We start from the raw sequence: 230,686 nt of genomic DNA, 5'->3' as shown, positions 1-230,686 counted from the left end.
TCAGCGCCACGGCAAGCACGAAACCGGTGATATAACCGGCGACGTCACCACGCGAGGCGGTCGTGGACGTCGAGTGTGAATGGACCATTTAGAGCATGCTCCCGAGATAGACAAACGAAAACACGCAGATCCACACGATGTCGAGGAAGTGCCAGAAGAGGCTCAGGCATGTCAGACTCGTGAGGTCGCGACCGGACAGTTCAGGCGAGCGGACGACATGCACGACGAGCACGGCCATCCAGACGAGGCCGGCTGTCACGTGCAGGCCGTGGGTGCCGACCAGCGTGAAGAACGACGACAGGAAGGCGCTGCGACTGGGCCCAGCACCGTCGGCAACCAGGTGCGAGAACTCGCGCAGCTCTAACGCGAGGAACAGCGCGCCAAGCACGAACGTCACGAGGAGCCAGCCGATCACGGCACCACGCCCCTGGCGCTGCGCGCCGAGCATCGCGAAGCCGTAGGTGGTGCTGCTCAGCAGCAGCGCGCCGGTTTCAAGTGCGACACCGGGGATGTCGAACAGGTCCCGTCCGGACGGTCCACCCACGAACTGGTGCGCCATTACGGCGAACACGGCGAACAGCGACGCGAACAGCATGCAGTCGGTCATCAGGTACAGCCAGAAGCCGAACACGGTGGGCGTGGGGCCGTGGTCAGCGCTCGACCTGCCGTGATGGACGAGTAATGCAGATTGCGTCATGGATCAGGTCTCCGCGGATTCGGGTAATTCAAGAGCGGCCGGGGTGGGTGCGCTGCCGCGTCGTGCTTCGATTTCGCGCACGCGGGAGGCCGGAATCACGTAGCCATGGTCGTCGCGGAAGCTACGCGCGATCAGCGCGGCGACGATCGCGACGAAGGCCAGCACGGCGAGCCACGTGATGTGCCAGACGCCGGCGAAGCCGAGCACGAGGCTGAATGCGCCGATCAGGAACCCGTCCGCGGTATTCGACGGTAGGTGGATGTCCTCGTAATGCGCCAGTGCGGCATTTGCTGCGCCGCTTTCCTTCATGTGCGCGAACGCGTCGAGTTGGTGGACGACCGGTATGCGCGCGAAGTTGTAGACAGCGGGCGGTGACGAGGTGGCCCATTCGAGCGTGCGGCCGTTCCACGGGTCGCCCGTCAGGTCGCCGTATTCCGGCTCGTTGCGATGGATCACGCTCACGACGACCTGGGCGATCTGGTGCACGACACCGAGTGCGATCAGCACCACGCCGCATGCGGCGACGAACAGCCAGGGATGCCAGGTCGGGTTGTCGTAGTGATTCAGGCGCCGGGTCATGCCCATGAAGCCGAGCACGTAGAGCGGCACGAACGACACGTAGAAGCCGACGAACCAGCACCAGAACGCCCGCTTGCCGAGCTTCTCGTTAAGCTTGAAGCCGAACGCCTTCGGGAACCAGTAATGGAAGCCTGCGAGATAGCCGAACACGACGCCGCCTATGATCGCGTTGTGAAAGTGCGCGATCAGGAACAGGCTGTTGTGCAACACGAAGTCCACGCCCGGGATCGCCATCATCACGCCCGTCATGCCGCCGATCGTGAACGTGACCATGAAGCCGATCGTCCACAGCACGGGTGCGGTGAACTCGATGCGACCGCGGTACATCGTGAACAGCCAGTTGAAGATTTTCACGCCGGTGGGGATCGCGATGACCATCGTCATAATGCCGAAGAACGCGTTCACGTCCGCGCCGGAACCCATCGTGAAGAAGTGGTGCGCCCACACGAGGAATGCGAGCACCGTGATCGCGCACGACGCGTAGACCATCGTTCTGTAGCCAAACAGCGGTTTCTTCGCGAAGGTCGCGATCACTTCCGAGTAGATGCCGAACGCGGGCAGCACGAGGATGTACACCTCCGGGTGGCCCCACGCCCAGATCAGGTTCAGGTACAGCATCGCGTTGCCGCCGAGCTCGTTTGTGAAAAAGTGCATGCCTGCGTAGCGGTCGAGGCCGAGCAGTGCGAGCGTCACGGTTAGGATCGGGAACGTTGCCATGATCAGCACGTTCGAGCACAGCGCGGTCCACGTGAACACCGGCATCTTCATCAGCGTCATGCCGGGCGCGCGCAGCTTGACGATCGTCACGAAGAAGTTGATCGCGGTAATCAGCGTACCGACGCCGGAGAGCTGCAGACTCCAGATGTAGTAGTCGACCCCGACGCCGGGACTGAACTGCAGCTCCGAGAGCGGTGGATACGCGAGCCAGCCGACCTGCGCGAACTCGCCGATCACGAGCGACAGATTGATCAGGATCGCGCTGATCGCCGTCATCCAGAAGCTCAGCGAATTCAGGAACGGGAAGGCGACGTCGCGCGCGCCGATCTGCAGCGGCACGACAAGATTGAAGAGGCCGACCATCAGCGCCATCGCCATGAAGAAGATCATGATGACACCGTGCGCGGTGAATATCTGGTCGTAGTGGTGCGGCGGCAGGTAACCGGGGCCGTGAAACGCGATCGCGAGCTGAAGCCGCATCATTACGGCGTCGACAAAACCGCGCACGAGCATCAGCACCGCGACGATGATGTACATGATGCCGATCTTCTTGTGATCGACGCTTGTCAGCCACTCGGTCCAGAGCCACTTCCAGCGGCCGAGCTTCGTGAGCGTGACGATGACCGCCAGCACGATGAGCGCCATGAACGCGGCCGCGCCCATGATGACCGGCTGATCGAACGGAATCGCGCCGGGCGTGAGTTTTCCAAACATGGCTTACTCCGTGGTCTGCGTGCGACAGGCGGCGTCGCGGAAGGCCGTGACGTTGCCGTTGTTGTATCGGGCAACGATGTTGCGGAACAGGTACTGGTCGATCGATGAGAAGTAGCGTACCGACTGCTTCTCGCTCGGCTTCGCGACTTCGGCGTATTCGTCCATGCTCAGGCGGTCCGGCGAAGCCTTGACCTTCCGCACCCATGCGTCGAAGTCGGTGGCGCTCGTCGCGAGCGTGCGGAACTTCATGTCGGCGAATCCCTTGCCGCTGAAGTTGGCGGACATGCCTTCGAAATTTCCCGGTGCATCCGCGATCAGGTGCAGACGGGTCTGCATTCCGACCATTGCATACACCTGGGTACCGAGTTGCGGGATGAAGAATGAGTTCATCACCGAGTCCGACGTGATCCGGAAATTCACCGGCGTATCGACTGGCACGGCGAGCTGGTTCACCGACGCAATGCCGAGGTCCGGGTAGATGAAGAGCCACTTCCAGTCGAGCGCGACCACCTCGACGTCGATCGGCTTCACGCTCGACTGCAGCGGCCGGTACGGGTCGAGCTCATGCGTGGTGCGCCACGTCAGGATACCGAGGTACAGGATGATCAGGGCGGGGATCATCCAGACGACGATCTCGATCGCCGTCGAGTGCGCCCATTTGGGTGCATAGACCGCGTGACGGTTCGACGCACGGTAGCGCCACGCGAAGAACAGCGTTAGCAGGATCACCGGGATCACGACGATCAGCATCGCCCACGTGGCGGTGGCGATCAGCGACTTCTCGGCCGCGCCGACGCTCCCTTTAGGATCAAGCACAGTCAGATCACATCCCGATAGACAGGTGCTCAATGTTGCGACGATGGCTATCGACCCTTTCCTTAAGGCTTTTCTGTCTGTCATAGTGGTTAAATCTGGGTTGTGGCTTTTTTGACCTGAAGCTGGCTTGACGCATGCGGCATCACACTCGCAGCGTCATGGTGCGACAACCGGCCAGCTTTGTGATTGATGTCGATCAAGGATGAACAGAGCGGCGGGGTGCGGTTCACTGACGCAGTGCGCGGGCTCAATCAGGCGATCGCCCATGTCTTCATGGTTGAACTGAAGCAGAGCTAGGCTGCGAGGGATGGCCTCGATCTGGAAATCGAGGGTCGTAACGGGGCACGTGGCGCGGAACGAAGGACAGACTTTACGGCGCACGTGTGAATAGGGGGACACCTTGCTGACGGTGCGGTTTGCGGGTAATGCAACGCTCGGAGCATTCTCGATGCGCGGGACAATCTGATCCGGATCAGCGAATACGCACCTTGGCGTTGCTATTTCGGAGTTCGACGAACACTTCTCGTCGCGTTGTTTGCGCCAGCCACCGACGGTCGTGCCGCTAGATCAGTTTTGACCAGGACGCGCTCGAGGGGCGCTCCAGATAACCGTCGAACACCATGGCCACTGCGCGCACGAAGAACCGGTCTTTTGGGGGAATCGAGATGCCGTTTCCATCGATGCTCACCAGTCCCGCCTCCCGGTATGGTTCCAGGGCGGTAAGCTCACTTGAGAAATAGCGGACGAAGTCGATCTGATGCGCTAGCGAGATCGCAGCGAAATTCAGCGGCACGCTGCACATGAGCGTCATGATCACCTCCCGACGCAACGCATCGTCAGGCGATAGGGCAATTCCGCGTTCGACCGGCAGCCGGCCTTCGTCGAGTGATCGGTAGTAGCTTTGCAACGAGCTCGTCGACTGACTGTAAGCGCTGCCGATCTTGCCGATGGCCGACACACCGAAGCCGACCAGATCGCACTCCGCGTACGTCGTGTAGCCTTGGAAATTGCGGTGGAGGCTACCGTTGCGCAACGCAATGCTCAGCTCGTCGTCGGGTCTGGCGAAATGGTCGAGACCGATATAGATGTATCCGGCATCGAGGAAGCGCTGGGCCGAGAGCATAAATATGCGCAGGCGCTCCTCGGTCGATGGCAATCGGGCTGCGTCAATTAATCGCTGGGCCTTGAAGCGGTCTGGCAGGTGCGCGTAGTTGTAGAGCGCGACGCGATCGGGCGCCAGCCGGATCACCTCGTCCAGTGTGTGGGCAAAGCTGGCGACAGTCTGTTGCGGCAAACCGTAGATCAGGTCGACGTTAATTGAGGGAAATCCCGCATCGCGTGCGCCGCTGAGTGCGCGTTCCACCACATCGAGTGGCTGGATGCGATCGACAGCCTGCTGAACGTCGGTAGCAAAGTCCTGTACGCCGAAGCTCGCTCGGTTGAAGCCGAGGCGCGCGAGTGGTGAAAGCGTTTTGGTGCTGACGGTTCGCGGATCAATTTCGATGGCAAGTTCTGCGTCGATCGAGAACGCGAAGCGGTTCTGCAGTTGCTGGACAAGCTCTTCGAGCTCGGCAACAGGGAAGAAGGTCGGCGTTCCACCTCCCAGATGCAGCTGCACGGTTCGCCGGTCAGGTCCGAGATGTGCCGCGACCAGGTCCATCTCACGAACGAGGTAGCTCAGATATCGAGCGCTGCAGCCATGGTCATGCGTAATGACCTTGTTGCATGCGCAGAAGTAGCAGAGTGATCTGCAAAACGGCAGATGAACATATAGCGAGAGCGGCGGATTGTTCTCGGCAGTAGCACGAGCGGCAAGCTGACGTTCGTATGCCCGCTCCTCGAACCCGGGGTGAAATCGATCTGCGGTGGGATATGAGGTGTAGCGAGGCCCCGAACGGTCGAAGTGGCGAACCACCTCCGCGGGAATCTCCGGACTGTCAGGCGTTCGGGATGCCGCTTCCCGCATCCGCGTGCGCTGCTTCGGCTGATAGTCTGCTTCGCGGTGTATTCGTTTCTTCATCCCCATCTCCAGAACCTTCCGCGCGGACAACGCGGTGAACACGGTTGCCCCGATTGTCCTGCATGGAGCCCGGAAAGCGCTGATCTGTGTCAATACGAGGTGTCGTGAGCGCGATAGTCCTGTGTAGTTGAGAGGCGAGGCGCGGGACGTGTTCGTGATATACACGGACGTTCGTTCTGGAATAGCGCTACGCTCAGGCGCGCAATCTCGCGAAGCCGGCCGCCTGAAATTACGTGCCTTCGACCGGGCAACGGGACGGCACGCCCCGGCGAGCTCGTGTTGATGTTCGCACCCGCCAGATTGATCTCAACTGCGAAGCATCGCGCATGGCTGTGCCGTTCGGCGGCTGCAGCCAGTCCGGCAATGGCTGCGAAATCGGTGTCTCCGGGTGCGAGAAACATCTTGGGTACCAGTCAATGCGGTTGAAGGCCAATAGTCCGGCCTCAAGGCTCCCGCTATCTCGACATTCCTACGCGTGACCCGATGTCGCATCTTGACTTCGGGATCGGGACCGGTTGATCCTGCGCAAGGGCAGCCCTGATTTGCGCGTCGACAATTCCCCGCATACATCAAAAAGGGGAAAGCGATGAAGCACATGATTAAGGCCGTCATGATCGTGGCAAGCCTGTGCGCTACCGGTTTGTTCAAAGTGCGGGCATACGCGGATGACGTAAGCGCGAACGGAAGCACGATGGCAGGCGAGGTGCCGGCGGATGGGATCCACGCCGGTGACGTGCTAGTGCGTCTGCGTGCCATCTCGATCGAGCCCGAAGTACACACCAGCGGCACGTTGTCGTCGCTCGGCGTGGGTGTCAATAACGCACTCGTGCCGGAGTTGGACCTGACCTATATGATCCGCGACGCGATCGGCATCGAGCTGATTCTCGCCACCTCGCGGCACCACGTGACGTCTGGCCTCGGCGATCTCGGTGGCGTGAACGTGCTGCCACCGACGCTGCTGCTGCAATATCACTTCAACCATGCTGGCATGATCCGACCGTATGTCGGCGCGGGGGTCAACTACACGTACTTCTACAACGACGGCCTGAGCGCGGGATCCGAAGGCATCCAGGTGTCACGCAGCAGCTTCGGTCCGGCGGTGCAGGCTGGCGTCGACGTGCAGATCACGAAGACCGTCTTTCTCAACGCGGATATCAAGAAGATCTGGATGCACACGGACGCCTCGGTCGGCGGCAGTTCATTGGGCCGACTGGACATCGACCCACTGGTACTGGGAATAGGCGTCGGGATGAAGTTCTAGCGAGCGCAGCTAGTGTCCCGTTCCGTTGTTAGTAAGTGCGCACGCTGCTCAGGCTGGTCGCCGATCCGGCTGTGCGTTACCAGGACGACTTCACTGCCATGGACATGGCGGCTAGCCTCGACTGCCTGCAACTGCTGCGTCAAACCTGAAAACCCCGGCAATGGCCCACCTCACCCAAAAACCCCGCTGCTCCGGCAATGCGCGCCAGTAAGCCCTGCTGCGCATAGCCGGCCACACACTCGACGTGCGCAACCTACTGAGCTGGCTCTGGATCGCCGCACGCTGCGGGCCTTCATGGCGCCGCGGCCGGTCAGCGAGAAGTTCTACCGCGCGGCACCGCGCATCAAGTCGAGCGAAGTGGTGCCGGAAACGATCGACGCCAACGTCGCCCTGGCGCTGTTGCTGGCCGAGCCGCTGCTGATCCGCCGGCCGCTGATGCAATGCGACGAGCGCCGCATGGTCGGCTTCAATGCGGCCTTGGTGAACACCTGGATCGGGCTCGGCGCGCAAGCACCGGCCCCGGACATGCCGTACGAAGGCTGCGCCGCAATGACGGACCACAGCTCGCACCAACGGGCGATCCGCTGCGCCCCATCCACCTGAAACGGAGATCTGATCACTATGCCCCTGTACGACTACCGCTGCGTGGCCTGCGGCCACGCATTCGAAACGCTGGTGCGCGCCGGCCACACGCCCGTCTGCCCGCAATGCGGCGGCACCGCGCTGGACAAGCAGGTCAGCGCGCCGGCCTCGCCCGGCAAGAGCCGCGCGATCATCTCCTGCGCGCGGCGTCGGGCGGCGCGCGAAGGGCACCTCAGCAACTATTCGCCGGCCGAGCGCCGCAAGCTGCTGCGCTGAGCCCAACGGGGAATCGCGCTGTCGATGTAGATGAGCCTCGAGGGCGCCTACGGGATGGCACTCAGTCTCACCGTCTTCATGGCCGGCACGCTGGATCAGGCCACCGCCGACAGCCTGCTGGAACGCGCGAAGGGCATCTGCCCGTATCTCGACGCGTGGCTTCGCAACATTGCGTCAGCACGGCCGCCCTCGCCCTCGCGCGCTTCGATGACCACGACGGAAACGTCCTGCGCATGCAGTACGCGCGCCAGCGCGAGGCCGCCTAGACCCGCGCCGACGATGGCCACGTCGACCACCAGCGATTCGACCGCGGTCATCTCGCCGCTCAGACGAAGTCAGCAGTTCGATGGTCACCGGCTCTGCGGCCAGCACGGCTTGACAGGCGAGGCGCAACTTGGAGCCGATGCCGACGAGCCTATCGAGCTTGTCGTTTTCGAGCCGCTGGATCTTCGACAGGCTCGTGCGCCCTTCCTGTACGAACAGGTGGCAAGTTCCGCAGTCGGCCTTGCCGTTGCACTTGTGCTCGATGCTCTCGCCTACGGCGAGCAGTGCCTGCAGCAGGGTCGCGCCGGCGGCAACGTCGTAGGTCTTGCCCGAAGGCAGTACGGTCAGTGTGGTCATGATGGCGATCTTGATAAAAGGCTACGGATGAAGAACGATGAATAGCGGCCACGCTTCACGCGGCCAGTGCGGGTTGCAAGGCATCCACCAACGCTTCGGCGAACCCGCCCAGCGGCATCGCGATGCACGTGATGCCCTGCTCTTCGAGGAAGCGCGCCTCCATACGCGTCGGTTCGTCGGGCAGCACGGCCCAGTGCATGTCGGAGGAGCGCTTCATGATCTGGCGCGCGAAACTGCGTGTGAGCTGGTCGTCGAAACGGCAGCCCAGAAACAAAAAACTGCGACCGCTGCGCCACGCCTGCACGGCGGGCGGAATGGGCGTCTGGATATCGATCTCGGTCATGACTTCGACGAAGTCGCTGTCAGAGACCAGGTAGTTAGAGGCCGGCGCACGGCCGCCAATCGCCTTGTAGAGCAGCGCGCCCGAGGCCGGCACGTCATCCAGCAACGCGCCGTCTGCGCTATAGGCCGCGAACCAATGGCCGAAATGCTCGGCCTGCGACAGCCCCTGCAACTGCGCCCAGCCGCCCTGCGGCCGCGCCTGCGCCAGCGCGCAGGCGAAGGTGTCGTCGTACCAGCTGTCGACAACCAGCCCGGCGCCGATCGCCGCCAGCGCGCAATGCAGTGCCGACGGCGTCGGCGTCATTGCGAAGGCCTCATTCATGACGCTCACCAGCGACTTGCGATGCTTGAAGTTCTCGATGAACTGCGCCGCCTGGGTCAGCCGGGTGCGGATCTTGTGCAGCACGCTGACCTTGGCCGTGATGATTTCGGCGAGCGCGAGCGGCGTGGCAGGGACGGCCGTATCGGGGCACAGCGCGAGCAGCGCTGGTCCCAGGTACGGAATGACGCCGCCCGCACACAGGCGTTCGGCGATGGTCTGGACTGAAACGGTCATGGAGTGCGCCTCACAGATAAATGGCGGCGCCGGCGCCCACGTTGGTCGCGGTGTCTTTCAGCGTCTTGACGATGTACTTGACCTGGTCGGTGTCGAGCAGCGTGTGCAGCGGCAGCGCCAGCGCGCGATCGCCGATGCGCTCGGTGTCGGGCAACAGGCCGCTCTTGCGGCCGATCGCATCGCCCGCGTTCATGTAGTGAAACTGCTGATGCAGCGGATGGCTGTAGGCCACCGTCTCAATGCCGCAAGATTTCATGTCGTCGATCATCTGGGCGCGCGCGCTCTGCGTAAAACGCTTGCCCAAATGCACAACATAGAGCATCCAGTGCACTTCTTCGACGTCCTCGGCCACGTAGGCCGGCTTGATCCCTTCGAAGCTTTGCATCTCTCCGTGATACCAGGTCTCGACCTGCTTTCGCTGCGCGAGGCGTGTGTCGAGTTCGGCCAGTTGCGCGAGACCGAGCGCGGCGGTCAGATCACTGATGCCCGCCTGCAGCGGCACCCACGAGCCGACCGAGACGGACGCGCGGTCCGTGACGCGCCGCTCGCGCAGATAGCGCAGTTCATGGACGAGTTCGTCATCGTCGGTGACAAGCATGCCGCCCGCTCCTGTGCACAGCGCGGACGGGCTGGAGAAGTCGAACACAGATACGTCACCGAAACAGCCCACGTTGCGGCCCCGGTAGCGCGAGCCCAACGCCTCAGTACTGTCTTCGATCAGCCGCAAGCGCTGCGCGTCGGCCAGTTCGCGCAGCAGCGCCCACGCGGCCGGGTGGCCGTTGGTGTTGCCGGCGAGGATCGCGCGCGTGCGAGGGCCGATCTTCTGCGCGGCTTTTTCGGCGCTCAGACAACCGCTCCAGTAGTCGATGTCGGCGAACACCGGCACGGCTCCCGCCAGCGTGATCGCCTGCGCCACCTGATGCCAGGCGTGCGACGCGCAGACCACCTCGTCTCCCGGGCCGATCCCCATCGCGCGCAACGCAATCCAGGTGGCGAGCGTGCCGCTCGCGACCGCGACCGCATACTCCCGGCCAACCCAGCCCGCAAAGGCGCGCTCGAACGAATCAAGCATCGGCCCGTCGCTCCAACGCGAGGATTGCAGCACCGCGTTGACGAGATCGATCTCGCGCGCGGCGCAAGCCGGTTCGCTCAGCGCGATCTCATCGATTTCCATGCGCCTTCTCCTCGGTCAGGATCAACGCATCGGCCTCTTCAGGCCGCTGCGTGATGGACCTGCAATGCCCGGCCGACATCGCGAAATAGATACTGCGCACACCGAACCGAAGCGCTGCTGTCTCGTCGCGCATCACCGTTGCGCTGACATGCATTGTGCGCACCTCGGGATAACGTTCGTGCCATTGCGCGGCGGCGTCGCGTAGCGTCGGTGCCGTGCGGAGCAGGTCCGCCGCGAAGTCCAATTGCTCGGCGTTCAGGCTCATCTCACTCCTCCACGCCAGCAATGCGCCGCGCTTCGACCGTGATCGGCAGCGGCGTATCGTCGGCCATCGCGGGCAATTCGAGTTGCCAGCCGTTCGCGAGCGTGACGAGACCGCCCCACATCCCGGGCTGCGCCATCGCGACAATGGGCTCTTCCAGGTCCTTCTTTGGCACGTAGGCGCTCAGCGCGCCCTTGCTGTCCTTGCGGATCATGACTTTCATGGTTGCGGACTCCGGAGATTGATGACAGGTTCAAGCGGAATGCGCTGCTTCCTCCAGCAGTGGACGAAGCAACGGTGGCAGATGGGCGAGCACGTACTCAATGTCCTGCGCCGTAGTGATTTCGCCGAGCGACAGCCGCACCGCCGCGTGCAGCCAGCGCACGCGCCAGCTTCAGGTGCGCTGCATGTTCGATCGCGCTGAATACGCCACGGTGCCGGCCCTCCGGCGCCGCCGCGCGCAGCCCGCACACGGCCAGGTGATTGGCTTCGGTGGCGCCGCTGGTGAAGATCAACTCTGCGGGCTTGCAACCGAGCGCTCGCGCGATCGTCGCGCGGGCCGCAGCGAGCGTGCCCTTCACCTTCTGCCCGACGGCATGCTGCGACGACGCGTTGCCCCACACATCCGTCAAGATGGACAGCATCGCCTGCCACGGCGGAGGCTGGCAGCATGGTCGCGTTGTGGTCGAGATAGATCGTCGCCCGGCTCCGTTAGTTTGCTTCACGGCCAGAACACGCATTCGCGATCGATGCACAGCGTGTCCAGCAGCTCGGCCAGATTGGTGCTCTCATGCTGGGGCATCCATCGGTGCGACGCATGATCGCGCGCGCTCAGGTGCCACATACCGTCTTCATCGCGCGTGAGCCAGGCTATGTCGATCAGCCCGCCATTCGCGTCGACATTGCGGGAGCAGCACGGGCTCTCGACACGGAACCCCTGCCCATCGCGCAGCACGCGCGGCACCACATAGCGGTAGCGGGTACGCTCGCGCAACGCTTGCTCGATCTGGCGCTGGGTCAGGTCGAACGGGCGGCCCGCGCGCAAACCGTCGCGCGGCGGCGCCGCTTCTGGCGCGCTCGCCTGAACCGTCATGACATGGCTCCTTCTTCGGGTAGCAGGCCGGCGGGTGCGGGCGCAATTTCATTCTCCGTGCATCCGACGACACAGTTGCCGAACTCCACCAGATAGACCGGCTCGCCGCTCTCAACCACCCGGCCGACGTTGACGATTTCGCCGACCGTACCCGCCTCGGCCAGACAATCGTCCTGGCCGCGCTCCGGAAAGCTGCCGTCGTTGCACAGGTCATCCAGCGCGATCACGCGCATGCCCCACTGATAAGCAGGCTGAACCGGTTCGATACTCATGCTGACGGCTCCTGCGGTTGCGACGTTTCCGGCTGGACCCGTGTGCCGATCTTGTGCAGCGCTTCGGCCCGCTCGCCCAAGCCTTGCAGCACTTCGTCCGGCAGGTTGTCGAGCGTGCATAGCTCTTTCGCGCGCATGCCGACACGGTGGCCGCTCTCGACGAACTCCACTGCGTAGATATAGAACCGCTGAAGGAAGGTGTCGATGCTGGTGACGTAGCCGAACTCGCCCTTGTTCACCAGCACTTCGCCGATGTCCTTGCCGTTGTAGGTGCCGTCGTTTCGGATCACCGCGCGTGCGATCACGCGCTCGCCGTAGTTGAAGCGCGGGGGAAACGCGACCTCGATCAGGTCGTCGTCGCGGTTGATGTCAGCCATGCTTCACTCCCGCTGATCGTTGCGTCTGTCCAGTGGTCATCAGGTTCGCGACCTCGCCCGACTGCCGGCGCTGCCGCGCGAGCGCGCGCACCTCTTCGTCCGCGTCGTCCACCCGCGACACCACGATTTCGCCAGCGGCGCGCCCCGCGACTTCCCAGCGCACTCGCCAATCGGGATCGAACGCGAGGCGCGATAGCAGCGTCGCGGGCAGACGCTCGGCGACGATGCGGCGTACCTCGGCCTCGCTGTCGTCGGCAATACGCAGCAGCGTGGGCATCTCAAGACGCTCGGCCAGTCGCATCCGGACTACGCGATCAGGGTCGCCGATCATCTGCGGCAGCAGCGCGAGCGGCAGACGCTGCGCCACCGATTCGCGCACGCCGTAGTCGGAATCGCCCCGCATGCCGACCAATGCAGCAGACGACAGGCGCTGCGCCACGCGAATCCGCACCTCGCGATGCGGATCGTGGATCAGGCGCGCCAGTTGCGCCTGCGGCAATCGCAACGCGAGCTGCAGCCGGACCATCTCGTCCGGGTCGCAGAGCAATGCGGGCAGACAAAAGACATCGGCGTGACTCGCGGCGATTGCGCGCACCTCGAAGTACGGATGCGCAAGCTGCTCGTTGGCCAGTTCAGGATGCCAGTGAAAGAAGCGCTCGATGCGGCGCGCGTACGCATCCTGCATGCACGCGTGACCTGGCCCGCAACCGTGCTCCGCCGGCAATTCGCGGAACCGCACATACCCGCGGCCGGCGCAGTCGAGCGGGCCGCCCTGCCAGCGACGCGGTGCAATGTCGCCGCCTGGTACGCGCACGTTCTGTACGCTCATGGTTGCGTCCCCGTCCAGCCGCGCGTCGGATACTCACTCAGCGCATCCATTGCATCGTCGGACCCGACGCCGGTCTCATGACGATCCAAGACCTGCGAAAGCAGCGCGCCGCCCACCCGGTCTTCGGGATCGAGCCGGCGCAATTCGCGCAGTAGCATGCGCGCTTCTTCAAAGTCGCCGAGACGCATGTTGAGGTACGCGAGGCCTTTCAGCGTGAACAGATAAAAACGCGCGACCGCGTCATAACGCGTGGTCACGATCGCGGCCGCAAGCGGTTCGTCGCCGAAATTTGAGCCCAGCGCGGTGCGAGCGACCGCCAGCGCGTCTTCGCCGATCGCACGCGCCTGCGCCAATTGATGGCCGTAGAAGTAAAAGCGGTACAGCGCGATCAACGGCACCGGATGGCGCGGCGCGGCGGCTCGGGCGCGTTGCAACAGCGCGAGCGCCTCGTCGGGGCGCTCGCGCAGCCGACCCGCCTCGGCGATCAATGCATTGACGCCTGACGGCAAGCCGCCGCCAATCGCGCTCTGCGCAAACGCGGTCATTGCGTCGTCGAGGGCACGGTCGCCAGACTCCATCGCCATCGCTCCTCTTCAGGAGATCTGACGCGGCAGCGGCAGCCGCCCGCGGCCAATCGCGCTGACATCGATGGTCGCCACGCCCGGCGGCGCCGACTCCGCACTGCTGCAACCACAAGCGGCCTGGTTCGGATTGAAGAAGATCAAGCCGGACTGGGTTGGCGTGTCGGCGAAATCGATCGTTATGCCTTCGAGCATCAGCCGGCTCTCAGCCGGCAGGAATACGCGCAGGCCGTTGATGTCGAGTTCCTGTTCGCCTGGTTGCAGCGCCGGCTCGGCGGTGAATTTCGCGGTATAGCCGGAACAGCCGCCGGCGCTCACCACCAGACGAAAGCCGGCGCCAGCCGGCAGGCCCGAAAAGCGCACGATACGACGCATGAACTTCTCGGCGGCGCTCGTAACAGTTACGTTGGACAGCATGATGCGTAGTCTCCTGATGGATGAATGGCCGGCCCGGCCACGAGCCAGACTCAAACCTGAACGATGCAGCCGTCCACGGGACACACGGCGACGCACTGCGGGTCGTCAAAGTGCCCTTCGCATTCGGTACATTTCTTGGGGTCGATCGCGAACACGCCGCCTTTCTCGCTGATCGCGACATTGGGGCATTCCGGTTCGCAGGCCGAGCATCCCGTACAGGTGGACCCAATAATCTTCAGAGGCATGGAGGCTCTCCTGTTGTCCTGTCTGGAAGGGTGTGGGGGTGTCACGCCGCTGAGGCTGACGAGGTGTAAGCACCCTGGCGGATCGAAGCATCGCCGCGGTCCCGGTGCACGATGGCGCCGCTGGCGATGCGACTGCGGTAGTCGTTGAACCAAGCAAGCACCGCTTTTTCGATAAATTCGCCGACGTACTGATCGACCGGCTCGATGCCCGCTCGCGCCAGTTCGTCTTTCGGGCAGGCGCCGATCTTCGCGACCAGCACCGCGTGGCAGTCGTGGAGCGCGCGCACGACCGACGGTAGTTGCTCGTCGTCGCCGTAACCGCCCCGGCAATACAGGTCCACCCGGCGATGGCCGACGAACAGCACTTCGGCTGCCGAGACCTCGAAGATCTGAAACTCCGTGACATGGCCGAAGTGCTCGTTGACCCGGCCGCCGCCCTTCGTTGCGACCGCCACCAGCACCTTCATGTCGTCGGCGACGTCGATCTCGCGAGAGACAGCCAGCGCTTCTTGCTTCGCGTCGTGCTGCGCCTGACGCTCGGCTTCGACGCGCTGCTGGTATTCACGGCGGCGGTCGAGGTCGTAGACCACTTCCATCTGCTCGATCTTGTCGAGCGTGAAATCCTCGCTGCGGTCCTCGCCCAGCAGGCCAACCGCATCCGCGCGGCACTGGCGGCAATGACGCATCAGGTTGGCGCCGCCCATGCAGGCGTCCTGCACGGCCTTGAGTTCCTGCGCAGTCGGTCCGCGCTGGCCGCTCAGGCCAAAGTGAGTGCCGTGCTCGGGCTCCGAGATCAGCGGCATGATGTTATGCAGGAACGCGCCGCGTTTCTTGACGTCGCGGTTGACCTCGATCAGGTGCTCCTCGTTGATGCCGGGAATCAGCACCGAGTTGATTTTGGTCAGCACGCCGCGTGCGGTGAGCATCTCGAGACCCTTCATCTGCCGGTCATGAAGGATGCAGGCTGCTTCGTAACCGGTCACGCGCTTGTGCTTCCAGAAAATCCACGGATAGATTTTCTCGCCCACCGCCGGGTCGACCATGTTGATGGTGATTGTCACGTGGTCGATGTTGTACTTGCAGATTTCGTCCACGAGGTCGGGCAACGCCAAGCCATTGGTCGACAGGCACAGCTTGATGTCCGGCGCCTGTTCCTGCAGCATCCGGATCGTCTCGAAGGTCTTCTTCGGGCTCGCCAGCGAATCACCGGGACCGGCAATGCCAAGCACCGTCATCTGGGGAATCTCGCTTGCGACCGCCACGACCTTCTTCACTGCCTGTTGCGGCGTTAGCTTCTGAGAGACCACGCCGGGACGCGACTCGTTCGCGCAGTCGTATTTGCGGTTGCAGTAGTTGCACTGGACGTTGCAAGCCGGCGCCACCGCCACATGCATGCGCGCATAGTGATGATGGGCTTCTTCCGAGTAGCATGGGTGATTCTTGACCTTCTCCCAGATGTCCGGCGGCATGTCGTCGAGACTACCCGACGCGCCGCAGCTGGCCTTACCCTCGCCACCGTGCGTGCCGCAGCCGCCACCGGTGGACGGGTCTTCGATCTTCACGCCGAGCGGTTTTATCTGCCCGACGCTGATATAGGCCGCTGCGGGCAAGTCGCTCGCATTTGAACTCGCTTGCATGGATATCTCCTCGCAACCAACGGCGGCCGCGCGCAAGCCATAGAGCCAGATCCATGCCACTCGACAAGAACGCCAGGAATCAATGGGTTAGGATATATTTCGCAGTTCTGTTTGATCCCGGCGCGCGACGTATCCCTACAATTTCGTTGCGTCGTGTCGGTGTTGCGACAAATCTCGCACGACCCGGACAGCATGTTCTGAACCAGCGAGGCCTGAAACGACGGCGAGATATCGCCGATCTCGTCAAGGAACAGCCTACCGCCGTGCGCCAGTTCGAAGCAGCGCTTACTTGGCCCCTCCGCGCCGGTGAACGCACCGTTCTCGTGGCCGAACAGCCCGCTTTCCCGTAGGCACTCCATCAACGCCGCACAATTGTCGCGACGAACGACTCGCTGCTATCTGGACCGCGCCACCCATGCGAACAGGAGCGCCGGTTCATCGTTCACGTTGGGCACGATCACCCCAATGCCGCTCCTTCACGCGCGGCCGACGGTGCCTTCGCCGGGCCGGAACTGAAGACCCTACTGCTCGTCACGCGAAAGACCCGTAGCGCTCAGGCCGCGCAGTTGCCCGTCCGATTCGGCCAGCACCACAAAGGCGCGCCGCCACTCCATCGTCTGCACAAGATAGTTCAGGGACTCGCGGAAGGCTTTCGCCACATCGAGCGCCGAAACCAGCGTCTTGCTCACCTAGTAGATGCCGTCCAGCGCTTGCCGGGCAACGCTTGCCTGAATGTTCACCATTGACTTCCCCTTCGTGCGCTGAGCGCTTTCGATGTACCAGCGCAAGGCGCACGATCGACGCAAAGACACAGCGTTTGAAGTAAGCGCATTTCTACGCCAGCCATCGCGCATGGCAATCCCGCGCGCGTAACGACAAATCCGACAAAAAGAACGGCGGCAATCCTCACTCGTCGGGCGCATCGACACAAAAACAACAGCGAAACAACAGCGGCCCAGCTGAAAGAGGCCACTAGAGCGTGAAAATCCACTGGCATGGAAGTTGCCCTGAAGGTCGCATTACCCCGCTTTCAGGAGCCTGCGATGTCGGATTTCCAACGCGTCAGTACCGGTCTCGCCATGTTCGAAGCAGCGCTCCAGCCGGGCGCCGTGCTTGCGTCGGTGATGTTCGTCAACAACAAGACGGGCGTGATCCAGGACATCGCCGCAATCGGCGCGCCCCGCCGCGCCCGGGGCATTCTGCCGCACGTGGATAGCGCGCAGGCCGCCGGCAAGGTGCCGATCTCGCCGCTCTGCCGGTCGATCTGATGTCGTCCTCGGCTCACAAGATCGACGGCTCCAAAGACATTGGCGCGCTGTATGTGGAGCTTCGGCCGCGCATGCGGATCGCGTGCCAAATGCACGGCGGCGTCCACGAGCGCGGCATGGGCTCGGGGACGTTGTGCACGCATCAGATCCTCGAGGAACTGCCATTGCCGCCGGTCGAGATCCACTGCTCGATTCTCGCCGAGGACGCGATCAAGGCGGCCGTGTCTGACTTTCGCTCGCGCCAGACGATTCGAGGCGCAGCAGCCGACGACCTGTAATTCGCCGAGCAACCGACCTGCTCGTCTAACCCGAAGTGAGTCCATTCAAGCCTGAGAGGAACCTCCATGGAAACGCTCACCCAACCGGCTTCCGCCACACCCGGCGTCATGCCCCGTCTACTCGAATTCACGCCTCAGGCCGCTGCGAAAGTGGCTTCGCTGATCGAGGAAGAAGGCAATCCCAACCTGAAGCTGCGGCTGTACGTGTCCGGCGGCGGCTGTTCGGGCTTCCAGTACGGCTTCGCGTTCGACGACCAGGTGGCGGACGACGACATGCAGACCGTCACGGACGGCGTCACGCTGCTGGTCGATTCGATGAGCCAGCAATACCTGCCCGGCGCGCGCGTCGACTACGAAGACGGCCTGGAAGGTTCGCGCTTCGTCATTCACAACCCCAATGCGCAGAGCACCTGTGGCTGCGGCAGTTCGTTTTCCGTGTGAGGCAATCATGAAAATCTCACTGACTGGCGCCTCCCGACGACGACGAGAACAACCAGGTCGACAATGCATGGGGCCTTGACGTGCAATTGCGTCTCGCGTGCTGCGTAAAGCTGCGCGACGCCGACCTGACGATCAAACTGCCGCCACATACGCGCGACCTCGCGCGTGAGCGTTGAGGGCATGCGTCCTTAGCGCTGTGCGGCCTCTTCAAGCGCCATAGCGGTCATCGCCGCGAGCGCATAGCCGCGCTGATAGTCGCCGCCTGTGTTTACCTTCCCGCATCGCCGTTCCTATGGATAGCCAATCCCCACAGCGTTTGCATCGCGCCGACCGCGTCCGCACGTCCTGGCTGACCACGCCCATCGCATCGCGCATCGCTTTCTGCAGCGCCGTGTTCATCGCTCCACCTGGCTGTTCGAAACAGGACATTCGCGACAGGTCTTCGTTGGAACCGCTTCATCACAGCGCGAGCGAACACGGGAAAGCCCCGCGGCAAGCGGCTATTCGCACTAACCGTGCATGGCGCAGTACTTGCAAACCGTATGATCAAATGGATCAAATGCCTAAAGGACAACTTCCCGTGTCGAATCCGGTCATCAACGACACCACACTGCGCGACGGCGAACAGACCGCTGGCGTCGCATTCACGGTTGCCGAAAAATGCGCGATTGCCGAGGCGCTCTCAAGCGCCGGCGTACCGGAACTGGAGATCGGTATCCCCGCGATGGGTGCCGAGGAAATCGATTGCATCCAGACCATCGTCGCGCTGAATCTCGACGCCGATCTGATGGTCTGGGGCCGTCTCACCGACGCGGACCTGGCGTCGGCCTTGTGCTGCAATCCCGACATCATTCACCTGTCGATTCCCGTGTCCGATATCCACCTTCAACACAAATTGCACCAGCCGCGCTCGTGGGTGCTCGCGCAGGTGAATCGCGTGATCAGCGCCGCCGTCAAAAGCGGCCGCAAGGTTTCGCTGGGCGCGGAGGATGCCTCGCGCGCGGACCCCTCGTTCCTTGCCGACGTGGCGCGGCACGCGCAACAGTGCGGCGCGCAACGCATCCGCTTTGCGGACACGCTCGGCGTCCTCGATCCGTTTTCGACCTATGAAGCGATTGCGCGATTGCACGACGCGGTCGATCTGGAAATCGAAATCCACGCGCACAACGACCTCGGGCTCGCGACCGCGAACACCCTTGCCGCACTGCGCGCCGGCGCAACCCACTCCAACACCACTGTCAATGGTCTCGGCGAACGCGCCGGAAATGCCGCGCTGGAGGAGATCGTGATGGGCGTGCGCCATATCATGGGTCGCAACACCGGCGTCGACGCGACCGCGCTATTGAGCATCTCGCGGCTTGTCGAACGGGCTTCAGGACGCCCGGTCGCGCTTAACAAAAGCATTGTCGGCGCCAGCGTATTCACGCACGAGTCCGGCATCCACACAGACGGGCTCGCGAAGAATGCATCGACCTACGAGAGCTTCGATCCCGCCGAACTCGGTCGCGAACGCTCGGTCGTGCTCGGCAAGCATTCGGGTTCGCAAAGCGTGCGCCGGGCTTATGACGCGCTCGGCCTGGCCGTCAGTGAAAAGCTGCTCGTGCTGCTGCTGACCCGTATCCGCCACCATGCCACCCAGCACAAGCAAACGCCCAGCGCCGCCGACCTGTATCGCTTCCTGATCGAGTTGCGCTACACCGTCGGAGAATTGTCATGAGCGGCGTTGTGGTCGGCTTCACGAAGTGCGTCGCGCGACCCGAACAGTCGGGCACGACGACGCCGTGCGCCACCAGCGGCGCCTGCGACAAGTACTTCGCCGAGCCGACGTTCTGTCCACACCTATCCTCATCCGCTTGCAAGGAGTAAACGCGATGGAAAGCTTTATCCAGCAACTCAAGGCGCTGTCCTCAGCCGAGGACTTCATGCAGTTCTTCGGCATTCCGTTCGACCAGAAGGTCGTCAACGTGAGTCGACTGCACATCCTCAAGCGCTTCTTTCAGTACATCCAGCAACAGGACGCGCTGCCGGAAGGCGACGAACCCGCCCTGTTCGCGTTATATCACGCGCTGCTGCTGAAGGCTTACGGCGACTTCGTCACCTCCACGCCGGCGCAGGAAAAAGTGTTCAAGATGTTCCGGGACACAAATGGGCAGCAGCACGTTTCACTCGACAGTCTGCGCGCGTCGCTGCCCGCGCGCACCCTTGCCTGACAGGTGGACCAAGACCATGCACATCGTTAAGACCATGCACATTGTCGTCTGCATCAAGCAGGTCCCGGACTCGACGCAGATCCGCGTTCATCCGGTCACCAACACGATCATGCGCCAAGGTGTTCCGGCGATCGTCAACCCGTATGACCTGTTTTCACTCGAAGAGGCGCTGCGACTGAAGGACCGCTTCGGCGGCAAGGTCACGTTGCTTTGCATGGGCCCGCCGCAGGCCGAGGAAGCGCTGCGCAAGTGCATCAGCCTCGGCGCGGACGACGCCGTGCTGCTCACCGACCGTGCATTCGCTGGCGCGGATACGCTCGCTACGTCGTACGCACTGGCAGCGGGTATCCAGCAGATCGCGAAGGAGCAGGCGGTGGACATCGTGTTCACTGGCAAGCAGACGATCGACGGCGACACCGCGCAAGTGGGCCCCGGTATCGCGAAACGCCTCGGGCTGCAACTGCTGACCTACGTGTCGCGCATCGTCGAGACCGTTCTCGATGCGCGCACGATCACCGTCGAGCGACGCGCCGAGGGCGGCGTGCAGGTGCTCAGGACTGCGCTGCCGTGCCTGATCACAATGCTGGAGAACACCAACGAACTGCGTTTTGCGACGCTGCCCGCGATGATTCATGCGGCCGGCTATCCGGTGCACAAATGGAACTGCGAACAGGCCGGCATCGAAGACCTCAGCAAGATCGGCCTGAAGGGCTCGCCGACAGCGGTCAGAAAAGTCTTTGGACCGACGCCGCGCAGCGAGAAAGCGGAGATGCTCGACCTCGACGCATCGAGTCTGTGCGACGTGTCGGTGAACCTGCTGCAAAAGATCTTCACGCGCCATCCTACCCTGGAAGCTGACCTGCTGATGAAGGAGGGGTCATGAACGCACCCGCCGCCACCGCGAAGAAACCCGCCGGCCGCGCAGGACGCAACCTCGAACTGCCGGAACACCTGAAGGCCTACAAAGGCGTCTGGGTCTTTATCGAGCACGACCGTGGACACGTGCACAGCGTCTCGTGGGAACTGCTCGGTGAAGCGCGCAAATTGGCCGACACGCTCGGCAGCCGAGTGGGCATCGCGGTGCTCGGCGGCGCGAATGAACCGCTCGAACAGTTCGCCGCAGAAGCCTTCACTTACGGCGCGGACGATGCGTACATCGTCCACGACCCGGTCTTGCAAGGCTATCGCAACGAGCCGTTCACGAAAGGGCTGACCGACCTCGTCAACCGGCATCAGCCCGAGATCCTGCTGCTGGGCGCGACGTCGATGGGCCGCGACCTCGCCGGCTCCGTAGCGACGACCTTGCTGACCGGGCTGACCGCCGATTGCACCGAACTCAACATCGATCCCGCGTCGCGGGCGCTGGCGGCGACGCGCCCCACCTTCGGCGGCTCGCTGTTGTGCACGATCATGACGCTCGCGTACCGTCCGCAGATGGCGACGGTGCGCCCGCGCGTGATGCCGATGCCGCTGCGCGACGCCGAACGCACCGGCAACATCGTCCATGGAACGCTGGGGATGATCGAGACGGACATCGTCACGAGGCTGCTCGACTTTATCCCGGATGCGAGCAGCAACCGGATCAACCTGCCCTATGCCGATGTGATCGTGAGCGGCGGCAAGGGGTTGAAGAGCCCGGAGAACTTCCAACTGGCGTTCGAACTGGCGGACGTGCTCGGCGGCGAAGTGGGTGCGACCCGGCCATGCGTGCAGGCCGGCTGGGTCGAGGGGGAGCGCCAGGTAGGACAGACCGGCAAGACGGTGCGGCCCAAGCTCTACATCGCCGCCGGCATATCCGGCGCAATCCAGCACCGCGTGGGCATGGAAAGCGCAGACGTGATCGTGGCGATCAACACCGACCCGAACGCACCCATCTTCGATTTTGCACACTACGGGATTGTCGGCAATGCGTTGCAAGTGTTGCCCGCGCTGAAGCAGGCTTTTGTGGAGCATTTGACCCGGCGCCGCGAGCAGGCTGCCTGAGGAGAATCACGATGAGAAAACCTTCACAGTTCGATGTGATTGTGGTCGGCGCCGGTCCGTCCGGCAACGCTGCCGCTTACACGATGGCCAAGGCAGGTCTGGAAGTGCTGCAGATCGAGCGCGGCGAATATCCGGGCAGCAAAAACGTTCAGGGTGCGATCCTGTACGCGAAGGCGCTCGAAGAGATCATCCCGGACTTCCGCGACGATGCGCCGCTGGAGCGCCACGTCATCGAGCAGCGGATGTGGATGCTCGACGATACGTCGTTTGTCGGTACACATGTGCGCAGCGAGGATTACAACAAGCCGCCCTACAACCGCTACACGATCATCCGCGCGCAGTTCGACAAGTGGTTTTCATCGAAAGTGCGCGAAGCCGGCGCACTGCTGCTCTGCGAGACCACGGTGAAGGAACTGATTATGGACGGCGACCTGGTGGTCGGCGTGCAGTGCGACCGCGAGCACGGCGATGTCTATGCCGACGTGGTGGTGCTCGCCGACGGCGTGAATTCGACGCTCGCGCGCAAGGCGGGCTTTCATGGAGAGATCGGGGCCGGCAACGTTGCGCTCGCCGTCAAGGAGATTCTCTTCATGCCAGAGGAGACGATCCGCCAGCGCTTCAACGTCGGCGAGGACGACGGCGTCGTGATCGAGATGGTCGGCAGGATCACCGACGGCATGATGGGCACTGGCTTCCTCTATACCAACAAGGAATCGCTCACCATAGGCGTGGGCTGCATGCTGAGCGACTTCAAGAAAAACCCCAACCGCACGAGCCCCTACGTGCTCCTCGAAAAGATGAAGCAGCACCCGTCGATCGCACCGCTGATTGCGGGCGGCGAGATGAAGGAGTATTGCGCGCATCTGATTCCCGAAGGCGGTTTTCACGCAATCCCGCAGGTCTACGGCAACGGCTGGATGATCGTTGGCGATTCAGGCGGTTTCGTGAACGCCGCGCACCGAGAAGGATCGAATCTTGCGATGACCACGGGACGCCTCGCCGCCGAAACGGTGATCCACGCGAAAGCCGCGGGCCACGGCTACCGCGCCGGCACGCTCAAGGCCTACAAGGCCGCGCTCGATCAGAGCTTCGTGATGAAAGACCTGCACAAGTACCGCGACATGCCGGCCGTGCTGCACCAGAATCCGCAGTTCTTCACGACCTACCCCGACCTCATGGCGCGCGCCGCGCGCACGATGATCACGGTCGACGGTAAGGACAAGAAAAGCAAGGAGCGCGAGATTTTTTCGAGCTTCCGCACAGCCCGTTCGCTTTCCGGCATCGTGAGTGACGCCTACAAACTCCTGAGGGCCTTCCGATGAGCACCCTACCCGTCAACGTAGAGGAAAAGCTGTTCCAGAACCGTTACCGCGTCGATGCAGGTCGGCCGCACGTCCACATCAAGAATGCCGACGTCTGCCAGAGCGAATGCAGCGCGAAGAGTTGCACCTTTGTCTGCCCGGCCTCGTGCTACAAGGCCGAAGGCAACGGCGCGGTGACGCTGATCACGGACGGCTGCCTCGAATGCGGCAGTTGCCGCATCCTCTGTACCGACCACCAGAATATCGAGTGGGACTACCCGCGCGGTGGTCACGGCATCCTGTTCAAGTTCGGTTGAGGAACATCGTCATTGCCAGACCAGAACGACATGTGTTTGCTTGCACCGAGAACCGGCCGCCGCCGCATCCGCGGGGCGCCTGCGCGGGCGGCAAGGGCTCGGCCGCGCTGCTGAAGGTCTTCTGGGCGGAACAGCAGAAACGCCAGGCGCCGATACCGTCGCGATCACGTTTTCGGGCTGCCTCGGCCCGTAGTGGAAGCGTTGCTGCAGCGTCTGCTGCAAACGGCCCGCCGTCTGAGGCAGACACACCGTGCGCTGAGCGCGACATGGCCAACGAACCGGCGATGACAGCGCCGCGTTCGCACCACCTTAGTCGAGATACGGACCGCTTCCGATCGTGATCGTGCCAAGGTCCGCGCCAAATTCAGATTTGACTTCTCCGAGCCATTCGCCTCAGTCGCGATGTCGCGGCCCCGACACGCCGCAAGTCCGACAGTCCTTTCAGAGACGCTTGATCTCGACACCGTATTTCCTCAGCGCGTAGCCAATCTGGCGCGGCGTCAGTCCAAGCAGCCGCGCCGCCTTTGCCTGCACCCAGCCGGATCTTTCCATGGCGGCGATGAGACGCTCGCGGTTGGTCATCTTCGCATCACTTCCGAGGACTGCGCCGCCAGCCGCTAACGGAGCCCGCTCGCTGCCGACAGGCTGGACCGCAACTGCGCCCGACGTAACAGCCTGGGCCCCCGGCGTAGCCGGCTTCACGGGCACTGGTACGATTCGCCCGGGCTGCAGCGCGATTTCGTCCGATCGGCTCTTCCACAGCATCGCGGACAGGCACTGGCCGTGGCAGCAGGCAAAGTCGTTTCTCACGATCGCTGGTCCCGGCGCCAAGGTCGCGCTCCGCTGCACGCAATTCTCGAGCTCGCGGACATTGCCGGGAAAACCGCAGTTCATCAATACTTCAATCGCGCTCGCATCGAAGGTCAGCGTACGGCCGTTCTCGCTGTTGAAATTCTCGAGAAACTCAACGGCGAGGAGCGGAATATCACTGCGCCTTTCACGCAACGGCGGCAACAGCAAGGGAACCACGCAGAGGCGATAATAAAGGTCGGCGCGGAACTCGTTCCTTGCCACCGCCTCTTCCAGGTTTTTATTCGTGGCGGCAATCACGCGAACATCGACCTTAATGGTCTGGTTGCTGCCGACGCGCTCGAATTCTTGCTCCTGCAGGACGCGCAGCAGCTTTGCCTGGAACGAGGCCGAGATCTCGCCGATCTCGTCCAGAAACAGCGTCCCCTTGTCGGCGAGCTCGAAGCGCCCCTTGCGCGAATTGAAGGCGCTGGTAAAGGCACCCTTCTCATGACCGAACAATTCGGATTCCAGCACCGTCTCATGGAGCGCCGCGCAATTGAGCTTGATGAAGGGCCGCTTGGCGCGCGGCGACAGCTCGTGAACGGCCTTGGCGACCAGCTCCTTCCCGGTACCGGATTCGCCGCGCAACAGAACTGTGCTGTTCGATTCGGCTACCACCGCGATCTTCGCGAGCAGCTTGCGCAGCGCCGGGCTGTCGCCAATGATCCCCTCGATCTGAAACTTCTTACGCTCCCCTGCAGGGTGCTTGAGCTCGGACAATGGCTTTTGCAGCCCGTCCTTCCCCGCCATCAGTCGCTCGCGGTCGCTCTTGAAAAAGCGATGCAGCTTCACCGTCTGCCCCACCAGGTTGGCGACCATGGTAAGCAGCCGCACGTCGTAATCGAGCCGGAAGTTCGACCCATAGTCCAGGATACGGTCGATGGTCAGCGTGCCTATGACTTTCGCGTCGATGCGAATAGGGACGCCAATGAACGACACTCGCATGTTGTCGGAGGCACCGAGCACGCCCATGTCGGCGGCACTGAAGCCCGAATGCACCGCTATGTTCTCGGCGACGAGCGGCCTGTCCGTCGCCATGATCTGGTCAATTGCCTTCTGCGGCAGGCGCGTCCGGTAGTGCTCATCGCTGCCTTCGCTCCAGTCCGCGCCAACGGTAATGTCCGGTACGCCATCATCGTCGAAGAGAGAGACGATACCGAGCCGCATCTGAACAAACGATTGCAGGAGATCGATGACGTTGGCCAACGTGACTTCGAGCCGGTAGGGGGCGGTCAGTACCTTCGATATTTCGAAGATGCCGGTAAGCACGCTCTCGTGCCACTGCACAATAGGGACCGCGTGGTCCGTCTCGGACTTTGAGCCAGGCCTTTCGCGTACGGAAGCGATATGCAGCATGACGACGTCCCCGTTGTTGGGACCGTGCTCCCCGTCACCTTGTTCGGATTTGCGGGCATTGTGTTGCATATCATCCTCGATCTAGCGCCCAATTTCACGGGCTGACTTCAAAAGATAATGCCCTTTCATGGAAGGACGGTGAAACTGTAGTGCCTTGATGTACTTATTTTCTGCTTTTGCGATCTCGCTGCGTGGATTCCGTTAGGAACTCGAGTTCCATTGATGTCGCTCAAATCAACTGCGATTTGTCTACTCCAGGTGCAGCCGATTACAGGTGTCGTCCATCATTGATTGCTGCCTCGGTGACCGTGAGATAACTCGCCGCATCCGAGCATAGGACGAAGATGATCTATCTTTGCGACCGCTTCGGGCGTGCCCGCCCGGCGCAGCGGGATATTTGGCACAAGAAGCGCTTCCGTGTCGGGCGACAAAATGTCCGTCTTGAACTGGCCGAGGACGTATGGAAACTGTTTTCAGATCGTCAGATCCGAGCCTATCGGTCCGATCAATCTGGTTTGGTAAGTCATGGCTGCGTTAGCGTAACGTTTCAAGTGCAAAAAAAGCCCCTCCGGGCTCCAGGTGCCAGCCATCCTCACTACCTCTATTGTTTTGGCAACCCCAAGTATCTTCACGACGCGCTTCAGGTTGTAGGCCAACACCTGTAGACTCATTTCGGTGCTGAACCGTCCGAGCGTTCGGGTCTGGAAGTGTGTGGCCCCCAATCCAGTGCTTCAGCGTGCCGAAGACATGTTCGACAGTGCTTCTGCGGATGGTCATTGCGTCAGGCTTGCGCTCTAGCCGACGCTGCATGGCCTCAACTATATGCTCATGTTCCCATCGTCGAATGCGCCGGTAGTCGCTGGGTGACATCGTTCCTTGAGCGGGCAACGCGGGCAGGCGCTGGGGGCCAGTAGCCGTCGTACTTGCGCACGTTCTGGCCGAGGAAATCGAAACCGTCTGCAATGTTCGTGATCCGGGTCTTCTCTTCCGAGCGCTCCAGACCTTGAGCGGCCATAAACTGCCTGACCGCCGGAAGCACCTCGAATTCGAGCACTTCTTTCGACATACCGGTCACAATAAAGTCATCGGCGTAGCGAACGACGTTGAGATGGGCCTTGCTGCGTGCCGCCGCGGTGAGATTACGCTCGGTCATCAGAGCATCGAGCACGACGAACAGATTTAGATCGAGGCCCTTGAAACGCATGATCCCAACTTATCCATAGTGTGGATGCGTTCCATCAAAACAATCGATTTTACGAAATGTACGGCATGGAGGATAGTGTTCCTGGTAAATCCATTTCAAACCTGCTGGCGCCTTCGTCGTGCCGGGGTAGCGGATGAAGTGTGTCGTAGAACTGAGCGAAGCCGAGGAAATGACGTTGCAGCAGTTGTCGATCAATCACATGCATCGGGACACGCGCACGCGAGCGGCGGCCCTTTCGCTGCTCGGACACAGGATCAAGCGCAAGCTCACCGCCGAGCAACTCGGCGTGAGCGGGCAGTCGATCTGTGACTGGCTCACGCATGGCGCAACAGCGGCGTGTCCGGCCCGATGGGCGGCCATAACGGTGGGCACATGAAGCACCACTAGCGACGCTTCATCACCTGAACGAAGGAAATCGCAGATCCCGAACTCGCTGAACTTTCTCGGCGGACACGGCACCAAATTTTAAGTCAGTTTCTCGTGGACGCTCTCATGAATACTGTAGCAAAACGTCGGGCCGGAGAAATAGAATTTGGGCATATCAAGATGGTTGTTGGTCTTTGCCCTGACGCCGAGAAAAATCCTCAGGTGTACACCGACCATCAACCAAGGCACATGTCCAATGCGGCCACGGTCTTCGGCGGCATGGGCAAGCTGGATCGCGCCGACACGACGCGACAAGCGTCTGGCAGGTCGCGTAGGCGCTTACTACCGGCAAAACTTCGCATAGTTCTCCAAACCCTTTCTATATCGGCCGCTTACCTTCGTACAGTTGAGGCAACCCTCGACTTCGCCTTGGCTTCGCGACGAATCGGGAGCAGCCAATTGCAGGTGCCAAATGCCTCAGCGACCCGGCCAAATGGATCTCGTGTCAATTGCGGTCAGATCGTGCGGAAGATGCGGGGGAAGTCTTTGGTAGATCTGGTGCGAAAGGCACGCGCACTCGATGTAATCTCCATCGTGGATGAGGTTCGATCGGTCCGTGAAGCGTTGACGGAAATGCTCTTTTCTTCGGGCTTCATCCCAGAACTGTTCCAGAGTGCGGATGATTTCTTGAAATCGAACCGCTTTCTCAGCAAGTCCTTCGCGTCCGTCAGGTCCACCCTCAAAGGCCGGACGGCGCATAGGAGGCAGTCGTGAATTTGGCCGTGTCCACAGATAGAGGACCTCTCTCCATGCGCTCTCAGCTGCGGTGGAGGCTGGTTTGGGAAAATGAGTTGCGACTCGCCGACCACATCGAACTGTCCGAGTTCTTCCGAAAGACCTACGGACCGACCGGGGCGTTTAATGCAAAACCATTCGAAGGCAATCACAGTTGGGCTGGTGCGCGGCCAGAGTTCCGTGCAATCGGCTACGACGCGCGCGGCGTAGCGGCTCATATCGGCGCACTGCGTCGTTTCATCAAGGTTGGCGCAGTCGATCTACTAGTGGCCGAACTAGGATTGTACGCGGTACGTCCGGATCTTGAGGGACTCGGAATCCCTCAATTAATGCGCGTGATGTATCCCGTATTGCAGGAACTTGGCGTTCCATTCGGCTTCGGCACGGTTCGACACGCGTTGCGGCAACACATTGCAAGGCTGCTCGGCCGACCCGGTCTGGCGACTATTGTGTCTGGAGTTCGCGTGAGGTCGACCCTTCGAGAAGTGCATCTCGACACGCCGCCCACGCGCATCGAGGACGTACTCATTGTCGTCTTACCGATTGGACGGTCAATGAGCGATTGGCCGACCGGAACGATAATTGATCGGAACGGGCCAGAGCTGTGAGGCACTGCTTATCCGAAGCGCGCAGCGAGTGCGCTGACACCACCGGACGTCGCAGCGTTTATTTGACGTTTGACGACGGCCCTAATCCACTTTGCACACCAGACGTCCTCGATGTGCTGGCGGAACACCGGGTGCCAGCGACTTTCTGCGTCATCGGTGCGTACGCAGCGGACCAGCCGAAGCTGATCCGACGGATGATCGCAGAAGGGCACGAGGTCGCAAACCACACGATGACTCATCCGGACCTGTCCAGATGCGAACCCACCGAAGTACAACAGGAAATACTAACGGCAAGCAGGGTCATCAGGATGGCGAGCCCCCATGCTTCGCTGCGGTATATGCGTGCCCCGTACGGCTTGTGGACCGAAGCAGTGCTCACTACGTCAGCGAGCGCTGGTCTGGCGCCCCTCCACTGGTCGGTAGACCCGCGAGACTGGTCTCGTCCCGGCGTGGACGCGATTGTCAGCGCAGTGCTGGCCTCTGTCCGGCCGGGTGCAATTGTGCTCTTGCACGACGGATGCCCTCCCGATGAGTTGGGACGATGCACTCACGCTGGTCGGCGCGAGCAGACCCTCATGGCGCTTTCCCTCATGATTCCAGCATTGCATGCCCGGGGGTTTGCAATTCGATCGCTTCCTCAACCTAACCGGACAAACCAGACACCCTATGAACATGCTTGGCGCAACTAGCACTGTCGCTGTCTCGCTTTATGCGCTGCTCTCGACTGTCTATAAAAGCACGCAGGCGCTTTATGCTGAGCCGACAAACGTGTCATCGCTGTCGGACGGCCTGATCGACTCCAACACTCTGCCGGGCGTGGATGTCATCGTTCCCTGCTTCAACGAGGACCCGCGCACGCTTTCGGCATGCCTGGAGTCCATTGCAAACCAGGACGACGCCGGAAAACTGCGGGTCTATGTGGTTGATGATGGTTCTGCGAATCTCGATACGCCGCTCGTTTGGAGATTTGGTGCTTAACGTCGACTCGGACACGATAATCGGCTGAGACGTGGTCACGAAGCTTGCATTGAAAATGCAAAATCCAGCGATCGGCGCGGCCATGGGTCAGTTGACCGCCAGCAACCGGAGCGACACCGGGTTGATCGATATGGAGTACTGGCTGGCTTGCAACGAAGAGCGCGCGGCACAGGCTCGCTTCGGTGCCGTTACGTGCTGCTGCGGTCCGTGTGCCATGTACCGCCGGTCCGAGCTCCTTTTGCTGCTCGATCAGTACGAGACGCAACTTTTTCGCGGGAAACCGAGCGACTTCGGCGAGGACCGTCATCTAACGATTCTCATGCTGACGGCAGGTTATCGGACCGAGTACGTTCCGGACGCCATTGCGGCGACAGTCGTTCCGGACAGACTGGGGGCGTATCTGCGCCAACAACTGCGCTGGGCGCGCAGTACTTATCGGGACACGTTGCTTTCTCTGCGCCTGCTCGATCGCTACCTTACGCTGGACGTCATCGGACTGAATCTGGGCTCGCTATTTCTCGCCTTATCGCTTCTAGCGGGGCTCGCGCAGCTCGCATTGACAGCGACAGTGCCGTGGTGGACTGCCCTGATAATCGCATCATTGACCATGATCCGCTGTAGCGTGGCATCGGTTCGCGCTCGCCAGATTCGATTTCTTGGCTTTTCTCTTCACACACCCATTAACCTCTTTCTCTTGCTCCCCCTGAAAGCCTATGCGCTGTATACATTGAGCAATAGTGATTGGCTGTCACGGAGCGCTGCTGCCAACGTACGACACGGGGGTGGAAACAGGCCGCCACCGGAAACCCGAAGGCGGGACCGAACGCTACAGAATTTGCGGTATTGCGATGGCGCTTCGCACAGCGGATCCTACGCGCGGTTCTTCGACGTTGGTGGTGGCATACGACGGCGTTTGTAGCGACGAGTGATCGTGCACGCCACTTATCTTAGATGCTATGAGACGATCGTACTTTCCGTTGAGAATCTAGCAGTTGGTTTCTAAAATCCCTTACCGACTAACGATTTGTGCATCCGTCGACTCCGTGAAAACTGGGAGCTACTGAGCCTTACCGCAAGCAGCTCGGCACTCGCCCACCGCCAGATTTTGCACGGACAGGAAGATTCCCCTGAGAAACGTTGCCGCGCGGCAAAGCGTTCGTACCGCATCCACATATAAACGTCTCAATCTGATGCACCATTACCTTGGGGGCCTGCTGAAATAGTCGAAGGACATCACCTCTTTCTGGCGTTCCACATCAACTCCTACAAGGGATTCCAGATCGGTACGTTCGCGCCGACCAAGGTCGCGTGGAGCCAAGACAATCGGACGGTCGGTTTCCGCCTTTACGGCGAAGGCTCGGACGCCGTCCGCGTGGAGTGCCGCATTGGCGGTGCGGATCTGAATCCGTATCTCGCTTTTGCGGCCCTGATCGCGGCGGGTCTTGCGGGCATCGAACGAGAAGCTGGCATTGCCAGACCCGCTTGTGGCGACGCGTATCGGGATGCCGAGCTACCGGAAATTCCGAAAACGCCGCGGGACGCCACCGACATCAGTTCGACATTCTGTCCGCTAGCGGATGGAACCGATCGAGCCACCTCCAGCGCGGCCGCATTGTCCGGAACGGAACATTCGCGACACGAACAATCGGACGATGCACCGCCATAACCCGACATTGTGCCGGTCAACATCCCGCAAATTGTGCTCCGACTGTAGATGCTCGCTTGGCACAACGCTTGCGATCCATCGCCGACAACTCAAGAGACCTGACATGCTCAATCCGATCATCAATGACACGACACTTCGTGACGGCGAGCAGACCGCCGGCGTCGCGTTTCGCACCGAAGAAAAATGCGCAATCGCCGCCGCACTGTCGCAAGCCGGCGTGGCCGAACTCGAAATCGGAATTCCTGCCATGGGCGAAGACGAAATGGCGTGCATCGCTGCAATCGTCGACCTGAACCTCGACGCCCGCCTGATGGTTTGGGGGCGCCTCACGGACGAGGATCTCACCGCGGCATTGCGCTGCGATGCCGATATCGTTCATCTCTCGGTTCCCGTTTCGGATATTCATTTGCAACACAAGCTGCGGCAGTCGCGCAGTTGGGTACTGGCGCAGATCGCACGCGTCGTCGACGAGGCAGCGAAAAACCATCCCAAGATTTCCCTCGGCATGGAAGACGCCTCGCGCGCGGATCCCTCATTTCTCATAGAAGTGGCTCAATGCGCGCAGCAGCACGGGGCCCAGCGCGTGCGCTTTGCCGACACTGTCGGTATCCTGGACCCCTTTAAGACCTTCTACGCCATTGCAGCGCTGCGCGTCGCCGTCGATCTGGAGATCGAAATCCATGCGCACGACGACCTCGGGCTCGCCACAGCCAACACACTGGCCGCCCTTGGGGCCGGCGCGACCCATGCGAGCACCACCGTCAACGGGTTGGGTGAGCGCGCCGGCAATGCAGCGCTGGAAGAAGTCGTGATGGGCGCGCGGCACCTGCTGCGACGAGACACTGGCGTCGACACCAGAGCGCTGCCCGACATTTCGTCGCTGGTCGAACAAGCCTCAGGCCGCGCAGTTTCCTTCAACAAGAGCATCATCGGTAGGAGCATCTTTACTCACGAGTCGGGCATTCACACCGACGGCCTCGCGAAGCACCCCACGACCTACGAGGGATTCGATCCGGCAGAGCTCGGCCGGCAACGGTCGACGATACTCGGGAAACATTCTGGATCTCAAAGTGTGCGTGAGGCCTACGACGCTCTAGGCGTGACGGTGTCGGAGCGGCTCATCCCGCTCCTGCTTGCGCGCATCCGCTCTTTCGTCACGCAGTACAAGCAGGCGCCGAATGCAAGCGATCTGCGCCGCTTCCTGACCCAAGTCCACAGCACGCGGGTGAAGGTGTCGTGAGTGTGGTGATGGCGGCCAAACTTGTCCAATAGAAGTAACGACATGCAAGAAGTTATCGAACAACTGCGTCACCTGTCGCCGGCCGAGGATTTCCTGCGATTCTTCGACATCGCATTCGGCGATAAGGTGGTGAACGTGAGCCGCCTGCACATCCTCAAGCGCTTCTTTCAGAATATCGAGCAACAGAAAGAACTGCCGCGTAACAACGCGACGGCCGTGCTCGCCGTCTATCGATGCTTACTGCAGAAGGCCTACAACGACTTCGCTGTATCCACGCCCGCGGAGCAAAAGGTCTTCAAAGCGTCCAGCCTGCGCGACGTGTCGCTGAAACTCGTGCACAAGATATTCGCTCGCCATCCTACATTGGAGGCGGACCTGTTGATGAAGAGAGCCCCTTGAACTCGCCCGCTGCCTCGGAAAAGAAGCCGGCCGCGCCGGTCAAACGGGCCGCCGGCCGTAACCTCAATCTGCCCAAAGATCTGAAAGCCTACCAGGGCGTCTGGGTCTTTCTCGAGCACGACCGCGGCCACATGCATAGCGTGTCGTGGGAGCTGCTCGGTGAGGCGCGCAAGCCCGCCGACAAACTCGGCAGTCGTGTCGCTGTGGCCGTGCTCGGCGGTACCGACGAGCCGCTTGAGCAGTTTGCCAGTGAGGCGTTCAGTTTCGGCGCGGACAAAGCGTATGTGATTCACGACCCTGTGTCGCTCGGCTATCGCAACGAACCGTTCACGAAGGGGCTGACCGACCCGGTCAACAAGTACCGCTCCGAGATTCTGCTGCTCGGTGCAACCTCGATGGCCCGGGATCTCGCCGGATCTGTCGCAACGACGCTCTTGACCGGCCTCACCGCCGACTGCACTGAGCTGAACATTGACCCGTAGTTGCCGCATTCTGTGCACCGACCATCACAACCTCGAATGGGCGTGTCCGCGCAGCGAGCATCGCATCCAGTTCAGGTTCGCGTAGACAAACACATCCATCGTCACATCGGCTTCCGAGCGCCGCAAAAGCGGCCGGACGCCTCACCACTCACCATATCGGAGCAAATTGATGAATCTCATTACTGGTATCGAATCGACCGATCTCTTCGGCGGCAACGTTCCCTCCCCCGTGCTACAGCTGATCGAGAGAACCCGCGGCGGCAGCAATGACGATGTGGCCGCCGCGTTGTGGACTGCGGTCCTGTCGTACCCGCGCTGCCTGCCACCCTACTATCTGCTGTATAAGTTCCATGCGAACCGGGGTGAACTTGGCGAGGCGCAGGAGGTCGCGACCAAGGCTTTGGCGGTCGCCGCCCGGCAGGCGTCGCTCGACAGCGACTGGTGTGCGGTACAGCCGGGCGACACCGACTTCACCATTCCTGGTCCGGGCCGCTTCTGGCTCTTCACACTGAAGGCGCTCGCGTTCATCAGCGTGCGGCGCGGTGAGCGCGCCGTTGCACTGAAGCTGATCGCCAAGCTGCGCAGGCTGGACCCGATCGATTGCATAGGCTTGGACGTCGTGGAAGCCTTGCTCGCACAGTCCGGATCCCGATAATCGCCGCCGGAAGATCAACTGACAGATCGACAATATGTCCCCGGCTTGGCTATGGCAGAACTCCATTGCAGTTCATGGCGATCGTTTCACTAGTCAAAGCCGACGCTCGCCGCACACTTCGCGCGGGCGCGCACGCCATGCCGTGGACGTTTTTCAGCGAGCCGTGGAAACCGGTAGCCCAGCGGTGCCGACAATTCGGCGTACATCCGATAAAGAGACCGCGTCGCAAGCAGGGGTTGCGTTGCAACCGGAAACGCAAATCAAGGCAACAACCAGATTGACACACGCCTTGCCGGTCGCGCCGAACCTGCTCGATCAGGCGTTTGCCGTCACCGCGCCGAATGAGGCCTGGTGTGCCGATACACGTTATATCGCCACGAAACCCTCGAAACCCCACAAATCCATGCCGCAAAAACCTTGCTGAAAGATCCCATTTCCTAACTTGGCTGAATTGGTCTTCGCGTGGTCTTAGGCGGAGGAATCATGCGTGACGCCTCCTGCAATATTATCTCCAGCATCCAATTGCTTGCCGGATCACTGTTGTGAAGGGCAGACCATTGGACGGCCTCGGTGAATGCGGGACGTGGCAGCGGAAGTTCGACGATCCGCAGAGGCATCGCTTTTTCGAAATACTTGACCAGCCTTAAGGGCATCGTCCCTATACGGTCAGTGTTTAATAGCATAGGCGGGATCATGCTAAAGCTCGGCACGATGACCTCGTCCCGTCTCTTGAGACCGTGCTGAAGCAAAAACCATTCCTCGATGGAGGGCTGCCGCGCACGCCCGAACTTGACCACAACGTGCCCCATCGACATATATCTCTCGAATGTGAGCTGCCCTGATAGCTGCTGGTTCGTGCGGCAGCCTACGCACACGAGCGTCTCCTCGAACAGCTTCGCTTTAGGGTGCGCGCTCGACATGAAAAATTCCGGCAAGATAAGAAAATCGGCTTCGCCGCGCCGGAGAACCTCATCGGGGTCATCGGCAAGTGGCAGCAATTCGAAACTGACGGCGGGAGCTTCCCGTGCAATACGCTCCACGATCTTTCGAAAAAATACGACTGTCATGAAATCGGAAAGAATGATCCTGAAGCGGCGATCCGATTTGGCTGGGTTGAACACGTCCTGCGAAATAACGGAGAGCTGGATGTGCACCAGAGCCTCCCGGACTGGAGCAGCGAGCCCTTCCGCACGCGGTGTTGGGACAAATTCCCGGCCCCTCATCGTAAATAGTTCATCGCAAAAATAGGCGCGTAGCCGGGCGACGGCCGCACTCATGGCCGGCTGGCTCAGGTTGATGCTGCGTGCCGCCGCGGTGAGATTACGCTCGGTCATCAGAGCATCGAGCGCGACGAGGAGATTTAGATCGAGGCCCTTGAAACGCATGATTCCAAGTTATCCATAATGTAGATGTCTTCCATCAAAACAATCGATTTTACGAATTGTACGGCATGGAGGATAGTGTTCCTGGTAGATCCATTTCAATTTCGCAACCTGCTGGCGCCTTCGTGGTGCCGGGATAGTGGATGAAGTGTGTCGTGGAACTGAGCGACGCCGAGGAAATGACGTTGCAGCAGTTGACGATCAATCACTTGCATCGGGAGCCTCCTCGCGAACCCGCCGCCGCATGTTTGGCAACGATTGGGGATTTCCTCGGGGTTCCAGCGCTTCAGCTTTCTGGTCGCGCCATCCTTCAGAGCCAAGAAACGCGCCCCCTGGACCAAACGGTACAGAATTTTCATGAATTGCGGCGCCATTTTGCAGACGGACCCTACGCGAGATTCTTTGGGCTGGTGACCTCTGGCCGGTGTTCGCAGCGGCGAGCGATACCCTACCTTACTTATGTGGTAGGGGTTCGAGTCTTGCCAGTAGGGCCTTCCTACCACGATGAAGGAGAGAAACATGCTGTGCTTAGGAGTGAGCGGCGGGCTAGACAAAGTTCATGAAAATTCACTCGAACTGCCGAACACATTTCTGCACGACGGCGCTGCGGTGCTTGTCCGGGACGGACGCGTAATAGCGGCCGTCGAAGAGGAGCGCCTCAACCGGATCAAGCACTCTAACAAGTTCCCGAGCAGTTCAATTCAATACTGCCTCGCATCCGCAGGGATTCAGCTCAGCGATATCGACCACATCGCGTTTTACGCTACCGAGGCCTATTGCAACGTTATGCTCGAACGCCTGTTCCTGTCCCAGCCGAACATCTCCATTCCGGTGGATGCCAAGCTGTTTCTGCGTAACTTACTAATGCGGGAATTCGGTACCGAGGTCGATCCTTCGCGAGTCTCATTCGTGAGTCACCATCTGGCGCATGCCGTGAGCGCGTTTGCGATGTCTGGATTCGAGCAAAGTCTGATCCTCGCGGTCGATGGCGGCGGTGATTTCCTCTCGGGGCTCCTGGCGCTCGGATCTGGAACCGAAATTACGCAACTTGCGACTTTCGCAGAGAATAATTCTCTAGGGCTGTTTTATCTCGAAACAATCCGGTATCTCGGTTACGGCTTGTTCGACGAATACAAGGTCATGGGGCTTGCACCTTATGGGGATCCCGCTCCCTATCGCGGGCTCTTCGAGCAATTCTATCAACTGTCCGCCAACGGTGAGTACCGCGTCTACCTGGACCGCATCGGTCCGACGTTGCTCCGCAGCATCCAGGTCCGGCGAAAGGGAATGCCATTCACACAGCAGCATCGAGATGTGGGTGCTTCATTGCAGGAAGCGCTGGAGCGGATCGTGTTTCACATTCTCCGCCATCATCGCGAGGTCACCGGTATGAAGCGGCTGTGTATAGCCGGAGGAGTAGCTCATAACTGCACCATGAACGGTAAGCTGCTGTATTCGGGACTTTTCGAAGACATCTTCGTGCAGCCCGCAGCGCATGACGCCGGTTGCGCATTAGGCGCTGCCCTTATGATGTCAAACGACTTCGGTCGGCCCCCGCCGCGTGAGCGATTGCAGGACGTTTATTGGGGGCCCGATATTGGGAGCGATCTGGTTGTGGAGCAAGAATTGAATGCGTGGTCCGGACACCTCGACGTTGAACGCAGTGATGACGTGGCAGGCAGAGCAGCGGACTGGATGGCCAATGGCGCCGTGATCGGCTGGGTGCAGGGTCGTTCGGAGTTCGGGCCACGCGCGCTTGGCAACCGCAGCATTCTTGCCGATCCCAGGCCGGTGGCAAACAAGGACCGGATCAACGCCATGGTCAAAAAGCGTGAGGGTTACCGACCGTTCGCGCCATCAGTGCTCGAGGACGATGCGCGCGAATTTTTTGACCTCCCAGAGGGCACCCGCGAATTCCCTTTTATGAATTTTGTAGTTCGCGTGCGCGACTCCAAGCGTGCCTTGCTCGGCGCCATCACGCACATTGACGGTACAGCGCGGCTGCAAACAGTATCGCGCAAGACCAATCCCGCCTACTGGGAGGTTATTAATGCGTTCAAGAAGCGGACAGGAATCCCAATTCTGCTCAATACTTCCTTTAATAACAACGCTGAGCCGATCGTAGATTCGGTTGCAGACGCAATTGCCACATTTCTGACGACAGAGCTGGATGGACTTGTGGTCGGGCCGTTCCTCGTCAAAAAGCGGCTCGCAACGCAGGAACATTGGACTGCGCTCGCGGTTTCACTGCCGCCCTATGCATCGCTCTATCGGGTCCGCGCTCACACAGCGCGGGATCGTCAGGAGACGGTGTGCGAAATTCGCACCGGCGGCTCCAACTATGACAGTGTGCGTATTTCACATGAGTTGTTCGATCTGCTGATTCGGATCGAAGGCGAAGCCGTGCTCGGACATCTTCTCGATTCAATTACGCCTGAGCAGACTCAACGGGAAGCCCTCGTCGAGGAGCTGCGCGGATTGTGGGAACAGCGTCGGGTTCGGCTACATCCCTCACGGGCGTTGTCACGGTAACGACGCGCCTCCAATGAGTTGCTGAAGGTCTGAAGCTAGGTAACAGCGCTCGCGAGCTATTTTTCTAGAACGTTAAACAATAGCGTTTGGCCGCCGTGCAGTTCTTGTACCAACACGCCGGTGTCCAACGGAGCACCAGTCCCGGCCCAAGGTCCGGACACATGCAGCGGCGCACCATAAAGGTAGGCGGAATTGACACATCAAACGAACTTCGAATTGCTGCGTCGGGAATTGGACGCAGACGATCCATGGCGGCTCGATAGCAATCCCTTTGAGCACGAGCGCCACAGGCAAATGCTTCGGATGGCACTTTCGCAGGGATCCGTCACAAATGCGCTCGAAGTCGGATGCGCAGGCGGAGCCTTCACGGAAAAATTGGCACCGCACTGCCAACGGCTCACCGTGATCGATATCGTGCCACACGCAATTGCCAGGACACGCGAACGGATGATGGACCCACCACACATCAATTGGATCGTCTCCGATGTCCAGCATTTTTCGACTGAGCAACAGTTCGATCTGGTCGTGGTGGCGGAGGTTCTCTATTACCTCGACGGCAGCGCCGAGGTGCGCGCGGCTGTCCGCAATTTAGCACGGATGCTTGCGCCCGGCGGACAGCTGGTTTTCGGATCGGCACATGACGCCAATTGCCGGCGGTGGGGCCACATTGCCGGAGCCGAGACGGTCATAGCCATCCTGGAAGAAGAGCTGGTTGAAATCGATCGTTTGAGGTGCGTCGGTCAGTCGTTGAATGAAGACTGTCTGCTCGCCTGTTTTCGAAACGCGGCTTCGCCTTCGTGTGGACCAACTTACCAGCGTTAGGCCGGGAGACATTATGCGCATCTGTGGGATCAAATTGACGCACGACGGAGCGATCGCCCTTGTCGAGGATGGAAAACTGGTTTTTTGCGTGGAGCAGGAAAAGCGAGACAACAATCCGCGATATCAGGCGATCGACGACCTCGACGCGATCGCGACCGCATTGGCCGAGCATGGTTTCGATGCGCACGATATCGACCAGTTTGTCATCGACGGCTGGGACGGAGTAGTCGAGTCGCAGTTTCGCGTCCTCAGTGGGTCGATTCCCGTCAGCCTGAAAGGGGCTCCTTACGCCGAACGCCGAGCCGATGATCTTCTCGCTTCGCTCGACGGCTCCGGACTGCTTGTCGGCGGCCAGTCCTTTCCTTATAAAAGCTATCCTCACGTGTCAGGCCATGTGGCCTCCGCGTACTGCACCAGTCCCTTTGTCCAAAGCGGGCAACCTGCATTCTGTTTGGTGTGGGATGGTGGCATCGTCCCACGCCTCTATCATGTAGAACGCCACCACGCCCGCCATGTTGACTGCCTGTTCCCCGTGATAGGTCACATCTACGCTGCGGCGGGTCATCACTTTGGTCCTTATAAGAAGCCGGGCGGCGCCCGGTGGGATCTGGGTGTGGCCGGCAAGCTGATGGCTTACATCGCGCTGGGCTCCGTTGACGAAGATATCGTTGAGGTATTTCGCGAGCTTTATCAGGCACGCTTTGCTGGCGACACGGAGTGTGCGCAAGCCTATCGCGAGAACATCCACAGCGCGGACGCGTCACTAGCGGCTGTAGGAGAGTTCTTCGAAGCAAGCGCGCTGCGACTGGAAGCCAAGCCGCCCGAAGACGTACTCGCCTCGTTCCATGTATTCCTCGAGCGTCTTCTCGTTCATGAAATGGGTATCGCGCTGCAGCGCCATTCGATTGCGGGGCCGAAAAATCTGTGCATTGCCGGCGGATGCGGACTCAATATCAAATGGAACAGCGCCCTGCGCGCGAGCGGTTTGTTCGACGCAATCTGGGTGCCGCCGTTTCCCAACGATAGCGGGTCTGCGATTGGCGCCGCTTGTTGCGCGCTGGCAGCCGAGAAGGGCTTCGTGCCGCTGGAGTGGTCGGTATACAGCGGACCGGCCTTAAAAGGTTGCCAAGTACCGCCCGGATGGACGGCGTCTACTTGCTCCATTGCAGAACTCGCCAGCATACTCGCCAGTAGCGAGCCCGTCATTTTCCTTGCCGGCCGGGCCGAGCTCGGACCACGAGCATTGGGGGGCAGAAGCATTCTGGCCGCCGCGACTTCGCCCACAATGAAGGATCATCTCAACGACATCAAGTTTCGAGAGCACTTCCGTCCCGTGGCGCCAATATGCCTTGAGGATCGTGCGCCGACCATTTTTAGCCCGGGGAGCCCTGATCCCTATATGTTGTTCGATCATCAGACGCGCGCGGAATGGCGAGAAAAAATCCCTGCCGTCGTGCATCTCGACGGATCTGCCCGATTGCAGACCATTTCAAGAACTTCCGAGCATGCGGTGGCGCAACTTCTGGTCGAATACGAAAAGCTGACGGGTATTCCGTTGCTCTGCAACACGAGCGCCAACTATCACGGACGAGGTTTCTTCCCGGACGCTGCTTCAGCCTGTGCGTGGGGACGCGTCGAACGTGTGTGGTGCGATGGTTTGTTACTGACCAGGACTGGTCTGTCGCCGTCGGTCGACGAAACACTTTTCGCTACGTCGCCGTTCGAAGATTGCTGACGTTGCAGCTCAGTGGTCAGTACGACGCGGTCAATTGTCCCGGCAGCTCGCTCTATCGCTACGGTCCGAAGACGATCAGCCGGCCTCCCTTGGCTCGATTTTCGCAAGCACTTATCCCGTGCGGAGGTTGCTCATCGACCCGCGGGACCTCGATGCCATCCTCGGAAATTTTGGCTCTTTTCAAAATGCAGTGGGTAACGGGGCTTACGAGGCATCCGGGTTGAAGCTAAAGAAATCGAGCTTGCCAGCGATGAGAAAGAGGACGGTGCGCATCGTCGTGAAGCGCGTGTAACCGCGAACCTTGCGCTTGGCAGCTTGAAACAAGCCTTGATGGCCTCGATGAAGCCGTTGGTCTGGCGGGTCTGAGTCCAGGCGACGATGCCATCGAAGTGCTGGCGAATCATTCGCGCCACTTCCTTCATCGGCTCGACCTTCGAGCGCATGACGTTGGCGCACCACTGCCGCAACACGCGTGGACAATTGACGCACCGCAAGGTTTGCGTATGTTCAAAGTGTTCAGCGTCTCAATTCCTCGTATGATTCACTCAGGCGGCCCGAGGTAATGTCAAACCAAGCATAGTGCTGGTCAGAATGCCATTGGGAAGAAAAGCGATCGTCATCTACGGCTTTCGTTTTGCTGCAGCGGGCATCGGCTACGCAGTACGCCGGCACCACCGCCTCAATCTTAGTCCACGGGAATTGCGCTGCACTATCTCGGTTGGCCAATTCCCCTCTAACGGCGGAACAAGTTCCTATGGACATGCTAGACGTCATCGGTATTGGTATCGGACCGTTCAATCTAAGCCTCGCGGCGCTCATTCAGCCCACCGGTTTGCGAGCGCTCTTCTTTGAGAAGCGCATAAAATTCTCCTGGCATCCGGGGCTCATGCTGCCCCAAAGTCAACTCCAGGTGTCGCCGCTCAAGGATTGTGTGACCCTGGTGAACCCCACAAGCCCATATTCCTTTCTCAACTATCTCGCTGTACATCGACGCCTGTACAGCTTCGTGAATAAAGGTGGAAACGGCACGTCGCGACGTGAGTTCACCCACTATTACCAATGGGTTGCGCAATGCCTGGACACGCTTCGATTCGGCGAGGAGGTGATCGATATCAGGCCTTGCAATAAGGGCTATTGCGTGACCACTACCGCGCGCACATATCATGCGCGCGCGGTAGTGGTCGGGGTCGGCGTCGAACCCAAGGTGCCGGCATGTGCGCGGCAGGTGGTTGGCGAGACGGTCTATCACGTAGACGACTACCTTAACCGGAAACCGTTCAGCGAAGACGAACATGTGCTGGTGGTGGGCGGCGGGCAGAGCGGCGCGGAAGTCGTCGAGCACATGCTGACCGAGTCAGGTCCCGACAAGATCACTTGGGCGACGTCGCGCGCCAATCTGTTTGCGATGGACGACAACGCGTTTGTCAATGAAGCATACATGCCCAGTTATAGCCAACGCTTTCACACGCTGCCGTTCCAGCAGCGCCGGGCCATTGTCGAAAGCGAAAAGCTCACCAGCGACGGCATCTCCGCCAGCCTGTGCAACCGGCTCTATGAAGCGTTGTACGAACGCAGCGTCCATGGCACGCTAGCCGACTGCTTTCGTCTGTTGCCTTCGGTGACGATGGACGAGATCACCCGCCGCAGCGGTCGCTGGCATATCGGGTTGACCTCGCTCGTCACGTCGCAGCGCAACGGCATAAGCGCGGACAGAATCATCCTGGCAACCGGTTTTCAGCCGCGCCATTTGCCATTCGTTCAGAAGCTGCTGGACGGCGCAAGCCGTGAAGACGGTCTGCCAACGCTCGATCCCGATTACGCCGTGCGCTTCGATGCGCCAATGCCCGGTCCCGTGTATCTGCAAAACCAAAGCCGCGTGCAGCACGGCCTGCAAAGCGTCAATCTTTCGCTGGTCGCATACAGGAACAGCCGCATCATCAACAGTCTGCTAGGTCGTGCGTTCTATCCGGATGTTCCGGACCGGCAACTGCTCGACAGCCTTGAGGATCAGGAGACTGAAGCAGGATCGGTACTGTGCGACGCGCCTCAGGCCTCGCGTCAACCGGCAGTGGCGTAAGCGCATGACTGGCTCCTCCATTTATCTATCGACTGGCGAGCGTGCGATCTCACACGCCGAGCACTTGCCGGCATCCCTCCAATTACGGGCGTTCATTCCGTTTCTGATCGCGTCACTGGTGATCGCCGCCTCGTACGGGACGAGTTTTCTCCTGCCCGAGTACCTGCAATCCCTGGGCATGAAGAGCGATGTCGCCGGCGCCGTGATTTCGAGCGGCATGGTCTCGACCATGATCTGCTGCTGCGTGGCTGGGCGCATAGCCCAGCGTATCGGTGTCATGCCGACCATCGCGCTGGCCTCGCTCGTCATGGCAGGCAGCATGCTCTGCTTCGCCGCCGCGCCAATGGACATTCGTGCCGTCTATGCAGGCGGTTTGCTGTTGAGCGCTGGGTGGTCCGTGTTCTTCATACTCGCGCCGCTGCAAATCATCCATCATCTGTGCCCCAACGCGCGTATCCAGTACCTGACCTTCGTCTCCGGCACGCAAATGGCCGGCCTAGGCATGGCGGCGCCTTTGAGCCGCCTGATCGCCCAACATACCGGCTCGATCGCGCTGGCCTACCTTCTGTTCGCTGCGGCATGCGCGGTGGCGGCAGTCTGCGTCAAGATCGCCAGCGAGGCGATGAAGGATAGGTCCTGTTTGCCGATGACGCGCGTGGCCATTACCGCGACCGACACGTTGGCCCTGCTCAGGGCACGAACAGCAGTGCCGATCGCAATGATCGCACTGGCAGCCTGTGTCTTCGCCGGGCTGGCGACTTACCAGACACCCTATGCCGTCTCGCGTAACCTCAGGCCAGACCTGTTCTTCCTGACGTTCACGATGACCAGCGTGGCACTGCGCTTGTCGCTCGCGAGAACCATGGGACGAATCAAGCCCGCGCGACTGGCGCTCGCATTGTTTTTGCTTACCGGCGCCTCGCTCGTACTGTTCCTGTTGAACCACGGCAGCACGACGCTTTATATCGTCGCTACCACGCTGTTCGCCACGGGCTACGGACTGAGCTACTCGACCCTGAACGGCATGGCCGTGAACCTCGCCGGAGACCACGGCGTATCGGTGCCGGTGACTTCGCAAATCTTTACGCTTGCCTATTTCATCGGTCTGTTCGGATGCCCTTCCCTATGTGGCGTTCTGATTCACGTTTTCGGCGCCGATGCAATGCTCGTCGCCCTGCTAGGCGCCGTACTCGCCAATGTCGTGCTACTCGGCGTCACGCGAATGAAGGCGCATTTCGCCGCCTGACTTCTCCTTGAAAACTCCGTTCCTTGACGAGGTGGTTCGTATGCTGAATGAAACGCAAAAATCCAAGTGGCACGAAGATGGATATCTAAAAGTAGAGGGGTTTTTCGATCCGGTCACCCGCGAAAAGATTTCTGCTTTGGTCAACGATGTCTCGCGCTGGGAAATCAGCGACAACAAATGGATGATGTGGTTCGAGAAGACCGAGGACGACCGCAGGATCGTTTCAAAGGTAGAGAACTTTTTAGACTTCAACAACGAACTGCGCGACCTGTTGCTGGCCGACAAGCGCATCCAGACGGCTGTCGAATCGCTTCTCGATGAAGATACCCGCATGCTCAAGGAACTGCTCATCTTCAAGTACCCGGACAGCGGCGGCTATCGTCCGCATCAGGACATCTATCACATCCCGCACAACATTCCTGAACGCATGGTTCATGCCGTGGTCGCCATCGGCATCGACGATTCCGATCCGGACAACGGCGGCCTGTTCTTCAGTCCGGGCAACCATCAGAAAGGTGTGTTTCCGATGGACGCCGGCGGCGTGATTCATCCGGAAGTGGCCGAGACGTTCAAGTGGGAACCCGTGCCCTGGAAGGCCGGCGACATCTTAGTCTTCGACGACTACGCGCCGCACTATTCGCAGCCCAACAAAAGTAACCGTTCGCGCCGCGTGCTCTATCTGGTGTTCCAGCGCGCCTCGACTGGTGGCCCCACGCGTACGGAATACAACAAACTGAAGCGTGCCTACAACCCACCCGAAGGAAAGGAATCGAATATCCACGATATGAAGCCGCCAAATGGCATTTTCTATCGCACCTAATGTAATTCACCGGAGGATGTGCGTGTACACAAAGCAGATTGACCCATCCATGATGCGGCCGGAATACGGCGTTCTTGTTTGCCGGCTGCTCGAACATCTGCCCGCTGGCCTGACAACAGCGTTCGGCACGTCGATTGTTGAGGTCATGCCGGCGGGCGCTGTCAATCTGCACTCCCATTCCGAGCATGAACTGTGGGTACTCATTTCAGGCAAGGGAGTCTTCGAGGTGAATGGTCAGGCGCGGCCAGTCGCAGATTCAACGCTGCTCTATATCGAGCCGAATCAGGAGCACGCGATTCGCAATGCCGATCCGGCAGCGAGCCTGAAATTTCTATCGATATGGTGGGACTAACGTGACCACACGCACTTTTTTCGTTTGCCCCGCACCGCCCTGCCCGAACGGCAAGCTGCATCTCGGCCATATTGGCGGGGTCTATCTGCTCACCGATCTTTTCGTTCGCTTTCAACGCATGAGAGGTCACCGCGCCTACCACGTCACAGGTGCGGACGAGCATGGCACCTATACGGTAGTGAAGGCGCGCAAGCTCGGTCGTCCGATTGACGAAGTCGCGCAGTTGCATATTGACGAGATAATCGATTGCTTGCGGGCAATGCACATCGAGCCCGATGTCTTCATCAGAACAACGGACGCTACGCACAAGCAGAACAGTCTAAAGATCTTTCGCGAGCTGGAAGCTGCAGGCTACATTGAAGTGTGTGATGGCCATCAACTCTACTGCGAGAACTGTAACGAGTTCGTGGCCGATTCGCTTGCCGTCGGCCTCTGCCCCGCGTGCGATGCGTCCACCGACAGCAACTTGTGCGAAAACTGCGGTTTGGCGCAACAGCACTCGAAGTTGCGAACGCCAAGCCACACGTCGTGCGGCAAACCGCTATCGCTTCGCCCCATCGAACAGGCGGTTTTCGACATCCCTCGCATGGCAGCCATGCTTGACGATGCGATCAAGGGGAGTGAATGGGATCAAACGATCCAGCGTAAAGCGCGTGCATGGTTGCGTGACGAATTGCGGCCGCTACCTATGTCGCGCATTTTCGACCGCGGTGTGACACTTGAAGCACCCGCGAAGATTGCAGGGCAAACGTTGATGACGTGGTTCGAAGGGCTTTGGTGTTTCGAGACGGGGATCCGCTTGCAGTGCGCGCGCGACGAGGTCGACTATGACACCGTGATGCGCGACCCCGATACACGCCTCCTGTTTTTCATGGGCCAAGATAATCGCTTCTACTACACCATCGGCGTGACTGGCAGCCTGCTTGCGCGCGGCTACCCGCTTCCGGCAGATCATTCGATCCAGGACTTCTATAAATTGGAGGGCGAGAAATTCTCGACCAGCCGCGACCATGCACTCTGGGCAGATGAAGTATCCCGGCAGGTCGACCCGAGTGTGTTGCGCTATGCGCTCGCTCGGATTGCCAAGCCGTTCGGCACCAACAATAATGATTTCCAGATCGGCGAACTGATCCGGTCGGCTTCGCACATCCTTGCGTGGGAAAGCGCTCTCCGTCGCGATTCACTGCACTCGGCGAATGTCGATGGAAGCGGTCTTACGCCGGCGCACGACGACATAGTCCAACGTTATATCACCGCGATGGACCAGGTACGCTTCTGGAACGCCCTCGATCTGATTGACGAATACTTCGTCGCGACGGGCTTCGGCACGAGCCCGGAAACGTGGCGGCCGGTGCACGTATCCGTCTTTTTGAGCATGCTCCATCCCGTGATGCCAGTGCTCGCCGAACGCTATGGAAACGTGTTCTTTGGCGAGAATTGGACACCGGCACTCGGCGCAAACGCCACGCTATTGGCTACGCCTCCCCGAGCGACGGCCGAATTTTCGCCGTTCGGAATGCCGATTGCCGACTCGTTCATCCGCCAATATCAATCGCGCTTCCAGCGCGCCGTCGATGCCGCGTAACCAACGATGGAGCCAGTCATGTCGATGCGCAGTCGCACTTCGCTCAGTTATGGGGTATTCGACTACACCTCAGGCAAGGACACAGTCAACTTCGCCTATGGGCTTCCCGATCCTTTGACGTTCGCCCGCCTGCAATGGCCGGACCCGCTTACCGTCGAGACGGGCGTCAGCATCTCCGACCTACCGCAGTACACCGACGCCTATGGCCTTCCCGAACTGCGCGGACAGCTTGGCCAAAGGTACCGGATGGCGCGTGGCAATGTCATTCTGACGAACGGCGCTTCACAAGCCCTGCAACTGCTTGCCGATGCTTTTATCGACCCTGGAGACGTCGTGCTGACCGAGGACCCGTCCTATCTCGGTGCGTTGCGCATTTTCTCTATTGCGGGCGCGACGGTGGTTCAAGTAGGTGCGGATTCCTCGGGTGTCGACCTCGATCTTCTCGAACAAGCATTGCTGCACGCAAAGGGGCGAGCCAAGTTGTACTACACCACTCCGGCGTTCCACAATCCGACTGGACGATACTTTGCACACCGGCATATGGTCGAGGTGGAGGCTCTACTGTCCCGCAACGGCGTGCGGCTGGTGCAGGATCTGGTTTATAGCGAGTTGCCCTATGATGGCGCGTCACCCGAGATTCTGCAGGCGGGCGGTAACATCATCAATGTGCATAGCTTCTCCAAAATCTCAGGCCCCGGGCTTCGCGTAGGCTGGGTGCTGGCCGAGCCGGAAATTGTCGACCGCCTAGCCCACCTGAAATGCGATGGAGGTGTGAGTCCCATTGTCAGCAATATGGCGCTCGCCTTATTGCAGTCGTCGTCTTTGGACGCTCACGTCGAACACCTAAGGACGCACTACCGGAGCAAGCGCGACGCAATGCATAGGCTGTTACAGGCCTGCCGATTCTGCAAACCGGATTACGAGATTCCGAGTGGTGGATTTTCGTTCTGGGTCTCGCTTGCCGAAGGCGTCGATTCCGCCGAATTGGTCGGCGAGGTGCGCCGGAAGCACAATGTGAAACTCGTCGAAGGAAAGCACCATGGGCCGAGCGGTGCAGCCCGTGTACGCTTAAGCTTCAGTTATCTCCAGCCGCGTTTGATCGAGCGCGGCTTGGCTCAGATAGACGATGCGCATGCGAGCCTTCTGACATCGACGCGCTTTGAGCGGCGTGCCTAGAGAATGCCAAGTACTACGGATAGTCGGTGCGAGATGTACAAGCGTAGGCCGAGCGAAGACATCCACTGCGCCGCCCTCTACCGCAAACAAGTCGACGAACGCTTTTCAGCATGGCACTACATCACTGATTTCGCTCAGGATCCGTCCGTTATATAGGCAGACACCCCCTTCGCGCGTGTCTCGGAACCCTCAACGCGACGACCTCAGTACATTCTGCGTTCGGTTCGGCAATTGATTTACCGCAATAGTCAATTCCTGTGCGTTCTGTACGATCAGCACGGCATCGCTCTGCAGCCGATATCAACATCAAGACCTACGCGACGTAAACGGTATGGCATACTGACCAAAATCGAAACAGGATAGCAAGTGAAGAAACTGCTGATCGTATCGATCACCGTCGTGCTGATAGGCTACACAAGAAGTCATAGCCCTCGGTAAGGCAGGCGACCTTCGTTTTCTCGGCAGCGAGTCCTATGCGCAGTGAGGCAAGGAAGACCTTGACCGTCAGAGTGATCTTCTCCTCCAGCACTTCCCGGCTTCCTCCACGTCGCGTAGCTTTTGCCGTCAGCCTGTCAACATCTTTGGCCGGATTGAACTCACGGCGCTTGCCAGAGTTCACCTCCCTTAACAACGTCACCCGCGCCCGTTCAGTTCCCGCGTCGATGCTTTCAGGCTTTGCCTCCCCTCCCAACTCGGGCCAGGCCTCACGGTCCCGGTCGTTGTCCACAATGCCTGCCCCCCTCCATTACCAGCGACGCACGATCGAGCAGGTTACTGCTGGCAGACCGACAGGTGTTGTCCGCTACTATTGGCAAGACAGATGTAACAGCAACTTGCAGGAAACGCCTGCATGGATGCAAGGTATAGCTGTTAACATTGGAATCGACACCGGAGCGCCGCGAGGCAAACCAAAACGACGAGGAAGACCGCATATGGCAACGCGCACGAAACCGCGAATCCGGGTTGGCGTTGGAGGCTGGACCTATGCCCCATGGCGCGGGGTGTTTTATCCGCAGGATCTGACGCAAAAGCGCGAGCTCGAATACGCGAGCCGCCAGCTGACGACCATCGAAATTAATGGGACCTTCTATGGCTTGCAGAAACCCGAGAGCTATATGAAGTGGCGCGACGAGACGCCTGACGATTTTGTATTTGCGCTCAAGGCGCCGCGCTACGCGACCAACCGGCGTGTGCTGGCCGAGGCCGGCGACAGTATCGAACGCTTCTTCGGCAGTGGCCTCGTGCATCTGAAACAAAAACTCGGTCCGATCAACTGGCAGTTCGCCACAACCAAGCAATTCGACGCAGACGACTTCGAAGCGTTTCTCGCGTTGCTGCCCAGGAAGCTCGACGGACTCACGCTAAGGCATGCCGTCGAAGTTCGACACGAGAGTTTCCGCAACGAAGTCTTTGTCGCGCTGGCGCGCAAATATGGCGTGGCGATCGTACTCGCAGGCGATAGCCATTATCCTCAGATCGCCAGTCTCACCGCACCCTTTGTGTATGCGCGCATCATGGGGACGTCCGAAAAGCAGGCCCAAGGTTATTCGAAGAAGGCGCTCGATGCGTGGGCCGAGCGCGCACGCCAGCTTGCCGCAGGCACCATTCCTGAAGATATCGAACCCGTCGAGGCCAAGGCAGCCGCAAAAAGCGCGCGCGATGTTTACCTCTACGTGATCAGCGGCTTCAAGGAACGCAACCCAGACGCGGCAAAAGCCATCATCGAGCGCCTGTGACAGGCTAAAGTTGAGCGAGACGCGTACGCGTTGATCGTATTGCGAGCAGAACCCGAGGCGCACGCAACGAAAAAGTGCGAAGCCCGCAAAGGCTTCGTTCTCAAGCTGGCGCGTCACAGCATTAGCAACTTCGGTCCAGCAGCCAATTTTTCCTCCAATGGCTGCTTCCAGTAAATCCAAACAGCGCTTTCGGTTCGGAGTTACAGTATGTATTCATCCAAGTGGGTAGCGAACTTCCACCGTTGACTTCGGTGAATGGCCGGACTAAAACGGCGGATTCAACCGGTCGATGCTATAGTTCGATGGAAGCGGTCGCACGAAGACTGACCCGATTGCCAGCTCGTCGGCCAGAGCCGACGGTCGCGGACTGTACGTAGTACGGCAGCTGCATGTCGCACTGCTGTCATTCGCAAACCGATGTCGGCGAACGTCGGCTATCGCTATTCAATGACCAAGTCTTTCCGACCCGTTGCCGGCAGTCGGTCGCTGTACACGACCCGTGCGGGCGTTTCAGAGTTATAGCTTGATAAAAGTCGCATCCGGTATCTCCGTTGGATACCGGATGCGGCGAGCTGATTTCAGATCCGACGATCACGCTTGCACGACACCGAAAGTCACTACTGCAACGCCGCCTCAGCTTTTCTTCACACGTGTTATCGACCGGGAATTATTAGTTGCTGTCCCGCCAGGATCAAATTAGGATTCGGCAGATTGTTGCGCTGCTGGATTTCACGATAACGTGCTCCGCTACCCAATTGAGAAAGAGCAATGACGTTAAGGGTATCACCTTGGCGCACGGTGTAGCTTCGTTCGCCCTGAACTGCAGCGGTCGTCGCAACCTGGGAGCTGATGAAGTATCTGCGCAGAAGATCGAGATATGCGGGAGTCTGCTTCACTCGACCGATCGCGCTATTAAGATAAATCAAAAGACTCTGATCGGCCGCTCGCACACCAATCTTGTACGAAATGTTCGAGCCATCAAGCTTCGTGATGGCGAACTTGAGATCAGTTCCCTTGATCGATTCCACAGCAAAGGGGTAGTCATACACGAAACAGTCAACGGTATGATTGTCGAGACTCTTGTTGATAAATTGCGGATCCGAGTCGCTTACCTCGACGACCTTGCTATCGGGGAATTTTTGCGTAACATACGCCCGCACGTCAGGGTCGCCCTGCAGGATACCGATTTTTTTTCCCGCAAGCTCTGTCGTCGTTTTCAACGAAGAGCCGCGTTGGACGATCAATGCGTATCCAAAGTCATCCAGATACGGATTCGTGTACTCAACACCGCTGGGTGAGTTATCGGAGAACGTCAAGCCGTCCATGGCGATATCGACTACCGAACCGCCATTGGCCGAAACGAGCAGTTGTCGAGGGACATCCTTGTAAGTATCGACTTCGTGATGTGTGTCGATTCTTATCGAACCACCTTTGTTGAATTCGGGTTGAGCGAAAAGCAGCATGGCAAATTCGTAATTGAAGCCGTGCGGAACACCGTTAGTTTCGCCGTAGATCGGCTCAGACGGGTTTTCAACTGAGATTCGAACTATGCGATTTTGAAGGATGGACTGCAACGAATCTGGATTTGGCTTGAAGTTATACGTACCGCTTGGGTCTTGCGCTGTCTGAGTGCCAGGCGTGGGCACTTGCACAGATGCGCTCAAAGGTTGCGGTTGCGTGGACCCCGCGTCTTGTGCGCCTGAGGGTTTGCTCGTCAAGGTTCCGGAACGATAGGCATATGCGGCACCGCCGGCAATGACAACAACCCCGACCACCGAGATAAACTTCTTGAATCCAGGCTGTAATTTCATACGTCCCCCAATTTTATTAAGGCATCTAGATTGGTCGCACATCATCCGCTGCTGTTTTGTGTCCGTTTCTACTTCGTGAACGATGCACGAGTTGCGGCGGCTAACCTCTTTCTCTCTGATAAACGGCTGACTCAAACGTCCGTTTAACCGTCTGGCGCGGGTTGAAGGTACTGATGAGTTTTCTGAGCAAGCTGGCGATACTGTCGTTTGAGCCTGGCGGTCATTGTCTCGAAGTCGATCTTCGCTTTGCTCAACTCGCCAGTTTTTTCTAACGCCAACCTGGCGACCTCATCCTTCTGAGCGCTGAACTGAGCGATTTGTGCTGCGAACTCGGCTATCAGGTCGCTGAGATCTTTTTCTTTTCGACCAAGCGCTTCGATCTCAGATTGCGCTGCCGATACAAAACGTTGCTCGAACGCCTTAGATTCATTCTGCAGCACGTCGGCATAGGAGTTCGCCGCCGACAGAAGTACTTCGACCTGCGTACCCGTCGCAGCTTGTGCCGCCTTGAATCGTTGCGCCTCGTCCGGTACGGCAAGTTTTATATTGTCCGCTAATGCGAGAAATGCGCCAAATTGAGCGAAAGCCGGGTTGCTCCTAATCCCTTGGTCAATTCGCGCTTCCATAGCGGAAAGATCGAAACCGATAGCTCCATCTGCAGGGTTGACCGGTGGCGTATCGCCAGACACGGACGACGAAGATGTCCACTCGGATCTTGCTGAAATGTCTTCTACAGCCTCCCCGCTTTTGGCGTCGGCAGTTTCGTCGACGAACACAAGCGCCTTGATCCGGTTAAACACGCTCATCATGAGCCTCTCAATGAATTTTTGCGGAAAACATGTTCGCGCGGACCCTCGTGGACCGTTTGACTGAAAACCGCATGCACCTTTGACCTGTACGCCCCGAACACTCTTCGCGTCCGCGAAAATAAGACGACTATATCCCTCTGCACTGCGCAAGAGAGGCATCCATTGACAGCCAGTTGGAGCCTCCCTTTTCCCGCCTACCCCATCACTCATTCTTCATAAAGCAATGACCTTCCATCAGGAGCGGCGGCGCCTCTTTTGCTATTAACTGTGCCTTATCAGCCACTCCTAAAGTGCTGCAACGACAGTCGCTTTACCATGATCAAGCACGATCTGAGTGTGCAAGTCACGCGACGCTATCAACGTTCCATTGACGTAAAGATTCGTCTTCATCGCATATACGCCCTGAGAGACGCCGGGAGGCAGAGTCAGTTCAAAGGAGTTAACGAATTGGCCGCCAGTCGCATTGCTGCTCTCAAGGGGCTTCGTGCCGTTCTTGAATGGCTCGCCTTGCGGATCAAGAATGACGATTTGCTCCTTGACGTCGTGGACCTGTTGATAACGCCCATTGACCAGTTCCACTTCTGTATTAACGGTAAACGGCTTGCCGCGAATTGCCTGGTTGTTGACCTGAACGTTATAAGAAACCAATTGCGGCTGAGGAGGTAGCGCGCCACGCTTTTCAACATAATCATGGTCTACCTGGGCAGCAGTCCTGACCTGCCGTGAGTGAACATTGACCGCATAGCAGCCTGCTCCCCCCAGAACGCCACCGGCCGCTGCGCCAATTGCCGCTCCTTTCGCACCGCCGGCCAACGCACCGATCAACGCTCCTACAGCGGCCCCTGCTACCGCCGTGGTGCCTACCGAACATGGATCATTTGCAGCTGTGCCGCTCCCTTTCGACAGGCCACCGTTCTGCTGAGGCGCTGCGCATCCTGCTAACACGCAAGTGATGACAATCGGGACTATCAGTTTTTTAGTATTTTCAATCATGGTCTATCTCGTTATTTTATGGATGTTTCATTCTGCAGAACCTCGTGTTCGCGATTCTGGATAGCACGCGCGAGCGCGTCGATTTGTGGATTACTGGGGTCCATCCGTCGGGCGCTGTCGAGATACGTCTTGGCCGCATCGAAACGGCTTTGTGCAAGCGCGGTCTGTGCGTCGCTCAAAAATTGCTGGATGAGTGCGGCCTGGTTGTTGTAAGCGGGTGCAGCAGGTTGCGCGGTCTGCATTGCCAGTCTCGCGAGTGCCGGCGGCTGCGTGGCAGCACCTGTCGCTGGCTGACTAGAGAACGAAGCGGTGGACCCGTTCGTCCCTACCCCCTGTTCAACCGGCTTCGCGGTACGGATCCCAGCGATTTGTGTTCGAAGAGCTGGTAAAGTCGCCCGAAAACGATCCAATCGCGCAAGGTCTTGCACGGCTGCCAACGCAGCGACAGCGTCGCCCGCAGCGATTGCTGTGCGTACATTCTGCTCCGTCGCATCGGCGGCAGCACTCGCCTGATCTATCTGGTCCCTCAACTGCTTCGTTTCGGTCGAGTCTGAGCACGACGGCGACAACTGATTCAACGCATTAATTGCGGCATTCAGACGCCCCTCATTCAGACGTGACGAAACAATGTCGTAAGCACGAGCGCACTTGGCATGCACGGCTTTCGCAGCTTGAGCTGCCGTCAAGGTGGCTTGCAACTCTGTCGCTTTCGAACTGCGACTGCCCGTACAAGAAGCTGCCGCGAGTCTGATTTGCTCAGCAGCGCCGGCGAAGTCACCGCTTTGCACGAGCTTTGTCCCCGCTTCCGCCTGCTGGTCGCATGCAATCTCCTGCTTGTTTCTGCCATGCCCAATAAAACCGATCAACACAATAAGAACAACGACGGCAATGGCTGCACCGGGCAAAAGCTTGCGTGTTGTCTTTGGCTTTTCTGTCGACTTCGGCTGGTTCGTCTGCGGCGCTTTACTAGCTGATGCGACCGCCGGCTTCCTGATTGCGTCTGCCTGCGTTCGTTTTGGAGGCTTGACCTGCGGGGTCGGTTCCACCGATGTGTTTCGCGTCGATGACGATGCAGATGTATCTATCGCGGGCGGCGTTACCGGTGTCGGGGGCTGCGGCGCCGATGCCCGCGGCGTCGTTTCGGACATGCCCGCGTCAATTTCCACCTTCGGCACTGTGGCAGCCGCCGGCGTTGACCCGGTAGCGTGCCCACAGAACGGACAGAAACTGACCGTCCCGAAGAGCCGACTATCGCATTGGATACAATTTTTCACGTCATTTTCCTACTAAATCCCGGCTGTCCGACTCGCTTGGGAAGCCGGATCGTGCTTACGTTAGCGACGGCGGAGCCGCTGGAGGCAGCGGGGGCGGCGCTGCCTGCGACGTTGTTCCAGTCAATTCTGGAAAATTAGCCAAATCTACCCAGTCCCCAAGGCCCTGACGCCACACTTTTGTTGTGGCGACTGCGATTTGTCCAGCCTGCATAAATTGCGCAATTTGTCGCCCGCTGTACGGACCATATTGCTGTCCTGTGACCGCCAGAAAATACTGATGGGCAACGGGCGGTGCGAAAACGAGTGGTGGCGGCGCGACCGATGCTGGCGCCAGTGGCGGGGGCATGCCTGGTCCAGAAGCACCCGGGCCGGCCTGAAACGCAGTTGACGTCGTTCCAACAGCGCTAGCGCTCAACAGATTGTCTAGAGCGTGCGGAGCCAGGTACTCCGGGCGAATCGCGAATTTCAGTCGGGGCAGCTGATCTTCATTCGGTTCGCGGACCTCCCAGTCGTAAGCGTCGGTATCCGAGTCCCCGATCACTACAAGCCATGCGGTCAAGTCGTCAAGCAGACGTCGCTCATGGCGTTCCAACTCTGCTTCACTTACACCTTTACGGCGGGCGCTGTCTCGCAACTCACGCCTCGCTTCCGCGGCGATCGAACTCGCGAAACCCTTGCGGGATTGCTCCGCACCGGTCGAATCGGAAACCAGCTTCGGCGTGTAGACGGCCGTCTCGTAGTAAGTACACAGCGCCGCTAATGCACTTGTTTGTAGCGCGTCGAGATCAGCCAGCGCTTCCTGCACACGACTGACAATCTGAGTGCGGTACGTTATCGGCAAGCCGTTTTGACGGATTGCGCGTTCGTTGCCAATCCGACGCACGTCGCCGCGCGCAACCGCAAACTGATATTGACCCGGTGGCATTACGCGCTGCGTGGCGCGCGTCAATATCCCGAGCATGACTGCAAGCAGATATTGCTTGAAGTCTTCTGCAAGACGTCCAATTTCGTCGGTAGAAGGTGCCATCGGATGGCTGAACTGAGTTGAATCGATGTGCGTGTGCGTCGGACTCTTTTCCGACTCCTTGCGATAGCTGGTACGCCACCCTTCGAGCCCGCGCAAAACAGTCATCGGAACTCCGGACAGCTCGCAGTAACAGACTGCACGGCTTGGGATACCGGTTTCGACAATCGAAATCTGACCCGGTGTAATACCGGCGTGTGTGGGCACGCTCGCATCGATCTCCGCACCGAATTTGCGGCGGAAATCATCCGCATTGTTCACACCGATGAAGCACTTATACTGATCCGCATTGAGGGCAAAGTCGCCCCCCAAATTCGCATCAATCCACGGCATAGCGCACGCCAACAACTTGCGGAAATACTCGCCCCGCTGCCCTGGCGCCATGTGATCCAGTGCGTCCATCAAAGGATCGGTCGCGTCTACCATCGGATCGATAGCGCTCAACGTTGTGAGCTGACGCTCTGCCATCCGCTTGATCTTTATGAGAATCTCACCGCGCTGTTCGGCATCCGCGAGCATCGGAAAGAGTACCTGCGATCCACCAAGATCCTTGAAAGCCTCGTCGGCCCATTCCCTAAGTTGGGGTGCCGCGGGCATCGGTACCTCGCGAATTGTCGCCGCTACAATAATCAGTGTGCTGTGCTGCTTGGTCAGGTCCAACTGCAAAATCGAATTCGCATTTTGCAGGTCCCGGAGCATCCCGAGCACCTCGTCCCGACCCGCTTGCAGCTCCCCCACAAGACCGCTCCAGGTCGCGCGTCCCTGAGAATCGATGCCGGTTTTGCGACCAAGCCAGGCAGACACATCGTGCATCAACAATGCCGCCTCAGACGCTGCTTTCGCACGCAAATGAAACTTCAACGCGTTAGCCATCTCGATGCGCAGATGGTCCAGCACCGTGTTCGCCTGCTTGTCCCCACCAGCCAGGCCAAAAATACCGGACCGCGTCTGTGCGAGATTGTCTAGCAGCCGTTCGTACTCGCGGCTGCGCACGGCCTCCTTGATTTCGCGGTAGCGCTCGGCGTTGGTTTCGAGCGCAGCGATAAGCCCGGTCCCCTGTACTTCAAGACGATCTTTGATCTGCTCCACAAGCGACAAGACATATTCAAGGCCGCCGAACTCCTTGTTGTCCAGATATGCGTAGAGCTGGTCGCGTACGGTCTTCTTGATTCGCTCGAACACCTCCCGACGGCGTTTGGTCACACGATCTTCAGTTGTATCAGCGGTGGAATCCTGGTCGCGCACTGCGTCGCGTTCCAGCATCTTCATGGCGTCGCGCAAATGCGTTGGCCATTCAGCACGCTGAAAACCCGTTCGGATCGCATCGATTTGCGTATTCACCCGTTGTTCGATGCCGGCAAGCAGCAATCCCTGCTTGTCCTGCAGCAGGTCATTCGTAACGGCGTAGTCCGTGAATTCACCGCTCGATCGTTGCAGCTCTACGTTTTTATCGGAGAATTCAGGAAAATCGCTAAACGTCGCAGGACGCAAGCCCACGTACGAAGCCATGAACTCATCACGTTGTTTGTCAGTAGCGCGATTCGCGCCCAAATCACCACTGCCTACACCAAAAAATGCTTGCAGCATGGCACTGGCCCAGCGGTGCGCAAGCTCGTCGCGGCGCGCCTCCTGGCGCGTATCCAGAACCGCTTGACCGAATGCCGAAAAGCGCTTCGAATATGAAAGCCGCATATCTGGAAAGCGATTGCGGGGAACGAGTGCGTCGTGCAGGAAATTTTTGTGTTGCGCCTGATTGACCGCAGTCGAGCGTTTGCGCCGCGCGAAATCACCCGAGGCGAAATCTTCGAACAAAGTATCAGCGACCATATGATAGATGTCGTTGATATCCTTCGTGTTTTGTTGGGCAAGGTTACCCGAATCGATCAGGTATACCTCTTGATACGGTTCCCGGTGCAGCTCAGGTTGGTCATAGGCGTCCCAGCGTCCTACGTAACCCTTGTTCCCCATCATCGCCGACTCAAGTTCCATAAGCGCCGCGTAGCCGTTGGCCGCGGTACGATCCTTGTTTTTGTCGCTGTATCCGGTCGGAAGAAACAGCATCAATTCGACGTCAGCATGAGCCACCTCGCTCTTTGCGAGCCAGCGCGAGATAAGGCCGATATCCAGGAATGCGCCCGACCCTGTCCCGCCGGCTACCGAAGCAACCACCACGACACGAAACTTGCTGGTTTCCATTCTCAAACCAAGTTCAGCCAGTTGGCGCTCATGCGACAAACTCGCCTTTAACGTACGCAGCTTCAACCGGATCTTGTCGCGAAGCTTGGTGTACTTGTCAAAGAGGTAAAGCCGCGAGACAGCCCTGATTTGCCCTGCGCCTTTGGCCGGATCGATGCCGAGTTCCCGGATCTTCTTGGGCGTCAGCGAAAGCCACTCCTTGACATGCGGATATTTCTCGAGCGCATCGTCATCTCGACTGTATTTGTCCATGTCGAAGGTCTCGACGATCTTCTCGTCATCGGAGAACTTGACCAGGGGAAATTGCAGGTCATCTGCCTGCGCCCGATTCGTTTCAACGATTGCGCCAGTATCCAGGTCGAACTGAATAAACTGCGCGACGGGAAAGTCGACCAGACTTTCAACACGAGTACGATGATTGGTCCCACCCCACAACGTATTGAGGATGCGACGCCGCAGCCGCATCAGGACTTCCATCCCCGTCCCACCAACGCCAATGAAGAGGGTCGGACGTAGTTCGATCGTCTGTTCCTGCTTCTTGGCCGACTCGGCGCCGATGGTTTGATTGATGATGTCTGACATGTCGCAGTTCCTGAATACGTTGTGATCTGTGCGTTGAGCGCACTATTCCGGTTGGATGAAAGGCCTCAACGCTTACTTGCGGCTTGAAATAATCATCAGGACAAGTGCGACCACTGCGACAACAGCAAGAGGGGCAATGATCAAAGGCGCAAGGAACCGAGCCGGGTTGACTACCGACAGCACGACTCCGACAGAAAGGCTGGCGAGAAATATGAACAGCCACCAGCCGGCGGCGTTAGCCTTGTTCGGCGGCACCCTCTTTGCGACAAGCGAATTTGCATACGCACCACGCGCAAAGAAATAGCCAATGAACAATACGATAAGAATCGCGCCACCAATCAGGAGATCGCGCGACGACGTGTCTACGTTGACGCTCGAAGTGGTCGAGGTGACAATTTCGGTCTGTGTGACGGTGCTGCTGGCAACAGAGCTGGAGCTTGCGACGCTACTATCGCTGGTTTGAGGTGCGGGAAGTGCGAATCCGCTTTGGTCTTTATGATCTTGGGCCATCTGGCTTGCTCCCTGCAATGGATTGTTTAATTGAAATTCGTGCGACTATCGAAGGATCAAGGAGTGGCCCTCGGCGACCTTGGTAACACTCGGTCGGCCAAAACGTCGCTTTACCGTCCCGATCGTCACTCCGTTAGCGTCGCGGATATCAAGGTTGCCGAAGGGTTTCAGCACCACATGCCGAGCCTCGCCATCCGCGACGAGCGGGTAGCGCTTGCTACGTGCGGACAGTAACGCAACCGCGACAAGCGCGGCAATCAATGCGAGAACACCTCCGATCACAACGATAAGAGGCAATAACGGGTATTGAATACGCAGCACGACGGGCACTATCGCTTGCGAACCCCGCACACTTGAAGGCGCAGAGAAGATGTCAGAAATTGGGTCCCCTGGGAACTCCTCGCTCAGTTGCGATTTGAAGTCGTCAGAGAGGCCGAGTTGTTGCCCACTGAGCGCAAGGCTGACAGTCATAGGCACGAGAACCTGTTTGCCCATCGCGGCGAGCGCTTGCGCAGACCAGGCAGAAGGCACTTTTTCCATTGGAAGCGCAAGGCGTACCTCAACGGATTTGCGCTCGCCGGGTTGAAGACCGTCAATCGTAGCGGGCGACACGTCGACCGGGACAGTGCGTCCCGGTAGCGCCACGGCCGCGGTTGCAGACGCATGCTGAATGACATACGGATAAAACAGATTCTGCAGCGATGCGCGCATGACAACAGTCGGCACCACTTTGCCAGCGTTCACGTCAAGGACTAACGTCCGCTGGTCACGCCCGAGGCTCGCATGTACATCCGGCGAATTCACGACCGACTCTGGAACAATCCGCACTGCGTCCAGATCAAGCGGCTTTAGCCGAGCGGGCGGCCGGGTCAACACTTGGGAGAGCCGCCCGTTCTTGAGTATCTGATCAAGCGCCCGCGCAGCAGGCTCTCCATACGCCAAGGCGTACACCATCATCCCTTCGGCCTGGTACAGCTTTCCCTTGACTGGCATTCGAAGAGGAAATACCAGCGTCTTGGTGATGGAAGGCTCAAGATGCAGCAACTTGTAAAAATCGAGATTGCGCGCGGCCGTTGCTTGATCGTTGCCAGGACTGTTCTTGTTGTTTGTGAAAATCCAAACAATCCCCGGCGCCGTGTGAAACGGCCCCGAAATTGTTTTTACGATCGCTTCCTTGAAATCGGTGTCCGCGAGCGCGCTGCCCGTACCCTTATGCGCAATGGCTAAAGACTGTAAGGGTCCGCTGATGCCCGCGGCACCTTTACCAGATTCGAGGAGCATCGGCGAGACGTTCGCGCCGCTACTCTGGCTGAACGCCATCAGGAAAACCGGATCGTCGGCTGATGCCGCAGACTGCGCGACGGCTGCTATCAGCGGCTTGAACTGTGATGCAGGATCGGAGTAAAACGGCTCCATCCACCCAGAATTCTGGACGAGAAAAGCTTGCTGGATGCCAGCCGCTGATGCGCACTCGAATACGCCCGTCGCCAAAGCGGCGACGGCAATACGAAGCCATATCTTCATGCGAGATTCCACCCTTCAATGCGTTTTGCCCGCGAGTGGTACGCCCACAGCTTGTGATCGTGAACGAAGAGGCGGATACGCCACGGCTCCGCGGCAGTGCTCGTGAAGAAAGTGACTTCGTTGTGGCTGTCGTCGTAGCACAACGCATACGGCATGCGTTCTTTTGTTTCAAACGCTTTTGCGATACCCGCCTCGCTCGAAAGACGCAAGCCGATAACCACATCGCTCGCCGACGACTCAAGCAGCGGGATCACGAAGTCATTAGACGCGGTATCGTCGGTATGCTCTGGCTCTTCCCACGGCGGCATCGTCGTTTTTGATTTAATCCGGAAATTAACCATGCCCGAGCAGAGACGCAATGTGGTCGCAGTTGAAACTTCTGCCTGAGGGATATCGATACGTACCCATACGTATCGGTCCGTTGCAGTGTTAAAGCAGACTTGCCACAGTTGCCCGCTGCTGCTGAGATAGGGACTTCCGAAATCAAGACACGGTTGGACATTCGCGGGCCATGGCGAAAAGGTTGCAATTGCGCCACCATCAGTCTGCTTTTGAACGCGCAACTGACCGCCCTCGCAAACCCATACCACCGCCCTGCCGTATGACACTGGCAAACCGATTTCCGAGACATCGATGTTCACCCCTTCGGGCGCAGCGACTTCCAGGTCACTCTCCAACGTGCCTTCCAGGTCCACGCCAACAATGCGAATCGGACCATTTCCCGCCTGCAATGGAACCCAGACACGGTTGTTAAATGCGATCGGCGCGCCGACGGCAGAAGCACTGCCAACGTCAACGACCTCATAAGTGAGCGACGCAACATCAATCGCAATACGCGTGAGGCCAGCTTGAGTTGCGACGAACAACGCGCTTCCTGGACCGGTACTGTCTTTGATAATTTCTGCGCGCCAGGCATGATGCGGAAGCGAGCATTCGGCAACAGTCGCACGCCCCACGCCCTCTACCGGCCGCCAGGTGCGCGACGCTGGAAGCCTCGCAAACAACGTACCCTTGAGCGGATCAAATGCAATCAGCGTAGCGCCAGACGCCCCAAACGGAACCGAGAAAAACTGATATTCGCCTGGCGGCGGATTTTCCATAGAGTCATCGGAGTTTCCTTCGGCGCTGCGAGACTTCGGGTCGCCCAGCACAAGGGCATGCGGCGTGCGGCGCAAGCCCCGCGCGTCGGAATAGCCGCCTGAATCGACAGACGCATTGCCGAAGGGGGGCGCCCAACCGCCTAGGGTAGGCGACGGCTTGCCGAGTGGCTTGCCTGTCGCCGGAGAAAACTCGAATTCCGGAGGATAGAATATCGGGCGTGCCTGATCATCAAAGGTCGAACCCAATACCGCAGCAACGTCCGCTCCGGAAGCGTGCGCGGAAACAGGGCGTCCGCAAGCCGTTTTTATCAATGAAAACGCGTCGTTGGTCACTACCCACACGCCCGAAGGCAACTCCCACTCTTCATCCTTCTCTTTCATCTTTTCTCTCATCCGCGGGCTCATTCACAGTTTCCTACGAACTCTTTTGGCCGCGTAATCGAATCCATCATGCTGAGCACCTTCACGAAACGGCGCCGCGCCGAATTTGGCGCAAATCATATCACCGCAAAGATCGACCACATAAACGTGATGCAAAATCTAGACGCGCGTTGTGCAATTGCCGCAAAATTGCTCCGTCGAACTCTAAGGCTAGCCTAAAATGACGGCGGTCCACTTTACGGCCATTATCGGCATTTCGGCGGATTGCTTTAGGTTTTGACAAAAATTCTGGCTTGGGCGTCTATTTCCCGGGTACGCGCGCGCCCACTCTATACCGCAAACGTTTGCGATTCTTGCCAAGCAAGCTAAAGCAGCGACCGCGACACCGAAATGAATGATAAAAAGCAACGGCAGCCAACCGTTGGACAAGAGGTAACGACCGCTTTAACCACTGTTTAGCGTTGCGAGAGCTTGGTGCTGTCAAGCAAATCAAAGCGGCACACGCCCGGATGCTCGGGGTCGCGCGGATATACCAGATAAAAAGCTGCTGGACAAGACCAAACATGAACACGAAATCAATTGCACTTCGAGTTGGGCTGCTGAGCGCAGTGCTTGGCATTCTCACGGCATGCCAAAAAACATCCGATCAGGGAGTTACGGTGCTTCCTTCGTCGCAACGGAGCGCCAACGCCTCGAACGCCCCCCGGGTGCAAACGGTTATATCTGCCGCTAACGCGCCCGAAGAGTGGATCGGTGCGGTCCTGTCTGGCAAAGAGGCACCTAATAGCACTGGTTATTGCAAGATCAATTTCGATGTGGAAAACCACACAGGCGTAAACTTCTCCAAACTTTGGATCAAGCTGGTGACGCGAGATTCAGCCGGCAACGTCATCGACAGTTCCCATCTTAGTGGCCGGCTCAGCCCGCAGTCGAAGGCCACCATGTCTTATTGGTCCAGCCACTGCTCCTTGGTCACATCAGTGGACCTGCAAGGTATAGAAGAAATCTCTCAGGTAAATGGAGAATTCCTCCCGGCCGGCCCTGAGCGGCAACGCATTCTGGCAGTCCCGGTTCGATGGGTCAGCAATCAACAGGAAGGCACGATTGCAAATGGCGGTGGCGAAGGTGTATCGAAACCCAACGTCGCGTCGATGCCATTTTCCAGCAAAAACATGCTGGAGGCCGCCATTGATCCCTCGGCACCGGACAAAGCGCTCTATGACCGTTATCGCGACCAGGGTGCGCTCAATATGCAAAATTCTTTCTACGGCCTTTCAATCAATTATTTGACGGCAGACTGGTCGACGCGCGGAGCGCTCAACAATGTTGTGATGCGTGTCGGACCGGAAGTAGCCCCCGCTGTCGTGCGAGCGGCGCTCACTGCCGCGTGCAAAGTGACTCCGTCGGCATGGGTAGTTCAACTCGACCCATTGCCTCGGGGTCAAGTGAGCCGTGGTGGCGTCACGTGCACGTATACTCGCGCTCCTGACGCGTCGTACACGGAAATATCCATTACGAATGCCGGCGAGATTGACACCGCCGCAAATGTGCCAGCCCAAGTAGTCGCCATCGACCCTGCACCAACCACAGCCGCACCGGCGACCATGCCTCCGCAACCGGCGCCGCCGACACAGAGCGCCGCCTGCCAAAACCCTGCAGATTGTGCCAAAGCAATGCTCCGTGCCGCGAAAGAACAGAATCTGGCCGCTGCGATGGATGCAGCTCTCGCCATGGACGTGCTGCCAAAGCCGCAACGCGGGGATCGCGCTAACGCCCGGAAATTTAATCAGAACGGGCTTACGGCGCTCAATGCTGGCGACGCCAGTGCTGCGGTCACATTCTTCAAACTGGCCGCCGTGGCGGATCCGGGTGATCAGGAAACGCTCAGCAATCTTGCTTTCGCCTACTCCGCAAATGGCGAACAGATCAAGGCCGAAGATACTGCGGTTACAGCATTGGCGCTCAACGCCAGACGAGCGACCATCTGGGCCCCCTTGGCAGTCACACTAGCCAAAGAGAATCGCCAAGGCCAAGCGCTTGAGGCAATGTGGCTTGCCTATCAGTTTTCGACCGATAAGGCAAAAACCCTAAGCTTTATACATCGGAAACTTTCGTCGGAAACTGACCCGGCCGTTTTGAAAATGTATGCGAGCAGCGCCGCATGGTTCGAGCAAAACAGAACGCCGGACGATCTGTGACTCAGTTGGCAACATTCCAATCCATGCTGAATCGTCATCCTGAACTCGTAATTTTGAGTTGCTGATAACGGTCTCCGGTTGAAACATTTAATCAGTTGCCTCACGAACTGCTAGCACAATAGCGTACTATCCGGTACGCTTTTTTACGTTGTACAGAGATTGTTAGATTACCTGAAAGATCTTGCATTCGTTGCAGGCCCAAACTCCAAGGCAGCAAGAAGACCTGCCGCTACCTTCCCGGTCGATGTAAGATCATGCCGGCCTTGATTGATAGCTACCAACTGTCAGCGATGAAGAAAAAGCGATACGGATTTATCTATTCTTGCATCGAGCACAGAGGTACCTGCGTCGCCCTTTGCCATCGTCGCGGAACCAAACCTCAAGTCGTTCGCGTGCCGACCAACAGTTCATGGCCGGCTATCGCCTGATGCTTTTCGGCTCAGATCAATCCATAAGAGTCCACCACAACAAGCCGAAAACGGACATCCTACGCGATCGAGGGTCCATCGGACTTGTGTCACCGGCTTTTCGCCGGTGAGACGGCGAATGCCCCTTCGGGATACGATTCCAAGGGAGTACTGTCGGCGCAGTATGGAAAATCGTTCTTCACACGCTCGTCGTCTCTATAGATCTTAGACAGTACTTCACACATTCTCTTTAGACGAAGGCGAATCATGCCGAACGGTGGTGCTCCATTCTGTACGTGCCTCCGCATGAAACTGATAGTCGGCGCTACGTGATCCTTTGCCGTTTCCCCGGAATAGTAGACTCCTCACGCTAGCTCATAGAGTCGTTCACAAGTCGCCAATGGAATGGGCTTGTCGTCCAGGACCGTGGCAAGAAGTTGATTCATAAGAGACTTTATCCGTGATCGTCCGGGTAATGCGGTGCGATATGCTTGATAAAGAAAAACAACATTCACGGGCCGCGGTTCGTGAACGGCAGCAAACCAGCGCTGCATCATCGGCATGTGAATTGAGGAGCCAGCAGGAAACATGTGCCGTCTTCCGCTAGGCATCGCCATACTGATAATCATAGTTCTCAAGCACCGCTGTGGCTGTGTAGTTACCCCAGTTCCCACGCCGCCTACCGGTCTCTGAAATTAGATGCAAGTTTTTTCTGGCTCGCGACCCTGTGACATAGAGCAGTTTGCGGGCACTTGCTGCCCCGTTAGGGTCGTTGAAATGAGGAACCATCCCCTCCAGTAGCGCGCAGGCTATTACCACGTCGAACTCCGCTCCCTTCACGCCGTGGATCGTTGATACAGTGATTCCAGAGCGTTCTTCAAAAACCTTCCGAAAGAATGTAATGGCTCGACTTCCCTGCACGCCTTCTCGTTCCAGCCGTTCCACCCGCGCGAGTGACGCTTCGAAGAATGCAGTGTGGTGCTCCTGAAGATGCTGATGCATGCTGTAGTCGAGGTTGACCAGCGCAGAGAGTGAGTCGAAGAATTCGCGAAGGTAGCAAAGCCCGTCGGGTTCTGCGATGTGTATTGAATTGCAGTGCTTGAGGAATTGTTTTCGGTTGATCTGATGGAGCACCACGCCGACCTCGCTCAACGCGCTTAGCACCTCACCCGCCCACCTTAGTCGCCGCAGATAAGTGGATGGGGTCGGCCTAGTAAGAGCAAGGCAAGCGACCGGGTACCAGAAATTTTCGATGTCCCGGGAAAATGGTGCCATCCCTGGACCGTCGAAGGAGTATTCCGGCGCTTCGGTGACGAGCCGCCTCGTCAAAGCCGCGAGATGTATCCATTGCGGCGCGAGAACACAAATTTCGCTTGCACTTATGCCAAGAACTTGTGTGCTGTGCCTGATCAACCGCGCAATCTCGTTGACAAGATCGGTCTTGGGAATCGTGCTGTTGTAGCTTATAACGCTTTGATATGCCTCGTTCTCGCCGACGGCTTCGATCACGGTGCCGTGAATGTTGTACTGCTCAAAATAACCAACGATGCGCTTCGATGACCGGTAGTTCCGAGAGAGCGACCGTGGGGTGATCGGAAGCTGTGTCAATTCGCGAAGCTCCTCGAGAGCGATCGGATATCCGCCTAGCGATCCATATATGGCTTGGTTAGGATCGCCCACCATAAACAGACGGGCCCGCCCAGCACCGGCACGCAATATTGACCCTATGATCGCATACTGGATCTGCTTCGTGTCTTGGTATTCGTCGACAAGGACAAGGGAAAAGATAAGAGATAGCGTTGTCCTTATCGCGGGATGACCGATCAGTATCCGGCTTGAATACCAGAGGATCAGTTCAAAGTCGATTTGTCCGTTAGCTCGTAGAGCCGTGAAATACTCTCTTAGAATATTCCTAACACTTGGATGTTTCGCTGTCTCTGGACAGCAAAGTTGAAGACCGTCGCTGGTGACGTAGTATTCGCAGTCGTAATGTGTTATCCGTTGACCAGCATAAGGAGCACAAAGACTGTCGAAAAGCTTCTCCCGCTCATGTAGATCGATCACCCTGAATCCGTGAGCCAACCGGGGAAGGTAGATCGAGTACGGCTTCAGAATCCACTCAAGGCAAAACGAATGGATAGTTCCTATCCATAGCTGTGCTGTGTCAACTCCCAATTCCTCAATTCGGTTCACAATCTCGTCGGCAGCACGGTTGGTATACGTAATCGCAGCTACAAATTTTCGATCTGTTGTCAGACTCTCTAACTCGTAAGCGATTTTATACGTCAGTGTTCTTGTCTTGCCGCTCCCCGGGCAAGCGACGAGGAAGACATTGCCGGGTTCGAGGATCGCGGCAGTCTGCTCCTCATTGAGTTCGCGATTGTCCCAAGTGAACACTAGAGAAGATCCGAGAAGAAATCATGGATTCGATCCCCGGGCATTGCGGCCTCCATCTGACGTTGCAGAACGCTCAAGTCGATTGCACCATCTCGAAATTGCTGAAGAACGGCTCTTGCATTTTCTTCGCTTGCGAGACCTGCAGCTGCGACGTGAACCGCCCGATCGAGCCGATAGCTGTACATGTTGAAGTAGATCTCACGGGAAAATTCCGAGCGCGCAAACAGGATTGCCTCCCGGATGTATGGGGGAACTGCAGTAGTGGCGTCCAACACATCTGCCATCAGAATCGCAAACCAGCCTTTCCCTTCATTTGATGCCATGGTGAGCATGCGCTGCCCATAACGCGATCGGTCCCCGGACCGCAAGTCAGCCTCAGCTATCGAGATCGTGTCGGGATCAATGTAGACTTGGGAGACGACGGCACACGCAAGATCCACATTGCCCGCTAGTACGAAATCGACTTCAAACGTATGTGTTGCGTAGTGAGCGGCAAGCCAGTCGTTGCCCTCAACGAAGGCGTCTAAATCCGCCTTGCGTGTTTGACCCTTATCGTGTGAGTTCTGGCATTTTCTCTTGAAGCGGGTGATGGGTTCTGCGTCACCGATCGCAGGCGCCGGATCGATAAAGAGGCTGTCTAGGTCAGTGATGATGCTGCATCGCTTGCGGATTCGTTCGTCATGAAACAACAATGCAACGTTCTTAAAACCGGTACTCCGCACGTTTATCAGACTAATTCCTAGTTCGTCGAGACTGAGACCTAGCACTTTTTTGACCATGACCGGGATCAGAATTTCTTCTGCGTCGCCCTCGACGAGAATCACGCTTCGTGCGAACAAAAGATTGCTGCGAACGGCATCCAGATACCGTTGCACGTGGGTAACCTCGGTGGGCGTCAAGCCTGTTGCCGGCTGGTATGCTTCGCAAGCTTCGCCGGTTTTCCCGAGTATGTTAACGCTGCGGACCTTGCTGATTTCAGATATATGAGTCGAATGTGTGGAATAAATTATCTGCGTATCTGCGTACGAGATTCGGTCAAAAAGGGTCTTCTGGATGTGCGTGTGGATGTGAGCTTCGGGCTCTTCGATCAGCAGAAAATTTGCTACCGGCTCTCGCGTGGACTGATACTTGAACTCGAGAAGCTTCAAAGTTAGATAGATAAGGTTTGCGCCGCCAAGGCTCAGTTCGTGAATCGGCCCCTCGTATTGTCCTTCCGCCTCACCTATGAACAAACGCAATGACTGGAAGAGTCTTTCAGCTTCGTCTGGTAGGTCGGACCTGATGGACATGGCTGCCGGTGAATATGTCTCGCCCGCAGCGTCTTTCATAGTGCTCCGGATCTCCGATCGCACTGTCTGAACATCATCCAGGACTTCGATCGAAGCATTGAGTTCCTTCACCCTATTTACGATCGGCTCCATCGTGGCCGGGGGGATCTCTCCGCTTCTAGCCTTCAACAGTGCTAGTAGCGGGTTCGTGCGGTTGTTGTGAAACTCAGAAACCACGTCACGCAGCGCCTGAATGAAAGTGAGCGACACCTCTTTTGTGAGCGACAGCACCTGAGGTATCCGCGCACCGATTGCGGAATCGTCCACTGGCCCAGTCAGCGCTTGATTGAAGTCGCCCACGATCCGCTGGTAGACGACAGGATCTGCAAAATCCGTGTCACTTCTGCCAGTAAATACAGTCTCGTAGTCTGCGAGCGTGATTTGGCTGCGAAGAAGGTCAAGCGATGGCCGATCAAAGTCATCTACGGCAGCGAGCTTCAATCGCACGTCCTTCTTGGGACGGAAAATAAGGTTATAGGTGGCTCGGCCGATGGGTTCTTCGAGTGCTGCTGTCGCCGCCGGAACAACGCCTGTTCCATGTAAAAACAGTGCTTGAATGGCCTCGTCAGGGCCAATGTCGCTGAACTCGACACTAATTATTATCCAATGTCCCTGCCAGCTGTCGAGTCCGCGATGAAAATCCGATTCCTCCAGACGGTAGGCGGACCGAACCATCGTATCGTCGAGCAAGAGCCGAATCGCACGAAAAAGATTGGACTTTCCAGATCCGTTTTCACCAATGATCGTGTTGACGCCTTTCTGGAAAACAAGGCGTGCTCTAGCGAAGTTGCGATAATTCACTACGGTCAGCTTGGAGATATGCATTTCAGCTACGGACGCTCAAGTAAAATGCCATCGTACACCGGCAGCTTAACCGTGCACTGCCAGCGCTGCTGTATAACCGTGCGTGCTGTTGCCTTGGCGACACGATCCCGCGAGTCCGAAAACAGAACGCAGCGGGTCAGCACAATCGCGAAAGCGGGTCGTCTTCGCACCGGCCGCCCGTCAGGACCGACTTCCGGCCTCATTTGCCGCATCCACGTCGGTCCATCTTCTTTGTCACGTTGACATTCGCACGGTTGTCGCAGACGAAGCCGCCTCTGCAAAGCCCTCGCATGATCCGGGCAATCGTCATGCTGCAATTAGTCTCAGGTTATCTCTGCACAACTCGGGCGCAACTTCTATTCATTTCGGTAGGGAATCTCTGTTCGCAATCATAGGGCGTCCCTCCGCTATGTCGCGCGAACGCCAAGTTGATCGGACCGCGGCGACCGCTTTGCCGTCAGTTCCCGTCATCCGCTCGAGGCTGGCCGCGTGACTCCTATGGCCGATGACGCGACCTCCATCCCAGCGATTTCAATCCTCTCCCCTCAATCTTTATCGGCCTCCGGTGCAGTCTGCAGCGGCGTACAGTATGGCTGTTGAGACTGGAATCGGCGCTGGGACGCAGCTGGGTAGCCAGGTGGGTAGCCGCACTGCTAGCTTTGCGATACCAGCCTTATCTGGTAAGCCTTGTAGGATTCCCCCGAGATCAACGGCACGAATGGGTTTTGGAGTTCGTGCTTGCAGACTTCGACGAGTTAGAACGTCTTCAGCAGTCCATCAGCTGTGCATCTTCAGAGCGAATTGCCAGCTAATCGCGCGCGGAGCCAGCGGTTTGTACGTATCACGGACGAGCGGGCAATTGCCGGGAAGCGGATAAGGTCCTGCGTCTGTTCAACCATCCCCCTGTTCCACCGCCAAAACAAGCCGGTAAGCGAGATAGCAGGCATCGGGATGCATGTCACGCAGCACTGAAGGCGACAGGCAATGAGCGGTCTTGGCGGCAAGGTATCCGTCGTCACAGGCGGAATTGACGAAGGAATCTAATTGCAACTCACCGCTCGTGGGGCGACGGTCGCGTTCAGAGGGCGGAGCGCATCGAAAGCTGAAGCCATCCTTGCCGAAATGCGGCAAATCGACGTAACTGCGGACCGCCTTTCGGGCAAAGAAATTTTGTGTGCAATGCATAACATGTAGCTCAAGGAGCGAAGTATGCCAAGCAAACCCAAACCGGGCACCGAAGCCCAGCCGGCGCTGCCGTCGATTCCAAAGGAATTGATTGATCAGTTCGTGAAGGGGCCGATGACGGCGGAGACGGTGCGTGCTGCCTCTGCCGCGTTCAAGAAGGCGCTGATCGAGCGGCCTCTAGGCGCGACAAGGCTTTGCGGTCCACCCCTAAAACAATATCCTTTTAAATCAATCATCTGCTGTCTGGTCTTTCTGAGTCGCGTGAAGACCTTCCCGGCGGCCTTGTCCGGCCGTTTGAGGTCCTGGCCGGGTCAGTTTGGCCTGCATGGCGGCGATAAAGATCTTTCCTCACGCACCGCGTTTTCGTCCGGCCGGCCATCCTTAATTTGACAATACCCGCCTATCAAGTGCCAATGCCAGTTCCGTGAACTGCCGTGCACGCGCGTTCGCGTCCCCGTAGCGGTGCGCAACATAAATCCGGGTCATCGCGTCCTTGTCGTTCAGTTTCCTGAAAACCACGCCGGGAAAAGCAATGACTTGTAGCGTAGCCGGTACTAGCGATACCCCTAGTCCGGTCGCGGCAAGCCCGATTGTCGTCGACATTTGCTCCGTCTCCTGAACCACATTCGGTTCAAAGCCGCGCTTCGCGCACAGCGCGAGAATCTGGCTGAAGAGCGCCACGCCGCGCGGATAGGCGATAAAGGGCTCGTCACGCAAATCAATGATCCTGATTGACTTCGCCTGGGCCAGGCGATGCCGTGCATGCATGGCGAGTAGGAGCGGTTCCTCCGTCAAGGGTTCAAATACGATATCTGGCGGCTGTGGGCCGTCAGGTAGGCGAAGTAAGCCGACGTCGAGCTCGCGCTGCCCGATTCCCTCGATCTGTCTCGATGAAGACAGATCGTGCAACTCGATCTTGACCCTCGGCCGCTGCGTTCGATATGCGTGAATCAGGTGCGGAAAGATCGGCAATAGCGTCGATGCGTTCGTGAAACCGACCCGTAGGCGTCCGACTTCTCCACTCACGGTCTCCCAGACGCTTTCCTTCGCGTGTTCGACGCGAGCAATGATCGCGCGCGCGTCGTCAAGTAGGGCAACCCCCGCTTCGGTCAAAGAAACGGTGCGGCGCGTCCGGTCGAAGAGCCGCGCGCCGAGATCGGCCTCGAGCGCCTGAATTGCGAGGCTCAGCGGCGCCTGCGTAATGCCGATGCGTTCGGCGCTGCGCCGGAAGTGCAGCTCCTCGGCCAGAGTGACGAAGTATTCCAGATGCCGGATGTTCATTGATTTACTCTCTAAATCAGTAACCCCTATCCAAAGAATAAATGAAAACTGTTTAAGAAGCGATACTGTGCATCACCTACAGAACAAGAGGGAGATGGTATGGACGCCTCCCTCCCGCGTCGGATAGGAGAGGCAGTAGGAACGGCGGAGCCCTCGCTATACCCGACGGCATCAGAGTGCCAAAGTGGTGGTGTCAAAACGACCACTGAGGGTAAGGAGGGCTCGAAATGAAGACTACGACGTTTGGCGTGGACCTGGCAAAGCGGGTCTTTCAGGTGCACTGGGTAGACATGGACACAGGCGAGATCAACCGTCGTCAGCTCAAGCGCGAACAGCTCGTGACGTTCTTCGCGAAGCAGGCGCCCGCGCTCATCGCGATGGAAGCGTGCGGCAGCGCCCATTACTGGGCACGCCGCTTCGCGAGCTTCGGTCATCAAGTCCGGCTCATTGCGCCGTCATTCGTCCGACCGTTTGTGAAGCGCAACAAGACCGATGTGGCAGCGCGCAGGCGATCTGGGAAGCTGCACAACGGCCGGAGATGCGTTTCGTCGCTGTGAAGAGCGAAGCGCAGCAAGCGGTGCTGACGCTGCACCGCGTGCGCGCACAACTGCTCAAGATGCGTCGCATGCAGATTAACCAGACGCACGGCTTGCTGTACGAGTTTGGCGCGGCAGTGCATCGCGGCTCGCACAGCATGAACGACGCGGCCCGCATGCTTGGCGAGCTGGCCGACGCTTTGCCCGCCATGGTCATCGACACGCTTCGCGAACAACTGCAGCGTATCGAAGCGCTCACGCGCGACATCCGTGCCATTGAACACCGGCTCGCAGCATGGTTGCGCCAGGACGAAGGGGCCACGCGGCTCGCCGCCATTCCGGGTGTGGGCCTGCTCACGGCGACTGCCGCCATTGCCACCATCGGCGAGGCGAGTACGTTTCGCTCCGGGCGCGAGTTCGCCGCGTTCCTCGGTCTGGTGCCACGGCAAAGCGGCACGGGAGGTCGCGTCAAGCTGCTGGGCATCAGCAAAAGAGGCGACGTGTACTTGCGTACCTTGCTGATTCACGGCGCGCGCGCAGTGCTCTCGCATCCGAAGCACCTGAGCGACGCGCTGCAACGTTTGCTCGCGCGACGACCGTTCAATGTAGTGGTCGTCGCGCTCGCAAACAAAACGGCACGCACGATCTGGGCGCTGCTTGCCCACGCTCGAACGTACCAATCTGGTTACGTGGCTCACGCTGCGTAGAAGATCAACTAACTATGGAGACGTGGTCGCTAATAGGTTGCGCAGGTTGATATACATGTGATGGCGAAACAGGTCGGACCGCGGGGAAGCAAACCTGAATTCTGTCTTGTCCTTCGAGGACTCGCAGGAGATGAGGACTTCCCCGGCAGATTCCATCAGGGCCAGCGGATCACCATCCGCACCACAGGCCGGATATAAGTCTGCAACCTCATCCTGTCCGTCACACACCGAATATCACCTGGCAAACCGGGAGGCGTCCATATAAGACAGCATGAACGCAGCGGAACTCGTAGAACGCTTACGTGACCTGCAGCTGGTGATTGCGCTCGGCCTACGGGCATCACGTACCCCGGACGTCATTCGCTGGGCGAAGGCAGCGGGATATCACGCGATCTGGATCGATATGGAACACAGCACCCTGCCCGTTGATACTGTGGCGCAGCTGTGCTCGTGTGCGCTCGATCTCGGCTTGACGCCCTGGGTGCGGGTGCCTGAGCGCGACTATGGCACGATTAATCGTGTGCTGGATGGCGGGGCGCTCGGCATCATTGTGCCGCGCATCGAGACAGCCGCTGAAGCACGCCTCGCGGTCATGGCCACGCATTTTCCTCCGCTGGGGCAACGCTCGCAGATTGCAACGCTGCCCTACCTCAATTTCGACCGGGTGCCGGCGCACGAGCTCAACCGACGCCTGAACGAGGCAACGATGCTCGAGGTGCTGATCGAGACCCGTGCAGGGATCGAAGCGGCCGATTCGATCGCTGCGATCGAAGGCGTCGACATGTTGGCGGTTGGCTGTAATGACCTGGCCGCCGACATGGGACATATCGGAGAACTGACGCATCCGGAGGTGATCGCGGCATGCCGCCGGGTGATCGCAGCAGCGCAGCAGCACGGCAAGGTCGCGATCATCGGCGGCATGCCGGAGTGCGAATCGCTGAGCGAACTGCGGCGCGACGGCGCCGCCAATTTCAGATTTGCCGGCATCGATACCGATGTCTTCCTGGCGGCACTGCGCCAGCGGGTCGAGCAGAGCCACGCAGTCCTTTAATTCACCCCTTTCGTTATTTCCCGGATCATGGAAGAGACTACGCTGATATCTACCCCTATGCGCGACTTGAACACGCTGTCGCGACCGTCCTGCGACGTGCCTGCGCTCGCTTGCGATGCGCATATGCATGTGTTCGGTCCACTCGAAAAATACCCGAGCATCTGCGTTTTGATACGCGGTGCATATCAGCAAGTCCATTGCTGCGTCTGCCTATACTTAGCGCAATCGCCGTTCCGCTGGAGGCACCGACTGCAGGTCGTCGCGATACGTAAAAGATATCGACCGTTAAAGAAAAGATGTATTGGTGCGCAACGCAATAGATGGGTATCTTCATGGCAAAACACGTAACGCCGGCGGCGCTCGTAGCCGATCGGTGAACCGGCGGCACGACGTTGCTGACGTAATTATTGAAACCAGGAGACAAGGACTCATGCGTCCATCGACACCCACGGCGACCTCGGGCCACTGTGAAAAGTATTGGCGCGCGTCGAGCGGTAGCTCGAAGATGCAGCCATCGATCAGCCCTCAAAACGGACAACGGAGACGACTGTGTTTGCAACGCCCGAACTCATTGAAGCAACCGTGTTAGCCCGGCTCCCCGAAAAATTTCACATCAACGGACGCATCTCGGGACGCTTCGGCAGCCGGCGTTTCTACCTGGAAGGTCCTGCGGTCGCGCGGGACGGGACGTTCTATTTCACCGATGTCCCGTGGGGCCGCATCTTCCGCGTCGAGCCCGGCGACAATCAGGTATCACTCGTGCTCGAATACGACGGGGAGCCGAACGGAATGAAAGTGCACAAGGACGGGCGCCTCTTTGTTGCCGACAACAAGAATGGCATTGTCATCGTTCACCCGGCCACCGGCAAAGTCGAACAATTCGTTTCGCGCGTCGACAATGAGGGGCTGCTCGGACCGAATGACCTGTTCTTCTCAAGCGATGGTTATCTATATTTCACGGACCAGGGCCAAAGCGATATTCGCAGCCCGCATGGGCGCGTGATCCGCGTCGACCCGGAAGGTCGCGCGGAAGTTATTCTGCGCGATCTCGCCAGTCCGAATGGTCTCGTGCTGAGCAAGGACGAGAAGTCCTTGTTCGTCGCACTCACGAAAACCAACAACATCTGGCGCGCGCCGCTCGAGACCGTTCCGGGCTGCCCATTCGACCGGATCGACAGAACGGGGTTGTACATCCAGTTGTCGGGCGGCAATGGCCCTGACGGCATGGCAACGGACAGCGCCGGTAATCTGATCGTGGCCCATGCGGGACTCGGTGCCGTATGGGTATTCAATCCGATTGGCGAGCCCATTTACCGCATCAACACGACTGAAGTGGGACTGCACGCGGCCAACATCACTTATGGCGGCGAAGACAACAAATTGCTCTACATCATCGAATCGTCGTCTGGCTCGATTCTCACCGCAAGAATGCCGGTCACGGGCAAGACGATGTATTCGCATATGGTCTGACGTCGGCATCCGATCCAGTAATCATCCTTTCTTGGGAGAGTCAGATGTCCGTCGTACAGAATGCCGCGTTGCAGGCGTTGCAATCGGGGAAATTATCACTCGGCTTCGGAATCAGCTGCCTGCGCGGCGTGCCCGCCGCGGCAGATCGCGAAAACAGCCGGCTATCACTGGCTGGCGATAGATCCGCAACGATCCAGACTGGCATAACGGAGACTATGTCACGCCGCCGACGCAATGGAGTCGCCGCTGCGCAGAAAAGCGACGCGAACGATGTACTCTACTGGTTCGAATCGTCGTGGGACTACGATGCGGCGCCACAGCTCGCGAAGATCGAAGCACCGCTCTATGCGGTCAACTTTGCGGATGACCTCGTCAATGCGACCGATCTCGGTGTCAAGCAGCAGGTTCTCGCTGCGTTACCGCACGCACACTTCGTCGAGATGCCCGAAACTGCCCAGTCCTACGGACATATGACACTTGCGCACCCGGAAGTCTGGAAACGGTATCTGATCGAATTGCTCGCGAGCACCTCCGCTGCGTCGCACTGACGGGCCTCGCGATACGGCGGCTTTCTCGCGCACTCGCGTTGGCTCGTGCGAGTGCTCCGCGCGGTTGTTCAATCCTTTGTGCCGCCGGTGTTCGACGTTCAGCCCCATATCGCTGTTTGCTGCTGCGTGGCTCCTGGGCTTGTCGGTGATCAGCACACGCGGCGCACCTTCACTACGGCAGGCACGCCCCGTCCGCATGGATCAAAAGTGGGTAGTCATGCCGATCGAAACACCGGTGGCCGCCGTGCTTGCTGGATTGCGGTTAAACGCCGCCAGATTGGTCGGATCGGTCTGGTATGCACCTGTGAAACTGTTTCTGTCCACCTCGAGATAGACATTGGTGCGCTTGGACAGGAAATAGTCTGCGATGCCATAGGCAGTTGCCTTATGCCCGCTTGCGCCTCTCACATTGCCAAGGTTACTGGCAATATCGTCGTAATAGGCCGCGACCAGAATCAGCGCAGGGGTGACCTGATACGTGATCCCGCCCTGGGGAACGCGATCTCGTCTTTGGGAGCTGTTCATGCCGCTGCCGCTAACCATCAACTCGAAATACGACAGGAAGACACGCACCGGTCCGGTCTGCCAGTGTCCGCCGATCTGATAGGTCTGTGCCATCTGTGTGGCGTCGGCGTTATAGGTTCTCTGGTAGCCCGCGCCTCCTAACAGCGGACCCGTTTGGTAGGTGGCCGCTACCGCGTAGTTGCTGCCCGCTCGCGTATTGCCAGCGACACCGCCAACAGAGTAACTCGCACCGAAACCGGCGCCCCCTACTTGGCCCTTGTACTTCACCATGTTGTTAAACCGGCTGTCGCCGGTAAAGAAGTTGGTGACCAATAACGCGTCCGGCGCAATCGCCACGTTCGACCCCGAAATTTGATCTGGGTCGAGCGCGATGCTGAGCTCTTCCGCAACGGTGAATTGACGACCCAACGTAAGACGTCCATAACTGCCGGTCACACCGATATAGGCTTCCGTGTCAAAAAGTATCCCGCTTTTAGACATGGCCCCGGTTCCTGTTGAATAGCTGTTTTCCAAATCAAAGATTGCATTCGTCCCGCCGCCAAGGTCCTCACTACCGCGAAAGCCGAGACGGTTCAGAGTCTCGATGCTGCTGTACTGGAATGTCGCTCCTCCTTTGTGGTTGTTCGACCATCTAACTCCACCTCCTGCTATACCGTACAGCGTCACACTCGATTGCGCGTGCGCGACGCCCGATATCAGGACGAGCGACATTGCGGTCATCAGATTCTTCACTTTCGTCTCCTAACTATTATATTGGTACTTCCACCGGGATACTGACTTGATATCGCATTCAGGCCATCGCCGAATCAGCGCGCGCATCTGTCGGGTCAATGCCCGAACATGGCAAACTCTAGATGTCCTGAAAATTCAGGCCCATGGCGGTGAGGCGGATGCGGACCTCGCCGGGGCTGGGCTCGGGCAGCGCCAGCTGCTCGAGTTTCAGCACCTCGGGGCCGTCGGCGGCAATCCAGTTCGACAGCAGTTGCGTAGGGATCGCTCGGCTTGGTCGACCCGCCGTGCCCCAGGCCGTCCGGCATCACGATGAAATAGCGGCTTGCATCGAGCGGCTCACCGCGCGCGAACAGTTCCTGCCACATCACAGGCGAGAGAAACTCCTGGCTGCTACCCGTCGTGCCGTGCAACAGCAGCACCGCATTCGTCACCTCGCCGCGGGCATTGCGCTGCGGCGTACCGAACGTCACGTAGTGGATCCGGATTGCGGGCAGTAATGTACCGTCGGAGAAGTGAAAATCGTGCTCGCCAAAATCGGCGGCGTGTGCCGACGCAGCGTTTGCGGTGGCGGCACGAGCCGGTCCAATGCAAACGCCGGCGGCAAGGCTTGCCGTAAATATAGGGCGGATAACCAGCGGGGCATGCATGTCTCTCTTTCGGATGCGTTATTGTTCTGGCCGGAAGAGAGTGCCGCATCTCAGGCCACCTGCTTTAACTCGATGACGGCATGGCTGGACAATTGCGCGACCGCACTCCGCCATTCCTCATCCAATGCCTGGAAATGCCGCTCCTTTACGTGCCCGTAGCCGCGTATCTTGCCGGCGATCGAAGCAGCCCGCAAAGCAATCGGATGGTTACGGGTGTTACCGTGAGTGATGATCTGCTCGATCGTCTCTTCATATCGAGTGACCAAACCCCGCTCCATCCTGCGTTCCACCGTATAACCGAAAATGTCGAACGGACTGCCGCGCAGCACTTTCAGTTTTGCAAGCAACCTGAACGCAGGCAACAACCATGAGCCAAACTCTTGCTTGCGGGGTTCACCTGTTGATTCGTTCTTTCGGGCCAACAGCGGCGGCGCCAGATTGAATGCGATCCTGAAATTGCCCTCGAACTGCTGCTTGAGGCTCTCGATAAATTCCCGCGAGGCGTGCAGTCGGGCGACCTCGTACTCGTCCTTGTACGCCATCAGTTTGAAATACACGCTAGCCACGGCTCGGGTAACCGTTTCCTGCTGCGGCGCGACAATGCGCTCCCACGCGCGAACCCGGTTCACCCGCGAACGATAACGCTCCGCGTAGGCTGCATCCTGGTAGTCGGTCAGGAATCTCACGCGCCGGTCGATCAGCTCGTCGAGCGTCGTCGACATCAGCAAAGATGCTCTCGACTGTTTCGTTACTGCAAGGATTCTTTCTAGGGCATGCGGCGAGGCGGTCGCGCGGCGCCCCCAGAGAAACGCCTGTTTGTTGGAAGCAACGGCCACACCGTTGAGCTCGATCGCTGCGTTGATCGCGTCGGCCCTGATCGGAATCAAACCGCGCTGATATGCGTAACCCAGCATGAACATGTTTGCGGCGAGCGGGTCGCCCTGGAGGCTTAACGCATACTTCATCGCATCGACGAACTCGACATGGTCGCGGCCGACCGCCCGGGTAATACTGGCCCGCAAGTCCGCAGCGGGAAACTGCAAATCCGGATGCCGTGTGAATGCGCCGGTCATCGTCTCGTGTGTGTTGATCAGCATCCGTGTTGCGCCGTGACGCGTCGTGGACAGAGTTTTCATGCTGGCGGCGACCACCATGTCACATCCGAGCACCACATCCGCGCCGCCTGTCGCGATCCGTATCGACTTGATTGCGGCCGGGCTTTTCCCGAAGCGAAGATGGGACCACACGGAACCACCTTTCTGCGCGAGCCCCGCCATGTCGAGAATGCCGCATCCCTTTCCCTCGAGGTGCGCAGCCATCCCGAGGATCGCCCCGATGGTAACCACCCCTGTACCACCCACGCCCGTCACGATGATGGAGAAGACCCGCTCTTCGAGCGACGGAATCTCCGGTTCGCATGGTGCGGGAAACAGGTCGACGTCAGGCGTCACTGGCGTCGGCTTACGGAGGTTCCCACCATGAATGGTGACGAAACTCGGACAGAAGCCGTTATTGCATGAATAGTCCTTGTTGCAGGCGGACTGATCGATCTCGCGTTTCCGGCCGAACTCGGTTTCCAGCGGTACCAGCGACACGCAGTTCGATTTCACGCCACAGTCACCGCATCCTTCACACACGAGATCGTTGATCACGAGACGTTTTGTGGGGTCCGGAAACTGTTTGCGCTTGCGCCGTCGGCGCTTCTCGGCGGCGCATGTCTGGTCGTACACCAGCACGGTCACGCCCGGGATTTCACGCAATTCCTCTTGCACTTTCTGCAGTTCGGAGCGGTGATGAATCGTCACGCCTGCTGCCCAGCCAGCCTTTGCCGGATACTTCGACGGGTCGTCGGAAACGACGGCGATGCGCTGAACGCCTTCGGCGCGAACCTGCGTCGTAATCGTCACCGGGCTGAGCTGACCGTCATGGTGCTGCCCGCCCGTCATTGCAACCGCGTCGTTGTACAGGATCTTGAACGTAATATTCGTTTTTGCCGCAATCGCGGCCCGAATGGACAGCAGACCGGAGTGGAAGTACGTCCCGTCGCCCAGATTCTGGAACATGTGGGTACGTTTCGAGAACGGCGCCTCTCCCACCCACGCCATCCCCTCAGCGCCCATCTGCGTATAGCCGAGCGTGTTGCGATCCATCGTCTGCGCCATCCAGTGGCATCCGATGCCTGCATACGCCTTGCTGCCTGCCGGGATGACGGTCGACGAGTTGTGCGGGCAGCCGCTACAGAAGTAGGCGCTGCGCAGCATGGGCTCCGGGGCGAGCTCGATGCGAGTCAGTTCAGTGAGAAGCGCGACACGCTCCGCAATCCTGTTGTCCGCGGCAAGACTCGCCAGCCGCTGTCCCAACGCGATGGCGATTTGCACGGAGCTGAGCGACATCTCGACCGGAAACAGCTTTTTGCCGTTTTCATCCTGTTTGCCGATGATGACCGGCGCATGCGCAGCACCATAGAGAATGTCCTTGATCTGTGATTCCAGCAGGCTGCGTTTTTCCTCCACCACCATCAGCAGATCGAGGCCCGTCGCAAACTCGCGTAGCCCTTCGGGTTCCAGCGGCCAGGTGCACGCGATCTTATAGATCGCAACGCCTATCGACGCGAGTTCTGTTTCGCCGATTTCGAGGTCATCAATCGCCTGCAGAACATCGAGGTAGCTCTTGCCGTGCGTGACAATACCGATGCGGGGCTGGCGTTGCCCCAGCACGACCTTGTCGAGCCTATTGGCGCGTACGAACGCGCGTACCGCATCCAGCTTGAAATTGTGCAGCCGGTACTCCTGCTCCTGGGGCGTATCAGGTTGTCGAAGGTTGAGTCCGCCCGGCGGCATATCAAAGCTACCGGGCAGCAAAGGCTCTACACGCTCCGGATCGATGTCGATGGCTTCCGATGCATCCGCGGTGTCTTTTACGCACTTCAATCCGACCCAGCAACCGGAATAGCGCGACAATGCCCAGCCATACAGGCCATAGTCGAGAATTTCCTGCACACCGCTCGGGCTCAGGATCGGAATGGCCGCGTCTATCAGCGCAAATTCGGATTGATGGCAGGTGGTCGAAGACTCGCCCGTATGATCGTCGCCCATCAGAACCAGAACGCCGCCGTGCTTCGAGCTGCCGGCCATGTTGGCGTGTCTAAACGCATCGCCGCTGCGATCGACGCCAGGGCCCTTGCCGTACCAGATCGAAAATACGCCGTCGTATTTACCTTCACCGTCGGTTTCAGCCTGTTGTGAACCCCATACCGCGGTGGCGGCAAGGTCTTCGTTGACGCCAGGTACGAACACGACACGGGCATCGGCGAGAAATTTCTTCGCCTTCCCCAGTTCCGTGTCATATGTTCCAAGCGGAGAGCCACGGTATCCGGAAATATAGCCGGCGGTATGCAGTCCCTTGGCCTCATCGCGCCGCCGTTGCATGAGGGGCAGCCTCACCAGCGCCTGGACGCCGGTCAGAAAGATGCGCCCTCCGTCGAGAGCATACTTGTCGTCAAGGGTAACTTTGCGCAGTGCCATGTTCACTCCTTGGTCATGGATCGAATCGCCGCAGGCCGCTCTTTGCAATCCCATTGTTTCGCGCCATGCTTGCATATCATTTCCCATGATTCATCTCTAAATCGGTGATGACGACGGACGCTGTGGAACCCATCTGGGCGTCGTTATCCCGAAGCCGCCAGCGATTGGCGAGCGCGATTCCCAGCGAGCCACATACGGCAAGTACGGCGGTAAACGTGAACAGCTGCGCGAAGGGGAGACGTTCAGAAAGCAGGATGCCGCCCACCATCGGTCCGATGATCGAGCCCGCACGTGCGAGCGCCATCGCCCAGCCGATGCCCGCGCCTCGTGCCTCGACCGGATACAGCGCGCTCGCAATCGCCGGGAATGTCAATTGGCAGCCGATGTGACATGCGCCCACCGCAAACAGCATGACGAACGCGACGTTCCCGGCGGTGATGATGTGGCCGAGCACAAACGTAAGAACGGCGCTACCGAGAAATCCAATCACCACGGGAACAAAAGGCTCCATCCTTCTGGCAATCACCGAAATCACCAATGCGCCGAAGATTGCCCCAATGTTTAGCGCGATCGCCCCGAATGCCGCACGGGCAGGCGCCACACCGTTCATATTCAGCATCGTTGGAATGAAGCTGATGAGGAAGCTGGACACGATAAAGCTCGCCAGCACGCCGAACCACAGTGCGAGCGTTGCCGGCAGCCGTCCTTGACCGAGAGGATTGCCGATGGCTTGGGGGCGTCGCGATGTCCGGACCGACATTGCCCTAGCCGTCGGGGCGTCGTTCTGAGCGACGGATTGCGGTCGCGATGGCGACTGTGACGGTATGACGAGCAGGACCGGGATCAGTGCGATCAGTGCGCTAGCGCCGCCCATCAGAAACACGGACTGCCAACCGTACTGCATCATCAGCACCGCACTGATCGAGCCACCCACCACCACGCCCGCCGGGAAGCCGATACACATCAGAATCACCAGCGACGAACGGCGCTGCGGTGAGCTACTTTCTGCCACGATTGCGGCAAGGGGCGGAATCGCGCCGCCCATCCCCACGCCGCCAACGAAGCGAAGTGCGGCGAGCGTCCCCGCTGAACTGGCGAACGCGCATGCCAGCGTGAAGCAACCTGTGACGATAAGTGCAAGCACGAGCATGGGGCGGCGACCGAATCGGTCGGCAGCCGGGCCGACAGTCATTGAGCCGAGCATCGTCCCGACAAATCCTGCGCCAAACACACGCCCGAGCGTAGCGTGATCAATCTGCAGCGATTTTGCGAGTAGCGGCGCGATGAACGACAGCATGAGCGTATCGAGCCCATCGATCATCGATATGGCAAAGCAGACGAGCGTGATCCATAGCACTGTAGTGGCGGGTAGACCGGCGGTAGCGGGTGTATCGAACTGTTTCATCATGCATGTCTCCTGAAGGCAGGCATTTTTTTCCGCCAGCGCGCGTGCCCTCGCGTGCCGGTTGTGCCGGGGGCGTCCTGGGCGGTTACGTCGTATGCTGCCGCCACCCGTCTAGGCATCTGGATAACTCACGTTCGTAAAGCTCGAATCTCTGCGGGTTCGATGCAAATACCCGTAACCATCCGGCGCAGGCAGGGTTCGGCTGACAGGCCACGTTTTAGCGATTTTTTCGCATCAGTAGCCGAAGAGCCGCGCCGGGTTATCGGAGAGGATCAGCTGGCGAACCGCAATATCGTCGGTCCAGACAGCGAGCAGGTTGAGCAATTCGCCCGTGTCGCGCGTCGAATCCGGAACGTGCGGCCAGTCGGAACCCCAGATGAGCTTTTGCGGCGCGGTGGCAATGATGGCCCGGGCCATCGGGGCCACCGCGTCGTAACCGCGATGCTTGGCGATCCGGTACGGTGCGCTCAGTTTCAGCCAGCAATTGCCGTGTTTGAGCAGCGCAAGAAGACGATCGAAATCGTTGGCGGTGAGCCCGTCTTCTTCGAGCATGTAGCCCATGTGATCGATGGTGAAATCGGTTCGTACGTCGGCAAGAAACGGGATCAGGTTTCTCACGACCCAGCCAGGCGCATAGAATTGCAGGTGCCAGCCCAGGCTCGCGCACAGTCTCGACATACGCGTGATGTACTGCTCGAGTTCCATCGTGGGCAAACCGGCGCGGGCAAACAGGTCGAGCCGGACTCCACGTACGCCCGAACGATGGAAACTGTCCAGGGTGGCCGCATCGGTTCCCTCCTCGATCATCACGACGCCACGCGCAATGGAGCCGGCCCTGTGCAGCACATCGATCAGGCAACGATTGTCGGTGCCATAGAAGCTCGGCTGAACAATGACGAAGCGTTCCAGCTTCAGCGCGTTCATCAGTTGCAGATAGTGCTCGAATGTGCCGTCCGGCAACGTGTAACGGAGATGCTCGATGCTCGGGTATTTTTCGAGTGGACCGAACACATGCATATGCGCATCGCAAGCGAGCGCAGGCACGTCGAAGGACGGTCGCGACAGCGTGTTCAAGTCGCGCATAGGGGTAGATATCAGCGTAGTCTCTTCCATGATCCGGGAAATAACGAAAGGGGTGAATTAAAGGACTGCGTGGCTCTGCTCGACCCGCTGGCGCAGTGCCGCCAGGAAGACATCGGTATCGATGCCGGCAAATCTGAAATTGGCGGCGCCGTCGCGCCGCAGTTCGCTCAGCGATTCGCACTCCGGCATGCCGCCGATGATCGCGACCTTGCCGTGCTGCTGCGCTGCTGCGATCACCCGGCGGCATGCCGCGATCACCTCCGGATGCGTCAGTTCTCCGATATGTCCCATGTCGGCGGCCAGGTCATTACAGCCAACCGCCAACATGTCGACGCCTTCGATCGCAGCGATCGAATCGGCCGCTTCGATCCCTGCACGGGTCTCGATCAGCACCTCGAGCATCGTTGCCTCGTTCAGGCGTCGGTTGAGCTCGTGCGCCGGCACCCGGTCGAAATTGAGGTAGGGCAGCGTTGCAATCTGCGAGCGTTGCCCCAGCGGAGGAAAATGCGTGGCCATGACCGCGAGGCGTGCTTCAGCGGCTGTCTCGATGCGCGGCACAATGATGCCGAGCGCCCCGCCATCCAGCACACGATTAATCGTGCCATAGTCGCGCTCAGGCACCCGCACCCAGGGCGTCAAGCCGAGATCGAGCGCACACGAGCACAGCTGCGCCACAGTATCAACGGGCAGGGTGCTGTGTTCCATATCGATCCAGATCGCGTGATATCCCGCTGCCTTCGCCCAGCGAATGACGTCCGGGGTACGTGATGCCCGTAGGCCGAGCGCAATCACCGGCTGCAGGTCACGTAAGCGTTCTACGAGTTCCGCTGCGTTCATGCTGTCTCCCTCTTGTTCTGTAGGTGATGCACAGTATCGCTTCTTAAACAGTTTTCATTTATTCTTTGGATAGGGGTTACTGATTTAGAGAGTAAATCAATGAATATCCGGCATCTGGAATACTTTCCGCCTCGTAAAAGGCACGGGCCGCCGCCCTCTTCACGGAAAGGAGGCGCACGTAGGCCGACCACGACAAGGGAAACGCCTGTGCGACGGCGTCCGGTTCGGGAGCGTTTCGCGCTGGTGATCCTGAAAGCGGTCGCCCGGCAGAAATTGCAGACGGTGTCGGGAAGATCGGCGACGAGGAGGATTGTGCAGACAGCGTCTGCACAATCTGTTCAGTCGGCCAGGCGAGGTAAAAGGCCCGCATCTGCGCAAGGTTGCGCCAGCCGAAACCGACGTGGTTCAAAACCAGGGGTTTTGACGTTACACAGACGCGCGTAACCAGTCCGCGTGGGAACGCGGAATTTCAGATTCCGGAGGTAATCGCTGGATCGGCGGCCTCAGCCGCGGGTCAGACTCGCCGGGGTTGAGGCGGGCCCAGTCCGAGCAGCGTAAGCCAGTGCGGATGGTCATGGCCGCGGTGACTGTCAAGGTAGTTGGAACCCGCGTTATGCAGCCTCTAAGACATCGCAAAGGGGTTGCGTTTCGTGGTCTGCTTTCGGGTTAAGCCAGACACAACCGATCGGTTCCCAGTTGCGCAGCTTGCCGGACCATCGCGCCGGATGATGTTGTCGAGCGAGTTGATACAGCTGCCGACGCTTCTCCAGGATCGCCGTATCCTGCCCTGCGTGCCGATGCGCTGGTGCGACGAACCGGATCGCGCTATGGCGATGCTCGTGGTTGTACCAATCAACAAAGTGATGCACCCAGAGACGTGCGTCTTGCAGGCTTTCGAAGCCTTCAGGCGGGTAATCCGGGCGATACTTGCACGTCCGGAATAAGGCCCGAATCGAACGAAGACCTGCAGCCGCTCGCCGTCGCGAAGCTGCTCAAGGCGCTCGTCGACAGGGAGCAGCCGCAACTGGTGATCCTCGGCAAACAATGGAAATGACGTGACCGTCCATGGCGCGATGCGCCATCGGGCAACAGCATGCACCTGCGATGACGCTTAGCAGTAGTGCCGCAGGTTGATCATCGTATAGGCAAGCGTTTTGAACGCGTAGTGGAGCGCACTGAGACGTTCGAAGCGCAGTAGCAGCCGGCGGAACTTGAAAATCATCTAGCGGGCCTTCCGTCGCCCTTTGGGGCGGCGGGGTTAAAGTGAGTTGGCCAAGCACTTTGACCGGAAGGAGGCTCACCATGAACTATTGTGGCATTGACCTGCATTCGAACAACAGCATGGTTACCGTGATCGATGAAACGGACCGGATCTTGGCGGAAAGGCGCCTGCCCAATGACCTGACGAAGATCCTGGATTTCCTTGCGCCGTGGAAAGACGGGCTTGCCGGCGTCGTGGTCGAGTCGACCTTTTATGGGAACTTCGCGGAAAACTGTGATGGTTTTTCATGATGAAAACGTCGGAGAGCCAATCTGGGTAAGGGTTCGCGCGTCTTGATGGCCTCGCGAAATGGGGCATGATTTCGCGATGGCTACTTCACGCAAACTCAAGCGTCTTTCCGACGCATACCGGTTCGACGGATTCCGTCCTTGCGAAGCGCTGCGCGGTGTCTTCGGTGATCGCATGGCACGCGTAGTCACGCTGGTTCGGCGCTCAAAAAAACGGCCTGCAAGGGATGTGGTCGACGGTGCTCGATCCACGATCGCAGGGTGCGTCGCGTTCGAGATCTGCCGAACGGCGATATACGGATTTACCTGGAACTCGAGGCTCGTCGGGTCCGCTGTCGATGCGATGGCAGCGTGAAAGGCGAACGACTGAGCTTTCTGGCGGACAACCCTCACTACACGAAGCGCTTCGCGTGGTACGTCGGTCGTCGCTGTCGCGACAGCACGATCAAGGACGTGGCTGACGAACTGAAATTGCACTGGCATACGGTCAAGGACCTCGAGATGCAGTACATGCGGGCACAAGTGGAGCGGTTCGGCACGCCCGGGCCGAAGGTCATCGGCATCGACGAGATTTCGATTGGCAAGGGACAGACGTACCGCATTGTTGTGAGCGACCTGATACGGGGCCGTGCGATCTGGTTCGGTGGCGAAGATCGAAAGGAGGCCAGCATGCATCAGTTCTATGACTGGCTGGGCGAGAAAAAGGCCCGCGGCATCCGGCTTGTCGTGATGGACATGTGGCGGCCGTTTTACAACGTCGCACAGGAACGCGTGCCGCATGCGGCCATCCTGTACGACAAATTCCACGTCATAAAGCAGCTCAACGAAGCCCTGGATGAAGTACGCAAGAGCGAATACGCTCGCCTGCAAGGCGAGCAGCGGCGCTACATCAAAGGCCAGAAGTACGTTCTGCTCAGTCATCGCGAGAACCTGTCGATGGAAGGCAGGAACTCGTTGAAGACGCTTCTCGCAGCGAACCGACGGCTGAATACCGCGTACCTGCTCAAGGAGTCGTTCGGGCAGTTGTGGGACTACGAGCGCGAAGGCTGGGCACGTCGCTTCTTCGAGAACTGGAAATCCAGCCTGAGGTGGCAGCGTTTGAAGCCCTATGAGAAGTTTGCCGCGATGGTCGAGCGTCATTGGGAGGGGATTGCTTCCTATTGCAAGCCAGAAAACAAGGTGCCGCTCGGCTTCGTTGAGGGACTCAACAACAAGATTCGGGTCATCCAACGACGCGCGTACGGATTGCGAGATGAGGAGTATCTGCGCCTGAAGATCCTCACTTGCATGCTGCCTCGAATCTGAAAAATGGAGATTTTTCATCACACTTTTCCGCGAAGATCCCTTTTATGGACGCCCCGGAATTATGCACGGTTTGTCGTTGAGGACAACGGAGCGCGCGGCGTGGGTGCCGATATGAATCGAAGTACGGGACCGTGCCGCGCGAGCTTTTGAATTCCTGAGCATTGCTGGGCTAACCGATCGGATCAGTTCACGCGGCCGAGCATAATCACAAGCCCTCGAGAAACTGCAGCACGCGGTCGGTGGGCCGGTAGCGCCGTTGCCTGCTGTGGGGCAATTGAAGCGTACTGAGGGCTCTTTCCTTCATTGCCAGGTCTGCCTCTATGTACATGTGCGTGGTCGCTGGGTTCTCGTGACCCAGCCACAGCGCAATGACCGTGAGGTCAACTCCAGCCTGAAGCAGGTGCATGGCAGTCGCGTGCCGGACCAGGTGCGGTGAGATGCGTTGGCCCTTGAGTCCCGCGCAATCAGTTTCCACAGCCTGGTAGGCGAGGTTAAGGCGATCGGTTATTCCGGTTCGCGTCATCGGTCCGCCTGAACGATTTGGAAAGAGCCACTGTCCGGATGAAGCGCCAATTTGCCGAAGCCAGAGCCGGATCTGGCTTGCGGTGCTGCGCCAGAGCGGGACCACACGTTCTTTGCGGCCCTTACCGTGAAGACGTACAGAAGGGCTTCGATCCAGATCGACGTCGCCAACGCGTATGCCGATGAGTTCGGATACCCGAGCGCCGGTGTTATAGAGGGTCGCCAACATCACGCGATCGCGCTGACCGCACCATGTGTTGGGGTTGGGTGCATCGAGCAAGGCGCATATTTCTTCTCGGGAGAGGAAGCGGACCAGCGGGCGCTCATAACGCTTCATCGGGATCGCGAGCACCTGTTGAATCGTGCCGAGCGATTCTGGTACTCGGGACGCAGCATAGTGCAGAAACGAGCGAATGGCGGCAAGCCGGAGGTTGCGGCTGCGGATGCTGTTTTGGCGAACCACTTCGAGATGATTGAGGAAGTCGAGAACCAGTGGTGCATCGATATCGCTGAGTTCCAGGCGTTCAGGTTTCCGATGCAATCGCTGTTCGGTGAATTCGAGAAGCAGCCTCATAGTGTCGCGGTAAGCAGCCACCGTTCGCGGGCTGGCGTTACGCTGCTGTATCAGGCGCTCCATAAAGAACTGCTGCAGCAATTGCGCAAACGTCGGTGATGAGTTCAGGTCAAGCATGATTGCCTCCTTGAACGAAGTGCTCGAAGCGATCGCCTGCGATGGTCATCAGCTCAGGTATTGCCGTTATGTACCAGAACGTATCGGTGACCTGGGTATGTCCGACATAGGTGGAAAGTACCAGAACGTATCGGTGACCTGGGTATGTCCGACATAGGTGGAAAGCACCAGCATCGCATTACCGACATCGATCCCCTCCTGATACCAGCCGATAAGACGGCGGCAGATAAAGCTGTGCCTCAGATCGTGGATGCGCGGGTGCGGGTGACCCCCTCGGGCCTGCCATCCGAGCTGTGCTCGAAGACGGGCGAAGGCATATGCGATCTGACGATAGTTCACTGGCCTCCCGCGGTCTGACACGAAGAACGCGTCGGTCGTCGACGCGGGCAGCCTTTTATCCCGAATACAGGCATAGGCACGGAGGGCTTCGGTGGTGGTCGGATGTAGAGGAACGTGGCGGGCTTTCCGAAACTTGCTCTGACGGATCGTGAGCAGGCCGCGTTCCAAGTCCACGTCCGAGCGCCGAAAGGCCAACGCCTCCGAGATACGCAAACCCGTGGCCGCAAGCAGACCGAAGACGGTTTCACAGGTAACTGGACGCAGGCTGCCGGCGGGCGGAAGTCGTCGCGCAGTATCCACCAACGCGTCGATCTCCTCCTCCGAGTAGATATGCGGGGTCAACCGTCGATGTCCTGGTCCACAGAGTCCGGGCGATGCAATTTCGGTGGCGGGATCAAACTGCAGGCGATACTTGGCGAACGGGCTCAAGATTTTTAGCCGACCTGCTCTCGTGATGGCTGTCGCGCGGCTGGACGAACAGGCCCAACGCAAGGCCAGTTCTTCCGTGATCGGACCGCGGTGACCGATTTGATCGGCGAAGCGTGCAAAGCACAGCAGCCGCCTTTCCTCACTCTCCAAAGCGAAGCCGAGTCGCCGCCGGCATTCGAGATAGTCCTCGACCAGGGACACCATGGTAGTGGCGGGCTTCATGTGCGTCTCCCCGGCCATGGCAAGGCAACGGTGTTGAGCCTGGGTAGATCGACTTTGACATAGATGGTCGTCGTGTTGACGTTGCGGTGGCGCAGTAGATCGGCGATGTCTTTGAGACTTGCCCCTTCCCTGAGTAGCCTTGATGCGACCGAATGGCGTAGCACATGGGTTCCGGTCCACCGCTGAGCGAGGCCGCACCGGGCGTAGGCACAGCGTACGGCATTACGCACCAGGCTGGGCCCCACCGGTTCATCGCGCGGAGCGCGGTGCCGCACAAACAGTGCGCGGCTTTCCGTTCGCGGGCGCCCGAAGCGCAAATAGTCAGCGATCGCGCGCCCCGTCTCCAAAGGCAACGGCAGAAGTGTTGTGCGCTTTGCCTTCGCTTTGGCAATCCGGAGCGTCCCTTCTCGCCAATTCAAGTCATCGAGCTGGATAAAAGCCACTTCGCTCGCCCGCAGGCCCAGGTCCACCAGACAGCGAATGATCGCGTAGTCACGTCGGCCGGTTGGACACGTATGATCGAAGGAATTCACAAGCCCCGCCAGTTCTGAATCGGTAAGAGAATCCGGTAACGCCGCTAGACGCCAGTAAGCGACTCTTGGGACTGCGGCAATCAGGGGTTCGGTAGGTTGTCCGTGTATGCGACGGAAACGCAAATAACTCCGCAGACAGTCGCCAATGATTCCTGCTGTCCGGGGTTGGCAGCCCGCGGCGCGATCAGTCACGAATCGACAGATCTCATCTGGCTTGAGGCATTCAAGCGCAATCGGCCCCCAGCCAAATCGGGCAATGAGGAATTCACGGACGTAGCGCAGACGGTAGAGACGCGTTGCCGGTGCTAGCCCCTGCACATCCTGAAGATAAGCGTCAAAGAGCCGAAGTTCTTCACTTATGAAACTGGAAACCGGCGCTGATCTCGAGGGAATGATTCCCTCCGAGCGCAGCATGCGAAGCAGATGACGCAGCGCGCGGCGAAGGTTTGCGGGGGTGCGGGGACTTGCCTTGCTGCAGTGGCAGACGGGAAGGTGCTCCGTGAGAAAGCGATGCAGCACTGTCTCGTCGATGTGATTGATAGCGATGCGTCGCGCAGTCAACCACCGTCCGAAGTGGGAGGCGCATTGCAGGTAGTTCTCTTTAGTAATACCCGCATATCCGTGACGCCCCAAGTAGTCGGTGAAATTTCCAACGACGGGTCCAAGTGCGCCGTACCGTGCGCGATTGCACACGACAACTTCAGAAACGACTGGCGTGATCATGATCGCTCTCCTGAGAGATGGCGATGAAGCCATCTGGGAAGAGCAGTATCTGTTATGCAAGGTTGGCCGATGGTGAGGCGCTACCTGGCACCCAGAGGAATTGGGCGTCGCACCTCAGCATGACCGACAAACCGTGCATAATTCCGGGGCGTCCATAAAAGGTCCTATAGAAATGTTTCTATAGGACCTTCAACTGGTACTGGCTCGTCGATGGCCTGCAGGCAACGGGCTCCACCGTGCATCTGGCCCACACCACGGCGATCAGGCAATACAACGGGCTCAAGTACAGTGGCGACGAGACGGATGCACGCTACCTGGCCCGGCTGTTGCGGCTGGGGATCCTGCCCACGGGTACGATCCTGTCACCCGAAGCGCGCAGTGTGCGTGATCTTGCCCGCAAGCGCATGCAGCTGGTACGCAGTCGCACCAGCCACATACTCGCGATCGAAAACATCACGGCTCGTCACTGCGGTACCGGAATATCGTGCGCACAGGTCCTGCGGCTGACGACCGAAGACGTTGACCAGATGGCGCTACCGGCCGAGGTCGCGCTGGCAATACAGGCCAATCTGGCGGTCGTCAGCACGCTTTCCACACAGATCGGGCTGGTAGAAAAGCGGCTGGCCGAAAAAGTCCGACCACGCGAAGAGTATGCGCTGCTGACCAGCGTGCCCGGCATTGGCCAGATCCTGGCAAGCGTCATATTGCTGGAGACCGGCCCGATTGAGCGTTTTGCAAGCGCCGGTAACTTCGCTTCCTATGCGCGTTGCGTGAACAGCCGGCACACCAGCAACGGCAAGAAGAAGGGAGAAGGCAACATCCGTAACGGCAACCGGTACCTGTGCTGGGCGTTCGTCGAGGCAGCCAATTTCGCCCAGCGCTACTGCACCGAGGCCAGGCGCTTTTATGAACGCAAGAAAGCCAGGACAAATCCGATCGTCGCACGCAAGGCGCTCGCACATAAACTGGCGCGCGCATGCTTTCATATTCTGAAGGACCACAAACCGTTTGATGTGACGCGCTGCTTCACGTAAGGCTTTCGACGGCGACCGACAAGGCCCGTGGGAGGATTGGGCCCCAGCCCAGGAATTTGAATGGGATGCCGTGTCGCCGTCCCCGACATGCAGTCATGGCGAATCGCCTGCGACGCGAGCCATCGATGGATTGGCGCCCTGATGCGGCAGCCCTCGAATTTGTACGGATTCCCTGGACGCGTTGCGGTACCAATGTTCTTCCGGGGCGGCATGGCCGCCAGGGCGAAAGGCACCGGCGGTATTGCCATTCGCTTGATCCAGATGGGTGTCTGGCGCGATCCGTCGCAGCCAGAAATGAAGAAACGGACGCGGTTGGCGGGTACATTCGGGTGCTGAAACTGGGAAACGGCTGCTCGCGCAGCCGGGGATGTGGATTGCTCGCTTGACGCGGGCACGCTAATGGGTGTGTCACAGCCGCAGTACGGTGCAACCGGAATCGTACGTCAGGTCCCTATCCAGTTCGCCATACTAGCGCTACGGCGTGGCCAGAACGCCTGCAGGTTGGCCGCTCGACACCGTTTCCACGTCCTTGCCGCCTTGTCAGACAAAAGAGACCCGGGCCAACGCCGAACACGATCATTCCAAAATTCGCAACAGTTTGTCGCTTGATTAGGTATTTACCCCACCCTTCCAGCTTCTAGACTACCGCCATTTGCTACAGACACATGGGTTTGTCGCTCATATCAAAATAATCTCCTGAGGTAGTCATCATGAAGTCGATCATCAAGGCCTTGACCATCGCCGCCCTCATCGGCGCCCCGCTCGCTTCCTTTGCGCAGTCGAGCCAGCCCGTGACGCGCGCGCAAGTCCGCGAACAGCTCGTCCAGCTTGAAAAAGCTGGCTACAATCCAAACGACTGGATGCACTACCCGGCAAACATTCAGCAAGCTGAAGCCGTCGTCGCGCAACAGAACAGCAACAACACGGCCTACGGCGCGGAAACCAGCAGCACGTCGCAATCTGGCAAGTAGGAATTCAGCCGGCTCTCCCGGCATCTTGAAACAGGCCCGCATCTCGCATGAGAGCGGGCCTGTGCTATTGGAGTTGATGAACCCTCCGCCTCCGGGCTCCGGTGACTTCGCCCGGGCCGGATGGCTTGAGTGTTTTTTGTCCGATGCGCAAACTTGCGTTCAATAATTCAGACGGCCTTGCGCAGGAAGCCCTGATTACCACCGTTGCGGTTGGGCGCGAAGCCGTTGGCCTGCAGGGTCTCTTCCGCTGTGTCGTAGAAGACGCCGATCTTGCTGATTTCACGCGCCTGCTGGGCGGTGGCCACCTCGCGGCCGAACTCGCGCGAGATGCGCACCAGTTGCTCGATCTGCTCGACTGTGCTCGCCTTCTTCGTGCGCGTCTGGTTCCAGAGGCAGTCCTCGGTGCCGCAGCGCACGTGCAGGCCCAGCGCAATGCCCATCATGTTGACCGGCAGCACATTGCGCACTGAACTCTCCACTGTCAGTACCGCGCCGTCCGGCGTGGCGCGCACGAAGTTGGCAAGGTTGTAGATATTCGGTGCGTCCATGCCACCGCTGATCGCCACCCAGTTCATGACCAGCGGGCCCTTGTAGATGCCGCGCCGAATCAGCCGCTCAACCGACTCGAAACTATTGATGTTGTAGCACTGGAAAGCACTCTGGATGCCCGCCTCGCTCAGGCGGCGAATGTGCTCCTCGGCCCAGCCGGGCTGCGACGGCACCGTCATCTCCTTGTAGGCGTTGTAGATCGCGGAAATTTCTCTCGACGTGCCCTTGAAATCCGCCAGCTCCGCATGTTCGGTGACGTTCATCTGCGAGGTGTTGATCGTCACCGTGACCTGATCGGGTTTGGGATCGAGCTCGGCCAGCATGTGGCGCGTGTCGTCGCTCAGCCACTTGGCCGCGGCACCTTCGGTCTCGGGCGCGAAGCTGATCGAGCCGCCCACCTGGATGACCGTATGCGGTCCACGAACGACGCCACTCAGAGGTGCTCTGAAGCGTAAATTGTGTGGTAGGGAGAAGGGTCAGCGGAGATTGGCGGGCATCTTCCACGGCAACAGCGCGTCGTAGTCGTCGACGGTCTTCGCCAGTGGCAGACGTTGGAACAGCCAGGTGAGGTAGCAGTACGGGTCGATGCCGTTGGCTTTTGCTGACTCGATCAGCGAATAAAGATTCGCACTCGCATGTGCGCCAGCAACTGTATCGGCAAACAGGAAGCTTTTGCGTGCGACGACAAACGGGCGAATGGAATTTTCGCAGGGATTGTTCGATATGGGCCAGTTGCCGTTCTCGACGTAACGGATCAGCTTGGGCCACTGCCCATGCAGATAGGTCAGCGCCTTGCCGAGTAAACTTTGCGGCACGACGCCGGGCGACTGTTCAAGCATCAGCTTTTCGATGGTATCGAGTACGCGCGCACTGTATCGTCGTCGCAATCGCTGTCGTCGTTCAGCCGGCCACGTTTCACTGCGCGCCTCCGCTGCGAACAGCTTGCCGATCAGTTTGATGAAGCGTGTGGCGAGCAGATCGGGGGAGCGGGCCGCCTTGGGCACGTTATCTTCGGCCTTGACCAGATACCGTCTCGCATGAGCCCAGCATCCGAGATGCACGAGCTGATACTGTTGCGCGATGCCGTTGTAGGGCTCGTATCCGTCGGTCATCAGAACCGCACCCTTGCGAATGCCGGCGAACAGTTTGTCGGCCAGCTTCGCGCCGCGACCAGCCGTATAGGCGAAACAGCGGATAGGCGTTCCCGATCCGGTCATTTGCGCCCAGAGATAGCTTTTCGTTTGCGGCTTGCGCCCTTCTTCCTTCAGGACCTGGAACGTCGTCTCGTCGCAGTAGATCACGTCAGCATCGAGCAACGCGTCGCGCATCAGATTGATAACGGGCTGCGTCGCGTGACCGACGCGGACCATGCTCGCGGCGAGCGTGTTCGACGAGATGTCGCCACCGAAGCGTCGCAGCAGACCAGCCTGGCGATAGATCGGCATGCCGAACTGATACTTGCCGGTGGCGACCCACGCGAGTGCCGATTCCGTCAGCAGCCCACGCGGGATGATGCGCGCCGGCGCCGGCGTAACCTTGATGCCGAGGTCGCAGCACGGACAGGCATATTTGACGCGCTGGTGCTGGATGACGCGAACCTGCTCGGGGATCACGTCGAGCTGCTCGCTCGTTTCGACGCCGATCTCGACGAGCGCGTGTCCGTCGTGGTTGCAGAAGCGTTCGGCTTGGGGAAGTTCGTGCCGAACGACTTCGCGCGGCAGACTGGGATCGAGCGGTTTGCGGTGACCGCGCTTCTTGCGCGTGTGCGCTGCGATCGTGGTTTCGCGAGTATCTTCCTGCGCGGGTGTTGCGTTCGTGCCGAGCACTTCGGCTTCATTGAACAGACCGGGCTGATCCGATGCGCGGGCTTCGCTCTTCGCGCCGAACAGCTCGCGCCGGTAAGCGCGCAGTCGTTCCTCGGCCAGGTCGCGCTCCGCAGTCACGAGACGCAGTGCGCTGCGTAACCCGTCACGCTCTGACTGAAGCGCGTCGTGCTCCTCACGTATCGCGAGGAGCGCCCTGAGTTCGTCAGCGTCGATGGTCACGTTGATCGGCATGCCACTTAGACCGGCACGCCGATGCCGTGTTCAACTCACGCGAGCATAGTGGCGTTTCGGATGCCGCTGAAGAGCAGCAATGTCGGCACCTTCGAGAAGCCAGTGCAGCAGATCGACGGTCAACGTCACGACTTCGGTTTTGCTGTCAGGCCAGACGAAGCGATCATTGGCCTCGAGTCTCTTGAGCATCAGCCAGAAACCGTTGTGCTGCCAGCCCAGGATCTTGACGCGATCGCATCGCCGGTTGGTAAAAACGTAGAGCGAGGAATCCATCGGATTCAGGCGCATCGCCTGTTCGACGAGAATCGACAGACTGTTCATTCCGTACCGGAAGTCGACGGGATCGCGGTGCAGGTATACCGTCAGCTTTTCGTCGAACCGGAACACGGCATCCTCCCGAACATCTGGACCACGGTGCTCAACTCGTCGATGCTCGCTGCACTGAGATCGAACTCCACGCCGTTCGACAGACATACATGCAGTGAGAGCGTCATCGGCGGTGCCGGAGATACGGGTGGTGGCGGCAGTGCCGGTGGTAGTGACACGACAGGAATAAATGCAGAGGAGGATTCTGCCGGCGCGGGCCGCTTACGTGAATCCGGCATATCGATGGCTTTGCCATCCATTACTTCGACTGCGGGTGGTGATGGGGCGCGCTCGTCGGCGTCGTCCTTCAGCGATGCCAATGAGATGCCTTTCTCACGCTCCATCAGGTACTTCGTAGTCCATTTGCGCAGCAGGTTGGCGTTGATCCCATGCTCCTGTGCCAGACGGGCTACCGACACGCCCGGGCGCAATGCAGCCTCGACCAGCGCGCGCTTACCGTTTTCGTCATAGCGACGGCGCCCGTCGCGGCTTTGACGAACTACTCTTAACTCTGAGTCATTGCCAGCCATTGGTGTCCACCTCCACGTAGGTGGACACCAATGCTCCTCGCTCATGCCGTCAGCCGATAGACGTCGAAGATGGACCGCTTACGGATGACCATCTCGGGTACGCGGGCGCGCACACCGGCGATTAGCTCGTTGAACTTCGACAGGCGCTTGCTGCCCTTGCCGTCGAGTTCGCGAACATGCAGGTGCAGCACGGTAGCGCCGGCGTTATAGCAATCCACAGCCTTCTGGATCTGCTGCTCCATCGTGACCGGGATGTCCTCAGGGAAGTCGGACGGCAGCCATCCTGGGGCATAGGGCGCGGCCGTGATGATCAGGGGTTGCTGGTTTTCAGGGTAAAGGGAACCGTCGAGAAAGTTCATGTCATGTTTCCAAAGGCAGGTCGGGAGTAAGGAAAGAAACAACCAGCGCGAGGCCAGTGGCGTGGAGAGAATTTTCTGACGCCGTATCCAAAGGTGCTTGGCACACGGCGCCACGGCGTCTCCTTGACCGTCCCCCCCAACTCAGACCGCAGCGCCGGTGCCCAGGGTGCCGGTCAGGGCTGGCGCCACATCCAGCTTCACGTCGGAGATACCGGCCGCATCCGCGTCATAACTGCGCATTGCGATGACAAAAAGCACCGCGGCCAATATGCTGAAGAGAGGAATGACGGTCAGTGCCCACTGCAAACCCCATTGGTCAGACAGGACACCCGCCAGGAACGGACCCACCGCCCGTCCAAGCACGTTTTGAAACAGGGAAAGTACGGCCGCGCCGGTCGAGCGCACACCTGGGTGAATGACGTCCATGGCAACACCGGCAACCAAACCGACGGTGCAGTTCATGAAGAAACCGCCAAGCAGGATCAGCTTGAACTGTGCATTCCCCGTGTATGAGCCGCCAAACGCCACCACGAGAATCACCGATGTGATCAGGCACAACACGGACAGCGCGGACAGTTTGTTGCGCGGTGTGCGAAGTGCCAGGCGGCCCACCACGATGCCCCAGAACGTGCAGCCAAACGCGCTGACCAACACCACCGCCGCGGCCGACTTGGCTGCAGCCTCCGGGGCCATGCCGTGGAAACGGTTCAGGTAGCTGGGCAGCCACGACCACATGGCTGACACCGTAATCAGTTGTGCCGCCGCTCCAACGCAAACCCATAGCAGCGTTCGCGTGCGCGCCATCGTGACAAAGATGTGCTTGAGCGTCCCGCCCAGAGACCGGGTCGCCTGGTTCAAGCCTGGCGTCAGTGCCACCGTCTTGTAGTCGCGCACGAAGAGATAAAGCAGTGCCAGCACGAGCCCAGGTACACCGACCACACCAAAGGCGGCCTTCCAGCCCCACCTCGCCGCGATCATGCCCCCCAACACCACACCGAGTACTGAACCCAGCGATGGAGCAGCGTAGAAGATGCCGAGCGCGGCGCTCCGCAAGCGCTTGGGAAACAGTGTCGAGATAAGGGCTACTCCTACCGAGCCATAGCCGGTTTCACCCACCCCCACCATCGCACGCGCCGCAAACAATTGACTGTAGTTGGTCGTGAACATGCACGAGATCGTGGCAAGGCTCCAGGTGATAGCCATCACCACGATGCTCTTTACACGGCCCATGCGGTCTGCCACCAGCGCTACCGGCAATCCCCCCGCCCCCACCACGATGGAAATGATGGAAACCAGGGAACCCAGCTGTTTGTCACTCAGGTTCCATTCGCTCTTGATGTGGGGAAATAGCGAGACGATCACCTGCCGGTCGATAAAATCGAAAAACATGAGCGCGAAGGTCATCGCAAAGGCAAACCAGGCCTGCCGCCTGCTCGTCAGGTAGTCGTCGTTATTGCCGCCCTCAGGGTCATCGGGTATCACGTGCATGCTTGTCTCCTAACATTTTTGAAATACCGGCCACGGTCCTGACTTCGCGCGCATCAACCCATCACGAAGCGCTGCCCGTCATCGACCGAAAGCGTCGCGCCCGTCATGAAATCGTTCCCCGGCGATGCAAGCAGCAACAACGCACCGTCGAGCGCTTCGGGCGTGCCGAGCCGTCGGCGCGGCAGTCCTTCAACAATCGTCTTGCCGGCCGGCGTCTGAAACAGTGCACGATTGATGTCGGTCTCGATGAAGCCCGGATTGATGGCGTTGACATTGATGCCGTAAGACGCCCATTCGTGAGCCATCGATCGGGTCAGATGCTCGAGCGCCGCCTTGCTCGCGCTATAGATCGACAGATTCGGCGAGTGCGTTTGCGCAGCGAGCGAACAGATGTTGATGATGCGTCCGGGCAGCGCGCTGGCGACCAGCCGTCGCGCGAACGCCGTTGCCGTGAGAAGCGCGGCCTTCGTATTGACGCCAAACACGCGGTCGAACATTTGCGCGTCGACATCGATCAACGCGGCGCGACCGCCCGCTCCAGCATTGTTGACGAGCGCCCAGAGCGGCGCCATGGTTCGCTGGATTTCGTCGAACACGAGAGCAACCGCCTCCTGGTCCGTGACATCGACCGGAAAGTGGCGCGCTACGCCGCCATCCCGCACGATCATGTCTTCTGTCTCGCTCAACGGATCGGCCCGCCTGCCCAGCAGCGCGACCTGCGCGCCGGCTGCGGCTAGCGTGCGCGCCGCCTGGCGGCCCAGGCCTGACCCTGCACCCGTGACGACGACCGTCAGATCTGACAGGTCGAAGTATCGGGCGACAACACTCCTATTCATCGAACTCATGGTTATCCTCAGTTTGGCGTTATGTGCCGTGCCAGGTGCGAGCGCAAGATCTCGCCACCCGTGCCCCTGCGCTGACTTACTGCGAGAAGCTCGAGAGATCCTTCGGTTCGATGCCGTCCTTGTGGCAATGATCAAGATAGCGGCGCATCGCAGTGCGCCAGTTTTCTGTCGCGGCCAAGTTGCCCTTTCCGTCGAGATAAAGCAGCTCGCCAGAGACGACATTGAACGTGACAACTTCACTGTCCGACACGGCAATGGGCGTATGACTCGTGGCGGCAGTCTCGTAGACCACGCTCCCTTCCCTTGCGACCCAATCGTGCTCCAGATACTTCCAGCTACCCCGAACCGTATAGACAATCACGGTGCTGGTGTGGTGATGCGTCGCGAGTTTCGCGCCCGGCGGTATCTTTAACAGGCTGATCGTTTCGCCGCGGACCGGATCGATCTTGAAGTACTTGATTTGCACGTCGTCCGAATACGGCGCGTAAGGCATCCAGGGAAGGTCTTCATCATTGAGACAACCGGTATCGATGGTTTCAAACAACATGTCGCGCATTCCTCATAGAAAATCCCACGCCTTCGATGCGTGGCTCGGGCACTGTCGTCTTCAAATCCCGCAGGCCCGTCCCTTTTTTCCCCGCGAGTGGCACATGGCCATCGTTCGGTCATGAGAGTTCGCGAATGAACTCTTCGGCCCGCGGCCACTCGCCATGGCCCGAGGCCGGATTCAGATGCCCGACCTCGCCGAGTTCGACGAAGCGACTGCCCCACGCCTGCGCGAACTCGCTGGCGCGATCGAGACGCGTCAGAGGATCGTTGCAGCCTGCCGCAACGATGCTCGGAAACGGCAATCTGCCGCGCGGTATCGGCAGCCAGCCATGCTCTTTCAGTACGTCGATCGCCGGGTAGCCTGCCGGCATGGGCGTCTCGAGATCCGCGGGTGCCGCAAGCAGTGCGCCGCGTACCTCGCGTGTCGCACCCCGGGCCACCCAATGGGCGACCATCATCGCGCCGGCGCTGTGCGCCACGATGATCACGGGCCCCTCGATGGTGGCCAGAGCGCGGTCGATCGCGTCGACGCGGGCCGCGCAGCTCAGCTTGTCGTGCTCAAGCGGGGCGACGCTGCATGCAGGGGGCAACTTCGCGGCCAACAGGGTCTGCCAGTGGTCCGGCACATGCTCACGCAGGCCAGGGACGATGAGAACGGTTGGCGTCATAGAGTTCATGTCGATCATTCAGTAAGGCATGTCACCGATGAGGGTGATGCGTTCCATCTTGCGGTGGCACGGCGGTTAGTCCATCACTGCGCAGTGCTGGGTTGAGCGGTTGCCCCGGAACGCAACGGTGTCTTTCTTCCAACGAAAACGCGCGTGACGTAGTGTGGGTGTGGCGTGACGTAGTGTGGGTGTGACGGGTTTCCCCCGCTTGACATTACATGACAGGGACTTACCATTCTGTGCCAGTCTTCTATTCAGCTCTCAGATGTCGTCACTTGTCCGCGCTGCGAGCCTCACCAACTACAGCGAGGTCGCTCGTGCCGCCGGACTGGACCCGGTGCGGATGCTCCTTGACGCGGGGTTAAGCCCGGGCGTACTGCGCGAGCCGGACCTCATGATTCCGGTCGAGCGTGTCGGGCAACTGCTGCATGCCTCTGCAACCATGTCGGGCAACGAGAGTTTCGGACTGTGCATGGCCGAGTCGCGCCGGTTGTCCAATCTTGGGGCGGTAGGATTGCTGATCCGCGACCAGGCGACGCTGCGCGACTCGCTTGACATGCTGATGCGCTATCAGTCCTTGCTCAACGATGCACTTTCGCTGGCGGTCGAGGAATGCGGTGAACTGGTCATCATTCGCGAAGCGGTCATTGCGGGCAATGCGCATCAGCCGACGCGCCAAAGGGTCGAACTGGCGCTAGGTGTCATGGTGCGGTTGATACGCCAGCTCCTCAAGGCCGACTGGCAACCGCGGCGGGTGTGCTTCGAACATCCGGCGCCGCACGACACGAGTACACACCAACGGTTTTTTGGCGGTTGCGTCGAGTTCAACTATGACTTCAACTGCATCATCTGCGCGAAGGGCGATCTCGACGCACGCAACCCGTCAGCCGATCCCGCGATGGTGCGCTACGCGCAGCAGTTGCTAGACGCGTCTGTCGCGTCGAAGCAGGCGACCGTGCTTGAGGACGTGCGGCGCACGATCTTGCTGCTGTTACCCAGTGGACGCTGCGGCATCGAACAGGTGGCCGAGCACCTCGGCGTGGTGTGCCGCACAGTCCAGCGCCGGCTGGCGGAACAGGGGCAGAGCTTCTCGTCGATCGTCAACGACGTCCGCAAGGAACTCAGCACGCGTCATGTCATCGAGAGCGATCGTCCGTTGACCGAGGTGGCGACCCTACTCGGTTTTTCCGCTCCGAGCGCATTCTCCCGCTGGTATCACACGCAATTCGGTTGCAGCGCCAAGGAGAGCCGGGCGGCGCGCGGCGCAGTGCACAGACAGACAGCACCTGCGCCGGCGAGAAGGGCATAACCCTTTACTAAGCCATGTGTATCGCCGAGGACGGCTGATCCAGCGCGTGAAGGAACCGGGGGTGCTGTAGCCCAGTGTCAACTCGTCCCCTGGCGCTTAGCGAGGCCGCCGTATGACAGCGCTGTATCGATGAACCCCCGCACGCAAGGCGAATGCTCGCGAACACGATACGCCACTGCGAGTTCGACCTGATCTTCGAAGTCGCTTAAAGGTTTGAACACCACGCCGGGTTGGGCGAATCCCTGGATGGATTGAGGCACGAGGGCTACCCCGTAGCCCGCAGACGCCATGCTGACCGCAGTAATGAAATCGTTGACCCGATACTCCGGTTGCGCGTCGAACCCACCGACGCGGCCAAGTCTGGCGAGATCCTCCGCGAAGCCGGCCGCCTCATTGAACTGCGGCGCAATGAATGACATCCTCCGCAACTGGGAAGCCTTCACGGCTTTCGCGCGCACGAGTGGGCTGTCCGCCGGCAGAGCAATCAGCAAGCGTTCGCGCTGAACGACTTTGGCTGTGACCCCGTCGGGATAGTGCGCGCGAGGCCGAATGAAACCGACATCGAGGGTCTCGTCCGACAAACGTTCCAGTTGCGTCGGTGTTTCCATCGCCACGATGTGCATGCGGACGTCCGGGCTCGCCATCCTGAATGCCTTGAGCGTATCGGGCAGCAGCCCGGTCGTAACGGCCGAGCCGATATAGCCGAGCGAAACGTGACCTGCTTCTCCTCTTGCGGCCAGACGCCCGATGCGGTCGGCGCGCTCCAGTTGCCGCAGTGCGGCCTTGGCTTCGAACAGAAAAACGTCGCCTGCATTGGTTAGCGTGATCGCCGCACGTTTGTTGCGGTTGAGCAGCCGTACGCCGAGATCGGTTTCGAGCCTCTTGATCTGCTGGCTGAGCACCGATTGTGCGATATCGAGCCGGTCGGCTGTGCGAGCGAAGTGCAAATCTTCGGCCAATGCGACGAATAGTTTGAGTTGCCGGCTATCGATCATCTTTAATCTCGATTTGCAAATAAAAAAACAGTTTATACGTATTTAACGAATCACAGATAAGGAGTCAAATAACCATACTTTCTTCACAAGGACACGTTCATGAGCTCTGTCACCACATTGCCGATGGCCGCATCGGTCGATTCGCAACTGAAGTTTTCGATCGAGCGTCATCCGCATCACGAACGTCTGCGTCATATCACGGTGCAACGTGACGCGTTGCAGAAATTCTTCTCTTCAGTCAAAGACATCGACCTCCAGAACCTCGAGTACGTACCGTTCATGCGCTTTATGGTTGCGGACGCACTCGAGCGCGCAGTCGGCGACAGTTTCGCCCCGGCCCTTCGGCAACTCGTGCGGGACCGATCCACCGGAGGATTCACGTTAGGCGTCCAGGACGGGACCACCGATCCTCGCGATTTCGTCCTTTTCGGAACGGCAGTCGGGTACCTGCTTGGACCGGCGAATCACGACGCGATGTCCGGCACGTATTACGCGCGCTTCCTCGTGAAGGACACGGACAACAGCGACTCATACCTGCGTCAGGCATACCGCCTGTTCACGCTGCACACAGACGGAACCTTTGTCGAAGAGCCGACCGAATGGCTGCTCATGATGAAGTTCGCGGAAAAGAACGCGCTCGGCGGCGAGTCGCGCTTCATGCATCTCGACGACTGGAGCGAGCGCGACACTTTCCTCAACAATCCACTCGGCACCCGGCCATTTCTCTACAAGGCGCCCGGCTCGAAGAACGTCGATGCGCAAGTCGAACGCCCCGTGTTCTTCCAGACCGAGTATGGCCTGGCGATGTCGTTCATCGATCAATTCGTGCAGCCCCGTTCATCCGCCGAAGCGGTTTATCTGCACGACTTGTCGGCGTCGATGGAAGCGTCCTCCGCGACGCGCGAGGTACCGCTTCCCGTGGGCGACCTCGTGGTCCTCAACAATTATTTCTGGCTGCACGGCCGGGCGCCGTTCAAGAAGGATCCGGCGCTTCATCGTGAACTGATGCGCCAACGCGGAGTGTTCTCAAAATGACAACCGTCCAGCATCACCGCGGCTATGACGCGGACGTCCTTATCGTAGGCGGTGGCATCGTCGGTGTATCGACGGCCACGCAACTGATCGAACGTCATCCGGGACTGAGCGTGCTGCTGCTCGAGAAGGAGGCCTCACTCGCAGCTCACCAGTCCAGTCACAACAGCGGCGTGATCCACGCCGGCGTGTACTACGCGCCGGGAAGCCTCAAGGCCGAGTTCTGCAGGCGAGGTGCCGCCGCGACCTATGAGTTCGCCCGCCGCCATGACGTGCGGGTCGAGCAATGCGGCAAGCTGATCGTCGCGACCGAACACGTCGAAATCGAAAGGCTGAATGCGCTCTACGCACGTTGCGAGCAGAACCGGCTCGAACCACAGATGCTCGATGAGGCGGCGTTGAGGGAACTTGAGCCGCGCATCGCGGGTCGCGCGGCGATCCGCGTGGCGTCGAGCGGCATCGCGGACTATCCGGGCATGACCATGACGATGGCGCGACTCGCGCAGGAGCAAGGCGCGCAGATTCTGCTGAACCAGCGTGTCGACGCGCTCCACGAGGACGAAAACGGCATTACCGTGGAGACCTCGGGCGGCCGCTTCCGGGCAAAGCACGCCATCGTCTGCGCAGGGCTGATGGCGGATCGCCTCGCGAAGATGTGCAATGTCGATCTCGATTTTCGGATCGTGCCGTTTCGCGGCGAATACTATCGGTTGCCGGCGTCGAAGAACGACATCGTGAAGCACCTGATCTATCCGGTGCCAGATCCTGAGCTGCCCTTTCTCGGCGTGCACCTGACGCGCATGATCGGAGGATATATCACGGTGGGTCCAAACGCCGTGCTGGCGCTGGCGCGCGAGGGCTATCGCTGGCGCGACGCAAATCTGAAGGATCTCGCCGGCATGGCAGCGTTCCCGGGCTTCTGGAAGATGCTCGGAAAGCATGGCACATCGGGGCTCATCGAAATGCGCAACTCGCTGTGGAAACGGGGCTATCTCGAACTGTGCCGCCGATACTGTCCGGAACTCGAACTGTCCGACCTCGAGCCTTACCCATCCGGCGTACGCGCGCAGGCTGTGATGGCGGACGGCAGCATGGTGCATGACTTCCTGATCCGTTCGTCACAGCGCAGCCTGCACGTATGCAACGCACCTTCACCGGCGGCGACCTCCGCGTTGCCGATCGGCAGCTATCTCGTCGATGAGTTCGACAAGCGTTTCGATCTTGCTCCACTTACCCGCTCGCACTCGACAGATCAGGCACATGGTCTGGCGACCGGGTAAGCACACGGCCAGGCGACCTTCTGCATAGGAGATCAAAGGAGGCGCCTGCGCATGGCGTGCGCCGTGCGGATGACTTTGGGTCGCGGCCAGTGCGCACGGTGCATACTGCAACTCAAGCTGCGGTATATTGAGCCGGGACAGGAATCTGGGGCTTGACCCATTCAATTCAGAAGCTCGTCAGCCGGGACACTCGCCGCCAGGAGGGAGTTAAGAGATGCTGACGACGGGACTCAGGAGATAGCATGGTTTCCCCGTTCAATATGCCGGACGAGTTCGTCCAGGGTTTCTTCAAATCCGGGCAGAGCCTGCTGCACGCCTTCACCGGCATGAGCGGTGATGCACCCGCCAGCGCAGGAAGCACGCCGGTGCCGGCGTTGGCATTGACCCAGGCGCAAGCCCATTACTGGCAGCAGCAGATGGCCTTGTACATGGGCATGGTCGCGAGCGCTACCGGGAAAGCCCCGGCGCCGAGCGTCCAGCCCGTGCGCGGTGACCGGCGGTTCAGCGCGGACGCCTGGAACGACAATGCCTGGTACAGTCTTCTGAAGCAGACATACCTGCTCAACTCGCGCCTGCTCAGCGACATGGTCGAAGCGACGGCCCTCGGTGAGAAGGAAAAGCACAAGCTGCGTTTCTACGCGCGTCAGTTCATCGACTCGATGAGCCCGGCCAACTTCGCCGCCACCAACCCCGAGGCGATGAAAACCGCGCTTCAGACGCGGGGCGAGAGCGTGCGTACCGGTTTCGCCAATCTGCTCGAAGACCTGAAGCGCGGCCGGATCTCGATCACCGATGAAACTGCCTTCGAGGTAGGCCGCAACGTGGCCGTGTCAAAAGGCTCGGTGGTGTTTGAGAACGAACTGTTCCAGCTGATCCAGTACGCACCACTCACCGACGAGGTCGCCGAGCGGCCGCTCGTGATCGTGCCGCCCTGCATCAACAAGTTCTACATCCTCGACCTCCAGCCGGAGAACTCGTTCGTGCGTTTCGCGTGCGAACAGGGGCAGACGGTGTTCCTCGTGTCGTGGCGCGACCCTGACGCGGACCTGGGCCACATCACCTGGGACGACTACATTGAAAAGGGCGCGATCAAGGCGATCGAGGTCGGGCGCGCGATCTGCGGCGCTGACAAGGTCAACGCGGTCGGCTGGTGCGTGGGCGGCACGATCCTGTCGTCAGCGCTCGCGGTGCTGCGCGCGCGCGGCGACGAGCCGGTGGCAAGCCTCACGCTGCTCACGACCATGCTCGATTTCAGCGACCCGGGCGATCTCGGCGTGTTCATTGATGAACAGGGCGTGTCGCAGCGCGAGCAGACCATCGGGCGCGGCGGCATCTATCCGGGCGGCGAACTTGGCTTCGTCTTCCAGACCCTGCGTGCCAACGATCTCATCTGGCCATATGTCGTCAACAACTACCTGAAGGGCCGTGCGCCGCAGGCCTTCGACCTGTTGTACTGGAATGCCGACGATACGAACCTCCCCGGCCCGATGTACGCCTGGTATCTGCGCAACATGTATCTCGAGAACAACCTGTGCAAGGCAGGGCGGCTCTCGATGTGCGGCACGCCGGTGGACCTTGGGCGGATCGACATGCCGAGCTATATCTTCGGCACGCAGGAAGATCACATTGTTCCGTGGCAGGGCGCGTATCGCTCGACGCAACTGGTGGGCGGCGAGACGCAATTCGTGCTTGGCGCGAGCGGACATATCGCGGGCGTCATCAATCCGGCATCGAAGAACAAGCGCAGCTTCTGGGTCGACGGCACGCTCGGCGATGACCCGCAGGCATGGCTTGCGACGGCGAAGTCGCAGCCGGGAAGCTGGTGGACGCACTGGATTAACTGGCTGAAACCGCATGCGGGCAAGCAGATCAAAGCGCCTAAGCGGGCGGGCAATGCGAAATACAAGCCGATCGAGCCAGCGCCGGGGCGCTACGTCGCGAGGCACCCGCCGGAAGTGATGGGCGCGTGACCGGCAAGGTCCTTTAGGCCCAGCCCTTTCAAGGGCTTCACCATGAAGTCATGTTGCGGGCGAGTTTGCCCGCAACATACGTCAGGATTGGTCCGCCTGCCCTAGTTCGCGCAGATGCGCCTGCGCCTCCTCCGCGCTTTCAAAGATGTACGGGGCGACGTCGCGGTTCCGCAAGGCATCCCCCAGCTTGGCACGAAGGAAAGTGCTGGTGGTGTAGCGGGTGACTTACGAATAGAAACGCTCAATCAGTCCTTTCACCATCACGGAATAGGTGTCGAGCACGTCGGGCAGGATGGCGAAGTTGTCGTAATCAACAATCGCATACACCTTGTGGTCGAGCAGACCGAGTTTCGCTTCGACGAGACTGCGGATACGCTCCACGTCGGCGAGCGACTTGACCGTATAGCCTTCGAAATTCACAAAGAACAGGTTTTGCTGCTGATCGTAGGTGAAGCGTTCTTCCAGTGGCAGGCACAGCATTTCGTCACGCAGACCCATCGGCCCCACATGGAAGATGCGCGCGTCCATGAGTCGCGGCGCTTCGCACATGATCGGCCGGAAATCCATCAGGGCGAGAATGTCCTTTTCCAGATCCACCCCGGGCGCGATCTCAATGAGTTCGAGTCCGTCCTCGGCGAGCCGGAAAACGCATCGCTCGGTCACGTAGAGCGCCACCTGCTTCCGGCTCACCGCATAACGGCCACTGCAGGTGCGGTGCTCCACTTCGTTCACGAACTTGCGCGCGGCGCCCTCCTCGACGATCCTGAGCTTGCCGTTGCCGACGGTGAGCCGCAGCCGGCCAGCAGTGAAGGTTCCGACAAACACAACCTTCTTCGCAGCCTGCGAGATGTTGATGAAGCCGCCCGCGCCGGCGAGCCTGGGCCCGAACCTGCTCACATTCAGGATGGAGTCTCATGAGGAAGTGTTGCGTTAGTGGTGGTTAGCCGAGCTCGCTAACGAGTTCCGGCACGATCGTGAACAGATCGCCCACCAGACCATAATCGGCGACGCTGAAAATCGGCGCTTCCGGGTCCTTGTTGATCGCCACGATGACCTTCGAGTCCTTCATGCCGGCCAAATGCTGGATTGCACCCGAGATACCGACGGCCACGTACAGTTGCGGCGCGACGATCTTGCCGGTCTGGCCGACCTGGTAGTCGTTCGGCACGAAGCCCGCATCGACTGCCGCGCGCGATGCGCCCAGCGCGGCGTTCAGCTTGTCGGCCAGCGGCTCCAGAACCTTCGTGTAGTTCTCGCCGTTGCCCAGACCGCGGCCACCCGAGACGATGATCTTCGCCGAGGTCAGTTCCGGACGGTCCAGCTTCGTCACCTCACGGCTAACGAACTGCGAGATGCCGCTGTCTGCTGCCGCTTCGATCTTCTCCACCGATGCGCTGCCGCCTTCGGCCGCCACGGCGTCGAAACCGGTCGTGCGCACCGTGATGACCTTGATCGGGTCTTGCGATTGCACCGTTGCGATCGCGTTACCGGCGTAGATCGGGCGCTCGAACGTGTCGGCGGAATCCACTGCGGTGATGTCGCTGATCTGCGCGACATCGAGCTTCGCGGCGATGCGCGGCGCGATGTTCTTGCCGTAAGCAGTTGCCGGCGCGAGGATGTGCGTGTAGTCCTTCGCGATGTTCAGCACCGTCGCTTCGATGTTCTCAGCGAGACCTGCTTCAAGTTGCGGCGCGTCGGCGAGCAGCACTTTGCTGACGCCTTCAATCTTCGCCGCTGCATCGGCCGCAGCCTGTGCGTTGTGCCCTGCCACCAGCACGTGAATATCGCCACCAATCTTCTGCGCCGCTGCAATCGTGTTCAGCGTCGCGGCCTTGATCGACCCGTTGTCGTGTTCTGCAATTACCAGATTCGTCATTTCGTCCGTCTGCCTTACAGCACCTTGGCTTCGGTCTTCAGCTTCTCGACCAGCGTCTTCACGTCCGGCACCTTCACGCCGGCGGAGCGCTTCGGCGGCTCGGCGACTTTCAGCGTCTTCAGACGCGGCGTGACGTCAACACCAAGGTCTTCCGGCTTGACGACTTCCAGCGGCTTTTTCTTGGCCTTCATGATGTTCGGCAGCGTGACGTAACGCGGCTCGTTCAGGCGCAGATCGGTCGTGATCACAGCGGGCAACGTCAGCGACAGCGTTTCGGCGCCGCCATCGACTTCACGCGAAACCGTAGCCTTACCGTCGGCCACGACAACCTTCGAGGCGAATGTGGCTTGCGGCAGATTCGCCAGCGCAGCCAGCATCTGACCAGTCTGGTTCGAATCGTCGTCGATGGCCTGCTTGCCGAGGATGACCAGCCCAGGCTGTTCCTTATCGACCAGCGCCTTCAGCAGCTTGGCGACGGCCAGCGGCTGCAGGTCTTCGTTCGACTCGATCAGGATCGCGCGGTCCGCGCCAATGGCCAGCGCCGTACGCAGTGTTTCCTGCGACTGCGTCACACCGCACGACACGGCGATCACTTCGGTCGCCACACCCGCTTCCCGCAGACGAACGGCTTCTTCAACCGCGATTTCGTCGAACGGGTTCATCGACATTTTCACGTTCGCGATGTCGACACCCATGCCATCCGACTTGACTCGGACTTTCACGTTGTAATCGACCACGCGTTTGACTGGTACCAGAATCTTCATACTGTTCTCTCAAAATGATGACGAGTGTCTGCGTAAGCGTGCAACACTCCCGAAAACCGGCTCAGTTGAACTACGCGTCCCGTCAGACGCGCCAGCACACGCTCCATGTCGTACCCGAGACGAATGGCGATGTCGGTCGGAGGCTTGGTCCCGTGGAGAAAAGTCCCGGCATCGGATCACGTAATCAGGGGCGCAATGTTGGGTCCGCGCGCGACGTCAAATGACGCCGTCAGCCTTCAACCGGGAGAGTTGCTCACCGGACAGCCCGAGCAACGTCTGGAGCACGTCGTCCGTGCCCTCCCCCAGTCGAGGCGGCGCGGTTCGTACCGGCAAGCGCGCGCCGTCGAAGCGCCAGGGCGGAGCGAGGACTTGCGTGCTGCCAACCTCGGGATGCGGATGCGCCGTCACGAGCGCGCCATCCCTCGCGCGCTTCGAGGTCAGCGCTTCGTGGAGCCCGAGAACTTCACCGCATGGAATGCCGGCCTGCGTCAAACGGTCGAGCAGACTGCGGCGCTCTCTTCGTCCAATTTCGCGATCGATTTCTGGCACCAGTACCGCCCGATTCGCGGCGCGGCCGATATTGGTCTGAAAGCGATCGTCCTCGGCAAGATCGGGCCGTTCGATTACCTCCCGGCAAAAGCGCTCAAACTGTTTATTGTTGCCGACCGTGATGACGAGCGGCCCATCTGCGGCATCGAACACACCGTAAGGTACGATTGAAGGATGCGCGTTTCCGTAACGCGGCGTGTCTTCGCCCGAGATCAGCGCTTCCGCCCCGCAATACGAGGTGATCATCAGTCCGCAATCGAATAGCGCCATTTCAATGTGGTATCCCTTGCCGGTTCGTTGACGCTCGAAGAGCGCCGCCAGAATGGCCTGGGCCGAGTACATCCCGGTGAACATGTCGACTGCGGCAATCCCGAACTTCAACGGGGGCTGGTTGGCCTCGCCGTTGAGCGCCATCAGCCCGGCCTCGCCCTGAACCACCAGATCGTAGCCGGGACGCGCGGCTTCCGGTCCCGTGCGGTCGTAGCCGGAAATCGAGCAGTAGATCAGATCCTCGTGGTCCTGCTTCAGTTGCTCGTAGCCGAGACCCAGCTTCTCCATGCCGCCGAACTTGAAGTTCTGGATCACGACGTCGCTCTTCTGAGCCAGATCCCGCGCGATCTGCTGGCCCTCGGCGGTTTGCAGGTCGAGGCTCACGGAGCGCTTGTTGCGGTTGACGCTATTGAAATAGGCCGTCTCGGTCGATCCGACGCGCAAGCCCCAATCGCGCGTGTCGTCGCCGCGTTTCGGGTGCTCGACCTTGATGACTTCGGCGCCGAGGTCGCCCAGCACCATGCCGCACCACGGGCCCGCCAGTACGCGGGAAAGATCGAGCACGCGTACACCCGCGAGCGGCAGCGATGGATTCAGGTTTGACATAGCAAGTCCGTATTTGCAGGAGTTTCTGGTGAATAGCGAGCGACGCTCTTACTGGCGCCAATGAGCAGTCGGAGCGCAACTCAGGGCTGCGACAGCCCCCTGGCGCCGGCGTCGTGCGAAACGTCCAGCCTGAACATCGAAACGGCGGTTTTCAGGTCGCCTGCCTGTGACTTGAGCGAGCTGGCTGCGGCCGCTACCTCTTCGACCAGGGCCGCGTTCTGCTGTGCGACTTCGTCCATCTGCGTGACGGCCTGGTTGACCAGGCCGATGCCCTTGCTCTGTTCCTGCGACGCAGCGCTGATTTCACCCATGATGTCGGTCACGCGCCGGATCTCGTGAGTGATCTCGCGCATCTTCGTTCCGGCTTCCTGTACATGGCCGGCGCCTGTCCGCACCCGTTCGACGGAATCGCGGATCAGATCCTTGATTTCCTTGGCTGCCGCCGAAGAACGCTGTGCCAACGAACGCACTTCGGAGGCCACCACCGCAAAACCCCGCCCCTGCTCGCCCGCCCGCGCCGCTTCGACGGCCGCATTCAACGCAAGGATATTCGTCTGGAAGGCGATACCTTCGATGATGCCAACGATATTGGCGATCCTGTCCGAGCTGGCATTGATGCCTTCCATGGTTTCCACCACGCGTGACACCACGGTGCCGCCCTGCTCCGCCACCTGGGCGGCCTGTGCCGCGAGCTGGTTGGCCTGACTCGCATTGTCGGCATTCTGGGTAACGGTAGAGGTCAGTTGCTCCATGCTAGAGGCGGTTTCCTCGAGCGAGGCGGCCTGCTCTTCGGTGCGTTGCGACAGATCCTGGTTACCCGCTGCAATCTGATGAGCGGCGGTGGCAATCGAGTCGGCCGAGATCTTGATCGCGCCGATCGTTTGCATAAGTTGCTCCTGCATGCGCTTCATTGAAAACAGCAGGCTTGAGCGGTCATCTGGGGCGGTCTTCACTACGGCGGTCAGATCGTTGTTAGCAATCTGGTTGGCAATCTCGGCGGCATAAGACGGCTCTCCGCCCAGTGAGCGGAGGATGCCACGGTTGAGCAGTACTACGACAGCCGATAAAACGCCGGCCAATACCACCAGAATCCCGAGGCTCTGATACAGCGACGAGTGGAATGCCGCATCGAGGTCATCGACATAGAGGCCCGTCGCGAGAATCCAGTCCCACGGCTGATAGCTCACGCTACAGGCGATTTTCGGCAAAAATCCGGTGAGTCCCGGCTTTGCAGCGGTATAGGCGGTAAAGCCCTTACCGTCGTGTTTGATGACCGCGACCATCTCCCTGAAGAGATACACACCGTTCGGATCCTTGTAGTCGACGACATCCATGCCGTTCAGCTCCGCTTTCGCCGGGTGCATCAGGATGTGCGACTGCGAATTGAGGATCATGAAATAGCCATCTTTGCCGAACCGCATGTTCCGGATGCTGTCCATGGCGCGTTTCTGCGCTTCCGCTAAGGGCATCGAGCCGGCTGCCACCTGGTCGCCAAAGGTCTTGACGACACTCAAGGCGAGCTCCGACGCGTGTTTCAGGTCCGCCTTGCGCTCGTCCAGCCGCACCTCTCTCGTCTGATACGCTTCGTAGATCGATATTCCCGCGAGACACAACAGGCTCAGGATCAGCGGCAGCCAGAGCTTCTGGACGAAAGACAGCTTCATATGTTTGTGAACCTTCCAATCGATAGCCGCGAGCAGGCAAAATCGCCTAATCAGATGGCCGCATGTAACGATGTGCTGCGTTGGTAATGGTCAGCCAGGCTCGCACGCGAGTTCCGGCACCGCCGTGGCAAGACGGAAATGTCACGCGGCAATGCGATCCCGGCCATCGATGCTGTGCAGAGCACAAAGCTCGCCCGGCGTAAGCGGTGTAGCTGGCCCATCAAGGCGAACCACCCGGAACATGGACATCAGAAACCGTCCAGTCGAGGAGGTTCGCCACGCCGGCAGCACGCTCAGCCGCGTCGCGCTTCCGCGATGTGCCACCACCGGCCAATGAGGTATACCGTCAAGGGCAGAACTGCCGCGAGGGGAAGCAGGCGCAACGCGCCTTGAAGACCCACCGAGTCCGCTATCACACCGGTGAAGAAGGGACCCGCTGCGAGGCCTAATATATTGTTGAACAGCGTCAGTGTGGCAAATGCCGAGCCATGGATAGCTGGCGGTGTGGCCCCAGCAATAATCGCGCTACATGTGCCGAACGAACTGGCAAGGAAAAACACCGCGGGCGCAAGGAGCGCGAGCTGCAGATTGCCCGGTGGCAAGCGGAACGCGACCGCCAGCAGGATGCCTAGCACGAGGCAATAACCAATGGCCATGTTCCACCGCTTAAGCGACGAGTCCCGGCTGATCCCGTCGGTGATCACACCGCACAGGAGTTGGCCCATGCCGCTGACAAGGACAAGGCCGGCCGCCGCTACGGCCGCCTTGCTGACAGGCATGTCCCAGTAGCGATTCAGGTAGCTGGGCAGCCACACGAAAAGCGTGCCCTGAATGAAGATCTGCAGGGCGCTGCCAAGGTACGCACAAAAGACGGAACGGGACGGAAACAGACCAGAGAAAAGCGCTTGGGGCGTCAGTTTCAGACGCTCGGCCACCGGCGTTCCGCTCGCATTGGCCGCATGCGCACGCGCGAGCCTTTTTTCCGAGACGACGAAGAAGTAAATGATCACCAGCACAAAACCAAAGACCGCCATCAGGCCCATCGACCAGCGCCAGCCAAAGTGAGTCGCAACGACGCCGGAAAGCGAAACACCGAGCACGGACCCAAAGGCTGCGGCAGACGTAAAGCCGCCGGCAATGGTAGAGCGCAGACGCTTTGGAAAGATGCTCATGAGCATCGCGAGTCCGACACTTCCGTAAGCAGCCTCGCCAACACCAACGAAGATGCGCGCGAGAAACATCTCGTTGTAGCTGCTGGCAATCGCGCACCCGAGCGTGGCAACACTCCACAGCACAGCCATCAGTGCAATGCTTTTGACACGTCCCCAACGGTCCGCGATTATGGAAAATGGGAGGGTCAGCACGCCGACCGCCAACGGCACCACGCCGCTAATCGAACCGAGCTTTGTATCGGTCAGCTGCCACTGCACTTTCAAGATCGGAAACAAGGCATTGAGCGCCTGCCGCGACATGTAGTCAGACAGCAAAAGGCAAAACATCAATGCAAATACCACCCAGGCGTAGACTCGGGCGCCACTGGTAGCCGCCGCCGACTCGGCCGGCACTACGTTACTTGTATAAGGGCTCAATTCTGTCTCCTCCAATGATTCTCTAAATTCATATTGAATCGTGCCGCCTGGCGTCGTCTGGCCCGTGTGAAGCAAGACCGCTAAACCGGGACCGGCAGTAGTTTCTGCTGACCGCCAGCATCGCCGAACGCTTTCTGTATATCGCCGTGCGCGCTTTGGATTTCGACGCTTATTTCAAGCGTCTTGATGACTTGTGGAAGGCGCTCGCCAGCATGAACACCCTCCGTATAAGTGTTGCACCAAAGCCTCCCTTGCGGCTGCGAAGCGCCAGACGACGGACACTGATTTCAGGATAGCACCGAGAATTATTTTTGGCGACATTAATTATTATCCGCACGCGAAACGTCACGCCTGAGCGCAGAAACGAACTGTTTCGAAGCGGCGTAGGCCCCAAGCAAAGCTAAGGTTCCTAATATTGGGGGCACGACGAAACGATCCTCGATAGGGATTTCTCGCACCGGATCGAGCTGGTCCGGCGCAAGTAAAGTTGGAACGTGCGTGGCCTGATCGCGGGATCGGCATGATGCTCTGCGTGTACGCGAATCCGCTGACGCGGGAGCATGAACCCCGCATCGGCGTGTAGCAAACAACCGGAGGTGCTGGTATACGGTGTCTGCTATTAGGTGAGCGTACCAGCGTCCAGGAGAGGATGGATGAGCGGGAAGCGAAGTCGATTCCGACGACATGACATCCCAACGTGCCGCCACTATGCAGGGAATGTTCCAATCAATTCGTGCCGCATCGCGGCCACGATAGACGGGTCACTGGCAGCGGAAAACCCACCGCGGCGTTCCAAAAGATGGAACGCCGGGCAATCCGGATTCAACCGTCCAGAGCACGCCGGGAGCGACTCACTCTGTAGAGGCGGCGGCTCCTTCGGCCCGCGCCGCCTTTGGGGCACGTGCGGGTCGACTGTCTGCCGGTTTTGCAACGATTGCGCGAATGGCAGCATCCCTGGCGTCGTCCAGCCGCGAGGCTGCAAGGGAAAGCAGTAGCTTGTTGTCCCGTTTGATCGCGGCCTTCTGCAGCGCGCTCCAGACTTTTAAAGATGTGCGAACCGATTGAGGCTTAGCCACAAATCCTAGCCGGACATATCGCAGGGTTCGCAATGAGATGGAGTGCAGGACATCGACCAGAAGCCGGTTGCGGCACAGATCGACCGTGTTGAAATTCAGGAGGAAGCTTTCCACAGCATAGGCGTCTACCGACTCCTCGGCCGCCCTGATTAGCCTTGGCATATGTGCGTTCAGCAACGCCTCGAGTTCGGACGGGCTTTCGCGCGCCACCTGCTCCAACATCGTGACGTAAAGCACGCTGCGCACACGGAAAATGTCCCGAAGTTCATTCTCGTCGGGCGCCGTAACAATCGCCCCGCGCCTGGCCTGAAACTCAACCAGGCGGTCCCGCTCCAGAATACGCATCGCTTCGCGCACCGGCGCGCGGCTGACGTGCAACACCTCGCTGATATCTTTCTCCAGCAAGCGTTGCCCCGACTTCACCAGGTCAAGCGTAATGACCCCGGCCAGCCGGGCAGCGATCTGCTCGGCAATCGGCACCGAGGCATACGCCCAGTCCTGCCCACGCAGCACCGCCCGCTCGACTGCCAGCATCAGTGAATTCTTGGGCGTAAGGAGCGAGGAAAGATCGGGAAGGTTCTGCGTTTTATTTCGGGCCATGGCGTATAGCGCAATGAATTTTCGTCGAATTTAATCCTTTGACCATTATAGTCTCCAGCATTGTAATGTCGACAACAACTCCCTGGCCAACGGGCGTATCGAGTATACGGTGGGTACCAAGGGCGACAGCCATGACGACGCGCTGACCGAGGCAATCAAAGATCCATACAAAACCGGACTGCGACCACGGGCTGGAGCCCGAACACCTCGAGCCTCGCGAGGACAGGCAAACGGTTAGTATGGTTTATCGCCTTCGATTCCTGCTCGCTCCATCTTGCGCGGAGCCGGCCAATAATCCATTACCGCGTAGTGCTGCGTTGGCCGGTTGTCCCAGATGGCAATACTGTTCGGTTTCCACCGGAAGCGAACCTGATACTCAGGGATCGATGCCTGGCTCTGCAGATAATTCAGCAGAAGGCTCGCACCTGGCGTCTTGTCCAGACCGTAACGCACGTTCTCAGGTGTATGGTAGTTGGCGAAATGCGTCGTGAAGCTGCTGACGTATAGAATCTTTTCGCCAGTCTCCGGGTGCGTCCGCACGACAGGGTGCTCCACCTCTGGATTCCGCGCCGCAAGTTTTCTTCGTTCCTCCAGATCCATTGCCGCACCGAACGAGTGCTCAATGCTGCTTTTTGCTCTCAATCCCTCGATGCGCTTCTTGATCTCTTCTGGTAGTTGCTTATAAGCCTCTACCATGTTGACCCAGATGGTGTCACCCCCAACCTCTGGACACTCGACGCAGCGCAGCACGGCGCCCATAGATGGGTTCGGCCGCCAAAGTCCGTCACTGTGATAGTTATTTTCGTAAGGATTCTTTTGTTCCGATCGATAGATCTGCACGAGGCCCGGGTTTTCCGGATCGCTCTCCGCAACCGGATGTTCTTCCAATTTCCCGAAACGGCTCGCAAAGGCTACATGCTCTTTCCGAGAGATATCTTGATCTCGAAAAAAGAGGACTCGGTGCTTAAGCAACAAAGCCTTGACTTCTGCGAACAGCGATGCATCTCGAGACGCATCCCCCAGGCTCACACCGGACACCTCGGCACCAATGCAAGCGGTCAGTCTTTCTACCTTAATCATGAGCGATATCTCCTTGTTCTGGTAGGAATTTCGCCAATTCCCCCACCGTCGCCGCGTGGCGCCGCAGCTTTACGAAACCGTAAAATATTGTTGCCCTGCATCTGTACAAACACGATAGCAGACCATTTTATTTATGTCGACATTAAGTTATGTTCCTTAGGCTTGGTCGGTCGCGAAATACGATGGCAGGTATGGCTAGCCGTGCGCCGCGCCCGCCGCAGGCCGGGTTGATCGCGAGTTATTGATGCCGCCGCTCGGGCTGTCGGTAGTGCGTGAGCACTCATTTGATCGCGCAACTGGAGCTTGAATAGCCGGATGGATCATCGCGACGCTCTCTGCTGAAGCAGTCATGGCGGGCGCCTGGCGAGCGCGCTGATCAACTGAAGCAATTCCAGCGCTCGCGCTGCGGCGCGAGAACCGTCTGGCAAATCTCCCCGAACATAAAGAGGGCGAAGCTCCTCGATTTCGGTCAGCGCACCAAGCAGTGCGCCTTCCGCAAGGGAATACTTGCGCAGCATGTTCACGACCAGCATCGAGTTGTGGACGATGTCCTCACTGTCTGAAGTGACGCCGCGGCGATGCAGCGCATAGTTCGCCCAGTGTGTCCCAGCCAGCATCGCTGCCTCAATCTTCATTTCCCAGTCATCTTTGCCGAGAAACCTCAGTGACGTCTCGATGTTTTCAGCCTTGAGCCGATGATTCTCTGTTTTCATACTCGGTACCCTTCAACGCCTGTTCGAATGTGTACATGACTTGTGTAAACGCTTGCTCACATTCGTCGACAATGGCTTGTACTGGAACGCGATCTCCGCGAATGCATGGATCCCGGTGATGTTCGATGGTATGCAACGCGTGTTCGAGTTGCCGAATGGCCTGAGGTACGTCTCCCGCGATCTCCGGCCAGCCAACATGGCTCACATCGCCGAGCCCACGCAACTCGCGTGCGTAGCTGCCGTCCGGTTGCTTCACAACGTGCACGCCGGGAATGGTGGAGAACACAGGGTCGTCACGCGTCAGACCAGCGAGATGAAGCGTTGCGTTGAACACGTTGATGCTCGCGGTCAGCGTGGTCCAGAACCACAATTCGAAGTCGGCTAACGGGTCGAGGTGCTGCCGAAGCACCGCCAGGCGTCGCACCTTGTCGAGGTGAGAGATGACTTTCATGACAGGTTCCTCCTTACGTGAACGGCCGGCCTGCATATCAGTGAAGGGCGACAGACTCCATCACATGCCGGGCTTCGAGTTCCAGTTGCGCTTCGAGGGTATTGTCAGCGTGACGACGCAATTTCTTGATCCGGACGATCACCCGCTGCGGACCGGTCGCGAACGTCACTGCCATGGAGATCGCCTCGGTGAGCGCGCGCCCTGAGTCAACGAGGCGGTTGACGATACCCAAACCATGCATGCGTTCGCCCGTGACAGGCTCGCCCGTCAGGCATAGTTCCGTCAGCACTCGCCGTGAGACGAATTCGGACGGAGCACGGCGGTTCTGTCGCCGGGCGAAAGGCCGACCTTCCCATACGCCACAAAGAAAGACGCATTGCGAGCGGCAACCAGCATGTCACACGCGAGCGCAATCGATAAACCCGCACGCTGAACCTTCGACTGCGGCGATCACCGGCTTGCTGCAACTGCAAATCGAGCGGATCAGGTCATGCAGACGTTCGATTCCTGCGCGAAGCTCCAGCAGCGTCGTCGTGGGTCGTTGCGCATGCCGGTCCAGATCGCCGCCAGCGCAGAAGGCATTGCCAACGCCGGTGAGAACGATTGCGCCTATACCCGGATCGGCCTGCGCTTCAGCCAGCGCGGCCGGAAGGGCATCACATAACTCATGAGTCACCGCATTGCGCGCGGTCGCGTTGTTGATGGACATCACTTGCACCGCGCCATCGCGATGCTTGAGAACCGCTTCGTTCATGGCTTTAACTCCGACCAAGCGCGATATAGCGCGCGAGTTAATGGTCTTCGTCGCCTAGTCGACGATCGATCATTACGGTCCATCGGAAACCCTGACTCCCGCAAGGCGCAGTCGACCGGGAAAAGTCGCACCCGGTTTGCAGACTCGAATCAGATTCAAATCCATTGGGCAAGTCTGTCAATTCAAACTGAACTGGCCTGCGCGCTGCACTACTGACCGAACGGCCGCTGCACCGTGAGCTTGCTGGTCACCGACGCCACCCCCGCGACGCCATTCACGACCTCCGTGACGGTATTGATCTGCGACGCCTCCGGGACAGTGCCGCTGATCATCACGGCCCCGCCTTTCGCAGTGACGCTGATGTTGCCCGCGTCAATCTCCTTGTGCTTCGCGAGCGCTGCGTACACCTTGCGTCGCAGCGCGCGATTCGCCTGCCGCGCGGCTTTGGCCGTCATGCCGCTCGACGCGGAGGCTGCGGTGCCAGCCAATGCCCCTGCCGACGAGCCGTCCTGCGCCCACGCACCGATCGACACTGCCGCGATCGCGACGCCAAGAGCCACCCTGAGTCCATTCATCGTTTTCATCGTTGCTCTCCGTTTCGATTTCAATGCATCAGAAGCTGTGACGCAGGCCGATCATCGCGGCCGTGGTCGATACGCCCGGCGCGACGATCTGGCCGTACATGATCGTCTGGTTCATCTTCCCGCGGTTCGCAACGTACCCGACCTGCGCAGAGACTATCGTGCGCTTCGACAGGCTGTATTCCGCGCCCACTGCGTATTCGCTCGAATGGTTCGCCGAGTTGTTGCGATCCTTCAGGTAGTAGAAGCCAGACGTGATCTTGAAGAACGGGGTGAACTGATAGCCGAGACCACCCGAAATCATTTCGTAGTCCGCGAGGCGCGTGTTCGACGGATTCTTGCCGATCCCGTACGACGCCGACACCGATACGCCGCGGAACGTGTACTTCGCGCCGAAATAATAGAGGCGGTTATTGTCGTACCCGGTCGGCGCGGCCGCCGCGAGGTTCGTGTCGTGGGCGTTGTAGTAGACGGCGGACAGATTGAGGCCGTAGTTCGAATACCTGAGCACCGCCGATTCGCGCGTACCGCCCTGAATCTGGCCCGCCACGCCGCCCGGCGCGTACTCGAGCGCGGCTGACGCGCCGTAGAACTTCGGTGTCTGGTAGACGAGCGCGTTGCTGTCATACAACGCGCCGAGCGGCACATTCGTGTTCGTCCCGGGCCAGCCGGCGGCCTGGTTCAGCCCGAGCCATGCGCCCAGGATGCTGCCGAAGTACTGCGCCGCGCGGACGTCGGTATCGGCCATCGCGTAGATCATCGGCGTGTATTGCCGTCCGGCGTCGAACGTGCCGAACGGTCCGGAGAGGCCGACCGTCGTCTGCTGGTTGAATATCGCAGTCGTGCCCGTCGTGTCGGGCAGCCCGACCTTGCCGTTGCTGCTGTTGAACACCCCCTGTAGCCTGAAGTTGACCTTGTAGCCGCCGCCGATGTCTTCGGTCCCCTTGATGCCCCAGAAACTCCCATAGAGGCTGCCGTCCTTCATGCCGTACACGTGCCCGTTGTTGTGGGCGTTCGGCGCGAACGAGGACGCCGCCGTGCTCTGAAAGAAAACGCCCGAATCGATTGCGCCATACAACGTGACCGACGACTGCGCATGCGCTGCGCTGGCGAATACCGCGAGTATTGCTACTCCGCTCCACTTCAGTTTCATTGACGTCGCCTCTGCCTTTTATGATGACCGGGCGAGCCCGGGCGGATGCTTGCCTGTTACCGAATGGCGCGGGGTCGTCGATCCCCGCTGCCGGCGCAATCGGTGCATGCGCGCGTTCATGTAGCGAAAGATCTTCCCGGTATTGGAGCTGTGGAACTGAACGATGTCGCCGACGACTTCTATACAGAAGGCCGGCGGCGATCGCCCCAACCAGGGTGACCGACGACCCCGCATACGCGCCGCCGCTCAATAACGACGACGGCGCCTCGATATCGACGATTTTCCGCTTCATGGCGCCCTCTTTTCATGCCCGTCGACTGATTTGGACGGGATGCGCAACTTGACGATCCCTCGACGATTCCGGGGCCTTCCTGCAACGGCCCGGCTTGCCGACCGAACACTGACAATGCCGATCATCCTCTAAAATTGTTGATGTCGACATTAATACTTATACTGAGTCGACCCGGCAGGCAGAACGGTATATGGCTTCGCGACAAGCGAACACGACACCCGCGACAGATTCCGCATCTCTATTTTTGTCGACATTATTATTTTATGGGGATACACTGTGAACCACAGTGGCCTTGCACTGCCGCGGCCGATGTGAAGTCAATGAACGGAGGGATTCCGATGCTCTCGACGCAGCCATTTGCGAAGATATTGGTGAACAAAACTCATGCCGCTCGACGGATTGCGGCGCGGATTGCCTCAGGGTTTGTCCCGAGGGGGAATCTCACTCCGATGACTCATGAAGCGCTTTGCTACGCGTGCATGGTCGGCATTGTGATGCCGACCCACCATGACGTCACGCCGACGCATCCGTCTCATTGTCTAAGCCGCTGAGAAGCACGTTGAAGAAGGAACGATTCATTGCGCAGCACATTGCTTCCGACAGAATCGCGCGCGGCATGCCAATGGTTCATTAGGACCCCGATGAAAGTCAGGTGCTGACAATGAACCAGATTGGTCAGCATGATGTGCACTTGATCTCGTTTCGTCCTGCCGTCGCTGTCGGGATCGTGGATGCGGCAGTCGATGATCCGGCGCTCTTGCGTCAGCGGAATACTGTCATGAAAAGTCAAGTGCAAGGCATGCAATGTAAAGCAGGAAGTGACGCCCGGCCAGATGATTCACTGGGCGCATCAGACACTCGATGGTGCTGCGAATGGGGTACTAAAGCTTTCTCATCCAGTTCGACATTCTCACTATTCACAATTTCAATTTGGAGATCCATCACCATGAACTTCCTTGACGGCCACCTGTATCCCGAGAACCAGCAGCCCCTGATCATTACAGCCGCTCCCTATGCGCCGGGCTGGATTCCCTCAGACTTCCCGGAAGATATCCCTGTCACCATGGAGGAGCAGATCCAGAAGGCGGTGGATTGCTACGAAGCTGGTGCCACCGTGCTGCATCTGCATGTGCGCGAAGCCGATGGCAAGGGCAGCAAGCGCCTGTCCATGTTCAATGAACTGATCGCCGGGGTGCGCGCCCGCGTGCCGGAAATGGTCATCCAGGTGGGCGGTTCCATCAGCTTCGCGCCTGAATCCGAGGGCCAAGCCGCCCAATGGCTAAGCGATGACACGCGGCATATGCTGGCCGAACTCGATCCGAAGCCCGACCAGGTGACTGTCACCGTCAACACGACACAGATGAACGTGACAGAGCATGCCGGTATGGATGACTTCAAGGGTGTTTCGCGAGGATTCCCGCACCTCTATGCAACCTACAAGGACATGATTGTCCCCTCGAATCCCAGCTGGGCCGAAGAGCACATCCGACGCCTGACAGCCGCCGGAATCCAAAGTGAGTTTCAGTGCTACAACATCAACAGCTTTGAAACGATTGAGCGGATGATTCGCCGCGGTGTCTACAAGGGGCCACTGGTGATGAACTGGGTGGCTATCAGCGGCGGCATGGATCAGGCGAACATCTACAACCTGGCCAACTTCCTGCGTGCTGCGCCCGACGGCGCAGTGGTGACGGTGGAGAGTTCGGTGCTAAATGTGCTGCCCGTGAATATGATTGGCATCGCCTTGGGTCTGCATGTGCGGTGCGGCATCGAGGATGTGCTCTGGAACCAGACCCGCACGGGCAAGATGAGCTCCGTCGAGCAGATCAAGCAGTTGGTGCGCATTTCAGGCGAATTTGGCCGTCCCATCGCGACAGCGAAACAGGCGCGAGAGATCATGAAGATTGGGGTCTTCTACGACACGGCTGACGAGACGCTTCAGGCCAACGGCTTCGCGCCCAATCGTAACGGTGGCAACCAGGGCTTCCTGCGCAAGCCGACCCAAGGGTGAAGTAAGCGCTAGCGAGCCGCAGGCGAACTGCGGCAGTCGATACATATCCGCAACCAGCTTGCATCGGACCAGAGTAAGGGCTTTGCATGGGACCAGAGTAGCGCGCTGAAGCGCGAACTCTGGTCGACAGCTAAAGCGCCAACTCTGGTCGACCGCAGATATTGCATGGGACCAGAGTAAGGCGCTAAAGCGCCAACTCTGGTCGACAGGAGACAACATGGCAAAAGTCGTTAAATTCTACGAAACAGGCGGTCCCGAGGTCCTTCGTTTTGAGGACGCTGAAGTTGGAGAGCCGGGACCGGGAGAGGTGCGCGTCCGCCACGTGGCAGTGGGTCTTAACTTTGCCGACACCTACTTTCGCGGCGGTATCTACGAGGTTCCGCTGCCCAGCGGCCTCGGCAACGAGGCATCCGGCGTGGTCGAGGCCATCGGTGCGGGCGTGACCCATCTGGCGGTCGGCGACCGTGTGACCTACACGGGCTTCATCAACACGCTGGGCGCCTACAGCACGGAGCGGCTGATTTCTGCCGCGCCGCTGATCAAGCTGCCGGAGGCCATCAGTTGCGAAGCTGCGGCGGCCATGACCATGCGGGGCTTGTCCGCCGCCTACCTGGTGCGCCGAATCTACCCTTTCAAAGCTGGCGACGCCGTGCTGCTGCATGCCGCAGCAGGCGGTGTTGGCCTGATCGTTTCGCAGTGGGCCAAACTGCTCGGCCTGACGGTGATCGGTACGGTTTCGACTGACGCCAAGGCGGAGGTGGCGCGCGCCCACGGCTGTGATCACACGATCAACTATAGTCATGACGATGTGGCCAAGCGCGTGCGGGAACTCACCAACGGAGTGGGCGTGTCCGTGGTCTTCGACAGCGTGGGCAAGACCACCTTCATGTCCTCGCTAGACTCTCTCAAGCGCCGCGGCCTGCTGGTCTGCGTCGGCACCGCTTCCGGCAAAATCCCGCCGTTCGATCCGGCAATTCTGGCCCGCAAGGGCTCGCTGTACGTGACCCGCCCGGGTCTCGCCGACTACATCGCCGATCCGGCCGAGAAGGCAGAACTGGTCGATGAGCTATTCGGCCATGTGGCGGCAGGCCGCATCCGCATCGGGATCAATCAGCGGTATGCCCTGGAGGACGCGGTGCAGGCACATCAGGACCTGGAGGCTCGAAAAACTACGGGGTCCTCCATTTTCGTGATTTGAATATGTCAGGCTGTTTGAGCTGCGGAACGTAGCCCAGTGATTCGGCATGTCGGGTCAGGTCGTTAATGACCTGCTGCCGGACGGTTATACGTATGAACGTTAGGGCTGCACGGGTCGAAGGACATTCTGGGCAGGAAGTAACAATCACCCTCGCAGACGGCAGCGCCGTACGGGGCACGCATATTCTCGTCGCGGCAGGGCGTATCCCCAACGCCCGAGATATTGGTCTTGACGCGGCAGGAGTTGAAGTTGATTTGAGCGGCTTCATCGTCACAGACGAGCGACTCGCAACGACTGCACAGAACACGTGGGCAATCGGTGAAGTTCCCGGCACGCCCATGTTCACACACGCTTCCTTTGACGACTATCGCTTACTGAAATCGGTTCTGGACGGAGGCTTACGGACAAAGACAGACAGGGTTATCCCGTACGCGCTCTTTGTCGAGCCGGAGCTGGGAAGAATCGGCATCACTGAGATAGAAGCGACAACACGCGGCATTCCGGTCCGGGTCGCAAGCCTGCCGATGGCAGCTGCGCCCGTACCAACGGCGAAACGGATAGATCATAGTTGACCGTGACTCAGACGAGATTCTCGGCTTCACAAGAGGGTTGGCTGTAATTCGTGAATTTTTCGTCAAAACGATGCTAATTCAACGAGTCCAAAAGGAAAAATTTGACCGATCGCAGTGCATTGAACACTGCAAGGGTCGACTGAAAGTTAATGGCAGCTTCAGTCAGGTGGTAACCCCGGCCACCGCGATGCCCATTTCCAGATCGAACCAGCCGTCGCCGGCATGGTGCGCCGTCCCGTCGATGGCATGGATCTCGATCACGTTGAAGCGGAACTCAGCTGTCATGGTGACGCGCCAGCCCTAGTCGCGCAGAAGAGGTAACACGTCATTCACGAACGCGTACAACGCATCGGGCTCCGTTATTCCGAGCATCGCATCGGGAAGCGATTGCATACTCTGTACGCGGCCGGCGGGTATCTTCTGCAGCCCGCTCTTGCGCAGCTCCACGAGCCGCTTTTTCTCAGCATCAGCGCGCCGCCTGAGCTGAACAACGCCACCATCGGGATTCGAGACCAGGGTCGCGTCACTACCCGCGTTGAGGCAGGCCCCGTCGTAGTTGTCAAACGAACTAAAGTTGATACGAACTACTACAAAAGTTGGTGCTTTTTCAGTTCTGTGACGAATTCCGGGCTGAAGAGCCTTGTGTAGCAGGGGTTTGCGGCTGATTGACGTAAAGATGGTACGCTGTGTAGCGAGAGACTTTGGCCTGTCTCACCCGACGCGTCGCCTCTCAATCCAGAATCTCGAGCCCGTTTTCAGCGCCCCATTGCCTTAGTGCCTTTTCGACAGAGTCGGCTTCAAACGCATACCAGCGTTCCAGAACACCTTCGCGCTCGAGTAAATCCTTGAAGCGCGCGTATGCCCCTCGCCGCTGGAAAAACCCTTCAATCTGGTCATAACGCGCAGGCAGCTGCTGTGCGGCAAAGCGCAGGGCGAGACTGCTTCCGAGATCAAGTTCGTTCTTGTGCGGTATCGCGAGGTAGCGATCCGGGTCTTCCAGATCCTCGGGAATCGCCTCCTCGATCGTGTCGATGGCATCGGAAATCCAGTAGATTTTTCCCGTATCGAGCGAGATATACGCCTGGTGTTCCATCGGCGCTGCGTAGCTGACGAAGTCGAAGGCCGAGGAAAGATCATCGAATTTGACGGCGACCATGACGTTGACCTCATCGGGATGTTTTTGCTTTCTGTGGGGATCGTGGTGTCGCCGGCGAACGTGTGGGTGGTTTTTGCGTGGCGGTTGAACGGGGCGCCTTTGGAGCGCCCGCGCGCAGCTTGCCAGCAGGTTTTGCGGCAACGACGGGTTTGACCACCGCTTCAGGCGCCGCCGTTTTGCCTTTCGAGGTCGATTTCGCGCTCGCTGAACGGGTCGCCCCTGGTGCGTCCGCACGCGCCTTGCCAGCAGGTTTTGCGGCAACGACGGATTTGACCACCGTTTTGGGTGCCGCCGTTTTGCCTTTCGAGGTCGATTTCGCACTCGCTGCCGGTTTCGCTGGGATCGAAGGCGTGGGAACCCGGCCCGTTTGCGCAGCGGACTGCCTGCCTGTCCGTTTGCGTGCAGCAGGCGGTGTGGCGAGCGGCTCGCTGCCGGTGTCGATCTCGATACCGAATACGTCGCCCAGGGCCGCGTCGTCGAGGACCTTGCCCGACGCTGGCGCGGGTCCCGCTGCGGACAATCCGGCACCCGTGCTGCTGACGAGATCGGCGGCGTCCACACCCCGCAGCGTGAAGAGCAGTTCGGGCTGCTGGTCGAACCGGGCGCCGATACCATACAGCACCGCGGCCACATGCTTGCACATCGACGCCCAGTCCAGGCAGCTGCAACCGAACCGGATATCCTTCGGCGACGGAAAGAGTCCCGTGCCCGGCTTGCAGATCCGTTCCATCACGGCGCCCGATAGCTTGCCCTGCAGCAGCTCGACCATGGAATCGATCGATGACGCGCAGTCGGCGACCAACGTGCGCCAGTGTTGATTGGCAGACGCACTGACGTCGATCCTGACCGTGTAGAGGCTCGATCCCATGACCTGTGCGTGTATTTTGCCCGCCGTGATCTGCAGATCGATCACCGAACCGTTACGGACGTAGGCGCGCCCGCGCGGCAGGCGATTGCCGTAGTCGCTGTAGCGCTCCAGATTATCGCACCACGCCTTGCCCCAGAAGGTTTTCGCGATGGCGCCGCGATACGGCGCGATCGGCGACAGCATCCTGCCGGTCTTGATTGCTTTCGCGACCTGCTGTTCGGCTTTTCTCCGGCGTTCAGCCACCGGGACATAAGGTTTCCATCCACCGTAGTAACCCATCACATTCCCTTTGCGTAGTCAGGTTCCCTGCGCACGATGTATATCGAGCCTGACGAGATCGAGCAACTCCCGATCGGTCATTTCAGTCAGCAGCAGCTCCGCTCCGCCTTCGAGCACATCCTTCACCAGTTGCTGCTTCGTTTCGATTAGCTGGTCGATCCGATCCTCGACTGTGCCCCGGCAGACGAACTTGTGCACCAGCACGTTCCTGCGCTGGCCGATGCGAAAGGCCCGGTCCGTCGCCTGATTCTCCACGGCCGGATTCCACCAGCGATCGAAATGAATCACGTGGGAGGCAGCAGTGAGATTCAACCCCGATCCCCCTGCCTTGAGCGACAGCACGAAGAAGGGGGTCAATTCGTCCTCCTGAAAAAGCCTGACCAGCTCGCGCCGCTTTCCGACCGGGGTGCCGCCATGCAGGATCAATCCCTCGCGGCCAAACAGTGATCCCAGAAACGCCGCCAGGGGCTCGGTGGTTTCGCGAAACTGCGTGAATACGAGTACCTTTTCCTGCTTCGCGGCAATCACGTCGACCAGTTCCCGCAGACGCGCAAATTTGCCGCTGGCCTCAGGCTTCCATGCCGCGTCGCCGAGCCACTGGGACGGATGGTTGCATATCTGCTTCAAACGCATCAGGTAGCTCAGCACGATGCCCTTGCGCTCGATGCCTTCTGCACCGTCGAGCGCGGCGGCCAGGTCCTGAACCGCGCGCTCGTACAGTGCGGCCTGGACGGGACTCAGGTGACACCAGGCCTTGAGCTGAGTCTTTTCCGGGAGATCGGCAATGACATTCCTGTCCGTCTTCAGGCGGCGCAGAATGTACGGTCGCACGAGCGAGCGAAGCGGACCGAAGTGCCCGGCTTTCGCGAGACGCCTGCTGAATCCGGCGAAATCCTTCGCCGAGCCCAGCAGGCCTGGATGCGTGAAATCGAAGATGGACCACAGGTCCGCCAGGCCGTTTTCCACGGGGGTACCTGTCAGGGCGATGCGCGACTGCGCCTGAAGCTTCTTGACCTGCCGGGTCTGCCTGGCGCCGGGGTTCTTGATTGCCTGCGCTTCGTCGACGATCGCCAGGCGCCAGCGGATCGTCTCCAGCGCGGGTTGGCGAAGCAGCGCGCCAAAACTGGTGATGACGAGGTCGGTCTGGGCGAGCCGCACCTCATCGAGGCGGCGCAGGGTCTCGGCCGGCGTGACGGAGGGGTGGGCAACCAGGACGCGCAGACCGGGCGCAAAGCGTTCGGCTTCCGAGGCCCAGTTGGCCAGCAAGGAGGCCGGCGCAACGAGGAGGCTGGGACGTGGATCACGCTGTTCGCGCTTCAGGATGAGGAGCAGCGCGAGGATCTGGATCGTTTTGCCGAGCCCCATGTCGTCGGCCAGACACGCGCCCAGTTCGAGCCGGCTGAGCAGGTAGAGCCACTGCACGCCCGCGTGCTGGTACGGTCGAAGCTGCGCATGCAACCCGGGGCCCGGCTCGACGCGCGCCAGGCCTTGCGGTTGACGCAGGTTCTGAAGGGTATCGGCCAGCCACGGACCGGCCACGACCTGCGCCCAGTTGTGTTCTTCAGGCACTTCGGCATCATTGCCCGGCACGCCTGCCAGCAGGCGTAGCGCGTCGTTGAGTGGGAGCCCCGATTGCGCGGCCTGCCCGAGATCTTCGAAGCGTTGCAGAAGACGGCCGAGCTTCCGGGTATCCACCTCGATCCAGCGCCCGCGGATCCACTGCAGGCCGTCGGCGCCCTTGAGCAGCTTTCGGACTTCGGCGGGGCTTAATGGTTCGCCCTCGAGCGAGACTGCCAGGTTGAAATCGAGCAAGGCATCCTTGCCGACGAGCGACGGCGGTTTCGTGCCCACACTGGCCGTGACGCTCGGCCGCGCGGGACGACCCGTCGTCCACGTACCGGGCAGCCGGACGATGATGCCGGCGGCCTCGAGTGCCGGCAGATCCTGGAGCAGGTGCCAGGCCTCGGTGGGCGTCCAGCGCAGCGGATGGTAGATCTCGCGCGACTCAAGCATGGAGTGCACCCAGTCGCAACACTCGGCCGCCCGCTGAACGGGGAGCAGCAGCGAAAGAAGCTGCGCCTTGTTGCGCGTGCCGGAAAATTCCTCGAGCGAGCGCGACAGGGGCTGATGCTGGGTCTTGCCATGCGCAGAGACGCGCGCCGTATAAGTGGCCAGAAAAGCGAAGGGGGCCTCAGGGTCTTTCCGGTTCTCGGCAAGATTGAAGTGGACCCGGCCCACCAGATTCCAGGTGGGGTGACGCGACCTGAGAAATGCCTGAAGCGAGCCGCCCGTGCTGGCCAGCTCCTGGCGCAGGGCGCTGCCGATCTCGCCCCACAGTGTCGCGAGCACTTGCGGCGTGAGATATTCGACGCCCGTCATGGGTGGGGCATCGTCGATCAGCCTCCCGATGTCCCGGGCGTCCGGTTCGGCGACTGCGATGTCCCCGTCTGTGGCCGTCGTGCACAACGCGGTGACGTAACGCATGGCGAAGTCGCGCCACCAGCCCCAGGCGGGGGGCAGTGCCCGTCCGATTACCGTGCTGCCGAGATAGAGCAGACCGTGGCCTGCGCCGGCCTGAAAAGCGCGGTCGAGCGCGATGTCTTCCGGCACAGGGGGAGCATCGGTTTTCGGCACCGCAAGAAGATGACCCGTCGGCGTGATGTTGGGCGCAAGATGATCCGTATTGATCGAAGGCATGATGGTCGAAGGCGCTGATTTCACTGCAAGTCAGACGGTGTACGCTGTTTCCTGATGCGACGTCCAAAGGCCTCAGCGAACTGCCGGGCGCGCTTGAGGTCGTCTCCGCGCAGGTACATCGAGGTCGTTGAGATGGACGAGTGGCGCAGGTTGTCGCGTACGCTCGTCAGTTCCGCGCCGCGCGCGAGTGCATGATTGGCGTGGGAGTGCCGCATCCAGTGCGGGCTCGCGCGGCACAGTTTTTCCGCCAGCAGCGGATGATCACCCTCCAGCACGCCAGCGGCTTCCACGAAGAACCGGCGCATGACGCGCCACAGGTGCGCGCCCGTAATACCCGCGCCCTCATTCTCGCCGAGGCTGGCGAGGATTGGCGTCGCCGGGCTCCAGCGCTCCCGTGAGACCGGCAGCCGTCGTTCAAGCAGATATTGATCAAGCGCATCGGTTGCCAGCGGGGGTAACGCCACCCTGCCGGGTTTGCTGCCTTTGCCAATGAGGTGAAGCCACGACTCGCCGTGCCCGTCAGCACGGATGTCGCGCAGCACGGCGCCCACGAGTTCGCTCGCGCGCAGGCCCGTCGCGTAGCCGAAGTCGAGCAGGAAGCGCAGCCGCTGTGCGGCCGGTCCGGACCAGCCGTACGACCACTCGAGACCGTCCGCAAAGGCCCGCAGCAGCAGCCACTCGCCCTCGGTGAAGCCGCGCGTCGTGTCGAGTTCGGGGCGCAGCGCCGCGCCGCGAACCTTGACGCCGGCAAAGGGGTTGGCCAGCACGTAGCGCTGCTCGATGAGCCATCGATACAGCGCCGAGAGGACCGTCAATGCGTAGGCAGTCGAGCGCGCCGACAGGCCGCCTGTGAAGGGGCGCCATTCGACAGAATCACGCGGTCGCGGGGGACCGACCCAGCGTTCACGGGGCGAGGGACGGCGTACAAACGTCCGGTATGCAATCGCGTCGTCGGTCGTCAGCGACGAGAACGCGCGGCCTCGCTCGACGATGGCCCAGAGGATCAGCCGCTCGGCTTCCTTGCGGTAGGCGCGCTGCGTCGTGACTGTTTCGTGCAGCGCGAGCCACGCCTGCACGGCCTCGTAGTCGTTCGTGGCATTGAGCGTGCAGGTCTCGCGCGGGGCGCGCAACGTACCCTGCGAACCGTCGACTTCATGCGGCAGCCGTAGCTGCTCCCACGGCACGATACCGGCCGGCTGCGTGAGCGTGATCAAGGCACGGGCACGCTCGGTCAAGGCAGGGTGCGCGGCGAAGAACGCTTCGATGGCGTGCGCGCCGGTCGCCCCGAGCCCCTTGATCCGGGTCCACCACTGGCGCCGGCGCGGAATGCGTACCGTCAGATCCGTGAGCGTACGAATGGCGTGCGCATGCAGCGCCCGCACTGTGCGCGGCGCGAACCACAGCGCGACGTCGTCGGTCACCTGCGGTCGTGGTACGGGCAACGATCCAAGCGTCCTGATCGTGCGCTCGACCGTGCCCGCCCGTGCGTGCCGCTGCGTGGGTGTATGTTCGAAGACGGCCGCCAGATCGGGCCGATGCCGGCTATGCGCAAAGGCGATCAGTTGCCTGCGGATGTCTCCGATGAGACCCCGCGAGGAAACGCCTGCCGCCCTGCGCCCGCCCAGGTAGCGGGCCACGGCTGCGCGCGAGGACAGGCCCGCATACCAGCCGCGCAGGGCGGCAAGCGAGTCGGCATCGGGGAAACCCTGCCCGGCGGGCTCCTGGGTCTGACGCGTTTCCATGGTGCCAACTTTTCATAAAAGAAGTGAGTGACGCGATAATATAAATTATCTCACTGCTTCGAATTTGTAAAATTTTTCTCGAGCGCAAAAGACTGTGACGAGCGCTTCGAGCGCCGCCGCGTTCGCGCGGAAGTCGTCCGAGCGGGGGTTCAGCTTTGATTCGATGAAGGGCATCGTTTTAGTCTCCTTTTTCCCGCGCGCGCTTAAGGCTACGCTGAAGAAGCCACCGTTTTCGGCGACGGTTTGCTGCTGAATGTCGGAATGCGAGATCAGCGACGCGATTGGTTCGATTTTCTTGCCCTGAAGGGCCTTGCAAGCGGGTCTCTCGACCCACTTTGGCCCATCATGGACGCACCTGTGCCATGAGCCGCTCGCGGCTCATGTAGATGTTGCTCAACGCCAGTGCGGTGAAGGCGCGCGTGGCGTTCTTCGCCAGACCGCGATAGCGCACCTTGACGAAACCCCACAGCCGCTTGACCACCGCAAAGACGTGCTCGACCCGCGCACGTATCTTCGACTTGTTGCGGTTCTTCGAGCGTGTGGTGTCATCGACCTCACCACTTCGCCTGCGCACACGCTGGTTGGTAAAGTCCTTCGCTTGCGGTGCCTTGCTGGCGATGAGTTCCTTCTGGCTCGCATACGCGCTGTCACCATACACACGCCGCTCGGCGCCATGCAGCAGCGCCGGCAGCGGATGCTTGTCATGCACGTTCGCAGCCGTCACTACCGCGCTGTGTGCCAGCCCCGTCTGACTATCCACGCCGATGTGCAGCTTCATGCCGAAGTACCACTGCTGGCCCTTCCTCGTCTGATGCATTTCGGGGTCTCGCGCCTTGTCCGCGTTCTTCGTGGAACTGGGCGCACCGATGATGGTGGCATCCACGATGGTGCCGGTGCCAACCTTCAGGCCGTGCCCTTGCAGTACCTCGCCGACCTTGGCGAACAATTGCTCGCCGAGCTTGTTGCGCTCCAGCAGCCGGCGAAACTTCAACAGCGTCGTGCCATCGGGAACGCGCTCGCGCCCCAGGTCAATCCCAACGAATCGCCGCAATGCGGTGCTGTCCAGCAGCGCTTCCTCGCAGGCTTCATCCGCCAGGTTGAACCAGTGCTGCACAAAGTGCATGCGCAGCATGCGCTCCAGGCCAACTGGCGGGCGCCCGCCTTGCCCCTTCGGATAGTGCGGCTCGACAACCTCGCACAATTGCGTCCACGGTACGATCTGCTCCATCGTCTCAAGGAACACATCACGTTTGGTTGGTCGTCGATACTGTTCGAATCCGGCGCCTTGATCGGCCGCCATCGCAAGGGTCTGTTGTTTCATCCGCATTTAACGTCTTACCGCCCAACGGCGTTGACCTTTTTCAGCGTAGCCTTAAATCGTTTCCGCGAACAGTTCGCGGCCAATCAACATGCGGCGAATCTCGCTCGTGCCCGCGCCAATTTCATAGAGCTTCGCGTCGCGCCACAGACGACCGACCGGATACTCGTTGATATAGCCGTTGCCGCCGAGAATCTGGATCGCCTCGCCAGCCATCCAGGTCGCCTTTTCGGCCGTGTACAGAATCACGCCCGCGCAGTCCTTGCGGACCTGGCGCACATGGTCGTTGCCGAGCGTGTCGAGTTGGCGGCCCACCGCATACAGATACGCGCGGCATGCCTGCAGCGTCGTGTACAGATCGGCGACCTTGCCCTGGATCAGTTGGAATTCGCCGATCGACTGGCCGAACTGCTTGCGGTCGTGGATATACGGCACGACCGCGTCCATCACCGCGACCATGATGCCGGTCGGGCCGCCCGCGAGCACCGCGCGCTCGTAGTCGAGACCGCTCATCAGCACCTTCACGCCGCCGTTAAACTCGCCGAGGATGTTTTCCTCCGGCACCTCGACGTCCTGGAACACCAGTTCGCCGGTGTGTGAACCGCGCATGCCGAGCTTGTCGAGTTTCTGCGCGACCGAGAAGCCCTTCATGCCCTTCTCGACGATGAACGCGGTGATACCGCGCGCATTCGCTTCGGGATCGATCTTCGCGTAGACGACCAGCGTGTCGCAATCGGGGCCGTTGGTGATCCACATCTTGGTGCCGTTGAGCACGTAGCGGTCGCCCTTCTTGTCCGCGCGCAGCTTCATGCTGACGACGTCCGAGCCCGCGTTCGGCTCGCTCATCGCGAGCGCGCCGACGTGCTCGCCCGACACGAGCTTCGGCAGATACTTGCGCTTTTGCGCCTCGCTGCCGTTGCGATGAATCTGGTTCACGCGCAGGTTCGAATGCGCGCCATACGAGAGGCCGACCGAGGCCGAGGCGCGCGAGATTTCCTCCATCGCGACCATGTGCGCGGTGTAGCCCATGTTCGCGCCGCCGTACTCTTCGGAGACCGTCATGCCGAGCACGCCGAGATCGCCGAACTTGCGCCACAGGTCCATCGGAAACTGATCGGTGCGATCGATTTCCCCCGCGCGCGGCGCGATTTCCTTGGCGGCGAACGATCCAATGCTTTCGCGCAGCATTTCGATCTCTTCGCCGAGCGGGAATTTGAGTCCAGGAATTTGTACCATTGCATGTCTCCTGTATAGGAAACGTTGATTTCAGTTTGTCGCCGGGCGGCTATGCCATGCGACCGCAAGGTTCGGTGTTACGCCGCTACTTTTGGTGTTGCCTGTCTCGCGGCCTCACCGTTTGCCAACAACGCCGCGGCGGTCTTCGCAGCGGCGGCCGCATTGCGCTCCCTGATATGTCCGAATCCACGAACCGTCTGCGGCAACTTCGCAAGCTCAATCCGTGTCGTCATATGCGCTTCGTCAAGACTTTCGACAAGACGTTTCACGAGCTTCTGGTAGTCTCCGATCGCAGCACGCTCGTCCCGCCGTTCCGCCGTGTAGCCGAACGGATCAAGCACGGTGCCGCGCAGAAATTTCGCTCTCGCGAGCAGGCGAAACGCAGGGACGACCCAGCCGCCGTACTGCTTCTTGATGAGGTGGCCTTTCTCGTCCTTCTTCGCCAGCAGGGGCGGCGCAAGATGGAAGCGAAGCTTGAAATCCCCTTCGAATTGTCCACGGAGCCGTGTGAGGAAGCTTGTCTCCGTAAAAAGGCGAGCGACCTCATACTCGTCCTTGTAGGACATCAGCTTGTACAGACTGATCGCCACCTCGCGAGTAAATCGGTCACCACCCACACGGCTCGATTCAAGCGACGCGATTTGTTGGACGAAATCCTCGTACCGCTTCGCGTAGGCCGCATTCTGATACGCCGTCAATCTACCCACGCGATCTGCGACAATCTGTTGAAGAGACGCTTTGCGCTGAGGCATCGCGATGATGCTTACTTTTTCCAGACCTGCTGCCGCGCGAGCGATGGAAAGGTCCAGCGCGGCCTGTCGCCCCCATGCAAAGGCCGACTTGTTCATCTCCACTGCCGCGCCATTCAGTTCGATCGCCTGTAGCAGGGAGCGCTCCTCGAGAGGAATCAAACCCTTCTGCCACGCGTATCCCAACAGAAAAACGTTCGTCGCTACAGCATCGCCCATCAGCGCTGTAGCGATCCGCGACGCCTCCAGCGCCTCGGTCACTTGCGTATTCGCCTTGACCTGGCTCAGCAGTCCTGCAGGCGCTGCCTGCCAGTCGGGGTCCCGCGCAAAAGTCCCGGTCGGAGCAACGTCGAGGTTGACGACCGCAAGCGTGCGCAGCGGGCTACTTAACGTCATCGCGTCTTTGCTCGCAGCAACCATCATGTCGCAGCCGAGCAGAAGGTCAGCTTTGCCCGACGCCACTCGCGCCGCGTGCAATGCGTCCGGGGTCTGAGCGATGCGGATATGCGACATGACTGCGCCACCCTTTTGCGCCATGCCTGCCATGTCGAGAACCAGAACTCCTTTGCCTTCGATATGTGCAGCCATCCCCATCAGAGCACCGACCGTGACCACACCAGTTCCTCCAACGCCCGTGACTACGACGTTGTAGGGACGTGACAGCCCCGCGATTTTCGGCGCGGGCAACCCCGTTGGAACCACAACACGCGCCTTTGCGGCTTTACGCAACTGACCGCCCTCGACGGTAACGAAGCTTGGGCAAAATCCCTTCACGCAGGAGAAATCCTTGTTGCAGGAGCTTTGATCGATAGTCCGCTTTTGGCCGAGATCGGTTTCTAACGGCATCACGGAGACGCAATTCGACTGCACGCCGCAATCGCCACAGCCTTCGCAAACTTCTTCGTTGATGACCACGCGGCGCGCAGGATCAACCAGCTTTTTCTGCTTTCTGCGGCGCCGCTTTTCCGCCGCGCAAGTCTGCGCATAGACAATTGCGGTCACGCCCTCGACGTCCCGCAGTTCCTTCTGCAATGCGTCCATCTGGTCGCGATGCAGCAACCGTGTGCCCGGCGGCAGTGTTGCGCCGTTGAACTGCTGCGGCTCGTCACTGACCAGGTGAACCTGCTTAGGCTGCTACTAGCAGACAGGCGTGGGTGTTGTCCACTACCATTGGCGAGACAGTTGTAATAACGACCCGCAGGTCATGCCTGCATGGACGCACGGTACAGCTAGTGAGTTGGAATCGACACCTGAGCGCCCCGAGGCAACCCGGAGCTACGAGGAAAACCGCATATGGCGACACGCACGAAACCGCGAATCCGGGTTGGCGTTGGAGGCTGGACCTATGGCCCATGGCGCGGAGTGTTTTATCCGCCGGATCTGACGCAAAAGCGCGAGCTCGAATACGCGAGCCGCCAGCTGACGACCATCGAAATTAATGGGACCTTCTATGGCTTGCAGAAACCCGAGAGCTATATGAAGTGGCGCGACGAAACGCCTGACGATTTTGTATTTGCGCTCAAGGCGCCGCGCTACGCGACCAACCGGCGTGTGCTGGCCGAGGCCGGCGACAATATCCAACGCTTCTTCGGCAGTGGCCTCGTGCATCTGAAACAAAAACTCGGTCCGATCAACTGGCAGTTCGCCACAACCAAGCAATTCGACGCAGACGACTTCGAAGCGTTTCTCGCGTTGCTGCCCAGGAAGCTCGACGGACTCACGCTAAGGCATGCCGTCGAAGTTCGACACGAGAGTTTCCGCAACGAAGTCTTTGTCGCGCTGGCGCGCAAATATGGCGTGGCGATCGTACTCGCAGGCGATAGCCATTATCCTCAGATCGCCAGTCTCACCGCACCCTTTGTGTATGCGCGCATCATGGGGACGTCCGAAAAGCAGGCCCAAGGTTATTCGAAGAAGGCGCTCGATGCGTGGGCCGAGCGCGCACGCCAGCTTGCCGCAGGCACCATTCCTGAAGATATCGAACCCGTCGAGGCCAAGGCAGCCGCAAAAAGCGCGCGCGATGTTTACCTTTACGTGATCAGCGGCTTCAAGGAACGCAATCCGGACGCGGCAAAAGCCATCATCGAGCGCCTGTGACAGGCTAAAGTTGAGCGATATGCGTACGCGTTGATCGTATTGCGAGCAGAACCCGAGGCGCACGCAACGAAAAAGTGCGAAGCCCGCAAAGGCTTCGCTCTCAAGCTGGCGCGTCACAGCATTAGCAACTTCGGTCCAGCAGCCAATTTTTCCTCCAATGGCTGCTTCGAGTAAACCCAAACAACGCTTTCGGTTCGGACTTATGTATTCATCCAAGTGGGTAGCGAACTTCCACCGTTGCCTTCGGTGAATGGCCGGACTAAAACAGTGTCCCGTCGTACCCATCCTGGTCGACGAGCGTCCGTCCTGTCCGAACTTCAGTCGTTGTGCGCGCAATTACCACTGCCTGCTACTCTGCCATTGCAGACGCTCAGCTACCGACCCTCACCGGGCGGCTGCACGGTGCTAACCGGCCGTTCGCCCGAGCCGGCTCCGGAGCGACGACTCTCACATCGGCGAACGCGTACTTACGGTAGAGTCATGCCCTGAGTGGGTCTGTCAAGTTTTTTGTTCGACATCTACGTCTTGCTATGACGATCATCCCGCGCCCGCCCGTGGACAACGACGCTGCCCACAGCACGAGGCTGTGGACAGCTGCCTGACGGCGGTTCCCTCGTTGCCCACCGTCTCCCCGCGAGCTTCGCCTTCGGCCTGACGCGCCGCTGCGCGGCTTGCCCCGACCAGATAAAAGAGCAGGACCCGGCCTTGACCGCTTTCAGGCGCAGCTATCGATCGAGGCGTCGCCGCGTCGAAGGGCGGCTCGCTCCTCATTAGTTGACGTTCGCGAACAGATCGTGACGGGCCGTTTCTGGCCGATCGCGGACTAACAACAGTATCAGTTCGGCGCCGGCATCCGTGGCGCCCAATAGGAAAGAAGTTTGCGAAGCAGCGTGACCGGACGTCGCGCCGCACACTCCGGCGAAATGTGCAGTTTGCCTCGATACCGGATTTATTGCGACGGCTCCGCGATGGCCCCGGACATAATGAGCAAGCGTACGTGAGGTCGAGCGCCTGGCGGTCCGCTACCAGACATCGGATGCTATGGTCCCTTGCTTGGGTTGACGCAATCCGCCAAATTCAGGGTGCTAGCTGTGCCCCATCAATCAATGAGGCCCTCCATAATTGTCGCACCACCGTAACGGCGAACCGAAGTGAATTTCCTTCAAGTGCGAGACCAGGTCTGACAAAAGCTATGAGACAGTCGCAGCCAATTGAATTTTTAAGCTGGCGCTGAGTTTATTGGTTTTGTTAGATGCATGTCATTGATTGAGAAAACGACAGGCAATTAACCAAACCCACATGCACTGACATGCCGACCGCTTTCGCACAAACCGTCGAAGCCCACTTTACCGAGCTTACCCCCACGGCCAAGCGCATCGCCAGTTACATGCTGGCGAATCTCGAACGACTCGGACTCGAGACCGCTGATCAAATTGCGCAGCAGACGGCCACGAGCGGAATTTCTGTGGGGCGTTTTCTGCGCAGCGTCGGCTATCGCAACCTCGACGACCTCAAGCGCGAGCTGCGCGGCGCACAAGCGCGCCCGTGGATGATTACCGACCGGCTCGACGAATACCGGCGTGTGTCCGGACAGTCCGGCAACACCGCGCATAACGGCGAGAACGGCGCCCTGACCCGCTCGCTAGAACTCGAAATCGACGCGATCCGGCATGTGTACCAGTTGGCGCAATCGCCCATGTTCGCCCGCATCGCGGAGCGCATCTCCAATGCGGATGCCGTGTATATCCTCGGCATCCAGTCGACGCGCGGCATCAGCAACGCGTTCTACAGCTACCTCGAATACATCCGTGCGCGCGTGTTCTACTCCGACGGTATGTCCGGCTCATATGTCGATTCGCTGAACTCGGAGTTTGCCTCACCGTACCTCGTCATTACCGATACGCGCGCCTACTCGATGATCGCGCGCCCCTACTGTGAAGCCGCGACACGTCGTGGCATGCCGTTCACGCTGGTCACCGACATCTATTGTCCCTGGGCTCGCGAATTCGCCTGCGACCTGTTGCAGGTCAAAACCGACGTCGGCCAGTTCTGGGACTCTCTGGCGCCGCTCACCTGCCTGTTCAACCTGCTGATTACCGCGATCGTCGCGCAACTGGGGGCCGCCATCGACGAACGCGTTGCGCGCAATCGCGAGCTGCAAGGCGAATTTAACCAGTTCGATCTCTGAACCCTCTCATATCCGGCATCGTACCGCGCCCTCCATGACAAGACCGCGACTCATCGAAATTACCGCCGCCACGCATGGCGTGGACATCGACCTCGTCTATGCCACCGAGCGCAACCTGACCGGCAAGCCCATCTACAAGATGGCTCACTGCCTGCTGCTCGAACCCGCCGAAGCCGGTTTGCGCAAGGGAGTTGAAATTGCCCGCGGCGCCGGCCTGACAGTGCGGATTTTCGACGCCTACCGTCCGCCCCAGGCGCAACAGGTGCTGTGGGATTTCCTGCCCGATCCCACCTACATCGCCGAGCTTGGCCGTGGTTCGAACCATAGCCGCGGCACGGCGATCGACCTGACGCTGCTGGATGCCAGCGGCAATGAACTCGACATGGGCACGGCCTTCGACGCCATGACGATCGAGTCCGAACACTTCCATACGGGCCTGCCCGAGCACGTGCAGCGCAACCGCCTGTTACTGCTCGGCATCATGCACGGCGCCGGTTTTGCGCACATCAAGAGCGAATGGTGGCATTACGAGCTGCCAGGCTCCCGTGCGCTGCCGCTGATCGACAACAGCGAAAGCGGTCCGTTGCATCTCATGTAGTGGCGTTCGATCTCTCCATCCGTTGTTCCCTGACAGGCTCTACCCCATTCCTTATGGAGCGGCAATGAAACTGGTATCGCGCAATGCACTGACGGCGGCAGCGATCGCCTCCGCCTTGACCTTGTCGTTCACAGCGGCCAGCCCCGCTGCGGCGGCGACGCCGAAAGACATGTTCGTCATGGCCACGCTCCTCGACGAATTCACCACGCTCGATCCAGGCGAAGTCTACGAGCTGGTGCCGGAAGAATATGTGGCGAATACGTATGACCGGCTGGTGCGGGTCGATCTGAAAGACCCGTCGAAGTTCAACGGCGATGTCGCACAATCATGGACCGTGAGCCCCGACGGCCTGACCTTCACGTTCAAGATCCGTTCGGGTCTAAAGTTCCACTCGGGCAATCCGTTGACCGCCGACGACGTCGCGTGGTCGATCCAGCGCACCGTCCTGCTCGACAAAGGCGCGGCGGCCGTGCTGCAAGGCATCGGCCTGACCAGGGACAATGTGCTTAACAACGTAAAGAAGGTTGACGACACAACCGTCAGTGTGACGACAGACCAGAAATACGCGCCGACGTTTGTCCTGAACGTACTCGGCGCGTGGCCTGCATCGGTGGTGGACAAGCAGTTGCTGCTCACGCACCAGAAAGGCAATGATTTCGGCAACGACTGGCTGCGCACCAACGAGGCCGGCTCCGGCGCCTACAAGCTCGTCAAATGGACCGCCAACGACAGCATCGTACTGCAGCGCTTCGACGGTTATCGCTTACCGCTCGCGATGAAGCGTATCGTGTTGCGTCACGTGCCGGAAGCATCGAGCCAACGCCTGCTGATCGAGAACGGCGACGTCGATGTGGCGCGCAACCTGAGTCCGGACGATCTCGTCGCACTGACCAAGTCCGGCAAGGCGCATGTCACCGCGGTGCCGCAAGCGACGCTTCTGTACCTCGGCCTGAACGTCAAGAATCCGAACCTGGCAAAACCGGCAGTCCAGGAAGCGATGAAGTGGCTGATCGACTATAACGGTATCCAGAGCAACGTCGCTAAAACCACCTACAAAGTGCACGAAACGTTCCTTCCGGAAGGCTTTCTCGGCGCGCTGAACACGAACCCTTACCAGCAGAACGTCACGAAGGCCAAGGCGCTGCTGGCAAAAGCCGGGCTTCCGAATGGCTTTTCCGTGACGATGGACGTGCGTAACGGCTACCCGTACAGCGAAATCGCCGAAGCCGTGCAGGCCAATCTTGCGCAAGGCGGCATCAAGGTTCAGATCATCCCCGGGGACAACAAGCAGACGCTTGCAAAGTACCGCTCGCGCTCGCACGACATCTATATCGGTGAATGGTCCGCTGACTACATCGACCCGCACAGCAACGCCCAGGGCTTCACCTGGAATCCGGACAATTCCGACAAGTCGGCCTACAAGATGCTCGCCTGGCGCAACTCGTGGGACATTCCTGGCCTGACGAAGGAGACCAACGCCGCGCTCGCCGAATCGTCGACAGCGAAGCGCGCCGAGTTGTACCAGACGATGCAGAAGCAGATGCTCGCGAACTCACCCTTCGTGATCATGTTCCAGCAGGTCTCGCAAGTGGCCGCGCGACCGGGCGTGACGGGACTCGAGGTGGGTCCGATCAACGACCTCGTGTCGTATCGTGATCTGAAGAAGCAGTAACGTTTGCGGCGAAGGCGATACTGTCCAGGCTTCGCCTTCGACCGAGGAACTCATCATGTCGACTCCCTTCACGACTTTCGAGCGCATGCGCGCGCTTTCAGCTGAAAGCGCCAGCGTGCGCTGGACCTTGCGCCTCGTGCGCTGGATCATCACGCTCGTGATCACCTTCACCGGGTTGCTGGCGGTCACGTTCGTGATTGGCCGTAAAATTCCGATTGATCCGGTGCTGGCGATTCTCGGCGATCGCGCGTCGGCGACGGCCTACGCGGCGGCGCGTCTCCAGCTCGGGCTGGACAAGCCGCTCGCCGTGCAGTTCCTGATCTATGTGCGCGATGTGCTGCATGGCAACTTCGGCATGTCGCTACTGACCGCGCATCCTGTTATCGAAGACATCCAGCGTGTGTTTCCCGCGACGCTCGAACTCGCGACCCTGTCGACCATCATTGGCGTACTGATCGGTGTGCCGCTCGGGGTGATTGCCGCCGTGCGCCACAACCGCTGGATCGATCACGTCGCGCGCTTTGTCGGCCTCGTCGGCAGTTCGGTACCGGTGTTCTGGCTCGGGCTGATGGGCCTGCTGCTGTTCTACGCGAAGCTGCACTGGGTAGCGGGTCCGGGACGCGTCGATCCGGTATTCGACGGGATGGTCGATACGCACACAGGCAGCCTGCTCATCGATTCTCTCATGGCGGGCGAATGGGACGTGTTCTTCAATGCGTTCTCGCATATCGCCCTGCCTGCTGCCATTCTCGGCTACTACTCGGTCGCCTATCTGAGCCGCATGACGCGTTCGTTCATGCTCGAGCAACTCAGTCAGGAGTACATCACCACGGCACGTGCGAAAGGCTTGCCCGAGCGCCGGGTGATCTGGCGTCACGCCTTCGGCAATATCGCCGTGCCGCTCCTGACCGTGATCGCACTCACGTACAGCTATCTGCTCGAAGGCTCGGTGCTGACCGAAATCGTCTTCGCCTGGCCCGGTATCGGTTCGTATCTGACGGGCGCCCTGCTGAACGCCGATATGAACGCCGTGCTTGGCAGCACGCTCGTGATCGGCGTCACGTTCATCGCGCTCAACCTGTTGACCGATGCGCTTTATCGCGTGTTCGATCCGCGCGCCCGCTGATGTTCCGGAGATTTCCCTCGTGCTTCCCCCAACCGATCAATCTATGCAAATGCAGGACTGGCCGATGAATGCCGTGCCCCGACGATGGAAAGACTGGCTGCTGAGTGACACGCCCGCGTCACGCAAGCAGGCCGCACTCGGCCTCGCTTACCGGCGCTGGCGACGCTTCGCGGGCAACCCGCTGTCGGTCTTCGGCTTGGTGATTCTGGCCTTGCTGATCATCATCGCGGCAATCGGGCCGCTGATCGCACCGCACGATCCGCTGCAGCAAGTCCTCTCCGACCGCCTGCTGCCGCCGGGTTCGCCATCGCACTGGTTCGGCACCGACCAGCTTGGCCGGGACATCCTCTCGCGTCTTGTCTACGGCTCACGGCTCACGCTTTCGATTGCGATTCTCGTCGTGGTGATCGTGGTTCCGGTGGGCCTTTTGATCGGCACCACTGCTGGCTTCTTTGGCGGCTGGGTGGACAACGTGCTGATGCGGATCACCGACGTGGCGCTCGCGTTTCCGAAGATCGTGCTCGCGCTCGCTTTCGCGGCCGCGCTGGGATCCGGTGTCATCAACGCGGTGATCGCCATTTCGATTACGGCCTGGCCGGCCTATGCACGCCTCGCGCGGGCGGAAACGCTGCGGCTCGTGCAAGCCGATTTCATTCACGTCGCGCGCTTGCAGGGCGCGTCGCGGATGCGCATCCTCCTGCGCTATATCATGCCGCTCTGCTCGTCGTCGGTGATCGTGCGCGCGACGCTCGATATGGCCGGCATCATACTCACTGTCGCGGGTCTTGGGTTCCTTGGCCTCGGCGCGCAACCGCCGAGCCCCGAGTGGGGTTTCATGGTCGCGTCGGGCCGCAACGTGCTGCTCGATTCGTGGTGGGTGGCCACCATTCCGGGCTTTGCCATTCTGCTGGTGAGCCTCGCCTTCAACCTGCTCGGCGACGGTCTGCGAGACGTCTTCGATCCGCGCCATGGAGGCTGACATGCCAGCCGTTACGACCCAACCCTTGTGTGAAATCGACGACCTGCGAATTGGCTTTCGCGGTCATGGCGGCGAATTGACCGAAGCCGTGCGTGGCCTTTCGCTGACGCTGCAGCGCGGCGAGCGGCTTGGCATCGTCGGCGAATCCGGTTCTGGCAAATCGCTCACCGGGCGTGCGCTACTCGGCCTGCTGCCGCCTGCGGCGCAATGCCATGCGAAGGCGATGAAGTTCGACGGTCAGGATCTGCTGGCAATGTCGGTGCGAAAGCGCCGGCAACTGTGCGGCCAGCAGATGGGCATGATCCTGCAAGATCCGAAATACTCGCTCAACCCGGTGATGACCATCGCGCAACAGATGCGCGAAGCGTTCGAACTGCACGGTTCGAAGTTCAGCCGTCGCGAGATGCGCGAGAAGATCATCGAGGCGCTGGCAGCGGTGCATATCCGCAATCCGGAGCGTGTCGCCGATGCCTACCCGCATGAGTTGTCGGGTGGCATGGGGCAGCGCGTGATGATCGCCATGATGGTGTCGTCCGGACCGCGTCTGCTCATCGCCGACGAGCCGACCAGCGCGCTCGACGTGCTCGTCTCGATGCAGGTGCTCGGGATTCTCGACGCGATGATCGAAAAGCACGACACAGGCCTGATCTTGATCAGCCACGACCTGCCCCTTGTAATGTCGTTCTGCGACCGCGTCGTCGTGATGTTTGCGGGACGTGTGGTGGAAACCTGCGCGGCGCGCGATCTCGTCCACGCCCAGCATCCCTATACGCGCGCCCTGCTCGCGGCGAATCCACCGCTCATCAATCCGCCCGATGAACTGCCCGTGCTGAAGCGGGACGCAGCATGGCTCACGCAATCGGCAGGAGAATCAGCATGATTGATGTTAACGCCCTGACGGTCCGCTTCAGGACCAAAACCGGTGACTTCGACGCAGTGCGCCAGGCCAGCTTTCATGTCGACGAAGGAGAAGTGTTCGGGCTGGTCGGCGAATCGGGTTCCGGCAAGTCGACGATCCTGCGCGCGTTGACGGGCCTCGCGCCCGTCGCTGGCGGCCATATGAAGATCGGCTCGCACGTGCACGGAGAGAAGATCGACCGCTCCTTTCGACGCGACGTACAGATGGTTTTTCAGGATCCGTACGGCTCACTGCATCCGCGTTTCACAGTCGATCAGACCTTGCGCGAGCCCCTGACCATCAACGGCATCGGCCGGCAGGAAGAACGCATTGTCGATGCGCTGCGCGAAGTCGGGTTGGGTCCGGCGTATCGTTTCCGCTATCCGCATCAGTTGTCGGGGGGGCAGCGGCAGCGCGTCGCGATTGCACGGGCGCTGATTGTCGAACCGCGCGTGCTGCTGCTCGATGAGCCGACGTCCGCGCTCGATGTGTCCGTGCAGGCCGAAATCCTCAACCTGCTGCGACGGCTTCATCGCGAACGCAATCTCACAATGATGCTCGTGAGCCACAACCTGGCGGTGGTCGGCTTTCTCTGCTTGCGCGTCGCGGTCATGCGTAATGGCGAGATTGTCGAGCAGCGCGATATCGCTTCCATTCGAGCGCAGCAGGTCGAGCACGAGTACACGCGCAGCCTGCTGCTCGCGACCACGGGCTACCGGCGCAAGTCGGCCCGGGTAACTGGAGCGGACACGCTGTTATAAAAGCCAGTAGCGGCGAGGAGTTGTCACCGATCCTGCCCGTCGTCCTGCCTTGTGATTGGTTCAAGGCAGGCGCGTCCGGCATTTCCACTCGTCTGAACGAAACAGTCCAGAAGCAATCTCAAATGAGGCGACCATTAAGCTCAGCATGTGAGCTTCCAGAGGATCTTGTCCGGTTGAGGAAAGTGTCAGGCGTGTCGGACGCGGGTCGCCTGACAGCGTCCTCATGCTCGCATGGGCCCGGTCTGGTTCTGTCGCAACAAGGCGTTGAGGTAAAATTTGGCGGACGGAAATTGCTGACGACCACGATGGCCAAGACGACGAAGACGCCGCGCAAGACGTCGCTCCCTGGCATCGCCAAGGTGCTGAAGCGACTGCACTATCCACTGGATGTGATGCTGTTGTGCGTGCGGTGGTACGTGGCATACTCGCTGAGCCTGCGAAACCTTGAGGAAATGATGGCAGAACGCGGTGTCGAGGTGGACCATTCGACGATACACCGCTGTCATCAAGCTCGTGCCGTTATTCGAAAAAGCGTTTCGCCAACATAAGCGACCGGTCGGCAAGAGCTGGAGGATGGATGAGTCCTATATCAAAGTGAGCGGCCAGTGGAAGTATCTGTACCGCGCGGTGGACAAGGCCGGCAATACCGTCGATTTCCTACTTCGAGCCCATTGCGACAAGGCTGCCGCCCATCGCTATTTCGAGAAGGCCATCGAGCGGAACGGGGAGCCGCAGACCATCACCGCGGATAAGAGCGGTGCCAATCTGCCCGCCCTGCAAGCCATCAACGCCGACCGGCAAACGCCCATCAAAATCCGGCAGAACAAGTATCTCAACAACATTGTCGAGCAGGACCATCGCGCCATCAAACGTATCATCAAGCCCACGATGGGCTTCAAGGATTTTCGCTGCGCCCGCCTCGTCCTGCCATTCTTATCGCGACACAACCCGCCCGCGAGCCGCAGCTTCGAAGACTACGCTGTCCTCGACGAGTGCCGGCTCGCTCGCGGCGGTCTTCGCGGGCTGCCAGTCGCCGTCGTTCGAGCCGCGCTCCACGCTATCGTCGCCTCGCGCTGCAGCGTGAACGGCATGCTCAGCTGCACCAATTGCTTGACGTCGCAGAGCTTCGCCGACACGCCTTTCCTCGGCGCCGCGACGCTCGTCTGGTGCCCCGTTCCGATGGCCGCCGGGGCCCTGCCGCCCAGGCTTTTCACTTCCACGACGCGCCGCCCCGCGACGGAGCGCTTGAAGGTGCGCGCCACTTCGGCTTCCATCTGTTCCCATGCGTCCTCGGAAATCAGCGCAAGCTCGCGATGCAGGTTATTCATATTGTGAAGTTCCTTTAAGTGAGCCGATGTTCAATGTTCCCCTGCGGCTTGTTTCATTTGATGGCGGTGCTGGACGGCTGAGATGACGTCGACGCCGCCGCAGAGCCTCTGCCCGGGAGCGCGTCGAGCAGATCGGCGGACGGCACGAAGAAGAGACCGCCCGTCACTGCGCGGCTGTAGTCGAGCAATCGGTCGTAATTGCCCGGCGGGCGACCGACGAACATGTTTTCCATCATCTGTTCGATCGGCGCGGGCGTGCGCGCATAGCCGATGAAGTATGTCCCAAACTCCTTTGCGCCAGGACGGCCGAAGGCCATGTTGTGCCGCAGGATCTTGATCTCCTGGCCGTTCTCATCGATGGTCGTGAGCGAGCTATGCGAGCACGAGGGCTTCACAGCCGCGTCTAGTTCGACGTCGGACAGCTTCTTGCGCCCGATGATCTTTTCCTGTTGCTCCACCGTCAGGCCATCCCATGCATCCATATTGTGAAAGTACTTCTGCACAATCACATAGCTGCCGCCCGCGAATTCCGAATCCTCCTCGCCGATGATCGTGTGGTTCGGGGCGCTTCTCCCTGAAGGGTTCTCCGTGCCGTCGACGAAGCCCACCATGTCGCGCAGGTCGAAGTAGCGAAAACCTTGCACCTCGTCGACGACCGTGACGGCGTCGCCCAGTTTGATGAGCAACTGTGACGCGAGCTCGAAGCATAGATCCATGTGATCCGCGCGGATATGCAGCAGGATGTCTCCGGGTGTGGCAATGGCGCGGCGCTCGCCCGATCCGACCTCGATGAAAGGATGCAGCGACGCGGGACGCGGCGCGCCGAAAAGAAAATTCCACGCTTCGGAACCGAAGCCGCACACGCAAGAAAGGTTAGCGGTAGGCGCGCGCGTGCCGACCGCGCGGACCAGCGCGGCAATGTCGCCGCACCATTCACGCACGGTGTCGGCTGGGCCTTCGCCGCGCGCTACCGTGAGTGTGAGGAAGATCGCACTTCGGGAAATCGGATCACAGACGGCTTGTGGTTCGGGAGTGTCGTTGTTGGGCATCTGAAATTTATTTGATTACGCCAAGGACTCGCTCACCCGAGGAGTCACGACGGCATTCATGCAACGGCGGACCGCGATGGACTCGAAATAATGCTGGATTTCGTCACCCAAGCAAGCCTCGCCCCGTGCGCACATGGCCGACCTAAAGCAAGAACGTTGGAATATCTCGTTCATTAAAACCGGGACGACCCGAAGCGGCAAAACCGGCGCACGCGCTTCCGACAGATTCTATTGCTTTCACCGCGGCCATGGGTCACCCGGTAGAAAATTAGCAGGCACGACACCATTAGCAGGCTGTTGAAATATCCGTCGTTGATGCACTCAGGTGCATTGCGACGGATGCTGAGTTCGCACTTCTGAAACGCGGAACGCGTTTCCGGGCGTTCGAGGCTGCTAACGGTTTCACCATATCGATGTTATCCACTGCATCCCGGCCCTCAACGGGCAAGTGTGCGCATACGCGTCAGGTTGTAGCCGACCTGCGTCAGCACGAAGAGCTGGTCCACGCGTTCAAGTCCTCGATACATCGCCTGTCGAATTCGTCCGACTGTCTTGCCCCATCCGAACACCTGCTCAATCCGCTTACGTTTTTGCTGGCTGACCGCGTAACCCGGCCAACGCGTGGTTCGCTCGTCAATCGCTGAGCCTCCTGGACGCCCATCGTTTTGCGCGACATGAGGCGTGACGCGATTTGCTCGACAGGTGGCAACAAAGCCGGCCGTGTCGTAGTTCTTGTCTGCCCCGACCGTAATGCCGCCCGGGGCCACCTTCGCGGCGTCAGCAAGCATTTGCGCGGCGCAGTCGCGCTCGGCGGTGCCCGTCGCCAGCGTCACCTGCGCGTTGACTACCAGGCCGTGCCGATTGTCAGTCAGTACATGGCCCATGTAGCAAAGCATCGCACCGGTTCCTTTGCTCTTGCGAAACAGCTAGATATCGGCCCCTCGCGCTGGGACACGGTCGAGCGCCCACGCGAACGCGAACCTGCGATCCATCCCGGACGTCCCGCGCCCCAGCCGCCGCTTGAGGATCTGACACGCAGGCTTGGGCACGGTCCACGGAAACGATCTTACCGCCGGTTCTGGATTCGTCAGAAGCCGAATAAATCGTGCGTCAATCGCACCGGACGACAAGTTGAATCAATACTGTCTGGTTGCAGCCGGCCGGCCCCTTGATTGTCGACAAGCGCGGAACAAATATTTTTCCTACCCTTGCATGAGGCAGCCGTCTTCAGGAGACAAACGGTGGGAAGCATTGAAGAGTGGCTGGCATCACTCGGCTTGTCCGAGTATGTCCATAGCTTTGCCGAGAATGGTATCGATCCCTCGGTCCTCCGCGATCTGACGGACCAGGATCTCAAGGATCTTGGCGTCTTGCTTGGCCATCGCCGCAAAATGTTGCGTGCAATTAACCAGCTTGGCGACAGCGCCGCTGCAATATCTCCAACCGTGGCCACGCCCTTGCCACGAGATGACGCGGACCGACGCCAACTCACCGTCGTGTTTTGCGATCTCGTCGGCTCGACTGCCCTCTCGAAGCGGCTCGATCCTGAAGACATGCGGAAGATCCTCGCCGCTTATTACCGGGGTTGCGCGGATGTAGTTACCAAGGCCGGTGGCGTCATTGCCCAGTACATGGGTGACGGTGTGCTGGCCTATTTTGGTTATCCTCAAGCGCATGAGGACGATGCCGAGCGGGCTGTACGTGCTGGGCTGGCGCTGGTGCGAACCATCGGCAATCTCGATTTCGGGATCGACGAAAGTTTGCGGGTGCGGATCGGGATTGCCACCGGCGTAGTGGTAGTCGGTGATCTGACGGGTGAGGGCGAAGCCCAGGAGCCTGGCGTCGTCGGTGAGACACCCAATCTCGCTGCCCGGCTGCAGACGTTGGCCGAAGCCGGAACAGTGGTGATTTCTACGAGCACGCAGCGGCTGACGGCTGGGCTGTTTGACTACCGCGACATGGGCCTCGTGACCGTGAAGGGTTTTGACGAATCGGTGCGGGTTTGGCAAGTACTCGGCCCCAGCGGGGTCGAAAGCCGCTTCGAGGCGCTGCACGCGACCACGTTGACGCCGATCGTCGGACGCGACGAAGAAATCGAGTTGTTGCTTCGCCGATGGCAGCGAGCGAAGAATGGTGAGGGGCAGGTTGTGCTGCTTGCAGGCGAGCCGGGTATCGGAAAGTCGCGGCTGACCACCTCTCTTGAAGAGCGGCTTCAATTCGAGCCGCACGACCGCTTGCGGTATTTCTGCTCGCGCCGCCATCAGGAAAGCGCCTTTTACCCGTTTATTTCCCAGCTCGAACGTGCGGCCGGTCTGCGGCGCGACGATACGGCTGAACAACGCCTCGATAAACTGGAGGCGGCGCTCGCGTTCGCAGGCGACAATCTGGGCGAAGCTGTTCCGCTGGTGGCGGCGTTGCTATCGATTCCGACGGAAGATCGATATCCAACACTGAATCTTACGCCGCAGCAGTACAAAGATAGGACCCTTAGCACGATTGTTGCGCAGATCAAGGGCCTGGCAATGCGCCACCCGCTGCTGATTTTGTTCGAAGATGTGCATTGGGCCGATCCCAGCTCGCTCGAAGCGCTGGACCATCTTGTCGATCGTATTGCAACCCTGCCTGTCCTGCTGATTGTCACGTTCCGGCCTGAGTTCGTATCTCGGTGGATCGGCCGCTCAGAGGTGACGCTCCTTACTCTCACTCGTCTGCACCCTCGGCAGCAAGCCGAGATGATCGAGCGGATAACCCTTGGCAAGGCACTGCCGAAAGAGATTACAGACCGGATCATCGAGCATACGGATGGAATACCGCTATTTGTCGAAGAACTGACCAAGACAGTGCTCGAGAGCGGCGTACTGCGCGAGCAGAACGGGCGCTACGTCCTCGATCGTCCGCTGCCGCCACTGGCGATCCCGATGACGCTGCACGCTTCGCTGATGGCGCGGCTCGATCGCCTGGCCCCGGTGCGGGATGTAGCACAAATCGGCGCTGCAATTGGCCGGCAATTTTCCTATGAGCTCATCAGCGCGGTCGCGTCGATGCCCACGGAGCGCCTGGACGACGCATTGGACCATCTCGTCGGTGCCGAACTGGTGTTCCGGCACGGGGCACCACCGGATGCGGAATACACCTTCAAGCACGCCCTGGTGCAAGATGCCGCGTACAGCTCCCTGCTGCGGGACCGGCGACAGCAACTGCATGCCCGCATCGCAATGGAGCTCGAGAATCATTTTTCTGACGTAGCGGAGCAACAACCGGAAATCCTGGCTGAACACTGCGCCCAGGCCGGATTGACTGAAAAGGCAGCCCGGCTGTGGCTGCGTGCCGGTCACAATACTGCAAAACGCGCCGCACATCGGGAGGCGTCGGTCTTGTTCGAGAAAGCCCTGACTGCCCTTGCGGTCCTGCCGTCCTCGGCCGACACACTCGGAGAAATCATCGACATCCGATGGGATCTTAGCCACTCCCTGCATGCGCTCGGAGAAGTGACACGGAACCGCGCGAATCTGGAAAACGCGAAAGATCTTGCCGAAGGGCTTGGTGACGAGGTACGCCTATCGCGTGTTCTATCAAGGCTGGCGTTCGCGCTCGGTTCGCTAGGCGATTCGGTCGGCGCCGTCGAGGCAGGGGAACGCGCCCTCGCGTTGACGGAGCGGCGAAGCGACCCCGATGCGAAGGCTTGGGCGACCATGATGCTGGCACGATCACGGTATGGCTGCGGAAACTATGAGCGCGCGATGGTGCATGCTCGGCAGGCGCTGGCACTCCTACATGAAGGCCATGGCCACGGCCTCGGACCCGATGAGACTTACGTGAAATACACGCGCGTCAACGCTCGTATCTGGCTGGTGCTGTGTCTTGCCGAACTTGGCCGGTTCGACGAGGCTGCTGCCCTTGGACAGGAGGCGATGGACATGGCCCGAGGGATAAATGAGCCAGAGCAACTGATCTTTGCTGGCCACGGTGTCGGACGGATGCACCTTGTTCAAGGCAATCTCGACGTTGCTGTCGAGACACTTGAGCCCGCATTGGCCATGTGCAAGGCTGAGTTTCCATACTACGTTCCCCGAATAGCCTCCTGTCTGGGGGCGGCGTATGGCTCGCTGGGCCGGACCAAGGAGGCACTGGTTCTTCTGAAAGAGGCAGTTCGCCAGGCAGCGGCGAGCAATTTAACGTTCGGACATTCGCTCGTGCTCTCGATTTTCGGTCGAGTGTGCCAGCTCGCTGGTCGAGAGGATGAAGCCCTTGCTCATGCACATCATGCCATTGACCTGGCACGAGCCTCCGGCGAACGAGGCAACGAGGCCTGGGCCGGGTGCTTGTTGGGAGATCTTGTCTCGGATGGCAACGCTACCGCACCTCGGATTGAGGAAGCTCACAATCACTATCGCATGGCGTTGATGATCGCCCACGACCTCGGAATGCGTCCTTTGCAAGCACAGTGCCTATATGGCCTGTCTTGGCTGCAAAAGATGGGCGGAGATAAAGCTTTGGGCGAGAGAAGTGCAGCAGACGCCGCATCGCTTTGCCGGGAAATGGGCATCAAACCATTGACTGGCTGAACATCGTCTCACCTCGCCCCGGTTTGCCGAGAGCCGCTTGCGCGCCGGTCTGCAGCAGATCTCAATTACCCCAGTCGCCTTACTTACCCAGCGACCGGTTTGCCTTTTCGGCTGCCGCATTCAATGCCGCGGCGGGTTGTGCTTTTCCCAGGTAGACGGACTGCATGGCATCCGACACGACTTTCGCGGTGTATTCCCACCCAGTGACAGTCGGTGCGAACCGTGCGTTCGGCAACAGTGCGATGAACGCCTTGGTGTCTGGGCCATTGAGTGCCGGATCGCTTGCTTCGGCCTTCGTCGTGGGCAGGAAGCCTTCCGTCTTCGAGAATTCGACGCGCGGGCTCTTTGTGAAGAGGAAGTCGAGAAACTTCCAGGCGCTCTTCTTGACCTTGGAGTTCTTGAACATCATGATCGAATCTGTCACCGCATAAGTGGCCTGCGTCGTTCCCATCGGAATGGGACCAATGCCGTACTTGAGATTTGGCACCTCCTTCGCGATTTGTTTCGACAGGAAAGGCAAGGAGATAACCATCGCCACACGGCCCTGCTTGAACAGGTTCTGAACGCCTTCACGGTTATAGCCGGTGACTCCCGGTTCGGTCAGACCGTCGTCTATCATCGTTTTGTACAGCGTTGCGGCTTTCACACCAGCCTGCGAATTGAAAGCAGCCTTGCCGTCCTTGCCGATCACATCTCCGCCGTAACTCCAGAGTCCATAGTAGAAGTAGACATCTGTCTCGATCTCTTTGCCTTGAAGACCAAAGCCGGCGATATGCATCGCTTTCAGCTTCTTCGACGCATCGATTACGTCGTTCCAGGTCTTCGGGCCATTCGGATAGCCAGCTTTCGCGAGCAGATCCTTGTTGTAGTACAGCGCGCGTGTTGAAGCAGCGAGCGGCAAGCCATACACCTTGCCTTTGATTTCGCCCGGCGCCAGGATCTGGCCAATGAAGCGATCCCTGAAGCTGGCGTCCATGTGGCCATCAAGGGGCTCAGCGACGTCGTCGTGAACGAAATCCAGCAACCAACGGGTAGCGACAATCGCGAGGTCCGAGTTCGCGCCGCCCATGATGTCGGTCTGGAGCTTCTGTTGCAGCGCATCCCAGTTTACTTCTTCGATCTTGATTGTCGTACCAGGGGTAGCTTTCTCGAACTCGTGAGCCATCTTGTTGAAGTATGGGCCAGTCGCGTCACTGTAGTGCGAGACGGTAATCCGAACCGTGTCGGCGTGCGCCGTTACTGCAATACCTGAAAACGCAAACGCTACGATGATCGTGGGTAGCGCGAAAGACACAAGGACTTGCTTGCGCCGGAGATTCACCCTGCTCATGGATTCGCTCCCGCTGGCGCGCCCTTGCCCGACAGGCGGGAGCGCTCCTTCCATAGGATAGGCCGAGCCAGCACGCGGCGTCCGCCATTTTCCCGCGTGGGACAAAACGGCAAGGAACACCGGCAGACGTGCGACACGTCGCCGCTTTGGTCGCGCGGAGTCGGACGACAGCAAGGGGCGGGACATGACACGTTCGCCTACGTGTCAAAGCGGCGCCCCTTCTATTGAGCGTTTGTTGGTCGTTCACGTATGTCGCCGTTCATTCACTGAGCAGGAAGGCGCCCACGATGCGCAAACCGTTCACAACGCCGCACGCAATGCCTCATCAACGCGAAGGCAAGTCGAGCAGCGATGATCTTGACGAAAAACCGATGAACCCGTTGCGCGGCCGGACCGACCGTCCATCATCGACCGGCAGCATGCTCAACCCGCTGGTCGTGAAATGCCGCGCGAGCATCGCGCGAAAGTCGTAGCCGTGCCCTGTCGCACGCGAGTTCGCCGAGCGCAACTCGTCTTCGACCTACTCCAGACCCACGTCGAGCGAATCGAATTCACGAATCCGGAGCTTAAGTGTCCCGGTTTTCGTGAGCAGGTCGCGTGAACGCGGCGTCAGCGCAGTCGGCACCAGGTCCGCGTTCTCGTTGCGCTTAGCTGACTTAGCTTGACGAAGCTGATCGATACCCACGCGTCGATGCCCTGAGTCGATGCAAAATCGAGCACGATGAAACGGACCGGCACCGAATGACTCGCGGCGAGCCGCTCACGCAGACTCTGGAGAATCGAATTGGCCCGCGAAGCGCGAACGGAGCGGGATATCGGAGACGGTCTGGCCCGGCTTCACATGAAATCCGCGAAGAAAGCGAGGGAGAGGTGGGACGCGCTGCCCAGTACCCGTCGTGACTCGAACGCCGTCGAACATCATGCGCCGTGCGAGTTGTACGCCTACACTGGGTATTCATCGGCCCGGTTGAGTGCCAAGCTGTTGCATTGGCGAGCGGTGCGCCCGATTTTCGTCTGACGTTTGCGAATCGCATCGCGTCGCGCCGGAGCCAAACCGGTGCGGCAAACTCGCGCGTGCCGGCTGGCATCGAATGCAGGCCACGAATATGGACATCGCGCAATGGCTCCAGCGTCTCGGACTCGAGCAGTACGCGCTCGCATTCGCGGCGAACGATATCGACGCAAGAAGTGACGCATATGCATATCATCCTCATCGCACCGACCGGTTTGTTCCGCGAGGGCGTTGCACACCTGGTCCGCGACTTCGAAGAGTGTATCGAGGTGACATGTGCGGACTATCGGATCACCGCTTTCGAAGACTGGACCCGCGCAGACCTGCTGATACTGGATGGCGACCATCAAAACGAAGCACTCGATGTGCTGAACGCATTGCGGCGCGTCTTCCCGCATTTGCCAGCGCTCGCATTGCTGAGCGAGATCGGTCAGCAGACTATCGACTCCTTCATGGCTGCCGGTGTGGCGCGCTGCCTGAGCAAGTCGCAGTCCGCGCAAGCGTTGTGCGACGCGCTACAGGTGGTGCTGGCTGGCGCGGCATACCTGCCGGCAACGTTCTCTGCAATAGAGCACACGCAAGCTTCGCGTGGCGCAACCACGGATTCGCGCGTGGTTCCCGACCCTGCGATGAACAACCGCATGCTGACGCCACGCCAGATCGAAGTACTGGCCCTCGCGGCGCGCGGCGAGTCGAACAAGTCGATCGCGAGGCAACTCAATATCGCGGAAGGGACAGTAAAAGTGCATCTCTATACGGTGTATAAAGCGCTCAAGGTCGAGAGTCGCAGGCAGGCCAGCATCGCGGCCGCGCGGCTCGATCAGGTCGGCGATGCACAGCTTCATCAGGCGCTCGATGCGCAGCTCGCCATCAAGCGGCTCCTCTCTGACTTGCCTCCCCGTCGCTTCAAACGCGGAGACGTGCTGTTTCGCAAGGATGCGCCAAGCGACGCGCTCTACTATGTGTTGCGCGGGACGGTCAGCCTTCAGGAGATCGGAGTCGATATTGGCGCTGGCACGATCCTCGGAGAGATCGGACTTTTCTCGCCGGACCATCGCCGCACCTGGACGGCCTGTTGCAAGAGTGAATGCGAGTTGCTGACGGTTTCCGCGGCCGATGCAATGCGGATGTACTATCAGGATCCCGAGTTTGCGACTTACCTGATCCATCTGGTCACGCGCAGACTGGAGGCCGACAAACTACGCTCGAAGCAGGACAATGCGCGACGCTCCCTTGATTGATTTTCACGCGGCCGACCCTGTCCGCCAGCCAGCCTGCGACGACGATGAAAACGCCAGAAAAGAGGGCGGTGATGCTGACGGCGATGTCACTGAGGCCGTCGTCGATTTGCAGATCCGCCCACATGGACTGCAGCACGTTCAAGGTCGTCTGGGCGAACAGCCAGAACGTGACGACGGCGAGCACGATGCCGGCAATCAGCTTCTCCCCGCGGTTGTACTCGGAGAGAATCGACGGTTCGTCGAAAGACGCCATTTTGGTTTTCCCTCCTTTCTCCGGAGCCGCAGTTTGCCCGCTCCAGGCAGGCTCACTTGCCACTACCTTTGAAGAGTTCCTGCAACCGCGCTGCCTCGCCGTTCTGCTGCGAGTGCACGAGGTCTTGATAGACTTCGGCGCGGGTCTTTCCGTCACCCACGCTATGTCCGCTGGACATCGAGCTTCCCGAAGGGTCGGGGCCTTCCGAATTCATCGCGTCAGGCTGTGCTGCGGTCGTTGGATTTGCAGTGATGTTTTGCGCGCTGGCGTGCCAGGCGCACGCGCACAATAGCCCACCGGCGACGAGTAACACTGTTTTCATAGGAGTCTCCGTCAAAAAAGAATGTGGACGCAACGCGCCGTCGCGACGTGTAGAGGCGAGCGCCGGCGCTGCCCCTTGCAGGGGCTACCGGCCGCACTTGCTTGCAAGCTGGAAAAACATCGGAAACTGTGCAGCGAGCTCGTGTGTGCGGCAGGTCGGAGCCAGTATGATTTCCGAGCCTCGCTGCCGCTATATCACTTTGGTAATAGGCGGCAATGGAGAAACTGGCGCCGCGGTGCGCGAGTGTGTCGCAACTGCTCTCATCAAAGCCAGTCGAACGCCGCTGCCGCCCTACGCCAGCCTTGGCAACTCGACCCGGCAGCTGCTTTGCGGTACGAAATACGCTGTCGGGCGGTCCGGAGGTTCCACCTCCATCGGCCGTGATGTCGGCGATGCATCCATAGTCACCCGACGGCCGCCCCTAGGCGCCCGCTGAAGGACCGGCGATTGCCGGTGTGAAAGCCTCTCCCGCGATCACCGTTCTGCCGTTGCGATTACCGTCGTGCTCGAGGCCCACGCGATCGGATCGTGTTCTCGCGGTATGTGGTCACGTATGCGATGCCTACGGCTGGGTTGATCGGGAAGTCGTCCGACTGTCGGCCGCCGGTGATGTTGCACGCGCAAACCTGGCGATACGGCGGGCAGTTGCACCCCGGAAGCAGTCATTGAAGTTGCGCCAATCCGAACGGCCGCTCCGGGTGGCAAGATGACGGTCCAAAAAAACGCGCAGACGTGCCATGAAACGCGAGGTTCGCCGCGAGATTGCGGTGCGCGTCCTTACGCGAACACTGCGCGGTGCTGCGCCGAAGCCGGCGCGAGCTGTGCACCACCGTTAGCGTCAGCGTCGCCCACCTGAAACGCCGCGGCCGCGCGTTGCAGACTCATCGCCTGCTCCTTCAGCGACTGTGCCGCGGCCGCCGCCTGCTCGACGAGCGCCGCGTTCTGCTGCGTCATGCTGTCCATCTGCGTGACCGCGAGATTCACCTGGTCGATGCCAGCGCTCTGTTCCGCCGCGGCCGCAGCGATTTCCTGCACGACACCGGTCACACGCATGATCGCGTCGCGCGCTTCGTCAATCGTCGAGCCGGTGTTTTCGACCAGCGTTGCACCACTGCCGACGCTGCCCACCGCATGACTGATCAGCTCGCGAATTTCCTTCGCCGCGGTCGCGCTACGCTGCGCGAGGCTGCGCACCTCGCTCGCGACGACTGCGAAGCCGCGGCCTTGCTCGCCCGCGCGTGCTGCCTCAACCGCAGCATTCAGCGCGAGGATGTTGGTCTGGAATGCGATGCCCTCGATCGTCGCGATGATCTCGACCATGCGACCCGATTCGTTCGAGATCCCCTTCATCGCCGCGACGGCCTGCGTGACCATGTCGCCGCCGCGGTTCGCGATTTTCGCGGCGCCGGCCGCAAGCTCGCTGGCAGTGCGCGCGTTGTCTGCAGTCTGGCGGACCATCGCCGTCATCTGCTCCATGCTCGACGCCGTTTCCTGCAACGACGCCGCCTGGCTCTCGGTGCGCGACGACAGGTCCGCGTTGCCGTTCGCGATCTCGTTCGCGCCGCACGCGACGTTGTCGGACGCATGCTTGATCTGGCAGATGGTACCCGTCAGCGCGTCGCGCATCCGCTGCATTACGTGTAGGAGGCTCGACGTGTCGCCGTTGCGCGTGCGGATCGCCACCGTCAGGTCGCCCGATGCGATCGCGTCCGCCACGTTCACCGCATAGGCCGGATCGCCGCCGACCATGCGCGCGATGCTGCGGTTCGTCACCGCGACGAGCGTCACGAGGACCGCGGCCACGGCCACGAAGATCGCGCCGATCAGCCACAACGACGCCATGAACGCAGCGTCGATGTCGTCAACATAGGCGCCGGTTGCGATGATCCAATCCCACGGCGCATAGCGCACCACGTAGCCGATCTTGCCGACCGCCTGTGTCGACGCCGCGCCTGAATGCGGGAACACGTAGTCGACGAAGCCGCCGTCCGGCGCCTGTGCGGTCGACGCGAACGTCACGTAATGGTGACGGCCGTCGGCATCGGCGCTGCCCGCGAGATCCTTGCTTTCGAGTGCCGGCTTGATCGGATGCATCACCATCTGCGGCTTCGAATTGATGACGAGGAAGTAGCCGTCTTCGCCGTAGCGGACGCCGCGCAGGCGTTCGAGCGCCTGCTTGCGGGCATCCGCCTCCGGCAACGCGCCGCTTTGCGCCAGCGCCGCATACTCCGTCACGATGCTGAGTCCGACGTGCGCGATGTTCGTGAGGTCGTGCTTACGTTCTTCGATGCGCGTCTCGCGCGACTGCCACGCCGCCGATACGGAGACAGCGAGCAACGCGACGAGGCTGATGATCAACGGCAGCCAAAGCTTCTGCGTAAAACTGAGCTTGTGCATCCTGAGTCCTCGTGCAAATGAATGGAAACCGCGCAGGGCTGCCGTGCGAAGTGGCATGTGTATGGGCGCGCTGTGTGGCGCCGGCGGACTGTCCGGCGGCCATCCAGGTGGTTCCTGCTCGAGTTATCGGCGGATACGAGCGAAAGTTTCATCCCGTGAAACCCTCGGTTACCACCTTGCCAAGGCGTATCGGAGGGCCCTTGTGCGTCGGCTCCCACGGAGCGTCATCAGGCACCAGCCGGCCACTTTGAGACACTCGACGCCGCCGCTTAAACTGTTGTCAATCATTCCTCCTGAGGCGAAGAAAATGACAACTGAGATCGAACTCTTGAGGCCTACGACTGCGTTGCTGGCAAGCTACGTTTCGGCCCTTGAGGCGGGATGGTCACCTGACAATGTTCGTAAGGAGGTCGCTGCGCGCGAACAGTTGAATGCTATCGAGTTGAACGCAGAGGCATTCGTCGACGGGCTGGATGATCCGACCGCATCAGGCGGCCCGATTCCTTTGCCCGATGGCTCGACCGTTGCCCGTCTTCCAAGCATCATCCGATGGATTTGGGACGGCGATGTTAGCGGTGCGATCGGATTTCGTTGGCAGGCTGCATCTGCCGAATTGCCGCCGTATGTGCTCGGACATATCGGCTTCTCAGTCGTGCCGTGGAAGCGAGGCAACGGCTACGCCAAGCAGGCGCTCAATTTGATGCTTGGCGAAGCGAGGCTGCAAGGCTTGCCCTACGTGGAACTAACGGTTGATCCTGAAAATATAGCCTCACAGCGGGTGATCGCAGCATGCAGTGGTGTCCTGACTGACCGGTTCAAAAAGACCGCCGCCTATGGATTCGCGGAAACTCTTCGTTATCGCATTGAGCTAGACGACTGAGACACGTGTCGGACCCTGTTCGGCCAACTCTGGAGATTGATCCATCTCTGTTGGATCGGCGACAATTCAAGCCCTGCACACGCCTATACGATGGAGCATCATGAGTGGCATTCAGCTAAGCCGAGTGATCCGTGCCGACGCCGCCGATTTGATCGCCGCAAACTCAGCAAGTCAGGACTATCACCTGCCTTGGGTCACATCCTTTACCGATCAAACGGGCTTCGATAACTGGTTTTCAGGTGGTCTCACCGGGTCGAACGTCGGCCTCATTGCGCGTGAAGTGGCATCGATTCAAATTGTCGGTGTGGTGAACATTAACGAAATAGTAATGGGCGCTTTTCGCAGCGCCTATCTCGGGTATTACGGAATGTCGAACTTCGCCCGGGCAGGGTTGATGACGGACGCGGTACGGGCAGCTGTGATCTATGCTTTCAGCGAACTTGGATTGCATCGGGTGGAGGCAAATATTCAACCAGGGAATATCGCGTCGATCGCACTTGTGCGGCGGTTGGGTTTTAAACAGGAAGGCTTTTCTCCTCGCTATCTCCGCGTAAATGGCGAATGGCGCGACCACGAGCGATGGGCGTTGCTGGCCGATATGCCCGGTTAGACACAGCCGCCACTCAAAAAAATAATGTGCTCACGCAGAAATTGTTTTTGTGCCAATATTAACAGCATGGAACTTCGTAACGTCCCGAGCAAGGCTCACCACCATCATCACGGTCGCTATCCGCTGCGCCGTGGGTCGTTACGTCCATAGCAAGGAATTCGACCTCACGGTCCATTCCATGTGCAAACGACCAAGGCGCTTAAGGCGCCTTTTTTTATTTCCCCCACCATCAAGAGCTGAAGATGACCGACTCGATAAGCTATCGCCGCGCAACCGTGGACGACATTTTGAAAATTTGCGAGTTGGGTCAAATCTTGAACGCGATCCACCATCAGGCACGTCCTGACGTCTATGCAAACGCCACTGAAGAGTTCGCTCGAGACAAGCCGCACTGGCTATCAAGCCTTCAGGGAGAAGATCGAGCCATGTTTCTCGCCGAGCATGGCAGCACGGCGGTCGGCTTTATCACCGTTCAAGTGATGCAGCCGACAAGTCCACTGTTGCAACCGTTGACCGTTGGCCGCATTGGCTCAGTCGCTGTTTTGGAACGACTGCGGGGACGCGGCGTCGGGAGCACGCTGATGAAACTTGCTGAAGAGTGGGCACGAAAAAACGGTGCCAACGACATGAGGCTGACCGTTTGGGCGTTTAATGAACAGGCGGTCGATTTGTATCAGGAACTTGGCTACGAGCTTCGTGCGTTCGAGATGGGAAAGCAACTGCCTATTGCTGGGAATATGCCAGTCGCATGAGGCGATGCTCGGCCACGAACGGTCAGTCTATATTCGTGCATAGATCGTGGACAATTAATTGTTCACGTGAAACTTTTGAAACCTCTATTATCTGTTGCGCCTTTCCGAAAACGTTCTTGGAGCATTCAATGCGGATTAGAACCACCTATTTGAAAGTGTCGGACATGGAACGCGGTTCTGCTTTCTGGGAAAACCTGTTGGAACGCGCGCCGAACCGCAGGTCGGATAAGTGGACCGAATTCTCGCTCGGTGAAGTCCGCTTCGGGTTGCTGCTAAATGATTTTGGCGATGAGTTCGTCGGGAGCGGATGCGTTCCTGTGTTCGAATTTGACGTATCCGCCTTGCATATATTTCTGGATCGCGCCAAGGCTTTTGGGGCAACAGTCGCTCTCGACGGGCTAAACAATGAAGCCATGAAGAGCATTGTGTTGGTTAGCCCTGATGGCCACGAGTTCGAACTTTGCGAGATAAAGTCAGAACTGGTGTACGGGGGGATTGAGGCGGGAGATTGAAGGCGGTGGAGGTTTCAGCTGAGAATCTGATTGTCGAAGTCGGAAACCAGCAACCAACAAACCATCCACCATGAGCAAGTTTACGGAAAAAGAAGTCGTCGGTCTATCGGCAACCGGTCTGGGTCTGGACGAACTGGTCCGGCAGGGAGCGCGGCAGGTGATCCAGCAGGCAATCGAAGCAGAGCTGTCGGCGCTCCTGGAGCGGTTCGAGAACGTCAAGACCTTGCACGGACAGCGTGCCGTGGTGCGCAATGGCTATCTGCCGGAGCGCGAAGTGCTGACGGCGGCCGGCCCCATTGCGGTGAAGGTCCCGAAGGTTCGCGATCGATCAGGATCAGGTGTGAAGTTCAATTCATCGATTGTGCCGCCGTACGTGAGGAAGTCGCCGCGCGTGAGTGCCGCGCTGCCGTGGCTGTATCTGAAGGGCATCTCGACGGGCGATATGAGCGAGGCGCTGAGCGTGCTGCTGGGAGATGACGCCAAAGGCTTGTCGGCCAATGTGGTGAGTCGGCTGAAAGCGCAATGGGCCGACGAGCACGCCAGCTGGAGTCGACGGGACCTATCAAAGTCGCGCTACGTGTATTGGTGGGTTGACGGCATTCACACCGGGCTGCGAAGCGAGAACTCTGACGGCCAGTGCCTGCTCGTGATCATCGGAGTGAGGCCCGATGGACGCAAGGAGCGTGTGGCAATCGGCGACGGGTATCGCGAGTCGAAGGCGTCCTGGCAGGAGCTGCTACTGGAGCTGAAGGCGCGCGGCTTGCAGGCCGGTCCGCTGCTGGCAGTCGGCGATGGGGCGATGGGCTTCTGGGCTGCGCTGGAAGAAGTGTTTCCTGCGACACGCGGCCAGCGCTGCTGGTTCCACAAGATGGGCAACGTGCTCAACGCGCTGCCGAAGTCGCAACAGGGACGCGCGAAGGCAGACCTGCAGGCGATCTGGATGGCCGCTACGCGTGCGGACGCGTACGCTGCGTTCGAGCGGCGAGTCATCCTTCTGGAAATACCGCTTGATCACCCACGGACCGCGCGTGTGCAGTTCGCCGAACGCGACGTCCCACCGACGACCGGCGGCATTGGCCGATGACGCGACCTCCATCCCAGCGATTTCAATCCTCTCCCCTCAATCTTTATCGGCCTCCGGTGCAGTCTGCAGCGACGTACGGTATGGCTGTTGAGACTGGAATCGGCGCTGGAACGCAGCTGGGTAGCCAAGTGGGTAGCCGCACTGCTAGCTCTGCGATACCAGCCTTAACTGGCAAGCCTTACAAGATTCCCCCGAGATCAACGGCACGTTCTACGGTTTGCAGAAACCGGCCAGCTATGAGAAGTGGTATCAGGAGACGCCCGACGATTTCGTGTTCTCGCTAAAGGCGCCGCGTTACGCGACCAACCGCAAGGTGCTCGCCGAAGCCGGCGACACGATCGAGCGATTCTTCGCAAGCGGCGTGCTGCTGCTCAAGCAGAAGCTCGGGCCCATCAACTGGCAGTTCGCGCCGACCAAAAAATTCGACGTCGACGATTTCGAGGCCTTTCTGAAGCTGCTGCCCGCGAGCATCGAAGGACAAAAGCTGCGGCACGCGGTCGAGGTTCGTCACGATTCGTTCAGGACACCGGAACTCATCGCGCTGGCGCGCAAGTACAAGGTCGCGGTCGTGCTCGCGGCCGACAGCGAGTATCCGCAGATCGCCGACATCACCGCGCCGTTCGTCTACGCGCGCATCATGGGCACGAGCGAAAAGCAAGCCAAAGGCTATTCGACGAAAGCGCTCGACGCATGGGCCGAACGCGCGCGCCAGCTCGCCGCGGGCACCACGCCCGACGATCTCGAGACCTGCGCGGAGCCGCCCGCGAAAGCCGCCACGCGCGACGTCTATCTATATGTGATCAGCGGCTTCAAGGAGCGCAATCCGGCCGCCGCGATGGCGTTGCTCAAGAAGCTCTGAATCCGCCGCGCCGCCTGCCCGCCGGTCCACCTGCCATGAGGCCGGCGCGGGTGTCATAATCGCGCCAGCGCATCCGTGCGCGGTCGCGTCGGCTTCGCGTCAAGCCCGACGCAAGACCTTGCGTCAAACCTCGCCCGAGGCACGCAGTAACCCAACCCGCACGGTCCACGTCAAACCCACGCGGCGCCCGCACGCCCTCATCGCGGCGGCGCTCGCATAATCAGGCGGCAAGGCCGCCTCATCAACCGATTGCGGAGAACATCTTGAGCGCCCTCGACAATCCCCTGCACGATCAGGAAGTCGGCTCGGCCGACGCCACCCAGGACACCACGCGCATCGACGACGTGCGCATCGGCGCGGTCCGTCCGCTGATTTCCCCCGCGCTGCTGCAGGACGAACTGCCAGTGCCGCCCGCGGTGCAGTCGCTGGTCGAGACGACTCGCGTCGAAATCGCCGACATTCTGCACAGCCGCGACGACCGGCTCGTGCTGATCGTCGGACCCTGTTCGATTCACGACCACGACCAGGCGATCGAATACGCGCGCAAGCTGAAGGCCGCCGCCGATCATTACCGGGACGATCTGCTGATCGTGATGCGCGTGTACTTCGAGAAACCGCGCACGACGGTGGGCTGGAAAGGCTACATCAACGATCCGCGTCTGGACGGCAGCTTCCGCATCAACGAAGGCCTGCGTCTCGCCCGGCAATTGCTGCTCGACATCAACGGTCTGGGCCTGCCCACGGCGACCGAGTTTCTCGACCTGTTGAGCCCGCAATACATCGCCGATCTGATCGCGTGGGGTGCGATCGGCGCGCGCACGACCGAGAGCCAGAGTCATCGTCAGCTCGCGTCGGGACTGAGCTGCCCGATCGGCTTCAAGAACGGCACCGACGGCGGCGTGCAGATCGCCGCCGACGCGATCGTCGCGGCGCGTGCGAGCCACGCGTTCATGGGCATGACGAAAATGGGCATGGCCGCGATCTTCGAAACGCGCGGCAACGACGACGCGCACGTGATCCTGCGCGGCGGCAAGAAAGGGCCGAACTACGACAGCGCGTCGGTGCAGGCGACCTGTGAAGCGCTGGGTTCAGCGGGTCTCCGCGAGCAGGTGATGATCGACTGCTCGCATGCGAACTCGAACAAATCGCACTTGCGGCAGATCGAGGTCGCGGACGATATCGCGCGGCAACTGTCGGAGCGCGAGCGCCGCATCATCGGTGTGATGCTCGAAAGTCATCTGGAAGAAGGCCGTCAGGATCTGAAGGCCGGTGTGCCGTTGCGTTACGGCGTGTCGATCACGGATGCCTGCGTGAGCTGGGCGCAGACCGAACCGGTGCTCGCCACGCTCGCCGAGGCAACCCGCAAGCGTCGCGCGGGCTGACAGGGCAACGCACGGACCGCCCGATCGCGATGGCCGCGGCGGGTCCGCTTTAGACTCGATCGAAGCCGGTCGAGCCCACGAACGCCTGGCTCAAGGAGCCAGACACACGCGCCGCACCAGCTGCCGGCGAATCGCCTGGCCGGGTTGGGCAGCGCGTGATCCTCACGCCCGACGCATCACTCACGCGCGCCTCACAGCGGGGCTGCGGCGCGCATCGCGAATGCTCCGGCGTGAAGCGCGTTGCTTACGACGCGTTGACGGCTTCCTTGAACGCCTTGCCTGCGGTGAACTTCACCGTCTTGGCCGCGGCGATCTGGATCTCTTCGCCCGTCGACGGATTGCGCCCCACGCGTGCCGCGCGCGCGCCGGTCGAGAACGAACCGAAACCGACCAGTTGCACCGTATCGCCGCTCACCACGGCCTTGGTCACTGCCTCGACGATCGCGTCGATGGTCTGGCCGGTTGCCGCTTTGCTTTCGCCCGTCGCTGCGGCGACTGCATCAATCAGTTCCTGTTTGTTCATAGCACTTCCCGTATGGTAATCATGGAACCGGCGCCCTCTGAGGCGCCGGGACCGACACACTAACGCATAGGCGCACCTTCGCGCAAACCCTTGGTGTAAGGCTTGTATCAAGGCGGAGGCGCCGTTTTGACGTTTTTGCGCCCCAAACTGCCATAAGAATCGCGAGCTTATGCGCGCGCGCCGCCTCATGAGCATTCGCCGCGCATCACAATCCGTTGCAATTTCAGTACTTTAGGTCGCGTTACGCGATCCCGCACCGGCTTCCCGATGACGATAGCCCTTTTCCCGATGCGCGGGCGCACCATTTGCGACACATGTCACAAGTTAACTATCGGCAAGACATAAAGAAGTGAGAATTCGCCACTTTGCAACATGCGCGCTGCTCGCCGCGTTGTCGTCGGCGGCGGCCGCGGCCGACGACAACGCGTGCGCGACCCTCGTCGGTGCGACGAACTCCAGCGCCGCGCAGAGCTTTTCGCTACGCGACGGCGAACCGGTCGACTTCGTTGGCGGCGGAAAAACCGTGCACGGCAAGCTGCTCGTGTTCAGCGACGGCGACGTGTTTCGCGCGTACTGGCAGCCGGATGACAGCCCGGAAAAATACGTGCTCGCGAATGCTGGCGCCGACGCGGTCCGGCTCGTCGCGGCCGCGCCGCGTGGCACGCCCGCGCCGGCCGGCCAGCCCGGCACCGCCATGCGGCCGCAGCGGGTGCTGTCGTGCCCCACGCTTTGAGCATGCGCGAAGGCCGCCTTTTGCTCGAGTCTCGCGATCGGCATCCGGCACAAACGTCTGGTTCCAGCGCCGCCAACACGCGCCGCCAGGTAGTACTTACCGCCCGACTATCCGTAAGCGCGCAGCCGGTTTCACGGACCCTTGACTGCGATGCTCCGTTACCCCTTTGAGCGCTCAAGTTAATCAGCCTCGCGCCGATATAAACAGCTGCGTTTAGCGCGCAAACGTTAAAGGGATGGCGATGGCTTGGCTTGCGAGATTGAAGAAGGTACTGTCGGTCGCCGAGGGTGACCGGGAGCTGATGCGTGCGCAGTTGCACGCGTTCCGCCGCCAGGTGCCGCTTCTCTACTTCATCCTGCTCGTCAACACGGCGGCGGTGGCGGCGACGCATCTGGACAGCGCGCCGGCCTGGCTGTCGATGTATGTGCCCGGCACGCTCGGCGCGCTGTGTGTGTTTCGCTGCGTGCGCTGGTGGCGCAAACGCAACCATAAGATGACGGACGCTCAGGCGGTCCGCGAATTGCGCAGCGTGACCTGGATCGTCGGCGTGTTCGGCGTCGCGTTCAGCGGCTGGTCGGTGCTGCTGTTTCCGTACGGCACCGCCTACCAGCAAGGGCAGGTCGCGTTCTATATGGCGACGACGCTGGTCGGCAGCATGTTCTGCCTGATCCATCTGCGCAAGCCCGCGCTTCTGCTGCTTTGCATCGTCATCCTGAGTTTCTCCGGCTTCCTCGTGTCGAGCGGCTCGCCGGTGTTCTTCGCGATGGCCGTCGACATGGCGCTGGTCGGCGTCGCGCTCGCGGCGGTCATCCAGCTTTACTGGCGCACGTTTGCAGACGCGGTGCACGCGCAACGCGAACTGCAGGCAAGCCAGCACAACACCCAACGGCTCAGCGACGACAACTACCGGCTCGCCAGCATCGACAGTCTGACCGGCCTGCCGAACCGGCGCAGTTTCTTCGCGGCGCTGAGCGCGATATCGGAGCAGGCGCTCGAAACCGGTGGCGGCTTCAACGTCGGCCTCATCGATCTGGACGGCTTCAAGCAGGTCAACGACATTTACGGTCACGCGAGCGGCGACCTCGTGCTGCAGGAAGTCGGCACACGGCTCGTGTCGATCGGCGAAACGGGCCTGATGTTCGCGCGTCTGGGCGGCGATGAATTCGGCGTGCTCGTGCGCCACAAGGTGTCGAACGAAGCGCTGGTCGAGTTGGGGCAGCGTATCTGCGATGCGCTCAGCCAGCCTTATCAAGTCGCCGACAATGTCGCGGAGCTGTCGGGCACGATCGGCTGGGCCGCGTTTCCCGACGCGGGCTCGACGGTCGCGCAGGTGTTCGAACGTGCCGACGCCGCGCTCTATGTCGGCAAGGAAAACCGCCGCGGCATGCCGGTGATTTTCTCGACCGAACACGAAACGCAGATGCGGCGTCTAAGCCTCGTCACGCAGGAGCTGCGCCATGCGGACCTCGAAGCGGAGCTGTTCCTCGAGTTCCAGCCGATCTACGATCTGCTCACGCGCCGGCCGATCGGCCTCGAAGCGCTCGGTCGATGGCACAACGCGCGGCTCGGCATGGTCAGGCCGGAGGAATTCATTCGGATTGCAGAGCGGACCGAGCTGATCCTCGGCATCACCGACGTGCTGCTGCGCCAGGCGCTCGCCGAGGTCGCGCACTGGCCCGCCGATCTGTATCTGTCATTCAACCTGTCCGCGATCGATATCTCGACGTCGGCGCGCGCGCGCCGCCTGATCGACATCGTCGCGGCAAGCGGCGTGTCGCCGCATCGCGTGACGTTCGAAATGACCGAAACCGCGTTGACGCGCGATTTCGAGCAGGCGCACAGCGCGATGACGATGCTGAAGCAGGCCGGCTGCCGGCTGTCGCTCGACGATTTCGGCACCGGCTATTCGAGCCTCAGCTACGTGCATCGGCTGCCATTCGACGCGATCAAGATCGACCGCAGCTTCGTGAGCGACGTCGATACCAACAGCGCCTCGAAGAAGATCATCAAATCCGTGATCGACCTATGCCGCAACCTCGGGCTCGAATGCGTGGTCGAAGGACTCGAAACACCGTTGCAGGCCCAGGTCGTGAAGGCGCTCGGCGCGCGCGCGGTGCAGGGCTATCTGTTCAGCCTGCCGATGCGGGCGAGCGCGGTCGGCACGTTTCTGTGGACCGCGCTCGCCCAGAGCCACGCGGCGCAGACGCATTCGTAGCGCTCGATCGCTCCATGGCAGCGCCGCTCAATACGCCAGCTTCGGATACCAGTCGGTGCCACGGCCGCCCGGCGTCATGTCGAGGATCGTCCACAACGGCATCGGATCGGGCGCGCCGCGCGGATCCTGTCCGGGGTCCGACGTCGACGGCCCCATCTCCTCGGCCCAGAAGTGCCGCACGACGCCGCCCGTGCGCGTGAATACGTTCAGCGCGGGAAGGTCGTCGCCGGCGGGATCTTCGGCCGCGTAATCGCGATTGAACGTGTTGCCGCCCGACGAATACAGCCGCAGATGCCGCCAGCCGCGCTCCTGCTTGAACGCGACGAGCCTGTCGATCGGCGAGCGGCCGATCACCGCGAACGCGACGCGCTGCAGGATATCGGGCATTTCGCCGTCCCACGCGCTCAGTAGCGACGTGCACATCGGGCACGGCCGCGCGCGTTGCGGTCCGAACATCCAGTTGTAGGTCACGAGCGTGTCGTGCGCGCCGAACATCTGCGATAGCGTGACCGGGCCCGCTTCGCCGTCGAAGCGGTAATCCTCCGGCACGACGCCGCCCGCCGGCAGCGCGCGACGCTGCGCGGCGACTCGCTCGATCTGGCGGCGCAGCTCGATCTCCTCGGCGAGCAACGCGTTGCGCGCGCGTCGATATTCGGGGCTCTCGCCGGGAAAGCGCGAGGGCAAGTCGGCCAGTTCGCGGGCCGGTTTCAGCGTATGCATCGAAGTGTTTGCGTCGTTCATCAGTCATCTCCTTGTGAGAAATCGTCAGAAAAACGGACGGAAAACGAGCGGGCCTCGTCGCTTTGCCGCCCTTCCTGTAGGGACGACGAACGAGGCCGCGGAAAATCGACAGGCCTCGCCATGATTTTGCAGCGGGGGCTTTTTGCGGCGATTTTGCCGGCGGTTTGACCATCCGCTCGCCAGCCGCCGGCGCAAGGTATGCTTGCGCCAAACAGCAAGCTCGTTACACCCGCCAACACCACCCGGCACACGCGCCACGCACGACGCGGCGCCTTGGGGAACGCACATGCCGCTTCGTCTGCCACCCCTGCCTGCGCTTCGCTGTTTCGAAGCGGCCGGCCGGCATCAAAGTTTCAAGCTCGCCGCCGCCGAGCTGAACGTCACGCCGAGCGCGATCAGTCATGGCATCGTCGGACTCGAGGGAGCGCTCGGCGTCGAACTGTTCGTGCGCGAGCCGCGCGGCATCTCGCTAACGGCGATTGGCGCAGATTATCTGTCGTACGTCTCGGAGGCGTTTTCGCTGATCGCGATCGGCACGCAACGTCTGCCCAATCATCGCGCGGATCGGCCGGTCGCGCTCAGCTGCGCGCCGACCTTCGCGTCGCGCTGGCTGCTGCCGCGCCTCGCCGGTTTTCGCGCGCGCTGGCCGCATGTCGTCGTGAGCGTGGACACCTCGCGTCGCCAGGTCGGCTTTCCGGTCGACGGCTTCGACTTTGCGATCCGCATGAGTCGCGCGCCCGGCTCGTTTCTCGGCGCGTGGCTCGGTGGCCTCGTGTTCGATCTGACGAGCTCGTACTCACTGCTATGGGTAGCGACGGTCGCGGCGGGATTGATCGCGGCACTGCTGCATTTCCCGATCGACGACACCGTGGTGATGACGCCCGCGCGGCGTTCATCTCGCCCCGCGCAGGCGTGATGCGAATTGCCGATAGAGATGCTGAAGCGATTCCAGTCGAGGCTACTTTTTCGGTGCATCCGCCGCGGCTTTCGGCACACGCCCCATCAGATAGAACTCGTCGTTCGGACGCATCGAGATCACGTTGGCCATCCGGTTCGACAGCCCGAAAAACGCGGTGATTGCCGCGATGTCCCAGATGTCTTCATCGGTGAAGCCGTGGCCGCGCAGTGTCTGGAAGTCTTCTTCGTCGACCGTGCCCGACGCGCGGCACACCTTCAGCGCGAAATCGAGCATCGCCTTCTGGCGGTTCGTGATGTCGGCCTTGCGGTGATTGACCGCGACCTGATCGGCGAGCAGCGGCGCTTTTTCGTAGATGCGCAGAATCGCGCCGTGGGCGACCACGCAGTAAAGACAATCGTTGACCGCGCTCGTCGCGACCACGATCATCTCCCGCTCGCCTTTCGTTAGACCGCCCTCTTTCAGCATCAACGCATCGTGATAAGCGAAGAACGCGCGGAATTCGTCGGGCCGATGCGCGAGCGTCAGAAACACGTTCGGCACGAAACCCGCTTTCTCCTGCACTTCGAGAATGCGGGCACTGATGTCTTCGGGCCACTCGCTCGGCTCGGGCACCGGGTAGCGGCTGATGGGCTGAAGCGTGGCCATGTGCGGTCTCCGTGATCTCTGTCGGGGTATGCCGACCATTGTAGCAACGCGATTTCGCGCTCGCCCGCGCTTCAATAGGTCCGCCCGAACACGTCCGACATTGCCGCCCGTATCGTCTAGACTTTCAGTTCGGCATGCGTGAAGCCGCCCGGCACGGCGGTGACGAAAGGAGCGACCATGTCAAACGTTACGCACGACGCGCGGGCCCCGGTGGTCAAGGTGCGGCCCGAACGGGAAATGGCGACGATGCAGCGGCTGCCCTATTTCGTCGGCATTTCGGCGGGCACCGCGGGCAGCACCGGGCTGTCGATGTACATGGTCGTGGTCCCGCCTGGCGGCCATGCGGAGCCGCACTTTCACGCCGACTACGAGACGGCGATCTATATCCTCGAAGGCAAGATCGAGACGCGCTACGGCCCGGGTTTGCGCGAGTCGGTTATCACCGAGCCGGGCGACTTCCTGTTCATTGCGCCGGGCGTGCCGCATCAGGCGTTCAATCTCGACGCGAACGCCGCGGCGCGCGCGATCGTCGCGCGCAATCACGCGGACGAGCATGAGCGCGTGGTGCCCTATGATCCGTCCGAGGATGCGTGAGCCAACGGGCCTCTTCCCGGACCGCCTCGCCTGAAGCGAGGCAAATCATGCTTCTCAACCCGGTTTGATCCACTTGCCGCGCGGCGCATGCAGGCCGCGCCGCGTCGTGCGCCGCGCCCATTCGTCGGTCGCGCGCGATTTCGTCGGCGTTCTTTCACAACGCCGACTCGCCACCTGTGCTTAAATCCGTCTTTCGCGTCGACGCGCGGTGATCTTCGCGGCGGTTCTGGTGTATCGCTGGCTGCGCCGCTTGCAGTTTCGTCGCTGGCTCGCGCATACGCGCATTACGCCCGATCAGCTCGACGCGATGATGAAGTCGAACGAACCGCCGCTGATTCTCGACGCGCGCCCGAGCACCGTGCGCGAAAAGGAATCGCACCGCATTGCCGGCGCCCGGCCGCTCGATCTCGAGTCGCCCGATCCGATTCATCCGGAATACCTGAAGCGGCCGATCGTCGTCTATTGCGTGTGTCCCAACGAAGCGACCGCGAAGCGCATCGTCAGGCAATTGCATCGGAAGAACATTCATCATGTGCGCGCGCTGAAGGGCGGTCTCGATGCGTGGGAAAAGCGCGGCTATCCGGTCGAGCCACTGCCGACCGACTTCAATAGGGCGATGGCACACATGCTCGAAGACAAGGGCAACGAAGGCGAATACACGGTGCGCGCACGTCTCGCGGAGTGAATGAACAGTAGACGAAACACGCGGCATCACGCTCGATGCCACTTTGCCAAAATCTAAAAATAAATTGACGGCATTTTTAGCTCGTATATCCTAGCTATTGGTAGATCGCGTGGGCGGCGCGGCGAATTGAGCTACTACCGTCCAGTACCGTTTCTTCTCGATCAACCCGTGTCCTGTTTCTTCAATATCCGCTGTGGATTCGAAACGGGCCGTTCAATACCCTCAACTACGCCAGTCGAGTGTCATCGTGAGAGTCCGAGGCCCTTTGGTGAATTGGAATCGCAGTCAGGCGCGTTGTACTTGCGCTGACGGCGCCAGCGCCGACGGCAGCAACGGCAGCCTTGCGTTTCGCCGCTTTCTGTCCGTCATCACAGTCCTGTCGCGTCGTTCCGTTCGACGCCGCAACGTCCTCTCCGCGCGCGCGTTCATCGCGGTGCGCACAGACGAAGTCGCTTCGCTGCTGCCGTAGCGCCTTTCCTCTTTCATCTCTTTTCGCTGCTCGATTCGTCCGTTTGCGCGCGTTTTCGCGAGCTGGCTGCTTGCGTCCGCGCGGCACTGACTGATCACCGCGCATCGCGACGGATTCAATCGAGCCGCTTCTAATCGGTAAGCGCTGCGCGTTATTGCGCGGATTCGCTTTGGCGTCGACTCGCCTTCGCGTTTTCCCACCTCGCCGCGCGATATTTCGCGCCTTCGGCGACGCGTGTCGCCCGCGCATGAATACACGAAACCCTGCACACATGACCCAGGTCGCGGACCAAAACAGAGAGAACAATCATGCATGACATCGACGAATTTCTGAAAAAGCATCACGTCACCGAAATCGAAGCAATTATTCCGGACATGTCCGGCATCGCGCGCGGCAAGATCATTCCGCGCAGCAAGTTCGAATCGGGCGAATCGATGCGTCTGCCGCAGGCGGTGATGATCCAGACCGTCACCGGCGACTATCCGCAAAGCGATTCGCTGACCGGCGTCACCGATCCCGACATGGTGTGCGTACCCGACGCGAGCACGATCCGGATGATTCCGTGGGCAGTCGACCCGACCGCGCAGGTGATTCACGATTGCGTGCATTTCGACGGCACCCCGGTCGAAATCTCGCCGCGCTGTGTGTTGCGGCGCGTGCTCGATCTATATAAGGCGCGCGGCTGGAAACCGGTGATCGCGCCGGAGCTCGAGTTCTATCTGGTCGACATGAACCGCGATCCCGATCTGCCGTTGCAACCGCCGGTCGGACGTACGGGTCGCGCGGAAACCGGACGCCAGGCGTATTCGATCGAAGCGGTCAACGAATTCGACCCTTTGTTCGAAGACATCTACGAGTACTGCGACGTGCAGGAACTCGAAGTCGATACGCTGATACACGAAGTCGGCGCCGCGCAGATGGAAATCAACTTCATGCACGGCGATCCGCTCAAGCTCGCGGACAGTGTGTTTCTCTTCAAGCGCACCGTGCGCGAAGCGGCGTTGCGTCACAAGATGTACGCGACTTTCATGGCGAAGCCGATGGAAGGTGAGCCGGGCTCGGCGATGCACATGCATCAAAGCCTCGTCGATATGGAAACCGGCCGCAACCTCTTCACCGCCGCCGACGGCGAGCCGACCTCGCTGTTCACCGGCTATATCGCCGGCTTGCAGAAATACACGCCGGCGCTGATGCCGATCTTCGCGCCGTACATCAATTCGTACCGGCGTCTGTCGCGTTTCATGGCCGCGCCGATCAATGTCGCGTGGGGTTATGACAATCGCACGGTCGGCTTCCGGGTTCCGCATTCCGCGCCGGTCGCGCGCCGCATCGAGAACCGGATTCCGGGTGTCGATTGCAATCCGTATCTGGCGATTGCCGCGACCTTGGCGGCGGGTTATCTGGGCATTACGCAGCGGCTCGCCGCAACCGAACCGCTGGCGAGCGACGGCTATGCCCTGCCCTATCAATTACCGCGCAATCTCGAAGAAGGCTTGACGTCGATGAGCGCGTGCGAGCCGATTGCCGAAGTACTCGGCGAGCAGTTCGTCCGCGCGTATCTCGCGTTGAAAGAGACCGAATACGAAGCGTTTTTCCGCGTGATCAGTTCGTGGGAACGCCGGCACTTGCTGCTGCACGTTTGAGTGCTGCGGGCCAATCGGTCAATGAGAACCTTGAAAAGACGGAGGGCAGTATGAGCTATAAGACTGAAGACGTGATGTATGCGCAAAAGGAAACGTCGCAGCATGGCGGCACGAAGGACGCGCCGACCTCGCAAGCCACATCGCGCAGCACCGCCGAATACCGCGCGCTCGATGCCGCGCATCACATCCACCCATTCTCGGATATGGGCTCGCTCAATCGCGCGGGTTCTCGCGTGATCGTCAAGGCACAAGGCGTGCACCTGTGGGACTCGGAGGGCAACAAGATCATCGACGGCATGGCGGGACTGTGGTGCGTGAACATCGGCTACGGCCGCCAGGAACTGGCCGACGCCGCATTCCGGCAGATGCGGGAACTGCCGTACTACAACACGTTCTTCAAGACGACGCATCCGCCCGTGATTGAACTGTCTGCCCTGCTCGCCGAACTGACGCCCGCGCCATTCAATCACTTCTTTTACTGCAACAGCGGCTCGGAAGGCAACGATACCGTGCTGCGCATCGTCCATCAATACTGGGCGGCGCAACGACAGCCCGCGAGGAAGTTCGTCATCGCGCGCAAAAACGCTTATCACGGGTCGACGATCGCGGGCGGCACGCTCGGCGGCATGGCTTATATGCATGAGCAGATGCCATCGAAAGTCGAGAACATCGTGCATATCGATCAGCCCTATTTCTTCGGCGAAGCGGCAAGCGATCAGACGGCGGAAGAATTCGCACTGGCTCGCGCGCGGCAGCTCGAAGCGAAGATTCTCGAACTCGGTGCGGACAATGTCGCCGCATTTATCGGTGAGCCTTTCCAGGGAGCGGGCGGCGTGATTTTTCCGGCTGAGACGTATTGGCCGGAAATCGAGCGCATTTGCCGCAAGTACGACGTGCTGCTCGTCGCGGACGAAGTGATCGGCGGCTTCGGCCGAACCGGCGAATGGTTCGCGCATCAGCACTTCGGCTTCGAGCCGGACCTGATCACGCTCGCGAAGGGACTGACGAGCGGTTACGTGCCGATGGGGGCTGTCGGTCTACATGATCGCGTCGCCCGCGCACTGATCGACAACGGTGACTTCAATCATGGCCTCACCTACTCCGGGCATCCGGTCGCGGCGGCCGTCGCGCTTGCGAATCTGAAACTGCTGCGCGACGAGAGGATCGTGGAGCGCGTCAAAGCGGATACGGGTCCGTACTTTCAGAACAAACTGCGTGAGACGTTCGCCGGTCATCCTATCGTTGGCGAGATCAGCGGCGCGGGCCTCGTGGCGGGCGTGCAACTCGCCGAGAAGCCGCTCGAGCGCAAGCGCTTCGCGAATGGCGGCGATGTCGGTACGATGTGCCGCGACTTCTGCTTCAACGGCAATCTGATCATGCGCGCGAGCGGCGACCGGATGTTGCTGTCGCCGCCGCTCGTGGTCAGCCGGCCGGAAATCGACGAAATCGTCTCAAAGGCAAAAGCGGCGATCGATGCGACCGCGCGACAGGTGGGCATCCGATAGCACTGCGTGGTTGCGATTCAGTTTCCCTCAGCCGTCGAGTGCCCGCACAGCCTTCAAATCGCCGGTCAGCCGCAGGATCGCACCAATCATCTGCCCCCCGTGACCGCCGCCGGAACGCGCGGCGGTCCTACTTTACGTTGTACCGGTCGCGCGAGCGTTCCAGGTTATGGTCAGAAAGGCCACCAGCCCTTACCGCCGTTGCCTGCATCATGGTCCGGGTGCGACCCGTCATGATGCCCGTGCGTGTCGGAGTCCCGGTCGAAGTCGAAAAGATCGAACAGGTCGCCGATCGCGGGCGCATTGACCGGGCGACTTCGTTCTGTCGAGCACCCCTCGTTGATCTGTTCGACGGCCGCCTGGCCGTCAGCCGTCGTCCGACGCGAGGAAATGCCACGCCTTGTCCTTGCGCGTCTCCAACCCGTAGCGCCACGCGTGATGATCATTGCTCGCACACCGCAATAGCGTCGGGATAAAAACATTGCAAGCGTATGACAGCGGGCACGGTTGTTTATCGACGTGTAGCACCGTATGCTTGGATACGTCGCTTTCCGTTCGTCAACTTCGAGAAGGTCATTCAGTCATGAACGAATACTGCATGTTCAAGGGAAAACTGCTGCGCGCGGCGCCTTTCAAAGATTCGTATATAGGCAGTCCGCACTATGTGATCACGGTGACCGGCAACGACAACACGCCATTCATCATCGTCGTCAATTCGGCGTCGACGCAACCGGGCGCAAGCGGTAACGACAACGTGTACTTCTATGCCGATCTGAACTTCGCCGATCCACTCACCGCGAAACTGCAGCCCCTGAACCTCGGCCTCTACACGAGCGGCTTTCCACGGCTCGATTACTTCCAGGACAGCAGCCTGATCGACATTCACCGCATGCGGCCGGTCCCCTACGAGGATCAAAACGGCAACCGCGCCGACGTCAACGACATCATCGACGAAATCCTCACCATCGACGAAAGCAAGCCGTCGCAAAGTCTGCCCTACGACAACGGCAGCGGCCAGTTGCACAACCGCGATTTCTGGACACCTACCACCGCGGGCATCGTGGTCTATGGGTTCGGCTTTCTGTTTCTGCCGAAGAAGGACGGTCTTCACGAGACTCACATGAATCAGGGCAATCCGCGCGGCCCGCATTACAACGAAAACGGCGCGTTCCAGGACGGCGCGGTGATCGTGCAGCGCGCCGATGGGTTTGCCGCGATGTTTACCGCGTTTCAGACACAGTATTTGCCGACCAATGCGGCCGGCGATCCGGCGGCGAATGCAGTGGCGTTACCCGTTTATATTCAGCGAGGTTGATAGCGTCGCTCGTGCATGGGGGCAAGTGGAAACCGCCGCGATGCGCGAGAAACAGGTTCTTTCAAAGGGGAAAATCAGATCGCGCGCAAAAGTCCCTCGCGATACGAACGCACCGCGAGAGACGTCGCGTCGATCAGCGCGCGCTCGCGGCGCCTCGACGCGGAATATGCCGCTGCACCACCGCCAGCGCGATCAGCACGATGACCATTGCGATACCGAGCATCAGCAAATAGCCCGAAGCGCCACCGGCCGTGATCACCGCGGCACCGGCGAATGCGCTCAGAATCGCGCCGACGCGGCCGAACGCGAGTGCCGACGCGGTGCCCGTCGCCCGCACGCTGGTCGGATAGACGTATGCGCACAGCGCGTATATCGTCGATTGCACCGCATTGACGAACAGCCCGTGCAAGCCGAGACCGACGATCATCAACGCCGTATGCTGGGTCGCGCCGACGCCGAGCAGCATCCACGCACTCGCGAAGCCGCCCGCGCAGCACAGCAGCAGCGGCCAGCGCGAGCCGTAGCGCCCGATCGCCAGCGCGCACAGCACCGCGCCGATTACGCCGCCGAGGTTGTACGCGCTCAGGCCATAGCCCGCGAGCGACACGCTCAAGCCCTCACTCGTCAGCATCGACGGCAGCCAGCTGAACGCCGCATACACCGCGAGCAGGCACATGAAGAACGCGCCCCAGATCGCGACGGTGTCGCGCGAACGGCCATCGCGGAACAGCGCGGCAAAGCCGACGTGTTTCTCAGCGCTTTGTTCGCGCACATCGGTGAAGCTCGCATCGGCCGACACGTCGCGCGCCATGCGCCGCAGCAGCTTCACGAGTTCGGGCCAGCGATGCGGACGGCGTGCCAGAAAACGCGGCGATTCCGGCAGCGCCGCGAGCAGGACGAGGGCGAGCACGAGCGGCAGCACACCACCCGCGACGAACAGACCGCGCCAGCCATAAACCGGCAGCATCTGGCCGGCGAACAATCCGGCGACCATACCGCCCAGCGGCACGCACAGAATGGTCGCCGTCACCGCGAAGGTACGAAAACGCGCGGGCGTGAACTCGGCGGTCAGCGTGGTCGACGTTGGCAGCGCGCCGCCGATGCCGAGCCCCGCGATAAAGCGCAGCGCCGCAATGGCCGCGACGTTCGGCGCGAGACTGATCGCGCAGGTCGCCAGGCCGAACACGAACACGCTGCCGATCACGGCCCAGCGGCGGCCGAAGCGATCGGCGAACAGCCCCGCGAACGCGCTGCCGATACCCATGCCGACCAGCCCCGACGCGACCACCGGCGCAAACGCGTTGCGCGCGATGCCCCACTCCTTGGTCAGCATCGGAATCGCGAAGCCGATCAGCTGGCTGTCGAAGCCGTCGACGACGATCGACAGCGCCGCGAGCACCACCGCGATTTTCTGCAGCAACGTGTAGGGGCCGTAGTCGAGTGCATGACCGATGTCGACCGTGTTGCCGCCGCGAGCGATGCCGGCGAGCGCCGCGTCGTCGCGCGCGGTCGCGGTCGAGGCCGCGGCCGAAGCGGGAGGAACGAAACTCATGAACCTGTCTCCGATGTTTGCGCTGCACGCGCGTTGTTCGATTTTTTTTGCTGTCGGCAGTACGGTGCGACGCGATGGCCCGCTTCGGCGAGCTGGCCGCCGAACAGCGAGCCCATCGCGACGCGCCTCATCAGAACGGATAGTGACGCGGCGTCGTTTGCAGCGTGACCCAGCGCAGATCGGTGAATTCCGCGATCCCCGCCTTGCCGCCGAAGCGGCCGAAGCCACTCGCCTTCACGCCGCCGAACGGCATCTGCGCTTCGTCGTGCACGGTCGGGCCGTTCACGTGACAAATGCCCGACTCGATGCGTTTAGCGACGTTCAGCGCGCGCGCCGTGTCGCGGCTGAACACCGCCGCCGACAGGCCGTATTCGTTGTCGTTCGCACACGCGATTGCGGCTTCCTCGCCACGCACGCGCACGATCGGCTTGACCGGCCCGAACGATTCGTCGTGATAGATGCGCATGTCCGGCGTCACGCGATCGAGCAGCGTCGCGGGCATCAGCGTGGTTTCGCTCTTGCCGCCGCACACGAGCGTCGCGCCTTTGGCGAGCGCGTCGTCGATCAGCGCGTTGCAGCGCTCGACCGTGCTCATGTCGACTACCGAGCCGAGCACGACCGGCCCCTTGCGCGGATCGCCGAGTGGCAGCGCGCGCGAGCGCGCGGCGAGCCGCTCGACGAACGCATCGGCGATGCTGTCGTCGACGATGATCCGCTCGGTCGACATGCAGATCTGCCCGGAATTCGCGAACGCGCCGAACACGGCCGCATCGACCGCGGCGCCGATGTCGGCGTCGTCGAGCACGACGAGCGGCGCCTTGCCGCCTAGTTCGAGCACGCAGGGCTTCAGATGGCGCGCGCACGTTTCGGCGATCAGGCGACCCACGCGCGTCGAGCCCGTGAAGTTCACGCGACGCACGGCCGGGTGTTCGATCATCGCGTCGACGATGCGCGCGGCGTCGGCCGGCGCATTGGTCACGAAGTTCACGGTGCCGCGCGGCAGACCCGCCTCCTGCATCGCCTCGATGATGAGACCGTGGGTGGCCGGACAGATCTCCGAGCCCTTCAGCACGACCGTGTTGCCGCACGCGAGCGGCAGCGCGATCGCGCGCACCGCGAGTATCACCGGCGCGTTCCACGGCGCGATGCCGAGCACGACGCCCGCGGGCTGGCGCACGCCCATCGCGAGACTGCCGGGAACGTCGGATGGGATCAGTTCGCCGGCGATCTGCGTGGTCAGCGCGGCGGCCTCGATCAGCCCGGCCGCCGCGAGATGCACGTTGAAGCCGGCCCAGATGCCCGACGCGCCGGTCTCGGCGGCCATCGCGGCCGCGAAGGCCTCGGCCTTCGCTTCGAGCGCGTGCGCGGCCTTCGTCAGCAACGCGCGGCGCTCGCTCGGTCCGAGCGCGGACCACACCGGAAAGGCGGCCGCGGCGGCATCGACGGCGGCCACGGCATCTTCGACGGTCGCGGCCGGCGCGCGCGTCGCGACTTCGCCGTCGAGCGGACTGCGGCGCTCGAAGCTCGCGCCGTTGCGCGCCTGTGTCTGCTCGCCGCCGATCAGCATCGATACGTTTTTCATCGTAGGTCTCTCTCCTTTTCGTGAATGGGAGCGCCGTTACGCGACGATCGCTTCGACGAGCGTGGGACCGCTTTTCACGTCACCTTCGGTCAGCGCGCGACGCAACACGTCGGCAAGTTCAGCCGCCTCGCTGACGCGCGCGCCAGGGCAACCCATGCCCGCCGCGATCGTCACGAAGTCGAGGCCCGGCAGGTCCGTGCCCTGCACGGTCTCGCCAGGCGCGAAACCGAACACCGGCGCGAAATCCTGCAGCGCCGCGTAGCGCGTGTTGTTCAGGATCACGAATGTGATCGGCAGCTGCATCTGCACCGCGCTCCAGATCGCCTGAATCGAGTACATGCTCGAACCGTCGCCGATCAGCGCGATCACGCGCTCGCCCGGCCGCGCAAGCGCAACGCCGAGCGCCGCCGGCATGCCGTAGCCGAGGCCGCCGCTGTCCATCGTCAGGAACGTGCCGGCGCGCGCGATGGGCAGATAGGTCTGCATGATGGGCCGCGAGCTCGGCGCTTCCTCGACGACGATGCCATCGGGATCGCGCACTTCGGCGAGTGTCTGCAACGCGAACGCGACCGACATCCGCTCGCCCCGCGCGGGCGGCAGCGCTCGCGGCGCCACCGCGCGCGGCGCGGGCAACTCGCGCGCTTTGGGCGCGGCGCGCGCGAGCAGATCCTGCACGCCGAGCCGCACGTTGCCGACCGCGGCGATGCCCTGCGGCGTCCATGCGGCAATGCCCGGATCGTCGATCAACTGACACAGCCGCGAGCCCGGCGGCACATGCGGACCACTGCCTTCGACGTGATACGTGAACGCTGGCGCGCCGATCACGAAGATCGCGTCGTGCGCGCCGAGCAACTCGACGATGCGCTCACGCAGCGCCGGCAAAAAGCCCGCGAACAGCCGGTGCGTTTCGGGGAAGCTGCAACGTCCTGTCATCGGCGCGACGTAGACGCGCGCGGAATGCCGCTCCGCGAGGCGCACGACTTCAGCCGCCGCGTCCGCGCGATCGACCGCGCCACCGACCACGAACGCGGGCCGCTCGCACGCGTCGAGCACCGTGCCGATGCGTTCGAGCATCGCCGGATCGGGTCGCATGATGTGCGCGACCTCTCGGTCGGCCACGCGCTCGGCAGGCTGATCCCAGTCGTCGGCGGGAATCGACACGAACACCGGGCCGCGCGGCTCCTGCATCGCGATCGCGTACGCACGCGCGATCGCGAGCGGCACATCCTGCGCGCGAGCCGGCTCGATGCTCCACTTCACGTAGGGCTTCGGTAATTCGGTGGCCTGGGTCGCGGCGAGGAACGGTTCGAACGGCAGGATCGAGCGGGCCTGCTGACCCGCGGTGACGACGAGCGGCGTGCGGTTGCGAAACGCCGTGAAGATATTGCCCATCGCATTGCCGACGCCCGCCGCGGAATGCAGGTTCACGAACGCCGCGTTGCCGGTGGTCTGCGCGTAGCCGTCGGCCATGCCGACCACGACCGCTTCCTGAAGACCGAGCACGTAGCGGAAATCCGCGGGAAAATCGCGGAACATCGGCAGCTCGGTCGAGCCCGGGTTCGCGAAGATCGACGTCATGCCGACGCGGCGCGCGAAGTCGATGACCGCGTCGCGTACGGTCCACCGCCTGCTCTGTTCTTTTGCGTGTGCCTGATTCTGCTGCGGCGCGCTGCTTGTCATGCGAAGTCTCCTGTCAGGTGAGCGCGGAAAATCGAATGGCCATTATCACGGCCGCCGGGGTAGCCGAAAATTGCCCAATTCGCAAAAAGGCATTACCTTTCGGCATGACTTACAACCTGCAACAACTGCAGGCGTTCGCGGTGATCGTCGAGAGCGGCAGCCTCGGACGCGCCGCCGAAGCGCTGCACATCACACAGCCGGCCTTGAGCCGGACCATCCGCCGTCTCGAGGAACAGGTCGGCGCGCCGCTGTTCGAGCGGCATTCGCGCGGCATGCATTTGACCGCGGTCGGCGAGGCACTGCTGCCGCACGCGATCCTGTTGCAACGCGAAGCCGAACAGGCGCGCGAGGAAATCGACGCGATGCGCGGCCTCGCGCGCGGCACGATCCGCGTCGGCGCGGTCGGCAGCATCGCGAGCCTCGTGCTGCCGCTCGCGGTGAGCGGCGTGTTGACGAAGTGGCCGAACCTGCGCGTGGAGATCATCGAGGGCGTGTGGGACCGGCTCGCCGATGCGCTCGTCAAACGTCAGATCGATCTCGCGCTCAGCATGGCCGTGCCCGATACCGACGAGATCACCGCGATCGCCGATTGCCGCTGGGAAGACGCGAGCTACGTGGTCGCCGCGCTCGATCATCCGCTGCGGCGCAAGCCTGACCTCACGCTCGCCGACACGCTGGGCGAACGCTGGGCGATTCCGCCACGCGGCACCGGCCCGTTCGAGCACATGCAGAGTGTGTTTGCCGAGCGCGGGCTGGGACTGCCGAACGTCGTCGTCGAAACGCGCTCGGTCACGGCGCTGAAGAGCCTGGTCGCGCGTTCGGGCTTTCTGAGCTGGATGGCGTCGACGATGTACGTGACCGAAAGCAAGGCCGGCGTGTTCGATACGCTCGGCGTCCCAGGCGTGGTCGGGCGGCGCACGTTGACCGCGTTCCGGCGGCGCCAGGGGATTCTGCCGAGCCCGGCGCTCAAGCTGCTGGAGCAGTTACGGCAGTTGACGACGGAGGGTACGACCGCGGGTTGATCGTTTCCCGCACACGCTGCCACTTTCTCGGCGTTTACCCGATAAGTATATTTTATCGATTATTTATCAATAAAGTCTCGTGTTAGATTCCGTCGCCATGCGTCGGGGAAACGAAGCAAGGAGAGCCGGATGGGGGTTTTGATTGGCGTGCCGATCGTGGTACTCGGCTTCGCATTGCGCTTCAACGCGCTGCTGGTGGTGACGATCGCGGGCGTCGCGACCTGGATAGCCGGCGGCTTGCAGACAGTGGAGATCGTCAGCGCGTTCGGCAAGGCATTCGCGGATAACCGCTACATGGGCCTGATCTGGCTCACGCTGCCGGTCATCGCGCTGCTCGAACGTAACGGTCTGAAGCAACAGGCGCGGCATCTGATCTCGCGCCTGCATGCAGCCACCACCGGCCGCGTGCTCTCATCACGCTGGTCGGTACGCTGACGCTCAAGTACGCGCCTTTCGTCGAAACGAAGAATCTGGTTTCTGTGGCACGCTGATGACGCCGATGGCGGCGAACTTCAACATCGTCCCCGCCGCGCTGCTCGAACTGAAGGACCAGAACGGCGTGATCAAGGCGCAATGGCCGACCGCTTTACTATTGCTGATCGTCAACACCATACTGTCGTACGTGTTCGTATTCCGCTTCTGAGGAACCGCCGATGACCACCCAGCTCACCCGCGAATTCGCGTCCAGATTCGCCAATGTCGCACTCGCCCACCTCACGCGCGAATACCCGAACAAGCTCACGCACTCGCTCGAAGGACCGCAGGACGTGCAGGGTCCGCGCGCCTTGCATCCGATCTTCTACGGCAGCTACGACTGGCATTCGTGCGTGCACGGTTACTGGCTGATCCTGCATCTGCTCGAACGCTTCCCCGATCTGCCCGAGGCCGCGCGCATCATCGCCGTGGTCGACGAGCATTTCACCGTGGCGAACGTCGCCGGCGAACTCGCGTATCTGGAGCTGCCGCACAACCGCGGCTTCGAGCGGCCGTATGGCTGGGCGTGGCTGCTCGCGCTCGGCGCGCAGTTGCAGTCGATGAAAATCTCGGAAGCCGCGCGCTGTGCGAAGACGTTCGCGCCGCTCACTCAGGCGTTCGTCGAGCGCTTCGAGGAGTTCCTGCCGAAAGCAACCTATCCGCTGCGCGTCGGCACGCACTTCAACATGGCGTTCGCGCTCGCGCTGACGCTCGATTTCGCGCGGCAAACCTCGCGCGAATCGCTCGAGGCGCTGATCGTCAGCACCGCGGAGCGCTGGTATCTGGACGACGTCGCGTGTCAGGCGTGGGAGCCGGCCGGCGACGAGTTCCTGTCGCCGTCGCTGATGGAAGCGGAGTTGATGCGGCGTGTGTTGCCGTCGGCGCAGTTCGCCGACTGGTTCGGACGCTTCCTGCCGGACCTCGGCGCGAAAAAACCGGCGACGCTGTTCGAGCCCGTCACCGTGACCGATCGCAGCGACGGCAAGATCGCGCATCTGGACGGCCTCAATCTGAGCCGCGCGTGGTGCCAGCGTGCGCTCGCGCGTGCGCTGCCCGCCGGCGACGTGCGTCGCACCGTGCTGTTCGATGCGGCCGAGCGTCATCTGCACAGCGCGCTGCCGCATGTGACCGGCGACTACATGGGCGAGCACTGGCTCGCCACGTTCGCGACGCTGGCGCTCGAAGCTTGAGCGAACCGGGAACTAACTGAACCGGCTTTGAAGAGATAAAGCCGTGCTGGTTGGGGCGCTTCAGTACGAAGCGCCCTTTTCATGGCCCGTTCAACAGTCCCTGCCTGCGGCGGTAAAATCGCGCAAGGCGATTGCGCCGCTTTAAAGGTGGAAGTTTGACTGAGTTCGAGCAGGGTTTCATTTTGACCCGACATTGGCGGGACACGCCCGCCGGCACGGAAATCGAGTTCTGGCTGGCCACGCACAGCGGGCCGCGCCACATCCGTCTGCGCCCTCAGCCGTCCGTCGCCTTCATTCCGGCCGAACATCGCGAACGCGCCGAAACGATCCTGCGCCGCGACGCGCCGCTCGATCTGCGTTCGCTCGAATTGCGCGACTTCCAGCATCGGCCGGTCAGCGGGCTTTACTGTGCGCAATACCGGCAATTGAAGGGCTTCGAGAAGCGCCTCAGAGAAGGCGGTGTCGATGTCTACGAAGCCGATATCCAGCCGCCCGAGCGCTACATGATGGAGCGCTTCATCACCGCGCCGGTGTGGTTCAGCGGCGTGCCGCAGCAGAATGGTCCGGGGCTCGATGGCCCCTGGCTCGACAGCGAACTCAAACCGTCCAACGACTATCGTCCGCCGTTGAAGCTCGTGTCGCTCGACATCGAAACGAGCGCGCATGCCGAGCTATATTCGATCGCGCTCGAAGGCTGCGGCGAGCGGCAGGTGTATATGCTCGGGCCGCCGAATGGCAACATCGGCAACATCGGCAATGTCACCGACGCCATCGACTTCAAGCTCGAATACTGCGAAACCCGCGCACGGCTGCTCGAAAAGCTGATCGAGTGGATGGAGCGGCACGATCCCGATGCGATCATCGGCTGGAACCTCGTGCAGTTCGATCTGAAGGTACTGCAACACCATGCCGAGCAGTATCGCGTGCCGCTGCGCATCGGACGAGGCGGCGCGGTGATGGAGTGGCGCGAACACGGCGTCACGCGCAATCACTTTTTCGCGGGCGTGGCGGGTCGTTGGGTCATCGACGGCATCGAGGCATTGCGTTCGGCGACGTGGAGCTTCCCGTCGTTCAGCCTCGAATACGTGTCGCGCTCGGTGCTGGGCGAAGGCAAGGCGATCGACAATCCGTATCAGCGCATGGACGAAATCCAGCGCCGCTTCGACGAAGACAAGCCCGCGCTCGCGCGTTACAACCTGAAGGACTGCGAGCTCGTCACGCGTATCTTCGCGAAGACCGAGTTGCTGCCGTTCCTGCTCGAACGCGCGACCGTGACGGGCCTGCCCGCCGATCGCAGCGGCGGCTCGGTCGCGGCGTTCACGCATCTGTACATGCCGCGCATGCATCGGCAGGGCTATGTCGCGCCGAATCTCGGCGACGTGGCCGGCGCCGCGAGCCCCGGCGGCTTCGTGATGGATTCGCGGCCCGGGCTCTATGACTCGGTGCTCGTGCTCGACTACAAGAGCCTGTATCCGTCGATCATCCGCACGTTTCTGATCGATCCGCTCGGTCTGGTCGAAGGCATGCTGCATCCCGACGACGCGAGCTCGGTGCCGGGCTTTCTCGGCGCGCGCTTTTCACGCACGCGTCACTGCTTACCGTCGATCGTCGCGCAGGTGTGGCAGGCACGCGAAGCGGCCAAGCGCGAGCACAACAAGCCGCTGTCGCAGGCGCTGAAGATCATCATGAACGCGTTCTATGGCGTGCTAGGCTCGACCGGCTGCCGCTTCTTCGATCCGCGGCTTGCGTCGTCGATCACGATGCGCGGCCACGAGATCATGCACACGACACGCGAGCTGATCGAGGCGCAAGGCTACGAAGTGATTTACGGCGACACCGATTCGACCTTCGTCTGGCTCAGGCACGCGCATGACGAGGAAGACGCCGCGCGCATCGGCCGCGCGCTCGTCGAACATATCAACGCGGCGTGGCGGCAGAAGCTGCAGGCGCGCTTCGGTATCGACAGTGCGTTGGAACTGCAATTCGAGCGGCACTACCGGCGCTTTTTCATGCCGACGGTGCGCGGTGCCGAGGAAGGCAGCAAGAAACGCTACGCAGGACTTATGGTATTGCCGGACGGCCGCGAGGACGTGGTCTACAAAGGGCTCGAAACCGTGCGCACCGATTGGACGCCGCTTGCGCAGCAGTTTCAGCAGGAACTGTATCGGCGCATCTTCAAGCAGCAGCCGTATCAGGATTACGTGCGCGACTATGTGCGCGATACGCTCGCCGGCCGGCTCGACGATCAGCTCGTCTATCGCAAGCAGTTGCGCAGACCGATCGACGCTTACGAGCGCAACGTGCCACCGCATGTGCGCGCGGCACGCGTCGCCGATGAGTTCAATCGCCAGCAGGGACGTCCGCTGCAATATCAGAACGGCGGCTGGATCAGCTACGTGATGACGGTGGCCGGCCCCGAGCCGCTCGAAACGCTGCGCTCGGCGATCGACTACGAGCACTATCTGACGCGGCAATTGCAGCCGGTTGCCGACGCGATTCTGCCGTTGCTACGCGACGATTTCACGACGCTGATGTCGGGGCAGAAGCAGTTGTTCTGATCGGGGCGGCGAACGCGCGGCTGCGAGCATGGACGAATTGCCTGCTTCACCATGGACGGGGCTCGGCCTCTTCATCGGAGTGCGTGTTATGCACAGCAAAGGTGCGGCAGGGCGAGTTGCCGCGGCTCGCGTATCGCATGCTCCGCGCTACCGGTAATCCGTGATTAAAGGCGGAAAAAAACTAATCCCTGGTTTTGATTTGCAACCCTATCAACAGAATTAGAGCGCCATCATAATTTGAAGTATTGTAATTTCTTCGGTGTCCGCGCAATTGGCCGGTTTGCATTGCTGCTTGACCTAACCCTTTATTGTCCTATAGTGCCATTTGATCCGCCTCAGAAATATTGTGGGGGCGTGTGTCTGATATCCCTGAATCTGTAGCCCCAACGATCTGCAACGACAGGAGAAGATGCATGAAAGCAATCCACGCCGTCAAACTGGTCGGTACCGCCCTTCTGATTTCGGGTTCGATTCACGCCTATGCGCAGGCGAGCAACGCTAACGCCCCTGCGTCTGCCCCGACCACGACGCCCGAAGCCCGATCGCATTACAAGTCAATGAAAGCAGCGAACCGGGCGCTACAGCGTCAGGTTCGAAATGCGCTGGTGAAAGACAGGAACATCTCCACGGCCAATATCACAGTTCGCGCCCGCGATGGTGCTGTCACGCTGCAGGGCAGCGTACCGCTTCAGGCAGAAAGCGACCGGGCAACCGAGGTGGCGAAAGGGGTGCCTGGCGTAACTTCGGTCAGGAACGCGCTGTCGATTCGTCCTGTGGGCACCTGAAGCAGTCCTGGACTGGACCCCGCTTTGCAGGAAGGCCGGCGCTCTGACCGTGCATTCCATTGAGGGCATAGCCAATGCGGCACATGGCGGCGGGCCGGCTCGACAGCCGGCCTTCGCTATGCGGATATCTTCTCGAGTTCGAGCCCTTTCGTCTTCGGCCCCATCAAGCCAATCGCCAGCATCACGATCAGCATCGCGCCCGCGATGAACACGAACACGCCGGTCGTGCCGAAGTAGCGCAATACGGCCGCGATCAGAAAGGCCGTGAAAATCGCGGAAAAGCGGCTCCACGAGTAGACGAAGCCGACCGCGCGCGCCCGGATGCTGGTCGGAAACAGTTCGGTCTGGTACGCGTGATAACTGTACGAAATGATGTTGCCGGCCAGCGTCAGGCACACTCCGAGGCTCACGAGGAGCACCGCCCCCGATGCCTGACTGAACCACAACCCGCACACGATATTGACGCCGGCCATCACGACGATCACCGTCTTGCGCTCGAAGCGGTCGCCGATAAACAGCCCGATGATCGGACCGAGCGGCGCGGCCAATGCGATCACGCTCGAATACATCAGGCTCGTCGTGATCGTGATGCCCTGCTTGATCAGCAGCGTCGGCACCCAGTTCGCGAAGCCATAGAAGCCGACCGTCTGGAAGATGTTGAAGATCGTCATCATCAGCGTGCGGCTGCGGTACGGCGGCACCCACATGTCGCGGAAGCTGCCGCGCGGTGGGATCGGCACCGGCGGCGCCGGCGGCGGCAACTCGCGGCCATATTCGTGACGTACCTTCGCCTCGAGCGCGTTCATCACGCGGTCGGCTTCGGCGAGACGTCCTTGCTGCGCGAGCCAGCGCGGGCTTTCCGGCAACGCGCGGCGAATCCACCAGACGAATAGCGCGCCATGCGCGCCGATCAGCACGACCCAGCGCCAGCCGTCCAGACCGAACAGCGTGCGCGGCACCAGCAGAAACGATAGAAACGCGACCACCGGCACGGCCGTGAAGCCGACCGCCTGCTCGCACGCGAACGCGCGGCCGCGGATCTGCTTCGGCACCAGCTCGGAGATGTACGTGCCGATCGTCACCAGTTCGACGCCGATGCCGACACCGGCGACGAAGCGCCAGAAATTGAGGCCCGTCGCGGTCTCCTGAAACGCCATCACGAGGTTCGCCGCGGTGTACCACAGCAGCGACCAGGTGAACACCGCGCGCCGCCCGAAGCGATCCGCGAGGAAACCGCACGCGATCGTGCCGATAAACAGGCCGCCAAACAGCGCGGCGATGAAACTCGCGACGCCGGTCGAGCCGAACAGGCCATGCGTGGTCGCGGTCAACATGCCGCTTTTCACGAGGCCCGGCGCGATATAGCCGGAGTACAGCAGGTCATAGAGTTCGAAGAAGAAGCCGAGGCTCAGCAGCACCACCAGCTTCCAGACGGAGCGCGTGGCGGGCAAGCGGTCGAGGCGCGCCGAAATGCTGCCGGCGTCGGGCGATGCGTGGCCCGCCACCTGCGCGGGCGCGCCGCGCTCGGCGCTGCCGGCCGCGTCAGTGGAATGCGCCACGGTACCGCCGCTGCGCGCGACGGACCCCGCGGGATCGGGGAATGCCATGTTGTCTGTCTCCTTCTGTTGCGACTGCTTTTACGGCAGGGCTGATCGCTTACCGCGGCCGGTTCGATGCCGGCCTTGCGTCCTGTCGCGCGTCGCACGCGCCACGATGGGTCGGCCGGAGTCCGGCCAGCATTCTAGCCGTGCCCGCGTTGCAATTGTTCGAACGTGGTGATTTTTCCGGCCAGCGCGCTCGCCGCGACCGTGTACGGGCTCGCGAGCCAGACGTCGCCAGGTCCCGAACGGCCGGGGAAATTGCGGTTGATCGCGCTGATCGTCACGTCGTTCGGCTTGGCCGATTGTCCCGGTCCGCAGTTTGCGCACGAGCCGCAGCCAGGCATCACGAGCGTCACGCCCGCGCGCTCGAACACCGGCAGATAGCCCTGCTCCTCGCAATACGCGCGCACCGCCATCGTGCCGAATTGCAGATACAAACGCGTGCGCTCGGGCACCCGTAGGCCGTGCTCGACGCCCCAACGCAGCACCTCGTGATAGAAATCGAAGTCCTCGCGCTTGCCCGCGGTGCACGAGCCGCCATACGCGATATCGATCGCGACGTCCTGTTCGAGCCGCGGCGCCGGCACGCCATTGCCGGGGTCGCCCGGACGCGCGAGCATCGGTTCGATCGCGTTCGCATCGATATGGATCGTGTCGCGATAGGTCGCGTCCGCGTCGCTTTTCATCCAGCCTTCCAGCACGAAATCGACGCCGCGCCGCTCCTTCAGGAACGCGACCGTGCACTCGTCCGGTTCGACGATGCCGGTGAAGCCGCCGAGTTCCGCGACCATGTTGGTCAGCGTCGCACGTTCGTCGATCGACATCGCGCGCACCGCCGCGCCGCCGTATTCGAACACGAGGCCGATCGCGCCGCCCGAGCGAATCGCCTCCATCCGCAGCAGATGCAGCACGACGTCCTTCGCGGTCACGCCGTCGCGCAACTGGCCGTCGATCTCGATGCGCAGCGTCTCCGGCACTTTGCAGCGCACGTAGCCCGTGACCCAGCTATTGGCGATCTCGGTCGCGCCCGCGCCAAATGCGAGGCAGCCGAGCGCGCCCGAATGCGGCGTGTGCGAATCGGTACCGCATGCTACCTGGCCCGGCAGCGCGTATTGCTCGGCCATCAACGCATGACAGATGCCCTCGGAGCCGGGCACACCATCGAGCGCACCGTGCGAGCGCACCGGGTAGTCGCGCGAAAACGACGTGTGGCCTTCCATCAGATTCGCGACGCCCGGCAACAGACCGTCGCGCACGTGAGGGATGCTCTGCGGCGCGAGCACCAGATGATCCTGGAACGCGATGATGTGATCCGGCGCATGCAGCGGCGCGGGCTTGCCGAACGCCCGATGCATCAGATGCGCGCACATGCCGGTGAAATAGTCATGGCTGAAGCGCCAGTCGGCGGCGATGAACACGCCGTCGCCGCGCTGCGCGCTCGCGGTGCCCGGATGCAGATGACGGTCGATGATCTTCTCGACCAGCGTTCTCGGCTCGGCGCCCGGCGCCTCGTTCGGGGCATCGCTCGCGCGCTCGCCCGGCGCGGGCCACTCCGCAAACCGGCTATACGCGAGCAGCCCGCCGCTGCGGATGATCTGCTGCGTGAGCGAGTCGCGGCCTTTGAGGAATTCGTCGATCGGCACCGCTTCGCCTGCAAGCAGGCGATCGAGCACGGAAAAATCGGTCGTGGTCAGAATGCCGATGTTGTCGCAGTTCTGCTGATAGATACGCTCGAAGCTCTCGGCAACGATCAGGCGAATACCTGCGGACAACTCCGCGAGCGGGCTCGATTCGCGCGACGAGCCCTTGCCGTAGCGCTTGCCGGCCACCGTCACGCGAAAGCCGCCGTCCTTCACCGCATTGCGGCCGATCGGCAGACGGTCGCCGGCCTTGAAGCCGACGTACGGGTACTGGCCGAGGCGCTCGTCGTAGGTGAGCATTACGGTGACGGGCGTGATCTCGTCCGTCGACACGTTGTCGCGCAACGGTCCCGCCGTGTCGCGAGTGAAGTTTTCGCCGGCCAGTTGCGCCTCGATCACGGCCGGGTCTTGCGACAGGTACAGCACGCGGCCGTCCAAACGAATCGTATCGCTCATCACTGCATTCTCCTTGCGCTCACTATACGGCGCGCAAGGTGGATGCCGAAGTGCCGGTGCGGCAACGCTGCCGTCTCGTTTCGCGAATGCTCGATGGCGGAGCCGCGGCGCGCAGTGCGGGCGGTGGAATCGTCTAAGGCGGATTGCCGAGGAACGACACCAGCGCGGCCGCGCTCGCGCTCAACTGCTCGCGCGCCTTGAAGATGATGATCAGATGACGCTCCGCCCACGCATCGGCAAGCGGCAGCAGCCGCACGTCGAGCGTGTTCACGTAGAGCAGGCCGACCGGCTCGGGCACGATCGCGATGCCGAGCCCCGCATGCACCATCCGGCACAGCGCATCGAGACTGCTCACGCGCATCCGCACGTCGAGCTGCTGGCCCGCGCTCGCCGCCTGCTGCGCGAGCAAACGCGTGAGCGCGCTTTCGCTGCGCAAGCCGACGAAGCTGTCGTGCAACAGATCGTCGAAGTTCACCCGCGCCGCGCTGGCGAGCCGATGCCCACCCGGCACGAGCACCGCGAGCCGGTCCTGGCGATACGGCATCTGCTCGAACGCCTCGCTGCCAGCAACCGGATTACAGATGCCAAAGTCCGCGCCGTGTTCGTCGACGATACGCAGCACGTCCGCGCTGTTTTCTTCTTCGAGTTCGATCGCTACATCCGGGAGCGCGCGGCCGAATGCGGCCACGTCTTCAGGCAAAAACTGCACGATCGACGACAGATTCGCAACCACCCTCACGCGCCCTTTGACGCCCGTCGAAAAGCGCGACAACTCCGCGCTCATCTGCTCGATATTGCCGATGATCGCGAGCGCGTAGCGCAGCACGGTCTCGCCGACCGGCGTCACGGTAATGCCGCGCGACTGCCGTTGAATCACCGGCAGGCCGATCAGCGCCTCGATCTCGGCGATGCGCCGGCTCACCGCCGACGACGCGATGAACTCGCGCTCCGCCGCGCGCGCGATATTGCGCTCCTGGCAAACGGCGACGAACAGACGCAGCGAAGTCAGATCGAGTTTCTTGAGCAGGTTTTCCATGGGACGAGGCGACGGATCTTACGACAATGGCGGCAGATCGCTGGAATCGTGGCCGTTATCGTCTCACGGCACGCGGTGTTGCGCCATTGCGCCGACAGCGGCCCTCACAGCGCATCATGAAAGATGATGCCGACCGTATGCCGATGTCCCGAGCGCAGGCGGCTCACGCCGTGCCGCAGATTCACGCGATACGGCCCGCGCGTACCCTGCACGGGCCGGCTGTTCACGGTGAACACGACCGCGTCGCCCTTCGCGAGCGGCACGACTTCGGCACGCGACTGCATGCGCGGACGCTGCTCGGTCATCACGAACTCGCCGCCTGTGAAGTCGCGCCCCGGCTCCGACAGCAGTACCGCAACCTGCAGCGGGAACACGTGTTCGCCGTACAGATCCTGATGCAGGCAGTTGAAATCGCCCTCGCCGTATTGCAGGATCAGCGGCGTCGGACGCACCTGGCCCGCGTCATGGCAGCGTCGAATGAAATCCGCATGTTTCGGCGGATAGCGCACGTCGATGCCCATCGCCATGTTCCAGCGGTTCGCGACCGGCACGAGGTGCGGATAAAGGGCACCGCGCAAGCCGCCGACGAGCGACGGCAGCGGATACGCAAAGTACTTGTATTCGCCGCGACCGAAGCCGTGGCGCGCCATGACGACGCGGCTGCGATAAAGCGCGTCGCGTGTATAGAGCGCGCTCAGCGCGTCGCATTCGCGGGGCGTCAACAGTTGCGGCACGGCGGCGCAGCCGTACTGATCGAGATCGTGTTCGATCCGCGGCCAGTCGAGTGCGTCGACGCGTTGGTCGATCGTTTGGGTGGGAGCGATTGCGTTCATCGTCGATGAGTGGGCGGCGCGGGCTCGTCGCCCGCGCCATCAAAGTAGGTAGCTCGATGAACTTAGTGTACGAGTGTGGTGGCGGGAAAACACTCCGGGTCTTGCGGTCAAATTCAGCCGCACTGCACGGACGGACGATTCACGCTACGCTGTCGGTATCGTTGCGGCCGCACTTGCCGCCGCCGCATCGCACTTCATTCCGCCAGGACAACCATGAAACAGCAGCTCACCATCGATTTTGTTTCCGACATCGCCTGCCCGTGGTGCGCGATCGGCCTGTCGTCGCTGCAGCTCGCGCTCGCGCGGCTTCAGGACAAAATCGACGCGCGCATCGTCGTGCATCCATTCGAACTGAATCCGCAGATGGGACCGGACGGCGAAGACATCGTCGAGTATCTCGGCAAGAAATACGGCCGCACGGCCGAGCAGATCGCCGAAACGCAGGCGATGATCCGCGAACGCGGCGCGAGCGTCGGCTTCGATTTCGGTCCGCGCATCCGCACCTACAACACGTTCGACGCGCACCGCCTGCTGCATTGGGCCGGCCTGAAGGGCCACCAGTTACCGCTGAAGCTCGCGCTATTGCGCGCGTATCATGCCGACGGCAAGAATCCGGGCAACCATGACGTGCTGGTCGAAGCGGCCCAGTCGGTAGGACTCGACGCCAACGAAGCGCGCGACGTGCTGACGAGCGGCGCGTATGCCGATGAAGTGCGCGAAGCGGAAAAGAACAATCAGGAAACGGGCATTCAATCGGTGCCCTCGATCATTTTCAACCGCCGCTATCTGGTGACCGGCGGCCAGCCGGTCGAGCAATTCGTGCAGGTGATCGAGGAGATCGTGGCGAAAGAGACAGCGTAAGGTTCATCGTCGAAGCGAAGCGTAATGGACGGCCCATTCTGAGTACCTGGCTCAATCATGCACTCGCGAATGCTTGCGTGCTGTCTCTTCAACACATCTGAGCAAAGATAGTCTGGACCTATTGTCCAAGCCGTCCCGGCTGCTTGCAGCAGGTCTTTCTTATCCCACTGCACGCGCCTTAGAGCCGCTTACAGATAGCTGCAAACGTAGTCCAGCGTTTCGACCACATCGATATCGAAGCGGCTCTTGCCAGGCACCGAGAACGATTCGCCGCCGCCATAGGTCTTCCACTCATCGCTGCCGTCGAGACGGATGCGGCATTTGCCCGCCTGCACTTCCATCAGCTCCGGCGCGTCGGTGCCGAAGTTCAGCGTGCCGGGCAGGATCACGCCGAGCGTCTTGCGCGTGCCGTCGGCGAACAGCACGGTGTGCGACACGCACTTGCCGTCGAAGTACACGTTGGCTCGTTTGACAACAGAAACCTGGTCGAATTGCGTTGCAGCCGTCATGGCGGTCTTCCTCTGGATCATCGTGAAGGGATGCGTTGCGGCCCGGTGGGCGCGGCAGACGGCGCGCGATCCGCGCAAGCCGCCCGGCAGGGCGCCCTGCCGGGCGCGAGCCAGCCATCATACATGGCTATTGATGGCGCCAATACGGTAAAGTCTGCCAGAATCATATCGACACCTACACAGACTCATTCGACCCATGCGCTCTCCCGCTCCTTCCGCCGGCGCCGTATTGTTGTTGATCGATCTGCAACGCGCGATCGATCATCCGAGCTGGGGCGAGCGCAACAATCCCGCAGCCGAGACGCAGGTGAGCCGCTTGCTCGCGCATTGGCGTAGCCGAGGCTGGCCGGTGTGGCATGTGCGGCACGACTCGACGGAGCCTGGGTCGCACTATCGGCCGGGTCAGGCGGGACACGAATTCAAGGCGTCCAACGTGCCGTTGCCCGACGAACCGGTGATTGCGAAACGCACGAATAACGCGTTCATCGGCACGGGACTCGAAGACCGCCTGCGCGCCGCCGGCCACACGACGCTGGTCGTGGCGGGTGTCATCACCAACAACTCGGTCGAGACGACGGTGCGGATGGCCGGCAACCTCGGCTTCGATACGTATCTCGTGGCCGACGGCTGTTTCACTTTTGCACGGACCGACTGGCACGGAACGCCGCGCAGCGCCGACGACGTTCATGCGATGTCACTGGCCAATCTCGATCATGAGTACTGCGCGGTCGTCACGACGGACGCGCTATTGGGCAACGGGCAACCGCAATAGCCGCAACGTCGATCTGCCGCGCGGCGAGCCACAATCAGGTGGTACAGGAGGACCTGTGAGAAAAGACAGCGCGAGCACCCTAATTGGCGCCATTGCCGCGGCAGCGATTGCGATCGGCACTGCGACCTGTGCGAATGCGCAAACCAGTGGCGGCATGCCGAACGATGCTTCCGCGCAAAGCCAATCCATCGCGGCATCGCCGGCTCGCAACAGACCCGATAGCGAGCTCGCGCGCGACGTGCGGCGCGCGCTCGCACGCACACCGAACCTGCATTCAACGTCGATTCACGTGCAGGCGCGCCGCGGTATCGTGGCGCTGACCGGTTGGGTACCGCAGCGCGCTCAGGTGCAACGCGCGGGCAGTGTCGCGAGATCGGTGCGCGGAGTCAGACAGGTGAATAACCATCTGAATGTGCGCACGAGAGGTGCCAGCGGTCACTAGCGCAAAACGAATAAAAGAAAGTACTCAGCCCGCCACGAATGCGGCGGGCTGAGTACTTTCTATCGGCCAATCAATCGATGCGTGCGAGTATTCGCCGCGGCGTTCCATTGCTGCGCAACGCCGCCACGACTCGCGCAATACCTCAACGCCACATACGATAGCTGTAGACCGGCGCGCGATACGCATACACGCGCGGCTGCGCCCAATAGACCGGCGGACGATAAACCTGATAAGCGACAGGCGCGGCCGGTTGAACCACCGTTTCCACGACCTGCGGCATTTCATCGTATTGCGCCTGCGGATAAACCGGCACGTACTGCACGGGCGGCTGAGGATAGTCCTGCCGCACGTATACCGGCTGGTTGTCGTAGACCGGCTGCATCTGCGCGTAGGCCGGCGCCTGCTGGTATTGCATTGGCGGCGGCGCGTATTGCGGCTGCTGGTACACCTGCTGATATTGCTGTTGCGGCGGCGGTTGCGGCACCTGACGCTGCGCGTATTGGACCGGCCGCGGCTTCTGAGGCTGCGGCGGAATACTCGTGTACTTCGAGTTATCGTCTTCAGGAACGCCCGGCGGCAGCGGCGGCACGTCGACCCGCGCGACGTCGGTCCTGGCCGGTTGCCGCTGACCGTGATTGTGCGAGTCGATCATTGCCTGGTAATCGGCCTGATCCTGCTTGCCGCGATTGATATAGCCATTGCGATACGCGCGGGCCACGTCCGACATCTTCGCATTCGGATCTTCTTTCATGCCGTCCGCATTGACCTTGTACTCGTTCGGACTGAGCGAGCCGGCCGGCACCTCGTCGTCGGACGCATACGCTGCTTCGGGTCCGTCGGCCCACGCTGGATAACACTGCAGCGTTAGCACCGAAGCGACCGTCGTCACCCCGAGCCCCCAAAGCGTCGTTGTTCTCATGATCCACCTCGCGGCCGATTAAGAGTATTGAAAGCCGAAATTTTTACTTGCAGGTGTGGCTATTTGTCTGCGCGTGCAATTGTTATTTTTTAGCACATTCCTTTGACGTCGGCATTATTTTTTCTTTGCAAATGAGCGGTGTAGCGCACGAGTGACACGGCGGGTCCAAAGGCGAGTCAGGAGAAACCCTGAGAGTCAGAGTTGCCGAAATGGACCGTTTGGTACGGCGGCTTCGCACGCCGCCGCGGCGCGATTCTTTTCGCCCTGAATGACGTAGTAGCAACGCGGCCTTTTAGCGCGCCATGTCGTATCAAGCGCTACGCGACAACTCGGCTTTCCCTATTGCGCGCACTACCGTTCTCTGCTCGCGCGAAAGTCAAACAATTCGCACAAGGGACGGTCCGCAATTCACGTTGAATACCTTCCGAAAGATTCGCGGATTACGATTCACTTTATCTTTGCACGCGGCATTCGCTTTACTGAATACGGACATTTCCGTCCTGTCCCGGAGGCAGCCCATGAAAGACACCGCCACGCCAACCGCCGCGGATCGGGTTCCACTGACCGCCGCGCCTGCATCGAGCGCCGGTGACGACGGCTCGCTGCCGCATCTGCGCGAGATTGCGTCGTTCGGGCACCAGGTGACCGGCGTCGCCGTCGCCGCGGACGGACGCATCTTCGTCAACTTCCCGCGCTGGACAGAAGACGCGCCGATCTCCGTCGGCGTACTCACGCCCGATGGCGACGTCCGTCCTTATCCCGACGATCGATGGAACGGCTGGCGCAATGCCAGGCGTGACGAGTTGAACCCGCAGGATCGCTGGGTCTGCGTGCAGGCGATGCTGTGCGATTCCCAAAACAACCTGTGGGTACTCGACCCCGGCGCGCCGGCCCAGGCGTTCGTCGTGCCGGGTGCCCCTAAACTGGTCCGCATCGATCTTGCGACGGATAGCGTCGTCGGCTGCATTGCGTTCACGCTCGACATCGCGTCTCAGGGCAGCTATCTGAACGACGTGCGCATCAGTCCCGACGGCCGTTTCGCCTACATCACGGACTCTGGAACACGCGGCGCGATCGTGGTGGTCGATCTCGGCACCGGTCAAGCGCGCCGCGTGCTCGACGGGCATCCGTCGACGCAAACGGATCCGGGCGTCACGGTCCATGCAGGCGGCGCACCATTGCGGCGTCCCGATGGACGCGGCGTCGAATTGGCGGCCGACGGCATCGCACTCACTCGCGATGGACTGTATCTGTACTGGCAGGCGGTGAAGGGCAAAACGCTTTACCGCGCGCCCACCGAAGCGCTTCGCGATACCACGCTCGCGACCGATGAAGTCGGCAACCGCGTCGAGAAAGTGCTCGAGCATCGCCCCGCCGACGGGCTGCACATCGACCGGACGGGACGCCTGCTGATTACCGCGGTCGAAGAACACGCGGTGAAGGTATGGGACGGCGCGACATTGACGACGTTGCTGCACGAGGCCGGCCTGCGATGGCCGGATACGTTCGCGGAAGGGCCGGACGGCACGATCTACCTGACCGATTCACGCATTCCCGAGATGAACTGGTTCAAGCCGGGCCATCCCGACGCGCTGTCTTCGAGGTTGCTGATCATTGCCGACGCCGCTCCGTCAGCGGCGCCGAACACCAAACCGGGCACGCCGCCCGGCTCGCGAAGCGAAGCGGATCGGAACCGCTCACCCGACTGACGCCACACCGCAGCCGCCAACGGTCCGCGTTGCCCGGCGCGCCGAGGCCGGCCGGGAACGCGCCATGCTAGTGCAGGACAAGAGCTGGCGCGCGCCAGCGCGTCTGCCGTACATGCACGCGCCAAACGGCGCCCGGGGGGCGAGGGATGATCGGCGAAACCTCATTCGCAACGCGCTGCCCGCCTGAAAACGGACAGCCGATGGAGAACGTCGCATGACGATCGGCTGCCCCGAATGCGGCGCGCTCGAAGACATCCCGCCGCTCACCGCCCATACCTACGCGCGTTGCCGCGCCTGTCACTTTCCGCTCGAGCGGCGTAGCGGCCGAAGCCAGACCGCGGCGCTCGCCTGCGCGAGCGCGACCTTCGTATTGCTGTTTCCGGCCAACCTCGCGCCCCTGATGTATGTCCACATGCTCGGCGTCGAACGCTCATCACTGCTGTCGTCGGGCATCGTGCAGATGTGGAACGATGGCTGGTTCATTCTCGCGGTACTGCTCGGCACCTTCGGTATCGTGCTGCCATTCATCCGTTTTGGCGGCCTCGTGATCGTCCTCGCCGCGCTACGGCTCGGCCGGCGTACCAGAGGAATCGGCGCGCTGTTTCGCTGGACCACCTCGCTCGATGTCTGGACCATGCCCGATGTCTATCTGGTCGGCTGCTTCGTCGGTTACGCGCGCGTGACGCAGAACCTGACCGGCACGATCGCCCCCGGCGGCTACTGCTTCATCGCCGCGGCGCTGCTGTCGATGCTCACGCGCGCGTCGCTCGACCGGAGAACGGTGTGGCGCGCGATCGCCGCGGAAAACGAGTTGCCGGAACATGAAGCGCCGCTGTCCTGCACGGTTTGCGATCTGGTCGTGCCGATGTCGCAGGAGGGGCGCCCCTGCCCTCGCTGCGCACTGACGTTGCGCGCTCGCAAAACCGACGCCGTCGTGCGCGCGGCTGCGCTGTCGCTCGCCGCGCTCGTTCTGACGATCCCGGCCAACTTCTTTCCGATGACCACTTCGATGCAACTCGGGCGGACCCACTCAACCCGGATCATCGACGGCGTCTACCAGCTGTTTCACGCTGGCCTGTGGCCGCTCGGCATTCTGATCATCTGTACGAGCATCGTCATTCCGGTGGCGAAGATTCTCGGCATGGCATGGTTCGTCGTCTCCGTTCGGCGCCGTTCGCGCCGGCATCTGCGGGTCAAGGCGCATCTGTACCGCCTGATCGACGAACTCGGCCGATGGTCGTACGTCGACGTGTTCACGATCGCCGCGTTCGTGCCGCTGATCGAGTTCGACGGCATCGCCTCGGCGAGACCCGCCATCGGCGCCACCGCGTTCGCGCTGGTCGTGTTTCTGACGATGGCCGCTTCGCGCGCATTCGACCCGCGCCTGATGTGGGACGTCCACCCGCGGAGCAAGCGATGAGCGGCACGCGTCCCCGTCGTTCGCAAGCTCAGGTGCGGCGCAGCTCGTGGCCCGGCTGGATCTGGGCGGTGCCGGTCGCAGCCTTCGCGATGGCCGGATGGCTCGGCGTTCGCGCGTTGATGCATCATGGCGAGACGGTCACGGTAACCTTCGACAACGCGTACGGCATGAAGCCCGACGACACGATCGTCACGCTGCGCGGCGTGAAGGTCGGCGCCGTCTCGGAGATTACGCTCGCGCCCGATGGCCGACACGTGCAAGCCGAGCTAAAGATAGATCGCGCCGAAAAAAAGTATCTGCGCAGCGAGACCAGGTTTTATCTGCGCGGCGCACACGTGGATCTCAACGATCCAGCGTCGATCAAGGGAGTGCTGACCGGCCCCGAGATCGTGATGGAGCCCGGGCCCGGCGAACCGGCATCGCATTTCGACGGTGTCGATCGCCGCCCCGCGCTCGCGCCGGGGCACGGCCCGGTCGTCACCTATCTGGTGCGCTTCGAGGGCGCCGTCGGCGACCTGAAGAGTGGTGCCGATGTGCAATTGCGCGGTTTCGACGTGGGCACCGTCACCAGCGTGCGCCTGAACTACGACGCACGCACGGGCGCGCTGAGCACCCCGGTGCAGATCGCGCTGAACCCGTCGCAGCTTGGCATCGTCGGCGCGCCGCCACCGGCCAACGGGGACTGGCGCCCGCTCGTCGACGGCATGCTCACCCGCCTCGTCGCCACAGGCTTGCGCGCGCGGTTATCGCAAGATCCGCCGCTCGTCGGCGCGGACAAGATCAACCTCGACTTCGTGCAAGGCGCGCCGGTGGCGACGCTCGCCAGCGAGGACGGCCTGCCCGTCATTCCGAGTGTCGCCGCCGCGAATCTCGACACGACGATGGCCAAGGCCAACGAGGTGATCCAGAAAATCGACGATCTTCCGATCCGGCAAACCGGCGAACAGGTCCGCAGTATCGCCGCGCATATCAACGCGCTCAGTTCCTCGCCTCAGATTAAGGACAGCCTGACGCACATCGACCACTCGGTCGCGCAGATCGATCACACGTTGCAGCAGGTCTCGCCACAGATCGGTCCGCTCGTCGCGCAATTGCGCGAGACGGCGAACGCGGCCGATCGCACCGTTGCCGCGGCGAACCGGACGCTAGGCGGCGACGCGTCGAGCCAGAACGACCTGCCTGCCGCCATGCAGGAGCTGACCGACACCGCACGCTCGATTCGGGCACTGGCCGACTATCTCGACCGCCATCCGGAGGCGCTGATCCGTGGCAGGCAGCAGGAGGCTCAATGATGACGAGGTCCACGTTCCCCGTCGGACGCGCCGTCGCGGCATCGCTCGCGACGAGCGTCAGGACGGCGGCGTTTGTCGTAACCGTCGCGGCGATGACGCTCGCCGGATGCGGACACAGCATACCGACACGCTATGTGACGTTGAACCCGATGCCCGCCGACGCGCCGCCCGCCACGGCGCCGATCCCACCGATTCAACTGACTGCCGTGCATATTCCCGCGGTGCTCGATCGGCTCGAAGTCGTCACGCTGGCTTCGCAGAACCGGCTGACGATCGACGATAGCGACCGGTGGGGCGCACCGCTCGCTCTGATGATGCGCAAAACGCTTGCCCAGGACTTGCTCATGCGACTGCCCGCCGGATCGTTCGTCGTTCCGGAGGCACCCGCGCCGCCCGGCACGCGCAGGCTGGTCGTCACCGTGCTGAATGCCACGGCCGACCCGAGCGGCACGCTGACGCTGCAAGCGGAGTGGACGCTGCTGGCCGGGCACTCGGATCAGGCGCCGCTGCGGCAGCAGGTGACGCTCGACTCCGCGATCAATGGACACGATGCGCTCGCGCAGGCGGCCGCGTTGAGCCGCGTTCTCGGCGATTTAGCCGACCGGATCGCGGCGTCGGTCCTCGCGCACTGACCGACGGCGTCGAGTTCGCTGCTGCGCCGATCACGCAGTACCGTTATCGCCTTTCCTTGCGGAAAGCCGGTTGAAACGCTGCTCGACCACGCGTGTTCCCCATTGCGTGCCTTCCGATTCTTCACTTAGCCGAAAGCCGAATGACTCGTACAGATGACGCGCCGCGTCGAGCCCCTTGAACGTCCATAGATAGGTTTCGTCGAACCGCTCGTCGACGAAACGCATGGCATGCGACAGCAATTGCCGTCCAATCCCGGAGCCGCGCAAAGAATCGTCGACGATGAACCAGCGCAAATGAGCGACACCCGTGTCGTTATCCCCGTCGATCACGACAGACGCGAGCGTGCGGCCGTTTTCGACGTATAGCCAAAGCCCTTTACCTTTCAACCGCTTGACGGTCAACGCCAACGGCACAGTAAAGAAGATATGCGACATGAACCCGCCGATAATCACGGCCGGGTCGAAGTAAGCCGGATGGTTTGAACTACACATCGGAACTTCAAATCGGATTGCCCAGCGGACAGCGCTGCCTTGATGCGCGGCCTTTAAACGGCGTCGGGTACCTGACGAGTCTTCAGAAACGCTTCGAGCGTTTCGCCGCGCATGCTCGCGTACACGCCGAGATTGGTGATCTTCACCACACGCGCGAACTTCTCGAGCACGAAGAAAGACACCCCATAACGGATCAGACCGATCCAGTCGGTGTTGTCGACCAGCGTGCGTTCTTCCGGCGTCAGGCCGGCCGCATCGTATGAGGCGGTGCGGTTTTCGAGCCACAGCGCGCGCGCCGACGCTTCGCGCATCTGCCAGAAAAAGCGGTTCAGGCGCATCGCCTTCATGCTCTGGCGGATATCGAACGGATACGTGCCGGTCAGTTCTTCGACGCCAACCAGTTGCGGATTCATTACGCCACCTCTTCGTCGTAGATCGTCACGGCCATCGCGGTGCTGGTCGCCAGGTAGTAGTTGCGATGCAGTTCGCGGACCTTCTGACCCAGCGCGCCGCGCATCGCGAGCCACATGATCGTCTCGACGCTTTCCGCGCCGCCGAGGCGCACGTAATCGACGTGCTTCATCGCGGCAAGACGCTCCGGATCGCTGACGATCACGTCGAGGAATTCCATGTCCCATTCGGTGTTGTTGAAGCCGCTGCGTTCGCCATGCACCTGGTGCGACAGCCCGCCCGTGCCGACCACCACGACCTTCAGATCCTGCTCGAACGATTCGATCGCGCGACGCAGCGCCTGGCCGAGCCGGTAGCAGCGATTCGCGGTGGGCAGCGGATACTGCAGCACGTTCACTTCGAGCGGCACCAGCGACAGCGGCCAGCCGCCCTGATGCGGCAGCATCAGCGACAGCGGCGAATTGACGCCGTGATCGAGCGGGCGGTCCTGGAAGACGGTCAGATCGAATTCGTCGGCGACCAGTTGTTCGACGATATGGATCGCGAGATCCGGATGACCGGCGATGTCGGGCAGCGGACGCTTGCCGGCGCCTTCATCGGCGAACTCGTGGTTGGGCGACACGCCGAGCGCGAACGTGGGATAGCAGTCGAAGAAGAAGCTGTTCGCGTGGTCGTTGTAGAACATCACCATCACGTCGGGCTTGTGCTCGGCCAGCCACTGCGCCACCGGTTCATAACCCTTGAACATCGGCGCCCATGCCGGTTCGTTCTGCTTGCCCTTGTCGTACGCCAACCCGATCGTGGGTACATGGGACGTGCCGATACCACCAATGATTCTTGCCATATTCGTTCTCTTCCGTCACTTCGTGCTGCTGCCAATCGGATAGGTCGCCAGGTTTACCGCGCTAGTCACCACGACCGTCTTGGGATACAAAGATAGAAATTGTGCCGCGATACGGGAAGCACGGGTATACCTCAGGCAGCGCCGGGTTGATGAGGAAAAACCCGGCATTTGCGCGGCCGGAGCGCGGATGAAGCGCACCCCGAACCACGCCGCGCAGGGCTCCCTCGGTATCCCAAGCTCGTGAGGCAAGCCTTCCGCGACGCCTTGGCATCTCGGCACGCGATAAATAAAACAGATGGCCCGGAAAACAACTCGCAACGCACATTTCCAAGACTTGGAGCGGTGCTGCACGCGTGGCTATACTGCGCTGCTTCCGACGCGCGATGAAACGATGAACGAGACCACCCAGCAAGCGATTGTGCAGACCTTACGCGAGAAGATCCTGTCGGGCGAACTGTCGCCCGGGCAGCGGCTCGTCGAAGCGCAGCTTGCGCAATGGCTCGGCGTGTCGCGCACGCCGCTGCGTTATGCGTTGAGCGTGCTGTCGTCGGAAGGCCTGCTCGATCGTTCAGGCTCGCGCGGTTACGTCGTGCGCCGCTTCAGCGTGCGCGACGTGCTCGACGCGATCGACGTGCGCGGCGTGCTCGAGGGACTCGCCGCGCGCTCGGTCGCCGAAAACGGCGTGAGCCCCGCGCTCGCCGCCGCGCTCGACGACTGCCTTCGTGAAGGCGACGCGATCTTCGAGCAAAAGCATCTGCAAGCAGGCGACGACGTGCGCTACGCGCAGATGAACGGCCGCTTTCATGCGCTGATCGTCGAAGCGGCGCAGAACCAGGCGGTCACGGCCGCGCTCAGTCTGAACGACAAGGTGCCGTTCGTGTCGCCGTTCACGATCGCGTTCGACGAATCCGCGCGCGAGCGTCAATTCATGATGCTGACGTACGCGCATCGCCAGCATCACGCGATCGTCGACGCGCTGAAAAAAGGCGAAGGCGCGCGCGTCGATGCGTTGATGAAGGAGCACACGCAGATCTCGAAGGAAAGTCTGAATCTGTCGCTGCCGTCGTTGCATCTGATCGCGGGCGCGGCATGAGCAACGACACGCTTTCCGCCGCCACCAGCCAGGCGAGCGCCAAAGCGCCGCTGTCGGTCAGCAGCAAGGACCTGCTCAATCTCGCGCAACTGCGCGCATTCCGGCTCGTCGCCGAGATGGGCAGCGCGACGCGCGCGGCGGCCGCGTTGTTTCGCGCGCAGTCGGCGGTCACGCGCTCCGTGCAGGAGCTCGAGTCGGCGCTCGGCGAACCGCTGTTCGATCGCGGTCCTTCGGGCATGCTGCCCACTCCGGTCGGCCGCGCGGTGCTGCATCGCTGCGAGCGGATCTTCGCCGAACTCGAAGAACTCGCCCGATGGTGCGCCGCGCGACAGACGCGCCGCCGGCCCGTCGCGGAAGGCGCATTGCCCGCGTACCTGCTCAACACGCGGCGGTTGCAACTATTCGCGGCGCTCGCGCGGCATCGGCATATGCCGAGCGCGGCAAAAACCTTCGGCATCAGCCAGCCCGCGGTGAGCACCGCGATCCGGGTACTCGAAAGCGGCTCGGGACTGAGTCTGTTTCACCGCAGCCCGCGCGGCATTCTGCTGACGGCCGAGGGCGAGACGTTCCTGCTTCACGTACGCCGCGCGCTGAACGAACTGCGCCACGTCCCCGACGATATCGCCGCATTGCACGGCAAGATTCAGGGCTCGGTGACAGTCGGCGCGTTGCCGCTCGGGCGCACGCTGATCCTGCCGAAGGCGATCGCGCGAATGACCTCGGAGAATCCGGGCGTACGCGTGGTCACCGACGAAAGCGCATACGAGACGCTCGTGGCCGGTCTGCGCGCGGGCGACATCGATTTCATTCTCGGCGCGCTGCGCGACAACGACGCGACGAGCGGCCTGAAAAACGAGCGGCTGATGTCGGAAAACATGGTGGTGCTGGTGCGCCGCGGTCATCCGCTGACTCACGCGCACGATCTGACCATCATGGGTCTGCGCGACGCGCAGTGGATTCTGCCGCGCAGCAACGCGCCGGCGCGTGCGCTGTTCGAAACGCAATTCAAGCGGATGAAGGTGAAGCCGCCTCTGCCGACCGTCGAGACCGCCGACCTCGCGGTGATTCGCGGCCTGCTGCTCGGTACCGACATGGCGGCGGCCTTGTCGGCGCAGCAGCTGCATCACGAGATTCAGTCCGGGCAATTGGTGGTGCTCGATGTACCGCTGCACAACACGCGGCGCGAGATCGGCCTGACGATGCGCGCGGCGGGCACGCCGTCACCGGCCGCGCGCGCATTGATCGACGCGATCCGGCTGTCGGTCGTCGATGTGACGCGCACCGTCAGTATCGGCGCGAACTGAGCACTTCCATTGATCAGGGCGACAAAGAGTGGAGGCTTCTTGCGTTGCGCCTGGTTCGTGCGTCCATGGGCATTGGAAAAGGACTTCGTCATAAACCTGCGAAGACGCGCACCGCATTGGACCGCCGCGCATGGAACCGTGCCGGCTCCGGCACGAGCCGCAAGCGGAAATAGCATAGCGAATGACGCGTTAATGAAGCATCGCCGTATCACGTGCGGCAACAATTCTCCGACAATAGAAGAGCGCGCACCTCACCACGCGGCGCCTCGACGACACCCGGAGAAAACGTAATGAACAAACGCCAGTTCCTGACCAGCGCCGCGGCACTGGGCGCGGCGGTCGCGCCCGCATTTGGCGCGAAGCGTGAGCACGCCGAATGCGGGCCGTCTCCGGTCGTCCTGACGAACTCCGGCGCGATCAAGCACAGCAATCGCGGCGCGCTCAATCCCGCTTTCGATCAACTGCTGGCGAAGCACCAGGTGAAGTTTTCGCAAGCGTACGGCGTCGATCTGCCGTGGCTCGCCAGCATGAAGACCGTGACGATCCATCCGACGATCGAATACGATGCGCACATGCATACGTTTAGCGGCCCGCTGCTCACCGACGTGCTCGCAAACGTCGGCGCGCCCGACGCGGGCAGCACGCAAATCGTCATGCACGCGGTCGATGGCTACGCGGTGTTGACGACGCTCGACAAGGTGCGCGAGTATCACTTCATCGTCGCGACACAAATGGACGGCAAGCCGCTGGCGCTCGGCGGCGTGGGGCCGTTATGGGCGATCTACGACGCCGATCAGATTCCCGAACTCGCGGCCAAGCCACTGAAGGACCGCTTCGAATTGTCGCCGTGGGGCCTGTATCACATGCAGCTCACAGAGGCGTCATAGCGCGCCACCGAATCGCTCGACGCACGCCTGCCGCACGCGCTCGACCGAGCTCGCCCACTGACCCAGCGCGAACGAACACGCACCGGCAATATTGAACGCTTCGGCCCGCTGATCGTTCGGCAAGGCGGAATCTTCGAGCTGCGGCGCGACGAGGGGCAACGCGTCGACGAACTGCCCGGCCGAACATAGCGCCACGGCTCGCTGGTTGTCGCCTCGGCCTCAGCGCCCCGAAATAAGCGCTTTTTCACCGTCTAATCCGCCGTTATGCCCGTCATTGCGAATGAAAGGATCGCGCGGTGATGCTAGAATCGCGCCCGTCTTTTCTTCGACGATCATGACTCGACACTCACGCAACCACCTGACCGCATGGCTTGGCCTCGTCGCCATGTGGCTCGTCGTGTTCGCGCCGCTCGTGAGTCAGTTGCTCGAATCGGGCCGCGCCCACGAGCCGATTGCCGCGCTATGTTCGGCGCTTCATCCGGCTGGTGCAAGCAATGCGAGCGATGCGAGCGTCGTCGCTCAAACCAGCCCCGCGCCCGTGCATCTGAGCCACGACGATGCCTTCGGCGCCTGCGGCTACTGTCATCTGCTCGAACATCACGTCGCGATGCCGACGCTCGCCGCCGTCGAGCCGCCGGCCGCGCTGCCGCTGGCCGGCACCGCGCCGCCCACGCTGTCCACCCGCTTCACCCCGCTTGGCGCCTTCCCGTCGGGACGTCCGCGCGCCCCACCTGCCGTTTCCTGATCGCTACCGGTTCTGATCGCGCCTTCGTCGCCCACATCGACGAGGCCTGCGATCGCCTGTTCAATGCATCGAGGAAACGCTCATGTTCAACTTCGCGCTGCGAAGGCTCTCTTATTGCGTCCGCCGTGACGCTGTCTTTTCCGCTCATCGCGCGGTTCGTCGTTCGGTTCTTTGGCCCGCGCTCATGCCTGCCTTCGTGCCGGCTTTCGTTGCAACACCCACGCATGCCGCCGACGCAAACACCGACGCGACGCTGCCCGCCGTCAGCGTCAGTGCGAGCGCAAGCGCAAGCGCGAGCGCCGCACCGCGCGCCGTCGACCCGAACCTGCCGGCCTCCGTCGAAACCGTGACGCGCGATCAGTTCGCGAACTGGAACGTCGTCAACACCGAGGACGTGCTCAAGTACATGCCGAACCTGGCGGTACGCAAGCGCTTTACCGGCGATCTGAATTCGATCATCGCGGTGCGCGGCACCAGCAATACGCAGAGCGCGCGCGGCCTCGTCTATGCGGACGGCTTGCTGCTGAGCAACCTGCTTGGCAATAGCTATTCGTTTCCGCCGCGCTGGTCGATGGTGTATCCCGACGAAATCCAGCAGGTCGACGTAATCTACGGGCCGTTTTCCGCGCTGTATCCGGGCAATTCGCTCGGCGCGACCGTGCTGATCAGCACGCGCATGCCAAAGCAGTTCGAGGCCAACGCCGACGTGAAGGCATTCACGCAGCACTTCAGCCTGTTCGGCGTGAACCAGAGCTTCAACGGCAGCGAAGCGAGCGCGTCGATCGGCGATAGCATCGGCAAGTTCTCGTACCGGCTCGGCGTCAATCATCTCGAGAACACGAGTCAGCCGCTGCAATTCGCAACACTCGCTAAATCGACCACGCCCGCAAAGGCCGGCGACACGCCCGTCACCGGCGCCTATTTCTACAACAACCAGACCAATGCGCCGACGGCCGTGCTCGGTGTGAACGGCGAAGGCATCGAGCACACGGTGCAGGACCAGTTCAAGCTGAAGATGCAGTACGACTTCACGCCGACGCTGCAAGGCGGCTTCACGCTCGGCTACTGGCACCAGACGTACAACAGCGAAACATCGACGTTCCTGCGCGACGCGGCCGGCAACCCTGTGTACAGCGGCAACGTATCGATCAACGGTTACCACTACACGATTCCGGCGGCCGCGTTTGCGCCGGGTGTCGGGCACAGCGAGAACTGGCTCTACGGCGTGTCGCTGAAAACGCGCAACGCGACCGGCTGGAACGGCGAGGCGATCGCCTCGTATTACGACATCGGCAATGGCGTCGCACGCACCGCGAATGCCGGCGGCCCGGGCAATGGCCCCGGCACTGTGCTGTTCAACGACGGCACCGGCTGGAAGACGCTGGACCTGCGCGGCACCTATACGCCCGCGACGAACCAGCCAGGACTGGCCAATCACGCACTGAGCGTCGGCTACCACTACGACAACTACTTCGTCGACAACCAGACCTACAACACGCTGAACTGGCGCGACGGCGACGCGACCTCGTTCGCCAACGCGTTCACCGGCAAGACGCAGACGCAAGCTCTTTATGCGCAGGACGCGTGGCGCTTTCTGCCGCGCTGGAAGCTCGTCTACGGCGCGCGCTATGAAGACTGGCAAGCCTACGATGGCGCACAGTCGCTGCCCGGCACGACGATCGCGTACAGCGATGCCAGCCAGCGCCACCTTTCGCCGAAGGCGTCGTTATCGTTCGATGTCAGCGACGAGCTGACTTTGCGCGCGTCGATCGCTCGCGCGTATCGCTTTCCGACCGCGAGCGAACTGTTCCAGGGGCAAATCAACGGCTCCGCGATCGTCAACAACAATCCATATTTGCAGCCCGAAGACGATCTGTCGAAAGAGCTGAGCGCCGAATGGGCGCATTGGAATGGCGTGTTCCGCTTCTCGCTGTTTCAGGACGACGTGAAGAACACGATCTTCAGTCAGACCGACACCACCGTGATTCCGAGCGTGACGAACTTCCAGAACATCGGCAAGGTTCGCTCGCGCGGCGTCGAAGCAAGCTATTCGGGCGAGGACGTGTTCGTGCGCGGGCTCGATCTGCTCGCGAGCGTCGCGTACACGCAGTCGAAGATCCTCGAGAACGCACGGAATCCGGCCTCGGTCGGCAAGTACTTCTACCGCATTCCGCTGTGGCGCGCGAATCTTGCCGCGACGTATCACTTCGACGCGCGCGCGGCGCTGACGCTCGCCGCGCGTTACTCGGGTCGTCAGTACAACACGCTGACGAATACCGACACGAACCCCAACGTGTTCGGCGGCACCAGCACCTACACGGTTGTCGACGCGAAGTTCACGTTCAAGCCGACGAAGCTCAGCGAACTCGGCATCGGCGTCGACAACCTGTTCGACGCGCGCTACTTCGTCTACCACCCGTATCCGGGCCGCACGTTTTATGTCGAAGCGAAGCTGCATATCTAAGCCTGATGCAAGACGCGGCAAACCGCTTGTCGCACACGAACCATCGCCCCATTTGCCCGACGAGGATTTCATGTCCACGACTCGAACCGCCGAACGCGTGCGCGCGCAGAACGGTACAACCGCCGCCACGAGCGGCCCGACACATCCAGGCTATCGAACCCTGTGGCGCTGGCACTTTTACGCGGGCCTCTTCGTGATGCCTTTTCTACTCGTGCTCGCCATCACCGGCACGCTGTATTGCTTCCAGCCGCAGATCGAGCCGCTGCTTTATCGACAGCAACTGGTCGTCGCACCGCAAGCCGTGCCGAGGCTGGCCGACAACGCGCTGCTCGCGAAAGCGCGCGCGGCGATGCCGCCCGGCTCGATCGCGACGACCGCCGTGATCACGCGCGATCCGCAACGCAGCGCGGAATTCGTATTTCGTCTCGCGGACGGCACGCAGCAGAGCATCTATCTGAATCCGTATAGCGGCGAGGTGCTGGGCACGCTGAGCGTCGAGCATCGCTTGATGCAGGTGGATCGCATGCTTCATCGCAAGCTGCTGCTCGGCAAGCCCGGCGAACTGCTGATGGAACTGGCCGCATGCTGGACGCTCGTGATGATCGGCACCGGCGTCGCACTATGGTGGCCGCGCGGCAAAACGACCGCGCGCGCGGTGCTGCTGCCGCGCCTGGCGCTGAAAGGACGTCCGCTATGGAAAAGTCTTCACGCGGTGATCGGCATCTGGCTCGCGCTTGGCGCACTTGCGTTCGTATTGACGGGGCTGCCGTGGACCGGCTCGTGGGGCAAGCAGTTCAAGGCGTTCGCGACCGCGACGCAGCTTGGCGCTCCGCCGGGCGCGTGGGGCGGTTTGCCGTTGCGCTCCATCGTGCCGGGAACGCCCTCGGACCACCCGGGCCACGCGAGCGCCACGCTCGCGCATGCCACGCGCGCCGACATGGACTCGATGCCCGGCATGGTCATGGACGACCTGCCGTTGCCGCTGACGCCGTGGGCCGTGGGCAACGCGAGCGTGCCCTCTTCCGCGGCCACCGACGCGGCGCAGCCTCTGTCGCTCGGGCATATCGTCGCGCTCGCCGCGTCGCTCGGTATCGCGGACGGCTACCGCATCGTGCTGCCGAACTCCGCAGCCGGCGTCTACACGCTTTCCTATTTCCCCGCGAATCCCAAAGACGAACGCACGTTGTACGTCGACCAATACAGCGGCGCGATCCTGAAGGACATTCGCTACGGCGATTACGGCGCGATCGCGAAGGCCGTGTCGTACGGCACCTCGCTGCATATGGGTCGCTACTTCGGCGTCGCGAATCAGATACTGTGCGCGGCTATTTCGCTCGGCCTTGGCGCGCTCGCTGTGACCGGCTTCGTGATGTGGTGGAAACGTCGGCCGCAACGCTCGCTCGGCGCGCCGTCGCGCGAGCGCGCCGCGCCGCCGATGCGTGGCTGGACAACCGGCCTCGCGCTTCTCGGCGTCGTTTTCCCGCTGATGGGCGCAACGCTCGTCGCGGTGTGGCTGCTCGACCGGCTGGTTTTCGGCCGTGACTCACGACCGGAACCGAACGGCGTGGCGTGAGATCAAGACGAGCCGGGGCGCACCGCTTGTGCCTCACGAGCGTTTACGATATATTTTGCTCGCTTATGATCGATTCACGCCGAAACGGAGACGAGATCCATGCAGCGAACCCGGGAAGATGCAATCAACGGGCTACTGCCCGAGCAGCGCGAAGCACTGATTCTGGAGCGATTGCGCACGCATGGTCGCGTGCTCGCGGCTGAGCTGGCCGCCGAGCTGCAGATCTCCGAGCACACCGTGCGCCGTCATCTGCGCGATCTCGCGGATCAGGGGCACTGCAAGCGCGTGTACGGCGGTGCGCTACTGATGTCGCCCGCTGACAAACCCGCGGCGCTGCGCATGCATGAGGCCGTCGATCGCAAGGCACTCCTAGCCGCGGCGGCCGTATCGATCGTTCGTCCGAAGCAGATCGTGCTGCTCGACGCGGGCACGACGAACGTCGCGATCGCGTCGGCGCTGCCCGACAACGCCGGCCTGACCATCGTCACGAATTCGCCCGAGGCCTGCGCGCGGCTGCTGAACCGCCCCGGTATCGACGTGATCCTGATCGGCGGCCGCATCGCCGGCGGCGCGGCGGGCTCGCTCGGCGCGACCGCGCTGCTGCAGATCCAGCAGATCCGCGCGGACCTCTGTTTTCTCGGCGCCTGCGCCTTCGACCCCGACGAAGGCGTCGCCGTATTCGACGCAGAGGACGCCGAACTGAAACGCGCGATGGTCAAAGCGAGTAGCCAGATCGCCATCGCACTGACCTCGGAAAAGCTCATGACAGCGGCGCCGTTCGCGGTAGCGCCTGTTTCGGCCGTCGATTATCTGTTCGTCGAAGCGGACGTGCCGGACGCGCGTGTCGCGAGCCTGCGGGCCGTCTGCGATAACGTGATGGCGGCACGCCCATGAGCTCGCTCGTCAGGGAACGCATCGCGACGCTCGCCGTCTTTCTCGCCAACGGTTTCGGCATCGGCGCATGGGCGGTCGAGGTGCCGCGCATCAAGGAAAGCCTGGCGCTCAGCGACACCTCGCTCGGCATCGCGCTGTTCTGCTTCGCGCTCGGCGCCATCGTTGCGATGCCGCTGGCGGGACAGCTCGCGCCGCGCGTCGGCAGCGGCCGCGCCACCGCGCTGCTCGGCGCGGCATTCGCGATCGCGCTGCCGTTGCCCGCGCTCGCGCCGGGCATGCTGACGTTGTGCGTGGTGCTGTTTGCGCTTGGCGCGTCGAACGGCGCGCTCGACGTGTCGATGAACGGACATGCGAGCGCGATCGAAACACGCTGGCGCGCGCCGATCATGTCGTCGTTTCATGCCGCGTGGAGCGCGGGCGGCCTGCTTGGCGCGGCGAGCGGCGCGATGTTGCAGAAAGGCGGCGTCGGCGTCGTGGGCGGGCTGTTCGCGCCCGATCTGTTGATCGCGGCCCTGATCATTTTCGCCGCGTCGTTTGCGTTGCGCGATATCGGTCCGCGCGCGGCCGCCGCGTCGAGCGGCTTCGCATGGCCCGACAGCAGCGTGATGAAACTGGCGCTGCTCGCGTTCATGTGCATGCTCGTCGAAGGCGCGGTGGCCGACTGGAGCGCGGTGTACCTGCGCTCCACATTGAACCAGGAAGCGAGCGTCGCCGCGATCGGCTACTCCGCGTTCGCGTTTTCGATGGCGGCCTGCCGGATCGCCGGCGACGCATCGGTGCGGCGCTTCGGTTCGAGCAAGGTCGTCGCGCTCGGCGGTCTGATCGCGCTCGCCGGACTCGCGCTCGTGCTGAGCCTGCCGACGGTGCTGACCGCGTGCGTCGGCTTCGCGATGGTCGGCATCGGTCTCGCGAATATCGTTCCGGTGATTTTCAGCGCGGCGGGTCGCTCGAACGCGACGCCGGCGATCGGCGTGTCGATGGCGGCCACGTTCGGCTATGCGGGCTTTCTGGTCGGGCCGCCGCTGATTGGTTTCGGTGCCGGCGTGGTTGGCCTGCGCGCGGCGCTGGGCGTGCTCGTGATGGCCACGCTGATCGTGTCGCTGCTGGGCGGCAAGGCGGTGCGCGCCGCGCAACCCGCCTAGCCAGCGTTATTTCGCTTTCTTGTCGAGCACGGCAAGCGGCTTGCGAACGGGTAACGCATCGCGTGCCGCATGCTGACCCAATGGCCAGCTGAACGCGCCCAGCAGCGAGCTCGGCTGCGTACCATCGTCGAGACCGGTGGCCGGCCACTCGTGTTTCGCGGGCACCCAACGCGTGCCGAACACGTGATCCCACATCGGCAATAGCTGCGTGAAGTTGTGATTGAAATGCTCGGCGCGAATCGAGTGATGCAGCCGGTGATACTGCGGATTGTTGACCCACGTGACGTAGCGGCCAAGGTCCATGCGCAGATTCAGATGCGCGAAGTAGTTGCCGAACATGAACACGATCGAGGTCGCACCGACGATCCACGGCTCGACCTTGAACAGTACGCCGACGAGCGGATAAAGCAGGCAGCCCTTGAGCAGCACTTCTATCCAATGATGCCGCAACGTGATCGTCACGTTGAAATCCACCGCGCTATGGTGCAGCGAATGCAGCTTCCACAGGATGGGCCATGTGTGCTGCAAGCGATGAAACGCGTATTCGAGGAAATCGATCGTCAGCAGCACGATCACGAACGAAGCTAGCGCGCCCCACCCGCGCGACACCAGCACCACCATCCCGCCGCCGAGTGCATTGACGATCGCGACGCTCGCGGCTGCCGTCAGCGGCTTCGTGGCTTCCGCCAACGCCAGATACAGGCCCGCATACGCCATGTTCAGACGCTGCCCCGCGCGCGATTGCAGCAATGCGGCTGGCCAGCGACGCTCGAGCAACGCACCGACGCCCATCATGACCAGCACGAGCGCGTAGGCTTGCAGCCATAGGCTCGCGTGGTGCAGCAATGCGGGAAACGGGCTCGACGCTAACATGAAATTCCCTGATGCGGCGGTCGTTAGCATGATCTTCGCAGCCCGCCGGCCCGCACGCAAGCGCCCTTTAGCGGGGGCCCGCCGCGAATTCAGCTTCACCCGCAAGCACGGAAAAAAATGGCGGGGTCATCGCTTCACGCCGTCACGATCGCGAGCGGACGTTAGATGCAGCCGTATCGTCCGCTCGCGTCGTCGTTGTTTGTCGACATCCGTTTGCTATTGGCCCCGCCGCACCTCGCAAGTTGCGCCAAGCTCCCCGAGCGCGAATCGCGAGACTTTTGCTGCCGTCGGCATTTGTTCACTGCGTGAAATTCCGGCTGCAACATGTGTAGTTCTTGTGCATTCGTCATTGCAATGGCTATGCCATGCTGGAATGAAGGCCTGCTACGTATGGAGAAATGCCTGCCGGGGCACTTCGAAGCGGGCCTGATCGCACGCAATGCATCGGAAATGAGACGCCGCGGGGATGCCCCGACGCCTTCGTGCTGGCTCGTACACGTCGTTCCACGCGCGCGGGAATACCCGAACGCGCATTGACGGACCAAGGTTTGCGACCCGTACCGGTCAACATGCCGACACGTCATGCGACGAAAGCGCGCCTGAATCATGCGGACCGGCGTGTCGCAAAGTTGAGACGGCAAGCGGCTTACAGCAGCGCGGTCAATTGCGCGACACGCGACTCGAACTGCCGCAATTCATCGCCGGCAAGCGACCTCTTCTGCGGCAGGTCAACCTTGAGCGGATCCTGCGGCACATCGTTCACGTGGACCTCGAAATGCAGATGCGGTCCGGTTGCCCAACCGCTCTTGCCGACATAGCCGATCACCTGATCGCGCATTACGCGGCTGCCGGAGCGCAGTCCTTTCGCGAAGTGCGATAGATGCGCGAACGTCGTAGAAAACGGTGCGGGGTTCTGAATGACGACCACGTTGCCATAACCGGCCTGACGGCCGATAAAGCGGATTACGCCGCGCGCGGTGGCACGCACGGGCGTGCCAACCGGCGCGGCAAGGTCGACACCGTCATGACTTTGCCAACGATGCAGCACCGGATCGAAGCGGCGCAACGAAAAAGCCGACGACACGCGTGTGAAGTCGAGCGGATAGCGCTCGAACGCAGGCCCTGCGCTGACGCCGTCTTTCGAGTAGTAGACCGGTTGGCCGTGAAGATTTTTCTGCAGGAACACGTCGTGCGCGGTCGAGCCTCGCATGATGCGCACCGCGAGCGGTTCGCGCGATGCGTCTTTGCTGTTGTCGCTACCGGTGTCGAATACGGCGCTCACGCGGTCGCCAGGTTGCAGATCGCGCGACAGATCGAGCTCGTCGCGAAACGCACGCGACAGAATGGCTGTGGTGCCCGCATCGACGCCGATGCTCTGCGCGGCCGCCGCGAATGTACGCTCGACCGGCGCTTCCCTCACGGTGTACGCGGGGGCTTGCGCAGCGGGCACGACCGGTGCGGGTGCCGACGCCGGTATCGGCACGCGGGCAACGGCCTGCGTCGAGTCCTTGCTCAGGAGCGAGACGTCGGGGTCGCCGTTGCGCGCGGCGCGTTCATGAGTGACGAGATAGGCGGCGCACGCCGAGCTCATTGCGCATACGACAATGATTTTGCTGGCGCGCCCCGACAGAAGACGAGCTACAGATAGAGGCATGGTCAGGAACGACTGTCGACCATCGCATGCGCGAAAGGCACGCACGGCGAGGTGGTTTCGTTGAATCAGCGTCTCCAGACACTGCGTAAGACGCTGCATGAGGCTCGGGGCAGCCTATGGTTGCTTTCTTAAGTCAGCCTTAAGCTGCCCCCAAATGAGCCTGCGATGCGGCGAGGGCGCGCGCTCGAACTTTGGCCGCTGAGGCACGACGGGCATGACGGCGCAATCGCGCTGCGCCGACGAGACAACAAGCCGGAATATTCGACTCGGCCGCGCGGACGTCGACCGGGTTACGACAACGAAGCAAGCATGTTCGACAGCCGTCGGACATGGGCCTTGAACGCGTCGCTCGTTTCGCGGTTCGTGGTGGGATTCAGATGCGAGCTTTCGGCGAGTTGCGCCTGCTCGTGAAAGTCGTTGGCGATCCTGCGCTTGATATCGTCGGGCAGCGACCGCACGATGGAGACCAGCAAAGCCTCTTCGGCATGCAGCATGCCGAGAATCGAATGTGTGTCCATACGGGAACCTCCGTGGGGAACATCGTCGGTGCCGGCCGGCAGTGGCGCCGGCGCTCCTCATGTTACCCCGTTGGTTCCGCGTCGTTGGTCGTGCGCGTTACTCGGCGATCGAATAGCGCGACGGACGAGCACGCGGCTGCTCCGCCTCACGCTCGACGCGCGGACTCGCGCCGCGGATGAACAGGACCGCGCAAAACGCGACCATGGCCCAGATGCAAAGAATGACGGTCAAAGCGCTCATGTCAGTTTCCGGTACTTCGGGATAGTACGGCGATGCTGCCGCGTAGGCTGTCAATGCAGCGTGGACCGCTCGGGCGCACCGAACAGCAGCTCATCGATCAGGGCGGTCGTAAACGTCAGCTGCGTTTCGAGCGATTGGCGCGCGGCTTGCGCGCCGGCTTCGTCGCTCTCGGGCGACGGCCGCGTGTGCCTGCGTGGCCAGACGCACGATGGCTTCGGAACCGCGTTGCAGTTCGCGCATCGCGCGGTCGTCCGGACCCGGCGTCGGCTGATCCCGTTCCGAGGTGGTGAGTTCCGGCAGGTCGGCGTCGAACCGGTGGGGTTTGTTGTGACGGGAAGACATCCGGGGCTCCTGACGGAAAAGCGCGATATACGCGACGGGACGAACCCAGTGTGCGCCGCCCCCCGTGTTTCAATTCACCGAACAGAAGCCGAATCTGAAGCCAATCCGGGGGCTTCGGGAAAAACGAGGGTTTTTACCAAGCAATTAGCGCAGGTGGGCCGCAAATCCCGTCGCCGGGGCGTTGGAATTCGCGGCAGCGGCAGGAAAACGTCTACCTTGCCGGCGCGGAAAAGACTTTGAGCGGCCTCAAGCTGCCGGAACAACGTCGATGCGCAATGCCTCGCCGCCGGCGGCAATCGCCAACAGGTGATCGACGTTCGGATGCGCGCCCGGACGGTTGCGCGCGTCGGCCGTATGCTCGGCAAACAGCGCGAGGCCGTGTTCGGCCGCCTTCGCGTCGAGCGTGCCGAACGCGCCGCGCAGGTAGTTGTACACCGCGAGCGAGCCCTGCTTGCCAGGTTTGTTCTCGATGCTAGCGACCACGGTACCGCTGCCATTGACCAGATCGATGCGTGCGATGCCGTCGATCGCCGGCATTCTGGCGAGATTTTCCTTGAAAACGTTGCTCGGTTCGATCATTGAAACCACTCCTTCCGTTCTAAAAAATGCATAGCGGGCCGTATCTTATCCGATGGGCGGCGAGCGGGCGAATTGGTGGCCACGACGGATCGGCACGCGCATCTGATACCTGGTGTACTTCGCCTGTACGACCAACCCGTTCGCGTTGACGGGCGGCGCCAGCCGTACGCTGACGTGGACGCTGAAGTACGCCGATCCGGCCTGATAGCGGCAGGCGCCTTCCTTCCTGTTTTCAGGCAGGAAGGCCTCGTTCGATGGTTGATAGGGGTAGCAGCCATACCGGTAGCAGAAGTTGGACTTCGCGATCGAAGTCGGCGAAGGCAAGCGGCCTCTCGATAGTGCGCGCGTGGCGTTGAATGCCGTTATGCAGCGGGTCAACCCGGCGTCAGCTGAAAAGCGTTGATCGAGAAGTCCGCGTGCGAGCAGCGGTTCGCCGCGCCGAAAAAAAAGCCCGCTTCCGCGGGCAACCCTTCTCTACGCAGCAGCGCCACGCGTGAACAGCATCACCCCTTCGTCGCGCCAAACGTCAGACCCGCGACGAAATGCTTCTGCATCGCAAAGAACATCATGACCGATGGCAGCGCCGCCAGAATCGATCCCGCCGAAACGAGATTCCACGCGGTCGTCCACTGCCCTTTCAGCGCGGCCACGCCGACCGTGATTGGCGCGGCGTCATCGCCTTGCGTCAGACACAAGGCCCAGAAATAGTCGTTCCACACGAACGTGAACACGAGGATCGCCAACGCCGCGAGCGCCGGACGAATCAGCGGCAGCACGATCCTGAAGAACACGGTCCACTCGTTCGCCCCTTCGATGCGCGCCGCCTCGACCAGCTCGAACGGCAGCTGCTTGATGAAGTTGCGCAGAAACAGCGCGCAAAAGCCGGTCTGGAACGACACATGAAACAGAATCAGCGCGCTCACGGTATTGAACAGACCGAGTTGCAACGACAGATCCCGCACCGGAATCATCAACACCTGGATCGGCACGAAGTTGCCCGCGACGAACGTCGCGAACAACGTCGAATTGCCGCGAAAGCGATAGATCGCCAAGGCAAAGCCGGCCATCGCCGCAAGTGCAATCGAACCCACTACGGAAGGAACCGTAATCAGCACGCTATTCCAGAAGTAATGCAGCATCGGCGACGTCGTCAATGCCTCGCGATAGTTATCGAACATCGCGAAGTGCTTCGGCCATCCCCAGTAGTTGCCCTCGCTCAGTTCTTCGGTCGAACGCACGGACGTGACCAGCACCGCGATCATCGGCAACAGCCAGATCACGAGTGCAATCGGCAATGTCAGTTTGTATGCGCGGCGCGTGGCCGGCTTCCATTTGTCGATCGGAATCGGAAACATCAGCGGCTCCTCATTGCTCGGCGCGCAGCATCCGCCGCAGGTGATAGACGATGTACACGAGCATGATGCCGAACAGCACCACCGCGATCGCCGCCGAATAGCCGATGCGGTAGTACTTGATCGCCTGGTCGTACATGAAATAGGCGAGCACCGTCGAGCTTTCGAACGGACCGCCGCCCGTCATCACCGAAATCAGATCGAAGCTGCGCAGCGCGCCGATGATCGTCACGACGATCGCCATGAACGTCGTGGGCCGCAACTGCGGCAGGATGACATGCCAGAGCATCGACCAGCCCTGCGCGCCTTCCATTCGCGCAGCTTCGATCTGCTCGGCGTTCAACGTGGTCAAGCCGGTCAGATAAAGAATCATGCAGTACGCGGTTTGCGGCCACAGCGCCGCGAACACAATGCCGAGCGTCGCATAGCGCGGATCGCCGAGCACCGGCACGCCGTGGCCGAGCATCATCGCGAGCAGGCCGAAGGTCGGATCGTAGAACCATGAAAAGATCAGTCCGACCACGACGCCCGACAACACGAATGGCGCGAAAAACAGCGACTTGACGATGCGGATGCCCGCCACCGCCTGATTCAGATACAGCGCGACGGCGAGGCCCATCGGCGGTGCGAGCAAAAACAGCACGAGCCAGATCAGGTTGTTCTTGAGCGCCGTATAGAAGGTGGGCGTATGGACCAGCTCGATATAGTTCGCGAGGCCGACGAAGGTCGGCTCGGTCATCCCATCCCAGTTGAAGAAGCTCAGGCGGATCGTCGAGAGGATCGGCCACACCACGTACACGGCCACCATGAAGCAGGCCGGCGCGAGAAACAGGAACGCGGCGCGCCGCTGCCGCCGTGCGGTCGGCGTCGGGCCGCGCCGGCGCGACGCGACGGACGCGCCGCTCAGCGCACCGCTCGACGCCGGCAAGCCCGGGCCGCCGGGTTCAACAGGACCGTCGACGCTACGACGGCTGACGGAATGCGACACGATCAATCTCCCGATCCAATCCGATGCATCGGACAGCGGCCTTGCGGCCGCCGCCGCTCACTTCTTGTAGATACGCTGACGCGTCTGCTCGAGCTGCGCGAGGATGTCGTCCAGTTTCGACGGATCGGAGACGAACTGCTGCATCCCCTTCATCCCTTCGTCGGCCATTTCCTTCGTCATGTCGCGATCGTAGAACTGCGCAATGCCGCCCTTCGTGTTCGACAGGATCTGGAAGCCGATCTTCGAAATCGGATCTTCAGGCTCCGGCGATTTGCTGTTCGCCGACAACGAGCCGAGTCCCTTTGCGAGTTGCGCACCGATCTGAGGCGTCTCGACGAACGCAAGGAACGTGTGCGCATCGGACTTGTTCTTCGCTTTCGACGGAATATGCAGCGATTCGACCGGCCCGTCCTCGGCGGTCGGCACCTTGGAGTCGATGATCGGGAACTGGAAGTACCCCATTTGCGGCTTCACGTTGTCCGGGAAACCCGCCGCAATGAACGTCCCCATCAGCATCATGGCAGCCTTGCCCTGGAACAGGAACGGCTGCACCGCGTCGAGATCGTAGGATAGTGAATTGTTGATGAAGTAGCCGTCGTCGATCAGTTGCTTCCACGTCGTATAGACCTTCTTCACGCGCGGATCGGTGTACGGAATTTCGCCGGCCATCAGCTTCTGGTGAAACGCATTGCCGTTCAGGCGCAGATCGAGATAATCGAACCAGCCGGCCAGCGTCCAGGCATCGCGGCCCGCCACCGCGATCGGCGCAATGCCGGCGGCCTTCAGCTTTTTCGCGGCGTCGAGAAACTCGTCCCACGTTTTCGGCTCGCCCTTGATGCCGGCCTTCTCGAACAGGTCCTTGCGATAGAACATCCCCCACGAGTAGTACACGGTCGGCGCGGCATACTGCTTGCCCTTGTACGACGATGCTTCCTTCGTCGACGCATACATGTCGTTCCAGCCGTTCTTCTGCCAGTCGCCGGTCAGATCCTCGAACAGGCCACGCTGCGCGTAATACGCCATACGCTCGCCGTCGTGCCAGTTGACGATATCGGGCGCGACAGTCGAAAGCCAACCCGGCAGCTGAACCTTGTAGGCTTCCTCATCGATGAACGATACCTTCACGTCGATCCCGGGATGCGCCTTCTTGAACTCGTCGACCACCTGCTGCCAAACCGCGCGCTGGCCCGCGCCCTTGTACGCGATGTTCATCGCGAGCGTGCCCGCCTGCGCGGTGCCGACGACCGAGGTCCCCGCGGCAACCGCGGCCAGCGCGAGCGCCAACAGAATCTTGCGTGGTTTCAGTTTCATCCTGACTGTCTCCTTCTTTCCATGGTTTTTACGTCGTTGTCGCTTCTATATCGAATGACTGCGTGGAATTGCCAAGGCCAGACTTCTATTGCGAGCGGTAGACCGCTACCCCTTGCGGCGCCACCTCCCGGGAGCCGATCACGAATGCGTCGTCGGAAATGTCGTCGAGCGTGTGGGTGCTATCGCCATAGTTGAACACATACGTCAGTCCGCCGCGACGGCTGATGCGCACGCTGTCGCCGAGTGCCTGCGTTTCGAGGCCCGCTTCCTGCGCGATGCGCGCGAACAGGCGCACGGTCAAGGCGTCGTCGAACAGGCTCGCGAAGTAGTGATACGCGCCGCTTCGCACGTACGCCGGATGATCGTCCGCGAAACGCGCGCGCACGTCGAATGAAGAAGATGCATCGCTGTCGATGAAATCGCGCCAGTGTCGCGCGAAGCCCTCGGCGGCACCGCCCTGCTGTTCGAGCACCACGGCTTCGGTCACGTTCGGCCGCATCGATTCGACGCGCCACACGCGCAGCAGCAGCACCGACGTCAATGCGCCCGGCGGCAGATTCGCCGGAATCCGCAGCTCGCGCGTCTTCGATCCGGTGCGTGGACCGAGCACGACCTGCGCGCCCGAGCGCGCGAGACGTTCGGCGAAATCGTCGGGCACGACCGGCAGCGGCGGCACGACGACGAGGCTATAACCATCGAACGATGCATCGGCCGGCACGACATCGACGTCGAGTCCGAGCGCGCGCAAAGCCGAGTAGTACTCGAACGCGAACCGCGGATAGTGAAAGTCCGCGCCCTGCGGATGAATCTCGAACAACCACTTCGCTTCATAGTCGTAGACGAGCGCGACTTTCGAGCGGATCGACGCATTGGCAACGGCGTTCGCGGCGAGCACCGCGTGAATTTCGGACGCCACCCGCGATGCTTCATTGCCGCCGACGTCGAGCCGGTTGTCGGGCGTATTGAGACCCGCATGCATCTGCTCCTGCGCGAACGGCGCCTGACGCCAGCGGAAATACGACACGCAGCCCGCGCCGTGGGCAAACGCTTCCCAGCTCCACAGCCGCACCATGCCCGGCAGCGGCGCCGGATTCCACTGCGCCCAGTTCACCGGTCCCGGCTGCTGCTCCATCACCCAGAACGGCAGCTTCGACATGCCGCGATAGACGTCGTGATTGAACGACGCGAAGTCCGGATGACCGCTGCGCAACCAGCGCGCCTTGATGTCCGGCGCGAACCACTGCTCTTCTAGCGCACCGAGCGGATAGCTGTCCCACGTTGCGACGTCGAGATCGGCCGCGACCTTGTAGTGATCGAACTCGGTGAAGAGCTGCATGAAGTTGTGCGCGACGGGCCGCCCCGGCGAATGCGCGCGAATGATCTCGACCTGCATGCGGTTGTAGCGCGCCACTTCGTCGGATGCGAAGCGCCGGTAGTCGAGACGATGCGAAGGATGCGCCTCGGTCACGGTGCCGACCGGCGCGTCGATTTCTTCGAAGCCGCGGTACTCCATGCTCCAGAACACTGTGCCCCACGCCTCGTTCAACGCCTGGATCGTGCGATAACGCGCCTTCAGCCACTCGCGAAAGCGCGCGACCGCGGCCGCCGAATAACTGACCACCGTGTGATGACAGCCAAACTCGTTATCGGTCTGCCAGAAAGCGACCGCCGGATGCTTGCCGTAACGCTCGGCCACCGCCGTGCAAATACGACGCGACGCCTCGAAATACGCGGGCGACGAGAAGTCGTAATGACGCCGCGAGCCGAACCCGCGCGGACGTCCATCGGCGCCGACCGGCAGGATCTCCGGATGACGATCGATCAGCCACTTCGGCGGCGTCGCGGTCGGCGTACACATGACGACCTTCAGGCCAGCCGCGCCGAGCACGTCGACGGCGCGATCGAGCCAGCCCCAGTCGTATTCGCCGGGAGTCGGCTCGATCCGGCTCCAGGCGAATTCCGCAATCCGCACCTGCTCGATGCCGAGCGCTTTCATCCGGCGCCCGTCGTCGTCCCACATCGACTCGGGCCAGTGCTCCGGGTAATAACAGACTCCAAGACGCATCCCTATGTCCCCAGTGTTTTTCAAGCGTAGTGTTCGACGGATTCGAGCGACGCGGCCGCGAAACCGTCCTCGGTAAACAGATGACAGGCCGTGCGCGACACCCGCAGGCTCGCGCGATCGCCTGGAGCGAGGCGCGTGTTGCCGGGCGCCTTGGCGATCAGAACGGCGCCGCCGGGTTGATCGAGGTGCACGTAGCTGTGCTCGCCAAGCTGCTCGACGAGCGATACGGTGCGCGCGAGCACGCCGTCTTGCGACGCGGCCGCATTCGTCGTGGCCGATGCATCGACGAACTCGAGATGCTCGGGACGCACGCCGAGCGTGACCGGCTGCGCTGGCTGCAATCCGGCGCTGCCGACCGGCACACGCACGTTCTCGCCGGTGTCATCGAGCGTGACGAGCACGCCCTGCGCATCGAGTGACGCCACCTTGCCCGGCAGGAAATTCATTCGCGGCGAGCCGATAAAGCCGGCCACGAAGCGGCTTTTCGGGCGGTGATACAGCTCGAGCGGCGCGCCGATTTGCGCGATGCTGCCGTAACGCTCGGTGTCCTTGCCCGAATGCAGCAGCACGATCTTGTCGGCGAGCGTCATCGCTTCGATCTGATCGTGCGTCACGTAGACCACGCTCGCCTTCGCAAACTGCTTATGCAGACGCGCGATTTCGACGCGCGTTTGTCCGCGCAAGGTTGCATCGAGATTGGACAGCGGTTCGTCGAACAGAAACACGCCGGGCTCGCGAACGATCGCGCGGCCGATCGCGACGCGCTGCCGCTGCCCGCCCGACAGCGCCTTCGGCTTGCGCTCGAGCAGTGCCTCGAGTTGCAGGATGCGCGCGGCTTCACGCACCTTGCGCTCGATTTCATCCTTCGGGGTCTTCGCGAGTTTCAGGCCGAACGCCATGTTCTCGAACACGCTCATGTGCGGAAACAGCGCATAGCTCTGGAACACCATCGCTACGCCACGCTGCGCGGCCGGCACGTCGTTGACGATCTTCCCGCCAATCGACAGGTCGCCGTCGGTCACATCCTCGAGCCCGGCGATCATGCGCAACAGCGTTGACTTGCCGCAACCCGACGGGCCGAGAAACACGCAGAACTCGTTTTCGCCGATGTCCAGATCGACGTTGCGAATCACCGGCGCACCGTCGCCATACGCCTTCTGCACGCCTCGTAACGAAATGCTCGCCATTGCATCGACTCCGTGATTTAATCGGTGCGAAGTCGGAGATTAAGCGCTTAATCAGCATGACCGAAAAATCGATCGCAAGGCGATCGTTGGTCTGTCTCCGATATCGTTTTGTACGTTGTTCGATGACAGATGTTGCCGCGCCTCGCGCCGCGACGCAAATGTCGGACAGCCATCCCAAATATTGACAACATCATGCCCACACTCAGCGAAGTCGCGCGTCATGCCGGCGTCACGCCAGCGACGGTTTCCAACGTGCTGCGCAAGCGCGGCCGCGTTGGCGAAACGACCCGGCAACGCGTGCTCGAGGCAGTCGCGGCGCTCGGCTATCGCCCGCATCTCGCCGCACGCGCGCTCGCCGAGGGCCGCGCGCCGACGCTCGCGCTGATGGTGTCGAGCATCGCGAATCCGTTCTATCCGGAGTTCGCGCTCGCGGTCGAACGCGCTGCGCGCACGAGCGGCCACTTCGTGATCATCTGCAATACCAACGACGATCCGCTAAGCGGCCGCGCGTACCTAGACCAGATCGCCGGCACCTTGTCCGAAGGCGTGCTCGTGACCAACGCGAACCTCGATTTCGCCGATCTGCACGAGACCGAAGCGCGCGGCACGCCGGTCGTGCTGTGCATGTGGGAGCGGCCCACCGAGCCGCCCGGGCTGCCGTGCGTCGCGGTCGATTTCCGGCTGGCCGGCAAGCTGGCCGGCGAGCATCTGCTGGAGCTCGGGCATCGGCGCTTTGGTGCGATCGTCGGCAGCAAGGTGTCGGGCATTCACGTGGCGCGCTTCGAAGGTTTCGTCGACGCGTTGCGCGCGGCCGGTGTGACGAGAAATCGCGTGCGACACGCGGCCGACACGATCCACGGCGGCTCCCTGGCGGCCCGCGCGCTGCTCGAAGCCGATCCGCAACTCAGCGCGATCTTCGCGACCAACGATTTGCCTGCGCTCGGCGCGATGCACGCGGCCGCGGATCTGGGCCTGCGCGTGCCGCACGAACTGTCCGTGATCGGCATCACCGACATCCAGCTCGCGCGCGAGTCGCGCCCTGCACTGACGACGGTGGCGGTGCCGACGGTCGAGGTCGCCGGACTTGCAGTGGAACTGCTGCGCGAGCTGATCGAGACTTCGTACGGACAGCCGGGACGCGCCGCGCGGGACATGCCGGCGCCCGTGCCGATGCGGATTTCGTCCGAGCCGAAACTGGTCGTGCGCGCATCGACGGCCGCACCGCGTTCGCGTTGATGTGGCAGTTACAGCCGCGCCGCAACGTTGCAGTTCGTCGCAGTTGGACCAGGCTCGGCCAGCTTGCCGCGCGTCAACTCGCGTGACGAGGCCGGCGCGCACCGACCGCCAACGCAATACAGGCCAATCCCGCGGAAACCGCCGCGAACGCGACGTTCGCCCACAAATGTCCGACCCGGGTCGACAGCAGCGCTATGCCGACCGCCGGCAACGAGTTGCCGGTGTAACAGCAGAGCAGATACGCCGATAGCAATTCGGCGCGTTGGTCCGCGGGCGCGATCCGGTTGATCTCCTGCAAACTGCCGCGAAACCCGAGCGCGGCTGCGATGCCGCACAGCGCGGTCGCCGCGCTCAGCACTACGATCGACGCGACGACCTGCGCCGACAGCAGCAACGCGAGACTCGGCGGCAACAGCCACAGTCCGGCGAGCATCGCGGTGCGAGCGGCGAGTTTCGACGTGACCATCACGGTGATCGTGCTCGCGGCGAACAGTTCGGCGACGAGCGCCCCGCTCAGCGCGGGGCTGTGCAGATGCATGCTGTTCGCGATCAGATTGGGCAACAGCGCCGCAAAAAAGCCGAGCAGCGCGAAGGTCGCGAATGCGGTGACGGCAGGCACGACGAATGCCACGCGCAATTGCGCGGGCACGCCGATGCGTGGTGCGAACGACACCTGTGCGAACGTCCGGGCACGCGCCTGGACCGTTTCGCATGCGAGCGCCGCCAACGCCGCGGTGACCAGAAGCGTCAACAGATAAACGACGAACACCGTGCGCAATGGCCAGGGCGCGAATTGCGCGAGCAGACCAGTCAGCAGCGGTCCCACTCCGAGCCCAGCCAGATTGACCGCCGCGGCAAGACGGCTGGCGGGCGCCTTGTCGGCGCCGGCGTGCAATTCCGCGATCCACGCGGTCGCCGTGGCGGCACCGACGCCGATTGCAAGGCCGCTCGCCGCCCGGGCGACGAAAAGCCACGTCGCATGCGTGGCGAACAGAAAACACATCGTGCTCGCGATCGCGGCTGCGAGCACGAGCAGACTGACCGATCGGCGCCCGGCCTGGTCGGACACGCGACCGAATAGAAACAAAGCGCCGAGATTGCCGATCACGTAGGTCGCGTACACGAGCGTGATCGTCAGATCGGACAAGCCGAACCGGCGTTGATAGAGCGGATAAAGCGGCGTGACCATCGTGCTGCCCGCGTACAGAACGCCGATCACGAGGGCGGCGGCGATCAGCGATGCGCGGGAGCCGAGTCGTCGCTGCCACCAGTGCGAAGGCATGGGTCTCTCCGAAAGGTTCGCATTCAGTCGACGCGAGCAAGCGCTGTTCCGCCGCAACCTCTCGCAAACGTTCAGCGCCCACTGAAAAAGCGCGTTACGCACCTCGAATTGCGTTGAAAACCCACCGCTGACATTTCAACCCGCTTTCAGACGGGCCAGGACTTTCCCCAAGCCGAGAAGCGCCGCTTCGCACTGCAGCACAGCGCCAAAGCGTTACCACACAAGGCTGTCAGCCTGCACGCGGTTCGCGGCGCGGCGAATTTCCGCGTTCACATTTCCTTGACGAGCAGTCGCGGGCCTGCTGTACTAAATCAACCAAAGTGATTTAGGCGATTTCCTTCGGACCACATTGCATCGAAGCGTCATCGTCAAACGTCAAGCCCGCAGCTTCGCAGTTTCGATCTATCTGCAGTCCCATACGTCGTTGCCAATAACCGGAGGAGCGTCTCATGAATCTGAATTCCCACAGGCGTCCTGTCGCCAGGACAATCGCGTCGATGTGCGCCGCGTCAGCGGCGCTGTGGTGCGCAAGCGCGAGTCAGGCCGCCGACCAGCCCGTCATCGGCCTGATCACGAAGACCGATACGAACCCGTTCTTCGTCAAGATGCGCCAGGGCGCGGACGCGGCCGCGTCGAAAGACGGCGCGAAACTGATCACGGCCGCCGGCAAGTTCGACGGCGACAACGCGAGTCAGGTCACCGCGATCGAAAACATGATGACGGCCGGCGCGAAAGCAATCCTGATCACGCCGAGCGACACCAAGGCGATCGTACCGAGCATCAAGAAGGCGCGCGCGGCCGGTGTGATGGTCATCGCCCTCGATACGCCGACCGATCCGCAGGACGCAACCGACGCCCTGTTCGCCACCGACAACTTCAAGGCCGGCGTGCTGATCGGCAAATATGCGAAGGCCGCGCTGAACGGCAAGCCCGCGAAGATCGCCACGCTCGATCTCGCGCCGGGCGTGTCGGTCGGCGTGCTGCGCCACAACGGCTTCCTCGAAGGCTTCGGCGTCAAGGAAGGCGACCCGTCGATCGTCTGCAGCCAGGACACGCGCGGCGATCAGGCGAAAGGTCAGACGGCGATGGAAAACTGCCTGCAGAAAGCGCCCGACATCAACGTGGTCTACACGATCAACGAACCGGCCGCGGCCGGCGCGTATCGCGCGCTGAAGGCGGCGGGTAAGGACAAGGGCGTGATGATCGTGTCGATCGACGGCGGTTGCGAAGGCGTACGCAACGTGAAGGCCGGCGCGATCGCGGCGACCTCGCAGCAGTATCCGCTGAAGATGGCCGCGCTCGGCGTCACCGCCGGCGTCGACTACGCGAAGACCGGCAAGAAGGTGTCCGGTTATCACGACACCGGCGTCACGCTGATCACCGACAAGCCGATGTCCGGCATCGACAGCAAAGACACGAAGTTCGGCCTCGACAACTGCTGGGGCAACAAGTAACGCGCATTGCACAGCGGCCCGTTGCGCGTCGCACCGGGCCGCCAATTGATTTGCAGCGTGACCTTCATGTCACGCTCATGTACCGAGGACTGCCATCATGTCGACCCCTTCCGCGCCCGCCGGCCGGCCGCGCCCGTCTTTCACCGAGCACCTGCCGTCGCTGTCCGAAATCGGACCGCTGATCGCGCTGGTGCTGGCCTGCGCATTCTTTGTCTCGCAGAGCAGCCGCTTTCTATCGTTCCAGAACCTGTCGCTGATCCTGCAACAGACGATGGTCGTCGCGGTCATCGCGATCGGCCAGACACTGATCGTGCTGACCGGTGGCATCGATCTGTCCTGCGGCATGGTAATGGCCTTCGGCTCGATCATCATGACGAAGTTCGCGGTCGTGCTCGGCGTGCCGCCGATCCTCGCGATTCTGTGCGGCATCGGCGCCAGCACCTTGTTCGGCTTACTGAACGGTCTGTTGATCACGCGCATCAAGTTGCCGGCGTTCATCGTCACGCTGGGTACGCTGAACATCGCGTTTGCGCTCACGCAGATCTACTCGAACGCGGAAAGCGTGTCGAACCTGCCCGATGCGATCATGTTCCTCGGCAGCACGTTCAGGCTCGGACCGGCGGAAGTCACGTACGGCACCGTGCTGACGCTGCTGATGTATGTGGGCACGTGGTTCGTGCTGCGCGACACGGTGCCCGGCCGGCATCTGTACGCGCTCGGCAACAACGCCGAGGCCGCGCGACTGATGGGCCTGTCGTCGCAGCGGATTCTGCTGACCGTCTACACGCTTGCCGGCGCGATCTACGGCATCGCCGCGCTGCTGTCGGTAGCGCGCACCGGTGTCGGCGATCCGCAGGCCGGGCAAACCGAGAACCTCGACAGCATCACCGCGGTCGTGCTCGGCGGCACGAGTCTGTTCGGTGGACGCGGCTCGATCGTCGGCACCTTGCTTGGAGCGCTGATTGTCGGCGTATTCCGTAACGGCCTGACGCTGATCGGTGTTTCCTCGGTGTACCAGGTATTGATCACCGGCATCCTCGTGATTCTCGCGGTCGCCGCCGATAAACTCTCGCACCGCGGCCGTTGATCCCGCACAGGAGCCTTGTCATGTTGACCTCCACCTCCTCTTCCACGTCCGCTGCGATGCCGGTTCTGCAGGCACGCGGGCTCGTCAAACGTTACGGCAACGTGACCGCGCTCGACGGTTGCGATTTCGAAGTGCTGCCCGGCGAGATCCTCGCGGTGATCGGCGACAACGGCGCGGGCAAATCGTCGCTGATCAAGGCGCTCTCGGGCGCCACGGTGCCCGACGAAGGCGAGATTCTGCTCGACGGCAAACCGGTCAAGTTTCGCAGTCCGCTCGATGCGCGCGCACAAGGCATCGAGACCGTGTACCAGGAACTCGCCGTCGCGCCGGCGATGAGCATCGCCGAAAACCTGTTTCTCGCCCGCGAATTGCTGAAGCCCGGCTGGCGCGGCTCGCTGTTCAAGATGATCGACAAGCGCCGCATGCTCGACGAAGCGACGGCCGCCATGAAGGATCTGCAAATCGGCATCCGCTCGATGCGCCAGGCGGTCGAAACGCTGTCCGGCGGCCAGCGCCAGGGCGTCGCCGTTGCACGCAGCGCGGCATTCGCGCGCCACGTGGTGATTCTGGACGAGCCCACCGCCGCGCTCGGCGTGAAGGAAGGCAACATGGTGCTCGAACTGATCCGGCGCGTGCGCGAGCGTGGCCTGCCGGTGATTCTGATCAGCCACAACATGCCGCACGTGTTCGAGATCGCGGACCGCATCCATATCCAGCGGCTCGGCCGGCGCGCGGCGCTCGTCAATACGAAGGACGTGCACATGTCGGAAGCGGTCGCGATCATGACCGGGGCGAAGGAAGCCGACGTGAAGGCGATCGCATGACGCGCCGCCCAATCCGCTGAGCCACGAGGCCGGTACACGACAATGGACACCCCCAGCACCA

200 protein-coding genes and 29 pseudogenes (2 of these 229 running past the window's edge) are annotated in these 230,686 nt (G+C 61.0%); 107 read left to right on the top strand and 122 right to left on the bottom strand.

Features of this window, described 5'->3' with window-relative positions; translation table 11 throughout:
- The 5 genes from cyoD to hemN all read right to left on the bottom strand — a co-directional run.
- Nucleotides 1–88 carry the 5' portion of a cytochrome o ubiquinol oxidase subunit IV gene (gene cyoD, locus OKW35_RS25070; RefSeq protein ID WP_121325257.1) on the bottom strand. The gene continues 245 nt to the left of window position 1, outside the view, so only the first 88 of its 333 coding nucleotides appear in the window; its start codon is at nt 86–88; its stop codon lies beyond the left edge, outside the window.
- Nucleotides 89–697 (bottom strand): cytochrome o ubiquinol oxidase subunit III, encoded by a 609-nt coding sequence (gene cyoC, locus OKW35_RS25065; protein ID WP_429553419.1) that lies wholly within the window; start codon nt 695–697, stop codon nt 89–91.
- Nucleotides 698–700: 3 nt separating this feature from the next.
- Entirely contained in the window at nt 701–2,707 is a 2,007-nt protein-coding gene (gene cyoB, locus OKW35_RS25060; RefSeq protein WP_184053481.1) for a cytochrome o ubiquinol oxidase subunit I, read from the bottom strand.
- Between the two features lie 3 nt (nt 2,708–2,710).
- The gene (cyoA, locus tag OKW35_RS25055; protein ID WP_429553418.1) at nt 2,711–3,607 is read right to left on the bottom strand and encodes a ubiquinol oxidase subunit II; all 897 of its coding nucleotides are present in this window, start codon (nt 3,605–3,607) and stop codon (nt 2,711–2,713) included.
- A 478-nt stretch (nt 3,608–4,085) separates the two neighbouring features.
- Nucleotides 4,086–5,489, bottom strand: a complete 1,404-nt coding sequence (hemN, locus tag OKW35_RS25050) for an oxygen-independent coproporphyrinogen III oxidase (protein WP_429553847.1) — start codon at nt 5,487–5,489, stop codon at nt 4,086–4,088.
- Between the two features lie 640 nt (nt 5,490–6,129).
- On the opposite strand from hemN, the gene OKW35_RS25045 reads away from it, so the two are divergent.
- From OKW35_RS25045 to OKW35_RS25035, 3 genes are all read left to right on the top strand, one after another.
- On the top strand, nt 6,130–6,804 hold the full coding sequence (locus tag OKW35_RS25045; RefSeq protein WP_429553417.1) for an OmpW/AlkL family protein: 675 nt from the start codon (nt 6,130–6,132) through the stop codon (nt 6,802–6,804).
- A 294-nt stretch (nt 6,805–7,098) separates the two neighbouring features.
- Nucleotides 7,099–7,407: an ArsC/Spx/MgsR family protein gene (locus OKW35_RS25040; protein ID WP_429553416.1), complete on the top strand. Its 309-nt coding sequence runs from the start codon at nt 7,099–7,101 to the stop codon at nt 7,405–7,407.
- A gap of 18 nt (nt 7,408–7,425) precedes the next feature.
- A complete protein-coding gene (locus OKW35_RS25035; protein ID WP_429553415.1) occupies nt 7,426–7,662 on the top strand; it encodes an FmdB family zinc ribbon protein in 237 nt (78 codons plus the stop codon).
- 333 nt (nt 7,663–7,995) lie between these two features.
- On the opposite strand, the pseudogene OKW35_RS25030 reads toward OKW35_RS25035, so the two are convergent.
- The 16 genes and pseudogenes from OKW35_RS25030 to OKW35_RS24955 form a co-directional block, all read right to left on the bottom strand.
- Nucleotides 7,996–8,283: pseudogene (locus OKW35_RS25030) on the bottom strand (2Fe-2S iron-sulfur cluster-binding protein); the annotation flags it as partial.
- 55 nt (nt 8,284–8,338) lie between these two features.
- Nucleotides 8,339–9,181, bottom strand: a complete 843-nt coding sequence (locus OKW35_RS25025) for an SIR2 family NAD-dependent protein deacylase (RefSeq protein WP_429553414.1) — start codon at nt 9,179–9,181, stop codon at nt 8,339–8,341.
- A gap of 10 nt (nt 9,182–9,191) precedes the next feature.
- On the bottom strand, nt 9,192–10,355 hold the full coding sequence (locus OKW35_RS25020) for a DegT/DnrJ/EryC1/StrS family aminotransferase (RefSeq protein WP_429553413.1): 1,164 nt from the start codon (nt 10,353–10,355) through the stop codon (nt 9,192–9,194).
- Entirely contained in the window at nt 10,342–10,620 is a 279-nt protein-coding gene (locus tag OKW35_RS25015) for a hypothetical protein (protein ID WP_102630868.1), read from the bottom strand. The genes OKW35_RS25020 and OKW35_RS25015 overlap by 14 nt, the downstream gene beginning before the upstream one ends.
- 1 nt (nt 10,621) lies before the next feature.
- The gene (gene nifT / locus OKW35_RS25010; protein WP_007177241.1) at nt 10,622–10,840 is read right to left on the bottom strand and encodes a putative nitrogen fixation protein NifT; all 219 of its coding nucleotides are present in this window, start codon (nt 10,838–10,840) and stop codon (nt 10,622–10,624) included.
- A gap of 97 nt (nt 10,841–10,937) precedes the next feature.
- Nucleotides 10,938–11,261: an aminotransferase class V-fold PLP-dependent enzyme gene (locus tag OKW35_RS25005; RefSeq protein ID WP_429553412.1), complete on the bottom strand. Its 324-nt coding sequence runs from the start codon at nt 11,259–11,261 to the stop codon at nt 10,938–10,940.
- A 77-nt stretch (nt 11,262–11,338) separates the two neighbouring features.
- Entirely contained in the window at nt 11,339–11,710 is a 372-nt protein-coding gene (locus OKW35_RS25000; protein ID WP_429553411.1) for a hypothetical protein, read from the bottom strand.
- Nucleotides 11,707–11,982: a nitrogen fixation protein NifZ gene (locus OKW35_RS24995; RefSeq protein ID WP_184062976.1), complete on the bottom strand. Its 276-nt coding sequence runs from the start codon at nt 11,980–11,982 to the stop codon at nt 11,707–11,709. Before OKW35_RS24995 ends, OKW35_RS25000 begins: the two co-directional genes overlap by 4 nt.
- Nucleotides 11,979–12,359 carry a nitrogen fixation protein NifZ gene (locus OKW35_RS24990; protein ID WP_429553410.1) on the bottom strand — a complete coding sequence of 127 codons (381 nt, stop codon included), beginning with the start codon at nt 12,357–12,359 and terminating at the stop codon, nt 11,979–11,981. The genes OKW35_RS24995 and OKW35_RS24990 overlap by 4 nt, the downstream gene beginning before the upstream one ends.
- Nucleotides 12,352–13,188, bottom strand: coding sequence for a 4Fe4S-binding leucine-rich repeat protein (locus tag OKW35_RS24985; RefSeq protein WP_429553409.1), 837 nt, complete (start codon nt 13,186–13,188; stop codon nt 12,352–12,354). The genes OKW35_RS24990 and OKW35_RS24985 overlap by 8 nt, the downstream gene beginning before the upstream one ends.
- Nucleotides 13,185–13,766, bottom strand: coding sequence for a hypothetical protein (locus OKW35_RS24980; RefSeq protein WP_429553408.1), 582 nt, complete (start codon nt 13,764–13,766; stop codon nt 13,185–13,187). Before OKW35_RS24980 ends, OKW35_RS24985 begins: the two co-directional genes overlap by 4 nt.
- A 15-nt stretch (nt 13,767–13,781) precedes the next feature.
- Nucleotides 13,782–14,186, bottom strand: a complete 405-nt coding sequence (locus OKW35_RS24975) for a HesB/IscA family protein (RefSeq protein WP_429553407.1) — start codon at nt 14,184–14,186, stop codon at nt 13,782–13,784.
- A gap of 50 nt (nt 14,187–14,236) precedes the next feature.
- Nucleotides 14,237–14,431: a 4Fe-4S binding protein gene (locus tag OKW35_RS24970; protein ID WP_429553406.1), complete on the bottom strand. Its 195-nt coding sequence runs from the start codon at nt 14,429–14,431 to the stop codon at nt 14,237–14,239.
- Nucleotides 14,432–14,472: 41 nt separating this feature from the next.
- Nucleotides 14,473–16,068, bottom strand: coding sequence for a nitrogenase cofactor biosynthesis protein NifB (gene nifB / locus OKW35_RS24965; protein WP_429553405.1), 1,596 nt, complete (start codon nt 16,066–16,068; stop codon nt 14,473–14,475).
- A pseudogene (locus tag OKW35_RS24960) lies at nt 16,005–16,442 on the bottom strand (sigma 54-interacting transcriptional regulator); the annotation flags it as partial. The pseudogene OKW35_RS24960 and the gene nifB, both read right to left, overlap by 64 nt.
- 147 nt (nt 16,443–16,589) lie before the next feature.
- Complete coding sequence (locus OKW35_RS24955; protein ID WP_429553404.1) at nt 16,590–16,757, bottom strand: hypothetical protein; 168 nt, start codon at nt 16,755–16,757, stop codon at nt 16,590–16,592.
- Between the two features lie 384 nt (nt 16,758–17,141).
- Between OKW35_RS24955 and OKW35_RS24950 the strand changes: the two are divergent.
- From OKW35_RS24950 to OKW35_RS24905, 10 genes and pseudogenes are all read left to right on the top strand, one after another.
- A pseudogene (locus tag OKW35_RS24950) lies at nt 17,142–17,488 on the top strand (aminotransferase class V-fold PLP-dependent enzyme); the annotation flags it as partial.
- Nucleotides 17,468–17,614 carry an iron-sulfur cluster assembly scaffold protein gene (locus tag OKW35_RS24945; protein WP_429553846.1) on the top strand — a complete coding sequence of 49 codons (147 nt, stop codon included), beginning with the start codon at nt 17,468–17,470 and terminating at the stop codon, nt 17,612–17,614. The pseudogene OKW35_RS24950 and the gene OKW35_RS24945, both read left to right, overlap by 21 nt.
- A gap of 66 nt (nt 17,615–17,680) precedes the next feature.
- Entirely contained in the window at nt 17,681–18,055 is a 375-nt protein-coding gene (erpA, locus tag OKW35_RS24940; protein WP_429553403.1) for an iron-sulfur cluster insertion protein ErpA, read from the top strand.
- Between the two features lie 580 nt (nt 18,056–18,635).
- Entirely contained in the window at nt 18,636–19,772 is a 1,137-nt protein-coding gene (gene nifV / locus OKW35_RS24935; protein ID WP_429553845.1) for a homocitrate synthase, read from the top strand.
- Nucleotides 19,769–19,921 carry a hypothetical protein gene (locus OKW35_RS24930; RefSeq protein ID WP_165576702.1) on the top strand — a complete coding sequence of 51 codons (153 nt, stop codon included), beginning with the start codon at nt 19,769–19,771 and terminating at the stop codon, nt 19,919–19,921. The genes nifV (OKW35_RS24935) and OKW35_RS24930 overlap by 4 nt, the downstream gene beginning before the upstream one ends.
- Before the next feature lie 5 nt (nt 19,922–19,926).
- Nucleotides 19,927–20,265: a nitrogenase stabilizing/protective protein NifW gene (gene nifW, locus OKW35_RS24925; RefSeq protein ID WP_429553402.1), complete on the top strand. Its 339-nt coding sequence runs from the start codon at nt 19,927–19,929 to the stop codon at nt 20,263–20,265.
- Nucleotides 20,266–20,299: 34 nt separating this feature from the next.
- Nucleotides 20,300–21,148, top strand: coding sequence for an electron transfer flavoprotein subunit beta/FixA family protein (locus OKW35_RS24920; RefSeq protein ID WP_429553844.1), 849 nt, complete (start codon nt 20,300–20,302; stop codon nt 21,146–21,148).
- Complete coding sequence (locus OKW35_RS24915; protein WP_429553401.1) at nt 21,145–22,248, top strand: electron transfer flavoprotein subunit alpha/FixB family protein; 1,104 nt, start codon at nt 21,145–21,147, stop codon at nt 22,246–22,248. The genes OKW35_RS24920 and OKW35_RS24915 overlap by 4 nt, the downstream gene beginning before the upstream one ends.
- 11 nt (nt 22,249–22,259) lie before the next feature.
- The gene (locus OKW35_RS24910; protein ID WP_429553400.1) at nt 22,260–23,570 is read left to right on the top strand and encodes an FAD-dependent oxidoreductase; all 1,311 of its coding nucleotides are present in this window, start codon (nt 22,260–22,262) and stop codon (nt 23,568–23,570) included.
- Nucleotides 23,567–23,866 (top strand): ferredoxin family protein, encoded by a 300-nt coding sequence (locus tag OKW35_RS24905; RefSeq protein ID WP_429553399.1) that lies wholly within the window; start codon nt 23,567–23,569, stop codon nt 23,864–23,866. The genes OKW35_RS24910 and OKW35_RS24905 overlap by 4 nt, the downstream gene beginning before the upstream one ends.
- Before the next feature lie 441 nt (nt 23,867–24,307).
- Here OKW35_RS24905 and nifA read toward each other — a convergent pair whose 3' ends face one another.
- From nifA to OKW35_RS24890, 3 genes and pseudogenes are all read right to left on the bottom strand, one after another.
- The gene (gene nifA, locus OKW35_RS24900) at nt 24,308–26,143 is read right to left on the bottom strand and encodes a nif-specific transcriptional activator NifA (RefSeq protein ID WP_429553398.1); all 1,836 of its coding nucleotides are present in this window, start codon (nt 26,141–26,143) and stop codon (nt 24,308–24,310) included.
- Nucleotides 26,144–26,652: 509 nt separating this feature from the next.
- Nucleotides 26,653–26,982: pseudogene (locus tag OKW35_RS24895) on the bottom strand (transposase); the annotation flags it as partial.
- Nucleotides 26,983–26,987: 5 nt separating this feature from the next.
- Nucleotides 26,988–27,185: pseudogene (locus OKW35_RS24890) on the bottom strand (reverse transcriptase domain-containing protein); the annotation flags it as partial.
- 226 nt (nt 27,186–27,411) lie between these two features.
- On the opposite strand from OKW35_RS24890, the gene OKW35_RS24885 reads away from it, so the two are divergent.
- The 12 genes and pseudogenes from OKW35_RS24885 to OKW35_RS24830 form a co-directional block, all read left to right on the top strand.
- A complete protein-coding gene (locus OKW35_RS24885) occupies nt 27,412–27,654 on the top strand; it encodes a hypothetical protein (protein WP_429553397.1) in 243 nt (80 codons plus the stop codon).
- A gap of 116 nt (nt 27,655–27,770) precedes the next feature.
- The gene (locus OKW35_RS24880; protein WP_429553396.1) at nt 27,771–28,418 is read left to right on the top strand and encodes a hypothetical protein; all 648 of its coding nucleotides are present in this window, start codon (nt 27,771–27,773) and stop codon (nt 28,416–28,418) included.
- A 35-nt stretch (nt 28,419–28,453) separates the two neighbouring features.
- A complete protein-coding gene (locus OKW35_RS24875; RefSeq protein WP_429553395.1) occupies nt 28,454–29,047 on the top strand; it encodes a NodA family N-acyltransferase in 594 nt (197 codons plus the stop codon).
- On the top strand, nt 29,044–29,736 hold the full coding sequence (nodB, locus tag OKW35_RS24870) for a chitooligosaccharide deacetylase NodB (protein WP_429553394.1): 693 nt from the start codon (nt 29,044–29,046) through the stop codon (nt 29,734–29,736). The genes OKW35_RS24875 and nodB overlap by 4 nt, the downstream gene beginning before the upstream one ends.
- Entirely contained in the window at nt 29,714–30,025 is a 312-nt protein-coding gene (locus tag OKW35_RS24865) for a glycosyltransferase (RefSeq protein WP_429553393.1), read from the top strand. The genes nodB and OKW35_RS24865 overlap by 23 nt, the downstream gene beginning before the upstream one ends.
- 55 nt (nt 30,026–30,080) lie before the next feature.
- Nucleotides 30,081–30,944: a glycosyltransferase family 2 protein gene (locus tag OKW35_RS24860; RefSeq protein ID WP_429553843.1), complete on the top strand. Its 864-nt coding sequence runs from the start codon at nt 30,081–30,083 to the stop codon at nt 30,942–30,944.
- A 300-nt stretch (nt 30,945–31,244) separates the two neighbouring features.
- Complete coding sequence (locus OKW35_RS24855) at nt 31,245–31,691, top strand: hypothetical protein (RefSeq protein WP_429553842.1); 447 nt, start codon at nt 31,245–31,247, stop codon at nt 31,689–31,691.
- 103 nt (nt 31,692–31,794) lie between these two features.
- Entirely contained in the window at nt 31,795–32,931 is a 1,137-nt protein-coding gene (gene nifV, locus OKW35_RS24850) for a homocitrate synthase (protein WP_429553392.1), read from the top strand.
- 42 nt (nt 32,932–32,973) lie between these two features.
- Nucleotides 32,974–33,330: a nitrogenase-stabilizing/protective protein NifW gene (gene nifW, locus OKW35_RS24845; protein ID WP_260321329.1), complete on the top strand. Its 357-nt coding sequence runs from the start codon at nt 32,974–32,976 to the stop codon at nt 33,328–33,330.
- Nucleotides 33,327–33,809, top strand: a pseudogene (locus OKW35_RS24840) (electron transfer flavoprotein subunit alpha/FixB family protein); the annotation flags it as partial. The gene nifW (OKW35_RS24845) and the pseudogene OKW35_RS24840, both read left to right, overlap by 4 nt.
- 172 nt (nt 33,810–33,981) lie before the next feature.
- Nucleotides 33,982–34,467, top strand: coding sequence for a hypothetical protein (locus tag OKW35_RS24835; protein WP_184063013.1), 486 nt, complete (start codon nt 33,982–33,984; stop codon nt 34,465–34,467).
- Between the two features lie 230 nt (nt 34,468–34,697).
- Nucleotides 34,698–34,846 (top strand): annotated as a pseudogene (locus OKW35_RS24830) (IS3-like element ISBvi4 family transposase); the annotation flags it as partial.
- A 58-nt stretch (nt 34,847–34,904) separates the two neighbouring features.
- Here the strand turns inward: OKW35_RS24830 and OKW35_RS24825 are convergent.
- Together OKW35_RS24825 and OKW35_RS24820 are read right to left on the bottom strand one after the other, a co-directional pair.
- Entirely contained in the window at nt 34,905–35,852 is a 948-nt protein-coding gene (locus OKW35_RS24825) for a LysR family transcriptional regulator (RefSeq protein WP_429553391.1), read from the bottom strand.
- A 95-nt stretch (nt 35,853–35,947) separates the two neighbouring features.
- Nucleotides 35,948–36,208 carry a hypothetical protein gene (locus tag OKW35_RS24820; protein WP_429553390.1) on the bottom strand — a complete coding sequence of 87 codons (261 nt, stop codon included), beginning with the start codon at nt 36,206–36,208 and terminating at the stop codon, nt 35,948–35,950.
- A gap of 160 nt (nt 36,209–36,368) precedes the next feature.
- On the opposite strand from OKW35_RS24820, the gene OKW35_RS24815 reads away from it, so the two are divergent.
- The 3 genes from OKW35_RS24815 to nodU all read left to right on the top strand — a co-directional run bounded on the left by OKW35_RS24815 (nt 36,369) and on the right by nodU (nt 40,938).
- Nucleotides 36,369–38,381 (top strand): carbamoyltransferase family protein, encoded by a 2,013-nt coding sequence (locus OKW35_RS24815; RefSeq protein ID WP_429553389.1) that lies wholly within the window; start codon nt 36,369–36,371, stop codon nt 38,379–38,381.
- 192 nt (nt 38,382–38,573) lie between these two features.
- Entirely contained in the window at nt 38,574–39,203 is a 630-nt protein-coding gene (gene nodS / locus OKW35_RS24810) for a nodulation methyltransferase NodS (RefSeq protein ID WP_429355306.1), read from the top strand.
- 13 nt (nt 39,204–39,216) lie between these two features.
- Nucleotides 39,217–40,938: a nodulation protein NodU gene (nodU, locus tag OKW35_RS24805; protein WP_429553388.1), complete on the top strand. Its 1,722-nt coding sequence runs from the start codon at nt 39,217–39,219 to the stop codon at nt 40,936–40,938.
- 204 nt (nt 40,939–41,142) lie between these two features.
- Here nodU and OKW35_RS24800 read toward each other — a convergent pair.
- A pseudogene (locus OKW35_RS24800) lies at nt 41,143–41,408 on the bottom strand (transposase); the annotation flags it as partial.
- 284 nt (nt 41,409–41,692) lie between these two features.
- Here OKW35_RS24800 and OKW35_RS24795 point away from each other — a divergent pair.
- Genes OKW35_RS24795 through OKW35_RS24770 form a run of 6 tightly spaced genes read left to right on the top strand, consistent with a single transcriptional unit; the run spans nt 41,693 to nt 48,194 of the window.
- A complete protein-coding gene (locus tag OKW35_RS24795) occupies nt 41,693–43,015 on the top strand; it encodes a lysine N(6)-hydroxylase/L-ornithine N(5)-oxygenase family protein (protein ID WP_429553387.1) in 1,323 nt (440 codons plus the stop codon).
- A 4-nt stretch (nt 43,016–43,019) separates the two neighbouring features.
- The gene (locus OKW35_RS24790) at nt 43,020–44,261 is read left to right on the top strand and encodes an MFS transporter (RefSeq protein ID WP_429553386.1); all 1,242 of its coding nucleotides are present in this window, start codon (nt 43,020–43,022) and stop codon (nt 44,259–44,261) included.
- 7 nt (nt 44,262–44,268) lie between these two features.
- Entirely contained in the window at nt 44,269–45,081 is an 813-nt protein-coding gene (locus OKW35_RS24785) for a phytanoyl-CoA dioxygenase family protein (protein ID WP_429553385.1), read from the top strand.
- A 16-nt stretch (nt 45,082–45,097) separates the two neighbouring features.
- Nucleotides 45,098–45,433, top strand: a complete 336-nt coding sequence (locus OKW35_RS24780; RefSeq protein ID WP_429553841.1) for a cupin domain-containing protein — start codon at nt 45,098–45,100, stop codon at nt 45,431–45,433.
- Nucleotide 45,434: 1 nt separating this feature from the next.
- On the top strand, nt 45,435–47,018 hold the full coding sequence (locus OKW35_RS24775) for a class I tRNA ligase family protein (protein ID WP_429553384.1): 1,584 nt from the start codon (nt 45,435–45,437) through the stop codon (nt 47,016–47,018).
- Nucleotides 47,019–47,036: 18 nt separating this feature from the next.
- Entirely contained in the window at nt 47,037–48,194 is a 1,158-nt protein-coding gene (locus OKW35_RS24770; protein WP_429553383.1) for a PLP-dependent aminotransferase family protein, read from the top strand.
- A 391-nt stretch (nt 48,195–48,585) separates the two neighbouring features.
- On the opposite strand, the gene OKW35_RS24765 is transcribed toward OKW35_RS24770, so the two are convergent.
- Nucleotides 48,586–48,921: a hypothetical protein gene (locus tag OKW35_RS24765; protein WP_429553382.1), complete on the bottom strand. Its 336-nt coding sequence runs from the start codon at nt 48,919–48,921 to the stop codon at nt 48,586–48,588.
- 205 nt (nt 48,922–49,126) lie between these two features.
- Between OKW35_RS24765 and OKW35_RS24760 the strand changes: the two genes are divergently transcribed.
- The gene (locus OKW35_RS24760) at nt 49,127–49,930 is read left to right on the top strand and encodes a DUF72 domain-containing protein (RefSeq protein WP_429553840.1); all 804 of its coding nucleotides are present in this window, start codon (nt 49,127–49,129) and stop codon (nt 49,928–49,930) included.
- Nucleotides 49,931–50,583: 653 nt separating this feature from the next.
- Here OKW35_RS24760 and OKW35_RS24755 read toward each other — a convergent pair.
- The 4 genes from OKW35_RS24755 to OKW35_RS24740 all read right to left on the bottom strand — a co-directional run bounded on the left by OKW35_RS24755 (nt 50,584) and on the right by OKW35_RS24740 (nt 54,448).
- Nucleotides 50,584–51,741 carry a transporter substrate-binding and LysM peptidoglycan-binding domain-containing protein gene (locus tag OKW35_RS24755; protein ID WP_429553381.1) on the bottom strand — a complete coding sequence of 386 codons (1,158 nt, stop codon included), beginning with the start codon at nt 51,739–51,741 and terminating at the stop codon, nt 50,584–50,586.
- Between the two features lie 143 nt (nt 51,742–51,884).
- Entirely contained in the window at nt 51,885–52,550 is a 666-nt protein-coding gene (locus OKW35_RS24750) for a hypothetical protein (protein WP_429553380.1), read from the bottom strand.
- A 285-nt stretch (nt 52,551–52,835) separates the two neighbouring features.
- Nucleotides 52,836–53,543 (bottom strand): hypothetical protein, encoded by a 708-nt coding sequence (locus tag OKW35_RS24745; RefSeq protein WP_429553379.1) that lies wholly within the window; start codon nt 53,541–53,543, stop codon nt 52,836–52,838.
- Nucleotides 53,544–53,554: 11 nt separating this feature from the next.
- Nucleotides 53,555–54,448, bottom strand: coding sequence for a hypothetical protein (locus OKW35_RS24740; protein WP_429553378.1), 894 nt, complete (start codon nt 54,446–54,448; stop codon nt 53,555–53,557).
- Here OKW35_RS24740 and OKW35_RS24735 point away from each other — a divergent pair.
- On the top strand, nt 54,432–54,833 hold the full coding sequence (locus OKW35_RS24735) for a hypothetical protein (protein WP_429553377.1): 402 nt from the start codon (nt 54,432–54,434) through the stop codon (nt 54,831–54,833). The genes OKW35_RS24740 and OKW35_RS24735 overlap by 17 nt on opposite strands.
- 39 nt (nt 54,834–54,872) lie before the next feature.
- On the opposite strand, the gene OKW35_RS24730 is transcribed toward OKW35_RS24735, so the two are convergent.
- From OKW35_RS24730 to OKW35_RS24715, 4 genes are all read right to left on the bottom strand, one after another.
- Nucleotides 54,873–58,619, bottom strand: a complete 3,747-nt coding sequence (locus tag OKW35_RS24730) for a tubulin-like doman-containing protein (protein WP_429553376.1) — start codon at nt 58,617–58,619, stop codon at nt 54,873–54,875.
- 72 nt (nt 58,620–58,691) lie between these two features.
- Nucleotides 58,692–59,129: a hypothetical protein gene (locus OKW35_RS24725; RefSeq protein WP_429553375.1), complete on the bottom strand. Its 438-nt coding sequence runs from the start codon at nt 59,127–59,129 to the stop codon at nt 58,692–58,694.
- 45 nt (nt 59,130–59,174) lie between these two features.
- Nucleotides 59,175–60,653 carry a hypothetical protein gene (locus OKW35_RS24720; protein ID WP_429553374.1) on the bottom strand — a complete coding sequence of 493 codons (1,479 nt, stop codon included), beginning with the start codon at nt 60,651–60,653 and terminating at the stop codon, nt 59,175–59,177.
- Nucleotides 60,650–62,134 (bottom strand): hypothetical protein, encoded by a 1,485-nt coding sequence (locus OKW35_RS24715; protein WP_429553373.1) that lies wholly within the window; start codon nt 62,132–62,134, stop codon nt 60,650–60,652. Before OKW35_RS24715 ends, OKW35_RS24720 begins: the two co-directional genes overlap by 4 nt.
- 563 nt (nt 62,135–62,697) lie before the next feature.
- Between OKW35_RS24715 and OKW35_RS24710 the strand changes: the two genes are divergently transcribed.
- Nucleotides 62,698–64,332, top strand: a complete 1,635-nt coding sequence (locus OKW35_RS24710) for a tetratricopeptide repeat protein (RefSeq protein ID WP_429553372.1) — start codon at nt 62,698–62,700, stop codon at nt 64,330–64,332.
- Nucleotides 64,333–65,342: 1,010 nt separating this feature from the next.
- Here OKW35_RS24710 and OKW35_RS24705 read toward each other — a convergent pair.
- From OKW35_RS24705 to OKW35_RS24695, 3 genes are all read right to left on the bottom strand, one after another.
- Nucleotides 65,343–67,136 carry a UvrD-helicase domain-containing protein gene (locus OKW35_RS24705; protein ID WP_429553371.1) on the bottom strand — a complete coding sequence of 598 codons (1,794 nt, stop codon included), beginning with the start codon at nt 67,134–67,136 and terminating at the stop codon, nt 65,343–65,345.
- A complete protein-coding gene (locus OKW35_RS24700) occupies nt 67,136–69,289 on the bottom strand; it encodes an ATP-dependent nuclease (protein WP_429553370.1) in 2,154 nt (717 codons plus the stop codon). Before OKW35_RS24700 ends, OKW35_RS24705 begins: the two co-directional genes overlap by 1 nt.
- Before the next feature lie 891 nt (nt 69,290–70,180).
- The gene (locus tag OKW35_RS24695) at nt 70,181–70,474 is read right to left on the bottom strand and encodes a hypothetical protein (protein WP_429553369.1); all 294 of its coding nucleotides are present in this window, start codon (nt 70,472–70,474) and stop codon (nt 70,181–70,183) included.
- Nucleotides 70,475–70,498: 24 nt separating this feature from the next.
- Between OKW35_RS24695 and OKW35_RS24690 the strand changes: the two are divergent.
- A pseudogene (locus OKW35_RS24690) lies at nt 70,499–70,660 on the top strand (IS256 family transposase); the annotation flags it as partial.
- A 195-nt stretch (nt 70,661–70,855) separates the two neighbouring features.
- Here the strand turns inward: OKW35_RS24690 and OKW35_RS24685 are convergent.
- Nucleotides 70,856–71,755 carry a LysR family transcriptional regulator gene (locus OKW35_RS24685; RefSeq protein ID WP_429553368.1) on the bottom strand — a complete coding sequence of 300 codons (900 nt, stop codon included), beginning with the start codon at nt 71,753–71,755 and terminating at the stop codon, nt 70,856–70,858.
- 227 nt (nt 71,756–71,982) lie between these two features.
- Here OKW35_RS24685 and OKW35_RS24680 point away from each other — a divergent pair.
- The 4 genes and pseudogenes from OKW35_RS24680 to OKW35_RS24665 all read left to right on the top strand — a co-directional run bounded on the left by OKW35_RS24680 (nt 71,983) and on the right by OKW35_RS24665 (nt 76,067).
- Nucleotides 71,983–72,998 (top strand): annotated as a pseudogene (locus tag OKW35_RS24680) (IS110 family transposase).
- A gap of 271 nt (nt 72,999–73,269) precedes the next feature.
- Nucleotides 73,270–74,049, top strand: coding sequence for an HpcH/HpaI aldolase family protein (locus OKW35_RS24675; RefSeq protein ID WP_429553367.1), 780 nt, complete (start codon nt 73,270–73,272; stop codon nt 74,047–74,049).
- A 582-nt stretch (nt 74,050–74,631) separates the two neighbouring features.
- Entirely contained in the window at nt 74,632–75,519 is an 888-nt protein-coding gene (locus OKW35_RS24670) for an SMP-30/gluconolactonase/LRE family protein (RefSeq protein WP_429553366.1), read from the top strand.
- Between the two features lie 44 nt (nt 75,520–75,563).
- A complete protein-coding gene (locus OKW35_RS24665; RefSeq protein ID WP_429553880.1) occupies nt 75,564–76,067 on the top strand; it encodes a hypothetical protein in 504 nt (167 codons plus the stop codon).
- Nucleotides 76,068–76,088: 21 nt separating this feature from the next.
- On the opposite strand, the pseudogene OKW35_RS24660 reads toward OKW35_RS24665, so the two are convergent.
- From OKW35_RS24660 to OKW35_RS24620, 9 genes and pseudogenes are all read right to left on the bottom strand, one after another.
- Nucleotides 76,089–76,244: pseudogene (locus OKW35_RS24660) on the bottom strand (IS6 family transposase); the annotation flags it as partial.
- 24 nt (nt 76,245–76,268) lie between these two features.
- Nucleotides 76,269–77,324, bottom strand: coding sequence for a porin (locus OKW35_RS24655; RefSeq protein ID WP_429553365.1), 1,056 nt, complete (start codon nt 77,322–77,324; stop codon nt 76,269–76,271).
- 95 nt (nt 77,325–77,419) lie between these two features.
- Nucleotides 77,420–77,971, bottom strand: a complete 552-nt coding sequence (locus OKW35_RS24650; RefSeq protein ID WP_429553364.1) for a hypothetical protein — start codon at nt 77,969–77,971, stop codon at nt 77,420–77,422.
- 50 nt (nt 77,972–78,021) lie between these two features.
- Complete coding sequence (locus OKW35_RS24645; RefSeq protein WP_429553363.1) at nt 78,022–81,495, bottom strand: indolepyruvate ferredoxin oxidoreductase family protein; 3,474 nt, start codon at nt 81,493–81,495, stop codon at nt 78,022–78,024.
- A gap of 76 nt (nt 81,496–81,571) precedes the next feature.
- Nucleotides 81,572–82,903: an MFS transporter gene (locus OKW35_RS24640; protein WP_429553362.1), complete on the bottom strand. Its 1,332-nt coding sequence runs from the start codon at nt 82,901–82,903 to the stop codon at nt 81,572–81,574.
- Nucleotides 82,904–83,134: 231 nt separating this feature from the next.
- On the bottom strand, nt 83,135–83,917 hold the full coding sequence (locus OKW35_RS24635; RefSeq protein WP_429553839.1) for an amidohydrolase family protein: 783 nt from the start codon (nt 83,915–83,917) through the stop codon (nt 83,135–83,137).
- Between the two features lie 123 nt (nt 83,918–84,040).
- Nucleotides 84,041–84,820: an HpcH/HpaI aldolase family protein gene (locus tag OKW35_RS24630; RefSeq protein ID WP_429553361.1), complete on the bottom strand. Its 780-nt coding sequence runs from the start codon at nt 84,818–84,820 to the stop codon at nt 84,041–84,043.
- Nucleotides 84,821–84,896: 76 nt separating this feature from the next.
- A complete protein-coding gene (locus OKW35_RS24625; protein ID WP_429553360.1) occupies nt 84,897–85,229 on the bottom strand; it encodes a DUF1016 N-terminal domain-containing protein in 333 nt (110 codons plus the stop codon).
- A gap of 202 nt (nt 85,230–85,431) precedes the next feature.
- Nucleotides 85,432–85,767, bottom strand: a pseudogene (locus OKW35_RS24620) (integrase core domain-containing protein); the annotation flags it as partial.
- An 8-nt stretch (nt 85,768–85,775) separates the two neighbouring features.
- Between OKW35_RS24620 and OKW35_RS24615 the strand changes: the two are divergent.
- The 3 pseudogenes from OKW35_RS24615 to OKW35_RS24605 form a co-directional block, all read left to right on the top strand.
- Nucleotides 85,776–85,865: pseudogene (locus tag OKW35_RS24615) on the top strand (electron transfer flavoprotein subunit beta/FixA family protein); the annotation flags it as partial.
- A 257-nt stretch (nt 85,866–86,122) separates the two neighbouring features.
- Nucleotides 86,123–86,293 (top strand): annotated as a pseudogene (locus OKW35_RS24610) (IS110 family transposase); the annotation flags it as partial.
- Between the two features lie 249 nt (nt 86,294–86,542).
- A pseudogene (locus OKW35_RS24605) lies at nt 86,543–87,634 on the top strand (ISL3 family transposase); the annotation flags it as partial.
- A gap of 205 nt (nt 87,635–87,839) precedes the next feature.
- On the opposite strand, the gene OKW35_RS24600 reads toward OKW35_RS24605, so the two are convergent.
- From OKW35_RS24600 to OKW35_RS24590, 3 genes are all read right to left on the bottom strand, one after another.
- A complete protein-coding gene (locus OKW35_RS24600; RefSeq protein ID WP_429553359.1) occupies nt 87,840–88,847 on the bottom strand; it encodes a tyrosine-type recombinase/integrase in 1,008 nt (335 codons plus the stop codon).
- Nucleotides 88,848–88,913: 66 nt separating this feature from the next.
- A complete protein-coding gene (locus tag OKW35_RS24595; protein ID WP_429553358.1) occupies nt 88,914–89,837 on the bottom strand; it encodes a tyrosine-type recombinase/integrase in 924 nt (307 codons plus the stop codon).
- Nucleotides 89,834–91,093, bottom strand: a complete 1,260-nt coding sequence (locus OKW35_RS24590) for a site-specific integrase (RefSeq protein ID WP_429553357.1) — start codon at nt 91,091–91,093, stop codon at nt 89,834–89,836. The genes OKW35_RS24595 and OKW35_RS24590 overlap by 4 nt, the downstream gene beginning before the upstream one ends.
- A gap of 185 nt (nt 91,094–91,278) precedes the next feature.
- Between OKW35_RS24590 and OKW35_RS24585 the strand changes: the two are divergent.
- Together OKW35_RS24585 and OKW35_RS24580 are read left to right on the top strand one after the other, a co-directional pair.
- Nucleotides 91,279–92,127: pseudogene (locus OKW35_RS24585) on the top strand (IS110 family transposase); the annotation flags it as partial.
- A 710-nt stretch (nt 92,128–92,837) separates the two neighbouring features.
- Nucleotides 92,838–93,098, top strand: coding sequence for a DUF4148 domain-containing protein (locus OKW35_RS24580; RefSeq protein WP_184056229.1), 261 nt, complete (start codon nt 92,838–92,840; stop codon nt 93,096–93,098).
- A 167-nt stretch (nt 93,099–93,265) separates the two neighbouring features.
- Here OKW35_RS24580 and OKW35_RS24575 read toward each other — a convergent pair.
- From OKW35_RS24575 to OKW35_RS24535, 9 genes and pseudogenes are all read right to left on the bottom strand, one after another.
- Nucleotides 93,266–94,087 (bottom strand): annotated as a pseudogene (locus tag OKW35_RS24575) (3-keto-5-aminohexanoate cleavage protein); the annotation flags it as partial.
- A 36-nt stretch (nt 94,088–94,123) separates the two neighbouring features.
- Nucleotides 94,124–95,704 carry an IS66 family transposase gene (gene tnpC, locus OKW35_RS24570; protein WP_429553356.1) on the bottom strand — a complete coding sequence of 527 codons (1,581 nt, stop codon included), beginning with the start codon at nt 95,702–95,704 and terminating at the stop codon, nt 94,124–94,126.
- Nucleotides 95,705–95,734: 30 nt separating this feature from the next.
- Nucleotides 95,735–96,091: an IS66 family insertion sequence element accessory protein TnpB gene (tnpB, locus tag OKW35_RS24565; RefSeq protein WP_167368694.1), complete on the bottom strand. Its 357-nt coding sequence runs from the start codon at nt 96,089–96,091 to the stop codon at nt 95,735–95,737.
- On the bottom strand, nt 96,067–96,600 hold the full coding sequence (locus OKW35_RS24560; RefSeq protein WP_429553838.1) for a transposase: 534 nt from the start codon (nt 96,598–96,600) through the stop codon (nt 96,067–96,069). Before OKW35_RS24560 ends, tnpB begins: the two co-directional genes overlap by 25 nt.
- Nucleotides 96,601–96,680: 80 nt before the next feature.
- A pseudogene (locus OKW35_RS24555) lies at nt 96,681–96,959 on the bottom strand (3-keto-5-aminohexanoate cleavage protein); the annotation flags it as partial.
- 141 nt (nt 96,960–97,100) lie between these two features.
- Nucleotides 97,101–98,447 carry an MFS transporter gene (locus OKW35_RS24550; protein WP_429553355.1) on the bottom strand — a complete coding sequence of 449 codons (1,347 nt, stop codon included), beginning with the start codon at nt 98,445–98,447 and terminating at the stop codon, nt 97,101–97,103.
- 53 nt (nt 98,448–98,500) lie between these two features.
- Entirely contained in the window at nt 98,501–99,292 is a 792-nt protein-coding gene (locus tag OKW35_RS24545; protein ID WP_429553354.1) for an SDR family NAD(P)-dependent oxidoreductase, read from the bottom strand.
- Nucleotides 99,293–99,368: 76 nt separating this feature from the next.
- The gene (locus OKW35_RS24540; RefSeq protein WP_090810160.1) at nt 99,369–99,839 is read right to left on the bottom strand and encodes a 2,4'-dihydroxyacetophenone dioxygenase family protein; all 471 of its coding nucleotides are present in this window, start codon (nt 99,837–99,839) and stop codon (nt 99,369–99,371) included.
- Nucleotides 99,840–99,957: 118 nt separating this feature from the next.
- Nucleotides 99,958–100,518, bottom strand: coding sequence for an RBBP9/YdeN family alpha/beta hydrolase (locus OKW35_RS24535; protein ID WP_090810162.1), 561 nt, complete (start codon nt 100,516–100,518; stop codon nt 99,958–99,960).
- 256 nt (nt 100,519–100,774) lie between these two features.
- Between OKW35_RS24535 and OKW35_RS24530 the strand changes: the two genes are divergently transcribed.
- A complete protein-coding gene (locus OKW35_RS24530; RefSeq protein ID WP_090806680.1) occupies nt 100,775–101,818 on the top strand; it encodes an AraC family transcriptional regulator in 1,044 nt (347 codons plus the stop codon).
- 77 nt (nt 101,819–101,895) lie between these two features.
- Here OKW35_RS24530 and OKW35_RS24525 read toward each other — a convergent pair whose 3' ends face one another.
- Nucleotides 101,896–102,813 carry a LysR substrate-binding domain-containing protein gene (locus OKW35_RS24525; RefSeq protein WP_429553353.1) on the bottom strand — a complete coding sequence of 306 codons (918 nt, stop codon included), beginning with the start codon at nt 102,811–102,813 and terminating at the stop codon, nt 101,896–101,898.
- A 99-nt stretch (nt 102,814–102,912) separates the two neighbouring features.
- Between OKW35_RS24525 and glaH the strand changes: the two genes are divergently transcribed.
- From glaH to OKW35_RS24510, 3 genes are all read left to right on the top strand, one after another.
- Nucleotides 102,913–103,848 carry a glutarate dioxygenase GlaH gene (gene glaH, locus OKW35_RS24520; protein ID WP_429553352.1) on the top strand — a complete coding sequence of 312 codons (936 nt, stop codon included), beginning with the start codon at nt 102,913–102,915 and terminating at the stop codon, nt 103,846–103,848.
- Nucleotides 103,845–105,125, top strand: coding sequence for an L-2-hydroxyglutarate oxidase (gene lhgO, locus OKW35_RS24515; protein ID WP_429553351.1), 1,281 nt, complete (start codon nt 103,845–103,847; stop codon nt 105,123–105,125). The genes glaH and lhgO overlap by 4 nt, the downstream gene beginning before the upstream one ends.
- 242 nt (nt 105,126–105,367) lie before the next feature.
- On the top strand, nt 105,368–107,095 hold the full coding sequence (locus tag OKW35_RS24510) for a PHA/PHB synthase family protein (protein ID WP_429553350.1): 1,728 nt from the start codon (nt 105,368–105,370) through the stop codon (nt 107,093–107,095).
- A 225-nt stretch (nt 107,096–107,320) separates the two neighbouring features.
- Here the strand turns inward: OKW35_RS24510 and OKW35_RS24505 are convergent, their stop codons facing one another.
- The 15 genes from OKW35_RS24505 to OKW35_RS24435 all read right to left on the bottom strand — a co-directional run bounded on the left by OKW35_RS24505 (nt 107,321) and on the right by OKW35_RS24435 (nt 121,903).
- Nucleotides 107,321–107,992, bottom strand: a complete 672-nt coding sequence (locus tag OKW35_RS24505) for a hypothetical protein (RefSeq protein WP_429553349.1) — start codon at nt 107,990–107,992, stop codon at nt 107,321–107,323.
- Between the two features lie 43 nt (nt 107,993–108,035).
- Nucleotides 108,036–108,971, bottom strand: coding sequence for an electron transfer flavoprotein subunit alpha/FixB family protein (locus OKW35_RS24500; RefSeq protein WP_429553348.1), 936 nt, complete (start codon nt 108,969–108,971; stop codon nt 108,036–108,038).
- 14 nt (nt 108,972–108,985) lie between these two features.
- Entirely contained in the window at nt 108,986–109,735 is a 750-nt protein-coding gene (locus OKW35_RS24495) for an electron transfer flavoprotein subunit beta/FixA family protein (RefSeq protein ID WP_090806690.1), read from the bottom strand.
- 216 nt (nt 109,736–109,951) lie between these two features.
- Nucleotides 109,952–111,160 (bottom strand): CaiB/BaiF CoA transferase family protein, encoded by a 1,209-nt coding sequence (locus OKW35_RS24490; protein ID WP_429553347.1) that lies wholly within the window; start codon nt 111,158–111,160, stop codon nt 109,952–109,954.
- 80 nt (nt 111,161–111,240) lie between these two features.
- A complete protein-coding gene (locus OKW35_RS24485; RefSeq protein ID WP_429553346.1) occupies nt 111,241–112,824 on the bottom strand; it encodes a methyl-accepting chemotaxis protein in 1,584 nt (527 codons plus the stop codon).
- 293 nt (nt 112,825–113,117) lie between these two features.
- On the bottom strand, nt 113,118–114,413 hold the full coding sequence (locus OKW35_RS24480; protein WP_429553345.1) for an MFS transporter: 1,296 nt from the start codon (nt 114,411–114,413) through the stop codon (nt 113,118–113,120).
- Between the two features lie 851 nt (nt 114,414–115,264).
- A complete protein-coding gene (locus tag OKW35_RS24475; RefSeq protein WP_429553344.1) occupies nt 115,265–116,089 on the bottom strand; it encodes a GntR family transcriptional regulator in 825 nt (274 codons plus the stop codon).
- Nucleotides 116,090–116,323: 234 nt separating this feature from the next.
- Complete coding sequence (locus tag OKW35_RS24470; RefSeq protein WP_090810166.1) at nt 116,324–117,166, bottom strand: TauD/TfdA dioxygenase family protein; 843 nt, start codon at nt 117,164–117,166, stop codon at nt 116,324–116,326.
- A gap of 350 nt (nt 117,167–117,516) precedes the next feature.
- Entirely contained in the window at nt 117,517–117,882 is a 366-nt protein-coding gene (locus OKW35_RS24465) for a hypothetical protein (protein ID WP_090806699.1), read from the bottom strand.
- Complete coding sequence (locus tag OKW35_RS24460; protein WP_176079014.1) at nt 117,851–118,333, bottom strand: hypothetical protein; 483 nt, start codon at nt 118,331–118,333, stop codon at nt 117,851–117,853. Before OKW35_RS24460 ends, OKW35_RS24465 begins: the two co-directional genes overlap by 32 nt.
- Nucleotides 118,334–118,370: 37 nt before the next feature.
- On the bottom strand, nt 118,371–118,565 hold the full coding sequence (locus OKW35_RS24455; RefSeq protein ID WP_429553343.1) for a hypothetical protein: 195 nt from the start codon (nt 118,563–118,565) through the stop codon (nt 118,371–118,373).
- A 165-nt stretch (nt 118,566–118,730) separates the two neighbouring features.
- A complete protein-coding gene (locus tag OKW35_RS24450; RefSeq protein ID WP_429333629.1) occupies nt 118,731–119,087 on the bottom strand; it encodes an enoyl-CoA hydratase-related protein in 357 nt (118 codons plus the stop codon).
- A 209-nt stretch (nt 119,088–119,296) separates the two neighbouring features.
- Nucleotides 119,297–119,671, bottom strand: coding sequence for a BON domain-containing protein (locus OKW35_RS24445; protein ID WP_429553342.1), 375 nt, complete (start codon nt 119,669–119,671; stop codon nt 119,297–119,299).
- 28 nt (nt 119,672–119,699) lie between these two features.
- On the bottom strand, nt 119,700–120,821 hold the full coding sequence (locus tag OKW35_RS24440; RefSeq protein ID WP_429553341.1) for a porin: 1,122 nt from the start codon (nt 120,819–120,821) through the stop codon (nt 119,700–119,702).
- 824 nt (nt 120,822–121,645) lie between these two features.
- Nucleotides 121,646–121,903 (bottom strand): hypothetical protein, encoded by a 258-nt coding sequence (locus tag OKW35_RS24435; protein WP_429553340.1) that lies wholly within the window; start codon nt 121,901–121,903, stop codon nt 121,646–121,648.
- Nucleotides 121,904–122,059: 156 nt separating this feature from the next.
- Between OKW35_RS24435 and OKW35_RS24430 the strand changes: the two genes are divergently transcribed.
- The 3 genes from OKW35_RS24430 (at nt 122,060) to OKW35_RS24420 (ending at nt 124,894) form a co-directional block, all read left to right on the top strand.
- The gene (locus OKW35_RS24430) at nt 122,060–123,124 is read left to right on the top strand and encodes a 3-keto-5-aminohexanoate cleavage protein (protein WP_090806705.1); all 1,065 of its coding nucleotides are present in this window, start codon (nt 122,060–122,062) and stop codon (nt 123,122–123,124) included.
- A 217-nt stretch (nt 123,125–123,341) separates the two neighbouring features.
- A complete protein-coding gene (locus OKW35_RS24425) occupies nt 123,342–124,322 on the top strand; it encodes a quinone oxidoreductase family protein (protein ID WP_090806707.1) in 981 nt (326 codons plus the stop codon).
- Nucleotides 124,323–124,414: 92 nt separating this feature from the next.
- On the top strand, nt 124,415–124,894 hold the full coding sequence (locus OKW35_RS24420) for an FAD-dependent oxidoreductase (RefSeq protein ID WP_429553339.1): 480 nt from the start codon (nt 124,415–124,417) through the stop codon (nt 124,892–124,894).
- Nucleotides 124,895–125,056: 162 nt separating this feature from the next.
- On the opposite strand, the gene OKW35_RS24415 is transcribed toward OKW35_RS24420, so the two are convergent.
- The 8 genes from OKW35_RS24415 to OKW35_RS24380 all read right to left on the bottom strand — a co-directional run bounded on the left by OKW35_RS24415 (nt 125,057) and on the right by OKW35_RS24380 (nt 135,980).
- Nucleotides 125,057–125,179: a hypothetical protein gene (locus tag OKW35_RS24415; protein WP_341809960.1), complete on the bottom strand. Its 123-nt coding sequence runs from the start codon at nt 125,177–125,179 to the stop codon at nt 125,057–125,059.
- A gap of 445 nt (nt 125,180–125,624) precedes the next feature.
- Nucleotides 125,625–126,050: a hypothetical protein gene (locus tag OKW35_RS24410; RefSeq protein ID WP_429553338.1), complete on the bottom strand. Its 426-nt coding sequence runs from the start codon at nt 126,048–126,050 to the stop codon at nt 125,625–125,627.
- A gap of 10 nt (nt 126,051–126,060) precedes the next feature.
- Nucleotides 126,061–127,161, bottom strand: a complete 1,101-nt coding sequence (locus tag OKW35_RS24405) for a hypothetical protein (protein WP_429553337.1) — start codon at nt 127,159–127,161, stop codon at nt 126,061–126,063.
- A gap of 54 nt (nt 127,162–127,215) precedes the next feature.
- Entirely contained in the window at nt 127,216–129,894 is a 2,679-nt protein-coding gene (locus tag OKW35_RS24400; RefSeq protein ID WP_429553336.1) for a DEAD/DEAH box helicase, read from the bottom strand.
- Nucleotides 129,895–129,914: 20 nt separating this feature from the next.
- Entirely contained in the window at nt 129,915–131,636 is a 1,722-nt protein-coding gene (locus OKW35_RS24395) for a phage integrase family protein (RefSeq protein WP_429553335.1), read from the bottom strand.
- 343 nt (nt 131,637–131,979) lie between these two features.
- On the bottom strand, nt 131,980–132,957 hold the full coding sequence (locus tag OKW35_RS24390) for an IS5 family transposase (protein ID WP_429553334.1): 978 nt from the start codon (nt 132,955–132,957) through the stop codon (nt 131,980–131,982).
- A 51-nt stretch (nt 132,958–133,008) separates the two neighbouring features.
- Nucleotides 133,009–134,190: an isovaleryl-CoA dehydrogenase gene (locus tag OKW35_RS24385; protein WP_429553333.1), complete on the bottom strand. Its 1,182-nt coding sequence runs from the start codon at nt 134,188–134,190 to the stop codon at nt 133,009–133,011.
- 77 nt (nt 134,191–134,267) lie between these two features.
- Entirely contained in the window at nt 134,268–135,980 is a 1,713-nt protein-coding gene (locus OKW35_RS24380; protein ID WP_429553332.1) for a DUF6537 domain-containing protein, read from the bottom strand.
- Between the two features lie 252 nt (nt 135,981–136,232).
- Between OKW35_RS24380 and OKW35_RS24375 the strand changes: the two genes are divergently transcribed.
- From OKW35_RS24375 to OKW35_RS24335, 9 genes and pseudogenes are all read left to right on the top strand, one after another.
- On the top strand, nt 136,233–137,036 hold the full coding sequence (locus OKW35_RS24375; protein WP_429553331.1) for a DUF72 domain-containing protein: 804 nt from the start codon (nt 136,233–136,235) through the stop codon (nt 137,034–137,036).
- 1,309 nt (nt 137,037–138,345) lie between these two features.
- Nucleotides 138,346–139,224 carry a sap1 transcriptional regulator SapR gene (sapR, locus tag OKW35_RS24370; RefSeq protein ID WP_429553330.1) on the top strand — a complete coding sequence of 293 codons (879 nt, stop codon included), beginning with the start codon at nt 138,346–138,348 and terminating at the stop codon, nt 139,222–139,224.
- A 34-nt stretch (nt 139,225–139,258) separates the two neighbouring features.
- Entirely contained in the window at nt 139,259–139,822 is a 564-nt protein-coding gene (gene ddpX / locus OKW35_RS24365) for a D-alanyl-D-alanine dipeptidase (protein ID WP_090806730.1), read from the top strand.
- A gap of 64 nt (nt 139,823–139,886) precedes the next feature.
- The gene (locus OKW35_RS24360; protein WP_429364047.1) at nt 139,887–141,494 is read left to right on the top strand and encodes an ABC transporter substrate-binding protein; all 1,608 of its coding nucleotides are present in this window, start codon (nt 139,887–139,889) and stop codon (nt 141,492–141,494) included.
- Between the two features lie 55 nt (nt 141,495–141,549).
- A complete protein-coding gene (locus OKW35_RS24355; RefSeq protein WP_090806734.1) occupies nt 141,550–142,620 on the top strand; it encodes an ABC transporter permease in 1,071 nt (356 codons plus the stop codon).
- A gap of 64 nt (nt 142,621–142,684) precedes the next feature.
- Nucleotides 142,685–143,599, top strand: a complete 915-nt coding sequence (gene nikC / locus OKW35_RS24350) for a nickel transporter permease (RefSeq protein WP_429364049.1) — start codon at nt 142,685–142,687, stop codon at nt 143,597–143,599.
- Between the two features lies 1 nt (nt 143,600).
- Nucleotides 143,601–144,479, top strand: a complete 879-nt coding sequence (locus OKW35_RS24345) for an ABC transporter ATP-binding protein (RefSeq protein WP_429364051.1) — start codon at nt 143,601–143,603, stop codon at nt 144,477–144,479.
- Nucleotides 144,476–145,258, top strand: a complete 783-nt coding sequence (locus tag OKW35_RS24340) for an ABC transporter ATP-binding protein (protein ID WP_429553329.1) — start codon at nt 144,476–144,478, stop codon at nt 145,256–145,258. Before OKW35_RS24345 ends, OKW35_RS24340 begins: the two co-directional genes overlap by 4 nt.
- Nucleotides 145,259–145,563: 305 nt before the next feature.
- Nucleotides 145,564–146,185, top strand: a pseudogene (locus OKW35_RS24335) (IS6 family transposase); the annotation flags it as partial.
- A 47-nt stretch (nt 146,186–146,232) separates the two neighbouring features.
- Here OKW35_RS24335 and OKW35_RS24330 read toward each other — a convergent pair.
- The 3 genes and pseudogenes from OKW35_RS24330 to OKW35_RS24320 form a co-directional block, all read right to left on the bottom strand.
- Entirely contained in the window at nt 146,233–146,532 is a 300-nt protein-coding gene (locus OKW35_RS24330) for an encapsulin (RefSeq protein WP_429553837.1), read from the bottom strand.
- Nucleotides 146,533–146,578: 46 nt separating this feature from the next.
- A pseudogene (locus OKW35_RS24325) lies at nt 146,579–147,635 on the bottom strand (Dyp-type peroxidase).
- Between the two features lie 437 nt (nt 147,636–148,072).
- Nucleotides 148,073–148,561: pseudogene (locus OKW35_RS24320) on the bottom strand (transposase); the annotation flags it as partial.
- A 315-nt stretch (nt 148,562–148,876) separates the two neighbouring features.
- On the opposite strand from OKW35_RS24320, the gene OKW35_RS24315 reads away from it, so the two are divergent.
- On the top strand, nt 148,877–152,200 hold the full coding sequence (locus OKW35_RS24315) for an AAA family ATPase (protein ID WP_429553328.1): 3,324 nt from the start codon (nt 148,877–148,879) through the stop codon (nt 152,198–152,200).
- 79 nt (nt 152,201–152,279) lie between these two features.
- On the opposite strand, the gene OKW35_RS24310 is transcribed toward OKW35_RS24315, so the two are convergent.
- Together OKW35_RS24310 and OKW35_RS24305 are read right to left on the bottom strand one after the other, a co-directional pair.
- The gene (locus tag OKW35_RS24310) at nt 152,280–153,530 is read right to left on the bottom strand and encodes an ABC transporter substrate-binding protein (RefSeq protein ID WP_429553327.1); all 1,251 of its coding nucleotides are present in this window, start codon (nt 153,528–153,530) and stop codon (nt 152,280–152,282) included.
- A 520-nt stretch (nt 153,531–154,050) separates the two neighbouring features.
- Nucleotides 154,051–154,215 (bottom strand): hypothetical protein, encoded by a 165-nt coding sequence (locus OKW35_RS24305; RefSeq protein ID WP_429553326.1) that lies wholly within the window; start codon nt 154,213–154,215, stop codon nt 154,051–154,053.
- A 512-nt stretch (nt 154,216–154,727) separates the two neighbouring features.
- Between OKW35_RS24305 and OKW35_RS24300 the strand changes: the two genes are divergently transcribed.
- Entirely contained in the window at nt 154,728–155,783 is a 1,056-nt protein-coding gene (locus OKW35_RS24300; RefSeq protein WP_429553325.1) for a LuxR C-terminal-related transcriptional regulator, read from the top strand.
- On the opposite strand, the gene OKW35_RS24295 is transcribed toward OKW35_RS24300, so the two are convergent.
- The 3 genes from OKW35_RS24295 to OKW35_RS24285 form a co-directional block, all read right to left on the bottom strand.
- Nucleotides 155,716–156,099, bottom strand: a complete 384-nt coding sequence (locus OKW35_RS24295; RefSeq protein ID WP_429553324.1) for a hypothetical protein — start codon at nt 156,097–156,099, stop codon at nt 155,716–155,718. The genes OKW35_RS24300 and OKW35_RS24295 overlap by 68 nt on opposite strands.
- Nucleotides 156,089–156,358, bottom strand: a complete 270-nt coding sequence (locus tag OKW35_RS24290; RefSeq protein WP_429553323.1) for a hypothetical protein — start codon at nt 156,356–156,358, stop codon at nt 156,089–156,091. Before OKW35_RS24290 ends, OKW35_RS24295 begins: the two co-directional genes overlap by 11 nt.
- Before the next feature lie 777 nt (nt 156,359–157,135).
- Nucleotides 157,136–158,755 (bottom strand): methyl-accepting chemotaxis protein, encoded by a 1,620-nt coding sequence (locus OKW35_RS24285; protein WP_429553322.1) that lies wholly within the window; start codon nt 158,753–158,755, stop codon nt 157,136–157,138.
- 307 nt (nt 158,756–159,062) lie between these two features.
- On the opposite strand from OKW35_RS24285, the gene OKW35_RS24280 reads away from it, so the two are divergent.
- The 7 genes and pseudogenes from OKW35_RS24280 (at nt 159,063) to OKW35_RS24250 (ending at nt 164,834) form a co-directional block, all read left to right on the top strand.
- Entirely contained in the window at nt 159,063–159,635 is a 573-nt protein-coding gene (locus tag OKW35_RS24280; RefSeq protein ID WP_429333614.1) for a GNAT family N-acetyltransferase, read from the top strand.
- Nucleotides 159,636–159,735: 100 nt separating this feature from the next.
- A complete protein-coding gene (locus OKW35_RS24275) occupies nt 159,736–160,245 on the top strand; it encodes a GNAT family N-acetyltransferase (RefSeq protein ID WP_184072607.1) in 510 nt (169 codons plus the stop codon).
- Nucleotides 160,246–160,487: 242 nt separating this feature from the next.
- Entirely contained in the window at nt 160,488–160,997 is a 510-nt protein-coding gene (locus OKW35_RS24270; RefSeq protein ID WP_429553321.1) for a GNAT family N-acetyltransferase, read from the top strand.
- Nucleotides 160,998–161,125: 128 nt separating this feature from the next.
- Complete coding sequence (locus OKW35_RS24265; RefSeq protein WP_429553320.1) at nt 161,126–161,509, top strand: VOC family protein; 384 nt, start codon at nt 161,126–161,128, stop codon at nt 161,507–161,509.
- Nucleotides 161,510–161,579: 70 nt separating this feature from the next.
- A pseudogene (locus tag OKW35_RS24260) lies at nt 161,580–162,497 on the top strand (IS256 family transposase); the annotation flags it as partial.
- Between the two features lie 283 nt (nt 162,498–162,780).
- Nucleotides 162,781–163,452, top strand: a pseudogene (locus OKW35_RS24255) (DUF72 domain-containing protein); the annotation flags it as partial.
- A 263-nt stretch (nt 163,453–163,715) separates the two neighbouring features.
- Entirely contained in the window at nt 163,716–164,834 is a 1,119-nt protein-coding gene (locus tag OKW35_RS24250; RefSeq protein WP_429553319.1) for a 3-deoxy-7-phosphoheptulonate synthase, read from the top strand.
- Nucleotides 164,835–165,078: 244 nt separating this feature from the next.
- Here the strand turns inward: OKW35_RS24250 and OKW35_RS24245 are convergent, their stop codons facing one another.
- The gene (locus OKW35_RS24245; protein ID WP_013092091.1) at nt 165,079–165,357 is read right to left on the bottom strand and encodes an HU family DNA-binding protein; all 279 of its coding nucleotides are present in this window, start codon (nt 165,355–165,357) and stop codon (nt 165,079–165,081) included.
- 349 nt (nt 165,358–165,706) lie between these two features.
- Here OKW35_RS24245 and OKW35_RS24240 point away from each other — a divergent pair, with 349 nt between their 5' ends.
- Nucleotides 165,707–166,090, top strand: a complete 384-nt coding sequence (locus OKW35_RS24240) for a hypothetical protein (RefSeq protein ID WP_429402904.1) — start codon at nt 165,707–165,709, stop codon at nt 166,088–166,090.
- Between the two features lie 241 nt (nt 166,091–166,331).
- Entirely contained in the window at nt 166,332–168,305 is a 1,974-nt protein-coding gene (locus OKW35_RS24235) for a putative bifunctional diguanylate cyclase/phosphodiesterase (RefSeq protein WP_429553318.1), read from the top strand.
- Nucleotides 168,306–168,332: 27 nt separating this feature from the next.
- On the opposite strand, the gene OKW35_RS24230 is transcribed toward OKW35_RS24235, so the two are convergent.
- The gene (locus OKW35_RS24230; RefSeq protein WP_184012431.1) at nt 168,333–169,046 is read right to left on the bottom strand and encodes a DUF899 family protein; all 714 of its coding nucleotides are present in this window, start codon (nt 169,044–169,046) and stop codon (nt 168,333–168,335) included.
- Nucleotides 169,047–169,332: 286 nt separating this feature from the next.
- Here OKW35_RS24230 and OKW35_RS24225 point away from each other — a divergent pair.
- Nucleotides 169,333–169,785: pseudogene (locus OKW35_RS24225) on the top strand (LysR family transcriptional regulator); the annotation flags it as partial.
- A 219-nt stretch (nt 169,786–170,004) separates the two neighbouring features.
- Here OKW35_RS24225 and OKW35_RS24220 read toward each other — a convergent pair.
- The gene (locus OKW35_RS24220; RefSeq protein ID WP_184064685.1) at nt 170,005–170,610 is read right to left on the bottom strand and encodes a peroxidase-related enzyme; all 606 of its coding nucleotides are present in this window, start codon (nt 170,608–170,610) and stop codon (nt 170,005–170,007) included.
- 177 nt (nt 170,611–170,787) lie between these two features.
- On the opposite strand from OKW35_RS24220, the gene OKW35_RS24215 reads away from it, so the two are divergent.
- The 6 genes and pseudogenes from OKW35_RS24215 to OKW35_RS24190 all read left to right on the top strand — a co-directional run bounded on the left by OKW35_RS24215 (nt 170,788) and on the right by OKW35_RS24190 (nt 176,818).
- On the top strand, nt 170,788–171,204 hold the full coding sequence (locus OKW35_RS24215) for a cupin domain-containing protein (protein ID WP_429553317.1): 417 nt from the start codon (nt 170,788–170,790) through the stop codon (nt 171,202–171,204).
- A 205-nt stretch (nt 171,205–171,409) separates the two neighbouring features.
- Nucleotides 171,410–171,889 (top strand): annotated as a pseudogene (locus OKW35_RS24210) (rhodanese-like domain-containing protein); the annotation flags it as partial.
- A gap of 247 nt (nt 171,890–172,136) precedes the next feature.
- Nucleotides 172,137–172,358, top strand: coding sequence for a hypothetical protein (locus OKW35_RS24205; protein ID WP_026226309.1), 222 nt, complete (start codon nt 172,137–172,139; stop codon nt 172,356–172,358).
- Between the two features lie 308 nt (nt 172,359–172,666).
- A complete protein-coding gene (locus tag OKW35_RS24200) occupies nt 172,667–174,001 on the top strand; it encodes a glutamine synthetase family protein (RefSeq protein WP_429553316.1) in 1,335 nt (444 codons plus the stop codon).
- A gap of 50 nt (nt 174,002–174,051) precedes the next feature.
- Complete coding sequence (locus OKW35_RS24195; RefSeq protein WP_429553315.1) at nt 174,052–175,506, top strand: aspartate aminotransferase family protein; 1,455 nt, start codon at nt 174,052–174,054, stop codon at nt 175,504–175,506.
- 580 nt (nt 175,507–176,086) lie between these two features.
- Nucleotides 176,087–176,818 carry a DUF2278 family protein gene (locus OKW35_RS24190; protein ID WP_429553314.1) on the top strand — a complete coding sequence of 244 codons (732 nt, stop codon included), beginning with the start codon at nt 176,087–176,089 and terminating at the stop codon, nt 176,816–176,818.
- 133 nt (nt 176,819–176,951) lie between these two features.
- Here the strand turns inward: OKW35_RS24190 and OKW35_RS24185 are convergent, their stop codons facing one another.
- From OKW35_RS24185 to mdlC, 3 genes are all read right to left on the bottom strand, one after another.
- The gene (locus OKW35_RS24185; RefSeq protein WP_429553313.1) at nt 176,952–178,370 is read right to left on the bottom strand and encodes an MFS transporter; all 1,419 of its coding nucleotides are present in this window, start codon (nt 178,368–178,370) and stop codon (nt 176,952–176,954) included.
- A gap of 130 nt (nt 178,371–178,500) precedes the next feature.
- Nucleotides 178,501–179,952 (bottom strand): aldehyde dehydrogenase, encoded by a 1,452-nt coding sequence (locus tag OKW35_RS24180; RefSeq protein ID WP_429553312.1) that lies wholly within the window; start codon nt 179,950–179,952, stop codon nt 178,501–178,503.
- Between the two features lie 36 nt (nt 179,953–179,988).
- Nucleotides 179,989–181,632: a benzoylformate decarboxylase gene (mdlC, locus tag OKW35_RS24175; protein WP_429553311.1), complete on the bottom strand. Its 1,644-nt coding sequence runs from the start codon at nt 181,630–181,632 to the stop codon at nt 179,989–179,991.
- Nucleotides 181,633–181,736: 104 nt separating this feature from the next.
- Here mdlC and OKW35_RS24170 point away from each other — a divergent pair, with 104 nt between their 5' ends.
- From OKW35_RS24170 to OKW35_RS24145, 6 genes and pseudogenes are all read left to right on the top strand, one after another.
- Complete coding sequence (locus OKW35_RS24170; RefSeq protein ID WP_429553836.1) at nt 181,737–182,654, top strand: LysR family transcriptional regulator; 918 nt, start codon at nt 181,737–181,739, stop codon at nt 182,652–182,654.
- A 129-nt stretch (nt 182,655–182,783) separates the two neighbouring features.
- Nucleotides 182,784–183,065: pseudogene (locus OKW35_RS24165) on the top strand (5-oxoproline transporter, DUF969 family subunit); the annotation flags it as partial.
- A gap of 58 nt (nt 183,066–183,123) precedes the next feature.
- A pseudogene (locus OKW35_RS24160) lies at nt 183,124–183,297 on the top strand (5-oxoproline transporter, DUF979 family subunit); the annotation flags it as partial.
- A 10-nt stretch (nt 183,298–183,307) separates the two neighbouring features.
- A complete protein-coding gene (locus OKW35_RS24155) occupies nt 183,308–184,318 on the top strand; it encodes a DUF2891 domain-containing protein (protein WP_429402823.1) in 1,011 nt (336 codons plus the stop codon).
- Between the two features lie 155 nt (nt 184,319–184,473).
- Entirely contained in the window at nt 184,474–186,876 is a 2,403-nt protein-coding gene (locus tag OKW35_RS24150; RefSeq protein WP_429553310.1) for a DNA polymerase II, read from the top strand.
- A 413-nt stretch (nt 186,877–187,289) separates the two neighbouring features.
- The gene (locus OKW35_RS24145; RefSeq protein WP_184064654.1) at nt 187,290–187,661 is read left to right on the top strand and encodes a BON domain-containing protein; all 372 of its coding nucleotides are present in this window, start codon (nt 187,290–187,292) and stop codon (nt 187,659–187,661) included.
- A gap of 116 nt (nt 187,662–187,777) precedes the next feature.
- Here OKW35_RS24145 and OKW35_RS24140 read toward each other — a convergent pair whose 3' ends face one another.
- The 4 genes from OKW35_RS24140 to OKW35_RS24125 all read right to left on the bottom strand — a co-directional run bounded on the left by OKW35_RS24140 (nt 187,778) and on the right by OKW35_RS24125 (nt 193,227).
- Entirely contained in the window at nt 187,778–189,268 is a 1,491-nt protein-coding gene (locus OKW35_RS24140) for an MFS transporter (protein WP_429553309.1), read from the bottom strand.
- A gap of 134 nt (nt 189,269–189,402) precedes the next feature.
- Nucleotides 189,403–191,358, bottom strand: a complete 1,956-nt coding sequence (locus OKW35_RS24135) for an aconitase family protein (RefSeq protein WP_429553308.1) — start codon at nt 191,356–191,358, stop codon at nt 189,403–189,405.
- 133 nt (nt 191,359–191,491) lie between these two features.
- Nucleotides 191,492–192,394 (bottom strand): LysR family transcriptional regulator, encoded by a 903-nt coding sequence (locus tag OKW35_RS24130; protein WP_429553307.1) that lies wholly within the window; start codon nt 192,392–192,394, stop codon nt 191,492–191,494.
- Nucleotides 192,395–192,498: 104 nt separating this feature from the next.
- A complete protein-coding gene (locus OKW35_RS24125) occupies nt 192,499–193,227 on the bottom strand; it encodes a 2OG-Fe(II) oxygenase (RefSeq protein WP_184064427.1) in 729 nt (242 codons plus the stop codon).
- A gap of 213 nt (nt 193,228–193,440) precedes the next feature.
- Between OKW35_RS24125 and OKW35_RS24120 the strand changes: the two genes are divergently transcribed.
- Complete coding sequence (locus tag OKW35_RS24120) at nt 193,441–194,088, top strand: DsbA family oxidoreductase (RefSeq protein WP_184064424.1); 648 nt, start codon at nt 193,441–193,443, stop codon at nt 194,086–194,088.
- Nucleotides 194,089–194,276: 188 nt separating this feature from the next.
- Here the strand turns inward: OKW35_RS24120 and OKW35_RS24115 are convergent, their stop codons facing one another.
- Nucleotides 194,277–194,597: a pyrimidine/purine nucleoside phosphorylase gene (locus OKW35_RS24115; RefSeq protein ID WP_429402818.1), complete on the bottom strand. Its 321-nt coding sequence runs from the start codon at nt 194,595–194,597 to the stop codon at nt 194,277–194,279.
- Nucleotides 194,598–194,793: 196 nt separating this feature from the next.
- Between OKW35_RS24115 and OKW35_RS24110 the strand changes: the two genes are divergently transcribed.
- Together OKW35_RS24110 and OKW35_RS24105 are read left to right on the top strand one after the other, a co-directional pair.
- On the top strand, nt 194,794–195,369 hold the full coding sequence (locus OKW35_RS24110) for a cysteine hydrolase family protein (RefSeq protein WP_429553306.1): 576 nt from the start codon (nt 194,794–194,796) through the stop codon (nt 195,367–195,369).
- 55 nt (nt 195,370–195,424) lie between these two features.
- Nucleotides 195,425–195,811, top strand: a complete 387-nt coding sequence (locus OKW35_RS24105; RefSeq protein ID WP_429553305.1) for a BON domain-containing protein — start codon at nt 195,425–195,427, stop codon at nt 195,809–195,811.
- A gap of 142 nt (nt 195,812–195,953) precedes the next feature.
- Here the strand turns inward: OKW35_RS24105 and OKW35_RS24100 are convergent, their stop codons facing one another.
- Nucleotides 195,954–196,730, bottom strand: coding sequence for a hypothetical protein (locus OKW35_RS24100; RefSeq protein ID WP_035471695.1), 777 nt, complete (start codon nt 196,728–196,730; stop codon nt 195,954–195,956).
- Nucleotides 196,731–197,248: 518 nt separating this feature from the next.
- Here OKW35_RS24100 and OKW35_RS24095 point away from each other — a divergent pair.
- From OKW35_RS24095 to OKW35_RS24080, 4 genes are all read left to right on the top strand, one after another.
- On the top strand, nt 197,249–198,439 hold the full coding sequence (locus tag OKW35_RS24095; protein ID WP_429553304.1) for an L-dopachrome tautomerase-related protein: 1,191 nt from the start codon (nt 197,249–197,251) through the stop codon (nt 198,437–198,439).
- A 214-nt stretch (nt 198,440–198,653) separates the two neighbouring features.
- Nucleotides 198,654–199,859 carry a paraquat-inducible protein A gene (locus OKW35_RS24090; RefSeq protein WP_429553303.1) on the top strand — a complete coding sequence of 402 codons (1,206 nt, stop codon included), beginning with the start codon at nt 198,654–198,656 and terminating at the stop codon, nt 199,857–199,859.
- Nucleotides 199,856–201,151, top strand: a complete 1,296-nt coding sequence (locus OKW35_RS24085) for an MlaD family protein (RefSeq protein WP_429553302.1) — start codon at nt 199,856–199,858, stop codon at nt 201,149–201,151. Before OKW35_RS24090 ends, OKW35_RS24085 begins: the two co-directional genes overlap by 4 nt.
- Complete coding sequence (locus OKW35_RS24080; protein WP_429553301.1) at nt 201,148–201,783, top strand: PqiC family protein; 636 nt, start codon at nt 201,148–201,150, stop codon at nt 201,781–201,783. The genes OKW35_RS24085 and OKW35_RS24080 overlap by 4 nt, the downstream gene beginning before the upstream one ends.
- A 30-nt stretch (nt 201,784–201,813) precedes the next feature.
- Here OKW35_RS24080 and OKW35_RS24075 read toward each other — a convergent pair.
- The 3 genes and pseudogenes from OKW35_RS24075 to OKW35_RS24065 form a co-directional block, all read right to left on the bottom strand.
- Nucleotides 201,814–202,167: pseudogene (locus OKW35_RS24075) on the bottom strand (GNAT family N-acetyltransferase); the annotation flags it as partial.
- A gap of 161 nt (nt 202,168–202,328) precedes the next feature.
- Nucleotides 202,329–202,688, bottom strand: a complete 360-nt coding sequence (locus tag OKW35_RS24070; RefSeq protein ID WP_090806862.1) for a protocatechuate 3,4-dioxygenase — start codon at nt 202,686–202,688, stop codon at nt 202,329–202,331.
- On the bottom strand, nt 202,688–203,530 hold the full coding sequence (locus OKW35_RS24065) for a gallate dioxygenase (protein ID WP_429553300.1): 843 nt from the start codon (nt 203,528–203,530) through the stop codon (nt 202,688–202,690). Before OKW35_RS24065 ends, OKW35_RS24070 begins: the two co-directional genes overlap by 1 nt.
- 391 nt (nt 203,531–203,921) lie before the next feature.
- Here OKW35_RS24065 and OKW35_RS24060 point away from each other — a divergent pair, with 391 nt between their 5' ends.
- The 3 genes from OKW35_RS24060 (at nt 203,922) to OKW35_RS24050 (ending at nt 206,814) form a co-directional block, all read left to right on the top strand.
- Nucleotides 203,922–204,623, top strand: coding sequence for a GntR family transcriptional regulator (locus tag OKW35_RS24060; RefSeq protein ID WP_184064402.1), 702 nt, complete (start codon nt 203,922–203,924; stop codon nt 204,621–204,623).
- Complete coding sequence (locus tag OKW35_RS24055; protein WP_429553299.1) at nt 204,620–205,927, top strand: LysR family transcriptional regulator; 1,308 nt, start codon at nt 204,620–204,622, stop codon at nt 205,925–205,927. The genes OKW35_RS24060 and OKW35_RS24055 overlap by 4 nt, the downstream gene beginning before the upstream one ends.
- Nucleotides 205,928–206,217: 290 nt before the next feature.
- Entirely contained in the window at nt 206,218–206,814 is a 597-nt protein-coding gene (locus OKW35_RS24050) for a molybdopterin-dependent oxidoreductase (RefSeq protein WP_429553298.1), read from the top strand.
- On the opposite strand, the gene OKW35_RS24045 is transcribed toward OKW35_RS24050, so the two are convergent.
- On the bottom strand, nt 206,809–207,009 hold the full coding sequence (locus OKW35_RS24045) for a hypothetical protein (protein WP_184064755.1): 201 nt from the start codon (nt 207,007–207,009) through the stop codon (nt 206,809–206,811). The genes OKW35_RS24050 and OKW35_RS24045 overlap by 6 nt on opposite strands.
- Before the next feature lie 139 nt (nt 207,010–207,148).
- On the opposite strand from OKW35_RS24045, the gene OKW35_RS24040 reads away from it, so the two are divergent.
- From OKW35_RS24040 to OKW35_RS24020, 5 genes are all read left to right on the top strand, one after another.
- Nucleotides 207,149–207,559, top strand: a complete 411-nt coding sequence (locus OKW35_RS24040) for a DUF2946 domain-containing protein (RefSeq protein ID WP_429553297.1) — start codon at nt 207,149–207,151, stop codon at nt 207,557–207,559.
- A gap of 184 nt (nt 207,560–207,743) precedes the next feature.
- On the top strand, nt 207,744–210,023 hold the full coding sequence (locus OKW35_RS24035; protein ID WP_429553296.1) for a TonB-dependent receptor: 2,280 nt from the start codon (nt 207,744–207,746) through the stop codon (nt 210,021–210,023).
- Between the two features lie 70 nt (nt 210,024–210,093).
- Nucleotides 210,094–211,596, top strand: coding sequence for a PepSY-associated TM helix domain-containing protein (locus OKW35_RS24030; protein ID WP_429553295.1), 1,503 nt, complete (start codon nt 210,094–210,096; stop codon nt 211,594–211,596).
- Nucleotides 211,597–211,695: 99 nt separating this feature from the next.
- Nucleotides 211,696–212,490 carry a DeoR/GlpR family DNA-binding transcription regulator gene (locus OKW35_RS24025; RefSeq protein WP_429553294.1) on the top strand — a complete coding sequence of 265 codons (795 nt, stop codon included), beginning with the start codon at nt 211,696–211,698 and terminating at the stop codon, nt 212,488–212,490.
- Nucleotides 212,487–213,632, top strand: a complete 1,146-nt coding sequence (locus OKW35_RS24020) for an MFS transporter (protein WP_429553293.1) — start codon at nt 212,487–212,489, stop codon at nt 213,630–213,632. The genes OKW35_RS24025 and OKW35_RS24020 overlap by 4 nt, the downstream gene beginning before the upstream one ends.
- Before the next feature lie 183 nt (nt 213,633–213,815).
- Here the strand turns inward: OKW35_RS24020 and OKW35_RS24015 are convergent.
- The 12 genes and pseudogenes from OKW35_RS24015 to OKW35_RS23960 all read right to left on the bottom strand — a co-directional run.
- Nucleotides 213,816–214,253 (bottom strand): annotated as a pseudogene (locus OKW35_RS24015) (sterol desaturase family protein); the annotation flags it as partial.
- Between the two features lie 898 nt (nt 214,254–215,151).
- Nucleotides 215,152–216,096 (bottom strand): peptidoglycan DD-metalloendopeptidase family protein, encoded by a 945-nt coding sequence (locus tag OKW35_RS24010; RefSeq protein ID WP_429553292.1) that lies wholly within the window; start codon nt 216,094–216,096, stop codon nt 215,152–215,154.
- A gap of 353 nt (nt 216,097–216,449) precedes the next feature.
- Nucleotides 216,450–216,677 (bottom strand): hypothetical protein, encoded by a 228-nt coding sequence (locus OKW35_RS24005; RefSeq protein WP_013092139.1) that lies wholly within the window; start codon nt 216,675–216,677, stop codon nt 216,450–216,452.
- Between the two features lie 97 nt (nt 216,678–216,774).
- Complete coding sequence (locus OKW35_RS24000; protein ID WP_167368704.1) at nt 216,775–216,918, bottom strand: hypothetical protein; 144 nt, start codon at nt 216,916–216,918, stop codon at nt 216,775–216,777.
- 90 nt (nt 216,919–217,008) lie between these two features.
- Nucleotides 217,009–217,260, bottom strand: coding sequence for a hypothetical protein (locus OKW35_RS23995; RefSeq protein ID WP_429553291.1), 252 nt, complete (start codon nt 217,258–217,260; stop codon nt 217,009–217,011).
- Nucleotides 217,261–217,506: 246 nt separating this feature from the next.
- Nucleotides 217,507–217,839, bottom strand: coding sequence for a DUF2322 family protein (locus tag OKW35_RS23990; protein WP_184064378.1), 333 nt, complete (start codon nt 217,837–217,839; stop codon nt 217,507–217,509).
- A gap of 45 nt (nt 217,840–217,884) precedes the next feature.
- Nucleotides 217,885–218,163: a hypothetical protein gene (locus tag OKW35_RS23985; protein WP_429553879.1), complete on the bottom strand. Its 279-nt coding sequence runs from the start codon at nt 218,161–218,163 to the stop codon at nt 217,885–217,887.
- Between the two features lie 179 nt (nt 218,164–218,342).
- Nucleotides 218,343–219,194 (bottom strand): carbohydrate ABC transporter permease, encoded by an 852-nt coding sequence (locus OKW35_RS23980; protein WP_018423397.1) that lies wholly within the window; start codon nt 219,192–219,194, stop codon nt 218,343–218,345.
- Nucleotides 219,195–219,204: 10 nt separating this feature from the next.
- Nucleotides 219,205–220,179 (bottom strand): carbohydrate ABC transporter permease, encoded by a 975-nt coding sequence (locus tag OKW35_RS23975; RefSeq protein WP_184064375.1) that lies wholly within the window; start codon nt 220,177–220,179, stop codon nt 219,205–219,207.
- Between the two features lie 57 nt (nt 220,180–220,236).
- Entirely contained in the window at nt 220,237–221,490 is a 1,254-nt protein-coding gene (locus OKW35_RS23970; RefSeq protein ID WP_184064372.1) for an ABC transporter substrate-binding protein, read from the bottom strand.
- Nucleotides 221,491–221,575: 85 nt separating this feature from the next.
- On the bottom strand, nt 221,576–223,555 hold the full coding sequence (locus OKW35_RS23965; protein ID WP_429553290.1) for a beta-galactosidase: 1,980 nt from the start codon (nt 223,553–223,555) through the stop codon (nt 221,576–221,578).
- 20 nt (nt 223,556–223,575) lie between these two features.
- On the bottom strand, nt 223,576–224,742 hold the full coding sequence (locus OKW35_RS23960; RefSeq protein WP_429553289.1) for an ABC transporter ATP-binding protein: 1,167 nt from the start codon (nt 224,740–224,742) through the stop codon (nt 223,576–223,578).
- Nucleotides 224,743–224,934: 192 nt separating this feature from the next.
- Between OKW35_RS23960 and OKW35_RS23955 the strand changes: the two genes are divergently transcribed.
- The gene (locus tag OKW35_RS23955; RefSeq protein ID WP_429553288.1) at nt 224,935–225,978 is read left to right on the top strand and encodes a LacI family DNA-binding transcriptional regulator; all 1,044 of its coding nucleotides are present in this window, start codon (nt 224,935–224,937) and stop codon (nt 225,976–225,978) included.
- A gap of 73 nt (nt 225,979–226,051) precedes the next feature.
- Here OKW35_RS23955 and OKW35_RS23950 read toward each other — a convergent pair whose 3' ends face one another.
- Nucleotides 226,052–227,260, bottom strand: coding sequence for an MFS transporter (locus OKW35_RS23950; RefSeq protein ID WP_429402801.1), 1,209 nt, complete (start codon nt 227,258–227,260; stop codon nt 226,052–226,054).
- 449 nt (nt 227,261–227,709) lie between these two features.
- Between OKW35_RS23950 and OKW35_RS23945 the strand changes: the two genes are divergently transcribed.
- The 4 genes from OKW35_RS23945 to OKW35_RS23930 all read left to right on the top strand — a co-directional run.
- A complete protein-coding gene (locus OKW35_RS23945) occupies nt 227,710–228,714 on the top strand; it encodes a sugar ABC transporter substrate-binding protein (protein WP_429402799.1) in 1,005 nt (334 codons plus the stop codon).
- 97 nt (nt 228,715–228,811) lie between these two features.
- Entirely contained in the window at nt 228,812–229,801 is a 990-nt protein-coding gene (locus OKW35_RS23940; protein ID WP_184064339.1) for an ABC transporter permease, read from the top strand.
- 20 nt (nt 229,802–229,821) lie between these two features.
- Nucleotides 229,822–230,625, top strand: a complete 804-nt coding sequence (locus tag OKW35_RS23935) for an ATP-binding cassette domain-containing protein (RefSeq protein WP_184064337.1) — start codon at nt 229,822–229,824, stop codon at nt 230,623–230,625.
- Nucleotides 230,626–230,667: 42 nt separating this feature from the next.
- On the top strand, nt 230,668–230,686 hold the 5' end (the start) of the coding sequence (locus tag OKW35_RS23930) for an ROK family transcriptional regulator (RefSeq protein WP_184025444.1). Its footprint extends 1,226 nt past the window's final position; the window shows 19 of its 1,245 coding nt (coding positions 1–19); it begins with the start codon at nt 230,668–230,670; the stop codon falls past the right edge of the window.

Source organism: Paraburkholderia sp. MM5477-R1 (assembly GCF_050436385.1).
GTDB lineage: Bacteria > Pseudomonadota > Gammaproteobacteria > Burkholderiales > Burkholderiaceae > Paraburkholderia > Paraburkholderia tuberum.
The sequence above is the reverse complement of the archived record's forward strand: the minus strand, read 5'-3'. Positions and strand labels throughout refer to the sequence as shown.

Bases quoted from the DNA above. Each gene is read 5' to 3' on its own strand.
- OKW35_RS23945 (WP_429402799.1), top strand. From the start codon at position 227,710: ATGAATCTGAATTCCCACAGGCGTCCTGTCGCCAGGACAATCGCGTCG.
- OKW35_RS24130 (WP_429553307.1), bottom strand. From the start codon at position 192,394: ATGGAAAACCTGCTCAAGAAACTCGATCTGACTTCGCTGCGTCTGTTC.
- OKW35_RS24545 (WP_429553354.1), bottom strand. From the start codon at position 99,292: ATGAGTTCGATGAATAGGAGTGTTGTCGCCCGATACTTCGACCTGTCA.
- OKW35_RS24745 (WP_429553379.1), bottom strand. From the start codon at position 53,543: ATGATTGAAAATACTAAAAAACTGATAGTCCCGATTGTCATCACTTGC.
- OKW35_RS24730 (WP_429553376.1), bottom strand. From the start codon at position 58,619: ATGTCAGACATCATCAATCAAACCATCGGCGCCGAGTCGGCCAAGAAG.
- OKW35_RS24030 (WP_429553295.1), top strand. From the start codon at position 210,094: ATGTCCACGACTCGAACCGCCGAACGCGTGCGCGCGCAGAACGGTACA.
- ddpX (WP_090806730.1), top strand. From the start codon at position 139,259: ATGACAAGACCGCGACTCATCGAAATTACCGCCGCCACGCATGGCGTG.
- OKW35_RS24475 (WP_429553344.1), bottom strand. From the start codon at position 116,089: ATGGCCCGAAATAAAACGCAGAACCTTCCCGATCTTTCCTCGCTCCTT.
- OKW35_RS24055 (WP_429553299.1), top strand. From the start codon at position 204,620: ATGAGCAACGACACGCTTTCCGCCGCCACCAGCCAGGCGAGCGCCAAA.
- OKW35_RS24185 (WP_429553313.1), bottom strand. From the start codon at position 178,370: ATGAGTTTCGTTCCTCCCGCTTCGGCCGCGGCCTCGACCGCGACCGCG.
- OKW35_RS24460 (WP_176079014.1), bottom strand. From the start codon at position 118,333: ATGAAAGTCATCTCTCACCTCGACAAGGTGCGACGCCTGGCGGTGCTT.
- OKW35_RS24485 (WP_429553346.1), bottom strand. From the start codon at position 112,824: ATGAAGCTGTCTTTCGTCCAGAAGCTCTGGCTGCCGCTGATCCTGAGC.
- tnpC (WP_429553356.1), bottom strand. From the start codon at position 95,704: ATGCCGATCAACGTGACCATCGACGCTGACGAACTCAGGGCGCTCCTC.
- OKW35_RS25000 (WP_429553411.1), bottom strand. From the start codon at position 11,710: ATGACGGTTCAGGCGAGCGCGCCAGAAGCGGCGCCGCCGCGCGACGGT.
- OKW35_RS24425 (WP_090806707.1), top strand. From the start codon at position 123,342: ATGGCAAAAGTCGTTAAATTCTACGAAACAGGCGGTCCCGAGGTCCTT.
- OKW35_RS24590 (WP_429553357.1), bottom strand. From the start codon at position 91,093: ATGATCACGCCAGTCGTTTCTGAAGTTGTCGTGTGCAATCGCGCACGG.
- OKW35_RS24795 (WP_429553387.1), top strand. From the start codon at position 41,693: ATGGACATGCTAGACGTCATCGGTATTGGTATCGGACCGTTCAATCTA.
- OKW35_RS24330 (WP_429553837.1), bottom strand. From the start codon at position 146,532: ATGGAAGCCGAAGTGGCGCGCACCTTCAAGCGCTCCGTCGCGGGGCGG.
- OKW35_RS24170 (WP_429553836.1), top strand. From the start codon at position 181,737: ATGACTTACAACCTGCAACAACTGCAGGCGTTCGCGGTGATCGTCGAG.
- OKW35_RS23995 (WP_429553291.1), bottom strand. From the start codon at position 217,260: ATGTCTTCCCGTCACAACAAACCCCACCGGTTCGACGCCGACCTGCCG.
- OKW35_RS24905 (WP_429553399.1), top strand. From the start codon at position 23,567: ATGAGCACCCTACCCGTCAACGTAGAGGAAAAGCTGTTCCAGAACCGT.
- OKW35_RS24270 (WP_429553321.1), top strand. From the start codon at position 160,488: ATGACCGACTCGATAAGCTATCGCCGCGCAACCGTGGACGACATTTTG.
- OKW35_RS24000 (WP_167368704.1), bottom strand. From the start codon at position 216,918: ATGAGCGCTTTGACCGTCATTCTTTGCATCTGGGCCATGGTCGCGTTT.
- sapR (WP_429553330.1), top strand. From the start codon at position 138,346: ATGCCGACCGCTTTCGCACAAACCGTCGAAGCCCACTTTACCGAGCTT.
- OKW35_RS24310 (WP_429553327.1), bottom strand. From the start codon at position 153,530: ATGAGCAGGGTGAATCTCCGGCGCAAGCAAGTCCTTGTGTCTTTCGCG.
- OKW35_RS24135 (WP_429553308.1), bottom strand. From the start codon at position 191,358: ATGAGCGATACGATTCGTTTGGACGGCCGCGTGCTGTACCTGTCGCAA.
- OKW35_RS24025 (WP_429553294.1), top strand. From the start codon at position 211,696: ATGCAGCGAACCCGGGAAGATGCAATCAACGGGCTACTGCCCGAGCAG.
- nodU (WP_429553388.1), top strand. From the start codon at position 39,217: ATGCGCATCTGTGGGATCAAATTGACGCACGACGGAGCGATCGCCCTT.
- OKW35_RS24230 (WP_184012431.1), bottom strand. From the start codon at position 169,046: ATGAACGACGCAAACACTTCGATGCATACGCTGAAACCGGCCCGCGAA.
- OKW35_RS24235 (WP_429553318.1), top strand. From the start codon at position 166,332: ATGGCTTGGCTTGCGAGATTGAAGAAGGTACTGTCGGTCGCCGAGGGT.
- OKW35_RS24760 (WP_429553840.1), top strand. From the start codon at position 49,127: ATGGCAACGCGCACGAAACCGCGAATCCGGGTTGGCGTTGGAGGCTGG.
- OKW35_RS24340 (WP_429553329.1), top strand. From the start codon at position 144,476: ATGATTGATGTTAACGCCCTGACGGTCCGCTTCAGGACCAAAACCGGT.
- OKW35_RS24530 (WP_090806680.1), top strand. From the start codon at position 100,775: ATGTCGTCACTTGTCCGCGCTGCGAGCCTCACCAACTACAGCGAGGTC.
- OKW35_RS25040 (WP_429553416.1), top strand. From the start codon at position 7,099: ATGGCGCCGCGGCCGGTCAGCGAGAAGTTCTACCGCGCGGCACCGCGC.
- erpA (WP_429553403.1), top strand. From the start codon at position 17,681: ATGGAAACGCTCACCCAACCGGCTTCCGCCACACCCGGCGTCATGCCC.
- OKW35_RS25045 (WP_429553417.1), top strand. From the start codon at position 6,130: ATGAAGCACATGATTAAGGCCGTCATGATCGTGGCAAGCCTGTGCGCT.
- OKW35_RS24190 (WP_429553314.1), top strand. From the start codon at position 176,087: ATGAACGAATACTGCATGTTCAAGGGAAAACTGCTGCGCGCGGCGCCT.
- lhgO (WP_429553351.1), top strand. From the start codon at position 103,845: ATGACAACCGTCCAGCATCACCGCGGCTATGACGCGGACGTCCTTATC.
- nifW (WP_260321329.1), top strand. From the start codon at position 32,974: ATGCAAGAAGTTATCGAACAACTGCGTCACCTGTCGCCGGCCGAGGAT.
- OKW35_RS24180 (WP_429553312.1), bottom strand. From the start codon at position 179,952: ATGAAAAACGTATCGATGCTGATCGGCGGCGAGCAGACACAGGCGCGC.
- OKW35_RS24735 (WP_429553377.1), top strand. From the start codon at position 54,432: ATGGCTGCACCGGGCAAAAGCTTGCGTGTTGTCTTTGGCTTTTCTGTC.
- OKW35_RS24285 (WP_429553322.1), bottom strand. From the start codon at position 158,755: ATGCACAAGCTCAGTTTTACGCAGAAGCTTTGGCTGCCGTTGATCATC.
- OKW35_RS24440 (WP_429553341.1), bottom strand. From the start codon at position 120,821: ATGAAACTGAAGTGGAGCGGAGTAGCAATACTCGCGGTATTCGCCAGC.
- OKW35_RS24975 (WP_429553407.1), bottom strand. From the start codon at position 14,186: ATGCTGTCCAACGTAACTGTTACGAGCGCCGCCGAGAAGTTCATGCGT.
- OKW35_RS24445 (WP_429553342.1), bottom strand. From the start codon at position 119,671: ATGAAAACGATGAATGGACTCAGGGTGGCTCTTGGCGTCGCGATCGCG.
- OKW35_RS24525 (WP_429553353.1), bottom strand. From the start codon at position 102,813: ATGATCGATAGCCGGCAACTCAAACTATTCGTCGCATTGGCCGAAGAT.
- nifB (WP_429553405.1), bottom strand. From the start codon at position 16,068: ATGCAAGCGAGTTCAAATGCGAGCGACTTGCCCGCAGCGGCCTATATC.
- OKW35_RS24070 (WP_090806862.1), bottom strand. From the start codon at position 202,688: ATGAATCCGCAACTGGTTGGCGTCGAAGAACTGACCGGCACGTATCCG.
- OKW35_RS23990 (WP_184064378.1), bottom strand. From the start codon at position 217,839: ATGATCGAACCGAGCAACGTTTTCAAGGAAAATCTCGCCAGAATGCCG.
- OKW35_RS24710 (WP_429553372.1), top strand. From the start codon at position 62,698: ATGAACACGAAATCAATTGCACTTCGAGTTGGGCTGCTGAGCGCAGTG.
- OKW35_RS24145 (WP_184064654.1), top strand. From the start codon at position 187,290: ATGAAAGCAATCCACGCCGTCAAACTGGTCGGTACCGCCCTTCTGATT.
- OKW35_RS24675 (WP_429553367.1), top strand. From the start codon at position 73,270: ATGAACGCAGCGGAACTCGTAGAACGCTTACGTGACCTGCAGCTGGTG.
- OKW35_RS24725 (WP_429553375.1), bottom strand. From the start codon at position 59,129: ATGGCCCAAGATCATAAAGACCAAAGCGGATTCGCACTTCCCGCACCT.
- OKW35_RS24550 (WP_429553355.1), bottom strand. From the start codon at position 98,447: ATGCACGTGATACCCGATGACCCTGAGGGCGGCAATAACGACGACTAC.
- OKW35_RS23935 (WP_184064337.1), top strand. From the start codon at position 229,822: ATGTTGACCTCCACCTCCTCTTCCACGTCCGCTGCGATGCCGGTTCTG.
- OKW35_RS24595 (WP_429553358.1), bottom strand. From the start codon at position 89,837: ATGAAGCCCGCCACTACCATGGTGTCCCTGGTCGAGGACTATCTCGAA.
- OKW35_RS24245 (WP_013092091.1), bottom strand. From the start codon at position 165,357: ATGAACAAACAGGAACTGATTGATGCAGTCGCCGCAGCGACGGGCGAA.
- OKW35_RS24510 (WP_429553350.1), top strand. From the start codon at position 105,368: ATGGTTTCCCCGTTCAATATGCCGGACGAGTTCGTCCAGGGTTTCTTC.
- OKW35_RS24930 (WP_165576702.1), top strand. From the start codon at position 19,769: ATGAGCGGCGTTGTGGTCGGCTTCACGAAGTGCGTCGCGCGACCCGAA.
- OKW35_RS25015 (WP_102630868.1), bottom strand. From the start codon at position 10,620: ATGAGCCTGAACGCCGAGCAATTGGACTTCGCGGCGGACCTGCTCCGC.
- OKW35_RS24215 (WP_429553317.1), top strand. From the start codon at position 170,788: ATGTCAAACGTTACGCACGACGCGCGGGCCCCGGTGGTCAAGGTGCGG.
- OKW35_RS24385 (WP_429553333.1), bottom strand. From the start codon at position 134,190: ATGGTACAAATTCCTGGACTCAAATTCCCGCTCGGCGAAGAGATCGAA.
- OKW35_RS24360 (WP_429364047.1), top strand. From the start codon at position 139,887: ATGAAACTGGTATCGCGCAATGCACTGACGGCGGCAGCGATCGCCTCC.
- OKW35_RS24345 (WP_429364051.1), top strand. From the start codon at position 143,601: ATGCCAGCCGTTACGACCCAACCCTTGTGTGAAATCGACGACCTGCGA.
- OKW35_RS24685 (WP_429553368.1), bottom strand. From the start codon at position 71,755: ATGAACATCCGGCATCTGGAATACTTCGTCACTCTGGCCGAGGAGCTG.
- cyoB (WP_184053481.1), bottom strand. From the start codon at position 2,707: ATGTTTGGAAAACTCACGCCCGGCGCGATTCCGTTCGATCAGCCGGTC.
- OKW35_RS24090 (WP_429553303.1), top strand. From the start codon at position 198,654: ATGACGATCGGCTGCCCCGAATGCGGCGCGCTCGAAGACATCCCGCCG.
- OKW35_RS24110 (WP_429553306.1), top strand. From the start codon at position 194,794: ATGCGCTCTCCCGCTCCTTCCGCCGGCGCCGTATTGTTGTTGATCGAT.
- OKW35_RS24750 (WP_429553380.1), bottom strand. From the start codon at position 52,550: ATGATGAGCGTGTTTAACCGGATCAAGGCGCTTGTGTTCGTCGACGAA.
- mdlC (WP_429553311.1), bottom strand. From the start codon at position 181,632: ATGACAAGCAGCGCGCCGCAGCAGAATCAGGCACACGCAAAAGAACAG.
- OKW35_RS24780 (WP_429553841.1), top strand. From the start codon at position 45,098: ATGTGCGTGTACACAAAGCAGATTGACCCATCCATGATGCGGCCGGAA.
- OKW35_RS24265 (WP_429553320.1), top strand. From the start codon at position 161,126: ATGCGGATTAGAACCACCTATTTGAAAGTGTCGGACATGGAACGCGGT.
- OKW35_RS24835 (WP_184063013.1), top strand. From the start codon at position 33,982: ATGAATCTCATTACTGGTATCGAATCGACCGATCTCTTCGGCGGCAAC.
- OKW35_RS24005 (WP_013092139.1), bottom strand. From the start codon at position 216,677: ATGGACACACATTCGATTCTCGGCATGCTGCATGCCGAAGAGGCTTTG.
- OKW35_RS23940 (WP_184064339.1), top strand. From the start codon at position 228,812: ATGTCGACCCCTTCCGCGCCCGCCGGCCGGCCGCGCCCGTCTTTCACC.
- OKW35_RS23960 (WP_429553289.1), bottom strand. From the start codon at position 224,742: ATGGCGAGCATTTCGTTACGAGGCGTGCAGAAGGCGTATGGCGACGGT.
- OKW35_RS24010 (WP_429553292.1), bottom strand. From the start codon at position 216,096: ATGAGCTCGGCGTGCGCCGCCTATCTCGTCACTCATGAACGCGCCGCG.
- OKW35_RS24700 (WP_429553370.1), bottom strand. From the start codon at position 69,289: ATGCATATCTCCAAGCTGACCGTAGTGAATTATCGCAACTTCGCTAGA.
- OKW35_RS23980 (WP_018423397.1), bottom strand. From the start codon at position 219,194: ATGTTTCCGATTCCGATCGACAAATGGAAGCCGGCCACGCGCCGCGCA.
- OKW35_RS24580 (WP_184056229.1), top strand. From the start codon at position 92,838: ATGAAGTCGATCATCAAGGCCTTGACCATCGCCGCCCTCATCGGCGCC.
- OKW35_RS23955 (WP_429553288.1), top strand. From the start codon at position 224,935: ATGCCCACACTCAGCGAAGTCGCGCGTCATGCCGGCGTCACGCCAGCG.
- cyoA (WP_429553418.1), bottom strand. From the start codon at position 3,607: ATGACAGACAGAAAAGCCTTAAGGAAAGGGTCGATAGCCATCGTCGCA.
- OKW35_RS24400 (WP_429553336.1), bottom strand. From the start codon at position 129,894: ATGCCTTCGATCAATACGGATCATCTTGCGCCCAACATCACGCCGACG.
- OKW35_RS24040 (WP_429553297.1), top strand. From the start codon at position 207,149: ATGACTCGACACTCACGCAACCACCTGACCGCATGGCTTGGCCTCGTC.
- OKW35_RS24695 (WP_429553369.1), bottom strand. From the start codon at position 70,474: ATGCATTGCACACAAAATTTCTTTGCCCGAAAGGCGGTCCGCAGTTAC.
- OKW35_RS24755 (WP_429553381.1), bottom strand. From the start codon at position 51,741: ATGAAATTACAGCCTGGATTCAAGAAGTTTATCTCGGTGGTCGGGGTT.
- OKW35_RS24080 (WP_429553301.1), top strand. From the start codon at position 201,148: ATGATGACGAGGTCCACGTTCCCCGTCGGACGCGCCGTCGCGGCATCG.
- OKW35_RS24220 (WP_184064685.1), bottom strand. From the start codon at position 170,610: ATGGCCACGCTTCAGCCCATCAGCCGCTACCCGGTGCCCGAGCCGAGC.
- OKW35_RS25005 (WP_429553412.1), bottom strand. From the start codon at position 11,261: ATGCTGTCCATCTTGACGGATGTGTGGGGCAACGCGTCGTCGCAGCAT.
- OKW35_RS24465 (WP_090806699.1), bottom strand. From the start codon at position 117,882: ATGAAAACAGAGAATCATCGGCTCAAGGCTGAAAACATCGAGACGTCA.
- glaH (WP_429553352.1), top strand. From the start codon at position 102,913: ATGAGCTCTGTCACCACATTGCCGATGGCCGCATCGGTCGATTCGCAA.
- nifV (WP_429553392.1), top strand. From the start codon at position 31,795: ATGCTCAATCCGATCATCAATGACACGACACTTCGTGACGGCGAGCAG.
- OKW35_RS24120 (WP_184064424.1), top strand. From the start codon at position 193,441: ATGAAACAGCAGCTCACCATCGATTTTGTTTCCGACATCGCCTGCCCG.
- OKW35_RS24395 (WP_429553335.1), bottom strand. From the start codon at position 131,636: ATGGAAACGCGTCAGACCCAGGAGCCCGCCGGGCAGGGTTTCCCCGAT.
- nifT (WP_007177241.1), bottom strand. From the start codon at position 10,840: ATGAAAGTCATGATCCGCAAGGACAGCAAGGGCGCGCTGAGCGCCTAC.
- OKW35_RS24020 (WP_429553293.1), top strand. From the start codon at position 212,487: ATGAGCTCGCTCGTCAGGGAACGCATCGCGACGCTCGCCGTCTTTCTC.
- OKW35_RS24035 (WP_429553296.1), top strand. From the start codon at position 207,744: ATGCCTGCCTTCGTGCCGGCTTTCGTTGCAACACCCACGCATGCCGCC.
- OKW35_RS24125 (WP_184064427.1), bottom strand. From the start codon at position 193,227: ATGAACGCAATCGCTCCCACCCAAACGATCGACCAACGCGTCGACGCA.
- OKW35_RS24065 (WP_429553300.1), bottom strand. From the start codon at position 203,530: ATGGCAAGAATCATTGGTGGTATCGGCACGTCCCATGTACCCACGATC.
- OKW35_RS24495 (WP_090806690.1), bottom strand. From the start codon at position 109,735: ATGAAGATTCTGGTACCAGTCAAACGCGTGGTCGATTACAACGTGAAA.
- OKW35_RS25035 (WP_429553415.1), top strand. From the start codon at position 7,426: ATGCCCCTGTACGACTACCGCTGCGTGGCCTGCGGCCACGCATTCGAA.
- OKW35_RS24410 (WP_429553338.1), bottom strand. From the start codon at position 126,050: ATGGTCGCCGTCAAATTCGATGATCTTTCCTCGGCCTTCGACTTCGTC.
- OKW35_RS24865 (WP_429553393.1), top strand. From the start codon at position 29,714: ATGAACATGCTTGGCGCAACTAGCACTGTCGCTGTCTCGCTTTATGCG.
- OKW35_RS24880 (WP_429553396.1), top strand. From the start codon at position 27,771: ATGAATACTGTAGCAAAACGTCGGGCCGGAGAAATAGAATTTGGGCAT.
- OKW35_RS24500 (WP_429553348.1), bottom strand. From the start codon at position 108,971: ATGACGAATCTGGTAATTGCAGAACACGACAACGGGTCGATCAAGGCC.
- OKW35_RS24535 (WP_090810162.1), bottom strand. From the start codon at position 100,518: ATGAACTCTATGACGCCAACCGTTCTCATCGTCCCTGGCCTGCGTGAG.
- OKW35_RS23965 (WP_429553290.1), bottom strand. From the start codon at position 223,555: ATGCGTCTTGGAGTCTGTTATTACCCGGAGCACTGGCCCGAGTCGATG.
- cyoC (WP_429553419.1), bottom strand. From the start codon at position 697: ATGACGCAATCTGCATTACTCGTCCATCACGGCAGGTCGAGCGCTGAC.
- OKW35_RS24770 (WP_429553383.1), top strand. From the start codon at position 47,037: ATGTCGATGCGCAGTCGCACTTCGCTCAGTTATGGGGTATTCGACTAC.
- OKW35_RS24720 (WP_429553374.1), bottom strand. From the start codon at position 60,653: ATGAAGATATGGCTTCGTATTGCCGTCGCCGCTTTGGCGACGGGCGTA.
- nifA (WP_429553398.1), bottom strand. From the start codon at position 26,143: ATGCAACACAATGCCCGCAAATCCGAACAAGGTGACGGGGAGCACGGT.
- OKW35_RS25020 (WP_429553413.1), bottom strand. From the start codon at position 10,355: ATGGAAATCGATGAGATCGCGCTGAGCGAACCGGCTTGCGCCGCGCGC.
- OKW35_RS24430 (WP_090806705.1), top strand. From the start codon at position 122,060: ATGAACTTCCTTGACGGCCACCTGTATCCCGAGAACCAGCAGCCCCTG.
- OKW35_RS24915 (WP_429553401.1), top strand. From the start codon at position 21,145: ATGAACGCACCCGCCGCCACCGCGAAGAAACCCGCCGGCCGCGCAGGA.
- OKW35_RS24275 (WP_184072607.1), top strand. From the start codon at position 159,736: ATGAGTGGCATTCAGCTAAGCCGAGTGATCCGTGCCGACGCCGCCGAT.
- OKW35_RS24355 (WP_090806734.1), top strand. From the start codon at position 141,550: ATGTCGACTCCCTTCACGACTTTCGAGCGCATGCGCGCGCTTTCAGCT.
- OKW35_RS23970 (WP_184064372.1), bottom strand. From the start codon at position 221,490: ATGAAACTGAAACCACGCAAGATTCTGTTGGCGCTCGCGCTGGCCGCG.
- OKW35_RS24140 (WP_429553309.1), bottom strand. From the start codon at position 189,268: ATGGCATTCCCCGATCCCGCGGGGTCCGTCGCGCGCAGCGGCGGTACC.
- OKW35_RS24640 (WP_429553362.1), bottom strand. From the start codon at position 82,903: ATGATGAAACAGTTCGATACACCCGCTACCGCCGGTCTACCCGCCACT.
- OKW35_RS24540 (WP_090810160.1), bottom strand. From the start codon at position 99,839: ATGTTGTTTGAAACCATCGATACCGGTTGTCTCAATGATGAAGACCTT.
- OKW35_RS24050 (WP_429553298.1), top strand. From the start codon at position 206,218: ATGAACAAACGCCAGTTCCTGACCAGCGCCGCGGCACTGGGCGCGGCG.
- OKW35_RS24420 (WP_429553339.1), top strand. From the start codon at position 124,415: ATGAACGTTAGGGCTGCACGGGTCGAAGGACATTCTGGGCAGGAAGTA.
- OKW35_RS24650 (WP_429553364.1), bottom strand. From the start codon at position 77,971: ATGCATGCCCCGCTGGTTATCCGCCCTATATTTACGGCAAGCCTTGCC.
- OKW35_RS24885 (WP_429553397.1), top strand. From the start codon at position 27,412: ATGAAGTGTGTCGTAGAACTGAGCGAAGCCGAGGAAATGACGTTGCAG.
- OKW35_RS24715 (WP_429553373.1), bottom strand. From the start codon at position 62,134: ATGAAAGAGAAGGATGAAGAGTGGGAGTTGCCTTCGGGCGTGTGGGTA.
- OKW35_RS24300 (WP_429553325.1), top strand. From the start codon at position 154,728: ATGCATATCATCCTCATCGCACCGACCGGTTTGTTCCGCGAGGGCGTT.
- OKW35_RS25025 (WP_429553414.1), bottom strand. From the start codon at position 9,181: ATGACCGTTTCAGTCCAGACCATCGCCGAACGCCTGTGTGCGGGCGGC.
- OKW35_RS24630 (WP_429553361.1), bottom strand. From the start codon at position 84,820: ATGAACGCAGCGGAACTCGTAGAACGCTTACGTGACCTGCAGCCGGTG.
- OKW35_RS24910 (WP_429553400.1), top strand. From the start codon at position 22,260: ATGAGAAAACCTTCACAGTTCGATGTGATTGTGGTCGGCGCCGGTCCG.
- OKW35_RS24635 (WP_429553839.1), bottom strand. From the start codon at position 83,917: ATGCATGTGTTCGGTCCACTCGAAAAATACCCGAGCATCGAGCATCTC.
- OKW35_RS24875 (WP_429553395.1), top strand. From the start codon at position 28,454: ATGCGCTCTCAGCTGCGGTGGAGGCTGGTTTGGGAAAATGAGTTGCGA.
- OKW35_RS24085 (WP_429553302.1), top strand. From the start codon at position 199,856: ATGAGCGGCACGCGTCCCCGTCGTTCGCAAGCTCAGGTGCGGCGCAGC.
- OKW35_RS24980 (WP_429553408.1), bottom strand. From the start codon at position 13,766: ATGGAGTCTGGCGACCGTGCCCTCGACGACGCAATGACCGCGTTTGCG.
- OKW35_RS24560 (WP_429553838.1), bottom strand. From the start codon at position 96,600: ATGGCTGGCAATGACTCAGAGTTAAGAGTAGTTCGTCAAAGCCGCGAC.
- OKW35_RS24450 (WP_429333629.1), bottom strand. From the start codon at position 119,087: ATGAACGAAGCGGTTCTCAAGCATCGCGATGGCGCGGTGCAAGTGATG.
- OKW35_RS24200 (WP_429553316.1), top strand. From the start codon at position 172,667: ATGCATGACATCGACGAATTTCTGAAAAAGCATCACGTCACCGAAATC.
- OKW35_RS24995 (WP_184062976.1), bottom strand. From the start codon at position 11,982: ATGAGTATCGAACCGGTTCAGCCTGCTTATCAGTGGGGCATGCGCGTG.
- OKW35_RS24645 (WP_429553363.1), bottom strand. From the start codon at position 81,495: ATGGCACTGCGCAAAGTTACCCTTGACGACAAGTATGCTCTCGACGGA.
- OKW35_RS24100 (WP_035471695.1), bottom strand. From the start codon at position 196,730: ATGAGAACAACGACGCTTTGGGGGCTCGGGGTGACGACGGTCGCTTCG.
- OKW35_RS24990 (WP_429553410.1), bottom strand. From the start codon at position 12,359: ATGGCTGACATCAACCGCGACGACGACCTGATCGAGGTCGCGTTTCCC.
- OKW35_RS24790 (WP_429553386.1), top strand. From the start codon at position 43,020: ATGACTGGCTCCTCCATTTATCTATCGACTGGCGAGCGTGCGATCTCA.
- OKW35_RS24985 (WP_429553409.1), bottom strand. From the start codon at position 13,188: ATGAGCGTACAGAACGTGCGCGTACCAGGCGGCGACATTGCACCGCGT.
- hemN (WP_429553847.1), bottom strand. From the start codon at position 5,489: ATGCGGGAAGCGGCATCCCGAACGCCTGACAGTCCGGAGATTCCCGCG.
- OKW35_RS24825 (WP_429553391.1), bottom strand. From the start codon at position 35,852: ATGCGTTTCAAGGGCCTCGATCTAAATCTCCTCGTCGCGCTCGATGCT.
- OKW35_RS24390 (WP_429553334.1), bottom strand. From the start codon at position 132,957: ATGAAACAACAGACCCTTGCGATGGCGGCCGATCAAGGCGCCGGATTC.
- OKW35_RS24280 (WP_429333614.1), top strand. From the start codon at position 159,063: ATGACAACTGAGATCGAACTCTTGAGGCCTACGACTGCGTTGCTGGCA.
- OKW35_RS24095 (WP_429553304.1), top strand. From the start codon at position 197,249: ATGAAAGACACCGCCACGCCAACCGCCGCGGATCGGGTTCCACTGACC.
- OKW35_RS24155 (WP_429402823.1), top strand. From the start codon at position 183,308: ATGACCACCCAGCTCACCCGCGAATTCGCGTCCAGATTCGCCAATGTC.
- OKW35_RS24490 (WP_429553347.1), bottom strand. From the start codon at position 111,160: ATGTCAAACCTGAATCCATCGCTGCCGCTCGCGGGTGTACGCGTGCTC.
- nifW (WP_429553402.1), top strand. From the start codon at position 19,927: ATGGAAAGCTTTATCCAGCAACTCAAGGCGCTGTCCTCAGCCGAGGAC.
- OKW35_RS24860 (WP_429553843.1), top strand. From the start codon at position 30,081: ATGCAAAATCCAGCGATCGGCGCGGCCATGGGTCAGTTGACCGCCAGC.
- OKW35_RS24290 (WP_429553323.1), bottom strand. From the start codon at position 156,358: ATGAAAACAGTGTTACTCGTCGCCGGTGGGCTATTGTGCGCGTGCGCC.
- OKW35_RS24815 (WP_429553389.1), top strand. From the start codon at position 36,369: ATGCTGTGCTTAGGAGTGAGCGGCGGGCTAGACAAAGTTCATGAAAAT.
- OKW35_RS24920 (WP_429553844.1), top strand. From the start codon at position 20,300: ATGCACATTGTCGTCTGCATCAAGCAGGTCCCGGACTCGACGCAGATC.
- OKW35_RS24415 (WP_341809960.1), bottom strand. From the start codon at position 125,179: ATGACAGCTGAGTTCCGCTTCAACGTGATCGAGATCCATGCCATCGAC.
- OKW35_RS24060 (WP_184064402.1), top strand. From the start codon at position 203,922: ATGAACGAGACCACCCAGCAAGCGATTGTGCAGACCTTACGCGAGAAG.
- OKW35_RS24375 (WP_429553331.1), top strand. From the start codon at position 136,233: ATGGCGACACGCACGAAACCGCGAATCCGGGTTGGCGTTGGAGGCTGG.
- nikC (WP_429364049.1), top strand. From the start codon at position 142,685: ATGAATGCCGTGCCCCGACGATGGAAAGACTGGCTGCTGAGTGACACG.
- OKW35_RS24970 (WP_429553406.1), bottom strand. From the start codon at position 14,431: ATGCCTCTGAAGATTATTGGGTCCACCTGTACGGGATGCTCGGCCTGC.
- OKW35_RS24115 (WP_429402818.1), bottom strand. From the start codon at position 194,597: ATGACGGCTGCAACGCAATTCGACCAGGTTTCTGTTGTCAAACGAGCC.
- OKW35_RS24195 (WP_429553315.1), top strand. From the start codon at position 174,052: ATGAGCTATAAGACTGAAGACGTGATGTATGCGCAAAAGGAAACGTCG.
- OKW35_RS24600 (WP_429553359.1), bottom strand. From the start codon at position 88,847: ATGCTTGACCTGAACTCATCACCGACGTTTGCGCAATTGCTGCAGCAG.
- OKW35_RS23950 (WP_429402801.1), bottom strand. From the start codon at position 227,260: ATGCCTTCGCACTGGTGGCAGCGACGACTCGGCTCCCGCGCATCGCTG.
- OKW35_RS24380 (WP_429553332.1), bottom strand. From the start codon at position 135,980: ATGGACGCATTGCAGAAGGAACTGCGGGACGTCGAGGGCGTGACCGCA.
- OKW35_RS24665 (WP_429553880.1), top strand. From the start codon at position 75,564: ATGTCCGTCGTACAGAATGCCGCGTTGCAGGCGTTGCAATCGGGGAAA.
- OKW35_RS24820 (WP_429553390.1), bottom strand. From the start codon at position 36,208: ATGAAAATTCTGTACCGTTTGGTCCAGGGGGCGCGTTTCTTGGCTCTG.